Origin of the sequence: Roseateles sp. YR242, assembly GCF_900109745.1 — a bacterium.
Lineage (GTDB): Bacteria > Pseudomonadota > Gammaproteobacteria > Burkholderiales > Burkholderiaceae_C > Roseateles.
The window spans coordinates 1-201,966 of sequence record NZ_FOAV01000011.1 but is presented as its reverse complement, the minus strand read 5'-3'; the positions used below and the strand labels follow the sequence as shown (position 1 = coordinate 201,966).

156 protein-coding genes, 2 tRNA genes and 1 pseudogene are annotated in these 201,966 nt (G+C 64.9%); 41 read left to right on the top strand and 118 right to left on the bottom strand.

Features of this window, described 5'->3' with window-relative positions; genetic code table 11:
• Positions 1-302, bottom strand: a 302-nt coding sequence (locus BMY53_RS19340) for a transposase (protein ID WP_143074018.1), incomplete at its 3' end; no start/stop codon positions are given.
• Between the two features lie 84 nt (positions 303-386).
• Between BMY53_RS19340 and BMY53_RS19335 the strand changes: the two genes are divergently transcribed.
• Positions 387-602: a hypothetical protein gene (locus BMY53_RS19335; protein WP_092948125.1), complete on the top strand. Its 216-nt coding sequence runs from the start codon at positions 387-389 to the stop codon at positions 600-602.
• A 21-nt stretch (positions 603-623) separates the two neighbouring features.
• Here BMY53_RS19335 and BMY53_RS26500 read toward each other — a convergent pair whose 3' ends face one another.
• Entirely contained in the window at positions 624-737 is a 114-nt protein-coding gene (locus BMY53_RS26500) for an H-NS family nucleoid-associated regulatory protein (protein ID WP_404947892.1), read from the bottom strand.
• A 194-nt stretch (positions 738-931) separates the two neighbouring features.
• Positions 932-1,426: a MarR family winged helix-turn-helix transcriptional regulator gene (locus BMY53_RS19325; RefSeq protein ID WP_255370287.1), complete on the bottom strand. Its 495-nt coding sequence runs from the start codon at positions 1,424-1,426 to the stop codon at positions 932-934.
• A 57-nt stretch (positions 1,427-1,483) separates the two neighbouring features.
• Between BMY53_RS19325 and BMY53_RS19320 the strand changes: the two genes are divergently transcribed.
• Positions 1,484-2,218 (top strand): siderophore-interacting protein, encoded by a 735-nt coding sequence (locus BMY53_RS19320; protein ID WP_092948122.1) that lies wholly within the window; start codon positions 1,484-1,486, stop codon positions 2,216-2,218.
• 113 nt (positions 2,219-2,331) lie between these two features.
• Positions 2,332-2,754, top strand: coding sequence for a VanZ family protein (locus BMY53_RS19315; RefSeq protein WP_255370286.1), 423 nt, complete (start codon positions 2,332-2,334; stop codon positions 2,752-2,754).
• On the opposite strand, the gene BMY53_RS19310 is transcribed toward BMY53_RS19315, so the two are convergent.
• Complete coding sequence (locus BMY53_RS19310; protein ID WP_177200962.1) at positions 2,741-3,565, bottom strand: helix-turn-helix transcriptional regulator; 825 nt, start codon at positions 3,563-3,565, stop codon at positions 2,741-2,743. The two genes, BMY53_RS19315 and BMY53_RS19310, sit on opposite strands and share 14 nt — an antisense overlap.
• Positions 3,566-3,841: 276 nt before the next feature.
• On the opposite strand from BMY53_RS19310, the gene egtB reads away from it, so the two are divergent.
• Together egtB and egtD are read left to right on the top strand one after the other, a co-directional pair.
• Complete coding sequence (egtB, locus tag BMY53_RS19305) at positions 3,842-5,113, top strand: ergothioneine biosynthesis protein EgtB (protein WP_092948120.1); 1,272 nt, start codon at positions 3,842-3,844, stop codon at positions 5,111-5,113.
• Positions 5,110-6,024, top strand: a complete 915-nt coding sequence (gene egtD, locus BMY53_RS19300; RefSeq protein ID WP_092948119.1) for an L-histidine N(alpha)-methyltransferase — start codon at positions 5,110-5,112, stop codon at positions 6,022-6,024. Before egtB ends, egtD begins: the two co-directional genes overlap by 4 nt.
• Positions 6,025-6,086: 62 nt before the next feature.
• Here egtD and BMY53_RS19295 read toward each other — a convergent pair whose 3' ends face one another.
• The 4 genes from BMY53_RS19295 to BMY53_RS19280 all read right to left on the bottom strand — a co-directional run bounded on the left by BMY53_RS19295 (position 6,087) and on the right by BMY53_RS19280 (position 10,868).
• Entirely contained in the window at positions 6,087-6,710 is a 624-nt protein-coding gene (locus BMY53_RS19295; protein WP_143074149.1) for an N-acyl amino acid synthase FeeM domain-containing protein, read from the bottom strand.
• 537 nt (positions 6,711-7,247) lie between these two features.
• A complete protein-coding gene (locus tag BMY53_RS19290; protein ID WP_177200961.1) occupies positions 7,248-8,609 on the bottom strand; it encodes a lyase family protein in 1,362 nt (453 codons plus the stop codon).
• Positions 8,610-8,829: 220 nt separating this feature from the next.
• Complete coding sequence (locus tag BMY53_RS19285) at positions 8,830-9,570, bottom strand: SapC family protein (RefSeq protein ID WP_092948116.1); 741 nt, start codon at positions 9,568-9,570, stop codon at positions 8,830-8,832.
• Positions 9,567-10,868: a hemolysin family protein gene (locus BMY53_RS19280; protein WP_092948115.1), complete on the bottom strand. Its 1,302-nt coding sequence runs from the start codon at positions 10,866-10,868 to the stop codon at positions 9,567-9,569. Before BMY53_RS19280 ends, BMY53_RS19285 begins: the two co-directional genes overlap by 4 nt.
• Before the next feature lie 99 nt (positions 10,869-10,967).
• Between BMY53_RS19280 and BMY53_RS19275 the strand changes: the two genes are divergently transcribed.
• The 4 genes from BMY53_RS19275 (at position 10,968) to BMY53_RS19260 (ending at position 14,284) form a co-directional block, all read left to right on the top strand.
• Positions 10,968-11,798: a symmetrical bis(5'-nucleosyl)-tetraphosphatase gene (locus tag BMY53_RS19275; RefSeq protein ID WP_092948114.1), complete on the top strand. Its 831-nt coding sequence runs from the start codon at positions 10,968-10,970 to the stop codon at positions 11,796-11,798.
• A gap of 46 nt (positions 11,799-11,844) precedes the next feature.
• Positions 11,845-11,934 (top strand) — tRNA-Ser (locus tag BMY53_RS19270).
• A 132-nt stretch (positions 11,935-12,066) separates the two neighbouring features.
• Positions 12,067-12,372 carry a DUF3800 domain-containing protein gene (locus BMY53_RS19265; RefSeq protein WP_143074148.1) on the top strand — a complete coding sequence of 102 codons (306 nt, stop codon included), beginning with the start codon at positions 12,067-12,069 and terminating at the stop codon, positions 12,370-12,372.
• Between the two features lie 283 nt (positions 12,373-12,655).
• The gene (locus BMY53_RS19260; RefSeq protein ID WP_177200960.1) at positions 12,656-14,284 is read left to right on the top strand and encodes a tetratricopeptide repeat-containing diguanylate cyclase; all 1,629 of its coding nucleotides are present in this window, start codon (positions 12,656-12,658) and stop codon (positions 14,282-14,284) included.
• Between the two features lie 31 nt (positions 14,285-14,315).
• Here BMY53_RS19260 and BMY53_RS19255 read toward each other — a convergent pair whose 3' ends face one another.
• Together BMY53_RS19255 and BMY53_RS19250 are read right to left on the bottom strand one after the other, a co-directional pair.
• On the bottom strand, positions 14,316-15,161 hold the full coding sequence (locus tag BMY53_RS19255; protein WP_092948111.1) for a sterol desaturase family protein: 846 nt from the start codon (positions 15,159-15,161) through the stop codon (positions 14,316-14,318).
• 46 nt (positions 15,162-15,207) lie between these two features.
• Complete coding sequence (locus BMY53_RS19250; RefSeq protein ID WP_092948110.1) at positions 15,208-15,591, bottom strand: cysteine rich repeat-containing protein; 384 nt, start codon at positions 15,589-15,591, stop codon at positions 15,208-15,210.
• 144 nt (positions 15,592-15,735) lie between these two features.
• Between BMY53_RS19250 and BMY53_RS19245 the strand changes: the two genes are divergently transcribed.
• A complete protein-coding gene (locus BMY53_RS19245; protein ID WP_092948109.1) occupies positions 15,736-16,428 on the top strand; it encodes a response regulator transcription factor in 693 nt (230 codons plus the stop codon).
• Positions 16,409-17,734 carry an ATP-binding protein gene (locus tag BMY53_RS19240; RefSeq protein WP_092948108.1) on the top strand — a complete coding sequence of 442 codons (1,326 nt, stop codon included), beginning with the start codon at positions 16,409-16,411 and terminating at the stop codon, positions 17,732-17,734. Before BMY53_RS19245 ends, BMY53_RS19240 begins: the two co-directional genes overlap by 20 nt.
• Positions 17,735-17,740: 6 nt before the next feature.
• On the opposite strand, the gene BMY53_RS19235 is transcribed toward BMY53_RS19240, so the two are convergent.
• From BMY53_RS19235 to BMY53_RS19215, 5 genes are all read right to left on the bottom strand, one after another.
• Positions 17,741-18,034: a YXWGXW repeat-containing protein gene (locus tag BMY53_RS19235; protein WP_092948107.1), complete on the bottom strand. Its 294-nt coding sequence runs from the start codon at positions 18,032-18,034 to the stop codon at positions 17,741-17,743.
• Positions 18,035-18,222: 188 nt separating this feature from the next.
• Complete coding sequence (locus BMY53_RS19230; protein WP_092948106.1) at positions 18,223-20,622, bottom strand: serine/threonine protein kinase; 2,400 nt, start codon at positions 20,620-20,622, stop codon at positions 18,223-18,225.
• On the bottom strand, positions 20,619-22,466 hold the full coding sequence (locus tag BMY53_RS19225) for a serine/threonine protein kinase (protein WP_143074147.1): 1,848 nt from the start codon (positions 22,464-22,466) through the stop codon (positions 20,619-20,621). Before BMY53_RS19225 ends, BMY53_RS19230 begins: the two co-directional genes overlap by 4 nt.
• Before the next feature lie 109 nt (positions 22,467-22,575).
• Positions 22,576-26,802 (bottom strand): ATP-dependent RNA helicase HrpA, encoded by a 4,227-nt coding sequence (gene hrpA, locus BMY53_RS19220; protein WP_092948104.1) that lies wholly within the window; start codon positions 26,800-26,802, stop codon positions 22,576-22,578.
• Positions 26,803-26,820: 18 nt separating this feature from the next.
• Positions 26,821-27,219, bottom strand: coding sequence for a VOC family protein (locus BMY53_RS19215; RefSeq protein ID WP_092948103.1), 399 nt, complete (start codon positions 27,217-27,219; stop codon positions 26,821-26,823).
• A gap of 110 nt (positions 27,220-27,329) precedes the next feature.
• Here BMY53_RS19215 and argA point away from each other — a divergent pair, with 110 nt between their 5' ends.
• From argA to hemH, 7 genes are all read left to right on the top strand, one after another.
• Entirely contained in the window at positions 27,330-28,670 is a 1,341-nt protein-coding gene (gene argA / locus BMY53_RS19210) for an amino-acid N-acetyltransferase (protein WP_092948102.1), read from the top strand.
• Between the two features lie 71 nt (positions 28,671-28,741).
• Positions 28,742-29,014 (top strand): oxidative damage protection protein, encoded by a 273-nt coding sequence (locus BMY53_RS19205; RefSeq protein ID WP_092948101.1) that lies wholly within the window; start codon positions 28,742-28,744, stop codon positions 29,012-29,014.
• A gap of 154 nt (positions 29,015-29,168) precedes the next feature.
• Positions 29,169-29,471, top strand: coding sequence for an H-NS histone family protein (locus BMY53_RS19200; protein ID WP_092948100.1), 303 nt, complete (start codon positions 29,169-29,171; stop codon positions 29,469-29,471).
• 180 nt (positions 29,472-29,651) lie between these two features.
• Entirely contained in the window at positions 29,652-31,718 is a 2,067-nt protein-coding gene (gene dnaG, locus BMY53_RS19195; protein WP_092948099.1) for a DNA primase, read from the top strand.
• Between the two features lie 338 nt (positions 31,719-32,056).
• On the top strand, positions 32,057-34,288 hold the full coding sequence (rpoD, locus tag BMY53_RS19190; protein ID WP_092948098.1) for an RNA polymerase sigma factor RpoD: 2,232 nt from the start codon (positions 32,057-32,059) through the stop codon (positions 34,286-34,288).
• A gap of 263 nt (positions 34,289-34,551) precedes the next feature.
• Positions 34,552-35,493, top strand: a complete 942-nt coding sequence (locus BMY53_RS19185; protein WP_092948097.1) for an adenylate/guanylate cyclase domain-containing protein — start codon at positions 34,552-34,554, stop codon at positions 35,491-35,493.
• A 201-nt stretch (positions 35,494-35,694) separates the two neighbouring features.
• The gene (gene hemH / locus BMY53_RS19180) at positions 35,695-36,786 is read left to right on the top strand and encodes a ferrochelatase (protein WP_092948096.1); all 1,092 of its coding nucleotides are present in this window, start codon (positions 35,695-35,697) and stop codon (positions 36,784-36,786) included.
• Here hemH and BMY53_RS19175 read toward each other — a convergent pair.
• The 3 genes from BMY53_RS19175 to BMY53_RS19165 are packed head-to-tail and all read right to left on the bottom strand — an operon-like array spanning position 36,764 to position 39,825.
• A complete protein-coding gene (locus tag BMY53_RS19175) occupies positions 36,764-38,278 on the bottom strand; it encodes a tripartite tricarboxylate transporter permease (RefSeq protein WP_092948095.1) in 1,515 nt (504 codons plus the stop codon). The two genes, hemH and BMY53_RS19175, sit on opposite strands and share 23 nt — an antisense overlap.
• 15 nt (positions 38,279-38,293) lie before the next feature.
• Positions 38,294-38,866, bottom strand: a complete 573-nt coding sequence (locus BMY53_RS19170; protein ID WP_092948094.1) for a tripartite tricarboxylate transporter TctB family protein — start codon at positions 38,864-38,866, stop codon at positions 38,294-38,296.
• Positions 38,866-39,825, bottom strand: a complete 960-nt coding sequence (locus tag BMY53_RS19165; RefSeq protein WP_092948093.1) for a Bug family tripartite tricarboxylate transporter substrate binding protein — start codon at positions 39,823-39,825, stop codon at positions 38,866-38,868. The genes BMY53_RS19170 and BMY53_RS19165 overlap by 1 nt, the downstream gene beginning before the upstream one ends.
• A 274-nt stretch (positions 39,826-40,099) precedes the next feature.
• Here BMY53_RS19165 and BMY53_RS19160 point away from each other — a divergent pair, with 274 nt between their 5' ends.
• The 8 genes from BMY53_RS19160 (at position 40,100) to BMY53_RS19125 (ending at position 49,717) form a co-directional block, all read left to right on the top strand.
• Complete coding sequence (locus tag BMY53_RS19160) at positions 40,100-40,534, top strand: RNA-binding S4 domain-containing protein (protein WP_092948092.1); 435 nt, start codon at positions 40,100-40,102, stop codon at positions 40,532-40,534.
• A gap of 268 nt (positions 40,535-40,802) precedes the next feature.
• Positions 40,803-41,315: a nucleotide exchange factor GrpE gene (gene grpE, locus BMY53_RS19155; RefSeq protein WP_092948091.1), complete on the top strand. Its 513-nt coding sequence runs from the start codon at positions 40,803-40,805 to the stop codon at positions 41,313-41,315.
• Positions 41,316-41,464: 149 nt separating this feature from the next.
• On the top strand, positions 41,465-43,450 hold the full coding sequence (gene dnaK, locus BMY53_RS19150) for a molecular chaperone DnaK (protein ID WP_092948090.1): 1,986 nt from the start codon (positions 41,465-41,467) through the stop codon (positions 43,448-43,450).
• A gap of 110 nt (positions 43,451-43,560) precedes the next feature.
• On the top strand, positions 43,561-44,721 hold the full coding sequence (gene dnaJ, locus BMY53_RS19145) for a molecular chaperone DnaJ (protein ID WP_092948089.1): 1,161 nt from the start codon (positions 43,561-43,563) through the stop codon (positions 44,719-44,721).
• 205 nt (positions 44,722-44,926) lie between these two features.
• Entirely contained in the window at positions 44,927-46,567 is a 1,641-nt protein-coding gene (locus tag BMY53_RS19140) for a response regulator (protein WP_092948088.1), read from the top strand.
• A gap of 155 nt (positions 46,568-46,722) precedes the next feature.
• Positions 46,723-48,339, top strand: coding sequence for a phosphoethanolamine transferase (locus tag BMY53_RS19135; protein ID WP_177200959.1), 1,617 nt, complete (start codon positions 46,723-46,725; stop codon positions 48,337-48,339).
• Positions 48,340-48,427: 88 nt separating this feature from the next.
• Positions 48,428-48,862, top strand: coding sequence for a response regulator (locus BMY53_RS19130; protein ID WP_092948086.1), 435 nt, complete (start codon positions 48,428-48,430; stop codon positions 48,860-48,862).
• A gap of 111 nt (positions 48,863-48,973) precedes the next feature.
• Positions 48,974-49,717: a GAF domain-containing protein gene (locus BMY53_RS19125; RefSeq protein ID WP_092948085.1), complete on the top strand. Its 744-nt coding sequence runs from the start codon at positions 48,974-48,976 to the stop codon at positions 49,715-49,717.
• Positions 49,718-49,744: 27 nt separating this feature from the next.
• On the opposite strand, the gene BMY53_RS19120 is transcribed toward BMY53_RS19125, so the two are convergent.
• From BMY53_RS19120 to BMY53_RS19015, 22 genes are all read right to left on the bottom strand, one after another.
• A complete protein-coding gene (locus tag BMY53_RS19120; protein WP_092948084.1) occupies positions 49,745-50,254 on the bottom strand; it encodes a VOC family protein in 510 nt (169 codons plus the stop codon).
• A 187-nt stretch (positions 50,255-50,441) separates the two neighbouring features.
• Positions 50,442-51,326, bottom strand: coding sequence for a transglutaminase-like domain-containing protein (locus tag BMY53_RS19115; RefSeq protein WP_177200958.1), 885 nt, complete (start codon positions 51,324-51,326; stop codon positions 50,442-50,444).
• A gap of 70 nt (positions 51,327-51,396) precedes the next feature.
• Positions 51,397-52,302: a rhodanese-like domain-containing protein gene (locus BMY53_RS19110; RefSeq protein WP_177200957.1), complete on the bottom strand. Its 906-nt coding sequence runs from the start codon at positions 52,300-52,302 to the stop codon at positions 51,397-51,399.
• A 5-nt stretch (positions 52,303-52,307) separates the two neighbouring features.
• Entirely contained in the window at positions 52,308-53,039 is a 732-nt protein-coding gene (locus BMY53_RS26000) for a hypothetical protein (protein ID WP_177200956.1), read from the bottom strand.
• Positions 53,026-53,445, bottom strand: a complete 420-nt coding sequence (locus BMY53_RS19100; RefSeq protein WP_092948137.1) for a type II secretion system protein — start codon at positions 53,443-53,445, stop codon at positions 53,026-53,028. Before BMY53_RS19100 ends, BMY53_RS26000 begins: the two co-directional genes overlap by 14 nt.
• The gene (locus BMY53_RS19095) at positions 53,445-53,918 is read right to left on the bottom strand and encodes a type II secretion system protein (RefSeq protein WP_092948081.1); all 474 of its coding nucleotides are present in this window, start codon (positions 53,916-53,918) and stop codon (positions 53,445-53,447) included. Before BMY53_RS19095 ends, BMY53_RS19100 begins: the two co-directional genes overlap by 1 nt.
• A complete protein-coding gene (locus BMY53_RS19090) occupies positions 53,915-56,356 on the bottom strand; it encodes a secretin N-terminal domain-containing protein (protein WP_092948080.1) in 2,442 nt (813 codons plus the stop codon). Before BMY53_RS19090 ends, BMY53_RS19095 begins: the two co-directional genes overlap by 4 nt.
• 14 nt (positions 56,357-56,370) lie before the next feature.
• Positions 56,371-56,988: a hypothetical protein gene (locus tag BMY53_RS19085; RefSeq protein WP_143074146.1), complete on the bottom strand. Its 618-nt coding sequence runs from the start codon at positions 56,986-56,988 to the stop codon at positions 56,371-56,373.
• Positions 56,985-57,635, bottom strand: coding sequence for a hypothetical protein (locus BMY53_RS19080; protein WP_092948078.1), 651 nt, complete (start codon positions 57,633-57,635; stop codon positions 56,985-56,987). The genes BMY53_RS19085 and BMY53_RS19080 overlap by 4 nt, the downstream gene beginning before the upstream one ends.
• Positions 57,623-59,188: a hypothetical protein gene (locus BMY53_RS19075; protein WP_092948077.1), complete on the bottom strand. Its 1,566-nt coding sequence runs from the start codon at positions 59,186-59,188 to the stop codon at positions 57,623-57,625. The genes BMY53_RS19080 and BMY53_RS19075 overlap by 13 nt, the downstream gene beginning before the upstream one ends.
• On the bottom strand, positions 59,175-60,860 hold the full coding sequence (locus BMY53_RS19070; protein ID WP_092948076.1) for a GspE/PulE family protein: 1,686 nt from the start codon (positions 60,858-60,860) through the stop codon (positions 59,175-59,177). The genes BMY53_RS19075 and BMY53_RS19070 overlap by 14 nt, the downstream gene beginning before the upstream one ends.
• Positions 60,857-62,101, bottom strand: coding sequence for a type II secretion system F family protein (locus BMY53_RS19065; RefSeq protein ID WP_255370284.1), 1,245 nt, complete (start codon positions 62,099-62,101; stop codon positions 60,857-60,859). The genes BMY53_RS19070 and BMY53_RS19065 overlap by 4 nt, the downstream gene beginning before the upstream one ends.
• A gap of 45 nt (positions 62,102-62,146) precedes the next feature.
• Positions 62,147-62,596, bottom strand: a complete 450-nt coding sequence (gene gspG / locus BMY53_RS19060; protein ID WP_092948075.1) for a type II secretion system major pseudopilin GspG — start codon at positions 62,594-62,596, stop codon at positions 62,147-62,149.
• Between the two features lie 46 nt (positions 62,597-62,642).
• On the bottom strand, positions 62,643-66,602 hold the full coding sequence (locus BMY53_RS19055; RefSeq protein ID WP_143074145.1) for a fibronectin type III domain-containing protein: 3,960 nt from the start codon (positions 66,600-66,602) through the stop codon (positions 62,643-62,645).
• 129 nt (positions 66,603-66,731) lie between these two features.
• A complete protein-coding gene (locus tag BMY53_RS19050; protein ID WP_092948073.1) occupies positions 66,732-67,295 on the bottom strand; it encodes a glutaredoxin family protein in 564 nt (187 codons plus the stop codon).
• Complete coding sequence (locus BMY53_RS19045; RefSeq protein WP_092948072.1) at positions 67,292-67,777, bottom strand: DUF4304 domain-containing protein; 486 nt, start codon at positions 67,775-67,777, stop codon at positions 67,292-67,294. Before BMY53_RS19045 ends, BMY53_RS19050 begins: the two co-directional genes overlap by 4 nt.
• Positions 67,778-67,833: 56 nt before the next feature.
• Entirely contained in the window at positions 67,834-68,235 is a 402-nt protein-coding gene (locus tag BMY53_RS19040) for a DUF2750 domain-containing protein (RefSeq protein WP_177200955.1), read from the bottom strand.
• 1 nt (position 68,236) lies between these two features.
• Complete coding sequence (locus tag BMY53_RS19035) at positions 68,237-73,159, bottom strand: RHS repeat-associated core domain-containing protein (protein ID WP_177200954.1); 4,923 nt, start codon at positions 73,157-73,159, stop codon at positions 68,237-68,239.
• An 8-nt stretch (positions 73,160-73,167) separates the two neighbouring features.
• Entirely contained in the window at positions 73,168-79,674 is a 6,507-nt protein-coding gene (locus tag BMY53_RS19030; protein ID WP_143074144.1) for an Ig-like domain-containing protein, read from the bottom strand.
• A gap of 61 nt (positions 79,675-79,735) precedes the next feature.
• A complete protein-coding gene (locus BMY53_RS19025) occupies positions 79,736-81,280 on the bottom strand; it encodes a hypothetical protein (protein ID WP_092948068.1) in 1,545 nt (514 codons plus the stop codon).
• Positions 81,281-81,405: 125 nt separating this feature from the next.
• The gene (locus tag BMY53_RS19020; RefSeq protein ID WP_177200953.1) at positions 81,406-85,059 is read right to left on the bottom strand and encodes an IPT/TIG domain-containing protein; all 3,654 of its coding nucleotides are present in this window, start codon (positions 85,057-85,059) and stop codon (positions 81,406-81,408) included.
• Positions 85,060-85,609: 550 nt separating this feature from the next.
• The gene (locus BMY53_RS19015; RefSeq protein WP_092948066.1) at positions 85,610-86,728 is read right to left on the bottom strand and encodes a PA0069 family radical SAM protein; all 1,119 of its coding nucleotides are present in this window, start codon (positions 86,726-86,728) and stop codon (positions 85,610-85,612) included.
• A 309-nt stretch (positions 86,729-87,037) separates the two neighbouring features.
• Here BMY53_RS19015 and BMY53_RS19010 point away from each other — a divergent pair, with 309 nt between their 5' ends.
• Complete coding sequence (locus BMY53_RS19010) at positions 87,038-87,490, top strand: hypothetical protein (RefSeq protein ID WP_092948065.1); 453 nt, start codon at positions 87,038-87,040, stop codon at positions 87,488-87,490.
• On the opposite strand, the gene fahA is transcribed toward BMY53_RS19010, so the two are convergent.
• The 5 genes from fahA to BMY53_RS18985 are packed head-to-tail and all read right to left on the bottom strand — an operon-like array spanning position 87,481 to position 93,209.
• Positions 87,481-88,821 carry a fumarylacetoacetase gene (fahA, locus tag BMY53_RS19005; protein ID WP_092948135.1) on the bottom strand — a complete coding sequence of 447 codons (1,341 nt, stop codon included), beginning with the start codon at positions 88,819-88,821 and terminating at the stop codon, positions 87,481-87,483. The two genes, BMY53_RS19010 and fahA, sit on opposite strands and share 10 nt — an antisense overlap.
• Positions 88,822-88,823: 2 nt before the next feature.
• Positions 88,824-90,206: a homogentisate 1,2-dioxygenase gene (hmgA, locus tag BMY53_RS19000; RefSeq protein WP_092948064.1), complete on the bottom strand. Its 1,383-nt coding sequence runs from the start codon at positions 90,204-90,206 to the stop codon at positions 88,824-88,826.
• Positions 90,207-90,230: 24 nt separating this feature from the next.
• A complete protein-coding gene (locus tag BMY53_RS18995) occupies positions 90,231-90,461 on the bottom strand; it encodes a DUF2783 domain-containing protein (RefSeq protein WP_092948063.1) in 231 nt (76 codons plus the stop codon).
• 9 nt (positions 90,462-90,470) lie between these two features.
• The gene (locus tag BMY53_RS18990) at positions 90,471-92,216 is read right to left on the bottom strand and encodes an FAD-dependent oxidoreductase (protein WP_092948062.1); all 1,746 of its coding nucleotides are present in this window, start codon (positions 92,214-92,216) and stop codon (positions 90,471-90,473) included.
• A 39-nt stretch (positions 92,217-92,255) separates the two neighbouring features.
• On the bottom strand, positions 92,256-93,209 hold the full coding sequence (locus BMY53_RS18985) for an MBL fold metallo-hydrolase (RefSeq protein WP_092948061.1): 954 nt from the start codon (positions 93,207-93,209) through the stop codon (positions 92,256-92,258).
• Between the two features lie 121 nt (positions 93,210-93,330).
• On the opposite strand from BMY53_RS18985, the gene BMY53_RS18980 reads away from it, so the two are divergent.
• Both BMY53_RS18980 and maiA read left to right on the top strand, forming a co-directional pair.
• Positions 93,331-94,167, top strand: a complete 837-nt coding sequence (locus BMY53_RS18980; protein WP_092948134.1) for an IclR family transcriptional regulator — start codon at positions 93,331-93,333, stop codon at positions 94,165-94,167.
• Between the two features lie 68 nt (positions 94,168-94,235).
• The gene (gene maiA / locus BMY53_RS18975; protein WP_092948060.1) at positions 94,236-94,877 is read left to right on the top strand and encodes a maleylacetoacetate isomerase; all 642 of its coding nucleotides are present in this window, start codon (positions 94,236-94,238) and stop codon (positions 94,875-94,877) included.
• A gap of 49 nt (positions 94,878-94,926) precedes the next feature.
• Here the strand turns inward: maiA and BMY53_RS18970 are convergent, their stop codons facing one another.
• From BMY53_RS18970 to ppsA, 17 genes are all read right to left on the bottom strand, one after another.
• The gene (locus tag BMY53_RS18970; RefSeq protein WP_092948059.1) at positions 94,927-95,985 is read right to left on the bottom strand and encodes a PfkB family carbohydrate kinase; all 1,059 of its coding nucleotides are present in this window, start codon (positions 95,983-95,985) and stop codon (positions 94,927-94,929) included.
• Positions 95,986-96,022: 37 nt separating this feature from the next.
• Positions 96,023-96,955 (bottom strand): helix-turn-helix domain-containing protein, encoded by a 933-nt coding sequence (locus BMY53_RS18965; protein ID WP_092948058.1) that lies wholly within the window; start codon positions 96,953-96,955, stop codon positions 96,023-96,025.
• A gap of 24 nt (positions 96,956-96,979) precedes the next feature.
• Positions 96,980-98,398 (bottom strand): D-arabinitol 4-dehydrogenase, encoded by a 1,419-nt coding sequence (dalD, locus tag BMY53_RS18960; RefSeq protein ID WP_092948057.1) that lies wholly within the window; start codon positions 98,396-98,398, stop codon positions 96,980-96,982.
• 42 nt (positions 98,399-98,440) lie between these two features.
• Positions 98,441-99,484, bottom strand: a complete 1,044-nt coding sequence (locus tag BMY53_RS18955; RefSeq protein ID WP_092948056.1) for an ABC transporter ATP-binding protein — start codon at positions 99,482-99,484, stop codon at positions 98,441-98,443.
• Positions 99,485-99,540: 56 nt separating this feature from the next.
• Positions 99,541-100,386: a carbohydrate ABC transporter permease gene (locus BMY53_RS18950; RefSeq protein WP_092948055.1), complete on the bottom strand. Its 846-nt coding sequence runs from the start codon at positions 100,384-100,386 to the stop codon at positions 99,541-99,543.
• Between the two features lie 12 nt (positions 100,387-100,398).
• Positions 100,399-101,259, bottom strand: coding sequence for a carbohydrate ABC transporter permease (locus BMY53_RS18945; protein ID WP_092948054.1), 861 nt, complete (start codon positions 101,257-101,259; stop codon positions 100,399-100,401).
• 247 nt (positions 101,260-101,506) lie between these two features.
• Positions 101,507-102,841 carry an ABC transporter substrate-binding protein gene (locus BMY53_RS18940; RefSeq protein WP_092948053.1) on the bottom strand — a complete coding sequence of 445 codons (1,335 nt, stop codon included), beginning with the start codon at positions 102,839-102,841 and terminating at the stop codon, positions 101,507-101,509.
• 448 nt (positions 102,842-103,289) lie between these two features.
• The gene (locus BMY53_RS18935) at positions 103,290-104,516 is read right to left on the bottom strand and encodes a BaiN/RdsA family NAD(P)/FAD-dependent oxidoreductase (RefSeq protein ID WP_092948052.1); all 1,227 of its coding nucleotides are present in this window, start codon (positions 104,514-104,516) and stop codon (positions 103,290-103,292) included.
• Between the two features lie 128 nt (positions 104,517-104,644).
• The gene (locus tag BMY53_RS18930) at positions 104,645-106,102 is read right to left on the bottom strand and encodes a methyl-accepting chemotaxis protein (protein ID WP_092948051.1); all 1,458 of its coding nucleotides are present in this window, start codon (positions 106,100-106,102) and stop codon (positions 104,645-104,647) included.
• Positions 106,103-106,376: 274 nt separating this feature from the next.
• Positions 106,377-107,675 carry an acetyl-CoA C-acyltransferase gene (locus tag BMY53_RS18925; RefSeq protein ID WP_092948050.1) on the bottom strand — a complete coding sequence of 433 codons (1,299 nt, stop codon included), beginning with the start codon at positions 107,673-107,675 and terminating at the stop codon, positions 106,377-106,379.
• A gap of 87 nt (positions 107,676-107,762) precedes the next feature.
• Positions 107,763-109,196 (bottom strand): replicative DNA helicase, encoded by a 1,434-nt coding sequence (dnaB, locus tag BMY53_RS18920; RefSeq protein ID WP_092948049.1) that lies wholly within the window; start codon positions 109,194-109,196, stop codon positions 107,763-107,765.
• A gap of 195 nt (positions 109,197-109,391) precedes the next feature.
• The gene (gene rplI, locus BMY53_RS18915; protein WP_092948048.1) at positions 109,392-109,844 is read right to left on the bottom strand and encodes a 50S ribosomal protein L9; all 453 of its coding nucleotides are present in this window, start codon (positions 109,842-109,844) and stop codon (positions 109,392-109,394) included.
• Between the two features lie 10 nt (positions 109,845-109,854).
• Positions 109,855-110,145 carry a 30S ribosomal protein S18 gene (gene rpsR, locus BMY53_RS18910; protein WP_092948047.1) on the bottom strand — a complete coding sequence of 97 codons (291 nt, stop codon included), beginning with the start codon at positions 110,143-110,145 and terminating at the stop codon, positions 109,855-109,857.
• A gap of 67 nt (positions 110,146-110,212) precedes the next feature.
• Positions 110,213-110,521, bottom strand: a complete 309-nt coding sequence (priB, locus tag BMY53_RS18905; protein ID WP_092948046.1) for a primosomal replication protein N — start codon at positions 110,519-110,521, stop codon at positions 110,213-110,215.
• 76 nt (positions 110,522-110,597) lie between these two features.
• Complete coding sequence (gene rpsF, locus BMY53_RS18900) at positions 110,598-110,960, bottom strand: 30S ribosomal protein S6 (protein ID WP_092948045.1); 363 nt, start codon at positions 110,958-110,960, stop codon at positions 110,598-110,600.
• 135 nt (positions 110,961-111,095) lie between these two features.
• Positions 111,096-113,198: a sodium:solute symporter family protein gene (locus tag BMY53_RS18895; protein ID WP_092948044.1), complete on the bottom strand. Its 2,103-nt coding sequence runs from the start codon at positions 113,196-113,198 to the stop codon at positions 111,096-111,098.
• Between the two features lie 130 nt (positions 113,199-113,328).
• The gene (gene ppsA, locus BMY53_RS18890; RefSeq protein WP_092948043.1) at positions 113,329-115,740 is read right to left on the bottom strand and encodes a phosphoenolpyruvate synthase; all 2,412 of its coding nucleotides are present in this window, start codon (positions 115,738-115,740) and stop codon (positions 113,329-113,331) included.
• A 341-nt stretch (positions 115,741-116,081) separates the two neighbouring features.
• Between ppsA and BMY53_RS18885 the strand changes: the two genes are divergently transcribed.
• Both BMY53_RS18885 and BMY53_RS18880 read left to right on the top strand, forming a co-directional pair.
• A complete protein-coding gene (locus tag BMY53_RS18885; RefSeq protein WP_092948042.1) occupies positions 116,082-116,903 on the top strand; it encodes a posphoenolpyruvate synthetase regulatory kinase/phosphorylase PpsR in 822 nt (273 codons plus the stop codon).
• A 208-nt stretch (positions 116,904-117,111) separates the two neighbouring features.
• Positions 117,112-117,969, top strand: coding sequence for a YihY/virulence factor BrkB family protein (locus tag BMY53_RS18880; protein WP_177200952.1), 858 nt, complete (start codon positions 117,112-117,114; stop codon positions 117,967-117,969).
• A gap of 284 nt (positions 117,970-118,253) precedes the next feature.
• On the opposite strand, the gene BMY53_RS18875 is transcribed toward BMY53_RS18880, so the two are convergent.
• The 16 genes from BMY53_RS18875 to rpsB all read right to left on the bottom strand — a co-directional run bounded on the left by BMY53_RS18875 (position 118,254) and on the right by rpsB (position 133,488).
• A complete protein-coding gene (locus BMY53_RS18875) occupies positions 118,254-119,036 on the bottom strand; it encodes a TrmH family RNA methyltransferase (protein ID WP_092948040.1) in 783 nt (260 codons plus the stop codon).
• Positions 119,033-119,740, bottom strand: coding sequence for a ribonuclease HII (gene rnhB, locus BMY53_RS18870; protein WP_092948039.1), 708 nt, complete (start codon positions 119,738-119,740; stop codon positions 119,033-119,035). Before rnhB ends, BMY53_RS18875 begins: the two co-directional genes overlap by 4 nt.
• Positions 119,712-120,860, bottom strand: a complete 1,149-nt coding sequence (lpxB, locus tag BMY53_RS18865) for a lipid-A-disaccharide synthase (protein ID WP_092948038.1) — start codon at positions 120,858-120,860, stop codon at positions 119,712-119,714. Before lpxB ends, rnhB begins: the two co-directional genes overlap by 29 nt.
• Before the next feature lies 1 nt (position 120,861).
• Positions 120,862-121,653 (bottom strand): acyl-ACP--UDP-N-acetylglucosamine O-acyltransferase, encoded by a 792-nt coding sequence (gene lpxA / locus BMY53_RS18860; RefSeq protein WP_092948037.1) that lies wholly within the window; start codon positions 121,651-121,653, stop codon positions 120,862-120,864.
• Positions 121,654-121,663: 10 nt separating this feature from the next.
• Complete coding sequence (gene fabZ / locus BMY53_RS18855; protein WP_092948036.1) at positions 121,664-122,125, bottom strand: 3-hydroxyacyl-ACP dehydratase FabZ; 462 nt, start codon at positions 122,123-122,125, stop codon at positions 121,664-121,666.
• Positions 122,122-123,183, bottom strand: a complete 1,062-nt coding sequence (gene lpxD / locus BMY53_RS18850) for a UDP-3-O-(3-hydroxymyristoyl)glucosamine N-acyltransferase (protein ID WP_092948035.1) — start codon at positions 123,181-123,183, stop codon at positions 122,122-122,124. Before lpxD ends, fabZ begins: the two co-directional genes overlap by 4 nt.
• Before the next feature lie 10 nt (positions 123,184-123,193).
• The gene (locus BMY53_RS18845) at positions 123,194-123,706 is read right to left on the bottom strand and encodes an OmpH/Skp family outer membrane protein (RefSeq protein WP_092948034.1); all 513 of its coding nucleotides are present in this window, start codon (positions 123,704-123,706) and stop codon (positions 123,194-123,196) included.
• Positions 123,706-125,985, bottom strand: a complete 2,280-nt coding sequence (gene bamA, locus BMY53_RS18840) for an outer membrane protein assembly factor BamA (protein ID WP_092948133.1) — start codon at positions 125,983-125,985, stop codon at positions 123,706-123,708. The genes BMY53_RS18845 and bamA overlap by 1 nt, the downstream gene beginning before the upstream one ends.
• Before the next feature lie 33 nt (positions 125,986-126,018).
• Entirely contained in the window at positions 126,019-127,389 is a 1,371-nt protein-coding gene (rseP, locus tag BMY53_RS18835; protein ID WP_092948033.1) for an RIP metalloprotease RseP, read from the bottom strand.
• The gene (ispC, locus tag BMY53_RS18830; RefSeq protein ID WP_092948032.1) at positions 127,389-128,612 is read right to left on the bottom strand and encodes a 1-deoxy-D-xylulose-5-phosphate reductoisomerase; all 1,224 of its coding nucleotides are present in this window, start codon (positions 128,610-128,612) and stop codon (positions 127,389-127,391) included. The genes rseP and ispC overlap by 1 nt, the downstream gene beginning before the upstream one ends.
• Positions 128,612-129,445: a phosphatidate cytidylyltransferase gene (locus tag BMY53_RS18825; protein ID WP_092948031.1), complete on the bottom strand. Its 834-nt coding sequence runs from the start codon at positions 129,443-129,445 to the stop codon at positions 128,612-128,614. Before BMY53_RS18825 ends, ispC begins: the two co-directional genes overlap by 1 nt.
• A gap of 25 nt (positions 129,446-129,470) precedes the next feature.
• Positions 129,471-130,202, bottom strand: a complete 732-nt coding sequence (gene uppS / locus BMY53_RS18820) for a polyprenyl diphosphate synthase (RefSeq protein ID WP_092948030.1) — start codon at positions 130,200-130,202, stop codon at positions 129,471-129,473.
• Between the two features lie 11 nt (positions 130,203-130,213).
• Positions 130,214-130,774 carry a ribosome recycling factor gene (frr, locus tag BMY53_RS18815; protein ID WP_092948029.1) on the bottom strand — a complete coding sequence of 187 codons (561 nt, stop codon included), beginning with the start codon at positions 130,772-130,774 and terminating at the stop codon, positions 130,214-130,216.
• 87 nt (positions 130,775-130,861) lie between these two features.
• A complete protein-coding gene (pyrH, locus tag BMY53_RS18810) occupies positions 130,862-131,572 on the bottom strand; it encodes a UMP kinase (protein WP_092948028.1) in 711 nt (236 codons plus the stop codon).
• A 147-nt stretch (positions 131,573-131,719) separates the two neighbouring features.
• A complete protein-coding gene (gene tsf, locus BMY53_RS18805; protein WP_092948132.1) occupies positions 131,720-132,619 on the bottom strand; it encodes a translation elongation factor Ts in 900 nt (299 codons plus the stop codon).
• 122 nt (positions 132,620-132,741) lie between these two features.
• Positions 132,742-133,488 carry a 30S ribosomal protein S2 gene (gene rpsB / locus BMY53_RS18800; RefSeq protein WP_092948027.1) on the bottom strand — a complete coding sequence of 249 codons (747 nt, stop codon included), beginning with the start codon at positions 133,486-133,488 and terminating at the stop codon, positions 132,742-132,744.
• Positions 133,489-134,260: 772 nt separating this feature from the next.
• On the opposite strand from rpsB, the gene BMY53_RS18795 reads away from it, so the two are divergent.
• Together BMY53_RS18795 and BMY53_RS18790 are read left to right on the top strand one after the other, a co-directional pair.
• Positions 134,261-135,466 carry an FAD-dependent oxidoreductase gene (locus tag BMY53_RS18795; RefSeq protein WP_092948026.1) on the top strand — a complete coding sequence of 402 codons (1,206 nt, stop codon included), beginning with the start codon at positions 134,261-134,263 and terminating at the stop codon, positions 135,464-135,466.
• A gap of 44 nt (positions 135,467-135,510) precedes the next feature.
• Entirely contained in the window at positions 135,511-137,076 is a 1,566-nt protein-coding gene (locus tag BMY53_RS18790) for an NAD(P)H-hydrate dehydratase (RefSeq protein ID WP_092948025.1), read from the top strand.
• 385 nt (positions 137,077-137,461) lie between these two features.
• Here BMY53_RS18790 and rnr read toward each other — a convergent pair whose 3' ends face one another.
• Positions 137,462-139,858 carry a ribonuclease R gene (gene rnr, locus BMY53_RS18785; RefSeq protein WP_092948024.1) on the bottom strand — a complete coding sequence of 799 codons (2,397 nt, stop codon included), beginning with the start codon at positions 139,856-139,858 and terminating at the stop codon, positions 137,462-137,464.
• A gap of 257 nt (positions 139,859-140,115) precedes the next feature.
• Here rnr and BMY53_RS18780 point away from each other — a divergent pair.
• Positions 140,116-140,200, top strand: a tRNA-Leu gene (locus BMY53_RS18780).
• Between the two features lie 247 nt (positions 140,201-140,447).
• On the opposite strand, the gene BMY53_RS18775 is transcribed toward BMY53_RS18780, so the two are convergent.
• The 21 genes from BMY53_RS18775 to BMY53_RS18675 all read right to left on the bottom strand — a co-directional run bounded on the left by BMY53_RS18775 (position 140,448) and on the right by BMY53_RS18675 (position 166,034).
• Positions 140,448-143,429, bottom strand: coding sequence for a hypothetical protein (locus BMY53_RS18775; protein WP_177200951.1), 2,982 nt, complete (start codon positions 143,427-143,429; stop codon positions 140,448-140,450).
• A gap of 227 nt (positions 143,430-143,656) precedes the next feature.
• Positions 143,657-144,178 (bottom strand): phosphoribosyltransferase, encoded by a 522-nt coding sequence (locus BMY53_RS18770; protein WP_092948022.1) that lies wholly within the window; start codon positions 144,176-144,178, stop codon positions 143,657-143,659.
• A gap of 45 nt (positions 144,179-144,223) precedes the next feature.
• Complete coding sequence (locus tag BMY53_RS18765) at positions 144,224-145,570, bottom strand: adenylosuccinate synthase (RefSeq protein WP_404947891.1); 1,347 nt, start codon at positions 145,568-145,570, stop codon at positions 144,224-144,226.
• Between the two features lie 32 nt (positions 145,571-145,602).
• Positions 145,603-146,766 (bottom strand): ATP phosphoribosyltransferase regulatory subunit, encoded by a 1,164-nt coding sequence (locus BMY53_RS18760; protein ID WP_092948021.1) that lies wholly within the window; start codon positions 146,764-146,766, stop codon positions 145,603-145,605.
• A 127-nt stretch (positions 146,767-146,893) separates the two neighbouring features.
• Positions 146,894-147,085, bottom strand: coding sequence for a DUF2065 domain-containing protein (locus BMY53_RS18755; protein ID WP_092948020.1), 192 nt, complete (start codon positions 147,083-147,085; stop codon positions 146,894-146,896).
• A 132-nt stretch (positions 147,086-147,217) separates the two neighbouring features.
• Positions 147,218-148,114, bottom strand: a complete 897-nt coding sequence (hflC, locus tag BMY53_RS18750) for a protease modulator HflC (protein ID WP_092948019.1) — start codon at positions 148,112-148,114, stop codon at positions 147,218-147,220.
• A 20-nt stretch (positions 148,115-148,134) separates the two neighbouring features.
• Entirely contained in the window at positions 148,135-149,337 is a 1,203-nt protein-coding gene (gene hflK / locus BMY53_RS18745) for an FtsH protease activity modulator HflK (protein ID WP_255370289.1), read from the bottom strand.
• Between the two features lie 136 nt (positions 149,338-149,473).
• The gene (gene hflX / locus BMY53_RS18740) at positions 149,474-150,805 is read right to left on the bottom strand and encodes a GTPase HflX (RefSeq protein ID WP_255370280.1); all 1,332 of its coding nucleotides are present in this window, start codon (positions 150,803-150,805) and stop codon (positions 149,474-149,476) included.
• 166 nt (positions 150,806-150,971) lie between these two features.
• A complete protein-coding gene (gene hfq, locus BMY53_RS18735) occupies positions 150,972-151,214 on the bottom strand; it encodes an RNA chaperone Hfq (protein WP_092948017.1) in 243 nt (80 codons plus the stop codon).
• Positions 151,215-151,310: 96 nt separating this feature from the next.
• On the bottom strand, positions 151,311-152,654 hold the full coding sequence (gene der, locus BMY53_RS18730) for a ribosome biogenesis GTPase Der (protein WP_092948016.1): 1,344 nt from the start codon (positions 152,652-152,654) through the stop codon (positions 151,311-151,313).
• Between the two features lie 3 nt (positions 152,655-152,657).
• Positions 152,658-153,875 (bottom strand): outer membrane protein assembly factor BamB, encoded by a 1,218-nt coding sequence (gene bamB, locus BMY53_RS18725; RefSeq protein ID WP_255370279.1) that lies wholly within the window; start codon positions 153,873-153,875, stop codon positions 152,658-152,660.
• On the bottom strand, positions 153,872-154,543 hold the full coding sequence (locus BMY53_RS18720) for a YfgM family protein (RefSeq protein ID WP_092948015.1): 672 nt from the start codon (positions 154,541-154,543) through the stop codon (positions 153,872-153,874). Before BMY53_RS18720 ends, bamB begins: the two co-directional genes overlap by 4 nt.
• Positions 154,544-154,578: 35 nt before the next feature.
• Positions 154,579-155,889, bottom strand: a complete 1,311-nt coding sequence (hisS, locus tag BMY53_RS18715; RefSeq protein WP_092948014.1) for a histidine--tRNA ligase — start codon at positions 155,887-155,889, stop codon at positions 154,579-154,581.
• A 13-nt stretch (positions 155,890-155,902) separates the two neighbouring features.
• Positions 155,903-157,210 carry a flavodoxin-dependent (E)-4-hydroxy-3-methylbut-2-enyl-diphosphate synthase gene (gene ispG / locus BMY53_RS18710; RefSeq protein WP_177200950.1) on the bottom strand — a complete coding sequence of 436 codons (1,308 nt, stop codon included), beginning with the start codon at positions 157,208-157,210 and terminating at the stop codon, positions 155,903-155,905.
• Between the two features lie 46 nt (positions 157,211-157,256).
• A complete protein-coding gene (locus BMY53_RS18705; protein ID WP_092948013.1) occupies positions 157,257-158,384 on the bottom strand; it encodes a RodZ domain-containing protein in 1,128 nt (375 codons plus the stop codon).
• A 10-nt stretch (positions 158,385-158,394) separates the two neighbouring features.
• The gene (gene pilW / locus BMY53_RS18700) at positions 158,395-159,216 is read right to left on the bottom strand and encodes a type IV pilus biogenesis/stability protein PilW (protein WP_092948012.1); all 822 of its coding nucleotides are present in this window, start codon (positions 159,214-159,216) and stop codon (positions 158,395-158,397) included.
• The gene (gene rlmN, locus BMY53_RS18695) at positions 159,213-160,385 is read right to left on the bottom strand and encodes a dual-specificity RNA methyltransferase RlmN (protein ID WP_092948011.1); all 1,173 of its coding nucleotides are present in this window, start codon (positions 160,383-160,385) and stop codon (positions 159,213-159,215) included. Before rlmN ends, pilW begins: the two co-directional genes overlap by 4 nt.
• 57 nt (positions 160,386-160,442) lie before the next feature.
• Positions 160,443-160,868, bottom strand: coding sequence for a nucleoside-diphosphate kinase (ndk, locus tag BMY53_RS18690; RefSeq protein WP_092948010.1), 426 nt, complete (start codon positions 160,866-160,868; stop codon positions 160,443-160,445).
• 111 nt (positions 160,869-160,979) lie between these two features.
• The gene (locus BMY53_RS18685; RefSeq protein WP_092948009.1) at positions 160,980-163,244 is read right to left on the bottom strand and encodes a pseudouridine synthase; all 2,265 of its coding nucleotides are present in this window, start codon (positions 163,242-163,244) and stop codon (positions 160,980-160,982) included.
• 38 nt (positions 163,245-163,282) lie between these two features.
• Positions 163,283-164,575, bottom strand: a complete 1,293-nt coding sequence (scpB, locus tag BMY53_RS18680; RefSeq protein ID WP_092948008.1) for an SMC-Scp complex subunit ScpB — start codon at positions 164,573-164,575, stop codon at positions 163,283-163,285.
• A gap of 352 nt (positions 164,576-164,927) precedes the next feature.
• Positions 164,928-166,034, bottom strand: a complete 1,107-nt coding sequence (locus tag BMY53_RS18675) for an RluA family pseudouridine synthase (protein WP_092948007.1) — start codon at positions 166,032-166,034, stop codon at positions 164,928-164,930.
• Positions 166,035-166,089: 55 nt separating this feature from the next.
• Between BMY53_RS18675 and BMY53_RS18670 the strand changes: the two genes are divergently transcribed.
• Complete coding sequence (locus BMY53_RS18670; protein ID WP_255370278.1) at positions 166,090-166,920, top strand: outer membrane protein assembly factor BamD; 831 nt, start codon at positions 166,090-166,092, stop codon at positions 166,918-166,920.
• A gap of 131 nt (positions 166,921-167,051) precedes the next feature.
• Here the strand turns inward: BMY53_RS18670 and BMY53_RS18665 are convergent, their stop codons facing one another.
• Positions 167,052-169,076: a DNA repair helicase YoaA gene (locus BMY53_RS18665; protein ID WP_404947890.1), complete on the bottom strand. Its 2,025-nt coding sequence runs from the start codon at positions 169,074-169,076 to the stop codon at positions 167,052-167,054.
• Positions 169,073-169,276 carry a YdcH family protein gene (locus tag BMY53_RS18660; RefSeq protein WP_092948006.1) on the bottom strand — a complete coding sequence of 68 codons (204 nt, stop codon included), beginning with the start codon at positions 169,274-169,276 and terminating at the stop codon, positions 169,073-169,075. The genes BMY53_RS18665 and BMY53_RS18660 overlap by 4 nt, the downstream gene beginning before the upstream one ends.
• Positions 169,277-169,330: 54 nt before the next feature.
• Here BMY53_RS18660 and BMY53_RS18655 point away from each other — a divergent pair, with 54 nt between their 5' ends.
• The gene (locus BMY53_RS18655; RefSeq protein WP_092948005.1) at positions 169,331-170,101 is read left to right on the top strand and encodes a PP2C family protein-serine/threonine phosphatase; all 771 of its coding nucleotides are present in this window, start codon (positions 169,331-169,333) and stop codon (positions 170,099-170,101) included.
• Positions 170,102-170,139: 38 nt separating this feature from the next.
• Here the strand turns inward: BMY53_RS18655 and BMY53_RS18650 are convergent, their stop codons facing one another.
• From BMY53_RS18650 to BMY53_RS18630, 5 genes are all read right to left on the bottom strand, one after another.
• Positions 170,140-170,898 carry a hypothetical protein gene (locus BMY53_RS18650; RefSeq protein WP_143074141.1) on the bottom strand — a complete coding sequence of 253 codons (759 nt, stop codon included), beginning with the start codon at positions 170,896-170,898 and terminating at the stop codon, positions 170,140-170,142.
• Between the two features lie 15 nt (positions 170,899-170,913).
• Positions 170,914-172,014 carry a cell division protein ZapE gene (gene zapE, locus BMY53_RS18645; RefSeq protein ID WP_092948003.1) on the bottom strand — a complete coding sequence of 367 codons (1,101 nt, stop codon included), beginning with the start codon at positions 172,012-172,014 and terminating at the stop codon, positions 170,914-170,916.
• 102 nt (positions 172,015-172,116) lie between these two features.
• Positions 172,117-173,544 carry a dihydrolipoyl dehydrogenase gene (gene lpdA, locus BMY53_RS18640; RefSeq protein WP_092948002.1) on the bottom strand — a complete coding sequence of 476 codons (1,428 nt, stop codon included), beginning with the start codon at positions 173,542-173,544 and terminating at the stop codon, positions 172,117-172,119.
• Between the two features lie 18 nt (positions 173,545-173,562).
• Complete coding sequence (odhB, locus tag BMY53_RS18635; RefSeq protein ID WP_092948001.1) at positions 173,563-174,831, bottom strand: 2-oxoglutarate dehydrogenase complex dihydrolipoyllysine-residue succinyltransferase; 1,269 nt, start codon at positions 174,829-174,831, stop codon at positions 173,563-173,565.
• A gap of 132 nt (positions 174,832-174,963) precedes the next feature.
• On the bottom strand, positions 174,964-177,816 hold the full coding sequence (locus BMY53_RS18630) for a 2-oxoglutarate dehydrogenase E1 component (protein WP_092948000.1): 2,853 nt from the start codon (positions 177,814-177,816) through the stop codon (positions 174,964-174,966).
• Between the two features lie 510 nt (positions 177,817-178,326).
• Between BMY53_RS18630 and BMY53_RS18625 the strand changes: the two genes are divergently transcribed.
• Positions 178,327-179,169, top strand: a complete 843-nt coding sequence (locus tag BMY53_RS18625; protein WP_092947999.1) for a 2OG-Fe(II) oxygenase family protein — start codon at positions 178,327-178,329, stop codon at positions 179,167-179,169.
• A gap of 1,211 nt (positions 179,170-180,380) precedes the next feature.
• The gene (locus tag BMY53_RS18615) at positions 180,381-181,955 is read left to right on the top strand and encodes an ABC transporter substrate-binding protein (RefSeq protein WP_092947998.1); all 1,575 of its coding nucleotides are present in this window, start codon (positions 180,381-180,383) and stop codon (positions 181,953-181,955) included.
• 23 nt (positions 181,956-181,978) lie between these two features.
• On the opposite strand, the gene BMY53_RS18610 is transcribed toward BMY53_RS18615, so the two are convergent.
• From BMY53_RS18610 to BMY53_RS18580, 6 genes are all read right to left on the bottom strand, one after another.
• Complete coding sequence (locus tag BMY53_RS18610; protein ID WP_092947997.1) at positions 181,979-184,672, bottom strand: 2-oxoglutarate dehydrogenase E1 component; 2,694 nt, start codon at positions 184,670-184,672, stop codon at positions 181,979-181,981.
• A gap of 196 nt (positions 184,673-184,868) precedes the next feature.
• On the bottom strand, positions 184,869-186,410 hold the full coding sequence (locus tag BMY53_RS18605) for a methyl-accepting chemotaxis protein (protein WP_092947996.1): 1,542 nt from the start codon (positions 186,408-186,410) through the stop codon (positions 184,869-184,871).
• 539 nt (positions 186,411-186,949) lie between these two features.
• On the bottom strand, positions 186,950-187,912 hold the full coding sequence (locus BMY53_RS18595) for an NAD(P)H-dependent flavin oxidoreductase (RefSeq protein ID WP_092947994.1): 963 nt from the start codon (positions 187,910-187,912) through the stop codon (positions 186,950-186,952).
• A 71-nt stretch (positions 187,913-187,983) separates the two neighbouring features.
• Positions 187,984-189,777 carry an acyl-CoA dehydrogenase gene (locus tag BMY53_RS18590; protein ID WP_092947993.1) on the bottom strand — a complete coding sequence of 598 codons (1,794 nt, stop codon included), beginning with the start codon at positions 189,775-189,777 and terminating at the stop codon, positions 187,984-187,986.
• Positions 189,778-189,919: 142 nt separating this feature from the next.
• On the bottom strand, positions 189,920-190,849 hold the full coding sequence (locus BMY53_RS18585; RefSeq protein WP_092947992.1) for an electron transfer flavoprotein subunit alpha/FixB family protein: 930 nt from the start codon (positions 190,847-190,849) through the stop codon (positions 189,920-189,922).
• A 22-nt stretch (positions 190,850-190,871) separates the two neighbouring features.
• Complete coding sequence (locus BMY53_RS18580; RefSeq protein WP_092947991.1) at positions 190,872-191,621, bottom strand: electron transfer flavoprotein subunit beta/FixA family protein; 750 nt, start codon at positions 191,619-191,621, stop codon at positions 190,872-190,874.
• Positions 191,622-191,830: 209 nt separating this feature from the next.
• Here BMY53_RS18580 and murI point away from each other — a divergent pair, with 209 nt between their 5' ends.
• A complete protein-coding gene (gene murI / locus BMY53_RS18575) occupies positions 191,831-192,736 on the top strand; it encodes a glutamate racemase (RefSeq protein ID WP_092947990.1) in 906 nt (301 codons plus the stop codon).
• Positions 192,737-192,763: 27 nt separating this feature from the next.
• Here the strand turns inward: murI and BMY53_RS18570 are convergent, their stop codons facing one another.
• A complete protein-coding gene (locus BMY53_RS18570) occupies positions 192,764-194,050 on the bottom strand; it encodes an MFS transporter (protein ID WP_092947989.1) in 1,287 nt (428 codons plus the stop codon).
• Between the two features lie 668 nt (positions 194,051-194,718).
• Here BMY53_RS18570 and BMY53_RS25510 point away from each other — a divergent pair.
• Complete coding sequence (locus BMY53_RS25510; protein WP_143074139.1) at positions 194,719-195,651, top strand: hypothetical protein; 933 nt, start codon at positions 194,719-194,721, stop codon at positions 195,649-195,651.
• Positions 195,652-196,315: 664 nt separating this feature from the next.
• Here BMY53_RS25510 and BMY53_RS18560 read toward each other — a convergent pair.
• Genes BMY53_RS18560 through BMY53_RS18555 form a run of 4 tightly spaced genes read right to left on the bottom strand, consistent with a single transcriptional unit; the run spans position 196,316 to position 200,938 of the window.
• The gene (locus BMY53_RS18560) at positions 196,316-198,436 is read right to left on the bottom strand and encodes a peptidase domain-containing ABC transporter (RefSeq protein ID WP_092947987.1); all 2,121 of its coding nucleotides are present in this window, start codon (positions 198,434-198,436) and stop codon (positions 196,316-196,318) included.
• A gap of 2 nt (positions 198,437-198,438) precedes the next feature.
• Complete coding sequence (locus tag BMY53_RS25505; RefSeq protein WP_143074138.1) at positions 198,439-199,008, bottom strand: hypothetical protein; 570 nt, start codon at positions 199,006-199,008, stop codon at positions 198,439-198,441.
• A gap of 58 nt (positions 199,009-199,066) precedes the next feature.
• Entirely contained in the window at positions 199,067-199,591 is a 525-nt protein-coding gene (locus BMY53_RS25500) for a hypothetical protein (RefSeq protein ID WP_143074137.1), read from the bottom strand.
• 48 nt (positions 199,592-199,639) lie between these two features.
• Positions 199,640-200,938, bottom strand: a complete 1,299-nt coding sequence (locus tag BMY53_RS18555) for an HlyD family secretion protein (protein WP_092947986.1) — start codon at positions 200,936-200,938, stop codon at positions 199,640-199,642.
• Positions 200,939-201,592: 654 nt separating this feature from the next.
• On the opposite strand from BMY53_RS18555, the pseudogene BMY53_RS18550 reads away from it, so the two are divergent.
• Positions 201,593-201,966 (top strand): annotated as a pseudogene (locus tag BMY53_RS18550) (transposase); the annotation flags it as partial.

Genomic DNA, 201,966 nt, shown 5'->3' with positions numbered 1-201,966 from the left:
AGCTCCGCCTGGGCGAAAAACGCGCTGGCCAGCTTCAAGATCTCGTTGGCCTTGCGCAGCTCCCGCACCTCGCGTTCAAGGTCCTTCACGCGCTGGGCCTCGCTGCTCGTCACGCCCTCACGCACGCCAGCGTCCACCTCCGCGCGCTTGACCCATTCGTTCAGCGTCTGCGGTACGCAGCCAATCTTGGGCGCGATGGACTCAATGGCCGCCCACAGCGACGGGTATTCCCCTCGGTGCTCCTGCACCATCCTCACGGCACGCTCACGCACCTCGGGTGAGAACTTGTTCGACTTGCTCATGGCTCAATCCTCTCAGAGTGTTGAGCCTCCTCAAAATCCGGGGCGATTCAAGAAGGCCAAAGCAATCTGGTTCTGGGAAGTCAAATGAAGCGTTCGATCTATGCGGTCCTTGCCGCCATAGCTTCGGTAGTCATCACGTACTACCTGCTTCGCTTCGTCTGGCAGTGGTACGAGCCGAACTACGTGAAGTCCGACTCCGACATCAGCGACTTCATGATCGCGGGCTTGGCGATTCAAGCCATCTGCATGATCGGCACTGGGATTGCGACGTACAAACTGACCGGCCGCCGCAATCAATAGACGAAAAAAGAGTGCAGATCGTCAGACCTTGAACTCGCCCCTGTTCCGGCCCTGAGCGTCATAGTCAGCGAGCCACCGGGCTGCGCGCCCACGGCCGCTCCAAGTGTTCTCAGGATTCGCAGGATCACGGTACATCACAGGTGCTGCACCAGAAGGCTTGTTTAGCGTGCACAGAATGCGGTGGCTTTGCCGGTGCTGATTCTTACGAATGCGCTGCTCTACCAACTGAGCTACATCGGCCTACCTGTGAGCGTGAACCCTCAGGAAGACCGCGACTAAACAGACCTTTTTGGGCCCCTTCAAGCCACCCATGCAAACTGTGGCGCGACCTACTCGTCGCAATCCAGGTTCTGCTTCACCTTCGAAAGCAGCGCCTGCAATTGCGCCTGCTCCTGCTGGCTCAGCCCCTCCACCGCGTTGACCGCCAGATGCCGGGACGCCCGCTTGATTTCCTGCTGCATCGCAGCGCCCTGCTCGCTCAGGTGCAGTCGCACCTGACGCCGGTCTTGCGCATCCGCTTCCGCCGTCAGCAGCCCGCGCTCCCGCAGCCCCTTGATCAGCCGCGCCAGTTGCGCCTTGTCCCGCCCGCTGTGCTGCGCCAGGTCGCTCTGTGTGGCGCCCGGGTTGCGGTGGAAGAACCCCAACACCTTGCCATCCATGTGCGTGATGTCGTGCGGGCCGTCCTTGAGCACGCGGAACTGCCGCGCGCGGTACTGATGCATCACCGCATGGATCAGCTCCAGGACATCGTCTTCACGGTCCTTCGCCCGGTCCTTGCTCGCATCCTTGCCCATGCCCCTACCGTCAGTGGTGTTGGTTGACATTGTCAATCGAAATCGGAATGATGGATGACATTGTCAACGAAGCAGAAGAACCCCGCAATGACTGAATCCGCCAACGGCAGCCGAGTGCGCCGTGTCCGCCATGAACTCAAGCGCCGCGAATTGACCGTGGTGAGCGTCGAATCCATCACCCCCCACATGCGCCGTGTCACGCTGACCGGTGATTCCCTGGAGGACTTCATCAGTGCCTCCTTCGACGACCACGTGAAGCTGTTCTTCCCCACTGGCGGCGACGCGCCAGCCATGCGGGACTACACCCCGCGTGAGTACAGCAACGCCGATCGCCGCCTGGTGATCGAGTTCGCGCAGCATGGCGACGGCCCGGCGGCTGAATGGTCAGCCCAGGCCCAGCCCGGCCAGACGCTCGCCATCGGCGGCCCGCGCGGCTCGTTCATCATCCCCACGGACTACCAGTGGCATCTGCTCGCCGGTGACGAAACCGCGCTGCCCGCCATCGCGCGGCGTCTGGAGGAACTGCCGGCCGGCGCCCGCACCATCGTGCTGCTGAACGTGGACGCGGCGGACCGCCGCGAGCTCAAGACGCAAGCCGCCGTGGAGCTGCACTGGCTGGACAGCAACGAAGCCCTGCTGGACGCCGCCCGCGCGCTCTCACTGCCGGCAGGGGAAGGCTATGCCTGGTGCGCTGGTGAAGCCCTCACCATGGCCACGCTGCGCAAGATCCTGGTGGACGAGAAAGGGCACGACCGCCATGCCATCCGTGCCGCCGCCTACTGGAAGCGCGGCGCCGCCAGTCACCACGAGAACCTGGAATAAGCCTGCTCCCACGGATGTCGTTGGCGCTGCGGATGCTGCCGAGGGCCATGGCACACTCCCCCTCGCCAAGGAGGGGCCTCCTGAGGCACTGCAGGGTGCAATGACCGGAGGTGATGGTGGTGGGTTCGGTGATTTCGGATGTAATGAACGGCGCGGCCTGGCGCAAGGCCTGGCGGGTACTGCTGGTGGCCGCGCTGGTGTGCATCAGTTGGCTGGCCTTCACGCCCAACCCGCCGCCTGCGGCCGACCTGGGCTGGGACAAGGCCAACCACTTCGCCGCCTTCGGCACCCTCGCCTTCCTCGGCATGCAGTGCCTGCAAGCCGGTGGCCGGCGCGCCTGGTGGGTGCTGGCAGGGCTGCTGGCCTACGGCGTCCTGATCGAACTGGTGCAGTCCCGGATCCCCGGCCGGGATGCAGATGCCCGAGACGTGGTGGCCGACATGATCGGCGCCGGCGTGGGCCTGGTGGTCCACACGGTCGTCGTTCGCGTGCTGGCGCGGCTGCTGCCCGCCTTGAACCCGGTCATGCCTCGCTGACCCAGCTGTCAGCAACATCCCGGCGGGACATCGCGATGGCCACCGCCTGCGCCCGGTTGCTGGCGCCCAACTTGCGCAGAATCTTGCGCACGTGATTCTTCACGGTGAACATGCTGATGCCCAGCTGCACCGCGATGCCCTCATTGCTCAGGCCCGCACGCAGGCCCTCCACGATCTGCTGCTCACGCGGCGTCACCAGGGGGGCACCCGCGCGCGCTGCAGCCGCTGGCCCGCGTGCCACCGTCCGTGCCCGCCGCCAGGTGGCATGCAACATGGGGGTGAGCAACTCAAACTGCTGCACCTGCTCAGCTGTCCACCTGTCGCCCGCCAGCAGGAAGAGGCTGTCCGGCCGCTCGCCCTCGCCCCCCACGCCGTGGACCAGCACGCTGCGCAAACCCGCTTCCAGCAGCGGATAAAACAACGCGGACTCATCGGTGGCCACCAGCAGGGCACGGCGGCCCGGGGCCCACCGCCGCATCAGATGCAGCCACAGGCCGTGTTCGGGTGACTCCAGTTGTCCCTGCAGCGGGCCCGGCACGGCCTTCAGGTTGAACATCTGCGCCGTCAGGCGGGCCGCCGGATGGGCTGCACCGAGGCACACCATCACCTGATGCGGCAGCAGCGGCTGCAGCCGGCTCTGGCTCCAGACGAAGAACTGCGCGGGCGTCATGGGCTGGCGCGCACTCCAGAGCGACTCCATCAGCCGATCCACCAGCAGGCGGTCCTGCAGCCAGTCGGGTGGCGGGCCGTCGGCCCGGTCGCCGGTGGCCCGGTCGGGGAGACGTTCGGAAAACAGTGGAAGCAGCGACATGATGGATGCATGAGCCGTGGTCGGCGCAGCCTGCCTGCGCAGCATGACGCGGCGATGAAGCTTTCGCCAGAACTGTCAACAGCGCGGAACTTCGCGGACCTTGAAGCGCTGCCGCGCGGTGCCCTCCCGCAGGAACTGCGCTTGCCCTTGCTGACACTGGATGGCAGCTTAGGCTGTCAACTGGCCTTTCGAGGGTGGCACTCGGCAGGCGGGTTGATGCCAAATCGGCTACCGTAGAAACGCGGTCTGCCCCCACGGGCCGCAGGAGTTGCTTGCATGCCGGATCCTGATTTGCCGCCGCCGCAGCGGCGTGATCTCGTGCGCCGTTTTGACGCGGTGCGTAGACATACCCTGGCCCTGGTGGAGACACTCTCCCCGGAGGACCAGGCCGCCCAGTCCATGCCGGATGCGAGCCCGGCCAAATGGCATCAGGCGCATACCACCTGGTTTTTCGAGGCCATGCTGCTGCGGCCCCACCTGCCCGGGTACCAGCCACTGGACGAGAGCTACCACTACCTCTTCAACTCGTATTACGAAGGCCTGGGGCCACGTCATCCACGCCCCCAGCGGGGGCTGCTGACCCGGCCCTCGCTGGATCAGGTGCGGGCGTACCGCCAGCACGTGGAGCAGCACATGCATCGCCTCATGGCCGATGTCAGCGATGCCCTGTGGCCAGAGGTGGCACGTACGGTGGAGCTGGGGCTGCAGCATGAGCAACAGCACCAGGAACTGATCCTGACGGATGCGCTGCACCTGCTGTCCAGCCATCCCTGGCGACCGGCATTGCTGGCGCACCCGTCCGCCACCACGCCCCCAACGCCGATGGAATGGCGACGCCACGATGGCGGCCTGGTCGAGATCGGCCATGCAGGCAGCGGCAGCGGCTTTGCCTTCGACAACGAAGGGCCGCGCCATCGAGAGTGGCTGGAGCCCTTCGAGATCGGGAACCGGCTGGTGAGCTGCGCAGAGTTCCTGCGCTTCATCGAGGCCGGCGGTTATCGGGAGGCCCGTTGGTGGCTCTCTGAAGGCTGGGCCACTGTGCAGACGCAGCAGTGGCAGGCGCCGCCGTACTGGCTTCAGGACGACCACGGCCACTGGTCCGTTTTCGGCTTGCAGGGCGTGCAGCCGCTGGACCCCGCCGCGCCCGTGATGCAGCTGAGCTTTTACGAGGCGGCCGCCTACGCGGAATGGGCCGGTGCGCGCCTGCCCAGCGAAGCCGAATGGGAAGCCGCCATCGCGCTACCTGGCATGCAGCAGCTGTGGGACCAGGCCTGGCAATGGACCCGATCGGCCTACCACCCCTACCCCGGCTTTCGTCCGCTGGACGGCGCCGCTTCCGAATACAACGGCAAGTTCATGGTGGGACAACTGGTGCTGCGCGGCGGCAGCCTCGCCACACCACCGGGTCACACCCGCCCCACTTACCGCAACTTCTTTCCGCCCGGCGCGCGCTGGCAGTTCAGTGGCCTGCGCCTGGCGCGGGATGCCGGCGCTGCTGCTGGCGGCACCCATCCCACCTCTCAACGCACTTCGGAGACCGCCGCATGAGCAGTTTCGCCGACGATCTCCACGCCGCGCTGGCCGGCCCCGACCACAGCATCTCGCCCAAGTATTTCTACGACGCCAAGGGCTCCGGCCTGTTCGAGCAGATCTGCGATTTGCCGGAGTACTACCCCACCCGCACGGAGCTGGGTCTGCTGAAGCGGCACGCGGCGGAACTTGCCGGCCGCATGGGCCCACAGGCCCAACTCATCGAATACGGCGCCGGCGCGCTGGTGAAGGTGCGCCTGTTGCTGGAGCACCTGCCGGACAGCCACAGCTTCGTGCCGGTGGACATCTCCGGGCCGCATCTGCTGGGAGCCTGTGAGGCGCTGCAGCGCGACTTTCCAACCCTGCGCATCACGCCGGTGGTCGCCGACTTCACCCGGGCGCACCGGCTCCCCACAGCCCCGGCCCATGGGCGGCGGATCGGTTTTTTCCCGGGCTCCAGCATCGGCAATTTCACGCCGGACGAGGCGCTGCGTTTTCTGCGCCTGTTGCGCGAAGAGCTGAATGGCGGTGCGCTGGTGATTGGCGCGGACCTGATCAAGGAACCGGCGGTATTGCATGCGGCCTACAACGATGCCGCCGGCATTACTGCGCGCTTCAACCTGAACCTGCTGCATCACGCCCAACGCGAGCTGGGGCTGGAGTTCAACGCGCAGGGGTTTGACCACTACGCCTTCTATGAACCCCGGCAGCACCGCATTGAAATGCATCTGCTGCCGCGCGGTGTGCAGGAACTGCAGCTACAGGGGCGCCGTTACCAGCTTTCACCGGGGCAGAGCCTGCATACCGAAAATTCCTACAAGTACAGCGTCGAGGGTTTCCAGGCGCTGGCGCGGGAGGCCGGCTTCAAACCTGACGGCTGCTGGACCGACGACCAACACTGGTTCAGCCTGCACTGGCTAACGGCCTGAGCCAGGCGGCTCAGCGCTGTCACGGCCGCAAGGGGGACGGCAGACAGCCCCCCTCCGGCAGGTCAGTCGTTGAGGCCGTAGCCGTAGACGTCGGCCAGGCGGCGCAGCAGTTCGGGCTCTTCGCTCTTCTTGAAGAAGTAAGGGAACAGCGTACGGCTACGTCCGCCTTCGTTCATGGTGCCCCCCAGGCGCTTGAGCTGCTGGATCCCGTCCTGCACCGACAGGCTCATCAGCACGGCCGGCGCCCCCACCCCGCGGTGAAGCCGCTCATCGCCATGGGTCTTGAATTCCAGCATGCGCTGATAGAAGGCCTTATGGCGCGGATTCACCTCGATCAGCAGGTGATTGGCCTTCCAGTGATGGAACGCGTGCAGGTAAGCAAAGTGGAAGAGGCTGGCCAGCACCAACTTGGACGGTGAATCCGGCTCGGCCGCCAGTCGCGTGAATTCACACAGCTGCCAGCCCTGGCGGCGCATGCGGCCCAGCTCGTCCGTGAAGCTCTGGTCGGCCCCGAGAACACCTGCATCACGGCGCATACCCAGCGTGGAGACCAGGCGTCCTTCCCAATAGGCCCCCAAGGTCACATCCGCCGGGCGTGTGAGCTTGTAGCCCCGGGAGGCATACCGACGTTCCATCAGATCCAAACCCGCATCGTCCATCAACGCACGGATTTCCAGGCGCCCCATCTCCGTGTCGCGGAAATGCAGGTGGACGGAATCAGAGCGAAGGAACGCGATTTGCCGTGAGATTGGCTGGAAGGCCTGCAAAGGACTTGCAGGGCTATCCAGCTCAATGCTCAAACCAGGCGCTTCATCGCTCATTCCCAACTCCAGACTCATCGGTTATGGAGGCAAAGTCTAGGCGCCACCCAAAGTAATAGTTCCGGCCGCTACGATAGTTAACAATTGCAACGAGTGGCTTACGCGCCTGTAACCCGTGAAGGGGGCGGGTCAATCCCCCATTGACGAGCACCCCCGCGAATGGGGGAGCTGTGTTGCAGAGTGCCCACCAACCTTGGATCGCCCGCCACGCCTCGCTTTGGGGCATGGGCGGTGGTTCTCCTGCATGTGAAATGCCTGCTGCAAAATTGCGCACTGCATCAGTTCGTCATGCGGAAAGGCCGACCAGAGCTGTCCCCTTTTTTACGGAAACAACCTTGATACAAGTGGGGGGATAAGCCGGGATACGAACCGATTTCGTCCGTAGCGGGGGTTAGTCGGTCGTCAAATGAACGGTTGTGCGGCCAACGCCTCCAGACGCTGACCTGCGAGGCGGAGCGTTCCCTCCACCCGGCTATCGGCCCATCGGGCGATGGACTGCACATCGAACAAATCGGTCAATTCACGGCTGCTCACTGCCTGGGCGGGCAGTTCACCTTGCTCCAGCGACTGGCGCACCATCTCTTGCAGCGAACCCTGACCTTGTCGAACACGCTGGATCAATGCCTGCACGACCGCATCCGTGCGCGGCCGTCCCAGGCGCGGGGTGAGCAGCAACTCGAGCCGCTCGCTGGCCACCAGGCCCAGTTGGGCGTCCACATTGGCGCGCATGCGTGTAGTTCTTACATCGGGTGCGGTCAGGGCGCGGCCCAGTGCAAGAAGGGCGCCATGGGTCTGGCCCATCAGGCTGCTCCATTCCGCCAATTCCGCGGGCCATTGGCCCAGGCCACGTTCATGCGCCTGAGCCATGCAGCCCAATAGCGCCGCCACGCGGTGCGGCGCCCGCTGTGTGGCCGCCAGGGCCTGCTGCGCGGCAATGGGGTTGTGCTTGTGGGGCAAGGCGATACAGCTGCCGCGCGTGTCCGTCGGCGCTTCCACGATTTCGTCTACTTCGGGCTGCGCGAGCAGTGCCAGGTCCTGCGCCAGCTTGCCCAGGCTGCCGCACAGCACGCCCAGTTCCGTAGCCAACCGGATCCAGCGGTCGCGCTGGGTGTGCCAGCACATGTCGGCCACTGGCAGGGCCAGGTCCTCGGACAACAGGCGGCTGACCTGGTCGGCGTCCGTGCCCAGGCTTTCGAGCGTGCCGACCGGCCCGCCCAATTGCAGACGAAGCGCCTCGCGCGCATGGCCTCGCAGCGCTTCGGCGCTGCGCACCAGCGGCATCAGCCAGTTCATGATCTTGAAGCGCAGGCTGATGACCTGGGCCGGCTGCATCAAGGTGCGGCCCAGCATGGGCACGGCGTCATGCTGCCGGGCCAGCTCCAGGAGCTGACCGCACAAGGCCTGCAGGTCGTCGTCCATGATGCGCAGCGCCTCACGCGTGCACAGCACCATGGCAGTGTCGACGATGTCCTGCGCGCAGGCGTTGCGGTGCACGTAGACGGCGGCGCCAGGGTCGAAGAGCGCCACGGTTTCACGCAGGCGCTGCACCGTGGGCATGGCCAAGCTGCCGGCCGCAGGTGCGGCCGCCAGCAGCGACGGCACGTCATACAACTCGGCGCGACAGAGGCTGACAATGGCCTGCGCCGCCGAGGGAGGCATGAGCCCCGCCTTGGCTTGCGCGCGCACCAGCGCCGCCTCCACGTCCATCATGGACTGCACCACCGCCGCCGGTGAAAACACCGCCTCCATTGCGGGGGTAGACAAGAACACTTCAAACAGCATTTCTGATGACCTCTTACGGGTCTGTGAATGCTATCGAGCATGGGGAATTGTTGCCCTCATGTAAACCCCGGCTCGCAGGGGCCTGGGTTGAGGGTCGCACGACTTTTGGGGGGAGGCCCGGGGGGGGCGTGTTGGAGCGACCCGCTGACTGGGGGCCGCTCCTGCCCGAAGCTTCAGCGCTGAAGCTTCGAGGCTGGGTGCATCAGGACTGTGCCTGGTACTGCGTCGCCAGGCGGGACATGTGGCCCAGCGAGATGCGATGCATGGTGACCAGCTCCAGCAGACCGTTGCGGTGCAGTTCAGCCACCTTGGCGTCGGGCAGTTCGGCCAGCGCCTTTTCGTTGATGGTCATGAAGCCGTCCACGTCCAGCTTTTCGCCGTTGGGCAGCGTCGCCTCGAAGCGCATGTCCTGCAGCAGGTTCAGGTCTTGCAGGATCTCGCAGGCCTGACGGGTTCGGTCCGCCTCGCGTTCGAATTCCTCGCAGAAGTTCTTCGCGTTCAGCAGCAGCGGCGACGCTTCACCCTTTTCGTCGAACAACGGGGCACCGTCGGTGTCGCCCAGGCCGTCCCAGGCGCTGTCCACACACAGGACCATGTTGTCGCCATCATCCATACGCGCCATGGCGAAGGGGTAACGGCGAACGTAGGCGGGCAGGTAGCGGGCGGTCCACTGGCTGTCCTTGACGAACAGGTTGCTGCCCTGCTTCAGACCGAACACGGCCAACGGCGCCACGGCCTGGCGCTGGCCTTCCACGGCCGCGCCCACGCGCACGAACACCACGGGGAATTCCTTGCAGGCGTCCGCGAATTCAGCGACAGCCAGGAACAGGGAGTTCAGGCCGGTGATGCGGTCCAGGGCCGACTTCTCGGTGCTCAGTTTCAGCTTGGCGTGCTGGGTACGGTCCAGCGGGACCAGGTTGCCATACATCGGGGGGTTGCTCATTCCATTACTCCATCTTCGGCCAGCCTCGAGACCAGCACCTTGTCCACACGTTTGCCGTCGAGGTCGACCACTTCGAACCTCCACGCTTCCCACTCCACCACATCCGCCGTGCGCGGCAAGCGCCCCAGCAGCAGCATCACCATGCCAGCCAGGGTGTTGTAGCGCCCACGGTCCTCCTCGGGCAGTTCCTTCAGATCCAGGCGGTCCTTGAGCTCGGTGACGGGGATCAGGCCATCCATCAGCCAGCTGCCATCCTCGCGTTTCACCGCCCAGGAATCCTCACCATCGGACGAATCGAACTCACCGGCAATGGCCTCCAGGACGTCGCGCATGGCGACCACACCCTGCACTTCGCCATATTCGTCCACCACAAACGCCAATGGCGTCTCCGTGCCCCGCATGTGCGCCAGCAGTTCCATGCCAGACAGCGTTTCAGGCACAAAAACCGGCGCATCCAGGCCCTGGGCCAGGTCCAGCGACTCCCCGGCCAGCGCACGGGCCAGCAGCCCCTGCGCACTCATCACGCCCAGCACGTCGTGCAGGCCACCCCGGCAGACGGGATAACGGCTGTAGCCATGGGCGCGCAGGATCTGCAGCACCTGTTCGGGGCGGTCAGTGACGTCCAGCCAGGCGATTTCCGCGCGGGGGATCATCATCGAACCGATCTGCCGATCGTCCAGGCGGAACACGTTGCGCACCATCTGGTGCTCGTGTTCCTCGATGACGCCCGCATCGCGGCCTTCTTCCAGGCTGGCGGCAATTTCTTCTTCCGTCACCGACCGGTTGGCGCGGCCGCCCAGCCCCAGCAGCCGCAGCGTGGCCTCGGTGCAAAAGCTCAGCAGCTTCACGAAGGGGCGCGCCACCAGGGAGATGATCTCCATGGGCGGCGCCACCAGGCGTGCGACCGTTTCCGGGAACATCTGGCCCAGGCGCTTGGGCACCAGTTCGCCAAAGATGATGGTCAGGAAGGTCAGTACCACCACCACGAGTGCGGTGGCGGTGATGTCCGCAACCTTTTCGCTCAGGGGGAAGCTGGCGCGCAACACCTCGGCCAGCGGGCCGGAGAAGGCGGCTTCACCCACGATGCCGTTCAACACACCGATGGAGGTGATGCCGATCTGCACCGTGGAGAGGAATTTGGTGGGGTTCTCATGCAGATGCATGGCGGCCTGCGCCCCGGATTCACCGCTTTCGACCATCACCTGCAACCGCGCCTTCCGGGAGGCCGTGAGGGCCATCTCCGACATCGCGAACAAGCCGTTGATAAAGATGAGGAAGAGAACTAGGGCAGTATCCATTGATAGCGCGGACCCGGTACAAACCCTGAGTCGCGCCCAAAACACAAGGCCCGCAAGGTTAGCAGAGCCTGATGACAGCCAACACCGCAAAATCCCGCTATGCATTACCTCATTGGTGACCTTCAGGGCTGCTGCGACGCACTGGCCCGCCTGCTTGAGAAGATCGATTTCTCCCCCTCCCGCGACCGCCTCTACCTATTGGGAGACCTGGTCAACCGCGGCCCTGACTCGCTCACCACGCTGCGCCGCCTGCAATCGCTGGGGGACGCCGCGCAGTGCTTGCTGGGCAACCACGACCTGCATCTGCTGGCCACCGCCGCAGGCGTTCGCGCGCCGCACAAGAGTGACACCCTGGATGCCATCCTGCAGGCCTCCGACCGGGAGCCGCTGCTGGAGTGGCTGCGTCAGCAGCGCGTGGCGATCCAGGCGCAGGGGTGGCTGATGGTGCATGCGGGGGTGGTGCCCCAGTGGGACGCGGACCAGACGTTGGCGCTTGCCGACGAGGTGCATGCCCTGTTGAAAGGTCCGGCGTTGGCGGAGTTCCTGCCGCAGATGTATGGCAACGAGCCGGACCGCTGGTCCGAAGGCCTGGTGGGGGTCGAGCGCCTGCGCTTCATCATCAACGTGCTCACCCGGATCCGCTTCTGCAATGCCAAGGGCAAGCTGGACTTCAAGACCAAGGAAGGCCTCGGCACAGCGCCGGACGGCTATATGCCGTGGTTCGACGTACCGGGACGGCGCACCGCCGGGCAGCCAATCGCCTTTGGCCACTGGTCCACCCTGGGCCTGGTGCAGCGGGATGATCTGCTGGCGCTGGACACCGGCTGCGTCTGGGGTGGCGAGCTCACGGCGGCCCGGGTGTCGGAGGGCAAGGTGCTGGAAATCATCCAGGTGGCTTGCGCTCAAGCAAAGAAGCCGGGGATGGATTGAGAAAGCTTGGCCGCAGTTGCCTCTACAATGCGCGGCTCCTACCGCAGGAAGCGTGGCCGAGCGGTTTAAGGCACTGGTCTTGAAAACCAGCGACGGGGAAACCCGTCCGTGAGTTCGAATCTCACCGCTTCCGCCAAGCTCAATCTTGGTTACTCGTCCAGGCGAACGAACATGCCTGCGAGATGTCGGCCTCCTGACTGTCCGACGCACCCCACATTGAACGGACCGCATGCGGTCCGTTCGCCTTTATGGCCACTTGGGAGTGCCCGTGCATCTGTTGTATCTCGATGAGTCCGGCCACTCTCACGACCCTTCCACCGACTTTTTCGTCCTGGCTGGTTTCAGCATTTTTGAACGCTCAACGCACTGGCTCGAAGCCGCCATCGATCCAATAGCAGCGCGGTTCAATCCCCTGAACCCCGAGGCCATCGAGTTCCACGGCGCTCCCATGCGGGGTGGCAAGGAATACTGGAAAGCCATCGCTCCAGCGCAACGCGCACAAGCAGTGGTGGACATCATCGGCCTGCTGGCAAACCCTCAGCCCAGCAGCACCCCTTCCCGGCGCCGTCTCTGATCACGCCATCGTCAACATCAAACCCGGAACCCAGTGGAACTGGAGTTGGCGCAACAGTTTTGCAGGTGACAGTCACCTCGAACTCAGCAAGCCTGACCATTCCACCTGAGAGTCGCTAGCGTACACGCCCCTAACGTAATGCGTAGCTCAAGCCTGCCTCCTTCACGCCACCCTGCGCAGCATTCCTCGCGAATCCCCGTTTACATGGATAGCGGCCGCACGATCCCCGCGCACAATGTCGGCCAGGGAAAAGACAAGGCGCCCGCAGGCGTCACAGCGAGATATGTCGGAGCAAGCGGCGGAGGTATTGGCCCTCCTGGAGCAAGCCAATGAACTGGCGCGGCTGGGCCAGGGGCAAGAAGCGATTGCGCGTGTGCAGGCGGCGCAAGCCCTGCTGCCGGACGACACCTCGCCCCACCTGACGGCAGAAGCTGAACTCTGCCAGGCCAGCATCGAACTGAGATTGCTGGGCCAGTTCGAAGAAGCGCTCGCCATGGCCCGCCAGGCCGCCCTCCACTTCCAGCAAGCCCGCGAAGCCCATGGCGAATGCCGGGCCCTGGCCACTCAAGCCATTGCGGCCTCACGCCTGGGTTACTACGAAACCGCGCTGGATTGCGCCCTGATGGCGGTCAAGCTCTCCACCCGTTCCGAATCACCCGACGCGCTGAAGGCCCAGGTCGTGGCCTACCAGGCGGTGTCCGTCGCGATGTTCTCTGGCAGGAACTATGCGGATGCGGCCCCCGCCTCCGAGCAGGCCATCGACATCGCCGGCCGCTGCACGCCGCCGCTCGACACCTTCGAACTGCATGTGGATGCGGCCTCCACGGAATCGCTGCGCTACTTCGTGGAACGCGACACCGGAGCCGACCCGCAGGTGCTGGAGCGGATGTCCCGCCACCTGGAGGCGTGCGACAGGATTCAGGCGCTGGGACTGGGCACCCGCAGCATCGGCACGGGCGGCCACACCAACAACTTGCTGATCCATGCGCTCAGCAAGACCCTGTGGCTGGTCTGGCGTCAGGACGAGCCCGCCGCCACGGCGCAACTGGCGGTGTTCAAGGCCATGATCCGCCTTTATCCCCGCCCCTGGCTGGAAGCCGCGTCGGTCTGGGCCGAGGCGGAACTGCTGCGGCTGCGCGGCGACCTGCTGGCCGCCCGTCAACGCAGCGTGGACATGGTGGACATCGCCCTGCGCACCCAGCATGAAACGCTCACCGGCATCGGCCTTCGGCTGCAGGCCCAACTCGCCGAGCTGGTCGGCGATTACCGCGCCGCTGTCGCCGCTCTGCGCAGCCTCGACCGCCGTGAGCAGGAGGCCCGCTCTCGCAGCCTGCGGGGGCGGCTCGCCGTGGTGGAGCGCCAATTCGAACTGCGCCAGCGCAACCTGCAGCTGGATGCGGTTGAAGCCGACCGCAGTCATTTCGCGCGCCTGGCGCTGGAAGACGGCCTGACCGGCCTGCCCAACCGCCGCTGTGCGGAAGAAGAGATCCAGCGCGCCGTGGCCCATGTCACCGAAACCGGTGCCGACCTCTGTGTCGCCATGGTCGACGTCAATGCCTTCAAGCAGATCAACGACAACTTCTCGCACGGGGTGGGTGACCTCGTGCTCAAGAGCATCGGCAGCATCATCCGCAGTTGCGTCCGGGAGCGGGACATTCCGGCGCGGCTCGGCGGCGACGAATTCGTGCTGTTGCTTCGGGATACCCGTGGGCATCAAGCCGAGCAGTTGGCCGAGCGGCTGTCGCAGGCGGTGAGCCAGCATGACTGGTCGTCCGTGCACCCCGGCCTTCAGGTCAGCATCAGCGTGGGTGTGGCGCAGGCCGCCCCTGGCGACACCATGAGCACCGTGATCGACCGAGCCGATGCCGGCATGTATGCCAGCAAGCGGCAACACCAGACCTCGGCAAGATAGCTGCACGGTCACGCTGCAGAGCGGCCCATCTTCACCCCCCTGGCGGACGCACCAGCATCTTCGCCCGCTCACCCCACCGCGGCTCGGCTCGCAGACGCCGCCATAGCTGAATCCAGCCATGCACGGCGATCTTCAACGGGTTGTAGCTGGTGACGGGTTCCGTCAGGCCGTAGCGGATGACCAGGTCCCGCCGCTCCTCGACAAAGGTTCCGAAGAGCCGGTCGAACACGATCAGCACGCCGCCGAAATTGCAGTCCAGGTATTCGTCGTTGGAACCATGGTGCACACGGTGATGGGACGGTGTATTGAAGATCCATTCCAGCGGCCCAAGCCGCGGCATCCAGGCCGCATGAAGCCAGAACTGATAGAGCAGGTTGGCGGCAAGCGCCCCCAGCACCGCCTGTGGCGGGAAACCCAGCCACACCAGCGGGGCGAAGAACAGGCCGGTGCCCGTCAGCTTGCCGGTCCAGCCCAGCCGCAGCGCCGTGCCCAGCGTCAACTGGTTGGGCGAGTGGTGCACACAGTGTGTGGCCCAGAACCAGGCCATGCGGTGCGCGGCCCGGTGGTACCAGTAGTAGCAGAACTCCTGCCCGATGAAGAGCACGGCCAGGGCCACCGGAGCCGCCAATGCGAGGTCACCGCGGCGATGCGCATGTACCCAGGCCAGTGCCGGCACCGTGATCGACAGGCCCAGTGCATCCACGAAGCGCCGACCCAGCACATCCCCCAGCGAAGCAGCAAAGGCACGCCAGTCGTAGCCCTGGCGCCGGACCGTCATCACCACCCCCTCCAGCGCGGCGAGCACCAGTGCGGCCACCAGGGGCCAGAAGAGCCACGGGCCGGCCTCGGAGGGCAGGCTGACTTGCATCAAGGTCATGATCGATAGGCGGTGAGTGGGCAGGCTTGGCGTCTGTCGGGCATCGTCACTTCGCGGCCTTGCACTGGCTCAACTCGCTGGCGTGCGCCTTGAGGCAGGCACGGCGCTTGTCCGCATCCCCGCCTTCAGCACCTTCCGAGACCTCAGCGCCGCACAGTTGGCGCGCCTGGGCCGCACAGTCCTTGGCCTGGCCCATGGCCGTCTTGCAGGCGGTGCTCAATTCCGATTCATGCTGCTTGAGGCATTCGAGCCCCCGGCCGCCGCCCGGACGCACACCGTCACACAACTTCTTGAAGTCGGGGCGGCAGGCCTGCGCCGCCTGACTCGCCATCGGGCTGGCGGCCGCCTCCTTGGCCTGTGCCGTCCACGGGGCCCAGGCCAGGGCGACAGCCAGCATCAGGGCATATTTCTTGGATGGGATTGAATTCATCTGTGGCTCCTTTTGGGGGTGAATCCCCGTTGGTGGATTCCCATTGAACGAGAGACCCCATCCACCTGGCCCACGGCACACGACGAATTGCGACAAGTTTGAAACGTTCGCGTCACACGCCACCGCGCCCCCTAGACTGGCGCCATGAGCAAACCCCGCGTGCTGATCGTTGACGACGACACCGAACTGGCCGAGTTGGTGGCGGAGCTGCTCATGCGGGAAGGCTGGGAGGTCCTGACCACGCTCACCGGCGGAGACGGCGAACGTGCGTTGCGGCAGTGGCAACCGGAGGTGGTGCTGCTGGACGTGATGCTGCCCGACGCCAACGGATTCGATCTATGCCGGCGCTGGCGAAGTGAATGGCCCACCCTGGGGTTGATCATGCTGACGGCGCGCGGCGATCCGCTGGACCGTGTCCTGGGTCTGGAGATCGGCGCCGACGACTATCTGCCCAAGCCCTTCGAGCCTCGCGAACTGGTGGCTCGTGTACGGGCGCTTTTGCGTCGGCAGGCGCCGGGGCTTGCGCAGGGCAGCACCCAGCTGCGGTTCGACAGTCTCACCATTGACCTGCTCAAGCGCGAGGTGCTTGCTGGCAGCCAATCGGTCGCGCTGACCGGCGTGGAATACAAGCTGCTGGTGACCTTGGCCCGAGCACCGGGGCAAGCCCTGGACCGTGAGGCCCTGAGTGAAGCGGTGCAAAGCGGCAGCTACCGCCCGCTGGACCGCACGGTAGATGTGCAGATCGCTCGCCTGAGGCGAAAGTTGGCGGAGGCGGCCCCGGGTCGCGACTGGATCGATACGGTGCGCGGCGAGGGTTATGTCTTTGTGGCCCGCTAGCTGGCGCCAAGCCAGCCTGTTCCAGAGGCTGCTGCTGGTGCAACTGAGCCTGGCACTGGGGCTGGCGGTGGTGGTCGGCCTGCTCTTCTATGTGGAGCGCAACGTCACCGTCGCCACACTGTTTGCCGACCTGTGGGCGCCACGAATGGCCGCTGCGGCAGGCCTGGAGGGCCCGCCCGCAGACCCGCCATCGGACGGGACACTGCTGGTGCTCGTGCGGGCCCAGCCGCCCGAATCCGCGCGACGCACCTCCTTGTTCGCGCCCCGCTTTGTGGCCTTGCGTCAGGTCCTGCGCGGCCACGGCGTCCCCGCCACGGACATCCGGCTGGAACTTGGTCGCCACGAGCCGCGGATCTGGCTGCAAGTGGAGCGGCCGGGCACGACATCCGTGTGGCTGGGCGTCTCGGGCCGGATGGTGGCCCCGGAATGGTCGCGTCGAGCCCTGCTGGCCCTGGTGCTTTGCATGGCCCTGGTGGTGGGGCTGAGTTGGTGGACCGCGCGACGTCTGGCGCAGCCCTTGGAGCAGTTGCGCCAGCGGCTTCAGGCGCAGAAGCCAGGGGCCATGACCGCGCCGGCCCCTGCGCCTTTGCTTCATGCCTGGCCGGAGGTCTCCGCCATTGATGCGGCCTACAGCGAACTGCTGGCGCGCTGGCAGCAGCATGAGCGTGAACGCGCCTTGCTCCTGGCGGGCGTCTCTCATGACCTGCGCAGCCCGCTGGGCAGGATCCGCATGGCGGCGGAACTGCTGCCCCAGGAGCCGGCCATCGAGAAGCGCAAGGCGGCGGTGGTACGCAATGTGGGTGAAGCGGACCGCCTGATCGAGAGTTTTCTCGACTTTGTTCGGTCCGGAGAACTCCCCTGCGAGGACGTCGTGGACCTGGCGGATGCCGCCCGGCGGGTGGTGAACGACCTGGATCGGCCTGCGGAGCAGTTGCAGCTGGAAGCGCCCGACCAACTACTGATGCCAAAGGCCAACCGCCTGCTGGTGGAACGGCTGATCACCAATCTGGTGGAGAACGCGCTCAAGCATGGACGCCCCCCGGTACGCGTGACCTTGACCGGCGCCACGCATGAGTCGATGCGCATGGAGGTTGAAGATGCGGGGGACGGTCTCGACCCTCACCAGCTGGAGGCGTTGCAGGAAGCTTTCCGCCGGGGCGACAGCGCTCGGACGCAAGCCGGCAGCGGCCTGGGCCTGGCCATTGTCCGGCAAGTGGTGGAGAGGCTGGGCGGTGTCCTCAGCTTCGAACGCGAAGCCTCGCGTCAGCGCGTGGTGGTCACCTGGCCGCCAGCGCGCACGCGCTGATTCACATCAGCGACGCGGCGGCCCCCAGTGGCCATCCACCCAGGTACGACGCCCGCCGCGCCAATCCCAGAAGCCCTCGATCCAGATGAAGCCTGCCGTGGGTGGGCCTGCGGCTGCGGGTTCATAGGCTTGGCCATACCCGCTGCTATATCCACCGCCATAGCCGCCACCCCTTGGCCCTCCGCCGTAGCCGCCACCACCACCGTGATAGTGGCCGGGGGGCAGCACAATGCAGCCGCTCAGGGCCGACGCCAGCAGTGGCGCGGCGATCGCATACACAACAATCCGAAGAGCACGCATCTGTCATCTCCTTGGGTTCCTTAGGGAACCTCTGCACGACACCTCGCCTCGCGGGAGTCAGGCAGAAATTCCCTACAGACTCCAACGCCCGCCAAGACCGAGGCGATGACGAATCACCCAGTGCATTACCTGCCCGACATGCAGTAACCAGCTGTGTCCTCAGGGCTTCCCGGCCGCCGGGGCACGACTCATGTCGCCTGCTTGAACGCCATCACCGCCTGGTTTCGCAGCGTCCTCAGCAGCGACAGCTGCTTCTCATCCAGCACCACGCTCCCGGGTTGTGCCTTGTCTGCATAGATCATGGCGAACGGCGCGCCTCTCAACGCCATCGGCAGAATCAGGAAGCTGTGCGCCTTCGCCCCCGACAGGAACCACGCCGGCAGCCGTTCCGCGATCTTGGGCTGTGATGCGTCCGAGATCAGTGTGTCCGCGCCTTTGGTGCAGATGGCGCTGAACAGATCAGCCTGCATCCCGGGCATCACCCGCAGCGGCACCCGAAACAGCGGCACCACTGCCTCCACCCCTTCGCCCAGCCCGAAACGTCCGGTCAGCGTCTCCGTCTTCGGATCCCGCAGGCAGAAGATTACCCGCCGAAATCCCAGCCCGCGGAACATGGTCTCCAGGATCATTCGCAGGATCTCGTTGAGCTTGAAGCTCTCCACCATCGCATTCGTGATGTCCTGAATGCCGGCGGCCAATATCGCCGAGGCCTCTTCCGGAGACAGGGCCCCTGTGGGCAACTCCCCCTGCACCAGGGTCGCCTGCAGTTGATGCGGTGACAGCGTATCTTCCGGCGAAGGCGTCAACGGCGCCAGCAAGCGCTGGGCCGGTGAGCTTTTCGCCAACTGGATGTCCATCGCCTGCGCAAGCTGCGACAACCGCTGCCGCGCCTGGTCTGCGGCCTGCTCAAACGCCTTCGCTTCCACTCCGAGCGCGCGCGAATACCGCTGCGCCATCGCCCGCACCTTGCCGTGGGCTTCCGCCGGATCGCTGTTGAGGATCACGTCCGCCACGTCATTGCTCGCACGCGCCAGCCACCGCATCCGGTCGGCGGAATGCTCCACCAGCTTGGTCGGCGCATCACCATCAGGCCGTTGCATCGTCCGCTGCAGGCTCTCCGGGAAGCCCCACTGCCGGGCCACCCCCAGCCCCAGCGATTCATAACTCAGCCCCAGCACCTGCGACGACGCCGCCCCCTCGCTCACCGGGGGCGCCGCCTTGTCGCCCATGCCGCGCTCCGGCCGCACCAGCTTGCGCACCTGCTGCGCTTCTTCCGGCAGATAGAACTCGGACAGCAGCCGCCCCAGCCCCTGGAACATCGTCGTCAGGAATGACTCCTCGTTCTCCCTGGGCACCAGGCACAGCTCGCGCGCCAGCGAGCCCGCCATCAGCGAGCGCAGGAACTCTTCCTTCAGGCGCTGCGCATGCTGCTTGTTCTCCATGCGCTCCAGCAGCACCAGCGACAAGGCCAGGTTGCGAATACCGCCAAACCCTACCAGCGCCACCGCCCGCGACACGGTGCTGATATGCCCGCCACCCGCATGGCTGAACTGCACCGTGTTCACCAGCCGCAGCAGCTTGTTGGTCAACGCCACGTCCTTGAGGATCTCGTTAGACAGCGTCGTCAGGCTCTCGTTTTCCGATTGCGTCATCCGCTGGATGCGCGCCACCGAATCCGCCATCGCCGGGAAGTCCGAACGGTGGCGCATGCGCCGCAGCAAAAACTCCAGCGTGGCGTTGCCACCGTCACTCACCGCGGCCGCCTCCGTCGCCGGATGCAGCCAGGCCGCCAGCGCGTCATGGAACGCCTTCGCGTCCGGCCAGCGCTGCGAAGCATCACGAGCCAGGCCTCGCAGCAGCACGGCACGCAGTGCGTCGTCCGTGTCCGCCCCGAGATCGGCCGGCGGGTCCAGCTGCTGCTCTGCCACCCGGCGCACCGCGCGCCAGGGATCCGGGTCATAGTTCAAGCGCTGGCCGGAAAGCAACTCGGTCAGCATCACCGCCACGGCGAACACATCCATGCCGGCAGACGCCGGCTCACCCCGCGCCGCTTCCGGCGAGATATAGCCCGGCGTGCCCACGATGCGGTTGCTCGGCGCCGATGCGGCGGGCCCGGTCAGCCGCGCCGCAATGCCGAAGTCCATCACGCGGGGCCGCCCCTGGGCATCCAGCATCACGTTGGAAGGTTTCAGGTCGCGGTGGACCACGCCCGCCTGGTGCGCCGCCTGCAGGCCGTCCAACACCCCCAGCATCAAGCTCACCGCATCCCGCGCGGGCAGCCGCCCGCGCTGCCGCAGGTGCTCGCCAAGCGTCCCCCCGGCCACGTATTCAAAGACCATGTAGGCCTGACCGTTCTCCAGGTCGGCCTCGAACACCGGCACGATATTCGGGTGGGTCAGCCGGCTCACGGCCCGGGCTTCATGCAGCCACGCATCCACGCTGGCCCGGTCGGCCCCTTGCGTCAGCACCTTCACCGCGACCTCGCGGTCCAGGCGCGGGTCATGCGCCAGCCACACCAGGGACTGCGCGCCGCGGCCCAGGCTGCGCAGTGGCTTGAAGCGCCCGACGGCGGGCGGCATGGGCGTCATGGGGAGTCCTTGCCCGGCACCGGTCGGCCAGCCGGACGGGCGCCGGCTGACGTGGTTGTCTGTTCCGCCCGCTCGCGCAGGCGAGAACGCGGCGCAGCCGTCGCGGCGGCGCCCACCCGAGGATCACTCACCCCTGCGGGCGGCTCCCCCTCCGCCTGGGCCGTCCCCAGGGCGTCATAGATTTCCCGCAGGCCCAGGTTGAGGGCGCGAGCGTAACGGCGCGTGGCCAATTCGATGGCGGTCTGACGCTTGCGCTCGGGCAGTCCCAGCGCGTCGATCAGTTCATTGGCCAGGCTGCAGGTCAGGCGCAGGATCTCGGTGTCGCCTTCGGCGTTGCGCACTGGTGTTTCCTGAGGCTGCCGGCGCATCATGTGCTGCAGCTCCTCACCCAGGCCCCAATAACGCGCCACGGCCAGCCCCAGGCTCTCCAGATCACACCCCAGCACGGCGTACGCAGCGCCCTGCTCCGTCATGCCACGTGGGTTGGGATGTTCTTCCGTCGGCTCCGGGGCCACCATCAACTGGCGGATCTGCTGGGCATCGTCCGGGAAGTGGTACTGCACCAGCAGCCGGCCCAGGTTCTGCATCAGGTTGATCAGATAAACCACTTCACCGTCATATCCGGCTGGCCGCAAGGCCTGCGCCACCTCGCCGGCGCGCTGCACCCGGCGCAGCAGGCTCTGCATGAAGGTGGCCTGGGCCTCGTTCATCGGGCCCGGCCAGGGCTTGAGCGCGCGGGCGGCGTCTTCCAGCCCGTTCAGACCCATCATGGCAATGGCGCGCTGCATGTTCAGCACCGTGCCGCCGCTGTTCTGATGGCCCTGCTGACGCAGCGCGTTGTTGACGCGGCGCAGCAATTCCAGGGTCAGCGCCATGTCCTTGAGCGCCAATGCTGCCAGTTCGCTCGCGTGCTGCGACGCCATCGCCGCGGACATCGCGGTGGACACCAACCGCGTGGTGGTGCTGGGCAGATGGCCGAAGCGCTGCATCTTGTCCTTGAGCAGGGCGATCGGACCGCCGTCGTCCTGCTCGGCAGACAGGCGCCAGCCATCCAGCGCCCGCCAGAAGCTGCGGGCCTGGTGGTAGCGCTGGCGCGCCTGGCGGTCCGTGGCCCGGTTGACGATGGCACGCAAGGGTTCCGGGATGGGGTAAGGCGTTTCCCACCCCATGCGCACCAGTTCCTGCCCTTGCGGCTGCATGCGTTGCAGCACCTGGCGCAGGTCCGCCTCATCCAGCACGGGCTTGCCTGACAGCAAGCGGTGCAGCACCAGGCCGATGGCTACGACGTCCTCTTCCGCAGACTCGCGCGCGGCGCGGCGGGTGGCATTGAAATCGGCATCCGCCGGCAGGGTCTCCTGCGCCACTTCCAGACCGATCACCCGGACATGGTCGCCCTGGTCGATCAGCAGGTGGGCGAGCTGGATGTCCCGGTGCGCGTGGCCGGCTTCGTGCGCGAAGGCCAAACCCTCCAGCGCCTGCGCCACCCATTGGGCGGCATCCAGCGGCAACGGGGCACCACGGGCGATACGCTCTTCCAGGGTTTCACCCAGGGCCCGGTCATAGGTCACATAGGGCCAGGGATCGACCCGGCCCGCTTCCACCACGTGACCCAGATTCGGATGGTGGATGCGCGACGCGGCATCCATGGTCTTGAGCCACTGCAGCATCGCCGCCTCGGTGGCCGGCTTCTCGCGCGGCACCATGAGCAGCATTTCCTGGCTGTGGTGTGTATCAAACACCAGCCAGAGCATGCTGCGCTGGCTCTTGTGCAGCAGCGCGCGGAGCTCGAAGCGGCCAAAGCGCCGCATCGGGGCAGCAGTGGAGGTGGTGGTTGTCTCAGACACGCGATGTTGTGTGGCGCCCAGCCTGGTCCAGGGGCCACTGTCCTTATGTGGTTGCGATTGGACAGAAAACCCGTAGTCCTCGCTTGTAGAAGTAGGGTGGATTTTCCTCTCAGTTTTGTAACTGTGCCCACACCTTTTCCAGGCGCTTGACGCTGACAGGCTGCGGCGTTCGCAGCTCTTGTGCAAAAAGGCTCACCCTGAGCTCCTCCAGCTGCCACCGGAAATCATCCAGGCGGGCATCCGGCGTCCCCTTGCGCTCCACCAGCCGGCGCTGCCAGCGCTGTTCCAGGGGCTTGAGTTCGGTCATGAGCTTGGCGTCGCGGGCGGCGTCAGTGCGGAACTTGTCCAGCCGCAAGGTGATGGCCTTCAGGTAACGCGGGTAATGCTGCAGCTGCGCCCAGGGCGTCTGCAGCACGAAGCGCTTGGGCATGAGCCGCTGGAACTGCGCCTGGATGTCCTCCACCACGTCCTTGGGCGCGGAGCGCGTGTCCTTGAGCTTGCGCAGCGCTGCCTGGTACTCCAGCAGCACGCTGTAGGCCAGCCGCGCCACTTCCTGGGCAATCAGGTTCAGTCGCGCGCGCCCTTCTTCCAGCCGGGCCTTGAACTTGAATTCGTCCACCGGCAGCGGGTCGCCCAGGAAGGCCCGGTCCAGGGCCACGGCAATGATCTGGTCACGCAACTCCTCATTGGTGCCCAGGCTCATGAAGGCCACGGCCATGGCCTGCAGGTCAGGGATGTTCTTTTCCAGGTACTTCAGCGGCTCCTTGAGCTGCAGCGCGATCAGGCGGCGCAGGCCGGCGCGGTGGCGGGCAGCGGCCAATTCGGGCTCGTCGAACACCTCGATCTCGACGTGGGTGTTGCGGTCGATCAGGGCCGGGAAGCCGATCAGGGTCTGCGGGCCGCGCTTGATCTCCATCAGTTCCGGCAGCTCGCCGAAAGTCCAGTTGGTGTAAGTCTTGGTCGCGTCAGCCGCCGCTGCGGCGGATGGCGGGGGCACCACCGTGGCCCGGATGCCACCATGGCGGCCACTGCCTCCGCTGCGCCCAGCGCCCTCAGCATGGCGGTCGCCCCGTCCGTGGCCGACGTCAGCCGGCCGCTGCAGGTTGTCCGCGGATGCTGTCGCAGTGGATGCCACCGTCGATGCCGCAGGCACGCCCTCGTGTGCAGCCGCATCCGCGCCTTGCATCTTGAGCGTCGCCAATGCCTGGAAGGCGGAGCGGGCCTGTCCGCCCAGTTCCGCCTTCAGTGCGGCCAGGTTGCGGCCCTGACCCAGTTGCCGCCCATGCTCATCCACCACGCGGATGTTCATGAACAGGTGGGCCTGCAACTGCTCCAGCTTGAAGTCATTGCGCTGGATGGCCAGTTGCGTACGCTCCTTCACCGCCTTGAGCAGCACATCCAGCAGGCCGCCCTGGGCGAACGGGGTGAGCTCGACGAACTCCCGCACGAAGTCCGGCAACGGCGTCAGCCGGGCCCGAGGCTTCTGATGCAGGCTCTTGAGCAGCGCCAGCACCTTCGCTTCGACCATGCCGGGCACCAGCCATTCGGTGCGATCGTCATTGACCTGGTTGAGCGCGTAGATGGGAACCGTGACGGTCACACCATCCCGCGCATCGCCCGGTTGATGCAGGTAGGTGACGCTGCAATCGACGCCGCCCAGCCGCACGGTCTTGGGGAAGGCGTTGCTGGTCACACCCGCCGCCTCGTGGCGCATCAGCTCCTCACGGTTGAGCTGCAGCAGGCGCGGGTTGGCCTTGCTGGCCTCGCGCCACCATTTCTCCAGTGTGGCGCCGGAGCACACATCGGCCGGCAGGTGCTCGTCGTAATAGGCGTAGATGAGCTCGTCGTCCACCAGCACGTCCTGCCGGCGGGACTTGTGTTCCAGCTCCTCCACCTTGGCGATCTGCTTCTGGTTGTGGGCCAGGAAGGGCAGCCGCGTCTCCCAGTCGCCATTGACCAGGGCCTCGCGAATGAAGATCTCGCGCGCTGCCGCCGGGTCCACCCGCCCGAAGTTCACCCGGCGGTTGTTGTAGATGACGATGCCGTAGAGCGTGGCCCGCTCCAGCGCGATCACCTCGGCAGCCTTCTTCTCCCAGTGCGGCTCCAGCATCTGGGTCTTGATCAGGTGGCCAGCAATGCCGGGCAGCCACTGCGGTTCGATGGCGGCAATGCCACGGCCGAACAGCCGGGTGGTGTCCACCAGCTCTGCCGCCACAATCCAGCGGCCCGGCTTCTTGCTCAGGTGCGCACCCGGGTGGCGCCAGAACTTGATGCCCCGTGCGCCCAGATACCAGTCGTCGTCATCGGCCTTGCAGCCGATGTTGCCCAGCAGCCCGGCCAGCATGGACAGGTGAACCTGCTCATAGGTGGCCACCGCCCCATTCAGGCGCCAGCCCAGCTCGGCCACCACGGTGTGGAGCTGGGAATGGATGTCGCGCCACTCCCGCACGCGGCGCGGACTCACGAAGTTGTCCCGCAGCAGTTGCTCATGGCGGCGGTTGCTGAGCTTGTGCACACGGGGCGCCTGGCCGTCGGGCGTGTGGGCATCGCCCTCACCCGGGCCGCTGCCGCGCGATTCGCCCAGCCACTTCCAGAGCTTGAGGTAGCCCATGAACTCGGAGCGCTCGTCGTCGAACTTCTTGTGCTTCTCGTCGGCGGACTGCGCCTGCTCCATCGGCCTGTCGCGGACATCCTGGCCGGAGAGCGCGCTGGCGATGATCAGCACCTCGGTCAGCGCATCACGCTTGCGGGCTTCCAGAATCATCCGTCCCACACGGGGGTCCAGCGGCAGGCGGCACAGTTCCTCGCCAATGGCGGTCAACTCGTTGCGCTCGTCCACCGCGCCGAGTTCCGCCAGCAACTGGTAGCCATCGGCCACCGCCTTGCGCGGCGGGGGTTCGATGAAGGCGAAGTCCTCCACCTGACCAAGTCGCAGGGCCTTCATGCGCAGGATCACCCCCGCGAGCGAACTGCGCAGGATCTCGGGGTCGGTGAAGCGCGGGCGGGCGAGGAAGTCTTTCTCGTCATACAGCCGCACGCAGATGCCGTTGCTGACCCGCCCGCAGCGGCCGGCGCGCTGGTTGGCGGCGGCCTGGCTGATGGACTCGATCTGCAGTTGCTCCACCTTGTTGCGGTAGCTGTAGCGCTTGACCCGCGCCAGCCCCGGGTCCACCACATAGCGAATGCCAGGCACCGTCAGTGAGGTTTCCGCCACGTTGGTGGCCAGCACGATGCGCGGCTGGCCGTGGGGCTGGAACACACGGTCCTGCTCCTGCTGGGAGAGGCGGGCAAACAGCGGCAGCACCTCCACACCGGGCGGATGATGCTTGCGCAGGGCCTCCGCCGCCTCGCGGATCTCGCGCTCGCCAGGCAGGAAGACCAGCACGTCGCCGGAGCCTTCGCGCCAGAGCTCGTCCACGGCGTCGCAGATGGCGTCGCTGAGGTCGTGATCGCGGGATTCCTCGAAGGGGCGGTAGCGCTGCTCCACCGGGAACAGGCGCCCGGAGACCATGATGACCGGGGCCGGCACGGCGGGGGCCGCAGGCGTGGCGGGCGCTGCGAAATGCTGGGCAAAGCGGTCGGCGTCGATGGTCGCCGAGGTCACGATGACCTTCAGATCCGGCCGGCGCGGGAGGATCTCTCGCAGGTAACCCAGCAGGAAGTCGATGTTGAGGCTGCGCTCGTGCGCCTCGTCGATGATCAGCGTGTCATAGGCCTTGAGCAGCGGGTCGGTCTGGGTTTCCGCCAGCAAGATGCCGTCGGTCATCAGCTTGACCGACGCGCCGGGCGACAGCCGGTCCTGGAAACGCACCTTGTAGCCCACCACATCCCCCAGCGGGGACCTGAGCTCCTCGGCAATGCGCTTGGCGACGCTGGAGGCGGCGATCCGGCGCGGCTGGGTGTGGCCGATCAGACCGCCGCCGTTGCCGCGCCCGCGCCCCATGGCCAGTGCGATCTTGGGCAACTGGGTGGTCTTGCCCGAGCCGGTCTCCCCGCACACGATGACGACCTGATGGTTCGCCAGCGCTTGCATGATCTCTTCCCGCCGGCCGGAGACCGGCAGCGATTCGGGAAACTCGATGGGCGGGATGGGCGTGGCCGGTGCACGGGCTGAGCCTCGGCGCTCCAAACTGCGCTCGGGACTACGTTCCTGGTTGCGCTCTGCCCTGGGCGCCGCACTACCGTGCGGATTGCGCTCCGGATTGCGCTCCGGACTACGAGCTTGGCGGCCTTCGGGACGGCGACCGGCGCGGGATGGGGGGGAGGAATTGTTTTGACTCACGGGGCGCGCATTATCCGTCCCCGGGCTCACCCGTTCCGTTCGCCGGGCCGCCATCCCCCACCACCGCCCGCTTCAAGCGGCCGGCGCGCTATACGTAATGATGTTCAGCACCGCCCCCTGGGGGTCTCGGATGGTCGCCATGCGCCCCACCGTCGGGATCTCGATGACCGGCATGAGGATGCTGCCACCCAGTTGCTGCACCTGGGCCACCGTCGCGTCCACGTCGTCCACCGTCACGTAGCAGCCCCAGGTGGGGGGCATGGGCTCGCCCTTCGGGCTGGCGGCCAGGCCACCCACCGCCACGTCGCCCACCTTGGCGACGCGGTACACCCCGGCCGCCGGGTCACCGGCCATCGGCATGGCCTCCAGTTTCCAGCCGAACAGGCTGCCGTAGAAGGCAGCCGCCTTCTCGGGGTCCGTGGTCATGAGTTCCGACCAGCTGAAAGCCCCATGGGTCTTGAAGACATCCATTGCTCGCTCCGATGCGTTTGGGAGACACCCCATGCTCGCGCGCGGCTGTGCGCCCGGCAAGTGGCCACAAACCCGTGTACGGGGGACAGGCTGCGGCACAATTCGCGCCCATGAGCCTGGTCTTCCCCCATACCTTCGTCCCGTGGTTCCGCGCGGTGGCACCTTATATCCATGCGTACCGTGGCGAGACCTTCGTCGTGGGCATGACGGGGGAACTGATCGCGGCCGGCAAGCTCAACAGCTTTGTCCAGGATCTGGCCATCATGCATGCCATGGGCATCAAGATCGTGCTGGTGCATGGTTTTCGCCCTCAGGTCAATGAACAGCTGGCGGCCAAGGGGCATCCGGCCCTGTACAGCCACGGTATGCGCATCACCGATGCCATCACGCTGGATTGCGCCCAGGAAGCTGCTGGCCAGTTGCGGTTTGAAATCGAAGCAGCCTTCTCGCAAGGTTTGCCCAACACCCCGATGGCCAATTCCACCGTTCGGGTGGTTTCAGGTAATTTCCTGACGGCTCGCCCCGTGGGCATCGTGGATGGGGTGGATTTCAAGCACAGCGGCATCGTCCGTCGCGTGGATGCCGCGGCCATTCAGCGCGCCATTGATATTGGGGCCATCGTGCTGATGTCCCCCTTTGGTTTCTCCCCCACAGGGGACGCCTTCAATTTGATGATGGAAGATGTGGCCACCGCCACGGCCATTGCCCTGCAGGCGGACAAGCTGCTGTTCATGACCGAAGTGGACGGCGTGCAGGAAAATCCGGAAGATCCCGAAAGCGGTATCGACACCGAATTGACCCTGGCCGACGCCAAACGGCTGCTCACCAAGTTGCCGCGTCCCACCCAACCCACCGATGTGGCGTTCTACCTGCAACACTGCGTACGGGCCTGCGAAGCCGGTGTGGAACGTAGCCACATCCTGCCTTTTGCCGTCGATGGCGCCTTGCTGCAGGAGGTCTATACCCACGATGGCATTGGCACCATGGTGGTGGACGAGAAACTCGAAAGCCTGCGCGAAGCCACCCATGACGATATTGGCAGCCTGATCGCCCTGATCGAGCCATTTGAACGTGATGGCACCCTGGTGAAGCGAGACCGCAGCGAAATCGAGCGCGACATCGAGTCCTATACCGTCATCGAACACGACGGCGTGATTTTCGGCTGCGCCGCACTGCATCCCTACCAGGAAGCCCGCACGGCCGAAATGGCCGCCCTGACCGTGTCCAGCGCGGTTCAGGGTCAGGGGGACGGGGAGCGCCTGCTCAAGCGCATTGAGCAACGCGCCCGCTCCATGGGCCTGACCAGCATCTTTGTGCTGACCACCCGCACGATGCACTGGTTCATCAAACGCGGTTTCCAGCCGGTGGACCCGGATTGGCTGCCCGAGGAACGCAAGCGCAAATACAACTGGGACCGTCGCTCCCAGGTGCTGGTCAAAAAATTGACCTGATCTGGCGATTTATTCCGGTGGCGGCAATTGCCTGCCACCATCCCTGACAACGTTTGAGATAGAGGTTTGAAATGGCTCGTATGGTGCAGTGCGTTTATCTGAAGAAGGAAGCCGAGGGCATGGACTTCCCCGCCTACCCCGGCGAACTCGGCAAGCGCATCTATGAAAATGTTTCAAAGGAAGCCTGGGCGGCCTGGATGAAGCACCAGACCATGCTCGTCAACGAAAACCGCCTGAATCTGGCGGACCAACGCGCACGGCAATACCTCGCCCGCCAGATGGAGCAGTTCTTCTTCGGCGGCGGCGCGGAACAACCTGCCGGTTATGTTCCGCCTGCGGCTTGATTTCAATGACATTGACGGGTAGGCAAACAGTCAACAGTTGCCAGGATTGTCAAAGTACGCAATAACCCCCTTGCGGAGTTATTCATAAGGCTGCATATAATGGCCCATGCCCTTTTCGGGCTTTGGCTGTTGAACCTTGTGAGGAATTGCATAAATGGCATCGCTCAAAGATCTGTTGGCCCAACGGGCCGCGCTTGAACAGCAAATCGCGGAAACCCAGGAGCGTGAACGCGCCGACGCGATTGCCAAAGTGAAGTCGCTGATGTCCGAATATGGACTGAATGTGGCGGACCTGACGGCCCGTGCTGCCAAGACCAGCGGGGCCAAGGCCTCCAAGGTGGCCGCGAAGTACCGCAATCAAGCCACCGGAGAAACCTGGAGCGGCCGCGGCCTGCAGCCGAAGTGGCTGAAGGCAGCCATCGCCAACGGCGCCAAGCTGGAAGAGTTCGCGCTGTAATCGGCGGATCGAACAGACCAGGCGGGTGATAACGCCCGGCACTGGCGCTTGGCATTAGCGCCGCCCACCGCGCGGCGCCCCGTCAAAAAAGCCACTTGAGGCAACTCGAGTGGCTTTTGTCATTTCCACACCAGACCGGGTGCTCCAGGCCCGGCTTGACTGCTCACGTAAACTGACCAAGTGATCCCACCGGGCTTTATTCAGGACCTGCTCTCGCGCATCGACATCGTCGAGGTCGTGTCCCGTCACGTCGATCTGAAGAAGGCGGGCATCAACCACAAGGGTCTGTGCCCGTTCCACGGGGAGAAATCCCCCAGTTTCATCGTCAGCCCGTCCCGGCAGACCTATCACTGTTTTGGCTGCGGCGTTCACGGCAACGCCGTGGGCTTCCTGATGGAGCATCTGGGTATCGGCTTTATAGACGCCGTACGGGACCTGGCCCAGCAGACTGGCATGCAGGTGCCGGAAGATGAGCGCAGCCCGGCTGAACGAGAGCGGGAAAAGGTGGTCAAGCAGCGTCAGGCCACCCTGACGGAGGTACTGGCCAAGGCGAGCCAGCACTATCGGCAGCAGCTCAAGACCAGCCCGCGTGCCATCGATTACCTCAAGGGCCGAGGCCTGACCGGGCAGATCGCCGCGCAGTTCGGCCTGGGTTACTCGCCCGAAGGCTGGCGTACCCTGGCCAGTGCCTTCCCGGCCTATGACGACCCGCTGCTGGTGGAAGCCGGCATGGTCATTCTCCAGGAAGACCCCGGCAAGAGCGACGCCGAACAGCGCCGCTATGACCGATTCCGGGACCGGATCATGTTCCCCATCCGCAACGTGCAGGGCGATGTGATTGGCTTCGGCGGCCGGGTGCTGGACAAGGGGGAGCCCAAATACCTGAACTCGCCGGAGACGCCGGTATTCAGCAAGGGCAAGGAGTTGTACGGGCTGTATGAGGCCCGGCCAGACATGCGCCGACGCGGCTATGCGCTGGTGGTGGAAGGCTACATGGACGTGGTGGCACTGGCCCAGAGCGGCTTCGGCAATGCTGTCGCGACCCTGGGCACGGCCTGCACCCAGGACCATGTCCAGAAACTCTTCCGCTTCACCGAGTCGGTGGTGTTCAGCTTCGACGGCGACGCCGCCGGCCGCCGCGCTGCGGGCCGCGCGATGGAAGCGGCCCTGCCCCACGCCACCGAGACCCGCAGCATCAAATTCCTGTTCCTGCCCCAGGAACACGACCCCGATTCCTACGTACGCGAATTGGGCGCGGACGCTTTTGAACGCTGTGTGGAGCAGGCCATTCCGCTCTCCCGGCAACTGATGGACAGCACGGCCGACGGCTGCGACCTGGGCAGCCCTGAAGGCCGCGCCCGGATGCTGACCAACGCGCGCCCGCTCTGGGCCGCCCTGCCCGATGGCCTGCTCAAGCGCCAGTTGCTCGGTGAGCTGGCACGCCGAGCGCAACTGCCGGATCAGGAACTGATGTCGCTGTGGCAGGCCAGCACCGGCACCCCCCGCGCACGGGGAGAGCGCACCGAGCGTCCGGCCCGCGCCACGGCGCATGGCGAGGCCTCGGGCCACGCGCCGCACTTTGACGATATCCCCGCCTCCGCCTATGGCGACGAAGGCGACTTCCATGGCGAGCACCACGACATCGCGCCCCCGCCCGATGCCTATGGCCACGCCAGTGCCCCCGCCCCCAGCTGGGCGCCGCGCCAGGACAGCGGCGGTTCTCCCGGGTTCAAGGGCCAGGGCGACTTCAAGGGCAAAGGTGGCGGCAAGGGCGGCAAATGGGGCGACTGGAAGCGACGCGAACAGGACCCCACCATCGGCATGCCGCGCAAGGCGCCACCCGCGCCGATGGACCACGCCGTGCGCATGCTGCTGCTGCATGGCGAACTCTGGAACGTGCTGAGCGAGCAGGATCTGCAGCTCCTGCATGAACTGCCCGCAGAGCACGGGCAACTCATTGCCTGGCTGGAGCGCTTCATGATGGATCACGGCCCAAGCCCATGGGCCGTTCTGCAGATCGCCCTTGTGGAAGCGGACCAGCTGGAATTGGCTCAGCGCGTCTGCGGTGGTCCGCTATCCGCACCGCCAGCGGACGAAGCCGCGCAGGACGAATTCCGTCACGTCATGCGCAAGCTCTGGATTGTTCGGCTGGAACAGGAGGCCTCATCGATCGCCGCCAGCAAGGCCCCTGACATTGGCAAATTGAAGCTAATTCGCCGTCAAATTGAGGAATTGAAGGCCGTTTAAACGGCGTCTTTTGACCATTGCATCAGACTGGTGGATAATCCACGGTTTTCGCGCGTCAAGAGTGACGGCAGCACCAACCGGTCCCCGGCCCCCCACTGACCCTGGGCAATTAAAAAGTGGCCACCTTTTACCGCTTGCGCTGCAACTCCAAACGATCACGCTAGCCTTCACGCGCAACCTTGAGCTGGTGGGGAGACCCCCCACATAAGGCTCAAGGCCAGAGATCGAGCCGCCTGGGCTCGCCGCACCGCCCCCGAGCGGTTGCCGGTGATCCAGGTGGCCGTTTGCGTTGCACGCCCCAAAAAATCCCGAATTCACTCGCCGACCCGAGGAACTGCATGACCGCCAAAAAGACCGCTTCGAAGGCTGCCGCCGCAGAGACTGAAGAGATCAAGAAGCCGGCCAAGGCCGCTGCCAAGACCACCAAGGCCGTCGCCGCCACCGACGATGCCAAGCCCAAGCGCGGCCGCAAACCCAAGGCGGAGACCGAGTCCAAGAAGCCGGCCAAGGCCAAGGCTGAAGACGAAGAAGAGGATTTCAGCGACGTGGACGCCGAGATCGACGGTGATGGCGAGACTGAAGCCGAAGCCGAGGTGGATGGTGAAGACGGCGGTGTCGCTGTCGAGGCTGAAGAAGACAAGCCCAAGGCCAAGCCCCTGCGCATGAAGGTCAGCCGCGCCAAGGAGCGCGCGCTGATGCGTGAATTCGGCCTGGACGAAACGGCACTGACCGAAGAGGAAGTGGCCAAGCGTCGTCAGGAACTGAAGACGCTGATCAAGATGGGCAAGACCCGTGGTTTCCTGACCCATCAGGAAATCAACGATCACCTGCCCGAAAAGCTGATCAACGAGGAAATCCTCGAGGCCATCGTCTCCATGTTGAACGACATGGGGATTGCCGTCTACGAGCAGGCCCCGGATGCCGCCACCCTGCTGATCCAGGGCAGCACCTCGCCGACCGCCACCGAAGAAGAAGCCGAGGAAGCCGCCGAAGCTGCGCTTTCCACGGTGGATTCGGAATTCGGCCGCACCACCGACCCCGTGCGCATGTACATGCGTGAAATGGGCACGGTGGAACTGCTGACCCGTGAAGGCGAAATCGAGATTGCCAAGCGCATTGAAGGTGGCTTGCAGGCCATGATGCTGGCCATCTCCGCCTCGCCCACCACCATCGCCGAGATCCTGGCCATGGCGACCAAGATCCGCGCTGGCGAGATGCAGATCTCCGAGGCGGTGGACGGCTTCGTCTCCGATGACGAGGCGGACGACTATGTGGCCGAAGAAGACTTCGACGAGTTCGACGAAGAAGATGACGACGACGGCGCCGGTGGGTCCAAGGCCCTGACCAAGAAGCTCGAAGAGCTGAAGAACGCTGCGCTGGTCAAGCTCGACTCGCTGGCCGGCAACTTCGACAAGATGCGCAAGGCCTTCGAGAAGGACGGCTACAAGTCGGCCAACTACAACAAGGCCCAGTCAGCCATCAGCGGCGAGCTGATGACCATCCGCTTCACCGTCAAGACCATCGAGAAGCTGTGCGACATCCTGCGCTCGCAGGTGGACGACGTGCGCCGCTACGAACGCGAGATCCGCAAGATCGTCGTGGACAAGTGCGGCATGCCGCAGGAACACTTCATCAAGGTGTTCCCGCCCAACGTGCTGAACCTGCAGTGGTCGGAGAAGGAAGTTGCCACCGGCAAGAGCTACACCACGGTGATGGCGCGCAACCTGCCCGCCATCCAGGAACTGCAGCAAAAGCTGATCGATGTGCAGGCCAGGGCTGTGGTGCCGCTGGATGATCTCAAGGAGATCAACAAGCGCATGAACGAGGGCGAAAAGGCCTCCCGTGACGCCAAGAAGGAAATGATCGAGGCCAATCTGCGCCTGGTCATCTCCATCGCGAAGAAGTACACCAACCGTGGCCTGCAGTTCCTGGACCTGATCCAGGAAGGCAACATCGGCCTGATGAAGGCGGTGGACAAGTTCGAATACCGTCGCGGCTACAAGTTCTCGACCTATGCCACGTGGTGGATCCGTCAGGCCATCACGCGCTCGATCGCGGACCAGGCCCGCACCATCCGTATCCCGGTTCACATGATCGAGACGATCAACAAGATGAACCGCATCTCCCGTCAGCATCTGCAGGAGTTCGGCTTCGAGCCGGACGCGCCGACGCTGGCCGAGAAGATGGAGATGCCGGAGGACAAGATCCGCAAGATCATGAAGATCGCCAAAGAGCCGATCTCCATGGAAACGCCGATCGGGGACGACGACGACAGCCACCTGGGCGACTTCATCGAGGACACCAACAACACCGCGCCGATCGAAGCGGCCATGCAGGCTGGCCTGCGTGAGGTGGTGAAGGACATCCTGGACAGCCTGACGCCGCGTGAAGCCAAGGTGCTGCGTATGCGCTTCGGTATCGAAATGAGCACGGACCACACGCTGGAAGAAGTTGGCAAGCAGTTCGACGTCACCCGCGAACGGATCCGCCAGATCGAAGCCAAGGCCATTCGCAAGCTGAAGCATCCGAGCCGTTCGGACAAGTTGCGGACCTATCTGGACAATCTCTGATCTGTCCCACTGCCGATCCCTTCCCGGGATCGACCCTGAAAAAGGGCCGCGCAAGCGGCCCTTTTGCTTTTCTGCAGCCCAATCCCCGGTCGCCACCCCGTCCAGTCTTTTGGGGGATGTGGAGAACGCAGACCGCACTAGCGTGCGCCGTATGTGTCGCGTGACAGTCAACAGGCCCCCGAGGCAAGGGCTATTCACCAGATAGAGGCAAGCACACCCCCGCTACACTGAGACTTTCGTCACACCCTCGTATAAGCCATCCGATGACCCAGATACGTGAGCGCACCGTCTTGTTTGCCGATTTGCGCGGCAGCACGGCGCTGTTCGAGACGTTGGGCAACGCGGAAGCCTCGGGTCTGGTCACCCAGACCGTCGGGCTGCTGGCGCAGGCCGTGGACGAGTGCCGAGGCCACCTCATCAAGACCTTGGGCGACGGCCTCATGGCTGCTTTCGACAATCCGAAGGACGGCATCAAGTCCGCCATCCGGATGCAGGAGCTGCTGGTCAAGTCCGCCCACCGGATCGAACGCCTGCGCAACATGCATCTGCAGATTGCGCTGGCCCGCGGCGAGGTGGTGGAGATCCACGGCGACTGCTTCGGCGATGCCGTCAATGTGGCCGCCCGCCTGCTGGACCATGCCGGCGATGGGGAAACCGTGGTCACCGCCGAGGTGGTGCAGGGTCTGTCCAATGCCCAGAAGGCGCGTTTCCGCAGCCTGGACCACATCAGTGTGCGGGGTCGCGTGGAGCCCGTGCATATCCATGTGCTGGATCAGGGCCAGGGCGACGCCGGTGCCACGCAGTTCGGTGAAGTCGTCCGCGCGGTGGCGCCGGAAGGCATCCGCCTGGTGTGGCAAGACCTGGACCGTGTGTTCAATATCGAACAGATGCCCATCGTGCTAGGGCGCAGCACACAGGCCACCTACTGCATCACCGATGTCCGGGTGTCGCGGTCGCACGCCCGCATCGACTGGCAAGGCAGCAGCTTCAGCCTGACGGATCTGAGCTACAACGGCACCTTCGTGCGCTTCGGCCACGGTGGCCAGACGCTGAGCCTGCGACGCGGCGCCTGCACGCTGCATGGTGCCGGTCTGATCGGTCTGGGTGGTCCGCCCTCGGACACCTTGGCCCCGACGGTGCGCTTCGAGGTCCTGCATCACTCAGAGACTGACCGCTCGCCGCTGGTCATGCGCCGCGGCGTCTGACCCCCCTGTTCCTGTTGAAGACCCCACCCATCGGCGGCCCCGCTGACGAGGGGGCGGCCCGATTTGCTGCTTTCGCGACGTATCCTGCGCGACGTTTGGCGACGTATCGCCACGGCCCCCGCCCAGCCTCGCTAACATGGCTTCCGGGTCCAGCCCCTTCCCTGCCCTGCTGGCCCGCTCCCGAGAGGTCCCCCGTTTTCCATGAGCTACCAGCCCGAACCCGCGTTTGACCATGGCACGCCCGCCCGCACCGGGCTGCTGCTGTGCAATCTGGGCACCCCAGAGGCGCCCACCCCGGAGGCCACGCGCCGCTACCTGGCCCAGTTTCTGGCCGACCCGCGTGTCATCGAAATTCCCAAGCTGGCCTGGTGGCCCATCCTGCACGGCATCATCCTGCGCACACGTCCGTCCGCTTCCGCGAAGAAGTACGCCAGCATCTGGATGAAGGAAGGCTCGCCCCTGATGGTCTGGACCCAGCGCCAGGCCAAGCTGCTGCAGGGCTACCTGGGCGAGCGCGGGCACCAGGTGCTGGTGCGTCATGCCATGCGTTATGGCCAACCCTCCATTGCCAGCCAGCTGGACGCCCTGCGCGCCGCGGGCGCGACCCGCGTGCTGGTGCTGCCGGCCTATCCGCAATATTCCGGCGCCACCACCGCCAGCGTCATCGACGACGTCGCGCGCTGGGCGCTCGCCCATCGCCATGTGCCCGAGCTGCGCATCGTCAACCGTTATCACGACGACGCCCACTACATCGCCGCATTGGCCGAGAGCGTGCGTACACATTGGCAGCGGGAAGGCCGGGCCGACATGCTGGTGATGAGTTTCCACGGCATGCCCGCGCGCACGCTCACACTGGGCGACCCCTACCACTGCGAGTGCCTGAAGACCGGCCGTTTGCTGGCCGAAGCGCTGGGCCTGTCGCCCGCGCAGTACAAGGTCACCTTCCAGAGCCGCTTCGGCAAGGCTCGTTGGCTGGAGCCCTATACCGAACCCACACTGCGGACACTGGCCAGCAACGGCTTGAAATCCGTGGATGTGATCTGCCCCGGCTTCTCGGCCGACTGCATCGAGACGCTGGAAGAGATCGACATGGAAGTCCGCGAAGCCTTCCTGCACAGCGGCGGCCAGCGGTTCAGCTACATCCCCTGCCTGAACGACAGCCCCGCCCACATCCGCGCGCTCACGGCCATTGCCGAGCAGCACCTGCAGGGCTGGCCCACCCGGCAGGCCCAGGACGACGCCGCGCTGGCCCGCCAGCGCGACACCGCCCTCATGCTGGGCGCATCCCGCTGAGCCGCTGGCGCGCGCGCCACCATGTCCACAGGCGCGGCGCCAGCAGCACCAGCACCACCACCGCCAACAGGCCGGCGGAGAGTGGACGCTCCAGGAAGACACCCCAGTGGCCGCCACCAATGGACACGCCATTGCGCAGGTGGGCCTCCGCCAGCGGGCCCAGGATCATGCCCACGACCACCGGGGCCGTCGGGAAATCGAAGCGCCGCATGACCACGCCCAGGGCGCCGATGGCCAGCATCACATAGAGGTCGAAGGCGCTCTGGCGCATGCCGTAGACGCCCACGGTCGCGAAGATCAGGATGCCGGCATACAGCGGCGCCTTGGGAATCTTGAGCAGCTTCACCCACAGCCCCACCATCGGCAGGTTCAGCACCAGCAGCATCACGTTGCCGATGTAGAGCGAGGCAATCAGCGCCCAGACCAGCGCCGAAGAGGTCTGAAACAACTGCGGCCCGGCCTGGATGCCGTAGTTTTGCAGGGCGGAGAGCAGGATCGCCGCGGTCACCGAGGTGGGGATGCCCAGCGTCAGCAGGGGCACCAGCGTGCCGGTGACGGCCGCGTTGTTGGCAGCCTCCGGCCCCGCCACGCCTTCGATCGCGCCCACCGTACCGAACTCCTCCTGATGCCGGGAGAGCTTGCGCTCGGTGGCGTAGCTGAGAAAGGTGGGGATCTCCGTGCCGCCCGCAGGAATCACGCCGAACGGGAAGCCCAGCGCCGTGCCGCGCAGCCAGGCCGGCACCGAGCGGCGCCAATCCGCCCGGGACATGTGCACCCGCCCCATGCGGTTGAGCTGCAACGCGCTGCGCCCTTCATACAAGCTCACATAGAGCGTCTCGCCCACCGCGAACAGGCCGACCGCCACCAGCACGGTCTCGATGCCGTCCATGAACTCCGGGATGCCGGCCGTGTAACGCACCTGTCCGGTGATCTGATCCAGGCCCACCAGGCCCATGGCCAGGCCGATGAACAGCGAGGTCAGGCCCCGCAGCGTGCTCTGCCCCAGCACCGCGCTGACGGTGGTGAAGGCCAGCAGCATCAGGCAGAAGTACTCCGGCGGACCCAGCGTCACCGCAAAGTCGGCCAGTACCGGAGCAAACAGGGTCACCAGCACGGTGGCGATGGTGCCAGCCACGAAGGAGCCGATCGCCGCCGTGGCGAGCGCCGCGCCAGCGCGGCCGCTGCGCGCCATCTTGAACCCTTCCAGCGCTGTCACCATGGTGCCCGTCTCGCCCGGGGTGTTGAGCAGGATGGAGGTGGTGGAGCCACCATACATGGCGCCGTAATAGATGCCGGCGAAGAAGATCATCGACGCGGTCGGGTCCACCTGCGCCGTGATGGGCAGCAACATCGCCACCGTCACGGCCGGGCCCAGGCCAGGCAGCACACCAATGGCGGTGCCCAGCGCGCAGCCGACGAAGGCCCACATCAGGTTGATCGGTGTCGCGGCGGTGGCAAAGCCACCCATGAGCTGCGTCCAGAGTTCGGTCATGTGCGTCCCTTCGCCTCAGAGCCAGCCGCCCGGCGTGATGGCCGGCAGGTTCAGCGCCAGCAGCTTGTTGAAGAGCCAGAACACCGGGGCAGCGATCAGGACGCCGGTCACCACGTCGATGACCAGTTGCCGCACGCCGCCCCCGACCTTGCCCTCCGACCGCCGGATGCCCCGCACCGCGCAGGCAAAACACAGGGTGCAGGCCAACACGAAGCCGATGGTGGTGATGAACAGTGCGTTGAGTACCACACCGCCCACCACCCAGGCGGCAGAGATCCAGTCGGCCCGGGGCGCACCGGAGGGCGGCTCGATCTGCCGGAACCCACCAGTGCGGGCCTCCCAGACCAGCCAGGCGCCACACAGCATCAACGCGCCGGCCACCAGCCAAGGCAAGGCGTTCGGCCCGACGCCGGCATAACCCGCCTCGGAGGGGATCGCGGCCGCGCCCACGGCCATCACCACACCGATCAGCAATGCGCCAGCGCCCACGGCGGTCTGGTGCAGGATGGACGGCGTGGTGTCGATGGCGGCGCCGTCCTCCCGGGCGGCGCCCGGCGGATCCTGCGGATGGCGAAGAGGGGTCGTCATCAAATCATTCCCGACTTGGCCATGACGGCGCGCAGCGAAGCGAACTCGCGGTCCACGAACTCGTCGAACTCCTTGCCCGTCATCACGGCGGGCGTCCAGCCGTTTTTCTCCAGCGCCTCCGCCCAGGCCTTGGATCTGGTGGCCTTGACCACCAGGTCGGTCAGCGCCTGGCGCTGCGCGGGTGTGATGCCGGGAGGGGCATAGACGCCGCGCCAGTTGCCAATCTCGACGTTGTAACCCAGCTCCTTCATGGTGGGCGCATCCAGGCCCTTCAGGCGCTGTGGCGAGGTGACGGCGATGGGCCGCATCTTGCCGCTCTCGATGTATTGCTGGAACTCGCTGAAGCCGCTGCCGCCCACGGTGACGTTGCCGCCCAGAATGGCCGCGATGGCTTCACCGCCCCCCCGGAACGCCACATAGTTGATCTTGGTCGCATCCACACCGACCTCGCGCGCCAGCATGGCAGCGGCGACGTGTTCGGTCGCCCCCCGCGAGCCACCGCCCCACTTCACGCTGCCGGGGTCCTTCTTCAGTTGCTCGACGACGTCCTTCATGGTCTTGAGGGGCGAGCTGGCCGGCAGCACAAAGACGTTGTATTCGCTGGTCAGCCGTGCGATGGGGGTGGCCTGGCTGAGACTGACCGGCGGCTTGCCGGTGATCAGGCCCCCCAGCATCACGGCGCCCATCACCAGCAGGGCATTCGGGTCCCCCTTGCTGGCATTGACGAATTGCGCCAGGCCAATGGCCCCGGCTGCGCCGCCCTTGTTCTCGAAGGTGACCGAACTGGCGGCGCCGGCGTCCTGCAGGGCCTTGCCCAGGGCCCGGCCGGTGATGTCCCAACCCCCACCCGGGTTGGCGGGCACCAGGATCTTCATGTTGCCACTGGCGTGGGCCCGCATCGGCAACAAGCCAAGGGCGGCCAGGGCGGCGGCGGACTTGAGGAATTCATCTCTGCGCATGGGGATAGTCTCCAGGTTCTTCTCTGCGAGCCGCATCCTCATCGCGCCAGCGCCCCCCGGCAATTCGCGTTGATGCGTATGTTTGGTGCGGGGCCGCACTTAAGGAAGCGCTGCATCACTCCCGCGAGCCGAGGTCACTTCGGCCGCGAGGAGTTATGCAGAGGCTCCTTAAATTAAGGAAGCGCTGCGTCAGTTCGGCTCGCCGGAGTTATGCAGAGGGTTAAGTCCACAGGGTCTTCACGACCAGGGGCCGACCGTAGGAAAATCGCCAGCGATGTCATCATCCAACGCCTCCTCTTCTTCCCGTTCCGAGCTGCAGGGCCTGCGGCTGGACAAGTGGCTCTGGGCGGCCCGCTTCTACAAGACACGTGCCATTGCGGTCGAAGAAATCGGCAAGGGCCGTGTGACCATCAACGGCCAGTTGGCCAAGGCATCGCGGGATGTCCGCATCGGGGATCTGATCCGCTTGCGCCAGGGCCCGGTCGAGCGCGAAGTGCGCGTGTTGGACTTGAGCAGCATGCGTGGGCCGGCGCCGGTCGCCCAGACGCTGTACGCCGAAACCCCGGACAGCATCGCGGCCCGCGAAAAGGCCGCCGAGGCCCGCCGCCTCTCCCCCGAACCCGCCAGCTCTATCGAACAAGGCCGCCCCACCAAGCAAGACCGGCGCCGCCTGGCGGAGTGGGACCGCTGGTCCGCCTCCATCGATTGAGGGCTGCAGGGCGGCGCTGAGGGCGGCGATAAGACCGGCGATAAAGCCAGCAATACGGCCAGCAATACGGCCAGCAATACGGCCAGCAACGAGGGCGGCGCCCAGGCCGGCCCGGTTGCAGCCCCCGATATACAGGTTTTCGGCTTGGTCGCGCGGGGATGTCAAAATCCACCCCCTTGAAGTCCTGGGATAGACCCCCAGTTGAGGCGCATCGCCCGCCAAAGGGGGTGGTTTCGTCCCCCCCGGGCTTCGCTTTAGGCCATCAACCATGACCACTGAGAACCAAAACATCGATCCGCAGTCGCCTGACGGTGCTGCCCCCGTTGATCTGGACGCCAAGCTGGCCGAGACCGAAAACCGTCTGGCGGAAATGTCAGACGCCTATCTGCGGGCCAAGGCCGAGGCGGAAAACATCCGCCGCCGTGCCGAAGAGGACGTTTCCAAGGCCCGCAAGTTCGCCGTCGAAGGCTTTGCCGACGCCATGCTGCCGGTCATGGACAGCATGGAAGCCGCCATCGGCCGCCCTGACGCGACAGTGGAACAGGTGCTGGAAGGCGTTCACGCCACCCGCCGCCAACTGGCCGCCGCGCTGGAACGCAACAAGGTGCTGGAACTCAACCCCGCCGCCGGCACGAAGTTCGATCCCCATCAGCACCAGGCCATCTCCGTGGTGCCGGCGGATCAGGAGCCCAATACCGTCGTTGCCGTCCTGCAAAAAGGCTATTCCATCAACGAACGGGTGTTGCGCCCGGCGCTGGTGACGGTCTCTGCACCCAAATAAATAGCGGTTTCCGCCCAAAAACGATGGTGGACCCTCGGTTTTTGGTCGTTTGAAGCGTCTTTCAGCGGCGCCTCTCTTGAAAACCGAACGAGTTATCCACAGATCAGATCCATCGGATCAAGTCGATCCACAGAATTCAGGAGTCCCTCATGGCAAAGAAGAAGATCATCGGCATTGACCTCGGCACCACCAACTCGTGCGTCGCGGTCATGGAAGGCAACACCACCCGCGTCATCGAGAACGCCGAGGGTGCCCGCACCACGCCGTCCATCATTGCGTATCAGGAAGACGGCGAAATCCTGGTCGGTGCCTCGGCCAAGCGCCAGGCCGTGACCAACCCGCGCAACACGCTGTATGCCGTCAAGCGCCTGATCGGCCGCAAGTTCGGCGAGAAGGAAGTCCAGAAGGACATCGACCTGATGCCCTACACCATCGCTGCCGCCGACAACGGCGACGCCTGGGTGGAAGTGCGTGGCAAGAAGCTGGCCCCGCCGCAGGTCTCCGCCGAAGTGCTGCGCAAGATGAAGAAGACCGCCGAGGACTATCTCGGCGAGGAAGTGACCGAAGCCGTGATCACGGTGCCGGCCTACTTCAATGACGCCCAGCGTCAGGCCACCAAGGACGCCGGCCGCATTGCCGGCCTGGACGTCAAGCGCATCATCAACGAACCCACTGCCGCCGCCCTGGCCTTCGGCCTGGACAAGCACGGTTCAGGTGACCGCAAGATCGCCGTGTTCGACCTGGGCGGCGGCACGTTCGACATCTCCATCATCGAGATCGCGGACGTGGACGGCGAGAAGCAGTTCGAGGTGCTGTCCACCAACGGCGACACCTTCCTCGGCGGTGAAGACTTCGACCAACGCATCATTGACTACATCATTGCCGAGTTCAAGAAGGAACAAGGCGTTGACCTGACCAAGGACGTGCTGGCCCTGCAGCGCCTGAAGGAAGCCGCTGAAAAGGCCAAGATCGAACTCTCCAACAGCTCGCAGACCGACGTCAACCTGCCCTACATCACGGCAGACGCCACCGGCCCGAAGCACCTGAACATCAAGCTGACCCGCGCCAAGCTGGAGTCGCTGGTGGACGAGCTGATCGAGCGCACCATGGCGCCCTGCCGCACGGCCATCAAGGACGCCGGCGTGTCGGTGAGCGAGATCGACGACGTGATCCTGGTCGGCGGCATGTCCCGCATGCCCAAGGTGCAGGAGAAGGTCAAGGAGTTCTTCGGCAAGGAACCGCGCAAGGACGTCAACCCTGATGAAGCCGTCGCCGTGGGCGCCGCCATTCAAGGTCAGGTCCTGGGTGGTGAACGTACCGACGTGCTGCTGCTGGACGTCACCCCGCTGAGCCTGGGCATCGAAACCCTGGGCGGCGTGATGACGAAGATGATCAAGAAGAACACGACCATCCCGACCAAGTTCAGCCAGACCTTCTCGACCGCGGAAGACAGCCAGCCGGCCGTCACCATCAAGGTCTACCAGGGCGAGCGTGAACTGGCGCAGGGCAACAAGAGCCTGGGCGAGTTCAACCTGGAAGGCATCCCCCCGGCACCGCGTGGCATTCCCCAGATCGAGGTGAGCTTCGACATCGACGCCAACGGCATCCTGCACGTCGGCGCCAAGGACAAGGGCACCGGCAAGGAAAACAAGATCACCATCAAGGCGAATTCCGGCCTCTCCGAAGCCGAGATCGAGAAGATGGTGAAGGACGCCGAGGCCAATGCCGCCGATGACAAGAAGAAGGTGGAGCTGGTCACGGCCAAGAATCAGGCTGATGGCCTGGTGCACTCGGTGCGCAAGTCGCTGACCGAGCATGGCGACAAGCTGGATGCCGCCGAGAAGGAAAAGATCGAAGCCGCCGCTGTGGAGCTGGAAGAAGCCATCAAGGGCGAGGACAAGGAAGCGATTGACGCCAAGTCCGAAGCGCTGATGACGGCCAGCCAGAAGCTGGGCGAGAAGATCTATGCCGAATCGCAGGCAGCCGCTGGCGCAGCCGGTGCAGCGGGCGCGGCCGGTGCCGATTTCGCGGAAGCGGGCCCGGCAACCGGTGGGCAAGGTGGTCAAGGCTCCTCGAAGCCGGCGGATGACAACGTGGTCGACGCCGAGTTCAAGGAAGTCAAGGACTCGAAGTAAGCCCGTCATGCCGACCCGCCCGTCGGCGTGACAGCCCGCCGCGCGAGTGCTGCATGCCTCGCGCGGCGTTTTGGTTTGAAGCTTGATGAGCAGCAGGCCCAGGAAACCCCATGGCAAAGCGTGACTATTACGAAGTCCTAGGCGTCGCGAAGAACGCCAGCGAAGAAGATATCAAGAAGGCTTATCGCAAGTTGGCGATGAAGTACCACCCTGACCGCAACCAGGGTGAAGGCTCGAAAGAGGCCGAGGAGAAATTCAAGGAAGGCAAGGAAGCCTACGAGATGCTCACCGACGGCCAGAAGCGGGCCGCGTACGACCAGTACGGCCACGCGGGCGTGGACCCCAACGCCGGCGGCTTCCGCGGTGGTCAGGGCGCTGAAGGCTTTGGCGGCTTCGCCGAAGCCTTTGGCGACATCTTCGGTGACCTCTTCGGCGGCGGTGCCGGCGGTGCGGGCAACGGGCGTCGCGGCGCGGGTGGCCAGCAGGTCTACCGTGGCAGCGATCTCAGCTACGCCATGGAAATTACGCTGGAAGAAGCCGCCCGTGGCAAGGAAACGCAGATCCGCATCCCCTCGTGGGAAGGCTGCGAAACCTGCAGCGGCTCCGGCGCCAAGCCTGGCACCAGTGCCAAGACCTGCGGCGCCTGCGGTGGCTCGGGCACGGTGCACATGCGCCAGGGCTTCTTCAGCATCCAGCAGACCTGCCCCCATTGCCACGGCACGGGCAAGATCATTCCTGAGCCCTGCACCACCTGCAATGGCGCCGGCAAGATCAAGAAGACCAAGACGCTGGAAGTCAAGATTCCCGCCGGCATCAATGAAGGCATGCGCATTCGCTCCGCCGGAAACGGTGAACCGGGTGTCAATGGCGGGCCGTCCGGTGATCTCTACATCGAGATCCGCATCAAGCAGCACGAGATCTTCGAGCGTGATGGCGACGACCTGCACTGCACCATGCCGGTGAGCATGACCACGGCAGCCCTGGGCGGCACCATCGAGGTCCCCACCCTGGGTGGCAAGGCGGAGATCGAGCTGCCGGAAGGCGCGCAGCACGGCAAGACCTTCCGCCTGCGCGGCAAGGGCATCAAGGGCGTGCGCTCCAGCTACCCGGGCGACCTGTACTGCCACATCACCGTGGAAACACCGGTCAAGCTCACCGAGCACCAGCGCAAGCTGTTGAAGGAACTGGACAAGAGCTTCCGCGAGGCCGGCGACCGCCATTCCCCCAATGCCAAGTCCTGGACGGATCGCGTCAAAGACCTCTTCAAGTAAAGGTGGTTCGGTCAATTTTCTCGTCAACATGACGGAAAAGAACCGGTTACATCACGCAAACCCGGGCCGACAAGCCCCCAGAGTAGGCTGACAATCTCAGGGCGATGATCACCCTGCATTCCGGTCAGCCAATCGGCAGCCCACCCCGTCCCCCCAGGGACGCGGTGGGCTGTTTGCCGTCCGCTCATTGCGGACCTTGGGCACCATGAGCCAGCCCCAGAGCCTGTCCAACCTGCCACAGGGGCCGTTCGCCAAGACCCAGGCCCTGGTGATCGACAGCAACGCCAACTCGCGCAGCCTGATGACGTCCCAATTGCGGGAACTGGGGGTGGGCCACGTGCGCCAGACCACCCGCACGCGGGATGCGCGAGTGATCCTGGAAACCCAGCCCTACGACATCGTGCTGTGCGACTACTACTTCGACGGTTCGGAGTTGTCGGGGCAGGACCTGCTGGACGAATTGCGCCGCGAGCACTTGCTGCCCTACTCCACCGTCTTTGTGATGGTCACCGGCGAGGCCTCCTACGCCAAGGTGGCGGAGGCCGCCGAGGCAGCGCTGGACGCCTATCTGGTCAAGCCCTACACCAGCGCCGCCCTGGCAGAACGCCTGGCCAGCGCCCGTCATCGCAAGCACGAGCTGAAGGCCATCTTCGAGGCCATTGACGGCAAGGAATTCGACAAGGCGGCGGACCTCTGCCTGGAGCGCTTCAAGACGCGAGCCTCCTATTGGCTGTATGCGGCACGCATCGGCGCTGAGCTGTTGCTGCGGCTGGAGCGCCATGACCAGGCCCGCGAGCTGTACGAGGCCATCATCGCGGCCCGTACCGTGCCGTGGGCGCGGCTGGGTGTGGCTCGCACAGAAGTCGCGTGCGGCAACCTCAGTGCGGCACGCCGCACCCTGGAAACCCTGATTGGCGACATGCCTGACCAGGCCGACTCCTACGACCTCATGGGCCGCGTACAGATGGACCAGGGCGAGATCGGTTCCGCCCTGGCCACCTACCGGACTGCCGCCTCGCTCACCCCCGGCTGCCTGTCCCGCCAGCAGCACTGCGGCACCCTGGCGTTTTATGCCGGCGAGCGCGCCGAAGCGCTCAAGATGCTGGAGCGCAGCGTCGCCCAGGGGCTGAAATCGAAGATGTTCGATTTCCATTGCGTGGCGCTGATCGCCTTGATGCGCTTCGATGCGAAGGACAGCAAGGGGCTCAAATATGCGCAGGACGCGCTCGCGCAGGGCATCGAGCGGGCACCGCGAGACCCGCGCCTGCAACGCTTCGACATGCTGATCAACGGCCTTCGCCTGCTGATGGAGCGGCGGCTGGCCGATGCCCTGGTGCTCGCGCGGCGCTTCGCGGCCCTGGTGCCCGACGAGGATTTCGATCTGGAATCGGCCAGCCTGCTGCTGGCGCTCTGGGTCCGCATGAGCCGCCAGGACATCGAGCTGACCGAGATGGCCGACATGACCCAGCGCCTGGGACTGCGCTTTTGCAGCTCCAAGTCGGCCACCGAGGTCATGGTGAGCATGGCCGAGGGCCACGAACCGAGCACCCAACATCTGCGTGAGGCCCACGCCCGTGTCTTTGCCATCTCGGAAACCGCCATGCGGCACGCCATGCGCGGCGACGCCCGCGTCGGCGTCCTGTTGTTGCTGGACCAGGGAGGACAGACCATGAACGCCAAGCTGATCGACATGGCGGCGCTGGTGCTGCGCCGCTATCGAGACCGGATCAACGACCCGGACGCCCTGGAACCCCGCATCCTGGCCCTGCAAGACCGCTACGCCCGGGCCAGTGCCCAGGGCCTCAAGGCCGCCCGGGCGGCTGGTGGCGTAGCGCTACGGGGTTGATTCGCCGCCCACCACCGCGAGAGGGTCGCTCAGCCCGACTTCAGTAAAGCTTCAGGTGGGGCGATTACAAACATCAATCGGTCAGAAGCCTGTCTTAGCCAATGTTTGCAGTTCCCTTTTCTCGCGCCGTCTCTGGCAGGCGATCTCCCCTCACCTTGGCCTGGTACACCGCCCTCTGGATCGGGCTGCTGGGCAACTGGCCCTTGTGGCATCGCATGGCCGGCATGCCGGACTTTGCGGGCTGGCGGGGCACGCTTTTCATCGCCGTATTTGCCGGCATCGTGGTGATGGTGCTGGGCGCCGTCTTCAGCCTGCTGGCCTGGCGCACGGCGGTGAAGCCGCTGCTGTCGCTGATGCTGCTGATGACGGCGCCGCTGGCCTACTTTATTGGCAGCTACGGGGTGGTGATCGACAGCACCATGCTGACCAACGCCCTGCAGACGGACCTGCGTGAAACCCGGGACCTGCTGGCCTGGGGCCTGGTGGCCCACCTGCTGTTGCTGGCGGTGCTGCCCCTGGTCTGGCTGTGGCGCCAGCAGGTGACGGACAAGGCCTGGTTCAAGCGCCTGGGCTGGAACCTGCTGGCGGTGGTGCTCGCCCTGGTGCTGGGCATGGGCCTGGCGGCGTCGCGTACGGCCGACCTGGCCTCCACGCTGCGCAACCACAAGGTGCTCACCAAGATGGTGAGCCCGGTGAATGCCATGTGGGCCGGCGTGGCGCTGGCGGCGCAAAAGCATTTGGTGCCCAAGGGCCCGCCAGAGCGGGTGGCCACGGATGCCCATCTGGCGCCGCGTGCTGCCGGCAGCAAACCGCCGCTGGTGTTGCTGGTGGTGGGCGAGACGGCCCGGTCCGACAATTTTTCGCTGAACGGTTACGGCAAACCGACCAACCCTGAGCTGTCCCGGCTGCCCGTGCTCAGTTACCGGGAAGTGAGCTCTTGCGGGACCAGCACCGCCGCTTCGGTGCCCTGCATGTTCTCCCACCTCGGCCGCGAGGTCTTTGTCGACAAGCCCACCCATCAGGAAACCCTGCTGGATGTCCTGCAACGGGCAGGCCTGGCCGTGCTGTGGCTGGACAACCAGTCCGGCTGCAAGGGCGTGTGCGACCGGGTGCCAAATGCCCAGGCCATCCATCCCGCCCGTGCCGACCATCCCCTCCCGGCGGGCCTGTGCGGTGCCGACGGCGAATGCTTCGACGAAGCCATGCTGCACGACCTGGACGCCCGTATCGCGGCGCTCGATCCGCAGCGGGTTGCTCGTGGCGTGGTGCTGGTACTGCACCAGATGGGCAGCCACGGCCCGGCGTACTACAAGCGTACGCCTGAGGACCGCAAGCCCTTCCTGCCGGAATGCCGCAGCAGCGCGCTGCAGCAATGCCCGGTGGAGGAGGTGCGCAACGGCTACGACAACTCCATTGCGTACACCGACCACGTGCTGGCCGACGCCATTGGCTGGCTGACCCAACAGGAGGGTCGGTTTGACCCCAGCCTGCTCTATGTCTCCGACCACGGCGAATCCCTGGGCGAGAACAACCTGTTCCTGCACGGCATGCCTTACGCACTGGCCCCCAGGGAGCAAAAGCATGTGCCGCTGGTCCTGTGGCTATCCCCGGGCACCCGTGCAGCCCAGCACCTGGACGGCGACTGCCTCACCGCCCGACGGGACGCCCCCATGTCGCACGATGGGCTCTTCCATACCGTGCTGAGCCTGAGCGGTGTGCAGACCCAGGTCTATCGCAGGGATTGGGACTGGGTAGGCGCCTGCCGTCGCTGAAATACGCACGCCACATCCATTGCCATCGCCGCACGGCGTGGCACTAGGGTGCCGGCTCAGGCTAGGATTCCGTCCAAGGAGTCCGGATATGGTTACAACGATCAAGCGCGAAGAGTTCAGTTTTCTGGTGGTGGATGATTTCGCCACCATGCGCCGCATCATCTCCGGCCTGTTGCGGGAACTCGGGTTCCGCAAGATCACGGAAGCCGAGGACGGCAAGGCCGCCTTGCGCGTGCTCGAAGGCGCCATTGCGGCCGGCGAGCCGGTGCATTTCGTGTTGAGCGACATCAACATGCCGGTAATGAACGGGTTCCAGATGCTGGAGGCATTGCGGACCAAACCCGAATCGGATCCGCTGCAAAAGGTTCCCGTGCTGCTGGTGACCGCTGAAGGCCGCAAGGAAGACATCCTGCGTGCCGCTCAGTTGGGCGCCACCGGCTACGTCGTGAAGCCGTTCAACAAGGACACGATTGGGGACAAGATCCACCTGGCCTTGAAGCACCGGAATATTCTGGTGGAATGACCGGCTGGACGGCAGACACTGCGGGTCGATTCCGCAGGCGGGACGCCGCCGCACTGAAGCCACGAAGCTCCCGTGACGGGACGCAGGCGAAAAGATTGAAACGAGAAAACGATGTTGTTTGAGAAGTATTGGGAACGGTGCGGCGTGGCGGCAGCGTTTGGCGCAGCGGGCACCTCAGCGGCCTTTGCGCAACAGGTGCGGGCCCATCAGGCCGCGCTGGAGCGCCTGACCACGCCGCAGGCACTGGCGGATGTGGTGGTGCAATGGCAGTTCCGCGTGCCGGAACTGGGTGAAGGCGGCGCCTGCTCGCTGTTCGGCCAATTGGCGGCAGAGCCCTATGACCTCACGCGCATCCTTGGCGGCGAGTCGCAACAAGAGCGGGAACAAAACCGACAGTTGGTGGCCACGGCCACGGCCGTCACCACCTACTACCAGCGCAACAGCCGCAGTCACTGGTTCGGTATCTACCAGGCGCGGGCCAACACGGCCGGTGAGCCTGTGCTGGTGAAGCTGGCGTACTTCGGCGCGGAAAGCCGGGCGGAGTTCCCGCTGACGGAGGCCTTCGCCCAAGGCAGCAACAACAGCGCCGTGGGCCTGAGCGGCCGCGGCCGCGTGATCAACGACGTGGCGGCCTTTGTGGCTGAAGGCGGCGGGTATTACACCTGCGACCCCAAGGTGAAGGCCGAGGCCTGCCTGCCCCTCTTCAACGAGGCGGGTTCGGTGGTGGGCATCCTGGATTCGGAAGCCTTTGACACCGGCTTCTTCAGCGGCGACGAGCTGGCCCTGGTGGTGGCCGTGGCGGCGCACCTGTCCGGTAACGGCCCACTCGCCTCGGGATGGACCGCGCGTCGTTGAGGGGCCACTCAGGTTCGGTGGCGACCCTCAGCCTCTGACAGCGGCCTCGATGGCGGCGACGTCGATCTTGACCATCTTCATCATCGCCTCGAAGGCGCGTTTGCCGACCGCACGGTCCGGGTTGGCCAGGGCGTCCGACAGAACACGGGGCGTGATCTGCCAGTTGAGTCCCCACTTGTCCCGGCACCAGCCGCAGGCACTGGATTCGCCGCCATTGTTGATGATGGCGTTCCAGAGCCTGTCTGTCTCCGCCTGATCGTCCGTGGCGATCTGGAACGAAAACGCCTCGGACTGCTTGAACGCCGGGCCGCCATTGAGGCCGATGCAGGGGATGCCTGCCACTGTGAAGGCCACGGTCAGGACATCGCCCTCCTTGCCTGCTGGGTAGTCACTGGGTGCATGGAACACGGCATCAACCGAGCTGTCGGGGAAGGTGGCGGCATAGAAGGTGGCCGCGTCCAGCGCCGTGCCGTCGTACCAGAGACAGACGGTGTTCTTGCGGGTCGTGTAGCGAGGGGTGGGGGGCTGAGTGGACATGCTGGGATCTCCGCGAAAGGGGGGAAGGCGGCCATGGGTGCGGCCATGCGGCAAAGCGAGCGAAGCCCTGCCTGAGCCTCCCGATGCTAGGCCGGCCCCCTGCGGACGTCTGTCCCCATCGCAGTCTCCACGCCACGCCCATGGCGCAGGCGCGCTTGATGATCTGCAGCCACTGCCGGCGTACCGGTCACATCCGCAGTTCCAGGCTCCCATCCACCTTGAACCTCGGCGCCGTGCCGAGCGCATTGCTGGGTGTTTCCCGGTACAACCGGAAGCCGACATAGTCGGCCGCCGGGCGTTCCCAGCAACCTTTCTGCGCATCCATCACCCGCCAGGCACCGCCGAGATGGACCTCGGCCCAGTCGTGATACTCATCCGCTCGGGGCGCGGCACTGGCACCCACCACATAACCGCCCACCGGGCGCGCCGCAATGCCGCAGGCACGCGCCAGGGCGGTGCACAGGAAGGCGTACTCCGTGCAATCGCCCGAGCGCCGCGCCAAGGCTTCCCGCGCGCCCAGCGGATCCGCGAGATAGCCGGCGTACTGCAGATTGGTGCGCACCCAGTCGTAGATCGCATCCAGTGTCTGCGCCGGCGTTTCACGGCGCAAGGCCGCCGCCAGCTCGCGCACCGCCGGGTCCGTGGACTCGATGAAGCGCTCGGCCTGCAGCCAGGCGGCGGGATCTGCCAACGGCTGGGCCACAGGTTCCGGGCGCAATGACACCTCCGCCTGGACGGTGACCACTTTCGCCCCCAGCGGCCCCACACGCGGCAACGACAAGCGCAGCAGGCTGTGCCCCAGCGCGTCGTGGCTCAATGCATGCGGCATGCTGACCTGCAGCGACTCCAGCCGCTGCAGGGCGGTTTCGCGCAGCGGCATGTACACCCAGATGGTCTGGTCCGTGACCGGTTCGGCGGACGGATTTCTCAGGGTCAGCGTAAAGCGCAAGCGGCGTCGGTCGGTGGCGGGATCAGCGCCCACCGCCGGCGCGCTGTTCAGGCGATCCGCCGCATTCGCTGCAGGCGCCGCGCGAGCGGCCTCGGAGGCTGCCACGGTGGCCGAAGTCGCCACGGTCGCTGTCAGGGGCCACAACGTCCACCCGGCTGCACCCTTCAACCAATGGCGTCTTTGCATCCGCATCTCAGCGCCTGCACGGGGGTTGCTTGGGTCCGCGGGTCTGGGCGTTCCACGTCAGTTGCTGCTGGCGCATCTCCCGCAGGTAGCTGTCCACCGGCTCGCTGTAGCTCAGCAACGGTACGGCGGGCAGCGCGGCGCCCAGTGCCTGCAGCGCTTCTCCCGACCCGTCCGACACCAGGATGACGGCCGCCAGCGGCGCGTTCTTCAGTTCCTTGCGGCGGCGCTCCAGAACAGCCTGGACCGCCGAGGCGCTCAAGCTCTTCAGCGCCATGGCATACGGCAACTGCGGCAGCAGCGCTGCGTGTGACGGCGCCACCAACACCAGGTTGGCCCCGAACTGCTGCTCCAGCCATAGCTCCGTGGCGCTGAGCCGGGGAACGTCCGTCTCCACAGCAGAACGCCCTACGACTGCACGGCCCTGCCCTACCCACCTGGCCAGCCCGCCACGCAGTACGCGCACGTCCGGGAAGCCCTGCGCCTTCAGTTCCGCACAGGCCACATACTGCTCCTGCTCCCCCCTGCCCGAGCCCATCAGTACCAAGGTGCGGTCGCGCAGGTAGGGCTTCGCGCGCAGCTGGACCGGCGTGGCATTCAGCGCCCCGTCCACATGCGTGGCCTCGAAGGCCTGTGGCGACCGGGTGTCCACCATCAACACGGGGCGCTTGCCCGCCAGGCCGGGCCATTGGGACGGCTCGACGGCGCAGGAGAGATCCGGTCCAGGGCGCTCCTGGGCAGGCGCTGCCGTGCTCTTGGCATTGCGCTGGATGTCGTCGCGCTGGCAGGAATAGCCGGAAGGATGAATGCCCTTCAAGGCATCCGGCATCGTCCCGCCGATCTCGCTGTCGGCCTGGGCCGCCGGGATGAGCATCAGGGTCAGCAGGACCGTCCAGCCGGTCCGGAGGGTTCTCAAGCACATCATGGCTTTGCGCCGCCGCTGGGAAAAATGAAACTGCCATTGCCCGGTCCGCTGGCGCCTGTGGGCCCGCTCGCGCCCAGGAAGGGCGAGCTTGCCGACATTCCGGGGGTTGCGTCTGGGGCAGTGACAGGCAACACGCCTGAGGCCGCGCCCGAGACGGACGCAGCCACCTGCGCCGGGTCCCGCAGCAGCAGATCCACCGGATAGGTGAAGACCCATTCGCTGTATTTGCCCTTGCCGCGAAACGCCATGTCCTCCGCCTCGAAGTTGTCCTGCTTCACCGGCATCGCCTCCGACAGCGAATACACCCCAACGATGCGCCCGCCCACTCGCATCAATCCCCACTCCGCCTTGCCGGTGACCGGGTCGACAAAGACCTGGCGCAGATGGCGCTTGATGCCCGGCACGCGGTTGTCCCGCAGCAGGTCTTCAAGCGTGGTTGGGTATTGCCGCTGGCCGGCCACCGCGGTGCCCTCGTAGTAGCGCTCGATGGCCGTGCGGAACTGATGGCCGATGTTGAGCAGCGCCCGCTCCTGGCTGCGTCGCGCGATCGTGGTGTCCACCTCCACGGCGACAGTCAGCCCCACGCCCATGAAGGCGACGAGCAGCAGCGTCCAGAGGTAGGCGAAGCCGGCAGCGCGGTGTCCAGAGCAAGGCGGGCCCTGGCGCAGACTCCGACTTCGCTGGCGAGGGCCTCCACCAACGCCGCCGCTGGCGTCAGAAGGTTTCATAACCTCGACCGTCGTGCGACTGCCCTGTGGCACCGCTCTTCACATCGGCGATGCCGCCCTGCGCCGAGTCTTTCGGCGGCAGCAGCACCCAACTGGTGTCGCTGCCCGTGACAGGGTCCACCGGCACCTGGCGCAGGTATTTCTGGTCCACCAACTCCGTCAGCGTGTCCGGGTATCGGCCCTTGTCCGCGTAGAAGCGGTCGAGGGTGACGCGCATCACCTTGAGATTCTCGGCCAGCGCCACGTCCTTGGACTTGTTCAGAGAACCAAAGTAGCGCGGTGCGGCAATGGTCAGCAGCAGCGCCACGATGGCCATCACCACCAGCAGTTCAATGAGGGTGAAGCCACCCCGTCGGACGGACTGCGGCCGGCGATGAAGGCGATGAAAACGATGAAGGCTCACCATCACCATCTCCGGTAGGCCACGCCATTGAGGCCCGTGGTCTCGGATTTCGAGAACACGTCGAAGACATCCTCGCCCTGCTGTGGCTCATCCGGCGGCGACGCGTAGCTGCGCACGGCCCAGGTGTCCGCCGCCTTCGCGTTCAGATCGGTGCTCATCGGGTCCCGCGGCAGCGAGCGCAGGAAATACATGTTCTTCTTGGCGGGGCTGCGCTGGTCCGGCACCCCCTCCACCAGTTCATCCAGCGTCTTGGGATAGCCACTCTCGCCCAGCCGGACCAGGACACGGCCCTGGTCGGCAGCGCGCTTGTAGGCATCCAGCGCCTCGCGAATCTGCGCCAGCGCCAGGCGCAGGTCGCGCTCTTTCTCCCGCTGCACGGCCACCTGCGCCATCGGCACGGCCACGAGCACCAGCACACCCATGATGGCCAGGGTCATCATGAGTTCGATGAAGGTGAAGCCGCGCTGCGATGTCATGGCACCACCTTGATCTGGTGCTCGATGGGCAAGGCCAATGGCGCCGCCTGAGGCTCCGGCGTGGCTGACATCAGCGACAGCCGGGCGGCGCCGGGCTTGATGGCCTTGAACGTGACCGTCAGCACACCGCCCGTGCCATTGATGCCACTGTCGGTCCCCTGGCGGACGGCGGCAGCGAACACGCGGCCTTGCGCCGGGTCCACGCGCTGACTGAAATTCACGCCCGCGCCGCCCTGCCGGAAGTAGTCCCCTTCCGTGACGTTGACCACCTGCAGCAGTTGAGGATCAAAACCCGCCAGGACCGGCATGCCGCGCAGCGGCCCCTGGCTGGTCAGGCGCAGCACCGCACTGAACTGCTCACCCACCTTCACCTGTGCGGGCGCCTGCCATTGCAGTTTGAGCGAGCCGGCAGCGGCCGGTGCCCCACCTGGGCCTGCACCCGCGCCGTCTGGAGCCACCGGCACCACGGCGGCTGCAACGCCGGTCGTGGACGATGGCCCGCCCTGCGCGGCCAAGGCGCCCGGGGCGCGCCCCGACGCGGCGGCCACAGCGGACGACCCTGTGGCCGTGGGCGGTGTGGTGGCCGCAGCACCTGTCGCCGCAGGCGCTGCGCCCCCGGGTGCAACCGCGACGCCCTTGGCATCCGCCACCGGCAGCACGGACAGCCGCAGTTCTTCGGCGCCCACGTTGCTCTCGGTGCCGGAGAGGAACTCGGCGTTGGACAACTCCGGCCGGCGCAGCGAGCGCACGATGCGGGGCGTGATCGACAGGATGATCTCCGAGCGCTGCTTGTCGTCCTTCTGGCTGCCGAACAGGCGCCCAGCCACCGGCATGTCGCCCAGCAAGGGCACCCGGTTGCCGGTGGAGCGGTCTTCATCGCTGATCAGGCCGGCCAGGATCTGGGTCTCGCCGTCGCGCAGCCGCAGTGATGTGGAGGCGCCGCGCGTGCCGATCTGGTAGGACAGCGAGCCCTGCTTGCTCAACACTTCCCTCACCAGGCTGGACACTTCGAGGTTGACCTTGATCGCCACCTCATCGTCCAGGTAGATGTTGGGTTCCACTTCCAGCTTGAGGCCGACATCCAGGTAGCTGACCGATTCGGACGAAAAGCCTGTCGCCGTGTTCGTCGTCGTGATCACCGGCACCCGGTCCCCGATGAGGATCTTGGCCTTCTCCTTGTTGCGCACCCGCACCCGCGGGTTGGTCAGCACGTTGCCGTCCGAGTCTTCCTTGCGTGCGTTGATCAGCGTGTTGCCCACGGTGGCGCCGATGTCCGGCCCGCGCAGATGGCGCAGGCGGGAGAGGGTCAGCGGCGCGTTCTCCAGGTTCAGCGGTGCCAGCGTCAGTTGGCTGGGCCACTGGATGCCCAGCTCCAGCAGCCGGGTGCGCTTGATCTCCATCACCTCCAGCTCCAGGATCACTTCCGGATCACTGAGATCCTGCAGCGCCACGATGCGCTCGGCCATGCGTACGGCCTCTGGCGTGTCCCGCATCATGATGATGCCCAGCCGCTCATCCACCACCAGGTCCTTGGTCTTCACCAGCGTCTTGATGGTGTTGTAGACCGCCTTCACATCCGCATTGGTCAGGTAGAAGGAGCGCACCACCAGCGCCTGGTAATCCTTCAGCTTCTGCGGCGTGTTGGGATAGATGAGCACGGTGTTCTCGTTGAGCACCTTCTGCTCCAGCTGGTTGGTGGCCAGCAGCAGGCGGATGGCGTCCTCGATCGAGGTGTTCTTCGCCAGCACGGTCACCTTGAGATCGGGGCGGATCTCGCGGTCGAAGAAGAAGTTCAGGCCGGACACCTTGGCCACCACATCGAACACGGAACGCAAGGGCGCATCGCGAAACTCCAACGTGATCGGCTTGCGATAGATGGCGGCCAGGCGGGTTTCCGGGCGGACAAAGCGTGCACGCGCCGCTTCCAGCCGGGCCTTCAGGTTCAGCGCTTCGCGCTGGGTGGGGTTCTCGGAGAGCACCGGCCGCAGCTTGTCCAATGCCTGTGCAATATCGGCTTCGGTGTCCTTCTTCAGCAGGGCCTCGCCCTCCACCACGGCGGCGCGGTGCCGGCGCTCCACCACCAGTGCGTCCAGCCCCTGGCGCGCCATCGCGTTGGCGCCATCCAGCGAGAGCACCTGCCGGAAGGCCCGCTCGGCATCGGTCAGGCGACCCTCACGCATCGCGGTATCTCCCACCGCCAACTGCCGGTTGATCACCGAGCCCCGCTGCACGGCCAGGGCAATGCGGAACTCCGCATTGCGGGGTTCCGCCCGCACAGCCTCCTCCAGCTTGGCCAGCCCTTGTTCCTCCTGGCCCGCATTGATCAGGTCGGTGCCTTCGCGAAAGGACTGAGACCCGGCGCAGCCCACCAGCAGGGCCATCGCGCCGATGGTCAATGCCGCTTGCACCCGCCACGCGGTGCTCCATGCGTTCTTCATGATCCCGACTTCTTTCAATTCGTCCCGCCTCCCAGATCCAGCGTCTGGAGGACATCCAATGGCAAATAGCGCAAGGTGAGGGTGTTGCCCTCCAGGCGCTCGACCCGGTACTGCTGCGCGATGGTGTCGCCCACGCGCACGGCCAGGTTCTGGTCATTCATCAGGAGGAAGACGACGTCTTCGCCGCCGTCCAGGTAACGGCCGAAGGGCCGGAAGGGCAAGGCCGGCGCGGTAGGTTCAGGTGCGGCTGTGCCCTCCTGCGCCGACACCGGCGCCTGTACCACCACTGGACGCGGGCGGGCAGCGGCCAGGCCGAACCAGCCGGCATCCGAGTCGCCGTCCGCTGCATCCTTCCCGTCCCGCGATCGCAGGGCCAATACCTGAACCTGCCCTTCAGAGGCGTTTTCGCGGCCCACCGGCTGTGCATCCACCCGCATGGCAGCGGCCCCTTCAGCGCTACGTCCGGCGGGAGCGGCAACCGAGCGCTCCGCGCCTGACCTGTTCCGCTCTGCCGATGCCTTCGCCTTGTCCGACAATGCCAGCCCTTCAGCCTGCGGTTCCGGGGCAAAGTAGGCCGCCACCAGCGTTCCTGCGAGCGCGAGGCCGACCGTCGAGCGTGATGACCATTTCATCGTGCTGCTCCTTCGGCCATGGCCTGCAAGGTGGCCGTTGGGCGCGTGGATGAACGAGCCGTGGTGGCCCGTGCCAGCAGGACCCACTGGATACGGGCCTCCAAGGCACGGCTGCCTGCCCCTTCGCGCTTGAACTGGACACTCTCCAGCGCCAGCGTCCGCTGCCCACGCAGCGAGGCCAGGATGAAGCGCCGGACGGCGGACGCATCGCCCTTCACCGGCAGCGTCATCCGATAACGCACAAAACCGCCTTGCGGGTCCAGTTGCAGCCGGTAGTCGCCCTTGTCCACCAGCAGGTTTTCGTTCTCCGCCAGCATCAGCAACTCGCCCACGGCCTGTGGAATCTCGTCGTGCGCCGGCAGCGCGTGGTCGAAGGCAGCCAGCCGCTGTCGGCCATCATCTTGCGGCCGGGCGGCGACATTGCGGATATCCACGGAATCCGCCTGCGTGCGCACCAACTGGTGCTGCAGGTTGCTCAGGACCGCGATGGAATGCTGATCCACCCAGACGGCAGCTATCGCCACCACCAGCCCGCCTGCGGCCACGACACCGGGCACACCGGCGCGACGCAGCACCACGCGGGCCAGGCGCTTCACTTCCCAGGCGACGGCATGAAGACCGTCACCCACGGCATTCAGTCCCGCCATGTCACCTCCACCGTGAACCGGTAGCGCCGCTCGGCGTCCGGCGAGGCCACCACCTCATGGCGCACCAGGTAGGCGCCCACCATGGGCCGACGGTCACCCACAAACGCCACATAGCGCGTCATGTCGATGGCATTGCCAGCCTCGGCCTGCAGACGCAGGGTGGAGAGTCCTGTCGAGGCACCCGCCACACCGCCATCCGATGACCCACCGACATCCACGCCCAGCACGGACACCGGCAGGTCCCGGGGTGGTTGAAGCGCCGCAAGCAACGCATCGATCGGCAGATTGAGTTCACGCACGGCCTGGTTCACCGCCCGCACCCGGGCCAGTTCCTCACGCGTCCAGACCGGCGCGGATATTGAGACCGGCACAGCAGCGCGCTGCGATGCCGCCAGTTGGGCACGCGCCGCCGTCACCGCCCCGAAGGACTGCCAGGCGCCCACCGAGAAGGTGATGGCGGCCAAAGCGGCTGCCGCTGCCGGCCACCAGGCGCGCCAACCGCGAGACATCCCGGCTGGAACGGCATCCAGCGCCGCCGTGCGTGCCAAAGGCACTTGTGCCAGCCAGAACACGCCTGGCAACGCAGCGGTCTGCGCAGAGCGCAGTGGCGCCATCATCGTCAGGCCGGACCTCACTTCAACGGAGGCGCCGATACCCGGCACAGCATTCGCTTCAGGCGGGCTGGTGGGAGGGCGTGCAACCGGCGTGTCCTCCAGGTCCAGGTCCAGCACGGGCAGCGTTGGCAGGCCCGCCAGCGCCGCGTCGCGCAACTGCAGGCGCGCCCACAGGCGCTGCATGGCTGGCCATGGCGGCAGGTTCCCGGCCACGGTCTGGGCATGAACCTCGGTCAGCCAGCGTCCACCGGTGAGCACCGTCACACTGCCCTTGGTGCACAGGCCCATGGCAGTGACACCACCGGTGGCCCGCCCCCCTTGCCCGCGCCCTGCCGCCCAGGCGGCGGCGCTCATGGGCCGCACCGAAGACAGGCGCGCACCGCAACCGTCGGCCAGTTGCCGCAGCGCTTCCAGCAGGGTTACGGGGTAGGACACCACCCGACGCAAGGCGCCGTAGGGGGCGTCATCGATCCGCACGAGGTCGCCCACCGCCGGCTCGCATCCCGACGTCATCAGCGCCACACGGGCCTGAAGTTCGGCGGTGGTGCCGCGGCGCAGATCGCTGCTCCACAGCAGGCTCGTGGTGTTCAACCAACCATCGGCCACCAGGACACGTACCTCGGTGATGCCAGCGGGCAGGTCGACGCGCAGTTGGGTCAACGCCGCCAACAGTTGACCGAGCACAGTGGTGGGCACCGCCACCGCTCCCGGCGCAGATGGGGCTGTGGCGGCTGCCAGAAGTGTGGACGCTTGCTCAGGCGCAAGAGCGGACGTGGCCGTTGGCGCATTCACACCCGGCTCGATGGCGATGTTGGGCAGCAGCGCCCATGCTTCACGGCGCTGCACCGCCGCGCTCAATTGCACAGCGCCAACCACCAGGTGCAGCACGCCCGTCTCGCGCGCGGGCTTCACATCAGGCGTCTGCTCAACCTGCGACACGAGCCACCTCCTCCAGCGTGGTCTCGCCCTGCGCCACCCAGGCCATCGCCGCGGTCATGATCGGCCGCAGGCCTCGTGCGGCCGCGCGCTGCTTGAGCGCAGAGATGGGCGCGCGTTCGGCTATCAGCTCGCGCAGTTCATCGTCCAATATCAGTACCTCGGCCACGGCGCGTCGGCCCTTGAACCCGGCGCCGCGACAGTGCGCACAACCGGCGCCGGCCTTGAAGCTCCAACCCACCACATCTTCACGGCGCAGCCCGGCCGAGGCCAGGGCCTCGTCATCCGGCGTCACCGGTGCGGCGCAGTGCTGGCAGGTGACCCGCAGCAGGCGTTGCGCCACGATGCCATTGAGCGCGGAGGCAAAGCTGTAGCCATCCACCCCCATGTGCAGGAACCGGCCCAGCACATCGAACACGCTGTTGGCGTGGACGGTGGTGAATACCAGGTGACCGGTGAGCGCGGCCTGCACGGCGATCTGGGCGGTCTCGCCGTCACGGATCTCCCCGACCATGATCTTGTCGGGATCGTGCCGCAGGATGGAGCGCAAGCCACGGGCGAAGGTCAGGCCCTTCTTCTCGTTGACCGGAATCTGCAGCACCCGGGGCAGCCGGTATTCCACCGGGTCCTCGATGGTGATGATCTTGTCCCGGCCGGTGTGGATCTCGGTGATGGCCGCATAGAGCGTGGTGGTCTTGCCCGAACCAGTCGGGCCAGTGACCAGCAGCATGCCGTGCGGCTTGGCCGCCAGCCGGCGGATGGCACTCATGGTGGGCGCGTCCAGGCCGAGGTTGTCCAGCCGCAGCGAGCGAGCCTCCTCGGTCAGTGACTGTCGATCCAGCAGGCGCAGCACCGCGTCTTCGCCAAAGATGTTGGGCATGACGGACACGCGGAAATCGATCTCGCGATCGTTCACCCGCACCTTGAAGCGGCCGTCCTGTGGCACCCGGCGCTCGGCGATGTCCAGCTCGGCCATCACCTTGATGCGGGAGATGATCTGCTCCGCCATGTCCTGCCCCTGCACCTGCGTGATGGGCACCAGCACGCCGTCGATGCGATAGAGCACATGCAGCGAACCCGCATCGCATTCCAGGTGGATGTCGCTGGCCTGAAGCTTCAGCGCGTCATAGAGCGTGGAGTTGACCAGCCGCACGACCGGGCTGGTGTTGTCGTTGATGCTGGCCAGGGTGATGACGGCGGCGACCTCTTCGCCACTGCCGGCCGTCGTGTCGCCATCGAAACCGTCGATGGCTCGCAGCTGCCGTTCCTGCTGCGCGAGGTAGGCCTGCAGATCATCGGGGTGGCACAGGCCGACCGCCGGTGTCACGGCAGGCGCAGAGGCAGCCAGCCGGCGCAACGCCCAGGTCTCGGCATCGCCGTCAAAGGGGTCGCTCAGCACCAGATGCACCTGACCGCCCTCATCGGCTGCCGCCAGCACCCGCCGCTGCATGACCTCAGGATAGGGAATCTGGTCAAAGAGCGGGCGCAGCGCCTGGAGACGGCTCATGGGCAGCACGGCGTAGCCGAAGCTCTCGCCCAGGGCGTCCATCAGCGGCTCGGGCGCCAGGGCCGCCACGTCCTGCAGGCGATGGATGAGCGACTGCTCGATGCCACCGGGCAAAGCCCGTGCACGGGCCACCAGTTCAGGCGTGATGGGAGTCGTGGTGCGGGTCATTGGAGGCTCCCCGCAAGATCAAAGATTGGCATGTACATCAACACCACGATGGCGCCGATCACGACACCCATCACCGTCATCAACAAGGGCTCGATCAACTTGGAAGCCCAGTCGACCCAGCGCGCAAAATCGTCGTCCTGGAAACGCGCCGTGCGCTCCAGCATGTCGGCCAGTTGGCCCGAGCGTTCACCCACCTTGATGAGCGACTCCGCCACCGGGCTGGCCAGTTGCACCGCCAGCAGCGCCGTCGACAAGGACTGCCCCTGCTCGATGGCCAGCCGGGCCTGCGCCAGACGCGACTGCTCGGCCGGGCCCAGCAGGCCGCCCACCATGCCGATGGCACGCGGCAAGGCAATGCCCGACGCCAGCAGCAGGCTGACCGCGCGGTAGAAACGTGCCAGGCGGAACTCCTTGGCTTTCTCGGCCAGCCCTGGCATGGACAGCACCGCCTGCAGCAGCGCCAGGCGACCGGCCGGCCGGCTGAACACAGCCACCAGCAAGCCGCCCAGGCCGACGGCGCCGGCCAGCGCCAGTTGCCAGTGGCCGTACAGCGCCTTGCCAAAGCCCAGCAGCATGGCCGACATCCAGGGCAGTTCCCGTCCGGACGATTCATACACCGCGCTGAAACGCGGCACCACATAACCCAGCAGGAAGAGCGCCACGAAGCTGCCAACCACCAGCAGCATCACCGGATAGATCGCCGCCGAGACCAGCTTCTTGCGGATCACGTCGAACTGCAGCTGGTAGGCGATGTAGCGCGCCAGTGCGCGCGGCAGGTCACCGGTACGTTCAGCCGCTCGAACGGTGGCCGCATAGACCTCGGGAAAGTGCTGCGGCATGGCGGCCAGCACGTCGGAGAAGCTGCGCCCCTCCTCCAGCTGCTGACGCATGCGCCCCAGCACCTCGCGCGCGAGCAGCTGCCGCTCCTTGGCATGCAGGGTAGCCAGCGCCTCAGTCAGGTTCAGGCCGGCGTCCAGCAGCGCCAGCAGCTCCTGCGTGAAGAGCAGCAGGCCGAAGCGCGCGCCCTTCGGCGCGGCCTCGGTCACCTGGCCGCGTTCCACGGCGAGCACCTTGGCACCTTGCGAGACGGCAACGCGCACGGCGTCCGCCTCGCTCATGTCCACCTGCTCGATCCAGCGCACGGCCCCGTCCGGCGTACGTACTTTTAGGCGCGTACGAATGCCGCGCGCCGCGTTGCCAAGGGCACGCGGCGCTGCATTGGATTGCTGTTGCGCACTCATCAGCGGCTCCCGTCCACGCCAGCGGCGCGCGGGTCAGCATGAAGGTCAGCGATAGGTAATGTCCGCGCCATCGCCTTCGCCGCCCGGTTGGCCGTCACGGCCGTTGGAAGACAGGTCGAAGTCACCGCCCTGACCGGGGGTGCGGTAGACATAGGCTTGCCCCCAGGGATCCAACGGCACGGCCTTCTGCAGATAGGGGCCGTTCCATTTGGGCTCATCGGTCGGCTTGACGTACAGCGCATTGAGGCCCTGTTCCGTCGTCGGATAGCGGCCGGTGTCCAGGCGGTAGGCGTCCAGCGCCTTGCCCAGGCCTTCGATCTGCGCTTTGGCCGTGCTGCGTTCCGACTTGCCCAGTTGCGAGAAATAACGCGGGCCGACATAGGCGGCCAGCAGGCCGATGATGACGATCACCACCAGCAGTTCCAGCAAGGTGAAACCGCGGGTGGCGCGAGGCCTGCGGCGAGGCGTGGGGTAAATGTCGGACACGGTTTTCATACTGCTAAGGGTAGACGCCCCGTCCCTCGACGGGGCATGACGCAAGTCACGGCGCCACGGTGGGAGTAACGCCCCACCAGGCGCATTGGCGAACAAACGCGATCGGGTCGGCCAGGCGGGTGGTGCTGCGCAAGCCGACGGTGTTGGTGACCTTGATGGTCTCTCCTCGACCGATGGCGCCGAAGGCGGTCACTCCGTCTTCCAGCGTGATGCCGGCGGGCGTGACGCCCGGGCTGGACCAGCATTGGAACACCGCGCCGACCTTGGACAAAGGCACACCGGTGTTGGTCCATTCCGTGGTGAAAGCGTAGTGCCAACCCAACGACGACTGCGTTTCGGACTGAACCGCGAATTTGCACACTTGCAGCGACGGGTAGGTCGTTGTAGCGCGGCTGCCCATGTCCTTGTTGGTGACGGTGACGGCGGGGCCGGTGACACCGGCGTAGTTCGGGTCCAGACTGGTGGCCTTGGCCAGCACCACGCTGTAGGTCTTGTCGCCATCCGCCGTGCAGTCGTCCAGCCCGGTGACCGTGACGGTCTGGTAGGCGGACCAATTGGCGGCCGTGAAGACCAGCGTGCTGGGGGAGACCGAGCCCTCCTTCGCATCCGTCACGTTCAGCCCGATGGTGACGTTCGAGGTCGGTGCGCTGCCCAGCTTCACCTGGAAGGTGGCCTTGGCGCCGTTCTCGTTGGTCGCGAGCGTGGTGGTGGACACCAGCACCTGGCCGCTGGAACCCGGATTGGGGATGACGACGGTGCCGGCTGCATAGGCCTGTGCGGCGCCCTTGGTGTCATAGATGACGCCGTAGACGTAATAGGTGCCGGGCGCCAGGGTGGTCACATCCCACTGGTAGCTGTCGGCATGGGTGCCGGCGGGGTAGCGCAGGCCATCCACGATCAGGCTGCCGGCGAAATCGCCGGGCCTGGTGGAGTAATACAGCGCCACCGTGGGCTCGATGTTGGCATCCACGGCCGACCAGCTCAGTGTCACCACCTTCTGGCCGCTGGCCAGCACGGTGGGGGTCACATTGCCCGTGGGCGACGTGATCTGGATGCTCGGCGGCTGGTAGGCGGCCGTGCTCACATACAGCACGGTGGAGGCGCCCCAGGCGCTGGCCGCGCCCAGTTCATCAACGGCCCGCAGGCGCCACCAGTGCGTGGTGGTGTCGGCCAGGGCCACACCGGTCACGATGGATGTGGTGTCGGACACGCCACCCCAGACCCGCTTGGTCAGTGCTGCGTCCTTGTAGACCTCGAACTCGTAGCGCACCTTGTCGCCTTCGGGGTCGAGCACCGGATTGGCTTCCAGGACCGGCTGCAGCGTGCTGGACCAGGCGCCCGTGCCGGGATTGCGGACCGTCGGCGTGGGCGGGGCGTCGTTCACCGTGCTCATCAGGAAGGAAGAGACTTCCCATGCAGTCTCGGCACGCCCGTCCTGCGCCTTGACGCGCCAGTAATAACGGGTGTCCTCCACCAGGCCGGTGGCGGCCCAGGTGGTCACCGCACCGCCGGAGCGGATCACGGCACCGGAGCTGAGCTTGTCGCCGGAATCGAAGGTGGCGACACGGTCGATCTCGAAGATGTAGGTGATCAGGTCGCCATCGGCATCCGTACCGCTTTGCACGCTCAGCACCGTGGTGCTGTTGGGGCTGATGCTGCCGGCCACCGGGCTGACGATCACCGGTGCGCTCGGTGCCGAGTTGCCGGTGTTCATCACGAAGGGGCGTGCCGCGCTGGCGGTTTCAGCACCCAGGGCATCACGTGCGGCCACATTCCAGTAGTAGGTGGCATGGTTGTTCAGCGGCGTCGGCAGGGTCCAGCTGGTGGTGCCGTTGGCACCTGCGGGCAGCGAATCGGACACCGCCACGCGTTCGGTCAGACCCGCATCGCTGTAGACGGTCACGACATAGGTGATGGCATCGCCGTCCCGGTCGCTGCTGTTCGTCCAGCTCAGCGCGGGCTGCAAGGTTCCCACTTCGGCCGCTGGCGCGGGCGAGGTCAGGTTGAAGCTCTCCGGCGGGTCGTTGTAGAGGTTGACGAAGAAATACGCAGACACCCAGGGGCTGTAGGTCTGCTTGCCGTCAAAGCCGCGTGCACGCCACCAGTAGCGGGTGTTGTCGTCCAGCTGGACGGTGGGCTGCCAGGCCGTGGCCTGCTCGATGCCGCCGATGGCACCGGCCTTGGCCACGAAGGCGCTGTCCACCAGCTGCGTCATCGCCTCATCGCGATAGAGCTCGAACTGCAGCTGCACGGTCGGGTCCTGCGACTGGCTGGAAGCCATCACGCTGAGCGTCGGGCGCAGCTTGGTGACCTGGGCCCCGGAGACAGGCGCATCCACCGTGGGGGTGCCCGGTCCGGGTGGCGGCGTGCTGCTGTTGACCTTGATGATGGCGGAACGGCTGCTGCTGAGCGTGCCGTCGGTGGCCGTATAGGTGATCAGGTAGCTGCCAGCCATGCCCTTGGCGGGCTTCCAGTCAAAGACGGCACGTGCCACCGTCGGTGCCAGCGGATCCGTGGCCTGCGGCGTGAAGGTTGCGCCTACGGGCAGCGGCGCAGCGGACAGGGTCACCGGCTTGCCGGCGGGGCTGCTGGCCTCCACCAGGAAGGAGACTTGCTTCTCTTCATCCACGGTGCGGTCCGGGATGTACTGCACAGCCGGCGGCAGGGAGGCGGTGGGCGGTGCTTCGAACTGGGTGTCGTAGCTGCCGGTGGTGTTCACGTCGAAGACATTGACCCAGTATTCCCAGCGCTTGGCTTCCAGGTTGCGGGTCTTCGACAGCCAGACGTTTTCCGGCAGCATCTGCTTGGCATCGGACCGTTGCACGGTGCCCAGTGCCTTGGTGCCGTTGAACGGGTCAGGCAGCTTCACGTAGGCAAAACCTGCCGTGGCCGGGAAGGTGATGCGGTAGGCGGCAACGCCATTGCTGCTGCTACCTGCCGTCAGTTGGGCGACACCGCTGCGATCCGTCACGTCGGTGTCGGGGCCGTCGGATTCATAGACGCGGATGGCGTCCGAATCCTTGGCGAGGAAGTCGCGCACGCTGTCGCGCCCGGGCAGGTCCACGCGCACATCCCGGATCAGGAAATGCGCATTCGTCGCCTGCAGCAGCGAGGTCAGTGCACCACCGAGCTCATCGGCATGGCTGAAGGTGGCGGTGAACTCGGTGAACTTGCCGGCGAGCGTGGTCTCCAGCAACCAGCGGCCCATCTTGCCGGTGTTGGGTGCGATGTCGCCGAAGTTGATCAGCAGCGTGTTCTGGGTCGGTGCATCGTCCACAAAACTGCCGGTGAGCTTGAAGTTGATCAGCAGGCCCTGGTTGTTCTCGACGATCTTGGGCTGAGCGGAATCGATCTTCAGGTTCTTGGCGGTGGCGAAGCCATTGTTTTTGACACGCACGCCCAGCGTGGCCGGTTCCACGGCTTCGATCTCGGGCGTGAGCGGGTCGTCACCGATGACGTCCTGCTGGAGGAAGTAGTCCAGCGTCAGCAGCGGCAGCGGCTTGACGGTGATCACGTCCGGCGAGACGTCCAGCGTCTGGGTTTCCGCGCCGAACTTGTAGGTGAGGCGGGCGCCGACCAGGTACTTCTTGCCAGCCGGGTTGTTGCCGGCGGAGCCCGGCGCAGGGATCAGCAGCCAGTTCACCGTGGCGGTGGACAAGGCATTCACCACACCGCTGCCGTCCACGGCCGCGATGTTCTCCTTGTTGGAGATGCGGATGAAGAACTTGGCGTTGAGGTTGTTGGGGTCGTCGGAGACAAGGACCGGCACGCCGAGTTCGTCGGTCACCTGCACCACGACGCCCACGTCGGTGAGGGAGGCGCCGTCGAGCTGGTTGGAGATCTTCATCTCCGCGTCAAAGGCCTGACGCTCCAGCGTCAGCTCCTGCTTGATCTCGATCTTGACGCGTGCGCAGACGCTGTCGTCTGCCTGGGCGTTCATGGTCGGGCACAGCAGGGCTGCCGTGGCCATCACGGCCGCACCCATGCGCCGCGCAGCAGTGGCCATGGCCCCGCTGCCCCCGCGCCCCCCGCTGGCCTCACTGCCTTGCTTCCCTACCCAATTAGCCATGGCTGATTCCATCTTTGTTCTGGGGCGCACACCGTGTGCCCCGTCGCCATCATTCGTGCCTGCGCTTCAGGAGCGCCGGCCGCGTCTGAGTTGTTCGAATTGCCCGGCATCGAAGCCGTGCATGATCTGTCCGTGCACAAAGATCAGGGGCGTGCCCTGACCCCCTCGTGCGTAAAACTCGCGACGTCGGTCGATGTCGGACTCGACGTCGTATTCCGTATAGGCAATGTGATTGCGGTTCATGTACGCCTTGGCGGCGTGGCAGGTCTCGCAGAAGCTGGTGGTGTAGATCTCGATGTCCGCGACATGGGCCGGGTCATGCGTGCGCGCGTGACGGGTGTCCAGCCAATGGCGGCTGCTGAACCACACCATCAGGACGATCGCGGTGATCAGCAGCTTGGCGAGCCAGGTGGACCAGAAGCTTGCGTCGGCCGAATGACTGAGGGACCGAGGGTGGGCGGTGATCGCCGGTGCTGGCTTCTGTGCGGCATATCCCGCCGATGCCCCTTCGCCGCCAGCGCCCCCGCCCGCCTTGGCGTACGCCACGCCACAGGCGGGGCATTGCCACTCCGGCGCCCGGGTGTCGGGCTCCCGGACGTGCTGGCATTTGGGGCAGCGCTGGGACATCATGAGCCCCCGCAGGCGCTGACGGGCGCACCGGGATGCGCAGCGTTCCACAACTCCAGCGAGTAGCCGCGCATCTCGTCGGCACGGACGGCGGCGATCGCGGCCTCCAGAGTCGACAGGCTCAGCAGCTTCTGGAGTGACTTGCTGAAGAACAGCTCATTCAGGCGCGCGACGTACGTGTCGAACTCGACCTCGGAATCGTCGAAGGTCAATGCTGCCTGGATGTCGTCCTGATGGACATCGTCACCCCTGAACGAGAGATGGAAATCATCCTTGAACGAGGTGAGCGGCTGGGTGCTCAGCGCCTTGTACCAGGCCAGGAAGTTGACATAGGCCCGTCCGGCAGCAAAGCGCGAACCTTGCAGGTGAACGCCCAGCAGAGTGTCGCCAAGATCCAGCGCCCACACCGAACCATGCTTCTCGAAACCATGGGGCTTGAGAAGCAGGGAAATGGCTTTCTGTGCGAGGGACTTGTTCCGTTTCATTTCTCTACTGGGGATCGGAGTATTGCCTCCGCGACCGCTATCGCCTTCTCGGCGTCTCACTCCAAGTTATCAAGTTCCTCCTCGAGTCGAGCCCTCAATTCGGCTGCGGAGAGAACGGACGCCGATCGCTCGATATTCGGGAACACCGCCACACGTCGCCCGTCCCGCTCAAGGCCTGTAAGCCACCGCGCTCGAAAGCTGTCAAGATCGATGCTGGTCGGCGTGGAATCTGCCCATGCGCCGGTGGCACAGATCGCGGCGAACTCCTTGAATGGCCAGAAAACGGCAACTTCGTTCTGTTGCTCATCCCCCAGCAGCACCCAGCCGGCAGGCCCTTTCAGCCCCCACACTTCACCCCAATCCGCCACACGTTTGATGAAATAGTCAAAGCGGACCTCGTTCTTTTGCTTGAGGACGCTCTCGATCTCTTGGGTTCCGAATCGGTAGGAATCTGTCATTTCAATACCCTTCCCACTTGTGCTGGAGATCGTGCAGGTCTGGATTCTGCAGATCGCTGTTCTTGTAGCTATGACCATTCTTGGCCGGGAAACCGCGTCGATGCGCCATCTCGTATCCCGGCGGAACGCGAATTGTCTTACGCTTCTTGCAGGCGATAAGGTTGCGCTCCTGCTTGATCCAGCCTCTGACGTGAGACGGGAGCTTGTCGTCCCCACCCATCTCTTTCAGTCGCGGTTGCTTTCCGGACCGACCTCCGTTGTGGACCAGCGCGCCTTCTTCACCCACAAAGAAGGTATGAGCATTCGCAACCTCCAGGTTGAACACCTGCAGCGACACCTTCTCGGATTTGATCTCTGCAATCGTCAGACCCTCGTCCCGATCCGCCCCTTCGGAAAACTTCCCGATCACGACCGTACCTGGCGCCAGCCTGATGGCATCGACCCACCCGTTCGCCGTCTTGAAGGGGTGACCCTCGGTCGCTGTCAGCGACCTGCCATTGGTGAAGGTGACGTGGATGAGATTCTGTTCGCGAAAGCTCGTGAAGACATCGGTCACTCGTTCATAGCTGAGGCGTTGATCGCGTCCTTGGCTGATGCCTCGATCTTTCCATTCGGCAAGAGCCAGCACCTGATCGCCCGGTTGCAACTGGCCGATCGGCTTCAAGATGGAACGCCCAAGGGCGGCAGACGCCGTATCAGCCTGCGGTGGTCGTACATGGACCAATGTCTCGGCCGGGAAGCTGTTCACCGAACTTAATACACCTAGGCCGGCCGAAATCCACTTCCCGAACTTTCCGCATGGATTCGGGATTGGCAGCATGCTCAGCAGGCAATCGACTGCGCAGTCCTTCAGGTTGTCGCCCCAATTGATATTGCCGCATTCAAGGATCAGATCCTCGACCGTGCTCATGAGCATGCAGCTCGCCATGCACCGAAGATAGTTGGCGACAAGACAGGGAATGATCTCTCCCGTCGGATCGATGAAGTTGGCCGGGTTGTGCGCCGCATATGCGTAAAGATTCCCACCACCTTCAAATCCGATGGGGTCCCGCGTGATGTAACGCCCCACCTGAGGATCGTAGTAACGGCGATCGTTATAGTGGAGGCCAGTCTCCACGTCGAAGTACTGACCCGGATAGCGAAGGTTGTTCGTCACCGGGTTGGTGGCAGAGCTTCTGATCGTCGCCTTACCAAATCCGTCATAGTCTGCAGCCCAAACAATGGCTCCGGACTTGTCAGTAATGCGCTGCGGGGTTCCGAGGTGATCGTTATGAAAATACACATAACGGAAGTCGCCACCGAGGGCTGGAACTCGCGCAAAGAGAGGGTAGGCGCCATCCTCCTGCTCAGGATGCCACCCGTAGGTCACAGTGACGTCACCGGTCGCGTTCATCTCTCCAAGTAGTCCGAGCGACGAGGGAAAGAAATAAGTCATCTCGCCGCTGGCACCGATCTGCTTGGAAAGCCGACGGTCAAACGGGTCGTAGGTGTAGCGTGCAATGATGGCTCCGCTACCGTCGCTGACCTCCGAGAGCCGATTCATCGGGTCATACACGTAGCGCGTGGTACGCATCGGCTCGGCCAATGACGAATCAATTTTTCGGATCAGATTTCCGTTGTCATCGTATTCATAGCTGATATTTCCCCGCTGCTTGAGCTGCTGTGCGTCGTCATAGGTCCAGGTCCCGCCAACAGCCGTCCCGCCGCGCTGATGGGTGACCCGATTGCCGGCAGCATCGACCGTGTAGCCCTCATTGAAGTCAGCACTTGCCGCCTGCACACCAGTCAGACGATAGCCACCGTCATATCCGTAGCGGGTGGTCACACCATCTCGCTTGTTCTCTTCAACCTCAAAGGCCCTGCCGTATTTCTCCTCCAGCTCAAATACCGTGGCTTGCCCCGGATTGACAACTTTCATTCCGGTCGTCATGAGAAGACCGTCGTGACTGAGGCGCTGCTCCGTACCACCTGGCAACAGTACTGTCTTTCGTGCCGCCCATTGCCAATCGGTCACACTGATATCTCCCTCGCCCGGGATGGTGACTCGCTCCAACTGACCCACTGCATCGTAGGAATAGGTAATGCTCACACCGTCAGGCCCGGTGTAGGTCTTGACCTGGTTGTTGGGGTAATAGGTATACGCGCGGGACCTCTTGAAGACACCGTAGTCGATCGTTTCCTGACTCAGGCGGTCGGCATCGTCATACTCGAGCGTTGCGCTATAGCGCCCATCGGACCACTTGCGAAGATTGTCTTCTTCGTCGTACTCATATTGAATCGTCTTGACCAGCGTTCCTGCAGCGTCATACTCCTTCTGCAATGTCAGCCGACCATCGGCATCCTGTTCAAACGTCGCCTTGGTTCCCGACGGGAATGTGGTGCTGGTCGGCCATCCGTTTTCGTCATGCCCATAACGAGTCGTCTTGCCCAGTGCGTCGGTTTCGCTCAGCAGCAGACCTCGGCGGTCATATTCGAACCGGGTCTTCTTGCCATTCGCATCTGTGATTTCGGAGATGTTTCCCCGTGCGTCATAGGCGAAGCGGAGCCCATTTCCCATTGAGTCGGCCGACCGTACCAATTGACCGAATGCGTTGTATTCCTGGGTACTGGTCTTTCCGTTCGCATCCGTCACCGTCTTCTGACGACCCGTGCTGTCGTAGGTGTACTGCTCACTACGACCATCATCGCCATCCAGATCCGTCTTTTCTGCGGGGCGGTTCCTCGCGTTGTATTTGAATCGCCGCTCGAACGTCGGGTATTTCACCTTGTTGGGCTGCCGCGCTCCGGTGTCCTTCCCGTCCGCGTCGGTGTAGTCCATGGCGTAGGTGAAACCCTTGCCATCCCAGGCCTGTGACGGCCGCACCCATGCGTCGTATGCAAAGCGCGTACTTCTGCCCGCCGCGTCGGTCACCGCCGACACCGCACCAATGGCGTTGTAGTCTGTCTTGTAGACCGCGCCGTACGGATTGATGACCCCCGTCTGGCGGTTGCGCCCGTCATACTGGCTGCGGTAGACCTTGCCGCGCCCGTCGATCATCTTGAGCTCGTTACCGGTCTTGTCGTACTCGTAGCGCGTCACATGTCCCAAGGGACTGGTGGACGACAGCAGGTTGCCTGCCGCGTCATACGAATAACGCCAGGTTCCCTTGCGAGGATCTGTTTCGGTGGCGGTGTCCCCGAGACGGTTGTACGAGTAGGTCCAGACCTTTCCTTCCGCGTCGGTGACCTGTGTGATGTTGTCCTGATCGTCATACTCGTAGGCATAGGTCGCGTCCAGGGTGATTCGACCGTCCGTCTCTGTACGACCTTTGAAGGATGCTGTCTTTACTCGGCGGTTCGCATCGAGCGTGTACTCGATCGTGCGTTCGTCTGACGTTCCCACCGCCATGACCTGTCGGCGAAGCTCGCCCGTCTCATCGCGCTCATAACGGTGGTTGAAACCGTCAATGTCGCGCTGCTGCTCCAGCTCCAGTGTCTTCGCACTGAAGGTGTTGCTCACAGTCGCCCCGTCGGCATACCTCACCGACGTGATCTGGTTGAACTCATTGCGCGACGTTTCCGTCACATTGCCCCGGCCATCGGTGATCTTGTCCGACCGGCCGTCCTGGCTCAGCTCCCGCTGCGTCCGGCCATTGACCTCCTGCGCGATCATCTGGCCGTCGGAGCTGTAGATCGACACTTCCACGCGTTGCTGCCCGTCCACCACTGGCCGCTTCACCTTGGCGTAGAACTGCTTCTTCGTCGCGTCGTAGTCGTACTCGTATTCGGTGACCGCGCCATCCGCCTGCGTCAGCTTGGCGACCCGGTTGGTCGGCCCGTAGCTGATCTGGCGGATGCGCCCTTCCTGGTCGGTGACCGACTTCATTCGGTCGCGGTCGTCGTATTCGTAGGTGGTGACGTTGCCGCGCACATCCGTCACCGTCTTCAGGCCGCCATTGCTGGCGTAGGTGTACTTCACCACCCGCGCCGGTTCGGCGTCGCCTGAGCGTGGCACATCGCGCACCTCGCTGATGCGACTGCCGTCATAGGCAATCTCCAGCACCTTGCGACCGGTGTGGTCCAGCACGCCGACCAGCTTGCCGCTGGCGTACTGCATCGTCACCTTGATGTTGTTCCGGTCACCGTAGCCACTCATTCGGCCCGTGCGGTCAAACTCGATCCAGTCGCCCAGGCGGTCTTCCCAGCGGAAGCCCGCCAGGTTGGACGGAATGCCGCCCTCCGGCGTCGGGCTGATCGCACCGCTGCCACCGCCTCCGCCGGACACTGCCAGTTGGCCAGAGAACCGGTTGGTCGGGCAGGCGGGCGCCTCGCCGGCAAACACCGGCTTCAGCAGGTAGCGTGCATTGCTCGTCACGCTGAAGCTGCAATAGGTCGATTCCGCAGTGAACCAGGTTCCGTTACGGGAGATGGCCCACAGCGGGCCCTGCCCGCCCGCCAAGCCCCCGTCTGCGCCGGGGATGACAGTGCCACCGAAATACTCCGGCGGCTCCTGCGGAGCGATGGCCACCGCGTTGCCACCCGACGAACCACCGCTGCTGCTGGCAGCGATCATGATGGTGTCGAACTCGAAGTTCAGGCTCATCCAGTGCGGGTTGAAGCGCCACTGGTTGCCATTGAAGTCCCGTGTCCAACGCACATAGCCGCCAGCCACCTTGACGGAGATGTCTTCCGTGTATTCCGTGTACTTGCCATTGGGCAAGGCCACCACGCCACCCGACACACCGGATGTACCCATCACCCCGCCACGGAACAAGGTGCTGACAGAATCAGTCTGCGCGGAGGCGCTCACGCCCACACCCAACGCCATCGTCAGGCCGAGTACTGCGCCGCCAAGGCGGCTGTGAATGGATGCGTACGTCATGAAACTCTTCTCTTGTCGAACCTGCGGGTTCATGTCGGTGTCGGGCCGGTGACGGCTGGTCACGGAGTTGCTCAGGGATTCGGGCCGGCAGCACCGCCGCCACCCGCACCGCCACCGCCGCCCGCACCGCCGCCGCCGCCTCCACCACCGCCGCCAGAGCCACCTCCACCACCGGAGCCGCCTCCGCCACCACCACCACCGGCCGCGCCGCAGCACTTGCCACCGCACTTGGTGCAGGGTGGCAGGCCCGGGATGGACTGGTAGCCACCGCCACCGCCGCCCCAGCCGCCGCCACCACCGCCGCCGCCGCCGCCGCCACCACCACCGCCGCCAGAGCCAGCCGGGCAACTGCTGGTGCTCACAGAGAACCAGTTGGCCGAGGTGTTGCCGGTCGCGGTGTCGAGGTTTTTGCAGGTGTAGCTGTAGTCCACGCGCGTAGCGTTGCTGTAGCTGTAGCAGCCGCCACCGGACGCAGTGCCACTGGTGGCCTGTGCATCCAGCGACTGCGTCGAGATCACGCGATACGGAATCGTGATGCGCTGCTTGGCCTCCAACGCCTCCGGCACTTCGACCAGGAACTCGTAGCGGAAGAACGCATCCGTCTGCGGCAGCTGCTGCTTGACGTTGTCCGCACGGATCAGGCCGTAGTTGGTCAGGTTCAGTTCACCGTAATAGACGTCGCCCGCATTCATCTTCGGCAGGTTCACGCTGGTGGGTTGCATCAGCACCACCGCAGCCGGCACATCCGTCTCGAAAGTGGCGTTGAGCGTGATCTCGTAACGATCCTGGATCGTGATCTCGCGGACCGTCCACTCCACCGTCACCAGGTTGTAGTTCAGGAACACCGACTGGTTGAGCGTGATGCCCGGCTTGATGACCAGACGCCCACCGATCTCCTGGTGGTTCGTTGCCGACGCGCGGAACTTGTAGCGGCCCGCCGGGAGGTTCTGGAACAGGGCTTCACCCACGCTATCCGTCACCAGCTCCTGCGTCACCGACGCCACATCCTCGTTCTGCACGGTGATGCGCGCACCAGACAGGCCGGCGATGAGCTTGCCGTCCTTGCCCACGGTGGCGGTGTAGATGTCCGCCGCCTTGAACAGCACATGGCCCTGCCCGCTTTGCGTGACGCTGGCAAACACGTTGATCGCCTGCTGCGGCACGTTGTCGCCCACCACGTTCAGGCGGAACTCGTAGACGCCTTCGGCCGTCGCCTTGGGCGGCGTGAAGGACAAGTCGATGGCGCGCTGGGCACCGATCGCCATGCTGCCATCCGCCACACTGGCAATGGCCGCCCACGACGGCGCCGGCGTGCCGTCTGGCAGCGTCAGCGTGAAGTGCAGATTGAGTGCATCCTGCAGGCCCTTGTTCTGCACCACCACCGACTCCACCTGGCTGCCACCCTGGGCCAGACCGGTCTCGACAAAGCTCGGCGTCACCGTCAAGAAGGGCTTCGCTTCGGACAGGGTGTAGTTCACCGTCACCTGGCCGATCGGGCTGGCGGGGTGCTCGTCGCTGATGACATCAAGCACCAGCGAACCCACGGCCTGCGCGTCATTGCTGGCCGTGAAGACCACCGGCACGTTCAGGCGCTGGCGTTCGGTCAGGCTGACCGGCGCCGGCAGTTGCAGGCTCACGCCCACCGGCAGTGCATGCGACGGCTGGCTGGCGGCATTCATCACCAGGCGCAGGTTGCTGGCCGAGGTCCCCGGGCCGGCCTGGGCCACGAACGGGATGCTGAACGCGTAGTTGCGCGGCACATCCAGCTTGTATGGCGTCGGCGTGACCGTCACGCGGTTGATGGTGAAGGCCTTCTGCTCCGGACGGTCGGTGATGTCCGGGTGGACAGCCGAGACGCGGTACAGGCCCGAATCCGTCACCGTCGGCTTGAAGGTGTAGGCGAACAGCCCGTTGCCATCGGTCACCAGGCTGAAGGTGCGTTCGAAGCCCTGCTGGTTCAGGATCAGCTTGAGGCGGGTGTTGGGCAGCGCGGAGGTGCCGTCACGACGGTCCACGGCGCGGCCGGTGATGACCACGTCCTGGTCGCCGAACGAGGTGATCGGGCTCACGTCGGTCACTTCGCCGAAGTAGACCGTGTCCACCAGCGACACCACCTTCTCCGAGCCACGGCCGGCGATGACGATCTCGTCTTCCTGGCCGCTGTGGTAGCGCAGCTTGTCCACTTCCAGGCGCACCCGGATGCTGCTGGGGCTGGAGCCCGGCACGTTGAGGTTGAAGACGTCGGACGTGTAGCTGGCACCCGCCGGGATGCGAGCCACCGTCTGGCCGTTGGTCAGCGTAACCACGTTGGCACCCAGCGCCTGCTTGTAGGACTGCGTGGCCAGCACATTGCCGTCGTTGTCCACGATCTTGAAACGCAGCTCGGACGAGTCGTTGTTGCCGCTGTTGGTCGCCGTCTGCAGTTCGATGTCCACCTCGGAGGTGTTCTCGATGGTCAGGCGCAGCTTGCCGGTACCGCCACGGGTGAACTCCTCCGTGGCCATGCCGACCACCAGGGCACCGTCACCCACCTCGATGCGCTGCGAGCGCGCAACCGTGACCTGCTCGCCCTCGGCCGGCGCGACTTCCACGCCCACGTCGGCATTGGCCAGAGAGGGCATGTCCGCGTAGCCACCCACGATCACCGACACCAGGCGGGTCTCATTCGCCGCCAGGGTGAGCAGTTCGGACTTGTGGTCCTTGAACTGCGTGGCGTCCTTGTTCACTGGCAGGCGCACCACCGCCCGCACACCGGCCAGCACGCTGGCCGAGGTGTTGCTGAGCTGGAGTTGCAGCTTGTTCATCACACCGCGCTTGATCGGCGTGCCGGCCACCACCTGCGCCGCCACCGCCGGCATCAGCAGGCTGCGTGGCATTTCCACGCCATTGGCATCCACCGTGGCCACCGTGTAGCGGCGCTCGCCGCTGGTGTAGCCGGTATCGGTGAAGGTCGTCGCGCTGATGGGGGTACTGGTGAGCTTCACACGCGCGCTGTCGGGGCCCACATAGACCAGGTAACCGGCGACGTTGCCGTTGGGCGCATTCCAGCGCAGCACCGGCAGTTCATTGCCCAGTTGCTGGATACGCAGGTTGGACACCGGCAGCAGGCTGGCGTTCAGGTATTGCGAGTTGGAGATCGGTGACTCATTGCCGGCCGCATCCAGCGCGGTCACCACATAGGCGCCCTGCTGGGGCGACGGTGCGGGGTCCAGCGCGATGGGCTGCTTGATGCCGGTCTTCAGCGGCGTCAGGCCCGCAATGCTCGTGATGCTGGTGCCGGTGGCACGGTACAGGTTGTAGCTCGCCACGACACTGGCCAGCGGCGGCTGCCAGCTGGCGACGATGCCCTGCCCGGTCAGCTGCAGCATCAGGTTCTGCGGCGCACCCGGTGCCGTGGCGCTCGCCACCACCTCCACACTGGCGCTCTGGCCGGACACGGACTCCTGGCCATTGGACTGGCGCACGGTGGCGATGGCGTACTTGTAGGTGCCATCCTGCGGCGTCTGGTCCACCAGCGCTTCACCGCCCGCGCGGATCAGCGGCTGCAGCTCCGCCTGGCCCGGGGCCTGGCGGTACACCTGATAGCTGGTGGCATCGGCCACAGCCTGCCATGCGAGTTGAACCTTGCCACCGGGCAGCGCCTTGGCGTTAAAGCCGAAGGGCACGGCCAATGGCGGCAATTCACCCTGGTAGACCTGGAAGCGGTTGAAGGCCACCACCTTGGTGGACACGTTGTCCAGGTCATCCTGGGCGCGGCTGCTGAACACCAGCGTCTCCGGGCCGGCCGCGCCAGCATCCGACGGCAGCGTGAAGCTGGCACGCCAGGTGGTGGCATTGACTTGCGTCAGGCCCGCCACGGCGATCGGCGAACGCACGGGGCCGGACAGCAGATAGCTCAGCGTCGGTGTGACACCGTTCTTTGGTGCCTTGCTGAAGGTGAAGGTCGCCTGAACGGCCTGGGCCGTGTCGTTCTTGATCGGGGACGACGGCGCCAGGGTGATAGCGGAGAGCGCTGGGCCCTCGGTGTCGATCTGCAGCGTGGCGCCCGTGTCGATGTCGGTGCCGCGGTTGCCCACCAGGTCACGCGCCGAGAACAAGGCATTGGCAACGCCCGATGGCGTGGTGCCATCGATGACGAAGGTGCCGGCATAGGTGTCATTGCCGGTCTTGCTCAGCTCCACCGTGATCGGGCTGCCGCCTTGCGGCACCACCGACAGGTAGGGCGTGGCCTGCAGCGTCTCGCTGACCGTCACCACCAGATTGACCCGGCCCTGACCCGTGCGGCCCGTGGAAGCGTCCACCTTGCCTTGCGGCGCGTAGACGATGGACACGGCCCGAGGCAGCGTGTTGTCCGAGGTGGCCTGCACCTGGTTGGTCGGCACCGATGGCGTGCCGGCGGCGTTGACACTGACCACACGGTAATACCAGACGCCGTCGATGGTGGGCACGTCGTCGAAGGCTGTCACCGTCAGCGGACTGCTGTTCACCTTCACGGCCTCACCCGTGCCGGAGAAGGCATTGGCAGCGCGGTACACGTCATAGCCGCTGACATTGGCATCGGCCGCGCGTGTCCAGGCCAGACGGATCTTGCCCTGCGGCTGCGCAGTGGCCGTCAGGTTGGTTGGGCTGGCAGGCACGGTCACATCCAGCGTGACCACCACCGGCGCCGACAACGCGCTGGTGCCCCATTGGTCGGCGGCGGTGGCCTGCAGGCGGTTGCTGCCCGGGGTCAGCGTGACCTCACTGGCGAAGCGGCCATCGCTGCCGGCCTTGACCGCAGCCCCAGTGGGCTGGTCGTTCAGGATCAGTTGGACGTTGGCATTGGCCGCCGCACTGCCAGTGACCGACTGGCTGGCCGTGCGAGTGGTGGTGCCACTGACCGGACTGCTCAGCACCGGCGCGGAAGGCACGGCGTGCGCCACCACGATGTTGAAGCTGGCGCTGCTGACGTTGTTGAGCGAATCCGTGGCCCGCACGGTCAGGACGTGCGCGCCGTTGGCCACCTGGCCAAGGTCCAGCGTGGCGCTGTAGCTGCCACTGCCGCTGGCCGTGGACACTACAGTACCGTCCAGCAGCAGCTCCACGCGGGAGACACCACTGCGGTCGCTGGCCTGCAGGGTCACGGTGGCATTGCGGGTCAACGTGGCGCCATTCGCCAGCGCGCTGCCCTCCACGGAGACGCCGCCAAGTTGCGGACCTTCGGTGTCCGGCGCCACAGGGGCACGAGACACGGTCACCGCACGGCTTTGCTCACTGCTGCGGCCCGCCTGATCCAGCGCGACCACGCGCAGGGCATGGGTGCCGTCTGCGGTGCCTTCCAGAGTCCAGGCGTAGGTGTAAGGGACGCTGGTGCGGGTGGCCACCAGTTGGTCGTCCAGATAGATGCGCACCGAGGCAATGCCGGAGGCATCGGTGGCCGTGGCTTCCACGGTGATGGGCCCGCTCACGACGCTGCCCACAGCCGGGGTCGTGATGCCAACCACCGGCGCCTGTGTATCGATGAGCACGCCGCCGTCAGCCAGCGTGGCCGTGGTGACGGTGCCGCTGGCGTTGCGGAATTGCACGCTCACGGGCTTGCGGCCGTCGCCTTCGGAGACGGTGAAGTCCACGGTTGCACGGCCATTGTTCAATGGCTGGAAGTTGGCGCCAGCAAAGCCGGTGCCTTCCGCCAGGCGGTATTCGGTCGCGTTGACGCAGGCAATCTCCAGCGTCACCGTGCGTTGTTCGAAGTAGGCGGCGGGCGCGGCCAGGCGGATGGTCGGCGCAATCAATGGCGCATTGGCCAGATAGCCGCCGTAATTCACACCGCTGGACACGGCATCGCCCTGCCCTTGGGGATTGCCGGCCGCGTCACGCGGGCCCGACGCATGTCCCCACCAGTTGCCGGTGGCTACGATGGTCGTCACCGGTGTGTTGTTCTGAATGGCCAGCGTGGTGTTGCCCACCAGTTGCGTGCTGGCGATCGTAGGCGCGCTGTTGCCATCAGCGATCACGCCGACGCCGTTGCGCAGGAAGCTGGAGCCGGTGATGGCGGGCGACGCGCCCTCCACCAGACGAAGACCGGTGACGCTGTCCGTGAGCTGCAGGTATTGCAGGGTCGGATTGAGCGCACGCAGCGTCAAGGCCGCTTCCTGTCCACCGCCGGCAAAGCGGATGGCCCAGTCGGACAGAGAGATGGCGCCAGTGGCCGCGGCCGACTTCTCGAAACGCACACCGCGCCAGTCTCCAGGCGCAGCGGTCTGCGCGGTGGCGGCGGTCTGACCGCCGTTGGCATCGTCTTTCTGGCTGGTCAGGGTCACACCCTTGCCGGCGGTGAGCTTGTCGCGGACCACCAGTTGGCCGTCGCTCCCGAACTTGACCACCACACCTTCGTCAATGACCAGCTCGGCGGCCCGCACAGGCAATGAGCCCAGCATCAGCGCGACGGCGGTGACGGCGGCTATGCCCCGGCGAGCACCGCGCCGTACCGCTTGGCCCGCACCCTGCACAGAACTTGAACACGAGACCTGGAACACCCGCCGCAAGCGCTCAAGCGGGCGCAGCACAGCCGTCGGCTGGTGGGGGCGTTCTGTCGTCATCACTGGTCCCTGAACCGATGTGTTTGTTCGTGTTCTGTGTGGTGCGTGGCCGGCCGGCGCATCAGCCGCGGAAGCCGGCGGCGCGCAGTGCCGCGTAGGACACGTCGTAAGCCTTGCCGCTGACCGTCAGTACCCGTGCCTTGGCCTCACCGGCCATCGCCACGGTGACCTCGACCTTCTCGACCTCCTCGTTCTGCGCGAAGCGCGAGAGGTCCAGCGTGCCCGCCACCACCACGGTGTAGGTCGTGGTGGCCTGCAGCACGCTCGGGCCTGCCGGCAACGTGACGGACACGTTGGTCGTGCCGCTGGCGCTCGCACCCGAGATGGCGGGGCTCAACGCCTCGATGGGCTGGCCGTAGGCCGGCACCACGCGCAGCAGCACCGTGTTGCCCACCGGCACGTTGACGGTCTGGAAGACCACGTCAATCGGGCCCGTGGTGCTGCCGGGCAGCGTCACGTCAGCATTGCCGGTCGGATTGGCGGGAACGGTCTGGCCGGCGATCGAGGCGATGCGCAGGCTCGGCGCCTCGGCAATGAAGATCGGGTTGGGCACGTCCGCGACATAGGCGGGGCTGGCTGTGCCACTGAAGGTGATGGCCTCGCCTTCGATGCGGATGCGGCCGGGAGCGCCGCCATACTGGCTGCCACCGCCCGTGGCGCCGCAATACTGACGCGGCGAATTGTTGTAGTTGATGCACCCGCCGTCGGCGTACAGCCCACCGTTGCCGGTCACGGTGGTGCCCACCACACGGATGGCGCCGCCGCTGCCGCCGGCCCCCTGGCCACCCGCGTTAGAGCCGCCCAGACCGCCACCGTCGCCACCGCGCGCATTCACTGTGCCGGTAATGCGCACGGTGCCGGAGGCTGCCAGCAGAACGGCCCCGCCGCCCGCGCCGCCGCCCGAGCCAGCATAGGTTGCACCACCACGGCCGCCGCCGCCGCCCGAACCGCCCAGCAGCGGCTGCAGCAGTGGCGACCCATACGCCTTGCCGTAGACGGTCACAGTGCCTGCGGTGCAGTTGTAGCCCTCACCGTTGGACTGGAAGGCCTTGGTGGCGTAGCCGCCGCCGATGCCGGTGTACTTGTAGTAGCCGGTTGCCGTGCAGCCGTTGCCCCCCTCCAGCCCGCCTGGGCCGCCGCCGGGGCCCAGGCCTGAGCCCCCGCGAATGACCTCAGGACGCTGCTGCAGGTCGTCGCGGCCGCCACGGCCGCCATCGAAACCGCCGGGGCCGCCCACGCCGGGGAGACCGTCATCACCGAGAACACCGTCGCCGTAGGTACCGGTGGCATAGGCGTCACCCCCACGGACGTCGATCGTTCCTGCGATGGTGATGTCACCACTCGACAGGATGTAGACCGGGGTGTTGTTCGAGTTCTTCTTGAACTTGACGGTGACACCCGACGGGATGTTCACCGAGGTGTAGTTCAGGACGCCGGAGGCCGGCAGCTGGATTTCAGTGTTGACCGTCGGGCTCAGGGCGCCGTCGGCACCTGTGCTGCCGCTATTGACGGCGGCTTGTGCAGAGGCGAGTGCCAGTGTGGCCAGCGCAAGAACGGCCGAGGCGCCACGCCTCGCAGCCCGGGGCTTTGAAGTGGAAAAGTTCATGGAGAGGCTCCTCGTACCGGAAAAAAGTTCAGTTGAAGCGAAAGGGGACGCGGCGCTGCCGGGCCGCGCGACGGTGGGGAAATCGTTGAAGGGGACAGAACCAGACATGCGAACTCCTTGCGGCCTCATTGCGGCGTGACCACGGTGATGGTGTTGGCGGACGACGCCTCGGCCGGGGTCAGGCCGCCGGGCACCACCAGGCGCACCACCCGTTTGCCCAGCGCGGCACCGCGGTCCACCATCACGGGGATGGTGAGCAGTTCGCCCAGGGCGTCTTGCGACCACAGCAGATCGCTGCCGGCGCGCAGGCCGGACCCCAGTTCGAACTGCACACCTGTGACACCTTGGAGGCGCGTGCCCCGCACGGCCATCGTGGCGGATTTGCCCTGTTCATAAACGATGGGCGACAGGGAGGTGATGCTGGGCATCACCCCGATGCCGAAGTTGGCCGCCGTGGGCGACGGGAAGTTCACCGGTGTGCCAGCGGCGGTGGACAGGCGCAGGCGGCGCAGCACCAACGGTGCATCCGGCGCCACCGACACCGGAATGGCCAGTCGGGTGCCCCCGTTGCTGGCCACCGGGGTGCCCAGCAACAGACCTGTTGCGGGCTCGACCACGACGGTGGTGACGGCATCCAGGCCCTGGCCCGTGACCACGATGTCTCCCGCACTGCCCTGCAACCATCCATCCGGCGACACCGACTGACCGGCCATGCCAAGCACCACACCCACGATGGGGCTGGCAGCGTGACGTTCGTCTGGCTCCGCCGGCGGTGGGCCACCGACCTGGACACCGACCGATACCGCGTTGATCAAGTCCACATAGGTGATCGACGTGTCAACACCAGCCCCCACTCTCACACCGACGGGCGCGGAGAGGATGGCGGCGTAGCTGCCGCCGGTCCGTTGGGCGATGCGCACGATGTTGCCAGGCAGAACGGTGGAGGTGGACTCACCCGCCGCCGACGTCACGACCACGGCACGTTCTCCGGAGGCAGCGCCAGCCGCCACTGTGACGGAGAAGCTGAGCACCGTGCCGTCCTCGCTGGACTCGAACGGCCCCGTCACTGCCACCCCCTCGGACGGCTCGATGCGAGCGCCCGTCACATTGATCAGATTACGCCCACGCAGTGTCATCCTGACCATGCTGCCGTCGGACACAAGGACCTGCGGTTCGGTCGCGATCAGCTCGGGCACCGGTGCCGAGATCAGGAAGCTTCCGTCCGTCGGCCGGCTGAACGTGACGGGCAGCCCGTTGCTGCCGTTGAGGGTCAGCCGCCGGGTGCCCAGCACCGCACCGGCATCCACCGTCACCGTAAAGCTCAGTTGGCTTCCGGTTTCGTTGACGGTCGGTGCACCCACGGTGAGCCCGGTCGAAGGCGACAGCGACAAGCTGGTCACCCCTTGCAGGCCCGAGCCACGCACGGAGACCGTGACCGACGAACCGATCACACCGGTGTTGGGAGACACGCTGCTCACACCTGTTCCGACCAGCACACCAACCAGGGAACTCGCCGGCTGGACATCCTCCCTGACCTCAACCTTGCCCACCATCACACCGACCAGCGGTGCACTGATGGGGCCGGTATCGCCCAGCGTGCGTGCCACGACCGTGAAGCGGTTGACCTCGGAAATAGTGGCAGTGGTCGAGCCTGTGGGGGTCTCTACCTGGACCAGGCGTTCACCCGTCGGGGCATCGGCAGCCACCTCGACATAGGCGGTCAACTCGGTGCCGTCGGCACTGATGGTCGGCGCTGCATCGACCCGGATACCAGCCTGCGGCGACAGACGCACCAGGCCGCGCTGGAGGTGGCGACCACGGATGACCATCTTCAGGGTTTCGCCGCGTGCGCCGATGATGGGCGTGGCCGATTGGATGACCGGCAGCCCGGTCATGACCTGCACGACCGATTGCGCAGGATCCGCAAACACCAGTTCCTTGCCCGCTGCGTCACGCACGGTGAGCTTGCGTGCCCCCAGAGCAGCATCGGTGGCGGTGGTCACGGGCACACGCAGTTCGGTGGCCTGCGCATTCAGCACGGGCGCGCCCAGCGTGATGCCGGTGGCTGGCGTCAGGCTGACCTGCGCGCCGGCCGGCAGTGCGGCGCCCTTGATGGAAAGCGTCAACGCCCCACCCATTGACCAGGCACGTGGCTCCACCTGCGTGAGCACACTGCCCACCGCCACACCGACCGTGGCATTGGCCACGGTGACGTCATAGACGTTGCCTGGCAAAGGCGCATTGACCAGCACCCCCACCGCCGGCGCATAGGCCGTACTGACACCGGTGAAGTCATTGGTGATGAACAGCGGCACGGCGATGCGCTGCAGCGTCGGCGAATCCACGATGAAGCTGACCGTACCGGCCAGCTTGGGCACGATGGTCACGGTGGCCGTCGTCTGGCCGGCCGGGACTACCACCGTGGCAGGCGTGACCGTGGCCTTGCTGGTGTCGGACACCGAGAAGTTCAGGATGTTGTCGCGGTAGTCCGCCTTGGACAGACGGATGGTGATGTCGCGGGACTTGCCGTCCGGGGGCAAGGCAATGGGGGTCGGTTCCACGGCCACGACCGGCGGCACGGGGACCTGCACGGTCAGGGTCGCTGTGTTCGACAGCAACGGCTGGTTGGGCGTCGCCGCGACAGGCGTGCGAACGCGTGCTTCCAGCGTGCCAGCGGCCGACTGATTGGGCAACGCGGCCTTCAACTGGGTGGCACTGACAAAGGTGGTGGGCACCTGGGCGTCATTGAACAGCACCACCGAGGTGGACGTGAAGTTTCGGCCGGTGACCGTGATGTCGGTCACGCCCGCGCCCGCCAGCACCGTCGACGGCGACAAGCCGCTGATGGCGGGCATCGGCGGCGTGATGGTGAAGGCATTGAGCAGCGACAGCGCGCCGGCATCCACCAGCACCTGCAGGTCGGCCTGACCCACAGGCGCGGTGGCACTCACGGCGATCTGCGCAAAGATCTGAGACGACGATCCGCCTGAGAACGGCGTGAATGTGAGACCGGCATTGCTCGACGCGATGCGGCTCAATCCGCCGAGTCGCGTGCCATTGACGGTGACGGTGACGGTCTGGCCCTGTTCCAGCGTGGCGGGGGAAACGCCACTCAGCGTTGGCGAGGCACCGACCGAGACACTGCCGGCACTCACCACGTAGGGAATGCCGCGCAAAGCCCATTTCACGGTGCCGACCACGTCGCCAGCCGGAACGGCAATGCCGTTGATCACATTGCTGCTGGCGCGATTGCCAACACCACTGGGAGACGCCGCCAGGTCCACGGCGATGGCCGGCCCCTGCTGATGCTGAATGTCCAGATAGTTGAAGACCGGCGCGGAACCTTCCACACGCAGACCCTTGCCATGCATGAAGGTCACACGCTCCAGGCGCGTATTGACGGTCCCACTGGTGAAGACCCATTGGTCCCAGTCGCCAGGCGCAGCAGCAGCGCCTTGCCGGCGCTTGTCGGACAACACCTGAATGGGTTGCTCTGCCGTGCCGATGGCCTGCACGCCACCGGCCGCCACCGTCAGCCTGGCACCAGCGGCCATGTAGACCGTGACGCCGGCATCGATCGTGAGCAACGCGCCACCTTGCACCGACACGTCGCCGGAGACGACATACGGGCTCCCGGACACGGACCAGCGAGTGTTCGCGCTCACGGCACCGCTCACGGCGGTCTGCGCCTGCGCAAGCGGCGCGCACAGCATCACCAGAACGACCAGCGCACCGGGCAGAAGGGCAAGCCAGGCGCGCAGACGTGCGAGAGACATCATGGACAGCGGTCCGCGGTTGGTACGCATCTTGGAGGCGATGACGGAGTTGAGCGAGGCGTGTTCACGCCCACCACACCCAGGCCGTTGCCAGGTGTTGGCAGGTCGTTCGCGGAGCGCCTTACGAAAGGCGCGATGGCATGACGCCGGGCATGTGCTGATCCACGGCACGTGGGTGTCGATCAGCCCGCTTCGCTGCTGCGAGGCTTTGCATGACGGCCACTCCCATGACGGGTGCCGTGCATGGGTCGCTGTTGCGCGCCCTATATCGCTGTGTGTTCACGATGCATTCCTGGATGTGCACTCCTCCCCAGGAATGCCGGCGCGAGTATCCATGAATTCATTCGTTCATGAACTTATGTTTCCCGCTCGTATCTTTGCGCCAACTTTCTTGTCCCCCCTACTTCGGTGGGATGGAAATCGGCACGCTCCTCTGGGCAAGGCCACTGCGCAGGCCGCCTCGCCGAGGATCTGACCTAAGTCACTACGGCGGGCGCCGCCGCACCTGATATATCCGGTGCCCTGGAGCGGCTGCACCACTCCCGGTATCCGTTCAAAACAAGGACTGCTGCCCCGCCTGCAGCCCCGGGGCGCGGAACTGGCTGAAGTCCAGTTCGTGCCGTTGCCGTCCGAAGCCCAGGCGCTCGCAGGCCTTGCGCATGCGTTGGTGCATGAGGTCAGCCCACAGCCCCTCCCCTTTCATGCGGGAACCAAAGCGGGGGTCGTTGTCCTTGCCCCCGCGCATGTCTCGCAGCCTCGCCATGATGCGGGCGGCCTTGTGGGGCTGGTGCTGCTGCAGCCAGTCCTGGAACAGGGGATTCACTTCCCACGGCAGACGCAGCGGGATGCTGAATGCGCGCCGCGCGCCGGCTTCAGCGGCCGCTTCCAGAATGCGTTCCAGCTCTGGCTCGTTGAGGAAGGGAATCAGCGGCGACACACTCACGCCCACCGGCACGCCCGCTTCGGCCAGGGCACGGATGGTCTGCAAACGGCGGTGCGGCGCTGCCGCCCGAGGCTCCAGCGTGCGGGCCAGTTCAGGGTCCAGCGACGTCACCGAGACATAGACAGACACCTGTTGGCGCTGCGCCATCGGGCCCAGCAAGTCCAGGTCCCTCTCCACACCACTGGACTTGGTGACCAGCGAAAACGGGTGCTGCGCCTGCGCAAGCACCTCCACGATCTGGCGCGTGATGCCCAGCTTGCGCTCCACCGGCTGGTAGGCATCGGTGGCCGTGCCGATGCAGAGATAGGAGGGCCGATAGCTCGGCGACGACAAGGCCTCCCGAAGGCGCTGCGCCGCATTGACCTTGGCCACGATGCGGGTCTCGAAGTCCAGGCCCGGCGACATGTTCAGGTAGCTGTGCGTGGGCCGGGCGAAGCAGTAGATGCAGCCGTGTTCACACCCTCGATAGGGATTGATCGAGTAATCGAACCCGATGTCGGGCGACTGGTTGGTGCTGACGATGCGCCTGGCGTGTTCTTCGATGATTTCAGTGCGCGGCGCCAGGTGCTCCTCCCGGGCCTCCTGGTCCAGCGTGCCCCAGCCATCATCGAACTGGTCTCGTTCAGTCCGCTCGAAACGGTGGGGAATCGCCCAGGCGCTGCCGCGGCCCTTGAGGGCGTCGGGCTGGATGTACAACTCTTGGGAGGCAATGTGGGTGTCGCGCGGCATACTGTTAATCTATACAGTATTTCACCAAAACTCCAGCCGCTCATGCAGCCTGCACAACACCTCTGCGCCGAGCCGACCGCGCTTTGGCTGGCGGGAGTGATGCAGCGCCTCCCTTGCCGCGAACACCGAGCGTTGCAATTTCACGCCGAAACGCAGCCAAGCCGGATTTAGAGAACTTCCCTTCTAGCCGTTCGGATTGCGCCCGGCTACATTGCGTTCTCTTACAGCGTAAGGCGATGGACCGACAACGAAGTCAAGGGTCCTTGAACAATAACTGCAGCCGTTGGTGCGCGTTTGGGAGGGTGGGTCATGAGTCAGGTTCAGCCATGGATCGCCGTCGCCGGCGTGGTGGCCGGCATGGGGATGGGGATTGCCGCGGCCAGCTGGCATTGGGCCAAGCGCCTGACGCTGGTGCAGCGGTCCGTGGACCATCTCAGTGCTTCCCGCAACCTGCTCGACCAACAGAACACCCAGGCCCGCCGGCAGGTGGAACAGCTTCAGGCCGAGTTGGCGGAACTGCGTGTCTTCGCGGACCGCGCCCGACGCAAGCTGGCCTCTCTGATGCCAGCCCCTGGCGCTGCCGCAGTCGCTGCCCCTACCCCTGTCGCTCCCGCCGCGCCGCCTCGGCCGACCGCCCAGCAGGTGGCGCAGATGTTGAATCAGAACGACCAGCGCCGCGACCAGCAGCATGCCTTGGCGCACCACGGGGATGACGACGCTGGTTTCGAGCCCACGCAGGTGGACCCGCCGGATCAGCTCTGAGCCGGCAATACCGTTCCCACGCAAGGCCCGAAGCCGATGCGCCGACGCCCCGGCGCTTCGCATACACCCACCAGCGTCACGCTATCCCCGTCCTGCAGGAAGGTTCGCTGCTCCCCGTTGGGCAGGGTGAGCGCCTGCTTGCCGCCGTGCGTCAGCTCCAGCAGTGAGCCGCCTTGATCCGGCTGCGGACCGGATTGGGTGCCGGAGCCCAAAAGATCCCCCGACTGCAGGTTGCAGCCGTTGCTGGCGTGATGCGTGAGCATCTGCGCAAAGGTCCAGTACGCGTCGGCAAAGTCCGACTGCATCAGGCGGTGCGGTGCCAGGCCTGTTTCACGCATGCCGGCTGTCTGCAGATGCACCGCCAGTTGGATGGAGACGGCGCCCTGCGCCCGATTGGCCGGGCCATCCAGGTAGGGCAGCGGCTGCGGGTCATCCGCATGGCGGCTGAAGCTGCGGCGGAAAGGCGCCAGCGCTTCCATGGTCACCACCCACGGTGAAATCGTGGTGGCAAAGCTCTTGGCCAGGAACGGCCCCAGCGGCTGATATTCCCAGGCCTGCACATCCCGCGCGGACCAGTCATTCAACAGCACCAGGCCAAACAGATGGGCCTCGGCCTGCTCGATGCCCACCGGCACCCCTTGTGCATTGCCCAGCCCCACCAGCGCGCCGACCTCCAGCTCATAGTCCAGGCGCTTGCAGGGCCCAAAGCCTGGCGTCTCCGAGTCCGGCGCCTTGGTCTGCCCCAGGGGGCGGCGGAATTGCTGCCCGCTGACGCCGATGGACGACGCCCGGCCGTGGTAGCCAATGGGCACCCACTTGTAGTTGGGCAGCAGCGGGTTGTCCGGACGGAAGAGCTTGCCGACGGTGGTGGCGTGGTGGATGCCGGCATAGAAGTCGGTGTAATCGCCGATGCGGCAAGGGAGCGTGAGTTCCAACGAGGCCTGCGGCCGCAATGCCGCGTGCAGCCTGGCCGGCCAATCGCCGCCGGCCTTCTCCTCCAGCACGGCCACCAGCGCATGGCGCAGTTGCCGGCCAAGCGCGGGGCCAGCCGCCATCAGCGGATTCAGCCCCCCCTGCCCCACGCACGCTTGCAACACCGTGGCCACTTCCTGCGGCAATGCCGCCATGTCCGCCGCCGCCACGAGGTCCAGCGCCTGGTCGCCCACGGCGGTGAAGGGCCGAAATGCCTCGGCGCTGCCCACGGCGCGCGCCATGCCCAGCGGCAGGTTCTGGATCGGGAAGTCCGTGTCTGCCGCATTCGCGGAAGCCAGCCAGCTGCGCAGCGCAGGGTCATGGGTGTGGTCGATGGAAAGAGAACTCGTCGAGGTCATCATCAGCCTTTGAATTGATCTTGAAGGCCTGCCCAGCAGGCGGCGTATCGGGTGTCCAGCGCACCGCCCTGCAGCGCATAAGCGGAAGGGCGAAAGCGCCAGCGGCTTTCAAACATGAAGGCCAGGGTGTGGTCGAGTTTCTGCGGCGTGAGGTCGCGGGTACTGGCTGCCGTGAAGGCCTCCGTGTCGGGGCCGTGCGGCACCAGGCAGTTGTGCAGGCTGGCACCGCCGGGTCGGAAGCCCTCGGGCTTGGCGTCGTACTGGCCATGGATGAGGCCCATGAACTCACTCATCACGTTGCGGTGATACCAGGGCGGACGGAAGGTGTCTTCCTGCACCAGCCAGCGCGGCGGGAAGATCACGAAGTCGCAGTTGGCGGTGCCGGCGGTGTCGCTCGGTGAGGTCAGCACGGTGAAGATGGACGGGTCGGGATGGTCAAAGCTGATCGAGCCGATCGTCATGAAGTGCGCGGTGTCGTATTTCAGCGGCGTGAGGTTGCCATGCCAGGCGACGACATTGAACGGCGTCGCCGCCTGCTCGTTGTGCCAGAGCTCCCCCCCCACCTTGCGGATCACTTCATAGGGCTGCTGGGCTTCATGTGCAGCCACCGGCGCCAGGAAGTCTCGCGGATTGGCAAGGCCGTTGCTGCCGATGGGACCCAACTCCGGCAGGCGGAAGGCGGCACCATAGTTCTCGCAGATGTAGCCGCGCGCCTGGGCGCCATGCAGGTCCACGCGGAAGGTCACGCCCCGCGGGATCAGGGCAATCTCGCCAGGCACCACGTCCAGCAGCCCCATCTCCGTCACCAGGCGCAGGCCACCGAGTTGCGGAACGATCAGCATCTCGCCGTCGGCGTTCAGCAACGCACGCTGGTGCATGGAACGGTTGCACAGATAGACCAACGCGGCCATGCCGGTCTGGGCGTCCGGATCGCCGTTGGCGACGAGGGTGCGCAGGCCTTCCACAAAGTCGGTCGGGGTCTGCGCGTCCGGCAGGGGGAAGGGATGCCAACGCAACGGATCTGGCGGCACCGACACACCGCCCGCTGCGCCCGTGGTCCACAGCGGCGCATGAAACGGCTTGAACGGGCTGGTCACCACCGAAGGCTGGCGTCGGTAGAGCCAGGTGCGGCGGTTCTCCACGCGCGGCGCGGTGAAGGCGGAGCCGGAAAGCAGCTCGGGGTAGAGATCCAGCGGCGCGCGTTGCGGGCTGTTCCGACCCTTGGGCAACGCGCCGGGAACGGCCTCGGTTTCGAACTGGTTGCCAAAGCCGCTTTGGTAGCGCAACGTCTGGGCCGTGTCGCGCTCGGGTGCCTGGGTGGCAGCCGGTGCGCTGGGTGAGCTGGATGACGTGTTCAGCGTCGTCGAGGTAGGGGGGGCGTTCATGGATGTCCTTCAGTGGTATGGCGCTCAATCGGGCTCAATCGGACTCAATCCAGCCTGAGCGGACGTCGATGAAAGCCCTGCGGCGACCAGCGCCGCCTTCAATACATCGAGCCGCCCAATGTGATTGGCCAGCAGCAGGATCAGCCGCGCATTGAAGGCTTGGCTGTCGGCGGCAGACAGGTCCTTGTGGGCATTCAGCAAGGCTTCGTAGAAATCGTCGGGCGCATCGAGATGCGCGGTGGTGATGAGGCTCATGGCGGCTCCTCAGGCGCAGGCAGTCGCCCGTTGAACGGCGGCGCGGATGCTGGCGGCATCGGGGCGACGCCAACGTGCGCAGACATGCTGGTCGGGCCGCAGCAGGATGACGGTGCCCGGGATACCGTCGTAACGCTGGCGCGCCAGGCCCGTTGCGTCGTGGAGCCAGCGCGCAGAGATGGCCAGCACGGTCGGTGGCGGCAAACCGTCAAACGCCTCGGCAATTGTTTGTCGAATCGCCTGCTGCGTGCCGTCCACAGGCCCATCGTCGTCCGCGAAAGCGACCACCGAAAAACGTCCGCTGAGCGTTTGACGCAGCAGCCATGCGGGCGCCCCTTCCAACAAGACCGGTGCATCCACCAGCGGTGCTCCGAGCCGCAGGCAACCGCCAAACGGCGTCTCATCCTTCGTGCTCAGCACGGATTCCTCCAGCACGGTCGCCGTCGACAAGCGGCCACTGTTGACCAGCTTGCGCGCGAATTCGAAGTCCTGCGCCAGCGTCAGCGTCGCGTTGCGGAACAGCCGGCTGATTTCGGTCTTGGGCGTGATGAAGTCGGTGGAACGGCTGGCATGGCGGATGTTCTCGTCCGCAGCAAATTCGCGTTCGCTCGCATAGCTGTCCAGCAGCGCCTGCGGCGCCCTGCCCTGCACCACCCAGGCGAGTTTCCAGGCCAGGTTCTCCGCGTCCTGAACGCCCGAGTTGGCCCCCCGCGCACCGAAGGGCGAGACCCCATGCGCCGCATCGCCGGCAAACAGCACGCGGCCGTGACGGAAACGGTCCATGCGCATGCAGGCAAAGGTGTAGACCGAGGCCCAGACCAGCTCAAGGTCAGGCACTTCACCCTGCCCGCCTGCCGCGATGGCTGCCTCGGCCATCAACGTACGTACGCGCGGCAGGATGTTCTCGGGGCGTTTCTCCACCTCGGGGTCCGCGTCCCAGCCCAGCTGGAAGTCAATGCGCCACACCCCATCGGGCTGGCGGTGCAACAGCACGCTCTGGCCGGGATGGAAAGGCGGATCAAACCAGAACCAGCGCTCCGCCGGGAACGGCGCACGCATGCGCACATCGGCGATGAGGAAGCGGTCCTTGAAGGTACGCCCATGCGTATCCAGGCCCAGCATGCCGCGCAGTGGCGACCGGGCGCCATCGCAGGCCACCACGTGCTCCGCGAGCAAGGGATAGTCGCCCTCCGGCGTCCGGACGGTCAGCCGCGCATGGTCCGGCTGCTGCTCGATACCCACCACCTCGTGGTGCCAGCGCAGATCCAGCAACGGCAGCTGCTGCGCACGTTCAACCAGAAGGCCTTCCACGTAATACTGCTGGAGGTTGATGAACGCGGGCCGCTCATGCCCGGGCTCCGGCAGGAGGTCGAACTGGTAGACCTGCTGGTGATGGAAGAACACCCGCCCCAGGTGCCAGGAAACGCCCTGGTCCACCATGCGTTGGCCGCAGCCCAGCCGGTCAAAGATTTCCAGCGTGCGCTTGGCAAAGCACAAGGCACGCGACCCGACGCAGAGGCGCCCGTCGTTGTTCAGCAGCACCACCGGCACGTCCTGCAAGGCCAGGTCGATGGCCAGCGCCAGACCCACGGGCCCGGCCCCCACCACCACGACGGGATGGCGAGCAACGGCCGGCCCATCCAAGGACACGTCCTGGTCCGGATGGCGCCGGTACGGGAAAGTGACCGTCTGGTCCCGCGCCGTCGCCACCGGGGAGGCCTCGCTCTGGGCCGCCTCTCGGGTCTGCTGTGCCATGTCTTGTCTCCCCGTCCGCCGCCCGGTTGCAGAGGTTCCTTAACCCTCCAGCGCCTTCCACATCTCGACATCCCGCTCCGCGGTCCAGATGCGTGGATGCGGATGGGCGCTCACCTCGTCAAAGCAGCGGGTCACGTCAAAGGGCATGCAGTGATCAAAGATGACCCAGTGGCCGTACTTCTGCTTCATCACCGCATAGGTGTCCTGGTAGACCGCCGTGAGGTCCTTGCCGGCCGCCACACCGGCCTTCACGGCAGCATGCAGATCGGAGATGAAACTGCGGGTGCCCGCCAGCCCCTGGGCCACGGCTTCCGGCGTGGTGAGTGCTGCCCCGCGTCCAGGGACGAGTGCGTGGGGCTGAAGTGCAGCCAACCGGTCCAGTGTCTGCGGCCAGTCGCCAAAGTAGGCATCACCGGCATAGGGCGTGGCGTCGAATTCCACCAGGTCTCCGGAGAAAAGGATCTTCTGCGCCGGCAGCCATGCCACGGTGTCACCCTTGGTATGGCCTCGGCCCAGCTGCAGGAGTTGCACCTCCAGCTTGCCCAGCCAGAGACTCATGGCGCCCTGGAAGGTGATGGTGGGCCAGGTCAACCCAGCCGGCACCGACTCGACATTGCGAAACAGCCGAGGGAAGCGGCCGATCTCGCTGGCCTTGTCCTGCTCGCCGCGCTCCACGATGAGATCGTAGGTGTCCCGGCTGGCAATGATGTGGCGAGGCGCGTAGCCGGAAGCCCCCAGCACGCGCACAGCGTGATAGTGGCTCAGCACCACGTACTCGATGGGTTTGTCGGTCACCTCGCGGATGCGGCGGATCACGTCTTGCGCCATCACCGGGGTGGCCTGGGTGTCGATCACCATCACCGCGTCGTCGCCAATGATCACGCCAGTGTTGGGGTCGCCCTCCGCCGTGTAGGCGTAGGCGTTGTCGCTGAGCTTGACGAAGGAGACGCGCTTTTCCTCCACATCCGCGTGGCTGGCGAACTGCTTGCTCATGACGGGCCTCCATTCATCAAAAGAGAATGCATTACATATACGCAAATATATCCCAGCCTGCTGAATCTATTCAACAATGCTGAAAGTGGGAGGCCAAGCCTCCGGCGGAATCCAGGACACGATGAGCATCGAAGACCAGACGGAAGAGCGGGGCGACGACCGCCGTGGCATCCAGAGCATTGAGGTGGGCGGCCGGCTGCTGAAGGCGGCGGCCGCGCAGGGGCATCCCCTGCCCTTGAAGACGCTGTCACAGGCGGCGGAGATGAGCGCTGCCAAGGCCCATCCGTACCTGGTGAGTTTCTGCAAACTGGGCCTGATGAGCCAGGATCCCAACACCGGCTACTACGGGCTTGGCCCCCTGGCCATGGAGATGGGGCTGATCGGCATCCAGCAGGTGGACCCGATCCGGCTGGCGAGCGCCATGCTGGAGCCCCTGGCCACGGCGCTGGGACACACCGTGGCCATCGCCGTCTGGGGCTCCCATGGCGCGACCATCGTGCGCACCGCCGCCTCGCCCGCGCCCATCCATGTGACGATGCGGCATGGCACGGTGGTCTCCCTGTGGAATACCGCGTCAGGCCCGCTGTTCGCCGCCTACCGGCCTGCGCAAGAGGTGAAGGCGTTGTGGACCGACCTCCAGCGGCTGGGGGACATGGACCTGGCACGGCGCCCCGGCAGCCGCGCGCCGGAGGCGCCAGCGCCGTCGTGGGAAGAGTTCGCCGGGCTGCTGGACCAGGTACGGACGCGCGCCATGCACCGCTCGGTCAACACCATCGTGGAGGGGGTGAGTGCCCTGGCGGTGCCGGTCTTCGACAGCGATGGAGAGATCAGCTTGTCGCTGACCTCCATCGGCCCCTCCGGCGCCTTCGATGCGGCCTGGGATGGGTCCGTCGCCACGCAGCTGCGCCATGCGGCGCAGGCGCTGATGCGGCAGATCGGTGGACGCCCACCCGTCTGAAGCCGTCGGTCCCGGCGGCCTCCAGCAACGCCGCCAGGTCCTTCAACCTTCACATCAACACCGCCGCCATGCTCACCCTGCACACCTACTTCCGCAGCTCTGCCGCCTTCCGGGTACGCATTGCGCTCAACTTGAAGGGCCTGGCCTATGAGAGCGTGCCCATCCACCTGCTGCGCGGCGGTGGCGAGCAGCATCAGCAGGCGTTCAAGGCGCTGAACCCGGCAGAACTGGTGCCGGTACTGCATGACGGCGGGCGGGCGCTCACGCAATCGCTGAGCATCCTGGAGTATCTGGAAGAGCGCCATCCGCAGCCGTCGCTGCTCCCGGGCACGCCCGAGGACCGCGCCTTCATCCGCAGCCTGGCGCTGGACGTGGCTTGCGAGATCCATCCCATCAACAACCTGCGGGTGCTGCAGCACCTCGCCCAGGCCTTCGGCGTGAGCGAGGAACAGCGGCGCACCTGGGTGCAGCACTGGATCCGCGTGGGCTTCGAGGCCATCGAGCAACGCCTGGCCGCGCAGGCCGGTGGCTTCTGTGTCGGCGGTCAGCCGACGATGGCGGACGTGGTGCTGGTGCCCCAGGTGTTCAATGCGCTGCGTTTCGGCGTGGCGCTGGAGGACTTCCCGGCCATCGGGCGGGTGTGGGCGCACTGCATGACGCTGCCGGCGTTCGCAGCGGCGGCGCCAGGGCAACAGCCGGACGCCGAGTAGACCGCATCCAACGGATGGGCCCGCCAGGGTCCGGCGGCGAACACCCCGCTCAGCGGGACGAAACCGCCGGATGCGCGAGGGCCCAGGCCCGCGCGGCCTCCCAGCTGGGCGGCACGCAGCCCTGTTCCTGCACACACAGGCTGGCGCTGGCCAGGGCATGGCGCAGCGCCTGATCGCATGCAGTGGGCGACAGTGCGGCGAGGCTTTCCACGAAGCCGTTGGCCGGCCCGCGCGGGCCGGATTCGTCCGCCGGCGCCTGCCCAAGCAGATGCGCCAACAGCCCCGCGAGGAAGCTGTCACCCGCCCCGACCGTATCCACGACCTGCAGCGCCTCGGCCTCCTTCGCGAAGCAGGACGCACCATTGCGATGCAGCAACCATGCACCTTCCGCCCCTAAAGTCAGGGCGAGCAATTGAGCCGTCGGGTTGTCCTCCAGCAGCCAACGTGCGCGATCCAGCACATCGGTGCCCGGAACGCCAAGATGCTCCAGATCCTCGTCGCTGACCTTGATGACATGCGCATAAGCCAATGCGGCATGCACAGCCACGCGATAGGCCGTCAGGTCCGGCATCACGGAGGGGCGCAGGTTCGCGTCCACCACCACACAGCGCCCCGCCGCGCGCTGCGCCTTGAGCCATGGGTGATAACGCTCGGTATCACGCGCATCCAGGGCCAGCGCGCCGCTGCAGACCAGTTGCAGCGCAGGCAGACCGTTGCAAGCCTCACCCAGCCCATCCGCCGAGACGGCACGGTCCGCCACCCCATCCCGATAGAAGGCGTAGTCCGGATGCCCGTGCGCATCAAGATTGACCACCGCCAGCGATGTCACCGCCTGCACCGGTGATGGCAGGGCCAGTTGCACGCCGTCCGCTGCCAGCTGCGCCGCCAGTTCCCGCCCGAAGCGGTCCCGCGACAAGGGGTTGAGATATTGCGTGCCCACCCCTTGGCGTGAGAGTGCCCGGCTGAGGTTGTAGAGCGCGCCGCCCAGGCAGGGCAGATAACGGCCGTCCTCGCTGCGGATGAGATCAATCAGGGCCTCGCCCGCCACGGCCGCCTGGATAGGCGCGTGGACATCGGACGACGAAGGCGTGGGGTGGTGAGCAGTCATGGCGTGAGCAGATGAAGAACTGGGGGCAGACAACCCATCACCGTGATCCAAAACGTCCGGCCGCCTGTTTGCGGTACTCGCTCGGTGTCATGCCCTTGATATCCAGGAAGCGGCGGTTGAAATTGGCCAGGTTGTTGAAGCCCACCTCATAGGCGATGTGGGTGATGTAGCGCTCCGACTCCTGCAGCAACTGGCAGGCCCGGTTGACGCGGATGAGGTTGACGAAGTCGGTGAAGGTGTTGCCCGTGGCGCGGCGAAAGAAACGGGAGAAGCGGCTCTCGGTCATGCCGAGCTCATGGGCCAGGTCCGCTGCCGACAAGGGCGCGGCCAGGTTGTCGGTGATGCGGCTGACCACCGCATTGATCTGCGCCAACTGCGTGTCGCTGTCTTCACTCTGCAACTGCGCGCTGGAGAGCAGCCGGAAGTCGGTGCACTGTGCCAGCTCGCCCATCCACTCGCAAAACACGCCAAAGCGCGCCAGCCCGTGGCAGGACTTGATGCGGTGCCAGTGCTCGGTGGCACGAGGTTGCAGGCCGAAGAATTCGATGCCGTGGCGGGCGCGCTCGAGCAGCGGCAGCACCTCGCGCAGTTCCGGAATGCCTTCGCAGGCGGCGGCCAATGGCTCGTGCGGAAACTGCACCACCAGATCGCGCTCGGCATAACCGGCCTCCGGCACATCCATGCTGATCCAGTTGTGCGGCAGGCGCGGGCCGGTCAGCACCAATTGCCCAGGCTGGAACTGCCCGATCCAATCGCCCACGAATACCTTGCCGGAGGACGCGGTGATGAGGTGGAGCTCGTATTCGTCGTGGTAGTGCCAGCGTGCCAGCGGCGTCGGGAAACCGTGGGAGAGGCAGCGGATGAAACCAGCCTCTTCCGGCGGCTCATAGCCCAGCGCGGGAGATCGCGAGAACGCATGTTCCAGCTCCGGCTTGGGCTGGCGCGGCAAGGCATGGAGTGAGGACACGATGAACGGCTCCCGATGTGGATCGGTTCAGGGACTGGCGTGGCGAATCATCGCAGCAACGAAGTGATCCACCTTGGTCGTGGCCTCGCGCAGCCCCTGCACCAGCCGGGTATCGCCGGCCAGTTCACCCCACAGCACCTGGTCCGCAGCGAACGCAGCCACCGGATCTGCCGCCTCGCAGATGGCGTGCGCGGCGGCCGGGTCCATGGCCTGGTCCTGGTAGGTGTAGGGAATCTGCCCTGCGTGCCAGCGCTTGAGGTAGGCCAGGAACAGCGCCGGAAGGACAGCCACGCTGGTGATGCCCTGCCCGCGCGCCAGCCGCTCACGGATGGTGGGCGCGATAAAGCCGGGGATCTTGCTGAACCCGTCCATCGCCACCCGCTGGTTGGTGTCCGCAATGGCCGGGTTGCCAAAGCGCTCCAGCACCACGTCGCGGTAGGCCGCCAGGTCGATGGGGCTGGGCTGCAGCACCGGGATGGCGTCGTTGGTCACGTAGTCGTAGGCCAGTTGGCGGATGGCCGCGTCGTGGGTCCCTTCATGGATGAAGCGATAACCCACCAGGGTGCCAGCCCAGGCGATGCAGCTGTGCGTGGCGTTGAGCAGCCGGATCTTGGCTTCCTCATAAGGCGCGACCGAATCCACCAGTTCCGCCCCCACCCGTGCCCAGTCCGGGCGGCCGTTGATGAAGCGGTCTTCGATCACCCACTGGATGAAGCTCTCTCCCATCAGCGCCGCGCCGTCCTGCCGGCCCGTCGCGGCCAGCACACGGGCCGCCACATCCGGTGTGGGGCGTGGAGTGATGCGGTCCACCATGGCATTGGGGCTGGTGGTGTGCGCCGCTATCCAGGCGGCCAGTGCATCGTCCCCCAGCGCCTGCACGAACTGCAGCAGACCGCTGCGCGAGCGCTCGCCGTTGTGGCGCAGGTTGTCGCAGTTCAGCAGCGTGATGTCGCCCCCGCCTGCCTGCATGCGGGCACGCAGCAGCGTGGTGAGCGCGCCATACAAGGTGCTGCCTGCCCGTCCTTCGCGCACGGCCTCCAGGTCGGCCTTCAAGTCGGGCGCGCTGGCCCAGTCCAGCTGATGGCGGCTGTCCAGGTAGTAACCCGCCTCGGTGACGGTGAACGAGATGATGCGGGTACTTGGCTGCGCCGCAATGGCGACCAGGCCGGCGAGATCCTGCGTCCAGGGCACCACGGTGCGGATGGATTCGATCCAGGTGTAGCGGCGCTCGCCCTGGGCCGTCACCGTCTCCAGCGTATAGGCGCCGCCCTGTGCCTGCAGCGCAGCGATGGTCTCCGGCATGTCCGGCCGCAGGTTGCCGCCGGCCAGCACCCAGCGGGTATCGCCCAGCGCATGCAACTGATGCAGGTAGACCGCCTGATGCGCGCGGTGGAAGGAGCCCAGGCCCAGGTGCAGGATGGTGAGGGTGTCTTGAGCAGTGGTCATGGCGAGGTGAAATAGGTGATCGCGAGGGAGTTTGGGGGCAGCTCAGTGGGCGGCGGCCTGCACCACGCGGCCCGCGCTGTCGAACCAGTGCGCCTGGTCGGTGGCCACGTTGAGCGACACGTCGTCACCCGCTTGCAGCCGGGTCCGTTCGCTCTGCCGCGCCACCAACTGGGCGCCTTCCGCGGTGCGCACGTACAGCAGCGTCTCGGCGCCCAGCGCCTCCACCAGTTCCACGCGCCCAGTGACAGCGCCCTGCCCCTGCGGCAGCACACTGACGGCCTCGGGCCGCAGCCCGATCGACCCCTCCACCGCAGCCTGCGGGCCTTGCTGCCGAACAGCCACCGGCAACTGGCCGGCAGGCACCACATTCATCTGCGGCGTACCGATGAACTGGGCCACGAACTGGTTGGCGGGCCGGTCATACAAGTCCAGCGGGGTGCCCACCTGCTCGATCAGGCCGTCGCGCAGGACCACCACGCGGTCGGCCAGCGTCATGGCCTCCACCTGGTCGTGGGTGACGTAGATGGTGGTGGCGCCCAGTTCACGGTGCAGCTTGGCAATCTCGACACGCGTCTGTCCGCGCAAGGCGGCGTCGAGGTTGGACAAGGGCTCGTCGAAGAGGAAGACCTTGGGCGCCCGCACGATGGCGCGGCCGATGGCCACGCGCTGACGCTGCCCGCCAGACAACTCCTTGGGCGTGCGCGCCAGGTAGGCGGTGAGGTTCAGCGTGGCGGCGGCTCGCTCCACCTTCTCCCGGATGACGGCCGGGTCCACCTTGGCAAGCTTGAGCGCGAAGCTCATGTTCTCGAAGACGCTCATGTGCGGATACAGCGCGTAGCTCTGGAACACCATGGCGAGATCGCGCTTGCTGGACGGCAGGTCGGTGATGTCCCGCCTATCGAGTTCCAGCGTGCCGCCATCGATGTCTTCCAGGCCGGCGATCAGGCGCAGCAGCGTGGACTTGCCGCAGCCCGAAGGCCCGACGAACACGATGAACTCGCCCTTGTTGATGGTGAGGTCGATGCCTTTGATGGCGCGGTGCTTGCCAAAGAATTTTTCGACGCCGCGCAGTTGGAGGTAGGCCATGACGGAGGTTCCTGAATTCGGGACTGCTGAAAATTGGATGAGGCGGAGGGCGTGGGTTACTTGACCGCACCAAAGGTCAGCCCTTGCACCAATTGCTTCTGGCTGAACCAGCCAAACACCACGATGGGCGCGATGGCCAGCAGCGATGCCGCGGAGAGCTTGGCCCAGAACAGCCCTTCGGGGCTGGAGTAAGAGGCGATCAGTGTGGCCAGCGTGCCGGCCTTGGCGGCACTGAGGTTGAGGCTCCAGAACGCCTCGTTCCAGGAGAGCACCAGGCACAGCAAGCCGGTGGAGGCCAGGCCCCCCATGCCCAGCGGCAGCAGCACCAGCCGCACTTCCTGCCACAGCGTGGTGCCGTCCATGCGCGCGGCCTCCAGGATGTCTGGCGGGATGTCCTTGAAGTGCGAATACAGCATCCACACCATGATGGGCAGGTTGGACAGTGCAAACACGATGATCAGCGCCAGCTGCGTATCCAGCAGATGGCTCTTCTGCGCCAGCACGTAGATGGGCACCAGGGCGCCCACGGCCGGCATCATCTTGGTGGAGAGCATCCACATCAGGATGTCCCGCGTGTATTTGCTGCGAAAGAAGGCCATGGCGTAGGCGGCGGGTGCGGCCAGCAACAGGCCCAGCAGCGTGGAGAGCACGCTGGTGATGACGGAGTTCTTGGCGTAGAGCAGGTAGTCGCTGCGGGCCTGCACCTCGTGGAAGTTTTCCAGCGTGGGTGAGAACACCAGCAGTGGCGGCACGGCAATGGCCTGCAGCTCGGTCTTGAAGGCGGTGAGGAAGAGCCAGCCCAGCGGGAAGAACAGCAGCAGGGCCACGGCCCAGGCCGCGGCGCTGCGAATGATCAGGGCCAGGGGGAAGGCGGCGCGGCGGGAACGGTGAGGGGCCGTCATGGAGTGTGCTCCTTATTTGTCCAGGTTCTTGCCGACCAGGCGGATCAGGAACACCGCTGCGATGTTGGCCAGCACCACGGCGAACAGCGCGCCGGCGGAGGCCACGCCTGCATCGAAGTTCAGCAGTGCCTGCTTGAAGATCAGGAAGGTGACATTGGTGCTGGCGTCGCCGGGGCCACCACCGGTGGTGGTGTAGATCTCGGCAAACACGCTGAGCAGGAAGATCAGCTCGATCATCACCACCACGGCGATGGAGCGGCCCAGGTGCGGCAGGTAGAGGTGGCGCAGTTGCTGGAGGTAGGTGGCGCCGTCCATGCGGGCGGCTTCCAGCTGTTCATGGTCCATGCTTTGCAGCGCGGTCATGAAGATCAGCGAGGCGAAGGGCAGCCATTGCCAGGACACCATCACGATCACGGAGAACAGTGGGTGGTCTGTGAGCCAGTCCACCGGTTGTGCGCCGAAGAAGATCCACACCTGGGCGAGCACGCCGTAGATGGGGTTCATCATCATGTTCTTCCACATCAGCGCGTTCACGGTGGGCATCACGAAGAACGGCGAGATGAGCAGCACCCGCACGATGCCGCGTCCTGGGAAAGGATCGTTGACCAGCAACGCGATCATCACCCCGAACACGACGGTAGCCAGGATCACGCTGCCCAGGAGCAGTCCGGTGTTGACTACGGCGGTGCCGAATGAAGGGTCTGTGATGAAGAACTCGAAGTTCTCCAACCCGGCGAAGCCTGACTGATCGGGCTGCATCAGGTTGTAGCGGATCAGCGAGAAATAGATCGTCATTCCCAGCGGCACGATCATCCAGAGGAAGAGCGTGGTCATCGCCGGGGCCAGCAACAGCCGTGGAAGCAGGCGTTTCATAAACCAGAACCCAATTTCGTTCAAACGAACAACGAGCAAGCGCTACGGGCGAGCACTCCAGGCAAGCGCTACAGGCGAGCACTCCAGGCAAGCACTACGGGCAAGCACTCCAGGCAAGCGCGTAAACAAGCGTCCGGCAGGCGTAGCGAGCGGGCCGAGGTGCCGATGCTGTACCGGAGCCGTACTCCCGTACGGCGAGGAACACCATCGGCAGATCGGGCTGCGCAGTAGCCTGACGGATGCTTGTTTATTTGTAGTAGCCGGATTTGCGCATCTCGCGGTCGGCCGTCACCTGGCTCGCCTTCAGCGCGTCATCCACCGACGTACGGCCGGCCAGTGCGGCGCTCATCTGCTGCCCCACCGCAATGCCGATGGCCTGGAACTCCGGAATGGCCGCGAACTGCACGCCCACATACGGGCTCTTGGGCAGCGTGGCATCGGTCGGATTGGCCGAGTCAATGGCCTTCTTCTCCTCCGCCGCAAACCGTGCCGCCTTCTGGAACTCTGCGCTGGCATAGGTGCTCTTGCGCGTCCCGGTGGGCACATTGGCCCAACCATTGGTCTTCGCGACCAGCTGGATGTATTCCTTGCTCGTGGACCAGGTGATGAACTTCTGCGCCGCCGCCACTTTCTTGGAGCCCGCCGGAATGGCCAGGTTCCACGACCACAACCAGTTGGCCCCCTTGGGCGTGTTCATGGTGGGTGCCTGCGCAAAAGCCATCTGGGCCGCCACCTTGGACTGCTTGGGGTCCGACACGAAGGAGGCCGCAATGGTGGCGTCCACCCACATGCCGCACTTGCCGGAGCTGGTGAGCGCGAGGATTTCGTTGAAGCTGTTGGCGGACGATCCGGGCGGGCCGTAGTTCTTCAGCAGGTCCACATAGAAACTGACCGCTTCCTTCCAGGGCTTGGTGTCCAGCTGCGGTTTCCATTGCATGTCGAACCACTGGCCGCCGAAGGTGTTGGCGATGGTGGTGATCAGCGCGATGTTGTCGCCCCAGCCCGGCTTGCCACGCAGGCAGATGCCGTAGACGCCGTTCTTGGGATCATGGATCTTGGCCGCCAGGTCCTTGATCTGCGGCCAGGTCGGACGCTCGGGCACCTGCACGCCGGCCTTGTCGGCCAGGTCCTTGCGGTACATGAGCATGGAGCTTTCAGCATAGAACGGCGCCGCGAACAGCTTGCCCTCCACGGAGAGGCCGCTGCGCACGGCGGGCAGCAGGTCGTCCACGTCATACGCGGCATCCGGCTTGAGTTCCTGCAGCCAGCCCTTCTTGCCCCAGATGGGTGCCTCATACAGGCCGATGGTCATCACGTCGAACTGGCCGCCCTTGGTGGCAATGTCGGTGGTGACCCGCTGCCGCAGCACGCCTTCTTCCAGCGTGACCCACTTGAGCTTGATGTCGGGATTGGCCTGCTCGAAATGCTTGCTGAGCTTCTGCATCTCGATCATGTGGCCGTTGTTGACCGTGGCGATCACCAGCTCGGTCTGCGCCTGGGCCGCAGCGCTGAACGTCAACACCACAGCCGCAGCAGCGGCCGCCACACGGGCGGCGCGCGCTACACAAAGGGAAGCGTGCATGGGGAAGTCTCCTGATTGTTGGTATTCATGTTCAACGTCCACCCGGTGAACCGTGCAGCATTGAAGCCATGAACGATACCGATCCGGAAATGCCGGAGTGGTACCCAGGAGTGCATAAGAAGATACTCCTTTGCATCAGGGAGCTAGTGTTACTACCTAATGCCAGCAAACGCGTACTGATAACGCCCTTGTTTAGCTCGGCGACGAAACATGGCCCCGCATGCGCCAGTGAGGCAACAGTCGCCTGAGGAGCCTCTGCATAGCTCCCGCGAGCCGAGGATCCTTAAGGAACCTCTGCATGACTCCTCGCGGCCGAGGTGCCCCCGCTTCGGGCGGTCCGCGGCGTTGCAAATCCTCGCCATGGTGCCCGCTATGGCTGCGGTTTGCGCCTTGCGTCCCCATCCCGAATCAGGGGCACCTCGGCTCGCGGGAGTTATGCAGAGGTTCCTTAAACAAACTGTGCTGCAGCGTTGCCCGAGGCCCAGGCCCACTGGAAGTTGAAACCGCCCAGGTGACCGGACACGTCCAGCACTTCACCGATGAAGTACAGCCCGGGCGCCTTCAGCGACTCCATGGTCTTGGACGACACCTCCCGTGTGTCCACGCCACCCAGCGTCACTTCGGCCGTGCGGTAGCCCTCGGTGCCGGCGGGCACCACCTGCCATTCGGACAGCCGGGTGGCGATGTTCTCCAGCTCCGCATGGGCATATTGCTTGATGGGCTTGGAGACGAACCACTGCTCGCAAAGCAGCTGCGCCATCTTCTTGGTGAAGACCTCCCCCAGCAGGGTCTTGAGCTCGGCATTGGGGCGGTCCCGCCGCTGCTCGGCGAGCCAGTCCGGCACGCAACGGTCGGGCAGCAGGTTGATCTCAACGGCCTGGCCCGGCAGCCAGTAGGAGGAGATCTGCAGGATGGCCGGGCCGCTGAGGCCACGGTGGGTGAACAGGATGTTCTCGCGGAAGCTCTTGCCGTTGCAGCTCACCAGGCCATCCACGGAGGTGCCGGACAACTCGGTGCAGAGTTCCTTGAGCTGGTCGGTGATGGTGAAGGGCACCAGTCCCGCACGTGTGGGAAGCACCTGGTGGCCGAACTGGCGCGCCACCTCATAACCGAAACCCGTGGCCCCCATGGTCGGGATCGACAGGCCGCCTGTTGCGATGACCAGCGATGTGCAGCGTACCGGGCCACTGGTGGTCTGGAGCAGGTAGCCGCCCTGGCCACCCTGGGCACCGCCAGCACCCTCACCCCCATCCTGCGCAGTCTCGATCCGCTCGATCTTCTCGACGGTCGTGTCCAGCCGCACGCGGGCCCCCACCGCCTCGCACTCGGCCAGCAGCATCTGCAGGATGTCCATGGACTTGCCGTCGCAGAAGAGCTGGCCCAGCTTCTTCTCGTGGTGAGGCACCGCATGTTTGTTGACCAGCGCGATGAAGTCCCACTGCGTGTAGCGCGCCAGCGCTGACTTGCAGAAATGCGGGTTCTGCGAGAGAAAGTTGGCCGGCTCGGTATAGAGGTTGGTGAAGTTGCAATGCCCGCCACCGGACATGAGGATCTTCTTGCCCGCCTTGTTGGCGTGGTCCAGCACCAGCACCCGCCGCCCGCGCGCACCGGCCTTGGCGGCACACATCAGCCCGGCGGCTCCGGCGCCGATGATCACAACATCCGTATCCTGCAAAGCTGCTTCCCTACCGCGTGTCTATAGTCGTCGCCAACCGGGCCCGGATTGTAGTGGCCATGCCCGCCAGCAGCGCTCCATCCCGAATCGGGGCCGCTGCGGCTCGCGGGAGCTGTGCAGAAGTTCCCTCAGCCCTGGGCGAGCTCGAAGCGCTGCACCGCACTGGCCAGGGAACGCGCCTGCTCTCGCAGTGAATGGGCGGCAGCGGTCGACTGCTCGACCAGCGCTGCGTTCTGTTGGGTGGTGGTGTCCAGCCCCACCACCGCATGGTTGACGGTCTCCACCGCCTTGGCCTGCTCGGCGGAGGCGGTTGATAGGGAGCCCAGCAGCTCATCAACGTTGCGGACATCGGCCACGATGGCGGCAAGCACCTGCCGGGTGGCGTCAGCACTTTCCACACCCGCAGCGACCTGCTGCGTGGAGGTGCCAATGAGCTCCTTGATCTGCCGAGCGGCTTCGGCGCTGCGTTGCGCCAGGGCACGCACCTCCGACGCCACCACCGCGAAGCCTCTGCCAGATTCACCCGCACGTGCCGCTTCCACGGCGGCGTTGAGCGCCAGGATGTTGGTCTGGAAGGCGATCCCATCAATGACCGTGGTGATATCGCCCACCCGTCGAGCGGACTCGGACACACGCGCCATGTTGCTGGCCAGCGTCTGAACGGCGGCTTCGCCGTCGCCTGCGCGTTGGGTCGCCTCGCGTGCCCGCCGTGAGGCCTCATGCGACGTTTCCGCGGACTGCTTGACGGCCTGCGCCAACTCTTCCACCGAAGCCGCCGTCTGCTGCAGGTTGGCGGCGGCCTCCTCCGTGCGGATGGACAGATCGGAATTGCCGGTGGCGATCTCGTTGGAGGCGGCATCCACCGACTCCGCCGCGCTGCGCACCTGCCCGACCGTCGCCGCCACAGTTTTCAGGGTCTCGCTCAATTGGCGCGCCACCTTGGTCGTCACCGGTAGCGTCACCGCCGCAAAATCCACCTTCCCCGGCGTCGCCACCAGCACCTCGGTGATGGATTGGAGCTCGGCCATGACCAGCGCATCCCGTCGCATCTTGCGGACCATGAACACTTCGAAAAGGGTCTGCGCGACGACGTAGCTGGCATGCACAACGACCTGTCCGAAGTCCGGGGCGGTCAGGCAGTACACGCCAAAGCCCGCGGCCTGAAGCCGGTCGAACAGAACGTGGTGCACGGCGAAGGTTCCTGCTGCTGCCAGCACCGGCAGCCAGTGCCGATAGACCATCATCAGCGCCAAGGCGACGAAGACACCGAAGTGAAACTCGGTGCGGCCGGCGCCTACATGGATCTGCAGGGCGACCAGACTGCTCAACAGCATTGGCAACGCCACGGAGTTGAGCCAACTGCCGCGTGTGAGCACAAACAGCGCGCACGCACACAGCAGCAGACTCAGAGCCCAGGCGCATGCGGTTCCCAGTTGGCCAAACTGCTGGCCGGCCACGATCGTCACCAACGCCACGGCCGCACAGCCGCCGAGCAAGAAGGCGTCTGCGCTGACCCGCAAAGGGCGCAGGTCGTCGTCGTTTGACGAACGGTATAGGGACAGCGGGGATGACTGGGCAACTGGCATGGCATACCTCGTGCGACGCTGCGCGGGGCTACCGCCGCGCAGCCAGGTGAGTGTGCAGCCGGCCGCCCTGGCGGTCAAAGGGGGCAAAATGCGCCAGATCGTGTAGGTAAATGACGCCCTTTGTCGGAAGGAATCGCCTGATCCAACACGAACTCGCCAGCGTGTTTGAAGATGCCGCCCCCAAGGCCCAGTCGTCGATCCATCTGGCGCCAACTACGGCTGGTCGGCCTCAGGTGCCGCCTATTGACGCTCCTTTGCAGTGCGCCGAGCTCGCTTATGCCGACTGCAACAGCGCCACGCTGCCCTGACCACCGTCGGCGCAGATGCTGACAATGGCGAGGCTGCCCGAAGGCAGGGCCGCCGTCTCCTTGATGGCCTGGCTGAGAATGCGCGCGCCCGTGGCGCCAAAGGGATGGCCCAGTGCGGTACTGCCGCCGTTGGGATTGACCCGCTCCCGCGGGAACGGCCCGAAACGATCTGGCGCGGCAATGCCGACCTTCTCGCGCAGGAAGCTCTCGTCTTCCAGCGCCTTGATGTGGAAGAGCACCTGCGCGGTGAACGCCTCATGGATCTCCCACAGCGCAACATCGGCATAGCGCAGGCCGTGACGCGCCAGCAGGCGCGGAATGGCGAACGCCGGCGCCATGAGCAACCCCTCGACCCGGAAGTCCACGGCGGCAAGCTCCCAATCAACAAGCTTCACCCGATGCGCGGTGGCCGGCAATTTCTCCATGCCGCTTTGCGAGCCCACCCAAAGCGCCGCCGCGCCATCGGTCAGCGGCGAAGAATTGCCCGCGCTGAGCGTGCCTTGGCCGCTGGTGCGGTCGAAGGCCGGCGGCAGTCGCTCGAGTTTCTCCAGCGAGGTGTCGCCGCGGGGAATGCTGTCCCGCACGACGGAGTCCAGAGGCACCACGAGATCATCAAAGAAACCTCGCGCCCATCCCGCCACGGCACGCTGGTGGCTCTCCAGAGCCAGGCGGTCCTGCTCCGCGCGGGCGATTTGCCATTGCTTGGCGGTCGTCTCCGTGTGCTCGCCCATGCTCAGGCCGGTGGTCCGATTGGTCACCGAGGGCAGGTAAAGCTGCACGTCGCGCCAGTTGAGCTCAACAGCGTGCGAGAGCTTCTGGCCCAAGGAGCGGGCCTTCTGGAAGCCGCGCATCCAGTCCGAGAGGTTCTGCCCGAGGCCGAGCTGAACACGGCTCATGCTTTCCGCGCCCCCCACCAGCGCCAGAGACCGGCCGCGCGCATCGTCGATCATCCCGGCGGCCTCGAAGGCGGCCGTCATGCTCGTGGAGCACGCGATCACGGTGGAGAAAGCCGGGATCGTCGCAGGCGCGCCGGCCTCCATCAACACCTCGCGGGCGAGGTTGCTCCATGTGAGATTGGGCGCCACACTGCCCCAGATCGCCAGATCGGGCTGAGCGCCCCGGAGCTGGGCAAGCATGGCTTGGACCACGGGCACCGACAAGCCGAGGGCATCGTGCCGGGCCAGGGGGCCGTCAACCTTGGCAAAGGGGGTGCGAAGTCCTGCGGCAAGCCAGATGGCGGGGCTGTGGCTGGTGATGGTGACCATGAATCCGACTCTCCAGATGTAGGCGGATGATAGTCACGTGCCGTGCTTGCCACATCGGCCTAACGGGTTGGGTCTTGCCCCCCTGCATCAGTACTCGTCGCCTCCGGGGCTCACATAGCCCGGCGCCAGGTTCTCGAACTTGGTGTTGTGCCGCGCGAAGGCCAGCTTCACCGTGCCCACCGGGCCGTTACGCTGCTTGGCGATGATGATCTCCGCGACACCCGGCTCCTTGCACTCGTCCTTGGTGTAGTACTCGTCGCGGTAGATGAACATGATGATGTCCGCATCCTGCTCGATGGCGCCGGATTCACGAAGGTCGGACATCATGGGCCGCTTGTCGGGGCGCGTTTCCACCGAGCGGTTGAGCTGCGACAACGCAATCACCGGGCAGCGCAGCTCCTTGGCCAGCGCCTTCAGGCCCCGCGAGATTTCGCCCACCACGGTGGCCCGGTTTTCTTCATTGGCGCCACCATTGCCGCTCATCAGCTGCAAATAGTCGATGATGATCAGGCCGAGCTGGCCGCAAATGCGAGCCTGGCGACGCGCGCGAGCGCGCACTTCGCTAGGCGAGAGGCCCGGGCTTTCATCGATGAAGATGGGGGCGTTGCCGAGCTTGTCGACCGCTTCGGCCAACCGTCCCCATTCATCATCCTTCAGGCGCCCGGTGCGCAGGTTGCTCTGGTCGATGCGACCAATGGAGCCCACCATACGCAGCGCCAGCTGCGCCGCACCCATTTCCATGGAGTAGATGACAACGGGCAGGCCTTCGTTGATGGCCACCGCTTCGCCGATGTTGATGGCGAACGCCGTCTTGCCCATGGACGGGCGCGCGGCCAGGATGATGAGGTCACCCTTTTGCAGGCCGGCGGTCATGCGGTCCAGGTCGAAGAAGCCCGTGCGAACGCCGGTGACGTCCTCTGCCCCCTGCTCCGCCAGCTCGTTGACCCGGTCCATCAGCTCGACCATCAGGCGATCCATGCTCTGGAAGCCCTGCCCCCCCCGCGAACCTTCTTCATTGATGCGGAAGATCTTGCCTTCCGCCTCGTCCAGGATTTCGTTGACCGGGCGGCCTTGCGGGTTCAGCGCCGCCGTGGCGATTTCGTCGGAGGTGGCCACCAGCTTGCGCAGGATGGCCCGCTCACGGACGATTTCCGCATAACGGCGCAAGTTGGCCGCGCTGGGCACGCCTTGCGCCAATGCATTCAGGTAGGCCAGCCCACCACATTCCTCGGCCTTGCCCAGGGACGTCAGCTCTTCGAACACGGTGACCACGTCCGCCGGCTTGCCGGCATTCACCAGCTTGCCGATCGCCCCGTAGATCTGCTTGTGCTCGAAGCGGTAGAAGTCCGTGTCGCTGAGCGTGTCCGCCGCCTTGTCCCAGGCGGTGTTGTCGATCAGCAGACCGCCCAGCACGCTCTGTTCGGCTTCCACGGAGTTGGGCGGCACGCGCAGGCGAGCGACGTCATCGTCGCGGGCGCCGGAGCCGGATCCGGGTGGGTTGGCGGAGAAGATCGCGGACATGTGGACAAACCTGTGGGAAAGCCGTGGGAAAGCTCTGGAGAGCCGAGGACATCCGGTGGACAACCTCCGCCCTGAAAAGCCGAAAGCCGACGGCTTCTCAGCTGTCGGCTTTCGTTTGACCTATCGTTGCAGCCCTCGCGAGCCGCGCCAACAGGGTTTGCGAGCGTGGACAAGCCACACTCGCGCGAGCATGGATTACTCGGCTTCGGCGACGATCTGCACGGTCACGTCGGCCACCACATCGGTGTGGGGGGCCACGTTCACGGTGAACTCACCGACGGTCTTCAGCGGACCGTTGGGCAGACGCACTTGCGACTTGACCACGGCGATGCCGGACTTGGTCAGGGCGTCAGCGATGTCAGCATTGGTGACGGAACCGAACAGACGGCCATCCACACCGGCCTTTTGGCTGATGGTGACGGTCTTGCCGTTCAGTTGCTCGCCAACAGCCTGGGCGGCGGTCAGCTTTTCAGCAGCAGCCTTTTCCAGTTCGACGCGCTTGGCTTCGAATTCCTTGATGGCCGATTCGGTCGCACGACGAGCGCGGCGAGTCGGGATCAGGAAGTTACGTGCGTAGCCGTCCTTGACCTTGACGACATCGCCCAGGCCGCCGAGGTTGGCCACTTTTTCAAGCAGGATCACTTGCATGGCTAACTCCTCAGACCTTGTGCTGGTCGCTGTAAGGCACCAGGGCCAGGAAGCGGGCGCGCTTGATGGCGACCGACAGCTGACGCTGATAGAAGGCGCGCGTGCCCGTCAGGCGAGCCGGCACGATCTTGCCGTTTTCGCTGATGAAATCGCGCAGCGTGTCGACGTCCTTGTAGTCGATCTGCTCAACACCGGCGACGGTGAAGCGGCAGAAACGCTTGCGACGGAACAGCAGCGATTGTTGGTTACGCTTGGGCTTGCGGTCCTTGGAGAACCGACCTTTACCACGTGGCGGGGGCATATTGACCTCTTTACGAATCTATCCAGATAAAACGATGCGCAAATCCTGTGGGAAGCCAGTGCACTGATCAGTGGACCAGGCCGGTGATATGAAACACCGTGCCCCGACCTTGCCGCTGTGCCGAAAGAAAACCGGTGAACACCGCCTCTTCCATCAGGCCCAGCGCCTGCACCCGCTTGACGATCTCTCCCACGGCCACCGCCTTGATGTCCAGGGCCACCTTGCGGCGGGCCCCGGCTTCTTCGACCTGGGACTCATGCGTGAGCATCAGGTCCAGGGCCGGAAGGCCGGCGGGGGTGTAGCGGATCGCGGCGAGTTCCTGGACTCTTGCGCGTAAGACCAGTTGGTTAGCCACAGGGTCAGCCAACGGGTTCATGCTGCAGGAGCCTGGAATCTGCGCTCAGCGAGCGACTGATTCAGAAATACAAACTTCAGGATTCGCGCCGGCCAGTTCAGGCGGACGCTTCTTGGGGAGCCTTGCGGGCTTCTTCGCGCTCAACAGCCTTCATCATCACCGAGGGAGCGGTTTCCGCCTTGTCCTTGGCAACGGTCAGGTGACGCAGCACGGCGTCGTTGAAGCGGAAACCGGTTTCGAGTTCGGCCAGGATTTCCTTGGACGCCTCGATGTTCAGGCACAGATAGTGCGCCTTCGCCAGCTTCTGGATCATGTAGGCCAGTTGACGGCGGCCCCAGTCTTCCACGCGATGCACCTTGCCACCACCGTTGGTGACCAGGCCCTTGTAGCGTTCCAGCATGGCCGGAACTTGTTCGCTTTGATCCGGATGGATCAGCAGAACGATCTCATAGTGACGCATAAATACTCCTTGCGGGTTTCAGAGAGTCTGAAAGCCGAACCCCAGCGTCAAGTCCTGGGTCCGGCAAGGTGAGCCCGCGATTCTAGCGGAAGTGGCGGCCTCCCGTCCACCTGGCATTGCGTCGGCCTCAAGGCGTCATGCCGAGCTTCCCGGAACCTCGTGCAGCTGGCGCTGTACGGCCTGGGCCGCAGGCGAGCCCGGCGGTGTGGCCAGGCTGACCAGCACCAGCGCCAGCACACCGGCGGGCAGGCCGAACACGGCCGCGGCCATCGGCTGGATGCCCCACCAGAGCTGCGGTTCGCCAGGCAGACCGAGCGCCTGCCGAAGGCCCGGGTGGGCGATGATCATGTAATACACCGTCACCCCCAGGCCGACCAGCATGGCCGCGCCGGCGCCCTGCTTGTTGGCGCGGCGCCAGAAGATCCCACCCACCAGCGCGGGGACCAGGCTGGCGCCCGCCAGGGAAAAGGCGGCCGAGACGAGCAGCAGGATGTCCGCCGGTTTGCGGGTGGCCACGGCGGCGGCCGTGAGCGCCGTGGCCAGCAGCAGCGCCTTGGACATGGTGACGCGCTGGGTGGCCGAAGCCGTCGGATGCAGCACGCGGTAGTAGATGTCGTGCGAAAGTGCACTGGAGATGGTCAGCAGCAAGCCGTCGGCGGTGGAAAGCGCCGCCGCCAGCGCCCCGGCGGCCACCATGGCGGCCAGCACGTAGGGCAGCCGGGCCAGCTCGGGGGTGAGCAGCATGATGACGTCGCCGCCCAGGCGGAGTTCACCGAGCTGGAGAATCCCATCGTGGTTGACATCCTGGATGCTCAGCAGCGTGGGATCCACACGCATCCATTGGCGCACCCAGGCTGGCAGCTCGGCGATGGGCATGCCCACCAGATGGTTGAACACCTCATATTTCAGCAGGACGGCCAACGCGGGAGCGCTGAGGTAGAGCAACGCAATGAAGAAGAGCGACCACGCGACCGAACTGCGGGCCTGGGCAACGCTCGGGGTGGTGTAGTAGCGCGTGAGGATGTGCGGCAGGCCGGCGGTGCCCACCATGAGCACCAGCACCAGGGCCAGGAAGTTGCGCCTGGCGAGATCGAAGGTCTCGCGCTCCTGCGGCGTGCCGTCCGGGTTGCCGGCAAAGGGTTGGGCGTGGGGCGGCATGCCGGCCAGGGGCTCGGCGCGCTGGTGTTGCTGCCGGGCGGCCCAGGCCCATTCCTCGCGGGCCTGGGTTTCGGTACGAGGCAAGGCGGCGCGGCTCTTCTCGGCAGCCTGGATCTGGGCGAGCGGCGCGTCTTCGGCCTTGAGCTGGGCAATGCGCTGCGATGCGGCCTGGCGCTCCAGGTCCAGCGACTGGGGCAGCTCGGCCACCATGCGCTCGTAGTCGTTGGCGCTGCGCTCGTAGATGCCGCGCACTTCCAGTTCCTTGGGATCGTGGAGCAGCACCTGCTCACGCGCAGTGATCTGCTGGAGCTGCCGGCCGGCCGTGAGCTGCGGCAGCGGCCAGCCGGTCTGCTGGACGGAGAGCCACATGACCGGCAGGACGTAGGCCAGGATCATGATGATGTACTGGGCCACCTGGGTCCAGGTGACCGCACGCATGCCGCCAAGGAAGCTGCACACCAGCACGCCCCCAAGGCCGACGAAGACACCAATCTCGAAGGTGAGGCCGGTCAGGCGCGTGGTGATGAGGCCCACCGCATAGATCTGGGCCACGAGGTAGATGAACGAGACCAGCACGGCGGCCGCCGCGCCCATGACCCGCAAGGCACGGCTGTCAAAACGTTCCCCCAGGAAGTCGGGGATGGTGAACCGGGCAAAGCGGCGCAGGTAGGGCGCCAGCAGCAGCGCCACCAGGCAGAAGCCACCGGTCCAGCCCAGCACGAAGGCGAGGCCCCCGTAGCCGGAGAGGTAGAGACTGCCCGCCATGCCAAGGAACGAGGCCGCACTCATCCAGTCAGCGCCAGCGGCCATGCCGTTGTAGAACGCGGGGACCCGGCGGCCGGCCACGTAATACTCCACCGGGTCGGTGGTGCGGCTCAGGATGCCGATACCGGCATAGACCAGCACGGTGAGAAGCAGGAAGCTGAAGCCCAGCCATTGCTTGGGCATGCCCCAGTATTCAAGAAGCCCCAGAACGGCCACCAGCACGATGAGGCCGACCGTGTAGGCCGCATAGTGGCGGTTGAGCTGGCGCCGGAAGGCGTCGGGGTGGCCGGGGTGGTCGGATCCTGGTGCAGGCATGGGCCCGGATCTTCGCCGCGCGGGTGGCGGCGCGCCATCGGTTGTTTCCTGCGGGAGACCCACCTGTCTACTCGATACGTCACGAAAAAAGGGCGGCAACGCCGCCCTTCTTCCCTGCCGGTTTCGGCGATTACTTCTTGGCCAGGCGCGTCCAGGTCTCGATGACCGAGTCCGGGTTCAGCGAGATCGACACAATGCCTTCAGCCGCCAGCCAGTCGGCAAAGTCGGCATGGTCGCTGGGGCCCTGGCCGCAGATGCCCACGTACTTGCCGGTCGCCCGGCAAGCCGCGATGGCCCGGGAGATCAGGGCCTTGACCGCAGGGTCGCGTTCATCGAAATCGCCCGAGAGCAGCTCCAGGCCGGAGTCGCGGTCCAGACCCAGGGTCAGCTGGGTCAGGTCGTTGGAGCCGATGGACATGCCGTCGAAGTGCTCCAGGAACTGCTCGGCCAGGATGGCGTTGCTCGGCACCTCGCACATCATGATGACGCGCAGATCATCCTTGCCACCCGCCGCCGCGCGCTTGAGGCCACGCTCCGCCAGCATCGCCACCACCTTTTCGGCCTGCGCCACGGTACGCACGAAAGGCACCATGATTTCGACGTTGGTCAGGCCCATGTCGTGACGCACGCGCTTGAGCGCCTCGCACTCCATGGCGAAGGCATCGGAGAACTCGCCGCTGATGTAGCGCGAGGCGCCGCGGAAACCCAGCATGGGGTTCTCTTCATCCGGCTCGTAGCGCGAGCCGCCGATGAGCTTGCGGTATTCGTTGCTCTTGAAGTCAGACAGGCGAACGATCACCGGCTGCGGCCAGAAGGCCGCCGCAATGGTGGCAATGCCCTCGGCCAGCTTGTCGACATAGAAGGCGCGCGGCGACGCGTGGCCGCGCGCCACGGACTCCACCGCCTTCTTCAGGTCGGTGTCCACATTCGGATAGTCCAGGATGGCCTTCGGGTGGACGCCGATGTTGTTGTTGATGATGAACTCGAGACGCGCCAGACCCACGCCGCTGTTGGGCATCTGCGAGAAGTTGAACGCCAGTTGCGGATTGCCGACGTTCATCATGATCTTGACCTGCGAGTACGGCAGCTCCCCACGATGGACTTCGCTGACCTCGGTTTCCAGCAGGCCGTCGTAGATGTAGCCGGTGTCGCCCTCGGAGCAGACGACGGTGACCAATTGCCCATCCTTGAGCTTGTCGGTCGCGTCGCCACAGCCCACCACGGCGGGAATGCCCAGCTCGCGGGCAATGATGGCCGCGTGGCAGGTGCGCCCCCCCCGGTTGGTGATGATGGCGCTGGCGCGCTTCATCACCGGCTCCCAGTTGGGATCGGTCATATCGGTGACCAGAACGTCGCCGGGCTGGACTCGCTCCATCTCCGCCACGCTGTCGACCAGGCGCACCGGGCCTGTGCCGATCTTCTGGCCAATGGCGCGTCCCTCCACCAGCACGGTGCCCTGGCCCTTGAGCTTGTAGCGCTGCTCGACCTGGCCTTCCGCCTGGCTCTTCACCGTCTCAGGGCGGGCCTGCAGGATGTAGATCTGGCCGTCGTTGCCGTCCTTGCCCCACTCGATGTCCATCGGGCGGCCATAGTGCTGTTCGATGATCAGCGCATAGCGCGAGAGCTGGATGACGTCTTCATCGGTCAGCGAGTAGCGGTTGCGCTGCTCCACCTCGACATCCACCGTCTTGACCAGCTTGCCGGAGGCTGCTTTTTCCTCTGGCGTCGCGAAGGTCATCTGGATCAGCTTGGAGCCCAGATTGCGGCGGATGATGGGGAACTTGCCGCGGGTCAGCGCCGGCTTGTGCACATAGAACTCGTCCGGATTCACCGCGCCCTGCACCACCGTCTCGCCCAGGCCGTAGCTGGAGGTGATGAAGACCACGTCCTTGAAGCCGGACTCGGTGTCGATGGTGAACATGACGCCGGCGGCGCCCAGGTCGGAGCGCACCATGCGCTGCACACCGGCCGACAGGGCCACGTCGTTGTGGGCAAAGCCCTTGTGGACGCGGTAGCTGATCGCGCGGTCGTTGTAGAGGGAGGCGAAGACCTCCTTCATCTTGTGCAGCACGTCCTCAATGCCGACGACGTTCAGGAAGGTCTCCTGCTGGCCGGCAAAGGAGGCATCCGGCAGGTCTTCCGCCGTTGCCGAGGAGCGCACAGCAAAGGACGCCTCCGGCTGACCTTCGGTCACACGGGCGAATTCCGCCCGGATGGCGGCCTCCAGGTCCTTGGGGAAGGGCTGGGCTTCGAGCCAGCCGCGGATCTGCGCGCCGGCCTCGGCCAGGGCACGCACATCGTCGGTGTTGAGGTCGGCCAGGCGCTGCTGGATGCGGGCGTCCAGGCCTTCGTACTTCAGGAACTCACGGAACGCGTGGGCGGTGGTGGCAAAGCCGCCAGGCACCCGCACACCGGCATCGGCCAGTTGGGAAATCATTTCGCCGAGCGAGGCGTTCTTGCCGCCCACCGACTCGACATCGGTCATCCTCAGTTTCTCGAAGGGTACAACCAGGGCGGTCGCCTCGAAGCGTGCATCAGACATGGGAAAACTCCGTGATGTTGAAAAACCGGGGCCCCAGGGCCTGCAGACTTTGCATACCGGGCGGCGCTGCCGGGAAGGGCGCGCGGCGGGGAGAAAAAGCGTGCGGACAGAACGGCGCGCGCGACAGGTCTTGTCGATTCTTGTGGGCGTCGCGGCGGGGCGTTCATGATGGGCAGGGGCAAGTTGCGGACGATTCTACGGGTTCGCGCCTCTATGATGTAAACCCTGGTTCGGGGACTGCGCGGGACCGTTCTGGGCGGCTGTGGCATGTGTCGTGCCCGCTTCCCGGCCTTCGCAGCTGCCCCGCGACAACCACCCCGCCCCTCAGACATAGGCTCGCCATGACCCAGCACACCGTCTACTTCGTCTCGGATGGCACCGGCATCACCGCTGAAACCTTCGGTAACTCCATCCTGGCCCAGTTCTCGGTCAAGGCCCGCCATGTGCGCCGGCCTTTTGTGGACAACGCGGACAAGGCGCACCAGTTGGTCAAGGAGATCAACGAGACCGGCATCCGGGAAGGACAGCGCCCCGTGGTCTTTGCCACCTTGGTGAATCGAGAGGTGCTCAACGTGGTGCGTCAGCACTGCGAAGGCCTGGTGCTGGACATGTTCGGCACCTTCATCGCCCCGCTGGAAGACGAGTTCCGCGTGAAGTCCAACCACCGGGTCGGCCGGTTCTCGGACATTGCCAAGAGCCAGGAGTACCACGACCGGATCGAGGCGATCAACTTCTCGCTGGCGCATGACGACGGCCAGTCCGCCCGCAACCTGGATTCGGCGGACGTGATCCTGGTGGGGGTGAGCCGCTGCGGCAAGACGCCCACGTCGCTTTACCTGGCCATGCAGCACGGCATCAAGGCTGCCAACTGCCCGTTGATCCCGGAAGACTTTGAGCGTGGCGCCCTGCCGACGCCGCTGCTGCCCCACAAGAAGAAATGCTTCGGCCTGACCATCGACCCGGAACGTCTGGCCCAGGTGCGCAACGAGCGCCGGCCCGGCAGCAAATACGCGGACCTGATGAACTGCCATTACGAAGTGCGCGAGGCCGAGACGATGATGAAGAAAGCGGGCATTTCCTGGCTGTCGTCGACCCACAAGTCGATCGAGGAGATCGCCACCACCATCCTGCGCGACATTCGGCCCGACCGGCTGATGTACTGACCCACTGGCGCCCGGGGAGAACCCGCTTCGGGTGGCCCGGGGCGTCGGGCGCGCCAGGGGTGTGGAGGGCGCAGGGGGCATCGGGATCGCCGCATGCCCTTCCGGCCGCAACAGGTCAACGGGTCCGCACCTTGAGCGCCACCGCCCATCCGCCATCACGTTCTGGGGGTCACTCGGCATGCCGCGTCTGAGCAGGCGATGGCGGCGAGTGCAGCTGGTCGCCCTGCGTGCGCCCGGGGTTGGCGTACTGCTGCGCGCCGTGCAGCATTACGTGTTGCACCAGAGTGCGAACCAGGCGGGCAGCATGGCGTTTTCGACGGTGCTGTCCATGTTCCCGCTGTTGCTGCTGCTCTCGGCGGGTGCCGCCTACATTGGGTCGCCCGGGGACGCCGCTGCGTTGGCGAACCGGGTGGTGGAGTATGCCCCGCCGCTGGTGCGCAGTGCCATGCAGCCGGTGATCAACCAGGTGCTTGCGCAGCGCAGCCAGGCGCTGCTGGCCATTGGACTGTTTGTCACCTTGTGGACGGCTTCTTCTGGCATGCAGGCGGTGCGCACGGCGCTGAATCGGGCGTATGGCGTCGAGCGAGGCCTGCCGTTCTGGAAGGCCCGTCTGAAGGTGACGCTGTTCACCGTGGTGGTCGGGGGCGGCATTTTGGCCACCTTCAGCTCGGTCATTGTGATGCCTTATGTCTGGCAGGCGCTTGAGAAAGGGCTGGGGGCGGGCCAGGAGACACCGTGGCTGCGAAACAGTGTTCGCTACGGGTTGGCCTTTGCGGTGCTGACGGTGCTGTATGCGCTGGTGTACGGCTGGCTGCCGGATGTCCGCCAGCGCCTGAGCACGGTGCTGCCGGGTGCGATTGTGGGCGCGGCGCTCTGGGTGGCGTCTGCCGCGACGCTCTCTTATTCTTTGCGCAGTGCTGGCAAGTTGGCCCTGATCTACGGCAGTTTCGCGGGCGTGGTGGCCACGCTGGTCTTTCTCTACATCAGCGCGACCACGCTGATCTATGGCGCCGAGGTCAACGCGGTGATACGTGAGCGCCTACCCGAGCCACCAGGGCCGGCCTGACCGTCTCCTCATGGACTTCCCCTCGCCCACACCCACCGAGTATTTAAGACCGTGGCACCTGACAAGTGATGTGTCGTGCAGGGAGCGCGCAGGTTCAAAGCCGCTCAATCCAGGCGCAAGCACAGCCGTGGCCGTGTTTCGGAAAGCCTGGCGCCTCCAGTTGTGAGGTGTGAAGTGTCGTACGAGCACCGCGTAGGTTCAAAAGCCGCTCAATCTAGGCGCAAAGCGCAGCCGTAGCAGCGCTACGGCGAGCATTTGCAACGACGAGTGAGCGGCTTTTGAGCCTACGCGCGCTGGCGGGCGGATTCGTAGAGGCAGATCGATGCAGCACTGGCGACATTGAGGGACTCTTCCCCACCCGGCTGCGGGATGCCGATTTGCATCGCGCAGCGAGCCATCAGAGCCTCATCCACCCCTTGTCCTTCATGGCCCATCACCCAGGCGCAGGGCGAAGGCAACGCGGCCTCATGCAGCATCACGTCCGTATGGGAGCTGGTGGCCAGCAGCGGCACTTGCAACGCATCCAGGTCACTCACGCTCAGCCCCTCGAACAGGCGCAACCCGAAATGCGCCCCCATGCCAGCCCGCAAGACCTTGGGTGACCACAGCGCGGCGGTGCCCTTCATCGCCAGCACCTGCCGGAACCCCATCGCCGCGGCACTGCGCAGGATGGTGCCGACGTTACCGGCATCCTGCAGCCGGTCCAGCACCACCGAGTCGGCCTTCGCATCCATGCGCATGGCTGGCGGCAACTGCAGGTCAAAGCCGATCTGCGCGGGCGACTCCAGCCCGGACACCGTCTTGAACAGCGCCGGAGACACGACCAGCACCTTGGCCGCCTGGTCTGCCAGTGCGTGCAAGGCGTCGTCCTGCCCCGCCACATCGGTGATCAGCGCCAGCGCCGGCCGCAGCCCACGCTGCAGGGCCGCCCGCGCCAGATGGTCACCCTCCAGCCAGACGCCACCCATCTTGCGATAGGCCGTCGCGTCCTGCGCCAGCTTTCGGAGCCGCTGCAGTTGCGCGTTGTCCCGCGCGGTGATGGCTTGCCAGATGGGCCCTGTGGTCATTCGAATTCTGCGGTCGCGGTGGTCACCGAAGTGACGATGGTTGTGGGCCTGGTGCCGCCTGTGATGATGGCAGTGGTCGCCACCACGCCTTCCAGGCACTGGCGCACAGGCGCAAAGCTGGTACGGTGCCACGCACTCGCACCATGCAGGCGCAGCGCCTCCAGGTGCTCCGGTGTGCCGTAGCCCTTGTGGTTGTCGAACCCGTAGTGCGGGTGCGCCTGATGCATCTGCAGGCAGAGCCGGTCGCGATGGACCTTGGCCAGGATGGACGCCGCCGAAATGGCCGGCACCAGGGCATCCCCCTTGACGATGGCCTCCGACGGGATGCGCAGCACCGGCAGCCGATTGCCATCCACCTTCACCTGCGCCGGCGTCAGGCGCAGGCCTTCCACCGCACGGCGCATCGCCAGCATGGTGGCCTGCAGGATGTTGATGCGGTCGATCTCCTCGACCGTCGCCTCGGCAATGCAGAAGCACAGCGCCTTGGCGCGGATCTCGTCGTAGAGCTGCTCGCGTTTTTTCTCGCTGAGCACCTTGGAATCGTTCAGACCCTTGATGGGTTGCATGTCGTCCAGGATGACGGCAGCGGCCACCACCGGGCCAGCCAGCGGGCCGCGGCCCGCCTCATCCACGCCGGCCAGCAGGCCGTCGCGCTGCCAGTCCAGGCCCAGTTGCTCAGGTGCCGAGGATTTTTGCGATCGCATCGCCGGCTCTTTGCGCGGTATTGCAGCGCAACGTCTGGTGAATCTCGATGAAGCGCTCACGCAGCCGTTCCCGACGCGGTGCGTCGTCCAGCCAGGCCAGGCCCTCACGCGCGATCTTCTCGCCCGTGCAGTCATCCTGCAAGCACTCCGGCACCACGGTCTCGCGGGCCAGCACATTGGGCAGCCCCACCCAGGGCAGCAAGGCCTTGCCCTTCATGCGCCAGGCATTGAACCAGTGCAGCTTGTAGGCAATGACCATGGGGCGCTTGAACAGCGCCGCCTCCAGCGTCGCCGTGCCACTGGCCACCAGAGTCAGGTCGCAGGCGGCCAGGGCCTCGTGCGCCTGCCCCTCCAGCAAGGTCAGCGGCAGGCCGTGGCCGTGCTCGCTCACCAAGGCCTGCGCCAGTTCACGCAAACCCGGCGCCACCGGCACCAGGAAACGCAGCCCGGGCCGCTGCGCCGCCATGCGACGTGCCGCGTCGAGCAGCGGCGGAAAGATGTAGTGGAGTTCGCTGCGCCGGCTGCCGGGCAGCACCGCCACCACGATCTCATCGGCCCCCAGGCCCAAGCTCGCGCGTGCGTCATCTCGCGGCGGCTCCAGCGGAATCTTGTCAGCCAGCGGATGGCCCACATAGGTGGCGGCAATGCCATGCCGCTCCAGCAGTTCCGGCTCGAACGGGAACAGGCACAGCACATGGTCCGCGCTGCGCTTGATGGTGTGCACACGCTCCGCCCGCCAGGCCCAGATGGACGGACAGACAAAATGGACCGTCTTGATGCCAGCCTCACGCAGGCGCTGCTCCAGCCCGAAGTTGAAGTCCGGCGCATCCACGCCCACAAACACCGAGGGCGGGTCCTGGATGAGCCGGTCCCCGAGCTGGCGGCGGATGGCCAGCAACTCGCGGATGTTCTTGAGCGCGTCCCAATAGCCGAAGATGGAGAGCTTGTGGCTGGGCCACCAGGCATCAAAACCCAGGGCCTGAAGCTTCGGGCCGCCAATGCCGGCACTGGTCAGCCCCGGCCAGCGCGTTTTCAGCGCCTGCAGCAGCAGACTGGCCAGCAGATCCCCGGAAGCCTCGCCGGCCACCAGGCCCAGTCGAGGGTCCGTGGAAGCAGCCATGTCAGCGAACGAGCCCGCGCTTGGCAGTGGCCAGGAAGTCCAGCATCAGCTGAACGTCGGCCACGGTGTCGGGGCCCTGCCCATCCTTGAGCGCCTCGATGTCCTGCACCGATTGCTCCAGGGTCAGACCGTCCCGGAACAACAGCTTGTGCATCTGACGGATGGTGCCGATGCGGTCATTGCTGAAACCGCGGCGGCGCAGGCCGGTCAGGTTGACAGCGCGCACCGCCAGCGGGTTGCCGTCCACCGTCATGTAGGGGGCCACATCCTGGGCCACATGGCCCTGGAAACCGATCATGGCGTGGGCGCCAATGTGCACGAACTGGTGGACGCCGGTCAGCCCCCCCACCGTCGCCCAGTCCCCCACGTGCACATGGCCCGCCAGGGTGGCGTTGTTGGCCAGCACGCAGTGGTTGCCCACCACGACGTCATGCGCCACATGCACATACGCCATGACCCAGTTGTCCGAGCCCACGCGCGTCACCCCCTGCTCCTTGAAGGTGCCGGTGTTGAAGGTGCAGAACTCGCGGATGGTGTTGCGGTCGCCAATGACCAGCTCGGTGACTTCACCACCGTGGCTCATGTCTTGCGGCATGGCGCCGATGGAGGCGAACTGAAAGATGCGGTTGTCGCGGCCGATGGTGGTGCGACCTTCCACCACGGTGTGCGGGCCGATCCGCGTACCAGCGCCGATGCGCACCTCGGGGCCGATGACCGCGTAGGGGCCGATCTCGACATCGGCGTCGATCTGCGCCTTCGGGTCGACGATCGCAGTGGAATGGATCTTGGCCATGGTCGGGTGTTCAGCAGTCCAGACGGCGCATCGTGCACATCAGGCCGGCTTCGGCCACGACGTCGTTGCCCACCAGGGCCTTGGCACCGAACTTGTAGATGCTGGCCTTGGCACGCTCCAGGGTCACGTCCAGGATCAACTGGTCACCCGGCTCGACCGGGCGCTTGAAACGGGCACCATCAATGCCGGCGAAGTACACGACATGGTTCTCGTCCAGCGAGAAGTCGTAGCTCTGCACGGCCAGCAAGGTGGCGGCCTGGGCCAGCGCTTCCAGGATGAGCACGCCCGGCATGACCGGACGATGCGGGAAGTGGCCCTGGAAAAACGGTTCGTTGATGCTGACGTTCTTCAGCGCACGGATGCGCACACCCTTCTCCACTTCCAGCACACGGTCCACCAGCAGGATGGGATAACGGTGCGGCAGCTTCGCCAGGATGCCGTGGATGTCGATTTTGCTGCTCTCGTCGTTCATGTCGTCTTCTTTTCCAGGGCACGCACGCGTTGGCGCAGCTCATAGAGCCCGCGCAGCGCGGCGGCGTTCTTCTGCCAGGACGCGGCGTCCTCAAAGGGCCACATGCCGGCATAGGCGCCGGGCTTGTCGATGCTGTTGCTGATGTTGGCCGTCGGCCCGATCTGCACCCCGTCGGTGATCTTGATGTGGCCATTAATGCGCGCCGCGCCGGCCACGATGCAGTTGGCACCGATCTCGGCACTGCCGGCAATGGCCACGGCACCGGCGATGGCGGTGCCCTTGCCGATCTTCACGTTGTGGGCGATCTGGACCAGGTTGTCAATGATGGCACCATCGGCGATGACGGTGTCGCCCAGGGCGCCACGGTCGATGCAGGTGTTGGCCCCGATCTCGACGTCGTTGCCGATGCGCACGGCGCCGAGCTGTTCGATCTTGACCCACTTCATGCCACTGTCGCCCTTGGTGGGGGCGAAGCCAAAGCCATCCGCACCAATGACGACGCCGCTGTGGATCAGCGAGCGCTCGCCCACGATGCAGTCGTAGCCCAGCACCACACGCGGCGCCAGGCGGGTGCTGGCACCCACCACGGCGTTGCGCTCCACCACGGTGTGGGCGCCAATGCGGGCGCCGTCCCCGATGCGCGCGCCAGCTTCGATGACGGCAAAGGGGCCGACTTCGACACCTGCGCCCAGTTGGGCGTCCGCCGCCACGCTGGCGGTGACGTGCACGGCCGGCGCGGGGCGCGCCTCACGCATGTGCTGCACCCACCACTGGGTAAGGCGGGCGAAGTAGAGATAGGGGTCCGGTGTGACGATGCAGCTGGCTTGCCGCCCCTCGCCCTGGCGCCCCGCGGCGGCCTCCTGGATGGCCGGCGAGACGATGACGCAAGCAGCCTGGGTGGAGGCCAGTTGCGGCAGGTATTTGGGGTTGGCGAGGAAGGCGATGGCCTCCGGGCCCGCCTCTTCCAACGGTGCCACGTAACGGATGGCCGTATCCGAAGCACCAAGAGAAACGCCGCCCAAGGCGGCGATCAGGTCCGATACCAGTACCTGCTTCATGGCATCCGCTTCATTGTTTCTGCGCGTTCAGCGCGTCAATCACCTTCTTGGTGATGTCCACGCGGGCACTGGCGTGTACGGCATCCTGGACGATCAGGTCGTATTTGTCCTGCTCGAAGATCTGCTTGATGACCTTGTTGGCCTTCTCGATCACGCCCGCGAGTTCTTCATTCTTGCGCTGCGCCACGTCTTCGTTGAATTCGCGACGCTTGCGCTGCAGATCACGGTCCTGCTCGATCAGTTCACGCTGACGGCGGGCGCGCTCCGCCTCGGTCAGCGCCGGACCTTCCTTGTCCAGCTTCTCGGCGGCGCCGCGCAGCTTACCCTCCTGCTCCAGCAGGGTCTTCTCGCGGCGGCTGAACTCCGCCTGCAGCTTGGCTTCGGAGGCCTTGGCCAGATTCGTCTCGCGCAAGATCCGCTCGCTGTTGACGTAGCCGATCTTGATTTCCTGGGCCTGGGCAGCCAAAGCCGTGGTTGCTGTCAGGGCGACAGCGGCCACCATCTTCAACAGCATGCTCTTCATCAGAATGATGTCCCGATCTGGAATTGGAATCGCTCGATTCTATCCGTCCGCAGCTTCCTGATTGGCGTACCGTAACTGAGCCTGAGCGGACCCATCGGCGACAGCCAGCTGATGCCGATACCGCCCGCGGCACGGGTATCGTCAAAATTCAGCTTGTCGTCAGTGCCCCAGACGTTGCCGACGTCCAGGAAGGCGAACAGGCGGAAGCTCTTGTCGTTGCCCGCGCCCGGTACGGGCACGTACAGCTCGGTGTTGATGTTGAACTTGCGGTTGCCGCCTGTGTAGGAGCCGGTTATGTCCACCGGACCCAGCGTACCGGATTCGAACACCCGCACCGAACCCAGGCCGCCGCCGTAGAAGTTCTTGAAGATGGGGTATTGCCGGCCCATCAGACCTTCACCCCAGGCCACTTCGCCGTTGATCATCAGCGAGAACTTGCGGCCCAGCGGAATGAATTGCTGGTACTGCATGTTGGCAATGGCGTAACGCGAGTCGCCGACGACGCTGGTTTCCAGGTTCACGCGCTTCATCGAGCCCGCGGACGGGGTGATGACGCTGTCCCGGTTGTCGGCCTTCCAGCCGATGGTCAGCGGGATGGACAGGGCCGAACCGCCAAACGCACGTTCGAACAACAGGTAGCTGTTGGGCAGGCCCTTGGAGGTGGTGATGCGGGTCTGCTCCGCACCGACGCCGAAGAACACGGTGTCTTCTTCAGAGAACGGCACGCCGAACTTGACCGAGCCACCGTAGGAGGCCAGTTCGTACTGTTCGCCCAGATTGTTGATCGGCTTGACCGTGCGGTAGAACACGTCCACGGCGCGGGAAATGCCGTCCACCGTGAAATACGGGTCCACCGTGGAGACGCCCAGCGAGCGGCCGGTGCTGGCCGTGTTGAGCTGAATACCCAGATAGTTGCCGGAACCGAAGACGTTTTCCTGCGAGATGGAGCCCGACAGCGACAGCTTGCTGGCACTGGAATAACCCGCGCCGATCTGGATGTTGCCGGTGGGGCGTTCGGTCACTGTCAGGGTGACGTCCACCTGGTCGGGCGAACCCGGCACTTCGGTGGTGTCGACGGTGACGTCCTTGAAGTAACCCAGGCGCTCGACGCGGTCGCGCGAGGCCTTGATGCGGGCGCCGTCATACCAGGAGGATTCGAACTGGCGGAACTCGCGGCGGATGACTTCGTCCCGGGTGCGGGTGTTGCCGGAGACGAGCACGCGGCGCACATAGACGCGGCGCTGCGGCTCGCCCACGAAGGTCACGACCACCTGGCCGGTCGCCCGGTCGATCTCCGGGCGGCTTTCCACGCGGGCGAACGCATAACCAAAGGTGCCGTACAGGTCCTGGAAGTTGCGCGTGGTCTGGGCCACGGCCTCGCCCTGATAGGGCTCGCCGGCCTTGAGCGCGATCAGGCGCTTGAATTCCTCGTCGCGACCGAGGAACTCGCCTTCCATCTTGATGCCGCTGACCGTGTAGGGCTGGCCCTCGCTGACGGTGACGGCAATGCTGATGCTTTGCTTGTCCGGCGAGATGGTGACCTGGGTGGACTCGACGTTGAACTCGAGATAACCACGGTTCAGGTAGTACGAGCGAATGGTTTCCAGGTCCGCATTCAGCTTGGCGCGGGAGTAGCGGTCTGTCTTGGTGTACCAGGTCAGCCAGCCGGTGGTGGTCTGCTCCAGCAGGCCCAGCAGGGTGCTTTCGCTGAAGACCTTGCTTCCCAGGATGCGGATTTCCGCGATCTTGGCGGGTTCGCCTTCGGTCACCTGGAAGCTGACGTTGACGCGGTTGCGCTCGATCGGGGTAATGGTGGTGGTCACCTCTGCGCCATACAGGCTGCGGGTGAGGTACTGGCGCTTGAGTTCCTGTTCGGCGCGGTCGGCCAGGGCCTTGTCGAAAGGCTTGCCTTCGCCGATGCCGACGTCCTTCAGCGACTTCGTCAGCGCCTCGGTATCGAACTCCTTCAGGCCGACGAAGTTCACGTTGGCGATGATGGGACGTTCCTCGATCACCACAACCACCGCATCGGTGTCGATGTTGATGCGCACGTCCTTGAACAGGCCGGTGGCGAACAGGGCCCGCAGCGCCGCGGCGCCCTTCTCGTCGTTGTAGGTGTCCCCGATGCGGAACGGCAGCGCCGCGAACACCGTGCCGGGGTCGGTCCGTTGAAGGCCTTCGACGCGGATGTCCTTGAGGACGAAAGGTTCGACGGCCCATGCGGAACCGGCGTGCATCGCGGTGGCCAGCACCGCCAGTTGGATCACGTGGGGGCGCATCGGCTCAGGCAGGAATCGGGACATGCGGAAGTTTCAGTGCAGACCCAGTTGACGGGTCAGATCGTTGAAAAGGGCCAGACTCATCATCAGCAGCACGACGGCGATACCTGCGCGTTGCAGCTGCTTGTGCCACCACTCGGAGACAGGGCGGCCGCTCAGACCCTCGAAAAGATAATACATCAGGTGTCCCCCATCGAGCATCGGCAACGGCAGCAGGTTCAACACCCCCAGGCTGACACTGATGACAGCGAGGAAACCCAGGAATGGCGCCACCCCCAGACGAGCCGACTGCCCCGCGTAGTCGGCAATGGTGATGGGCCCGCTCAGATTCTTTACCGAGGCTTCACCAACAAGCATGCGCCCCAGCGTCTTGAGCGATTGCGTGCTGAGTTCCCAGGTGCGGGTCAGTCCTTGCTGCAGCGCTTCCCAGGGGCCGTAGTGCACCGTCACCATGTCCGGCGCGCCGGCAAAGCTGACACCGATGCGCGGGACGGCCTGCTCCCCCTTCCCCTCCAGTCGAGGGGTGACAGTGCGCTCGATGCGCTGGCCATCGCGCAGGATCAGGAATCGCAGGGGCTGGGCGCGGCCATCGACCACCGCCCCGCGAACGCGTTGCATGGCCCAGGAGACGTCCGGCACGGGGACATCGTCGATGCTCAGCACGCGGTCACCGGCGTGAAGTCCCGCTTCCTCGCCGGGTGTATCCGCCATGACGGCATTAAGCACAGGGGCCGCCGGCGAGCCACCCAGGCCGATCTGGCGGAAGGTGGCGGCGTCCAGATCGCGGCTCTGCAGCGTGTCGAGTGCCAGCTTCAATTTGCGGTGGCCATGTCCCTGCGTATTGCTGACGCTGAGATAGAGCGGACGGTGGTCCCCCACCGCCTGGGCCAGTTGCCAGTGAAGATCGGGCTGGGAGCGAACGTCCTCCCACTGTTCACCGTCTTCCGACCAGGCCTGCACCCAGTCCCCGGACTGCAGGCCGGCCTGCTCGGCCAGGCCGCCGGCCATGGGTGTGCCCATCACAGCCTTGGGCTCCTGCTGGCCGATCAGGCCAACGCTGGCGAACAACAACACCGCCAGCACCAGATTGGCCACCGGCCCTGCCGCCGCGATGGCGGCGCGGCGCCACAGGGACTGCCGATTGAAGGTCTGGGACAGGAGTTCCGGGGGCACCGGGCCTTCGCGCTCATCAAGCATGCGCACGTAGCCGCCCAGCGGCAAGGCACTCAGCACGAATTCGGTGCTGTCGGGATGCTTCTGCCAGCGCAGCAGCACACGGCCAAAGCCGACCGAGAACCGCAACACCTTCACACCACACGCACGTGCCACCCGGTAGTGGCCCCATTCGTGGACAACGATCAGCACCCCGATGGCGACCACGAAAGCGAGGGTGGAATACAGCATCAGGAGACCCCGGTGTCCAGGCGTTTGATCAGCGCCTGCGCGTGGCGGCGCGCGCGCGCATCGAGCGCCAGCAGGCCCTCGACACTATCGACCTCGCCGGCTTGTGGCGACACGGATTCCAGCGCATCGCGGTTGACGTGGCAGATCTGGTCGAAGCGCAGGCCTCGGTCCAGGAAGGCGGCCACCGCCTCCTCGTTGGCGGCATTCAGCACGGCCGTGCTGCCCTCGGCGCCGCGCAGCGCCTGCCAGGAGAGGTGCAGGCCGGGGAAGCGGCGCGCGTCCGCCTCCTCGAAACTGAGGCCGGAATGGGCCAGCAGGTCCAGCCGTCCGGCACCGGAGGTGATCCGCTCCGGGAAAGACAGCCCGTAGGCGATGGGCACACGCATGTCCGGCGTGCCCAGCTGCGCCAGCACGGAGTTGTCCCGGCACACCACCATCGAGTGAATGATGCTTTGCGGGTGGATCAGCACCTTCACCTGCTCAGGTTCCAGGTTGAAGAGCCAGCGCGCCTCGATGACCTCGAGCGCCTTGTTCATCATGGTGGCGGAATCCACCGAAATCTTGCGGCCCATCACCCAGTTGGGGTGGGCACAGGCCTGGTCGGGCGTGACATCTGCCAGAGACGCCGGGTCCCGTTGGCGGAAGGGGCCGCCAGAGGCGGTCAGCACAATGTGGTCGATGCGCTCGTGCCAGGTGGCACGGTCTTCCGGCAGACACTGGAAGATGGCGGAGTGCTCGGAGTCGATCGGGAGCAGCGTGGCGCCGCCCTCCTCCACCGCCCGCATGAACAAGGCACCACCCAGGACGATGGCCTCCTTGTTGGCCAGCAGCAGGCGCTTGCCGGCACGTGCGGCGGCCATGGCCGGCGCCAGGCCGGCGGCCCCCACGATGGCCGCCATCACGGCGTCTACGTCAGGGTGGGCAGCAATGTCAGAGAGTGCTTGCAGGCCGTCCAGCACCTCGGTGCGGCTGCCCGCCTCGCGCAGGCGCTCACGCAGCTGGGTGGCCAGGCTGGCGTCGGGCAGCACGGCAAAGCGGGGCTGGTGCGTCAGGCACTGGCTGAAGAGTTCATCCACCCGGCTCATCGCCGACAGGGCGAAGACCCGGTAGCGATCCGGGTGCCGGGCAATGACGTCCAGCGTATTGGTGCCGATGGACCCCGTGGAGCCCAGCACGGACACCTGCTGGGGAGAAGCTTGCGGCGAACGAACGGAAGCAGTCATCACAGGGAACTCAGCGCCAGGGCCAACGGCAGCACGGGCAGCAGCGCGTCAACACGGTCCAGCACACCACCGTGGCCGGGCAGCAGCTGGCTGCTGTCCTTGGCACCGGCGGCACGCTTGACCAGGGATTCAAACAGGTCGCCCACCACACTCATGGTGGTCAGGAACACCAGGGCTAGCAGGGACAGCCAGCCCAGGCGTTTCACCAGCAACTGGTAGAGGCTGGGGCCGTCCACCGGCAGGTAGACATCGATCACATGCACCCATAGCGCGGCCAGCACGATGACGCCGAACAGGCCACCCAGGGCACCCTCCCAGCTCTTGCCGGGGCTGATGGCAGGCGCCAGCTTGCGACGGCCGAACAGCTTGCCGAAGACATAGGCGGCGATGTCCGCCATCCACACCAGACACATGGCCGACAGCAAGAAGTTGATGCCGCGGGCACGGGCCGTGATCAGCGCCAGCCAGGCCGCCCAGAGCAGCACTGCGCCCAGCACCAGGCGCAAGGCCACCGGCACCCGGGGCCAGCCGGCCACACCAGCCTTCAGGGCCTGTGCGCCGCCCAGCACCCACAGTCCGCCGGCAATCCACCAGCACCAGGCCGGCAGGCTGAAGCCCAGGCTGTACAGGCACAGGCCACACAGCACGGCCAGCACGGCGCCGAAGACCAGTGCAGGGGCACCGGGGCGGCCATTGAGGCGCGACCATTCCCAGCCACCGGCGGCGATCATCACCAACGTCAGCAGGGCAAAAGGCAGCGGCGTGGACGCGAACAGCGCCGGCAGCAGCAACGCGAGCAGCACAACGGCCGTGATGATGCGGGGCAACAGCATGGGGTCTTGACCTTTGCGAAGGAACTCAGGCTTCCTGGACGGTGCCAGGCACGTTGACGCCACCAAAGCGCCGGTCACGGGCCTGGAAGGCGGCGATCGCCTCGTCCAGCTGCGCCTCGCCGAATTCCGGCCAGAGACAATCGGAGAACACGAACTCGGTATAGGCCGTCTGCCACAGCATGAAGTTGCTGATGCGCAGTTCACCCCCGGTACGGATGAACAGATCCGGATCCGGCGCGTAGCTCATGGCCATGTACTCGGAGAGCTTGGCCTCGGTCAATTCCTGCGCCGGCACACCTGCCTCGATCGCCTTGCGGCAGGCCTGGACAATGTCCCAGCGGCCACCGTAGTTGAAGGCGACGTTCAGCGTCAGCTTGGAATTGTGCGCCGTCGTGCCTTCGGCCTCGGCCCAGGCCGCGCGCAGCTTGTCGGAGACCGCTTCGCGGTCGCCGACGATGCGGATGCGCACGCCCATGGCGCCCATGCGGGCCAGGTAGCGGGAAACCGCTGCCAGCACCAGGCCCATCAGCCCGGAGACTTCATCGCTGGGGCGCTTCCAGTTCTCGCTGGAGAAGGCAAAGACGGTCAGGTATTCGATCTCGCGATCAATACAGGCCTGCACCACCCGCACCAGGGCATCCACGCCCTGCTTGTGGCCAAAGAAGCGCGGGAGGAAGCGCTTCTTGGCCCAGCGTCCGTTGCCATCCATGACGATGGCCACATGGCGGGGGACACCCGCCTTCTTGTCTGCGCTCACGTCCTGTGCGCTCAGACCGCCATGATCTCGGCTTCCTTCGCCGAAACCAGCTTGTCGATCTCGGCCACCACACGGTCGGTGAGCTTCTGGACCTCATCCTGGCTGCGACGTTCGTCGTCCTCGGTGATTTCCTTGTCCTTGGTGAGCTTCTTGGCTTGCTCGTTGGCGTCGCGGCGCAGGTTGCGCACGGCCACCTTGGCATCTTCAGCAGCGCCCTTGACCACCTTGGTCAGGTCGCGGCGGCGCTCTTCGGACAGCGGCGGCATCGGCACACGGATCAGATCACCCTGGCTGGCGGGGTTCAGGCCCAGATCCGACTCGCGGATGGCCTTCTCGATCTTCTGGCCCATGCCCTTTTCCCAGGGCTGCACGCTCAAGGTGCGGGCGTCCAGCAGGCTGACGTTGGCCACCTGGGAGATGGGCACCGGCGAGCCGTAATAGTCCACATGCACCTGGTCCAGGATGCCCGGATGGGCGCGGCCGGTACGAATCTTCTGCAGTTCGTTCTTGAAGGCCTCGATGGACTTGGCCATCTTGGTTTCGGCGTTCTTCTTGATGTCGGCGATGCTCATGTTCTTTTCCTCGATCAGTGGGGACGGCGCGGTATTGACCCTTGTCTTAACGCGCCGGTCCGCTCAGACGTGCACTTGAATCTGCACTCAGACATGCACCAGCGTGCCCTCATCCTCGCCCAGCACCACACGTTTGAGTGCACCTGGCTTGAAGATGGAGAACACCCGGATGGGCAGCTTCTGGTCACGGCACAGGGCGAACGCGGTCGCGTCCAGCACCTGCAGATTCCGGCCGATGGCCTCATCGAAGCTGATGCGGCTGTAGCGGGTCGCGGTCGGGTCCTTCTTGGGGTCCGCGGTGTAGACACCGTCCACCTTGGTGGCCTTGAGCACGATTTCCGCACCCACCTCGGCCCCGCGCAACGCTGCGGCGGTGTCCGTGGTGAAGAAGGGGTTGCCGGTGCCGGCCGCGAAGATCACGACCTTGCCTTCTTCCAGGTATTGCAGTGCCTTGGGGCGCACGTAGGGTTCGACCACCTGCTCGATGGCGATGGCGGACATGACGCGCGCGGTCATGCCTTCCTGGCGCATGGTGTCGGCCAGGGCCAGGGCGTTCATCACCGTGGCCAGCATGCCCATGTAGTCCGCCGTGGCACGGTCCATGCCCACGGAGCCGCCGGCAACACCACGGAAGATGTTGCCGCCGCCGATCACGACGGCGACCTCCACGCCCAGACGGGTCACCTCCTGGATCTCCTGCACCATACGCACGATGGTGGCGCGGTTGATACCGTAGGCGTCGTCCCCCATCAGGGCCTCGCCGGAGAGCTTGAGCAGGATGCGTTTGTGCGCGGGCATTGTTACCTCGTCAATACAGCCACTGAAGGCAATGGGGTTGCGCGCGCACAGGCATACGGCTGGAACCGCCCTGGACCGGGGCTGCATCTGCCTGGCGCAGGCACAAGTGTAAAGGGCGCCCGGGGGCGCCCTTTTGTTTCGCGGAGCTTATTGCCCCTTGCTGGCGGCGGCCACCTGGGCGGCCACTTCGGCGGCAAAGTCGTCCACCTTCTTTTCGATGCCTTCGCCGACCACGTACAAGGTGAAGGACTTCACCGTGGTGGCCTTTTCCTTGAGCATCTGGGCGACGGTCTGCTTGCCATCGGCAGCCTTCACGAAGACCTGGTCCAGCAGGGAGACTTCCTTCAGGAACTTCTGCACCGAGCCTTCAACCATCTTGGTGACGATGTCGGCGGGCTTGCCGGATTCGGCAGCCTTTTCGGTGGCGATCTTGCGTTCCTTCTCGACCAGCTCGACCGGCACTTCGGCGGAGGACAGGGCGGCCGGCTTCATGGCGGCGACGTGCATGGCGACGTCCTTGGCAGCCACTTCGTCACCGTCGAACTCGACCATGACGCCGATGCGGGTACCGTGCAGGTAGGAGGTCAGCTTGGCGCCCGCAGCGTAGCGCTTGAAGCGGCGGATCGTCATGTTCTCGCCGATCTTGCCGATCAGGCCCTTGCGGACGTCTTCCACGGTGGGGCCGAAGCTTTCCTGCGACAGCGGCAGGGCCGACAGGGCCTCCACGTCGGCGGGGTTCTTCTCGGCCACCAGGCCAGCCAGGGCGTTCACGAAGGCCAGGAAGGCATCGTTCTTGGAGACGAAGTCGGTTTCGCAGTTGACTTCGATCACGGCACCGGCGCCGCCGACCACGGCCGCGGCGACCACGCCTTCGGCGGTGATGCGCGACGCGGCCTTGCCGGCCTTGTTGCCCAGCTTGACGCGCAGGATCTCTTCAGCGCGGACCAGATCGCCTTCGGCTTCGGTCAGGGCCTTCTTGCATTCCATCATGGGTGCGTCGGTGCGAGCGCGCAGCTCGGCGACCATGCTTGCGGTAATTGCAGCCATCTCAATCTCCGTGTGGTACAGGCCCCGCTCCATCAACAGGAAAGTACGGGGCCTGTGAAATCTTGCTTGGAAAAAAGGGGCTGAATCAGCCCCCTGGTCGAACCCTTGCGGGGACGCGGCGATCAGGCGCCTTCGTTCACTTCCACGAACTCGTCGCCTTCAGCGGCAACAGCCTGGACCAGCTCTTGCGTCGAGTTGGCGCGGCCTTCCAGCACGGCGTCTGCCACGGCCTTGGCGTACAGGGCGACAGCCTTGGAGGAGTCGTCGTTGCCGGGGATGACGTAGTCGATACCTTCGGGCGAGTGGTTGGTGTCCACAACGCCGATCACGGGGATGCCCAGCTTCTTGGCTTCAGCGACGGCAATCTTGTGGTAGCCCACGTCGATCACGAACAGGGCGTCCGGCAGGCCGGCCATGTCCTGGATGCCGCCGATGTTCTTTTCCAGCTTGGTGATATCGCGCTGGAACATCAGGGCTTCCTTCTTGATGGAAGGCTGGGTGCCAGCGTCCACCTGGGTCTGCATGTCCTTGAGCTTCTTCAGCGAGGTCTTGACCGTCTTGAAGTTGGTCAGCGTGCCGCCCAGCCAACGCTGGTTCACGCTGGGCACGCCGGCGCGAGCGGCTTCTTCAGCGACGATGTCGCGAGCCTGGCGCTTGGTGCCGACCATCAGGATCGTGCCGCGCTTGGCAGCCAGCTGGCGCACGAACTTCAGGGCTTCCTCGAACGCGGGCAGCGTCTTTTCGAGGTTGATGATGTGGATCTTGTTGCGATGGCCGTAGATATACGGGGCCATCTTGGGGTTCCAGAAGCGGGTTTGGTGACCAAAGTGGACGCCTGCTTCCAGCATCTCGCGCATCGTGACGGACATGAATTTAACTCCGAAGGTTGGGTTCTAGAATCCGGCACGAATCGCAAGAAACAACTTGCAACACCTTGTGAGCCACCCACCGAGCCAGGGGTGAACCCCGAAGCTGGTGAGCGGGCTGCTGCTACTCATGGAGTGAGTAAGCTGCCGGACCCGCGAATTTGCGATGTAGCGTGTCTTTCAGAACCTCGTTCAGTACCTCGTTCAGGACCTATTCCTGAACAACTCGACCTGAACAACTCGATCACCACGCTGCACCGCGTTTCATGCCAAAGCCGGTGTTTTAAGACACCCGCCCCGGCAAAAACCCGAAGAGTATAACCCGATTTCTGACGGCCTTCGCGGCCCAACCCGTGGCGCCGGGCCCTGCCCCAGGTTCAGGCGGCACCCGGGGCCAGCCCGGCCGGCCTCATGGCGGCTTGGGGCCGCTAACCATAGCTTGTATTTGGGTTGTGTCAGACGTGACTGAAGTGCAACAGGATCGCACCAACATTGCGGGCGGGAGGCTCTGGCCCTGGCACCATTGGGCGCCTCGCGCGAGGCGCCCGCCTTACCGGGCATGGGCGCCCGACACGACTCGGCTCCCGACCTGCTCCCGATTTTCCTCTTACGAGACCAGGCGCCGCCCCTATGAAGCGGCGCCGGACGCACGACATGACGCACGCCCTGACCGGCCTGGAACACACGCCTGACATTTCGGTTGATCGCCTCCCGCAGCCCCCGGCGGGCTGCGCTCCCCGCCCGGCCCAGGGCCTGCCGCTGGGGGGCTGCTGACATGCGGGTTGCCGTCATCGGTGCCGGCGTGGCTGGCATCTCCACCGCCTACGAGCTGACCCTGCGGGGCCACGAGGTCCAGGTCTTCGAACGGGACACCAGCGTGGCCACTGGCGCCAGCTTTGCGCCCCCGGGCCTGATTGCACCCGGGCTGCTCGCGGCGCGGCCGCCGGCACGGCTGAAGTGGCGCGGTGCGCCTGGTCAGCTTGGCTGGCGTTGGGCCCATTGGCGGGCGCGGCGCGCCAGCGCCCAGCAGCCGGTGCCGGCAGCGGTGCTGCAGTTGGCCACGCAGGGTCAGGCGCTCATGAACACCTGGCGGCAGGCGCTTCAGATGGAAATCGAGCAACGCGCGGGGGTGCTGCTGCTGTGGCGCAGCGCCAAGGAATACCGGCAGGCAGCGCCGATGCTGGCGCGCCTGCAGGCGGCCCAGATCGCACATCGTGAGGTGGATGCGGCGACCTGCCGCCTCCTGGAGCCGGGCCTGCACCCGGACACGCCGCTGCACGGAGGCATTCATCTGCCGCAGGATGAATCTGCCAATGCCCGCCAATTCAGCCAGGCGCTGAAGCAGGAGGCGCAGCGGCTGGGGGCACGCTGGCAGTTCAATGCCGAGGTCCTGCAGATCGATCCCGGCACGCAGCCCTCGCTGCACTTGGCCACCGGCCCGGCACAGCGGGTAGATGCGGTGGTGGTGTGTGCCGGCAAGGGCGCACCGTCGCTGCTCGGGCCTTTGGGACTGCGCTTTCCATGGGGGAAGGTGCACGCACACACGCTCACTGCCCCGCTGCGCCAACTGGAGGCGCATCCAGACCTCGGGCCGAGCGCCACGGTCATTGACGTGGCCTTGGGTGTCAGCATGACGCGGCTGGGCCAGCGGGTCCGCATCGGCGGCGCACAGGAACTGGGCGGTGCAACGACCCAGCCCGATGGCCAGTCCTTGGGCGCACTGCATCAGGCGGCGCACGACTGGTTCCCTGGAGCGTTGCAGGCTGGCGGCCAACAGCGCTGGAAGGCCTCGCGCCTGCTGCTTCCGGACGAGCTCCCAGTGGTGGGGGCCAGCGGGGTGCCGGGCGTCTGGCTCAACATCGGCCATGGCGAGGCGGGTTGGGCGCTCGCTGGTGGCGCGGCCCAGTGGCTGGGTGAACGGCTGGCGGGTCGGGATGGTGGCCTGGACCCCTCGGTGCTGGAAGCCGCCCGGCTGCGTTGACATGGCGGCCACTCCGTCACGGGGCGCTGCGCTAGAGTGGGCCCATGCATGCCCTGCTGCCCACCACAACGGCCGATTGGCCACTCCATGACACAGCGGCGAGCCGTGCGCTTGAACAGGCGGCGCTTGCCGGACATCCGCCTCACACCCTGATCGAACGGGCGGGTGAGGCCACGGCCCGGCTTGCACTGGCCTTATGGCCTCATGGCCGCTCGGTGGTGGTGTTGGCGGGGCCGGGCAACAACGGCGGCGACGCATTGATCGCTGGGCGATGCCTCGCGGCGCGGGGCTGGCAGGTCCGCGTTCATCGCATCGGCCCTCCGCCGCAAGCAGGTAGCGACGCGGCTTACGCCTTGCGCCGGGCGATCGACGCGGGCCTGGTGGTTCATGAAGGTCTTCCGGACACCGCCGTGCTGGCGGGTCGCATTGATCTCTGGATCGATGGTCTGCTGGGCCTGGGCACCCGCCGTGCACCGGAAGGCGGCATCGCTGCGGCGATCCGCATCGCCAACCAACATCCCGCGCCGACACTGGCCATCGATCTGCCCAGCGGCCTGAACGCGGATACCGGACAGGCACTCGGCCCCGATGTCACCGATGCCGACCACACCTTGACTCTACTCAGCATCAAGCCGGGCCTCTTCACTGGTGAAGGCCGCGCGTTCAGTGGACGCATCTGGTTCGATGACCTTGCAACAGCAACAGCAACAGCGACGGCGCCAGCATCAGCACCGGCGCCAATGCCAGCCGCAGGAGCAGGAGCCGCAGCAACTGCGATCCTGGCGGGCACCGACCACATTGCCTGCTGGCACCGGCATCATCCGCGAGGCGCGACCAGCCACAAGGGGCGACAGGGTGATGTGGTGGTGCTGGGTGGGGCGCCGGGCATGCGGGGCGCGGCCTGGTTGGCTGCTTCGGCTGCGCTGGGGGCGGGTGCGGGGCGGGTCTATGCGGCGTTGCTGGAGGATGATGGCCAGCCGTGGCCGGCCCGGCCTGAGCTCATGCATTGGCCGGCGGATCGATGGGTTCAGCCACACGGCTGGCGCGATGCGGTGGTGGTGTGCGGGTGCGGCGGTGGTGGTGCCCTTCTGCCCTGGCTGGATGCGGTGCTGCATGAAGCGCAGCAACTGGTGCTGGATGCAGACGGCCTGAATCTGGTGGCTGCCCATGAAGGGTTGGCACGACGGCTTGCAGCGCGTCGCGCTCGCGGTCTGCACAGCCTTCTGACACCCCATCCGCTGGAGGCGGCGAGGCTGCTGCAATACAGCGGCGTTGCCGACATCCAGGCGAACAGGCTGGGGGCTGCACAGGCACTGGCCGACAAGTTTCAGGCAGCAGTGGTGTTGAAGGGCTCTGGCAGCATCCTTGCGTCACCGGGCCAACGGCCCAGCATCAACAGCAGTGGCTCTGCGGCCTTGGCCACGGCGGGCACGGGTGACGTGTTGGCGGGCTGGGCTGGCGGTCTTTGGGCGCAGGCGCCGGATGCTTCGCCGCACGAAGTTGGCTTGACTGCGGTGGTGTGGCATGGTGCATCTGCTGCCCATCATGGCGGCCCTCTCAGGGCGGCCGACCTCATCGAGGCCATGGTTGCACGCCACCCAATCTCATAGCAATCTGCACCGCGGCCTTGACGGCGGGATTCAACGCGCAGCCTTGATGGCAAGCCTCATCCACCGCGTGATGGCAGGTTTCATGGCGCTGCTTGATGGGGTTTTATGGCACTGTCTTGATGGTAGGTCTCGGTGTGGGTAAGTGACGGGGCGGGGCCTGTTTGCGGAAGTCAAGGAATGAATGGCTGACGAAGCCAGACAGAAGGGACATGAAGCAAACAGGTCCCGCCCCGGCGCTTACCGGCGCAGTAAGCCGATGCCGAGGCCGAGGCCGAGGCGCAAGGCGCAAGGCGCAAGCCCCAAGGCCGAATGCGCCGGACCCACGACCTGAACAAAAAAAAGCCTGGCTCACGCACCACAAAGCGCGCCCGCCAGGCCAGTCTGCTCAAGTCCGTTTCTTACGGGCCGTCTTCGCCGCTGCCGGCGGAGGCGCGGTCTTGCCAGCAGCCGCCCGCGCCACCGAACGTGCAGCCGTGCGTTTCGGGACCTTGACCGGATTCGCCCCTGCCGTCTTCACCGTGCGTTCTGCCTTACGGCGCTCTGCCTTCAACGCGCGATCGGCCTTCTCGACCCGCTCCAGGGCCTCGATGGCCCCGCCTGCTGGCACTGCTGAAGCCACCGGGGCTGACACCACCGGCAACTCCGGCGCACTCACGATCTCCGCCAGCGGCTTGCGTGCGCCACGCTTGTCCGAGCGCCGGTCGCCGCGCCGCGAATCGCCATGCTTGTCCCGCATTGCCCGCTGCAGTTGCCGCGCTTCATCTTGCTCCCGAACCAGCCGGAAATCGATTTTCCGGCCATCCAGATCCACACGGCTCACCTGCACCTGCACACGCGCACCCGTCGCATAACGGATCCCCGTGCGCTCGCCACGCAACTCCTGCCGCACCTCATCAAACCGGAAGTATTCGCCTCCCAGCTCCGTGATGTGCACCAGACCTTCCACATACAGCGCGTCCAACTGTACGAACACCCCGAAGGTCGTCACCGCACTCACGGTGCCCGAGAATTCTTCGCCCAGGTGGTCGCGCATGAAGCGGCACTTCAACCAGGCTTCCACATCGCGCGAGGCTTCATCCGCGCGGCGCTCGTTGGCACTGCAGTGGGCGCCCACGATTTCCCAGCGTTCCACCTCGGTCGCCGCCGTGGCCGGATTCAGCGTCTTCGTCGGCCGGCCCGGCCGCTTGGGCAGCGGCTTCGCCGCTTCCATCTTGTGGGCGTCCAGCGTGTACTTCTTGTTGCTCAGCAACGCCTTGATCACCCGGTGCACCAGCAAGTCGGGGTAGCGGCGAATCGGGCTCGTGAAGTGCGTGTACGCCTGATAGGCCAGACCGAAGTGGCCCGAATTGGCTGGCGTATAGATCGCCTGCTGCATCGACCGCAACAGCATGGTGTGGATCTGCTGCGCGTCCGGGCGTTCCTTCGTTGCCTGTGCGATCGCCTGGTATTCACCCGGTGCAGGATCGTCACTCAAGCCCATGCCAATACCCAGGGCCCGCAGATAGGCCTGCAACGCCATCCGCTTCTCGGGCGTCGGCCCTTCGTGCACACGGAACAGCGACGCATGCTTGCCACCGGCGATGAAGTCCGCCGCACAGACGTTGGCCGCCAGCATGGCTTCCTCGATCAGGCGGTGTGCCTCGTTGCGGGTACGCGGAACGATTTTCTCGATGCGCCCGTTGTCATCACAGACGATCTGCGTTTCCGTCGTCTCGAAGTCCACCGCGCCGCGCTTGGCACGTTGCGACAACAAGGCGCGATACACCTCATGCAGATGCAGCAGATGCGGCACCAGATCGCGGCGCTTGGCAGCTTCCGGCCCATGCGTATTGCCCAGGATGGCCGCCACCTCGGTGTAGGTCAGCCGGGCATGCGAGTTGATCACCGCCGGGAAGAATTGATAGGCCTGCACCTCACCCGCTTCATCCACCAGCATGTCGCACACCATCGACAGGCGATCCTGCTCCGGGTTCAGCGAACACAGGCCGTTGGACAGCTTCTCCGGCAGCATCGGAATCACCCGGCGCGGGAAATACACCGACGTGGCACGCTCATAGGCATCGCGGTCCAGCGACTCGCCCGGCTTCACATAGTGGCTCACGTCCGCGATGGCCACCAGCAGGCGCCAGCCCTTGAATGCCGTCTTGCCCCGGCCCTGCTTGTGCGGCTCGCAATAGACCGCGTCATCGAAGTCCCGCGCGTCTTCACCGTCGATGGTCACCAGCGCCACATCGCGCAGGTCCACCCGGCCCTTCATGTCGGCCGCGCGAACCTTGTCCGGCAGTTTGGCGGCCTGCGCCAGGGTGTCGGCACTGAAGGCATGCGGCACCTCGTACTTGCGCACCGCAATCTCGATCTCCATGCCGGGGTCGTCGATTTCACCCAGCACCTCGGTCACACGCCCCACGGGCTGCGAGTACATCGAAGGCGGCTCGGTCAGCTCCACGGCCACGATTTGACCCGCCGTTGCATTGGCAATCGCGTTCTTGGGCACCAGGATGTCCTGGCCATAACGCTTGTCTTCGGGCGCCACCAGCCAGATACCGGACTCCAGCAGCAGCCGGCCGATGATGGGTTTCTTGCGCCGCTCCAGAATCTCCAGCACCCGGCCTTCGGGGCGGTTGCGCTTGTCAAGGCGCACCACACGCACGCGCAGCCGGTCGCCGTGCATCACGGCGTGCATCTCCTGGGCGGAAAGATAGACATCGGGCTGGCCGTCATCCGGCATCAGAAACCCGTGCCCATCACGATGCCCCTGCACCGTGCCTTCGACCTCGCCCATCAATGGACCGGGTGTGGCGCCAGGTGTCTTTCCAGTCCCCGTTCCGGGGTGGGCGCCCGACTGAGTTGCAGGCGTTTGCGAGCTTGCGTTCTTGAAGTTTTTGATAGTATGATCCTTGTCTTTCCTGAAACGCAAAAAGCGCTTCTCGAGAACTTGGTGACTAGGATACCTGAGGATCAACTCATTGGCGCTCCTTGTTCACCGCATGTTCTCGGTGTTTCTCAGTTTAGAGAAGCAAAGCAGTGATTTTTGACCTTGCCCAGGTGGCGGAATTGGTAGACGCACTAGTTTCAGGTACTAGCGGGTAACTCCGTGGAGGTTCGAGTCCTCTCCTGGGCACCATATTCCGAAAGGCCAGCGCAAGCTGGCCTTTCTCATTTCTGCGCCACTATTTTTGGCGCCACGCTTTCAGCATCACTGTTGCGTGGCGCTATCGTCATCAGGACGCCGTTGGGGTGCTATTGAGCCGCTATCGGGGCGCTATCGGGGCGCTATCGTCGGGTCGTTATCAAGCACCACGCCTTTGCACGCCACGCCGCAGGGAACCCCGCACAAATATCTCCTGGTCCGGCAGCACTTCGCGTGGGCATCAGCGGGAATTCCGACGGACAGGCGCGTTTTCCACCTTGCTGCGCACTGCGTTCTCCACCATCTTGACTGCACGCTCGCGCGCGGCCAAGTCCCCCGCATCAAATTCTTCTGAAAGATAAGGCGTGATGAGGCTCACGCTGGCGCGCTCACTCAATAGTCCTTCAACCGCCATCTGCACAACGGCCGAGACGTAGTCACTCACCGCCTCCAGGGGCACTCGCGGCTGCGCCTGCGTACCTGCCGGTGACTTTGGCAAGACCTGCAGCAACCCCACCAATCTCGGCTCATCAATCAGATCTTGCGACCTGAACCGAGCGTAGGTGCGCATGAGTGCAGCCATGGTGGTGAGCTTGCCGCGCCGCATGGCCACCGGCAGGGCAGGCTCACCACGATTCCAGCCAGCCAGGAGATCCACCACCTGCGCAGACTCCAGGCACCCCGCCTTGAACAGACGGATGAGCGCATTGCCCCAGTGGTCCATGCGATGTTCCGGCGCGAGGTAGATTGCGCCTTGAGCTGTCGCCGCCTCAGCCTCCTCGTCTGCCAACCAGCACAGGAAATGGGGCAGCGGGGCTCCTATAAGACCCGGGGTCATCCTCTCCCATTCCGGGTCGGTGGCCGAGGGGGAGGCGAGCAGCAAGACGACATGATCCGGCGTCAACAGCCGATCGACATGAAGCGCGATCACAGTATCTGTCCACACTTCTGCACAGCTTTCGCCCACCTGCAACATGATGCTGGCCAGTCCACTCAACTGGTTGGAGTCTTTCAAACAGAGCGCTTGCTCTACCTGCTTTGGAGTGACCCAGCCTCGGTGTGCCGCCTTCACCACGCCATCCAAGACCTCCGCAAGGACTGCATGGTCGCCAACACCAGCAGCCACCGCCTGGGCCGAGATCGAGGTAGGCTTGCCGCACAACAGCATGCCCGCCTGCAATGGGGTCAGGTAGCGGGCTTCGCCCGCTTGAATAACCACAGATTTGAACCATCGCACAGCTTCCACGCTTTGCCCGTTTACAGCACCCAGGCACCCCTGCCACAGGTTTGGGCCTTCCAGCAGTGGCTGCAGCGTCAACGCAGTCAGCCAATTGCGGCTGGCACCCTGCAGGGCATGAGCCCCCAGGACCTTCAGGTGTTCCACGCGACCCTCAGCCATCGCTTCCTGGATAGGCGCCAGGAGAAGGCCGGCATATTCATGCCCCTTGAACTTCCCACACGCCTGTCCTTGCTCGATCAAGTCCAGCAAGGCGCTCAGCGCCAGAACATCGCTCTTCATTAATACCTGAGACACCAGCGAGTTGCCCCGGGCGTCCTCCAGAAGCACCTTCAAGGTAGAAGCAGGCATCACCGACACTGCGCGTCGGCTCATTTCGGCCCACGCGACGAACGTGTCCCCCGATCCGCTCGAAAATGCCTGGGGCAGGATGCTCGGCCCGCCGCATTGCGCGAGGAACCACATGGGATTGCGACCCGACTGCCGCTTGAAAATGGCCTGGACAATCGCCGCATGGCCATCCTGCGTCGCAGCGGTCAGCAAGTGGCCTATGACATCCTCCTGCAAACGCTGAAGATCCAACCAGTTCTTTGATCGGTCAGGACCCAGACGGCGTAGAAGATGCCCGGCCTGCTCAGCGCTGCCCAGAGCCTCTATCGGAAATCTCATCAAGGCCTGCGGCGACTCTGCCTCCAGGACGGTATCGACCAGTCGCCGATAGGCCGCCTCGTCGCGCTGCGGCTTCGCCAGCAGCAGGTGCTCCACTCGCACACCCTCCAGCATCCCGGTCTCACCCGCCGACGGGAAGTACTCCTGCAGATAGACCAGCCGTCGGTCCACGTGCCGCAGGGCCCACGGCGTGTTGGATGATTCCGACAGCAGCAGGGTGCCCAACTCCGGTCGCTGAATCAAACCCTGCTTCTCCAGCTCTTGAAGCAGGTCATAGGCCACCAGGGAGTCGTCCGCACGCCAGCAGAAGGTGCCGTTATCGACGTCCTCCTTGATCAGACTGTTCAGCGAGGTGCCTTGGAAGGTGGGGGCCAATTCCCTTGCCGCAGCCAGCAGCCGACTCATATGCGTCTGATCGGCCAGATCAATCTGCGAGGACGCCGTCCCCAGCAACTCCGCAGTCCGGTCAAGCAGCCGCTCGCGATACCGGCCTGCCAGCGCCAGCGCCACCGTGGCGGGGCGACAGTCGCGCAGCAGCAGCTCGGCACACTCCCGGACCTCTTCCGGCGAAACCAGGTTGAGCGCCTCGCTCACCACGTCTTTTGGGAGGGCGCCCGGCAGGCGCAGCTCCAGCCGGAAGCGATTGACAAGATGGGTTTCCATGAGTTCGATGTCATCCCCTTTGCGGTCTTCCCACACGGTCCGGACGAACTTGCGCACCACCTCATCCATCAGCTCTTGAAGCACCTGCCAATACTGACCTCGCAGCGTCCCGTCGGGCCGCTGCACCTGCATCAGTGCATGGATGAAAGCAGGCCCGGTCGACATGCAGGTCTTGACCTGAGAGGCCAGCTCCCGCAGTGCCGTCTTGCGCACGTTCAGCTCGATGGCAGGGTGATGCAACAGCATGCAGAAACTGTCGAAGCTCTGCTTGCCAATTCCGTACAGAACAGGCAGGCAATCGATACCGATCCACGATAGACCATCCTCCTCCATCAGCTTGTATCGGAATGCCGCGAAACCCTCTCGAATCGCGTCTGCCTCGTCGCGACTGAAGTGCTGAGCGGCGAACAATTCGCAACGATCCACATTGCCCAGGAACTGCTGCTGGATGTCCTTGAACGCCGTGGTTTTCATGAACTCGGCAAACGGGAGCCTGGGATTTTCCTTGTCGGGCCTGTAGTGCAGCCAGGTCGGGTCGGCCGGCGGCATGGCTACTGCCGGAGGCGGTGGCTCGAAGGAATCAGGCAGATACAGATCGCTAGCGACGACACTGAAGGGTGCTGAACACGGCACAAACATGAGGGAGACTTCCATGCAGAGAGAAACACTCTCTTCAGTGGACCTGCCGCCTCCCTGCGTACTAGCAAAAATGCAGGCTCAACGTGCAGGACGCGGGCCACGCAAGCGCCGCACGCACCAAAGAAAAATGGGCAGCCGAAGCTGCCCATTCTCATTACCGTCATGGCCCTCATGGCCCTCATGGCCGCCCGTGTCACCAGCCCCTCCCACAGAGAGGTCGGTCGCCAACGGTTGGGGCGATCTCAGATCGCGAACTTCTTCGCCAGGGCGTCCGGCCGCAGCGAGTCGTAGTCCTCGAACGGCTGATGGATCCAGGGGCTGGTCGTCAGCAACTCGACGTAATAGTCCGGCGTGTAGGTCGAGACATTCTTCGTCCAGATCACGGCCGAGCGCAGTTCCTTGATCGATGGCATACCACGCAGCCGCTCAACCACGGCCTTCAGCGTCACGCCCGAATCTGCCAGGTCATCCACCAGCAGCACCCGGCCCGCCAGTTCGCCCTTGGGCATGGTGATGTACTTGGCAATGTCCAGGCGGCCCTGGATGGTGCCGGCTTCCGCCCGGTAGGAGCTGGTCGACATGATGCCCAGCGGCTTGTCGAATACCCGCGACAGCACGTCGCCAGGACGCATGCCACCACGTGCCAGGCACAGGATCTGATCGAATTCCCAGCCCGAAGCGTGCACCTTCAATGCCAGGCGTTCGATCAGCAAGTGGTATTCGTCCCACGACACATACAGATGCTTGCCGTCGTCGGTCAACATGGGGAGGGCTCCTCAGAGAAACAGATAGAGAAAGGGGAAAAAGGCTCAGGCCTTGAACGGATGCTGCAGCAGGATGGTGTGATCCCGGTCCGGACCGGTGGACACCATGGCGATCGGCGCGCCGATCACCTCTTCCACCCGCTTCAGGTAGGCAATGGCATTGGCCGGCAGGGCATTCCAGTCGGTCACGCCAAAGGTGCTTTCGGTCCAGCCGGGGAAGACCTCATAGATGGGCTTGCAGGCGACGATGTCGTCGGCGTCCAGCGGCAGGATGTCGATGCGCTTGCCGTTGAGTTCGTACCCAACGCACATATTGACCTCCTTGAGGCCGTCCAGCACATCCAGCTTGGTCAGGCACAGGCCGGTGATGCCGTTGATGATGATGGAGCGCTTCAGCGCAGCCGCATCCAGCCAGCCGCAACGGCGCGCACGCCCGGTGACCGTGCCTCGCTCCTGGCCCACCGTGGAGAGATGGTGGCCGACGGTGCCGGGGTTCTCCCAATCCAGCTCGGTCGGGAAAGGACCCGAACCCACGCGAGTGGCATAGGCCTTGGTGATGCCCAGCATGTAGTGCAGCATCTGCGGGCCCACGCCCGCGCCGGCGGCCGCATTGCCCGCCACGCAGTTGCTGGAGGTCACATACGGGTAGGTGCCGTGGTCGATATCCAGCAGCGTGCCCTGTGCGCCTTCGAACAGGATGTTGTGGCCCGCCTGATGCGCCTTGTGCAGCAGGTAGCCCACGTCGGCCATCATCGGCTTGATCTGATCGGCCAGCGACATGGCGTGGTCGAAGATCGGCTGGAATTCCAGCGCCTTGCTGCCCAGGTAGCCAGCCAGCGCCACGTTGTGCAGGTCCAGCAGTTCCTTGAGCTTCTTGGCAAAGCGCTCCGGGTGCTTCAGGTCCTGCACGCGCAAGGCGCGACGGGCCACCTTGTCTTCATAGGCCGGGCCGATGCCCTTGCCGGTGGTACCGATCTTGCCGCTGCCGCTGCTTTCGCGCAGCGCTTCACGGGCGCGATCCACCTCGACGTGGAAGGGCATGATCAGGGGGCAGGATTCGCTGATGAACAGGCGCGAACGGACTTCCACGCCGGCCTTTTCCAGGCGCTCGATCTCGGACAGCAGGTGGGTGGGGTCCAACACCACACCGTTGCCGATGTAGCAGGCCACGCCGTCACGCATGATGCCGGAGGGGATCAGTTGCAGGGCCGTCTTGACGCCCTTGATCACCAGCGTGTGGCCGGCATTGTGGCCACCCTGGAAACGCACCACGCCTTCGGCGTGATCCGTCAGCCAGTCCACGACCTTGCCCTTGCCCTCGTCACCCCATTGGGTGCCGACGACCACCACGTTGCGGCCGCGCGCGATCTCACTGCTTTGCATGTTGTTCATCCGATGAAGAGGTTGTTGGTGGGGAGCGGCGCTTACAGCGCACGCAGCACCCATTGACCGCTGGTGTTCACCAGCTCGCGGTCGCATTCGAATTCGTCGTTCTCGTGCTCATGGCCCGGCAGGACGCAGACCACGGTCTCGCCCTGCTCCCGCAGCCGGCGAATGGCCGCCCGCAGATCAGGGGCCTGGCCCCAGGGCGCGCGCACCGCCGCCCGGAGCTCGGTGGCGGCGATCAGCCCCACCAGGGTCTTGAGGTCCAGGCTGAAGCCAACGGCGGGACGACGGCGGCCGAACACGGCCCCCACTTCGTCATAACGGCCGCCACGCAGCACCGCATCGCTGCAGCCTTGCGCATACAGCGCGAAACGCACACCGCTGTAGTAGGCATAGCCCGGCAGATCAGCCAGATCCAGGCCGATCCGCACGTCGGGGTAGCTGGCGCGCAGGTGGCGCACCAGCCAATCCAGGTCATCCAGCGCGGCCGTGATGAGCGGATGCCGGGGCAGACGCTCGCGCGCCTGGCTCAGCAGCTCCACCCCGCCATACAGGCCCAGCAGGGTCTGCAAGCCTTCGATGACCGAGGGGGGAAGCTCGCCGGAGAACGAAGCCACGCCGCCAGCATCCTTGGCGGCCATGGCGGCCACGAGGGCGTCCAGACGGTCTTCGTCCAGCGCGTGCTCCCCCAGGACGCCACGCACGAGACGAGCGTCTCCCAGATCCAGCGTGATGCCCTGCAGTTGGGCGCGGTGCATGACGTCCAGGGCCAGTTCCTGGACTTCCAGGTCGGCTTCCAGGCCGGCGTGGCCGTAGATTTCGACGCCGAACTGCAGCGGTTCACGGGTGGCGGTCAGTCCCTCCGCACGGGTGTGCAGCACGGGGCCGCAGTAGCACAGCCGGGTCACGCCTTCACGGTTAAGCAGGTGCGCATCGATACGCGCCACCTGGGGCGTGGTGTCCGCCCGCAAGCCGAGGCTACGGCCGGAAAGCTGGTCCACGAGCTTGAAGGTCTTGAGATCCAGTGCCTGGCCGGTACCCGACAGCAACGAGTCCAGGTGCTCCAGCATAGGAGGCATCACCAGCTCGCAACCGTAGGTCCGGGCCATATCCAGCAGATCACGACGCAATTCTTCAATGCGGCGAGCCTGGGAAGGCAGGACGTCAGCAATGTGCTCGGGCAGCAGCCAAGCAGAGGCCATGGACGTTCAGGGAGGGGGTTAAAAACGGCATTGTACCGGGGTCGAGCGAAGCCGGAACCGCCGACCGCGCATGCTGGGGTCATCCACCGAGAACCTGGACAGGCTCCCGGCGGTATTTCCACACGGTTCAGCCCCAGACCAGCACCAGCAGCACCACCCCGCAGGCCACGCTGGCCAAGCCGATGAAGCGGATCTGGCCGTCGCTCAGTGCCAACAGCTTGTTGAAGAAGTCGCGCCAGGCAGACGGGTTCAGAAAGGGCATCAGCCCTTCCGCCACCAGCATCAACGCCAGCGCCGCCAGCCAGGTGTTGCCGTTCATGGAGGGGGTCAGGCGCAGGCACCTCCCGGTGCCTGCCTGGTCCTTTTGAGGTTTTTGCCCGGACTCAGCGTCTGGGCGTGGGGCTCAAGGCCCGTCATTAAGGCCCGCGACAAAGCCTGTGATCAACACCCGTTACTTGCGCGGCGCGGCCGGTGCCGCACTGGCGCCCGCCCCCCGCATCGCCTTGAAGAAGTCGGACGACGGGTCCACGACGATCACGTCGCTCTTCTTGCGGAAGGACGACCGGTAGGCTTCGAGCGAGCGGTAGAACTGCGCGAAGTTGGGATCGCGGCCAAAAGCCTCCGCATACAGCACCGATGCCTTGGCATCGCCCTCACCCATGATCTTCTGGGCATCGCGATAGGCCTCAGCCAGGATGATGTCCTGCTGCTTGTCAGCGTCTGCCTTGATCTTTTCGCCTTCGGCCGCGCCGGTCGCACGGAGTTCGTTGGCCACGCGCGAGCGCTCCGACTTCATCCGGTTGTAGACCGACTCGGTGATGGTGGGCGAGAAGTCCACGCGCTTGACACGCACGTCCACGATCTCGATGCCGAACTGCTTGGCCTCTTCTTCCAGACGCTTGCGCACGTCGTTCATGACCTTCTCACGCTCGGTCGCCAGCACGGCACGCACGGTGCGGCGGGTGACTTCCTCGTTGAGTGCGGCCTGCACGATGGGGCTCAGGCGGGTTTCAAGGTTGCGCATGGACGTGCCGCTGTTGCGGATGAACTGTTTGGCATCCACGATGCGCCACTTCACCAGCCAGTCGATCACCAGGCTCTTCTTCTCAGCCGTGAAGATGGGGCGGGTGTCCGGGCTGTCCAGCGTCTGGATGCGACGGTCCAGGAAGATGACGTTCTGCAGCGGGGGCGGCAGCTTGAACTTCAGCCCCGGCTCTGTCACGACTTCCTTGATCTCGCCCAGCGAGTACACAACGGCGAACTGGCGCTGGTCCACCACGAACAGGGTGGAACTGGCCACCATGAAGATGATCAGCAGGCCGAGGACGACGGAAACGATGCGATTCATTGTGTGGTGCTCCCCTTCGTTCAACGGCCGTCGCGGTCGCGGCTGCGCAGGTTCTCGCGCGAGCGGACGTCAGGGGTCAGCACGGTGCTGCCTCCCGTTGTCGGATCTTGCGGGGCGATGGGTGTGGGCGTGCTGGTGGTCACCGAGCCGGACCCCTGCTGCTGCACCAGCTTGTCCAGCGGGAGGTACAACAGGTTGGAGTTATTGCGGCTGTCCACCATCACCTTGGTGACGTTGGTGTACACCTCGCGCATGGCATCGATGTAGAGCCGGTCACGGGTCACGCCGGGGGCGCGCTGGTATTCGGTCAACACGCTGCGGAAGCGGTCGGCGTCACCTTCGGCGGTGGACACCACCTTGGCGCGATAACCCTCGGCTTCTTCGCGCACACGCGCCGCCTGGCCCTGGGCCCGCGGAATCACGTTGTTGGCGTAGGCTTCGCCCTCGTTCTTCAGACGCTCGCGGTCTGCCGTGGCACGGAAGGCGTCGTCGAAGGCGGCCTGCACCGGTTCCGGCGGCTGCACGCCGTTCACGTTGACGTTGATGACCTGGATGCCGGTCTTCAGACGGTCCAGCTGAACCTGGATGGACTTGCTGAGGTCGATGGCGATGGCGTCGCGCTGTTCGTACAGCACGGAGTCCATGGTGCTGCGCCCCACGATCTCGCGCACGGCCGACTCGGAGGCCTGCACCACCGCTTCGTTGGCATCGACGTTCTCGAACAGGTAGTCGCGGGAGTCCTTCAGGCGGTATTGCACCGTGAAGCGGATATCCACGATGTTTTCGTCCTGCGTGAGCATGGACGAATCCTTCAGGCCGGTGGTGGCCCCCTGGCTGCGGCCCACTTCCACGGATTGCAGCTGGGTGAAGGACACCACCTCATGCGCCTGGAACGGGTACGGCAGGCGGTACTGGATACCGGCATCCACCGTGCGGCTGTACTTGCCGAAGGACGTGATCACGCCCTGCTGGCCTTCCTGGACGATGAACACGCCGCTGGCCAGCCAGCCCAGCACGACCACGCCGATCACCAGGCTGATGCCGATGCTCGCGCCGCGCATGTCGGGCTGGAAGTTGTTGCCACCGCCGGAACTGCCGCCGCCGTTGTTGCCGCTGTTGCCATCATTGCCACCGCGCCCACCGAACAGGCGGGAGAGCTTGCGGTTGAAGTCGCGCCAGAGTTCGTCCAGGTCGGGCGGGCCTTCGTTGCGGCCGTTGCTCATCCACAGGCCCACCCAACGGCGCAAGCGCCCTCCGACCCGGGAGCCTCCCTGGGGCGACCGGCCATGGCCGGCGGGCATGCTGTTGTCTTGGTTCATACGCATCCTGGTGAGGAAGTCTTGTTGCAAGTATCGGGCATCAATGAGGTTGTTCGCCCCGATCATGCCCTGAGGCGTCCTTCGGTTCGGGGAGATCGTGGGTCAGGTCTTGCTGAACCTCGCTGCTATCGTCGATGTGATTGCCGATGTGATCGCCAATGTACTCGTCAGTCTCGCCGTCGGTATCCTCGACGGCCTGCCCAGCATATTCAGGCACCGGTGCCGCCTGCATCAGCGAGGCAATCATCGCGCGCAGCTGATCCAGGCCTTCGCCTCCGGCCGCGCTGACAAAGATGCGGGGCAGGCGCTGGCCGCCGTGCTCGCCGCCCAGGCGGGGCAGCCAGTCCTGCAGCTCGCGAGGACGCTGGGTGGGCTCCAGCAGGTCCAGCTTGTTGTAGACCAGGATCTGAGGGATGTGCTGGGCGCCGATTTCGGCCAGCACCCGCTCCACCTCCTCCATCTGCTCGGTCAGCACCGGGCTGGCGGCATCCACCACGTGCAGCAGCAGGTCGGCATCGGCCGCCTCCTGCAGGGTGGCCTTGAAGGCCTCCACCAGCTTGTGCGGCAGGTCGCGGATGAAGCCCACCGTGTCCGACAGCGATACGCTGCTACCCGCCTCCTCCAGGTAGAGGGAGCGGGTGGTCGTGTCCAGCGTGGCGAAGAGCTGGTTGGCGGCGTAGGCACGGGCCTTGGTCAGGGCGTTGAACAGCGTGCTCTTGCCCGCGTTGGTGTAGCCGACCAGGGAGACACGGAACACGCCGTTGCGCGCACGTGCTCGGCGCTGGGTGCTGCGCTGGCGCTCGACCTTCTTCAACCGCTCCTTGATGGTCTTGATGCGGTCGTCGATCATGCGGCGATCGAGCTCGATCTGGCGCTCGCCAGGGCCGCCGCGCATGCCGATACCGCCGCTTTGACGCTCCAGGTGACTCCAGCGCCGGACCAGCCGGGTGGCCAGGTATTGCAGCCGGGCCAGTTCGACCTGCAGCTTGCCTTCGAAACTCTGGGCCCGTGCCGCGAAGATCTCCAGGATGAGCGCGGTACGGTCCGCCACCGGCACGCCCAGGTGGCGTTCCAGGTTGCGTTGCTGGGCGGGGGAGATGGCCTGGTCGAACAGGACGGTGTGGGCGCCGAGGGCCTGCACCATCAGCTTGATTTCGTCCGCCTTGCCGGAGCCCACGAAGAGCGCCGCATCCGGGGCCTTGCGCTTGGCGACGATGCGCGCCACTGGCGTATCACCGGCGGACTCCGCCAGCAGGGCAAGTTCATCGAGGGTGGGGTCGAAGGCCGCATCACGGCCCAGGTCGACACCCACCAAAATGGCGCGCGCCGCCTCGGGGGGCGGCGACTGATGTGTTGGATCTTGGCTATTCAAGATGTATGAATGACGGGCAGCGTCCAGACGTCGAAGAAAAACACCGGAGAGAGGGTGCGCATCCGTAAGGGCATGCTCACCCCAACTCCACGTGACTTGAGGGCAAACGCGTCCAGATCAAGGCCCGGGTCAAGACTTGCAGTGACGCCAGTCCTGATCAGGGCGATCAGGTGGCTTCGCCGCTCTCGCCAGCGTGGAAGTTCACAGCACGGCCGGGCACCACGGTGGAGATGGCATGCTTGTAGACCATCTGCGTGACCGTATTGCGCAGCAGCACCACGTATTGGTCAAAAGACTCAATGTGGCCTTGCAGCTTGATACCGTTGACCAAATAAATGGACACCGGCACGTGCTCCTTGCGCAGCAGGTTCAAGAAGGGGTCTTGCAAGAGTTGTCCTTTGTTGCTCACGATATGCTCCGTGTTGTGAGGGAGAGAGAAGGTGTTGGAACCCGGACCTTATCACAGGCCCGGCACAGGCTCGGGTTTCCCCGGACTGACGGATTGTCAGGTTTCGTCGGCAAACGGATTCTTGGACGAGCGCATCTCGATGCGCATGGGCGTCCCGATCAGCTTGTAGTGGTCGCGGATGCGGCCTTCCAGATAGCGCTTGTAGACGTCGCTGACATGCTCCAGCGAGTTGCCGTGGATGACCACGATGGGCGGGTTCATCCCCCCTTGGTGGGCGTAACGCAGCTTGGGACGGAAGGTGCCGGCGCGCTTGGGCTGCTGGTGCTCCACCGCCTCATGCACCAGGCGGGTCAGCACCGGCGTGGTCATCTTGCGGTAGGCGGACGAATACGCGTCGGCCAGCGACTTCCACAGCGGGCCCAGGCCCTGGCGCTTCAGCGCCGAGATGTGCAGGATGGGCGCAAAACGCAGGAAGCCCAGGCGGGTCTGGATCTGGCGTTCCAGGGTCTCGCGCTGGTAGCTGTCCACCGCGTCCCATTTGTTGATGGCCACCACCACCGCACGGCCGCTTTCCAGGATGTAGCCGGCAATGTGGGCGTCCTGGTCGGTGACGCCCTGGGTGGCGTCGATCAGCAGCAGCACGACGTTGGCATCCGCAATGGCCTGCAGCGTCTTGACCACCGAGAACTTCTCGATCGCTTCGAACACCTTGCCCTTGCGGCGCAGGCCGGCGGTGTCGATCAACTTGAACTTCTGGCCGTTGCGCTCGAAGTCCACACTGATGGCGTCGCGGGTGGTGCCCGGCATGTCGAACGCCACCAGGCGCTCCTCACCCAGCCAGGTGTTGATCAGCGTGCTCTTGCCCACGTTGGGGCGGCCCGCCACCGCCAGGCGGATGACATCAGGCTTGTCGGTCTCTTCGGGGTCGAACTCTTCGCCCTCTTCCGTCTCGAAACCTTCCAGCGCAGCTTCCAGCAGGCTGCGGATGCCCTGGCCGTGCGCGGCGGAGACAGGATGAGGCTCGCCCATGCCCAGCTCGTGGAACTCGGCCAGCAGCGGGGAGTCCTGCATGCCTTCGGCCTTGTTGACCGCGAGCAGCACCCGCTTGTTGCATTGGCGCAGGTAGCGGGCGATGTCCTGGTCCTGCCCGGACAGGCCGTTGCGCACGTCCAGCACGAAGATGACCGTATCCGCCTCGGCCACGGCCTGGCGGGTCTGCTTGGCCATTTCCTTGACGATGCCGGTGGAGCTGTCCGGCTCGAAGCCGCCGGTATCGACGACGATGTACTCGCGATCGCCCAGGCGGCCGTCGCCGTAGTGGCGGTCGCGTGTGAGGCCGGCAAAGTCCGCGACGATGGCGTCACGGCTCTTCGTCAGCCGGTTGAACAGGGTGGACTTGCCCACATTGGGGCGGCCCACCAGGGCAATCACTGGTTTCATCAATCAGTCCTGGCGCAGGGCATACAAGCGGCCGCTGCGGGTGGCGATCAGCACGACATTGCCCAGGCGCACGGGCGCAGCCGCCACGCCGGAGCTGTCGGTGGCCAGACGCTGGATGGTCTGGCCCTTGTCGCGGGAAAGGAAGTGCACATAGCCTTCGCTGTCACCGAAGATGACCGATTTCTCGGTCACCAGCGGTGCGCTGAGCTTGCGGTTCTGGAATTGGTCAGCCGTCCAGATCACGTCGCCGGAGGTGGTGCCCCAGGCGGAGATGCGGTCGGAGCCATCGGCGGCCACGGTCATGGTGGCATCGCTGCTCACGCCCTGGGTGCCGCCGACATTGCGGGTCCAGATGGCGGAACCACGATCGGCGTTGATGCAGCCCACGGCGGATTGGAAGGCACGGGCGCAAAAGGTGGCGTTGTCACGCCCCATCGGGCCCACCAGATCGGCCAGGCGCTCCACCTCGTTGGTGCCACGCGGGTTGGAAATGGTGGCTTCCCACTGCAGCGTGCCGCGCAGCGGATCCACGCCGGCCAGGCGGGGCCCCTGGGCCACGACCAGCGTGTTCTGGTAGGCGCCGATCACGCCCGGCTGCTTGAGCGTGAGCGGCTCGCCAGGACGGCGCAGCTCCCACAGCTTGCGGCCGTCCAGCACGTCATAGGCCTGCACCACCCGGTCCAGGGTCAGCACAAAGACACGTTCACCGGCCACGAAGGGCGCGGTGATGACCGGAATGGTCAACGTCTTGCGCCACAGCACCTTGGTGCCTTCGTTGACCACCAGCTCGTTGTCGCGGGTCACGGCGGCGGCATAACGGCCATCGCTGCCCACACCGGCGCTCAGGCCCTTGCCCAGGTCTACGCGCCACAGGGCGCTACCGTTCTCGGCGGACAGGGCGGTGACCACCCCATCGGTGCCCGCCACGACAAACTGGTCGTTGACAGCCACCACCGACAGCGGGAACTTGACGCTGTCCACACGCGCTTCCCAGGCCACACGGGCGTTCAGGGCAGGCGTGAAGGTTTCCAGCGGCGCCGGCTTGACGTCCTTGGAGCTGCTGAACAGTGAGCAGCCGCCGAGCACGGCCACAGAGGCCATCGCGGCGACCACCACGGCGGCATTCGCTGCGGCATTCACGGCGGTCTTCACGGCTTGACGCAGGGCCCCACGCATGGTCCCACCCAACACTTCAGGCATCAGCGGACGGACGATGCTCATGGGGCGGCCCCCTTGTTGGCATCGGCGTCCACCGCCACGCCCAGGCTCGCCAGCTTCACTTCCACCAGGCGGCGGTAGTCCAACTGCTTGTCCATGCCGTCATAGGCCTTCTTGAATTCGACCTTGGCCTGGTCCGGCTTGTTCTGCAGCAGGGCCAGGTCGCCACGGCGGTCGGCCACCAGGGGCGCAAAGTCCGAACCCTTGACGCCATCCAGCGTCTTGCCGGCTTCGTCCAGTTGCTTGGCATCCATCTGCAGGGCCGCCAGGCGCAGGCGGGCGATATCGGCATAAGCCGGCTCGCTGGCATTGGCGGTGGCCCAGGCCAGCGAGGCCTTGGCCTCGTCCGTCTTGCCCTTGTCCAGTTGCAGCTTGGCGGTCAGCAGCGCACCCTGGGCGGCATAGGCCGTGGAGCTGTAGTTCTTCTGCAGCTGAGCCCAGAGACCCTGGCCACCGTTCAGGTCGCCATTCTTGGCCGCGCGCTCCAGCTGCACGAACAGCACCGAGGCTTCGGCGCCCTTGTTGCGCTGCCAGATGTTCCAACCGACCCAGCCGGCGTAACCCAGCAGGCACACGGTCAACACCCAGACGATGGCATTGCCCCAGCGGTTCCAGAACGCCTTGAGCTGCTCCAACTGTTCCTGTTCTTCGAGATCGAGATGAGACGCCATGAGAGGGAAGTCGGTTGAATGTGCAAAAGCCGCGATTATGCGGCGCGGAGTTCGTCAGCCCAGTCGGCGACTTGGTAAAGCGATCGGGTGACCTGCTCACCCTCGTCGGCGCGCAGCGGCTTGACCGCCACTTCGCCACGGGCCAGTTCGTCCGGGCCAAAGATCAGCGCAAATCGCGCGCCGCTGCTGTCGGCCTTCTTGAATTGGGACCTCATGCTGCCCTGACCGGGATGCATGACCACCGAAACGCCTGCTTCGCGCAGGGCCTCCAACGCCACCAACACCTTGGGAAGTCCTTCGGCCGACGGGATGATGGCGTAGGCGTCCGGTGCCGGTGGGGGGGGCAGCGTGCCCACCTCCTCCAGCAGCAGCAGCATGCGCTCGATACCCATGCCGAAACCGACCGCCGGGGCAGGCTTGCCGCCCAGTTGTTCGATCAGGTAGTCATACCGGCCGCCGCCGCAGATGGTGCCCTGCGAGCCCAGGCGGGTGGTGACCCACTCAAACACGGTGAGGTTGTAGTAATCCAGCCCACGGACCAGGCGCGGATTGACCTGATAGGCCACACCGGCTTCATCCAGGATCGCGCGCACGCCATTGAAGTGCGCCAGTGACGATTCACCCAGGAAGTCCAGCAGCTTGGGCGCGTTGTTGGCCATGTCCTGCATGGCAGGATTTTTGGTGTCCAGCACACGCAGCGGGTTGCTGTGCAGGCGGCGCTTGCCGTCTTCGTCCAGCAGGTCCTGGTGCTGCTCCAGGTAGGCGATCAGCGCTTCGCGGTGGGCGCGACGCTCGTCGGGCTCACCCAGGCAGTTGAGCTCCAGCTGGAAATGATCGCCCTGCACCAGGCCCAGCTCGCGCAGCAGCCGGCTGCCCATCAGGATCACCTCGGCATCCACGTCCGGGCCGGCAAAGCCGAGCGCTTCCACGCCCATCTGGTGGAACTGGCGGTATCGACCCTTCTGGGGCTTTTCGCGGCGGAACATCGGGCCGAAATAGTAGAGGCGGCGGCCGGAGTCACGCAGGAAGGAATGCTCGGTCATGGCGCGCACCACCCCGGCCGTCATTTCCGGGCGCAGTGCCAGGTGTTCGGCCTGGCCGTGCTTGTCCGCGCGGTCTTCGAAGGCGTACATCTCCTTCTCGACGATGTCGGTCACCTCGCCGATGCCCCGGACAAACAGGGCCGTGGGCTCGACGATGGGGGTGCGCACGTTCTGGTAGCCATAACGCTGCAGCACGCTGCGCATCTTGGCCTCCAGCCATTCCCAGCGCGCCGATTCCGGCGGCAGGATGTCGTTCATGCCCTTGACGGCTTGCAAGGGCGGGAGCTTCTTGGCGTCTGTCATGGAAAGCGCGGTCTCAGCGACCGCCGAAGCGTTTTTCGATGTAGTTTTCGACCAGGGCGTGGAACTCGCCGGCGATGTTGTCGCCGCGCAGGGTCAGCGCCTTCTGGCCGTCGATGAAGACGGGCGCCGCTGGCGCCTCGCCATTGCCGGGCAGGCTGATGCCGATGTCGGCATGCTTGCTTTCGCCGGGACCGTTGACGATGCACCCCATCACGGCCACCTTCATGTTCTCGACACCCGCGTACTTGCCACGCCAGACCGGCATCTGGGCCCGCAGGAAATCATCGATCTGCTTGGCCAGCTCCTGGAAGGTGGTGCTGGTGGTGCGTCCACAGCCCGGGCAGGCGGTGACGCTGGGGTTGAAGGCGCGCAGGCCCAGGGCCTGGAGGATCTCCAGAGCCACCACGACTTCCTGCGTGCGGGCCTCACCGGGCTGCGGCGTCAGGGAGACACGGATGGTGTCGCCGATGCCTTCTTGCAGCAGCACCGACAGCGCGGCGGCAGAGGCCACCGTGCCCTTGGTGGCCATGCCGGCCTCGGTCAGGCCCAGGTGCAGCGCGTAATCGCAGCGGCGGGCCAGCGCGCGGTAGACCGAGATCAGGTCCTGCACACCGCTGACCTTGCAGCTGATGATGATGTTGTCGGGATTCATGCCCAGCTCCCGGGCATAGCTGGCCGAGCTCAGCGCGGACTGGATCAGTGCCTGGTACATGACCTGCTTGCCATCCCAGGGCTGCGCCCGACGGGCGTTCTCATCCATCATCTGGGCGAGCAACTCCTGGTCCAGGCTGCCCCAGTTCACGCCGATGCGCACGACCTTGTCGTACTGCACGGCCGCCTCGATCATCTGGGCGAACTGGCGGTCCTTCTTGTCGCCCTTGCCGACGTTGCCGGGGTTGATGCGGTACTTGCTGAGCGCCTGGGCCATGGCCGGGTGCTCGGTGAGCAGGCGGTGGCCGTTGTAGTGGAAGTCGCCCACCAGCGGCACGTTGATACCCATGCGGTCCAGCTGGTCACGGATGTGCGGCACGGCGTCCGCCGCTTCCGGCGTGTTCACGGTGATGCGCACCAGCTCGGAGCCGGCGACCGCCAGCTCCTTGATCTGGATAGCCGTTTCGATGACATCCACGGTGTCCGTGTTGGTCATCGATTGCACCCGGACCGGCGCGTCCCCACCGATGCTCACCACATGGTCGCCCCAGCGCACCTGCGCCTGGCGGGTGAGCCGCCTGGTCGGCGCTGCGGCCGCGATGAGATCGCCGGCATGGCTGGCGTCATTGACGCCGGAAGAGAGGGAGGTGGAGGCTTGGTCCATGGTCATGCAGATCGTGATTGGAGGGTGGCTGGTGCGGCGGCCTCCCTCACCCTCAGTTCAGTTCCAGTCGCGCCACGTTGTCACGTGCTCGGGAGGCCAGGTCCACGGGCTTGCCGCGGAACACCAGTTCAGTACCTGAAACATTGCCAACGCGCAGCTTCAACGGCGCCGTGCCGTTCAGATCCACTTGCTCACCGCTGCGCAACAGGCGCGACAGCAGCATCTGGCCTTGGTGGTCCACCACTTCCACCCAGGTATCGGCGGTGGCGCGAACGCGCAGCAGGCCATGGCCTGCGGGTGCGGCGGACGTGGTGGCGGGCGTGGCGGCCACGCCGGCGGTGCCGGCCCTTGCTACCGGTGAGGTCTCGGGGGCGGGCGTCTGTGCAGCAGGCGGGGCGTTCGGAGAGGTCGCGGCAGCGCCAGCGGTGACGGGCGCGGGGGCTGGCGCTTGTGCTGGCGTTTGTGCCGTTTGTGCCGTTTGCGCCGGCGTTTGTGCAGCCGTTGTACCCGCCGCCCCCGTTGTCGCCGGCGCTTGCTGGGCCATCGCGGGTGTCTGGGATGAGCCCAACGCCGTGGCCGGGTCCTGCGCCGCCGGGCTGGCATCGGCCGTCACTGGGGCCGATGACGGCACGGACGGAGCCTCCACCTGCAGCGGCTCGGTCGTGGCACCCGTCTGGACGCTCGTGTCAGGCTCGCGATGAAAACGCCGGGTCAGGTCGTCCACCACGCTGGCGGGCACCAGGTAGACCGCCAGGGCGGCCAGCAGCAAGGCCGCGCCCCCCCACAGCACCGGGCTCTTGAGCAGCGCGGTCGAGATGATCGGTTCCTGACTGGAGGCGCGCTCGCGGAAGGGCTGATTGAGCCCCGGCGTCACCCGGTCCAGCGACGCTTCGTTGCCACCGCGCGGCAACATGGCCAGCACCGGTTCGGCATCGATCTTGAGCACCCGGCACATCGAGCGGGCCAATGCCCGCGCAAAGGTGGCGTCAGGCAGCTCGTGATAGCGGTCGGCTTCCAGCGCCTCCAGTTTGGACTGGGGCACCTTCAGCGTGGCTGCCAACGCGGCGATATGCAGACCACGGGCCTCACGCGCACGGCGCAAGGCCGCACCGGCCGTCACTTCGTTGCGGATCCCGGCGTCCAGGACCGCAGGCGCCTCATCGGCCGCCGTGGATGTCATGCGATGTCCCTCATTCATCGAATCGACCACTGTTCAGGGCTTGTGTCTCGGCGGCTTGCGGATATTTGCTCCGCAATTGCTTGGCCAAGTCCTCCATATTCGCCGTGTTTCCCATCCGGCGTTCAATACGCAACTCCAGCCAGAGGCTGGAGGCGTTTGACTGTTCCTGGTTGTTGTTGACCCGGCGCGCATAGAAGCGCGCTTTTTCGTAGTCGCCCTGGCGGTACAGCACCTCGCCCAGGTTGACGGCCACGGTCGGGTTGCCGGGTTCGTATTCAAAGGCCTTCAGCAGATGCTGGTGGGCATTGGGCATTTGCCCGCTACGGGCATCGCAGACGCCCCAGGCCAGCCAGGTCCGGCCCGGCGTGCGATAGGTGGGGATGGCGAGCGCCGCCTCGAATTGCTTGCTGGCCTCGGCGAAGCGCTGGCGCTGGCACAGGAACCAGCCATAGTTGTGCAGGGTGTCGGCGTCCTGACGCACGGCCAGGCCGCGCTTGAAGCCCTCTTCGGCCGCCACGTAGTCGCCCATCGCAGCGTAGATCAGGCTGCGCAGGCTGACCGCGTCCGGCAGGTCCGGCTTGATGGCCAGCGCCTGCTTCAGCTCGTCCAGCGCCGTCTCATACTGGCCACGGCTGAAGTAGGCGGTGGCCAGCTCCATGCGCACGGCAGCGCGACGGTCGGCGTCCGTGGCATCACTCGCCGTCTTCGGCTCCTGACGGACGCTGGCAGAAGGCGTACCGCAGCCTGGCAGCAGCGCGCCAACCATCAGCGCAACGGACAGGATGCGGGCCGTACGGCAGGCGAGCTTGAAGCCAGGCGTCAAAGAGGTCATGAGCGAGGATTGGTGGGGGGTTGAGAGCTGGAAGAGACAGGCGTCGGCGTGGCCGGCGCGGCATTGCCGCGCTGCACCACCACCGGCGCCCGCACCATGCGCAGATGGACACGGGTACGGTCCTGGACCTCGCCGGCCAGTTGACCGCAGGCGGCATCGATGTCATCGCCCCGGGTCTTGCGCACCGTGGTGACGATGCCAGACTGGATGAGCAGGTCGGCAAAGGCCTTGACCCGGTCATTGGTGCTGCGCTTGAGGCCGGAGGCCGGGAACGGATTGAACGGAATCAGGTTGATCTTGCAGGGCACCTTGCCCTTGAGAAGCCGAATCAGTTCTCGCGCCTGCTCCGGCGAATCATTCACGTTGTCGAGCATGCAGTACTCGAAGGTGATGAAGTCGCGGGGGGCGCTTTCCAGGTAGCGGTTGCAGCTTTCCAGCAGCTCGGCGATCGGGTATTTGCGGTTCAGCGGCACGAGCTGGTCGCGCAGCGGGTCGGTCGGCGCATGCAGCGACACGGCCAACGCCACCGGCACATCCTCGCGCAGGCGGTCGATCATCGGCACGACACCCGAGGTCGAGACGGTCACCCGGCGGCGCGACAGGCCATAACCGTGGTCGTCCAGCATCACCCGCAGTGCCGGCACCAGGGCGCCGTAGTTCTGCAGGGGTTCGCCCATGCCCATCATCACCACGTTGGAGATGATGCGGTCGTCCCGGTTCAGGCGCTGGCGCAGGCTGTGCTCGGCATGCCAGAGCTGAGCCAGGATTTCCCAGGTCTCGAGATTGCGGCTGAAGCCCTGATGGCCGGTGGAGCAGAAACGGCAGCCGACCGCGCAACCGGCCTGGCTGGAAATGCACAGAGTGGCACGGTCATCCTCAGGGATATAGACCGCCTCCACCGCATTGCCCTGGCCGACGTCGAACAACCATTTGATGGTGCCGTCGGCCGAGACGTGTTCGGAGATCACCGGGAGCCCGGCGATGTGGGCGCGCCCGGCCAGCTTGTCCCGCAGGGACTTGGCCAGGTCGGACATCTGGGAGAAGTCCGAAGCGCCCTTCTGGTGAATCCACCGGAACAGCTGGGTCGCACGAAAGCGCTTCTCCCCCAGCTGATCGCAGTACGCGGCCAGGCCTTGCAGATCGAATCCGAGCAGGTTGACCGCGTCCATGGTGGTGACCTCTTTCTCTCTAAGGCCTCCTGGCCCAGAGTCCAGAGGCAGTAGCCATTAACGGCTGTAGACGTTCATGCCGGGGAAGAAGAACGCCACTTCCTGGGCGGCGGTCTCCGCTGCGTCGGAACCGTGCACGGCGTTGGCGTCGATGCTGTCGGCGAAGTCAGCACGGATGGTGCCCTTCTCGGCCTTCTTCGGGTCGGTAGCGCCCATCAGGTCACGGTGCTTCAGGATGGCATTTTCGCCTTCCAGGGCCTGGATGATCACCGGGCCGGAGATCATGAAGGTGACCAGGTCGTTGAAGAAGGGGCGAGCCTTGTGCACGGCGTAGAAGGCTTCTGCTTCGCCACGCGACAGGTGCACCATCTTGGCGGCCACGATCTTCAGACCAGCGCCTTCGAAACGGGCGTAGATCTGACCGATGACGTTCTTCGCCACGGCATCGGGCTTGATGATCGAGAGAGTGCGTTCGATGGCCATATGTTTTTCCTTGAAAATCTTGGGCTTAGCAAAGCCCGGCATTGTAATGCGTGAAGTCAAGCCCCCGGTGACATCAGGATGTCAGGGGGCGTGTCAGGTCCAGCAAAGTGTTCAGCGACGGCCGCGGCCACCGCCACCACCACCTCCGCCGCCTCCACCCCCACCGCCACCACCGCGGCGGCCGCCGCGATTACCTCGGTTGATGAAGGCGTCGGCGCCGATGTAACCAATGGCCGTTTTCATCGGATCCGGCTGGCGTTCGCCACTCGGACCGCGCTGATTGCCCCGGTTGCCACCACCCTGGTTTTGAGGGTCGCTTCCGCCGCGGCCAAAACCGGCCGGGATGCCGCGCTTGCCACTGGTGGCGAAACGGCGGTCGAAGGTCTGCTCCAGCGGGTTGATGTGACGCGGAATGAAGTCGTCGTCATCCTCTTCGCGACGGGGACGGTCGCGATCACGCTCGCGGTCCCGCTCTTGCTGCGGACGCTGCTGGTGCTGCTGGGCGCGTTGGTCGTTCTGGCGTTGGTCCTGGCGGGAATCCTGGCGCGGGTCCTGACGGGAATCCTGGCGCGGCTCACGGGACTCGTAACGCGGCTCCTGGCGCGCCTCTGGACGGCTCGGGCGGGGGCCGCCATTGCTGCCACTGCCACGACGGCGCTTGGCATTGCGATCACCCCGATCAGCACGGTCACCGCCACGGTCGCCACGATCACCCGCACGGTCTGCGCGATCACCACGGTCGCCACGCTCCTGTTGCACATGACCCGCCAGTTGGCGGATGACGCGCACATCAGCATCGCCCAATTCCACATACACACCGCGACGCAGGCCGCGCGGCAGCACCACGGTGCCATAACGGATACGGATCAGGCGACTGACCGCCAGACCCACCGTCTCGAAGAGCTTGCGCACTTCGCGGTTGCGGCCTTCGGTGATCACCACGCGGTACCAGCGGTTCACGCCTTCACCGCCACCGTCCACGATGCTCTTGAAGCTGGCTTGCTGGCCGTCCACGTCCACGCCGGTCAGCAGCGTGTTCTTCTGGTCATTGCTCAGCGAACCCAGCACGCGCACCGCGTACTCGCGTTCCACGCCAAAGCGCGGATGCATCAATTGGTTGGCCAGCTCACCGGAGTTGGTGAACAGCAGCAGGCCTTCGGTATTCAGGTCCAGGCGCCCCACCGACTGCCACTTGCCCTGCGGCAGGCGGGGCAGGTTGCGGAAGACGGTCGGACGGCCTTCCGGGTCATTGAAGGTGACCACTTCGCCTACCGGCTTGTGATAGGCCAGGATGCGCGGCGACGCCGGCGCAATACGCACCCGGATCGGCTTGCCGGCCACGGCCACGCGGTCGCCATAGGAGATGCGCTGACCCACGTGGGCCACCTCACCGTTCACGGTGATCTGGCCCTTGGCAATCATGTCCTCGATGTCGCGGCGCGAACCGACGCCGGCCTGCGCCAGCACCTTCTGCAGCTTGGGCGCGTCGGGTTCGGGCGCCAGCACCCGCTTGGCAGGAGCGTCGGCGTCCGATTCCGCAACGGCATCAGCGGCGTCGTCCTGCTCGGCATCGGCATCGAAACCTTCGGCATCGTCCGGGGCACCAGCCGCCGCTTCACCCTCCACATCCGCGTCGAAAGCGCCAGAAAGCAGATCGTCGAAACGCGCCTGCGCCTGGGCTTGCAGCTCGGCGGTATCGGCCCTGGATGCAACAGCGCCACCGTCCGGCGATGCGACGTCGCTACCGGCCTGCGCCACGTCAGGCGCACCTTCGCGGGCATCACGGTTACGGCCACGGCCACGGCGGTTGCGCCCGGCGCGAGCGCCGCGTTCGTCCCCCTCACCACCCTCGTCGGCGGAGGACGCGGCGTCGCCAGCAAAGGCCGGGTCACTGGTCACTTCTTCACCCAGGGTGAAGTGCGGGCCTGCGGGCTGGGCGGCCGGCGCTACCACGGCAGCCACCTTCGTGCGGGCCTGCGGAGGCACTTCGTCAGCAGCTTCCACGGGGACGCGCGGCAGCGCTTCGGGCGCGTTGCCCTCAGCCGCTGGCGCGCCTTCAACCGCATCCGCAGCCTTGGCGCGGGTACGGCGCTTGGGCTTGGCAGGGGCTTCAGTCTCTGCAGCGTCCGCTGCAGGCACCTGCGCCGCAGCTTCCGATGCAGGCATCTGCGGCACAGCTTCCACCGGCGCTACCGTCTTGCGACGGGCGCGTGGCTTGGGCGCGTCCGCAGGCGCGGCTGTGTCCACAGCCTCTACAGGCGTAGCAGTTGCCGTCTTGCGGGCTCGCTTAGGGCGTGCAGGCGCCTCGGAGGGCGCGTCCGGCGCAGCTGCGTTCAGCGCGTCGGGTTTGGAATCGTCAATATCGTTTGAATTCATGTGTCGGCTTGCACCTTGTCAGCGGTGGACACGGCCCCTCACGGGGCGCTCTTATCAGCCGTGGGGTTGACTGCCCCGGGCGGTTGTTCGTCAATCGGCGCGCTTTCAGCGGCCGGGATTTCTGTGGCCTCGGGGGCGACCAAGGTCGCTTCGGAGGCCGGCGTGGCGGCTTCAACACCGCCCGCGCCTGGCATTTCAACTTCTGGTTCAACGTCTGGCAGTTCCGGTGCCTGCCCCTTATCGCCAAGACTCGACACACGGGCCTGCAAGGCCCACGAATCCTCGGCGGCCGAACCATCATCATCTGCAGCGGCGGCCGGGTGATCATCGTCGTTCACGACGTCGCTTCCGCCGTCGCTCCCGTCGTCCCTGTCGCCTTCGCTCTCGTCTTCGCTGCCTTCGGTATCGGCCTCACCGCTGTCACCATGGCCCATCGAAGCGGCCACCGCATCAGCAAATGCTGCAAAAGCAGCCACCGACACCCCCCGACCCGCCGCAGCGGACACGGCAGGCGCTGGCACCACGGTGGGTGCAGATTCGGCATTGTCCCGCACCGCATCTTCCGGTGGCACCCCACCCTCGGACGCCAACGCGGCACGTTCAGCCGCCACCACACCCTCTGGGGCCACCGCATCCAACACTGCAGCACCTTCTGACACCGCAGCATCTTCCGGCACCACAACAGCGTCTGGCAGCACCGCGGAATCCGGCACGGCGGCACCTTCCGCCGCCACCACCGTTTCCGGCTCCACCTCGACAATCGCCGGGGTCTCATCCAGCAACGACCCCTGCAGTGCGCCTGCGATCGGCGTCGGGTCGCCGCCCTGGATCAGGGCTGGCAACTGCTCCAGGCTGGATAAGCCCAGATCATCCAGGAACTGCCGGGTGGTGGCATACAGTGCCGGCCGTCCCGGCGCCTCCCGATGACCGATCACCTCGACCCAGTTGCGATCTTCCAGCTGCTTGATGATGGGGGTCGCCACCACCACGCCGCGTATGTCCTCGATGTCACCCCGCGTGACGGGTTGACGGTAGGCGATGATCGCCAAAGTCTCCAGCACGGCGCGTGAGTACTTCGGCGGTTTTTCCGGGTTCAGCCGGTCCAGGTGCTCGCGCAATTCCGGCCGACTCTGGAACCGCCAGCCAGAGGCCAGCACCACCAGTTCCACCCCCCGCCCTTCCCACTCACGCAACAGCTCGTCCAGCAGCGAACGGATGCTGTCGGCATTGACTTCGTCCGCAAACAGCGAACGCATGTCTCGCAGTGTCAGCGGTGCCTGCGCACACAACAACGCGGTCTCCAGGACGCGCTTGGCCTCCAGCGTATTCATGCGCAGCCACTCATGCAATGCAGCCGGCTCGGCGGCCGGTCATGTCGGTATCGTTCGCCATCTTGGGCGTCGGCGGCGGCAACAGCCGTGCCGAACCAGTTCGATCTGCTTGTGCTTGGGATCTGGGTACCGCCGGATGGGGGCTGCCGGCGGGACGGTGGGCAAAGGGGTCAGCCGAACCTCAAGGGACAAGCCCACGCGGGCTCGGCGACGTTCTCTTTGCCACGGCTTTGCCAGAGCGCTGCTTGGGGTCACTTGCAGTTCGGCAAGTTCAACGCGGGTTTCAACATCAAGCCCGCAGCGGTCTGGCGCAAATTCTTGGGGCATTGTAGCGCCAGTCGCGAACACCTTCTCAAAACACCGGTTCGGGCAAACCCGCAAGCTCCCAGGCTGCGGCCATTTCGCACGGTAGCGGGGCCTGGAAGCGCAGCGGCTCGCCGGTGATCGGGTGGCTGAAGCTCAGCCGCGCCGCATGCAGCGCCTGTCGCTCCAGCCCCAGCGCCTGGGCGCCGCCGTAGAGGGCGTCGGACACCAGCACATGGCCCTTGTGCGCCGCATGCACCCGGATCTGATGGGTGCGCCCGCTATGCAGCACGCAGTGCAGGACGGAGATGGTGCGGCTGAGGCCACGCGCATCCTGCCACTGGGCTTCGGCCAGTTGATGGAAGTCGGTTCGGGCCGGCTTGCCGCTGCCGACCACCGCCATGCGGGTGCGGGACTGCGGGTCGCGGCCGATGGGCGCGTCCACCGTCCAGGTCTCGGGGGTACGGCCATGGACCAGCGCCAGGTACTCCCGGTGAACCTCCCGAGCAGCAATCATCCGCACCAGTGCCGTGACAGCGGCGAGCGTCTTGCCCACGATCATGAGGCCGGAAGTGTCCTTGTCCAGCCGATGGACGATGCCGGCACGCGGCAGCGTGGCCGCGCCGGCATGGTGAGCCAGCAGGCCGTTCATCAGGGTGCCGGACCAGTTGCCGGCGGCCGGATGGACCACCAGACCGGCAGGCTTTTGCAGCACCAGCAGGTGCTCATCCTCATGGACGATATCCAGCGCCATGGCTTCGGGCCGGAAGGCCAGGGCCTCCTCGGTGGGCTGCAGCTCCAGCACCAGGCGCTGCCCCAGGCGCGGCTTGCGCGAGGCCTGGGTGGCCACGACGCCGTCCAGCGTCACGCAGCCCCGGTCGATTAATCCCTGCAGGTGGCTGCGGGAGAACTCGGGGGCCAGCTGGACAAGCCATTTGTCCAGGCGCAGCCCCTGCTCCACCACACCCGCCTCGGCCTCGCGCCGCTCGGGCGCCTCAGCGCCGAGATCCGGCACATCCTCCTGGGCATCTTCGGGTGCATCTTCGGGTGAATGTGCCGACGCTGCATCGCCGATATTGCCGCTGGACTCCCTTGGGGTTGTCCCTGCCGGGTAAAGCACTTCCCCAGGCGCCGGGGTAGGGCTGACCTGAACCATATAATCGCCGCTCCAAATTCAGATAGGGGCGGCGCTTGCGCCAGCCCGTGGGACCATGATGGAAATTTCGGTGATGCGCACGCTGCGCACCCCCTGGCGCGCACTGGCACTGGCCGCGGCGGTATCCACCGTGATGGGCCTGACCGCCTGCTCGTCCACACCGAAGGATGATCCGAATTCCCAGGCCAACCTCGAGAAATTGTACGAGGAGGCCAAGGAAGACATGATGAGCGGCAGTTACGACCGCGCCATCAAGACGCTGGAACGGATCGAAGGCCGCGCGGCGGGCACGACGCTGGGGCAACAGGCGCAGCTGGATCTGGCCTGGGCCAACTACAAGAGCGGCGAGCGCGTGCAGGCGGTGGCGGTGCTGGACCGGTTCATCAAGCTGAATCCCTCAAGTGCCGCGCTGGACTATGCGCTGTACATGAAGGGCCTGGTCAACTTCAATGACGATCTGGGGCTGTTCGGCCGGATCGCCCGCCAGGACATCAGCGAACGGGACCAACAAGCCGCGCGCGATTCGATGCAAGCCTTCATCCAGTTGGTGGAGCAGTTCCCGGAGTCAAAATACGCACCGGATGCCCGCACGCGGATCGACTACATCACCAACAGCCTGGCCGCCTATGAAGTGCATGTGGCCCGTTATTACTACAACCGCGGCGCTTTCCTGGCGGCAGCGAACCGCGCCCAGTCGGCACTGCTGGAGTTCCAGCACGCCCCCGCGCTGGAAGAAGCGCTTTATCTGATGGTGCGCAGCTATGACAAGCTGGGGCTGACCCAGCTGCGTGACGATTCCGAGCGCGTGTTGAAGACCAGCTTCCCTGATAGCGCCTACTTGACGGGCAATGCCCGCAAGGAAAAGCCCTGGTGGCAGGTCTGGTGAGCCGCCACGGCCCCACATGATCACCAGAAGAGCCCGCCGAGTGCGGGCTTTTTTTTTCCGCCAGGCACCCGCGCATCGGGAGATGCAGGGCTTGAGCGTCGTCGATGCCGGGGAGTGTCTGGCGGGTGGCCTCAAGCCTGCGGATGATCCTGGGCCAGCATCCCCAGCCAGGCCTGCGCTTCAGCCTCGTCAGCCACCTGCTTCATGGGCGGAAGCGCCTCCCGTAATCGCCGGCCATAGTGGCTGCCCGCCAGACGCGGATCACAGACCACGAGCAGGCCTCGATCAGACTCCGTGCGGATCAAGCGCCCTGCCCCCTGCTTGAGCGCGATCGCGGCCTCGGCCACAAAATACTCGGTGAACGCGTTGCGCCCCTGCGCCTCCAGTCGCTGCACACGCGCCTCCACCAATGGATCATTGGGGGGCGGAAACGGCAGCTTGTCGATGACCACACATTGCAAGGCCTCTCCCGGCACATCAATGCCTTCCCAGAAGCTGGCAGACCCCACCAGCACGGAGGCCGGCTGATCCACGAATTGCTGCAGGAGCTGCCGCTTGGGCGCCGAGCCCTGGACCAGCACTTCAATGCGATGCCCGCCGGCCTCAAAGCGCTCACGCAGAACGTCCGCCACGGTGTGCAGCTGGCGCAGCGTCGTGGTCAGGATGAAGGTACGCCCACCCAGCCGCGCCGCCAGGCGCGCTCCCAGCAGCCCGACCGACTCACCATGGTCAGGTTCGGACGGCTTGGGGAAGTGGCGCGGAACATAAAGGCGGGCATGTGCGGGATAGTCGAAGGGGCTTCCCACACGCAAGGTGCGCGCATCCCCCAGACCGGCAGGCTCGGTGAACCAGCGCAGGGACTCATCCTCGCCCAGTGTGGCCGAGGCAAAGATCCAGGACTTGGGTGGCCCCTGGAGTTGCTCCTGCATGGCCTCGCGAATGTCCAGGGGCGACTCCACCAACCGGACCTGGTGGGTGCCGACATCGACCCAGCGGACCGCCGATGGGTCGGGATCCCGAGCAAAGAGTTGCGCCGCCTTGAGCAGCTCCACCGAGCGCTCATGCAGCCGGGCCAGGTCCGGATCCATCTCCATCACGGAGGCCATCGCGTCCACGGAGAGTTCCAGCGCCTGCCCCACCAGGTCCAGCGCCTCGGTGAGCGGCGCCCGGCCCGCGCATTCACTCCAGCGCAGCTTCAGCATGCCACGCAGCTCACGGTCGCCCGCACAGGCCAGGCGCAAGGCGCGAGCCGCCTGTTCCACCCCGCCCGCAATCACCTGCCATTCCTGCAGCCCCCGCGCATGCGCCACGCCCTGCGCCACCATGTCCTTGGCGAAGTCAAACAACTGGGCGCTGCTCAGGGCACGCCCCAGGAAGTTCAGGCCTGCATCGGGCAGTTGATGGGCTTCGTCGAAGATGGCCACCTCCACCCCGGGCAGCAATTCGGCCACGCCGCTGTCGCGCAGCACCATGTCAGCAAAGAAGAGGTGATGGTTCACGACCAGCAGGTCGGCTTCCATCGCCTCACGGCGTGCACGCACCACGTGGCAATCGCGATAGGACGGGCAGTCCGTCCCCAGGCAGTTGTCCCGCGTGGAACTAACGACCGGGATGATGGGCGAGCGCTCATCCAGGCCATCAATCTCGGAAAAATCACCGGTGTGGGTTTCTATCGCCCAGCGCTCAATCCGTGCGAGCTGCGCAACCGCTCGACGGTCCGGCAGTTCCGCACTGTGGCGCGCCTGCTGCAATCGGTGCAAGCAGAGGTAACTCCCGCGCCCCTTGAGCAACGCGGCTCGCAACGGCAGCGAGAAGGTGTCGAGCAGCCGTGGCAGGTCGCGCATGAAGAGCTGATCCTGCAGGCTCTTGGTGGCGGTGCTGATCAGCGTGCGCCCACCCGAGAGCAGTGCCGGCACCAGATAAGCGAAGGTTTTACCGACGCCCGTGCCCGCTTCCACCACCAGGGTCTCACGTGCGGCAATGGCCTGCGCAACTGCCAACGCCATCCGCTGCTGCGGCTCGCGCGGGGCGTAGCCCCCGCTGGCGCGGGCCAGCGGCCCGCCTGCGTCAAAGGCGGCAATGACGGCCTGTTCCAGTTCGCCGGGCCGCAGTTCTTCGGCGCGAAATTCGTCAACGCGCGGCGCTTCAGTGTTCACGCAGGCTCGTCCGGATCGTTCGCCATTTCCAGCCGGGCAATCTGGTCCCGAAGGGTCAGCCGCTGTTTCTTGAGCCGGCGCAAGGTCAGTTCGTCCTCCGGCGCGCCGACGGACAAAGCGTCAATACGGCCGTTCAACTCCGCATGTTCCATGCGCAGTTCGATCAGAAGTCTTGCTGGAGAGTGAAGTTGTTCATCCATGCGGGGGGAACCACTCGACCGAAAGGCCAAGCGGCCAGATTATAGTTTTGACATATGAGTCGCACACCACCGGGCTATCGCCTCAGCGCCGCTACAGGCATCCATCGGGGCGATCGCCTTTATCAACAGGATCAGGTCCAGGTCTTCCCCCATCCGCGTCAAAGCGGCTGGGTGCTGGGCATCGTCGCCGACGGCATGGGCGGCAAGAGCGGTGGCCGCAAGGCCGCCGACCAGGTGATCCTGACCGCACAGCAGCTGTTCGAGCGCTTCGTCCCCGATGAGGAAGACGAGATCGACCTGCTGCGCCAGATCGTCTCCGAATCCCACCTGATGATCCGACTGACCGCCATCTCGGCGGAGGAAGAGCCGCACAGCACGCTGGCGGCCTACCTGCTCACGGCCGACCGGCGCTGCTTCTGGATCCACACCGGCGACTCGCGCATCTATCACTTCCGCGGCCCCAACATGGTCACGCGCTCGCTGGACCAGTCCTACGTGCAGCGCCTGGTCGATGAAGGCCAGATCACCGAGGAAGAGGCCCAGGTCCACCCGCAGTCCAACCTGCTGACGGCCTGCCTGGGCACGGTGCAGGAACCGACCCCGGTGGAAAAGTACATCGAGCGCGTGGAGACCGGCGACAGCCTGATGTGCTGCAGCGACGGCCTGTGGCATTACTTCACGCCCGCTGAACTGGGCACGGTGCTGCACAGCCTGCCGCCCCGGGACGGCGCGGAACTGCTGGTGAGCAAGGCCCGTCAACGGGCCAAGGGCACCGGGGACAACCTGTCCCTGGCCGTCGTGCGTCTGGAACCGCTGGACGAGTAAGGCTTCGAGCGTCAGGTCCGGGCCTGCCCCGAGCCGCCTCAGCGAGGCGGTATCGAGCGGATATCCGACGCCGATGGCGTGGGCAGATGCACCGGCGCCGTGCGCTTCGGGTCGGAGGCCTTGCCGGCCCGCTTCTCGGCCTGCTGGCGCGCCTGCCGTTGCTGCTCTTCCTGCGCGGCCGCACGGTCCGCCGCCGCCTGCCGGCGCTCGGCGGCCTTGCGTTCAGCTTCAGCCTGCTGCCGCTGCACCTGCCGCTCGTGCTGCGCCGGATGGGCGCGCGGTGTGCGTGACGGCGGCAGACTGGCCGCGGGGCCCGGACGTGCCGCAGCCTTCACCGCATCGTTGCCGTGGCGCGAGGCCTGCTCGGCAGCATCCTTGTCCTTGGCCTGGATGCGTTCACGCTGGGCATCAGCCCGCTGCTGGCGCTCCAGGGCATTCACTTCCTTTTCCTGCCGCTGGATGGGGTGCAGCGCCTCGATGCGCCAGGCTTGCGCCTGTTCCAGGCAGGTGGTGACCACAAAACGGGCACGACAGTCCTTGACCTTGTCGTCGTAGGTTTTCTGCACCTCGGCCCGCTTGGCCTTCAGTTCGGCCCGGGTCTGCAGGTTGGCCTGGGCCTGAGCCTGAGCCTGTGCCTGGGCTTGTGCCTCCACCACATCCGCCGCCCGCGCCTGAGCCCCGCCCCACGCAAGCGCCGACACCAGCAGCACCCGGGAGAGGAGGGTCAACGGCGGGAAAGCGGGAGGAGCGGGAAGAGCGGGGAAAGCGACCGAAAAGACGGAAGCGACGTGCGTCATGGCGCAATCATGAGTTCAGGTAAGCGAAGTATCGACGTCCCGACGCTCCAGTGACAAATACTCTTGCGACTGCATTTCCTGCAGTCTTGACACGGTGCGCGGAAACTCGTGGGCCAAGGGCCCTTCGGTATAGAGCTGCTCGGCGGGCACGGCGGCAGAGATGATGAGTTTGCAGCGCCGGTCGTACAGCACGTCCACCAGCAGGGTGAAGCGGCGCGCCTCGCTGGCCAGCTTGGGCGGCATTTCCGGCACGTTGGAGAGAATCAAGGTATGGAACTGGGTGGCCAGTTCCAGATAGTCGTTCTGCGAGCGTGGCCCGCCGCACAGCACCCGGAAATCAAACCACACCACGCCACCCGCACGGCGCCGGGACTGCAGTTCACGGTGCTCGATGTGCAGCACGGGATCTTCGTCGCGGGCCTCGGCCAGGGATTCGAAGGCGGCCGTCAGTGCCTCGTCGGCCTTCGCATCCAGCGGGGTGTGATACAGATTCACATGCTCCAGCGAGCGCTGGCGGTAGTCGGTGCCGTTGTCGACGTTGATGACCTCCAGGTGGGTCTTGAGCAGCTCGATCGCCGGCAGGATGCGGTCGCGATGCAAGCCGTTGGGGTAGAGGTTGTCCGGCTGGAAGTTGGAGGTGGTGACGATGGAGACGCGGTTGCGGAACATCGCGTCCAGCAACCGGTGCAGGATCATCGCGTCGGTGACGTCCGCGACGTGGAACTCGTCGAAGCAGATCAGCCGGAAGCGCCGTGCAATGCGCTTGCCCAGTTCTTCCAACGGATCCTGGATGCCCTTGAGCTCCTGCAGCTCACGGTGCACCTCGCGCATGAACTCGTGAAAGTGCAGCCGCGTCTTGCGGGTCAGCGGTACAGCCTGGAAAAAGCAATCCATCAGGAAGCTCTTGCCCCGCCCCACGCCGCCGAACATGTACACGCCACGCGGCAGCGGCGGGCGCACCAGCAGCTTGCTGAAGGCATTGGAGCGGCGCGCCTTGTAGGCGGCCCATTCATCCTGGCAGCGCTGCAGGGCCTCCACGGCGCGCAATTGCGCCGGGTCGGCCGTGTAGCCGCGTTCGGCCAGGGTCTGCTTGTAGAGCTCGGTGACGGAGGTCATGAACGATCAGGGCTGCGGTGAATGAAGGCCGGTGGCGCGCGGCCGGCTGAAAGAAAAAGGGGCGACTCATCGCCGCCCCTGTCACTGAGTCCGAGGCGAGCCTCAGAAGTTCAGCGTGCGCTTGTCCACGGCCAGGGCCGCTTCCTTGGTGGCCTCGCTGAGCGAGGGGTGCGCGTGGCAGATGCGGGCGATGTCCTCGGCCGAAGCCTTGAACTCCATCGCCACCACGGCTTCGGAGATCAGCTCCGAGGCCATCGGGCCGATGATGTGCACGCCCAGGATTTCGTCGGTCTTGGCGTCGGCCAGGAACTTCACGAAGCCGGTCGTGTCACCCAGCGCGCGGGCGCGGCCGTTGGCCAGGAAGGGGAACTGGCCCGCCTTGTAGGCCACGCCTTCAGCCTTCAGCGCCTGCTCGGTCTTGCCCACCCAGGCAATTTCCGGGCTGGTGTAGATGACCCAGGGGATGGTATTGAAGTTGACGTGGCCATGCTGGCCGGCGATGCGCTCTGCCACCGCCACACCTTCTTCTTCCGCCTTGTGCGCCAGCATCGGGCCGCGCACGACGTCGCCGATGGCCCAGACATTGGGCAGGTTGGTCTTGCACTCGTCGTCCACCACCACGGCGCCGCGCTCGTCGAGCTTCAGGCCCACAGCTTCAGGGTTCAGGCCGATGGTGTTGGGTACGCGGCCGATCGAGACGATCAGCTTGTCCACCGCCAGCGTCTGTTCGCCGCCCTTGGCATCGGTGTAGGCCACCTTCACGCCGGACTTGCCGTTCTCGACGCCGGAGATCTTCACCCCCAGTTCGATGTTCAGACCCTGCTTCTTGAAGACCTTGGTGGCTTCCTTGGCCACGCTCTCGTCAGCCGCGCCGAGGAAGGCGGGCAGCGCTTCGAGGATGGTCACTTCGGCACCCAGGCGGCGCCACACCGAACCCATTTCCAGGCCGATGACGCCGGAGCCGATCACGCCCAGCTTCTTCGGCACGGCAGGAATGCGCAGGGCGCCGTCGTTCGACAGGATGTTGGTCTCGTCGAAAGGCGCGCCAGGCAGTTGGCGGGCATTGGAGCCGGTGGCGATGATCACGTGCTTGGTCTGCAGCGTCTCTTCCGAGGCGCCAGTGACCTTGATCTCGTAGCCGCCGTCCTTGGCGGCGGTGAAGGCACCGCGACCGTGGAAGAAGCTCACCTTGTTCTTCTTGAACAGGTAGAGGATGCCGTCGTTGTTCTGCTTCACGACGATGTCCTTGCGGCCCACCATCTTGGCCACGTCGATCTTCAGGTCCGACAGGCTGATGCCGTGGTCCGCGAAGTGATGGCCGGCGTGCTCGAAGTGCTCGCTGGACTGCAGCAGGGCCTTGGACGGAATGCAGCCGACGTTGGTGCAGGTGCCACCCGGTGCAGGGCCGCCCTTGTCATTCTTCCACTCGTCGATGCAGGCCGTGTTGAAGCCCAGTTGCGCCGCGCGGATGGCCGCGATGTAGCCGCCAGGGCCGCCGCCGATGACGACGACGTCAAATTGCTTGCTCATGTGTCGTGCGTCCTTGGATTACAGGTCGAACAGCAGGCGAGCCGGATCTTCCAGCGCATCCTTCATCGCGACCAGGCCCAGCACGGCTTCGCGGCCGTCGATGATGCGGTGGTCATACGACATGGCCAGGTAATTGATCGGACGGATGACGATCTGGCCGTTTTCCACCACGGCACGGTCCTTGGTGGCGTGCACGCCCAGGATGGCCGACTGGGGCGGGTTGATGATGGGCGTGGACAGCATGGAACCGAAGGTGCCACCGTTGGAGATGGAGAAGGTGCCGCCGGTCATCTCTTCGATGCCCAGCTTGCCTTCCTGCGCCTTCTTGCCGTACTCGGCGATCTTCTTCTCGATGTCGGCGAAGCTCATCTGGTCTGCATTGCGCAGGATGGGCACCACCAAGCCGCGCGGCGAGCCCACGGCGATACCGATGTCGAAGTAGCCGTGGTAGACGATGTCGTTGCCATCCACCGAGGCGTTCAGCACCGGGTACTTCTTCAGGGCGTGCACAGCAGCCTTCACGAAGAAGCTCATGAAGCCCAGCTTGGTGCCGTGTTCCTTGGTGAAGCTGTCCTGGAACTTCTTGCGCAGTTCCATGACCGGGGCCATGTTCACTTCGTTGAAGGTGGTCAGGATGGCGTTGGTGGACTGCGATTGCAGCAGGCGCTCGGCGATACGGGCGCGCAGGCGGCTCATCGGCACGCGCTGCTCCGGACGGTCGCCCAGGTTGGCGGCGCCAGGGGCGGCCACGGCGGGCAGCGGCTTGGCGGCGGGTGCAGCGGGCACGGCCACCGGGGCAGCGACGGCAGCGGGCTTGGCGCCGGCTTCCAGAGCACCCAGCACATCACCCTTGGTGACGCGACCATCCTTGCCGGTACCGGGCACGGCGCCAGCGGTCAGGTTGTTGTCCGCGAGCAGCTTGGCAGCGGCGGGCATGGCCACGCCCGCCTTGGAGGCGGATTCGCTGGAAGCGGCAGCAGCAGCGGCCGGGGCAGCAGCTGCCGGTGCAGGGGCGGCTGCGGCGGGGGCAGCGGTGCCGGCCTTGGCTTCGGTGTCGATGCGGGCGATGACCTGGTCAGAGCCCACGGTGCCGCCATCGGCCACCACCAGTTCGGTGATCACGCCAGCGGACGGCGCCGGCACTTCCAGCACGACCTTGTCGGTCTCGACTTCGATCAGGATCTCGTCCACGGCCACGGCTTCACCGGGCTTCTTCTTCCACTGCAGGAGGGTCGCTTCAGCGACCGACTCGGACAGCTGGGGGACTTTGACTTCAACGATTGCCATGATGTTTGTTCTCTCGGTTTTCCACTAAACCGGAGCTTTGCGCCTGTCCGGCCGGCCGGGGCGTGACCCTTGTCTCGGGGGTCACACAGCCCGGCGGCCGGGGTTATTGCGGCGCTCAGCGTCCGCAATAACTCACTTGGTCAGCACGAAACCCTTCAGCTTCCCGAACGCCTGCTCCAGCAGCGACTTGAGCTGCTCCTGGTGCAGGTGGGAATAACCCACCGCCGGCGAGGCCGACGCGGGGCGGCCCGCATAACCCAGCTTCTGGCCATCGGCCATGTTTTCGTGGATGTAGTGCTGAACGAAGAACCAGGAACCCTGGTTCTGCGGTTCATCCTGGCACCAGACGATTTCGGTGAGGTTGGGGTACTTCTTGATCTCGGTCGAGAAGGCCTTGTGCGGGAACGGATAGAGCTGTTCCACGCGAATGATGGCCACATCCTTCTTGTCGCCACGTGCCTTGACCAGGTCGTAGTAGACCTTGCCCGAGCAGGCGATGACCCGCTTGACCTTGCTGGCGTCGATGTCGGCGTTCAGCTCACCGATGACGGTGCGGAATTCACCCTTGGTGAATTCGCTGACCGGCGAGGTGGCGTCCTTGGCGCGCAGCAGCGACTTGGGCGTCATGATGACCAGCGGCTTGCGGAACATGCGCAGCATCTGACGGCGCAGCAGATGGAAGATCTGCGAGGCGGTCGTCGGCTGGACGATCTGCATGTTGTTGTCCGCAGCCAGCTGCATGAAACGCTCCAGGCGAGCCGAGCTGTGCTCAGGGCCCTGGCCTTCATAGCCGTGCGGCAGCATCAGCGTCAGGCCATTGGCACGACCCCACTTCACTTCGCCGGAGGCGATGAACTGGTCGATCACCACTTGCGCGCCGTTGGCAAAGTCACCGAACTGGGCTTCCCAGATGGTCAGCGTGTTGGGTTCGGCAGCGGCGTAGCCGTATTCGAAGCCCAGCACGGCTTCTTCCGACAGGATCGAGTCGATCACGACGAACGGTGCCTGGCCTTCCGCGACGTTCTGCAGCGGGATGTAGGTGCCGGTGTCGAAGCGTTCGCGGTTCTGGTCGTGCAGCACGGCGTGGCGGTGCGTGAACGTGCCACGGCCGCAGTCTTCACCGGACAGGCGGATCGGGTAACCCGAGGCCACCAGCGAGGCGAAGGCCATGTGTTCGCCCATGCCCCAGTCCACGTTGATGTCGCCACGGCCCATGGCGGCACGGTCGGCGATGACCTTGGCCACCAGCGGGTGCGGCGCGAAGTCCGACGGGATGGTGGTGATCTTCTCGGCGATGCGCTTCCATTCGGCCACTGGCAGCGCGGTGTCGCAGCTGTCGGTCCACTTCTTGCCGAGGAACGGGGTCCAGTCGGTGGCGTACTTGCTCTTGAAGTTGGTCAGCACCGGGTCCACGGTGTGGCGGCCTTCGTCCATGGCGGCGCGGAAGGCCTTGACCATGCCGTCAGGACCGTCAGCGGCCAGCACGCCTTGCGTGGCCAGCTTGTCGCCGTACAGCTTGCGGGTGCCGGGGTGCTGGGCAATCTTCTTGTACATCAGCGGCTGGGTGAGCGCGGGGGTGTCCTGCTCGTTGTGGCCCAGCTTGCGGAAGCAGACGATGTCCACCACCACGTCCTTCTTGAACTGCTGGCGGTATTCCAGGGCGAGCTGGGTGGAGAACACCACGGCTTCCGGATCGTCGCCATTGACGTGCAGCACTGGGGCTTCGACCATCTTGACGACGTCGGAGCAGTACACGGTGGAGCGGATGTCGCGCGGGTCGCTGGTGGTGAACCCGATCTGGTTGTTGATGACCAGGTGGACCGTGCCGCCGGTGTAGTAACCGCGCGTCTGGGCCAGCGCCAGGGTTTCCATGACCACGCCCTGGCCGGCGAAGGCGGCGTCGCCGTGCACCAGCACGGGCAGCACCTGCTCGCCGGTCTTGTCGCCACGGCGGTCCATGCGGGCCTTGACCGAACCCTCCACCACCGGGTTCACGATTTCCAGGTGGGAGGGGTTGAAGGCCAGGCTCAGGTGGACCGGGCCGCCGGTGGTGGACACATCGCTGGAGAAGCCCTGGTGGTACTTCACGTCACCGGAGGGCAGGTCTTCAGGGGCGGTGTGGTCGAACTCGGCGAACAAGTCCTTGGGCATCTTGCCCAGGGTGTTCACCAGCACGTTCAGGCGGCCGCGGTGGGCCATGCCGATCACGATCTCCTGCACGCCCTTGGCGCCGGCGCTCTGCACCAGCTCGTCCATCGACACGATGAAGCTTTCGCCGCCTTCCAGCGAGAAGCGCTTCTGGCCGACGTACTTCGTGTGGAGGTAGCGCTCCAGGCCCTCGGCCGCTGTCAGGCGGTCCAGGATGTGTTTCTTCTTCTCGGCCGGATAGTTCACCTTGCTGCGGGTGGCTTCCAGACGTTCCTGCCACCAGCGCTTCTCGACCGGATCGCTGATGTGCATGAACTCGGCACCGATGCTGCCGCAATAGGTTTCACGCAAGGCCTGCACGATTTCGCGCAGGGTCATGTTCTCGGCCTTGGTGAAGTAGGTGTTCGTGGCGCTGAAGCTGATGTCCATGTCAGCTTCGGTCAAGCCATACGACGCGGGCTCCAGTTCAGGGATCTGGGGGCGTTCGGTGCGCTTGAGCGGGTCCAGGTCGGCCCAGCGGGAACCCAGGAAGCGGTAGGCAGCAATCAGGGACTGCACATGCACTTGCTTGCCCGCGACGGCCAGCTCGTTGCTGGACACCTTGGTATTGAAGGCATTGGCCTTCGCACGCTGGGCAAAGGATTCGATGACGGGGGCATGCGCCACATCGCGCTTGTCGCTTCCGTCTACCGCAGGCACATGCTGCAGTGCGTCAAAGTAGGCTCGCCAGTTATCTGGCACGGCGCCCGGGTTGTCGAGGTACTGCTCGTACATTTCCTCGACATAAGGGGCATTGCCCCCGAACAGGTAGGAGTTCGACCTGTATTGCTGCATCATCTTCGCTCACCTCTTGCCCCGGCTTCCAGGGCTATCGGCTGGTTTATAAACCTTCCGCGACACGGCTTGACCGGTTGGCGGATTGCGACCCGCCTTCACTGTTGCCAGAAAAGGGGACGGGAAGGACCTCAAGTCACAAGCGCCGCACTGTAGCACTTCGGCAATTCCAACGCGTTACTGAAGGCGTCCACTTTTCGGTGAAAAGTCTATGGCATTCATCACGCATGTGTTGCCTCCGAACTGCTCACCCCCACTATCCCTTAGGAGGTATTTGCGGGCTATCACGGCTAAAAGCTACAACGGCTGTGGTGTGGCGGTGGGTGACAACCGGTTCTCCGGCTGACCCGCCAATCGCACCGAGGTACGTGCAGGTACATGGTGGCGGGGTGGCGCCAAAGCAAGCGGCAGGCCGGTTCAAACGTTTGCGGTCGAGCGAGGCAAGGCTTAGACTTCCGCCCGCGGTTCTGCCCCGCGATTGAATGGTGGGCCGCCGGGACACAGGAGATCCCAATGCAAGTTCGAGTCGTTGACTACCGTGCTGCGGACGCAGCCGAGCAGTTCACACGTTCCCTGCACGAGACCGGTTTTGGCGTGTTGGTGAACCACCCTCTTCCTCAGGCGCTGGTCGAGAAGATTTACGGCGACTGGCTGGGTTTCTTCAACGGGACCAGCAAGCACGACTTTGCCTTTTCCCGCGAGACCCAGGACGGTTACTTCTCCACCGAGATTTCGGAGACGGCCAAGGGGCACCAGCAAAAGGACATCAAGGAGTACTTTCACGTTTATCCCTGGGGCCGCATTCCTGCGGCGCTCAAGGAGGACGCGATGCGTTACTACCAGATTGCCAACGATCTGGCGGCCGAGTTGCTGTCCTGGGTTGAGAAGCACACGCCGGCGGACATTGCCCGTGGCTACCGTGAGCCGCTGTCCAACATGATCCAGGACAGCCGGCTCACCTTGCTGCGCGTCCTGCGTTACCCGCCGCTCACGGGTCACGAACCTGAGGGTTCGTTGCGTGCGGCGGCGCATGGTGACATCAACCTCCTCACCATTCTCCCGGCCGCCAACGAGCCTGGGCTGCAGGTGCTGGCCAAGGACGGCCAATGGGCGGACGTCCCCAGCGACTTCGGCATGCTGATCATCAACATCGGTGACATGCTTCAGGAAGCTTCCCAGGGCTACTACCCATCCACGCAACACCGGGTGGTCAACCCCACCGGTGACGGTGCCAAGAAGAGCCGAGTCTCGCTGCCGCTGTTCCTGCACCCCCGCGAAGAAGTGGTTCTTTCCGACCGCTACACCGCGCACACCTACCTCGAAGAGCGGCTGCGCGAATTGGGCGTCAAGAAGTAGGCCGAGCGAGCAGCCCTCCCCTGACAAAGTAAGCGGGGCAAAGTAAGCGCGGCAAAACTGGCCGGGCGAAGCAGCTCTAGCGAAGCAGCTCTAGCGAAACAGCTCTAGCGAAACAGCTCTAGCGAAACAGCTCTAGCGAAACAGCTCTGGCGAAGCAGCTCTGGCGAAGCAGCACTGGCGAGGCAGCACTGGCGAGGCAGCACTGGCGAAGCGGCACTGGCGAAGTGGCTCTGGCGAAGTGGCTCTGGCGAATCAGATGTGGCGAAGTAGCCCCGGCGAAGCAGTTCTTGCGCAACTGGGAGCTGGGAGCTGGGAGCTGGGAGCTGGGAGCTGGGAGTTGGGTGCAGGGAGTTGGGGGCAGTACTCGGTGGGGGAAAGTGACGGTCCGGTGCCCTTTTCCGTAAGTCAAGGAATGAATGACTCGGCGAAGCCGAGGCAGAAGGGACATGGAGGAAAAGGGTGCCGGACCGGCGCTTTCCGGCGCGGGTGGCGGTGTGGCGGTGTGGCGGACCAGCGGACCAGCGGTGCAGCGGTGCAGCGGTGCAGCGGTGAATCGGTGAATCGGTGAATCGGTGAATCGGTGAATCGGTGTAGCGGTGAATCGGTGTAGCGGACCAGCGGTCCAGCAGTGCAACGGTCCAGCGCGATCACGGGCCAGCGCGATAAGGGTCATGCCAGCTACAGTCCCCCACACCATGTCCCGCGTTGTCTGGATCCAGCCTGAAGCCCCCTCGAAGCCTGAGGTGGGCGCCCCTTGCAATGGATGCGGCTTGTGCTGCCTGGCCGAGCCTTGCCCTGTGGGCGTGCTGGTGACATTGCGGACCAAGGGGCCTTGCCGGGCGTTGCAGTGGGATGCCGAGGCGAGCCGCTACCAGTGTGGCATGCTGGTGCACCCCACGCGCTATCTTGGCGCGGCGGCCATCCATCCCGAGGCGGTGCTTAACAGGCTGATCCGGCGATGGACGGCCCGGATGATTGCTGCGGGCATCGGCTGCGATGCCGACCTGGCTGCCGACCTCCCTGGCGGCACCACGCGCCGCACGTCCACGTCCACGCCCACGCCCAGGCCTACGTCTACGTCTACGTCTACGTCCACACCCACACAGCCACCCCCACCCTCTAAGGACAATCGCTAACCAGCCTCCCCCTCCCCACCCACTAGCATGGCCCTCGACTTGCTTCTCCAAAGAACCTGCTCAGGAGTCCTGCCCATGGTTAGTTCTCGCCTTGCTCTGTGCGCCACCGCACTCACCCTGGCGCTTGTCGCCACTGCCCATGCCGTCCCCTTGCGCTGGGCGGCCCAGAACGACATCCTCACCCTGGACCCCCACTCCCAGGACCACAGCACCACCAGTGCCATCCTCCAGCACAGCTACGAAGGCCTGACCCGCTACAACGAGCAATGGGAGGTCGAACCCTGCCTCGCCACCAAGTGGACCACCGTCAGCCCCACCCTGTGGCGCTTTGAACTGCGCAAGGGCGTCAAGTTCCATGATGGCTCCCCGTTCACTGCCGACGACGTCATCTTCAGCTTCCAGCGCATCCGCCAGCCCCAGGGCACGATGCAGATCTACGTGACCGGCATCAAGGAAATCAAGAAGGTCGATGACCACACCATCGACCTCGTCCTCGATTCGCCCCAGCCCATCCTGCTGCGCAACCTGATCGACTTCCGCATCATGAGCAAGACATGGGCGGAGAAGAACAAGGCCACCCAGCTGGCCGACTACAAGGCCAAGGACGAGAACTACGCGAGCCGCAATGCCGTGGGCACCGGTGCCTTCAGGATCACCGGCTGGCAGCCTGACCAGCGCGTCACCATGGTGGTCAACAAGGACTGGTGGGACAAGCAAAAGGGCAACATCACCGAGATCACCTACCTGCCCATCAAGTCCGACCCCACCCGGGTCGCGGCCCTGGTCTCCGGCGAGGCCGACCTGCTCACCGATGTGCCCACCCAGGACGTGGCGCGGCTCAAGAATGATCCCAAGCTGAAGGTCATCGAAGGGCCGGAGACCCGCACCATCTTCTTTGCCCCGGACCTGGGCAGTGATGAACTGCGCGGCTCCTCGGTCAAAGGCAAGAACCCCTTCAAAGACGTTCGTGTCCGCCAGGCCCTGAGCATCGCCATCGACCGCGAGGCCATCAAGCGCAGCATCATGCGGGGCATGTCCGTGCCGGCGGCGCTCATGGTGCCCCCTGGTGTCAACGGCTACTCGACCGAGCTGGACAAACCGCAAACGCCTGACCTGGCAAAGGCCAAGAAGCTGCTCGCCGACGCCGGTTATCCCAGCGGCTTCGAGATTCCATTGAACTGCCCCAACAACCGCTACGTCAACGACGAGGAGGTGTGCCTGGCGGTGGTCTCGATGTGGAGCAAGATCGGCGTCACCGCGCGGCTCATCGCGCAGCCGATGTCGCAGCACAGCCAGGCCTTCCAGCGCTTCGAGTCGCCCTTGTACATGCTGGGCTGGGGCGTCTCCACCAACGACGCGCTCTACACCTTGCAGGCGCTGGCCCGCACCCGCAGTGGCGGCCCGGACGGTAGCTTCAATTTCTCCAAGGTCAGTGACCCCGCGCTGGACAAGCTGATCGATGCCATCAAGGGCGAGATGGACGTGAGCAAGCGCAACGCCCTCATTCGCGACGCGTTGATCCTCGTGCGCGATCAGGCGCTGTTCATCCCGCTGCACCACCAGGTGCGCCCGTGGGTGATGCGGACCGCGGTGGACACCCCGCACCGCGCCAACGACCGGCCAGAGGGGCGGTTCACGACCATCAAGTAAGCCGTGCGCCCGCCCCGCTGACCTCAGCCCAGGGCGCGCGCCACCAGTTCCGCCTGTTGCTGGCGATGAATCACGCCGGAGGCCGTCGCACCTGCGGCGGTCACCGCGCGTGAGACTTCGCTCAAGCGGACCGACGGGGGCTGCAGCGCTTGCAGGTCGTCCCGGATGAAAGGCCAGGCGCCCTGGTTGCGGGTCTCCTCCTGCACCCACACCACCGCGCTGGCCTGCGGATAACGCGCCAGCACGCCGGAGAGTTCCTGGGCAGGGAACGGATACAGGCGCTCCAGCCGCACCAACGCGATGCTGCCGGCCTGATCCGCAGGCAAGGCGGCGCGGGCACAGAGCAGGTCGTAATAGACCTTGCCACTGCAAAGCAACACGCGTTGAACCCGCTGCGGGGCCACGGCCGTGTCGTCAAGCACGGGCTCAAAGCGCGCGCCGGCCAGCGCCTCCACCGTCGTGTAGCTGCGCGTTTGCGCCAGCAACACCGCCTTCGGTGTCATCACCAGCAGCGGTTTTCTGACCGGATCCAGCGCCTGCTGCAACAGCAGCAGCGCGTATTGCGCGGCCGTGGACGGATAGGCAATCCGCAGGTTGTCCGCACCGCACAGCGACAGCAGCCGGGTCAGGAACCCGTTGGAATGCTCGGGCCCCACGCCTTCATAGCCATGCGGCAGCAGCACCGTCAGCCCGCTCGCATAACCCCACTTCTCCTCACCGCAGCTGATGTACTGGTCCAGGAAGACCTGTGCGCCATTCACGAAGTCGCCGAATTGCGCTTCCCAGACTGTCATGCCCGCAGACGCTTCCACACTGTGGCCGTATTCGAAGCCCAATACCGCCTCTTCAGAGAGGATGGAGTTGTGCACCTCCAGCGGCGCCTTGGCCGTGAAATGCGCCAGCGGCATCCACGTGGCCACGCCCCCTTGGGCCTGGTTGTGCCACACCGCATGGCGATGCAGGAAGGTGCCGCGCTGCACGTCCAGCCCCGAGATGCGCAGCGGCACGCCGGCGCACAGGGTCAGCGCGTGCGCGACGGACTCTGCCGTGACCCAGTCAATGGTTTCCGGCCCCCCTTGGGGGCCCGCTTCGCCGCTGGCCAGCCGCTGCCAGCGTGCCGCCAGCCGGGCCAGCACCGGGTGCGGCTCAAAGCCCGCCGGCACATCCGCCAGGTTGGCGAGCACCCAGGCCAGCGCATCGGCATCCGGCATGGTGCCGGGTGCCGGGCGCGGTGGCACCTGCTCGGCGATCGCGGCCACTTCTGCCCCGTCCAACGTTGCCGCCGCTACGGGCTCACTGGCCGCCCGTGGCCGCCCCGGCGTCCGAAGCACCGCTGGATCAAAGACCTCCAGCGCCGCAACGGCTGCTTGCGCGCGCGCCAGCGGCAACACACCGCGCTCGACCAGCCGGTTCGCGTAGGCCGTGGTCACACCCACCCGTGCGGGCAGTTGCCGGTACAGCTGGGGCGCGGTGAACATCGGCTCGTCATGCTCGGAGTGGCCCTGGCGGCGGTAGCCGATCAGGTCGATCACCACATCCGCCTCGAAGCGGGCCCGATAGTCCACCGCGAGTGCCGCCATGCGCTGCACCGCTTCCGGATCGTCCGCGCTCACGCGCAGCACTGGCGCATCGATCATGCGGGTCACATCGGTGCAGAAGCGCGACTGCGCGCGGTCCATGCGGTTCGGTTCGGTGAAGCCCAGCTGGTTGTTGATGATGATGTGCAGCACACCCCCAACCCCATAACCGGGCTTGAGGCCCATGGCCAGGGTCTCCATCACCACGCCCTGCCCCGCGAAAGCGGCATCGCCGTGCATCACCACCGGCAAGCAGCGGTGCACCTGGCTGACGCCGACTGAACGCGCCGCGCGCGCCATGCCCACCACCACGGGGTAGACACTCTGCAGGTGCGAGGGATTGCTGGCCAGCGTAACGGCCACGGGGCCGGACGCGGTGGCCACGTCATACCGGCCGCCCAGGTGGTAGACAAGGTCGCGTTGTCGCTGCGGGTGGACCGGTGCGGGCTCGAAATAATCGAGAATTTCCTCGACCGGATGGCCCAGCAGGTTCACCAGGACATTCACGCGGCCGCGGTGCGGCATGCCCATGAAGCAGCGGTTCACGCCCTGCCCCGCGGCACGCGCCAGGATGGCGTCGAGCAAGGGCAGCAAGGCCTCGTTGCCCTCCAGCGAGAAACGCTTGCCATGTGGGAAGCGTCGGCCCAGGAAGCGCTCCCAACCCTCCACCCCCGCCAGCCGCTCCAGCAGATCACTGGCGGCGTCGGCGCCGAGCGGTGCCACAGGGGCCTCCATGCGCTGCAGCAGCCACTGGCGACGTGTGGCATCGCGAACGGCAGACACATCCAGCGCCGCACTGCCGCAATACAGCGCCCGCAGGCGCTGGTGCAGCTCGTGCGCCTGGCCGGTGCCCAGCACCAGCGCGTTGTCCTCGGCCACCGCGGCACCGGCACTCAGACCGAAATCCTCCAGCGATGGTGGCTCGACAGCACCCGCCGTGTCCGGCCGGTCCAGGGGGGCCAGCGGGTCCAATCGAGCAAAACGATGGCCGTGCAGGCGGAAGGTTTCGATGAGTTCGGCAACGCCCGGCTTGAGCCGTGGCGCGCTGCCCTCGACCACCCGCCCGGTCGGGTCGGCTTCGCGGTCAAAGCGGCGTTGGGGGGCCCAGGCGGGCCCGGCGGAAAAGCGGTTCACAGACATGTCGACTCCCTCGACGGCAAATGAGGCCACGCAGTCGGCCGGGTCTCTCCGTCAACGCTCTCGGCGGCGTCTGTACCGTCCGCTGTAGCCCCTGAGGGCCCCGTGCGGACGGCGGTCGGGTCCTCCCGGGCCGTACGACATCCGGCTCTTTGGCCAGTCTGGTCTTCTGTCTCCGTCCAAGCCTGGTGTTGGCCCCTTACACGGCAAACGCCCGCACGGCGTCGTTCAGTTGGCGCGCCTGATCCTGCAGCGCGCGCGCGGCGGCGGTGCTCTGCTCGACCATGGCGGCGTTCTTTTGCGTGGAGTCGTCCATCTGCACCACGGCCACGTTGACCTGCTCGATGCCGGCGCTCTGCTCCTGGCTGGAGGCGGTGATCTCGGCCACGATGTGGCTGACGTGGCGAATGCTGGTCACGATCTCCGCCATGGTGGTGCCCGCCTGCTGGACCATGCGGCTGCCGGCGTCCACGTGGGCCACGGAGTCGTCAATGAGATGCTTGATTTCCTTGGCGGCCGTGGCGCTGCGCTGGGCCAGGCTGCGAACCTCGGAGGCCACCACCGCGAAACCACGGCCCTGTTCACCCGCGCGGGCGGCCTCGACGGCCGCGTTGAGCGCGAGGATGTTGGTCTGGAAGGCAATGCCGTCGATGACGCTGATGATCTCGACGATGCGGCGCGAGGCGGTGGAGATGGAGGTCATGGTCTCCACGACCTGGCTGACCGCCGCGCCCCCCTGAGTGGCGATGTTGGAGGCCGAGGAGGCCGAGGTGTTGGCTTCGCTGGCGTGGTCGGCGCTGAGTCGAACTGCGGCCGTGAGCTGCTCCATGGCCGCGGCGGTCTCCTGCAGCGCGGAGGCCTGTTGCTCGGTACGGGCGGACAGGTCCTGGTTGCCCTGTGCGACTTCCTGCGCCGCATTCGAGATGGTGTCCGCGCCGGTGCGAACCTCGGTGACGATGCGGTGGAGGTTGACCACCATGTTCTGCAGGGCGGTCATGAGGCGGGCAACTTCGTCCTTGCCTTCGACCTCGATGCGATAGGTGAGGTCACCCGCGGCCACCGATTCGGCCAGGCGGATGGCACGATCGATGGGGGCGGTGATGGAGCGGGTGATTAAGAAGGCAGTGGCAATGCCGACCAGCAGGGCCAGCGCGGACGCGATGATCATGTTGCGCTTGGCGACGGATGACCGTTCGTTGGCGTCCACGACGTCAGCTTCCATGCTCTTGGCCTGGTAATCCACCATCTTGTCGATGAGGGCGTAGTAGCGGGCCTGGGGGGCCGCCATCTGCTCCTGGTAGACGGTGAGCGCGCCTTCGCGGTCGCCCGCCGCGAGGAGGTCGAAGACCTTGCGGACGGCGACGCCATAGTCCTTGCGAGCGGCCGACTGTTCTTCGAAGAGGCGCTTGCTGTCGTCACTGCTGAGCATCTTTTCGAGCTTGGCCAGGTTCTCGGAGTTGGACTGCCGGATGGCGGCATATTCGTCCATGAATTTCTTGGTGGCCTCGGGGGTGGTGGAGAGCAGGAGACGGCCGATGGTGATGGCACCACGGTCGCCGACGCTCTTGACCTGGGTGGTCATGGCAATGAGGGCGTAGCGGTCCTCGACGACGGTGCTCATGGTGCGGTTGACGCCGTTGATGACGCCGATGCCGACAGCCAAAATGACCAGGAGGAGAACGAAGGTGACCGCGAAGGCCACGGCGAGGCGAGAACCGATGCGAATGTCGGCCAGTTTCATGAAGACGGCTCCCTTGACGACAGGTGAGTTATTGAAATGTCTGCCAATCAAACCATTGCTTACATTTCAGGTCTAGCCGTAACAACTGGATTCCGGTCAATCCCCTGATTAAAGTGGGCTGGGTGAGGACTTATTCACGGGTGAGTGGTGCGGTTCATCTGTTAATCGCCCGTTGTTTCGTGTTGCGGTATCTCCCTGCGCGTTGGTGGGTGGCGTTCGTTTCATATGCCGCAACCTCATGTGGTGCACGTAGCACCGGAAAGCGCCGATCCGGCACCCTTTTCCTCCATGTCCCTTCTGTCCCGCTCCGCGGGCCATTCATTCCTTGACTTACGGAAAAGGGCACCGAATCGTCCCTTTCCTATACCGAGCTCATCCTCTACCCAACACGCCACATCCACATCCACATCCACATCCACATCCACATCCACATCCACATCCACACCCATGTCCATGCACATCCGCCTCCACGTCCATGGCGCGCAATGAAAAAAAGCTCCCCGCAGGGAGCTTTTTCATTGGGCGCTGCGGGCGCGCGGTCAGGCCGCCAGCAGGCCCAGCCGCTTGCGAGCAGCCTGGTACTCAGCCTGGAAGCGCGCCACCAGCTCGCCTGCGGGCAGCACCTCCCGAATGGCGCCAATGCCCTGGCCACTGCCCCAGATGTCCTTCCAGGCCTTGGCCGCAGCGCCACCACCAAAGTTCATCTTGGTAGGGTCGCTCTCGGGCAGCTTGTCCGGGTCCAGACCCGCCTTGACGATGGAACCCTTGAGATAGTTGCCGTGCACACCCGTGAAGAGATTGCTGTAGACGATGTCATCACTATCGCTGTCAACAATCATCTGCTTGTAGTCATCCGTGGCCCGCGCCTCCTGCGTGGCAATGAACGCAGAGCCGATGTAGGCCAGGTCGGCACCCGCCGCCTGAGCCGCCAGGATGGCATCCCCGCTGGCAATGGAGCCGGACAGTGCCAAGGGGCCGTTGAACCACTCGCGGATTTCCTGGATCAGGGCAAAGGGGCTCTTGGTGCCCGCATGACCACCCGCCCCCGCCGCCACAGCGATGAGACCGTCCGCACCCTTCTCGATCGCCTTGTGGGCAAACTTGTTGTTGATGATGTCGTGCAGGACGATGCCACCCCAGCCATGCACCGCCGCATTCACATCCTCGCGCGCGCCAAGCGAAGTGATGATGATGGGCACCTTGAACTTGGCGCACATCTCCATGTCGTGCTCGAGCCGGTCATTGCTCTTGTGCACGATCTGGTTGATGGCAAACGGGGCCGCCGGAGACTCGGGGTGGGCACGGTCGTGCGCCGCCAGGGTCTCGGTGATCTCGGCCAACCAGTCCTCAAGCTGCTCGGCCGGCCGCGCATTGAGGGAGGGCATGGAGCCCACAATGCCAGCCTTGCACTGGGCAATGACCAGCTTCGGGTTACTGATGATGAACAGCGGCGAACCGATAACCGGCAGACGCAGCTTGTTGAACAGCGGGGAAAGTGCCACCTCGTGTCTCCTCGTGGTGAAAACGGATCGTTGATTCGATCGTTGATTCGATTGACAGGTTCAGGCCAGCCTCAGAAGGCATCGATGGGCAGCGCCATCACGCTCTGGGCCCCACCCACCACCGCATCCCGCAACGCCTGGCAGCGCGGCAGGATGTGCTCGGCATAGAAGCGGGCCGTGGTGATCTTGGCCTGCATGAACTCGACATCCTGGCCCGCCGCCAGCAACTCCTGGGCCGCCAGCAATGAACGCGCCAGTTGCCAGCCCGCCATCAGGTTGCCCCCCAGCATCAGGTAGGGCACCGAGCCCGCGAAGGCAGCATTGGGATCGGACTTGCCGTTGGCAGCGATGTAGTCCACCACCTGCACAAAAGCGGCACGGGCCAGCGCGAGCGACTGGCGCACGGCCAGCGCCGCCGCGCTGCCGCTGGCCGCGAGCGCGCCTTCGGTCTCTTCAATCTGCGCCGCAACGCTACGGGCAAATGCGCCGCCGTCACGCGTGGTCTTGCGGCCCACCAGGTCGTTGGCCTGGATGGCCGTGGTGCCTTCATAGATCGTCAGGATGCGGGCATCACGGTAATACTGCGCCGCACCCGTCTCTTCGATGAAGCCCATGCCGCCGTGCACCTGCACGCCCAGCGAGGTCACCTCCAGGCTGATCTCGGTGCTGTAGCCCTTGACCAGCGGCACCATGAATTCGTAGAAGGCCTGGGCCTGCTTGCGGGCATCGGCATCACTGTGGTGATGGGCGATGTCATAGGCCGCAGCGGCATCGATGGCCATGGCGCGGCAGCCCTCCACCAACGCGCGCTGCGTCATCAGCATGCGACGCACGTCCGGGTGGTGAATGATTGCGGCCGGGCCCGACTGCGATCCGTCCACGGGGCGCGACTGCACACGGTCCTTCGCGTAGGCCACCGCCTTCTGATAGGCCCGGTCCGCCACCGCCAGACCCTGCACGCCCACGCCAAATCGCGCAGCGTTCATCATGATGAACATGTACTCGAGGCCACGGTTCTCCTCGCCAATCAGCGTGCCAATGGCGCCGCCGTTGTCGCCGAACTGCAGTACCGCCGTCGGACTGGCCTTGATGCCCAGCTTGTGTTCGATGGAGACGCAGTACGCGTCATTGCGCTCACCCAGCGAGCCATCCGCCTGGACCAGGAACTTGGGCACCAGGAACAGGCTGATGCCCTTCACGCCCTCCGGCGCCCCCGGCACACGGGCCAACACCAGATGGACGATGTTGTCCGTCATGTCGTGGTCGCCCCAGGTGATGAAGATCTTCGTGCCGAAGATCTTGTAGGTGCCATCACCCTGCGGCTCGGCGCGGCTGCGCACCAGCGCCAGATCCGAACCCGCCTGGGGTTCGGTCAGGTTCATGGTGCCCGTCCATTCGCCGGACAGCAGACGGGGGATGAAGAGCTGCTTCTGCGCCTCGGTGCCGGCCACCAGCAACGCCTCGACCGCACCGTCGGTCAACAGCGGGCACAGCGCAAAGCTGACATTGGCGGCCTGGACCATTTCCGCGCAGCCCGTGCCGATGGTCTTGGGCAGACCCTGGCCACCATAGCTTTCCGGATGCTGCAGCCCCTGCCAGCCCCCTTCCGCGTACTGCTGGAAGGCTTCCTTGAAGCCGGGCGTGGCGAAGACCTGGCCGTCCTTCCAGTACGACGGGTTCCGATCGCCCTCGACATTCAGCGGTGCGATGACGTCCTCGTTGAGCTTGGCAGCCTCCTCCAGCACCGCCTGCGCAGTGTCCAGGCCGTGATCGGCAAAGGCGGGGATTTGCTCAGCAAGCGTCTGCAGGCCGGCCAGGGCCTGCATGTCGAACAGCATGTCCTTGATCGGGGCGCGGTAAGTCATGGTTGTCTCCGGATAAAAAAAGAGCGCCGCGCGTCGTTGACGGGGCGCCCTTGGTCGGTTGGCGGTGCCGGGAAGTCAGCCTCCCCTGCCCCACCCTGACCGTGTGCCGCGTGACGCTCACGGAGCGGCACGGCAGGCGCGCTTACAGCGCCTTGACCAGCTCAGGAACGGCGGTGAAGAGGTCCGCTTCCAGACCGTAGTCAGCCACCGAGAAGATCGGGGCCTCCGGATCCTTGTTGATCGCGACGATCACCTTGGAATCCTTCATGCCGGCCAGATGCTGGATCGCGCCGGAGATACCGGCCGCGATGTAGAGCTGCGGTGCGACGATCTTGCCGGTCTGGCCCACTTGCCAGTCGTTGGGCGCGTAGCCGGCATCCACAGCAGCGCGCGAGGCACCCAGCGCGGCGTTGAGCTTGTCGGCCAACGGGGTCAGCACTTCGTTGAACTTGTCGCTGCTGCCCAGCGCACGGCCACCGGAGACGATGATCTTCGCAGCGGTCAGCTCGGGACGGTCGCTCTTGGTGACCTCACGGCCCACGAAGCTGCTCTTGCCGCTGTCAGCCACGGCGCTCAGGCTTTCCACAGCGGCACTGCCGCCTTCAGCGGCGGAGTCGAAGCCGGTGGTGCGGATGGTCAGCACCTTGACGGCGTCGGTCGACTGCACGGTGGCGATGGCGTTGCCAGCGTAGATGGGTCGCTCGAAGGTGTCCGCGCTGATCACCTTGGTGACGTCGCTCAGTTGGCCCACGTCCAGCAGCGCGGCCACGCGCGGTGCCACGTTCTTGCCGGCGGCAGTGGCGGGGAACAGCAGGTGGCTGTAGTCCTTGGCGACGGCGATCACCTGCGCGGCAAGGTTCTCGGCCAGGCCGTCAGCAAATTGCGCGCCGTCGGCGTGCAGCACCTTGGTCACGCCAGAGATCTTGGCGGCAGCCTGCGCCACAGCAGCGGCGTTGGCCCCCACCACCAGCACATGCACATCACCACCGATGGCCGACGCGGCCGTGACGGTGTGGTGGGTCGCGCCCTTCAGCGAGGCGTTGTCGTGTTCAGCAATAACGAGGATGGTCATTTGAATCTCCAATCAGGTCGACTTAAATGACCTTGGCTTCGGTCTTCAGCTTGGTGACCAGTGTGGCCACATCCGGCACCTTCACACCCGCACCACGCTTGGGCGGCTCGGCCACCGACAAGGTCTTGATGCGCGGGGCAACGTCCACACCCAGGTCCGCCGGCTTGACGATCTCCAGCGGCTTCTTTTTGGCCTTCATGATGTTGGGCAGCGTCACATAGCGCGGCTCGTTCAGGCGCAGGTCGGTGGTGACCACCGCCGGCAGCGTCAGGCTGACAGTTTCCAGGCCACCGTCCACCTCGCGGGTGACGGCCACCTTGCCATCGGCCACTTCGACCTTGGAGGCGAAGGTGCCCTGCGGCAGGCCGGTCAGCGCCGCCAGCATCTGGCCGGTCTGGTTGCAATCGTCGTCGATGGCTTGCTTGCCCAGGATGACGAGTTGCGGCTGTTCCTTGTCAACCAGCGCCTTGAGCAGCTTGGCCACGGCCAGCGGCTGCAGTTCGGCGTCGGTCTCGACCAGGATGGCGCGATCAGCACCAATGGCCATCGCGGTACGCAGGGTTTCCTGACATTGCGTGACACCACAGGAAACGGCGATCACTTCGGTGACCACACCCTTTTCCTTGAGGCGCACAGCTTCCTCGACGGCGATTTCGTCAAACGGGTTCATCGACATCTTCACATTCGCGATGTCTACCCCAGTGCCGTCGCTCTTGACGCGCACCTTGACGTTGTAATCGACGACTCGTTTGACGGGGACCAATACCTTCATCGAAGCACTCCAGGCGTATTGACGTTTACGTTAATTCGATTCTATGGGAGGCCTGCGCCGCCCCCGTGTCACCGATCGGTCAGACGCGTTTGGGCAAAGAGCCGTACCAGAACTTGAACCGGAAAATAAAACGAACGATCGTTCTATTCTAGCCATGCGCGTCCGGCTGCCAAGTGAAAGTGCTGGAATCTTCTAGACTGCCCACCCTGATGACGAAGCCCTCCTCTTCCCGCAGCGCCGCGCAGCCGTTGGAACCCGACAGCCCCTCGGTGAAAACCCGAACCTTGGACAGTCCTGCTGCTGGCACTGGCACTGGCACTGGCACTGGCGTCGCCAGCATCGGCGTGTTTGATTCCGGGGTGGGCGGCCTGACCGTGCTGCAGGCGCTTCGTGCACGGCTGCCGGACGTGCCGCTGCACTATGTGGCGGACACGGCGCACGCGCCCTATGGTGACCGCAGCAGTGAGTACATCCGCGAGCGCAGCCTGCGGGTGGCCGAGCATCTGCGCGAGGCGGGGGCACGCATGGTGGTCGTGGCCTGCAACACGGCCACCGCCCACGCGGTGAATGCCATGCGGGAACGCTGGCCGGGCTGGCCGGTGGTGGGCATCGAACCCGGCGTCAAACCTGCAGTAGCCGCCACACGCAATGGCCGCATTGGCGTGATGGCCACCACCGCCACCATTGCCAGCCGACGTTATGAGGCGCTGGTGGCGGCCCATGCAAGCGATGTCTCGCTGGTGAGCCAGCCCTGCCCGGGGCTGGTGTCGTTGATTGAGCAGGGGGACCTCGGCAACCCCGAACTGGGGGCGCTGGTGGACCGTTATTGCGAGCCCCTCAAAGCCGCTGGCGTGGACACGGTGCTGCTGGGCTGCACCCACTATCCGTTGATCCAGGACCGCATTCAGGCGGCGCTGGGCAGCGAGGTTCAGTTGCTCAATATCGAAGATGCGGTGGCCCGGCAGGCGCAGCGCCTGTGGGAATCACTGCACCTGCCTGCGCGGCCGGACAGCCCGATGGTGCTGCAAAGCACCGGCGACCCGGCGCCATTGCAACGGCTCGCTCGTGAAGCCTTGGGGTGGGCCAGCGCCGAGGCTGCGCGGGTCAATGTCTGATGCGCGGGTGGCGCGGTTACACGCAACTCAGACCAGCGCCCGCGCCATGCCTCGGGTCATGTCCACTCGCTTCAGCAGCACCCATCCCAGCACAAAGAACATTCCCGTGGAGAGAATCGCCAGGCGGTGATTGCCGGCGGTGAGTGCGGTCACGGCGCCGTAGGTCAGCGGCCCGATGATGGCCGCCAGGCGGGTGGCAAAGGTCCACAGGCCAAAGAACTCGGCCAGACGGTCGTGTGGCGCCAAGGCGCCTGCGAGGGCGCGCCCGCAGGATTGGCTGGAGCCCATGCAGAGCCCGGCGATCAACGCGGCCACCCAGAATAGCCAGGCACTGGTGGCCACAAAGGCCAGCACCGTCATCAACATCCAGCCCACCAGCGTGAAGGCCAGGGCGGGCTGATGGCCGATGCGGTCCTCGTAGTAGCCGAATGCGAAGGCCCCGACGGCCGACGCGATGTTGACCAGAAACACCAGCGCCATGGTCTGGGTCTGCGTGAAGCCCAGGGCCTGGTCGGCATAGACGGCGGCCAGCGCGATGACCACGGCGATACCTGCCTGATAGGACGTACCGCAGGCGAGCAGCCTCAGAAAATCAGGATAGGCGCTGGCGCGGCGCCAGGACGCGAGCAACTCGGCCAGGCCCGAGCCCATGCGGGCAGCCCGGCGAATGGAGCAGGGGTCGGCACGCTCGCGCAGCAGCACAAAGGTGGGCAGGGCTGCCAGCAGGTAGACGCCAGCCGTGATCCACATGGTCACTGGCACGAACTCGGTAGCCGCCTGCCCCCTGGCCTGCGCCTGCAGCACATAGGCCAGGCACAACCCCAACGACAGCATGCCGCCGAGATACCCGAAGGCCCAGCCCCAGCCGGACACGCGGCCCAGCGCATCGCGCCGGGCCAACTCAGGCAGGAAGGCGGCGATGACGGATTCGCCGTAGGAGTAGAAGACGTTGGAGAACACCACGGCGGCGGCGGCCCACCACAGCGCCGATGCGCCCAGGAAGGCCAAGGCGGCAGTGGTCAGGACACAACCGGCGGTGCAGAAGGCCAGCAGGCGCTTCTTGGCGCCATGTGCATCGGCCCAGGCCCCCAGGCCCGGCATGGTCACCATCACGATGAGGCTGGAGACGGCGATCAGCACCGTCCACAGCAGCGTGGCGGACGCCTGCCCCTTGGCCACCTCGGCCACGAAATAAGCGTTGTAGACGGCAGTCAGCACCACCGTCGTGTAGCCGGAGTTGGCGAAGTCGTACATCGACCAGCCCAACACTTCGCGGCGCCGAACGCCGGGGTTCAACAGTTCCTGACCGAACATGGTCTGAGTGTAAGAGCACCGCGCGGGTCAGCAACACTGCATCCGCAAGTGACGCTGCTGGCTGGCTTTGCATACGCACGGCTGAGCAAGCCCTGCTGAATACCACTGGCGAGCAAGCAGGGAGCAACCCAATCAAGGGACAGGCCGGATGACTCTGCCGGGCTTGGACTGGGCTTGTCGACAATCGCTGATACCTGAAACGGATAACAAGTTTTCATTCGATAACACGGTGGCCGGAACACCATATGAAGAGCACGCCCAAGGCCCATACGCGGGGCATCGGCCGTACAGTGGAAACATACCAAGCATGTGGGACATACCCCCCAAGGAGGGATGTACTTTCCGCCGTCCGAAAATCATTGTGTTCCTTCCAACAATACTGTGGACAACTTCTATATCCTCAATGAATCTGACCCGGCACCGGCACTGCAGAGACGGACTGTTGGCAACTAGCTTTCCGATAGTCAACTGCTCAGCTCAGTTTTCGACGGTTCTCACAAGCCGAGTCCATGCTCAAAATGAAGGAACTTTGGTCTGCAAGCGCCCGCTTGGCTGCTCTCACTGTGGAGTATTTGACCGGCAATACAGTACCTTCAAAGTGTCGTCGCGCCTTTCTTAACACAGGGAGCTGTTGACGCCCTATTTCGAAGCTTCGATAGTGCGAGCCCATGCGAATAAAGCTACTTTGGCTGCTAGGAGTCGCAGCCGCGCTTACGGCGGCGTTACTCCTTACGCAAGCTGAAGAGGGGGAGCGCCCTCGCGAAACCGAGGCCGCTTCTCGGCCGCCGTATGCGCCGCCGCCGGTGGTTCTGGCCCCGGCACTGCCAATTTCCGCGGCCGCTGCCGCTTCCCTCGATATTCCTGCGAAGATCCTCACCCGAGCGGATAATCCCTACGCGGAAATCACGCGCCTCAGGCAACAAAAGATACCCGGCTCCTACGCCAAGGCAGCCATGCTAGTAGATTTATGCAAAGAGGCCATTGGAAGCATATATCGCTATAGGTTTTACACCTCCGAGCAGCTCGAACTCGACGGATCTCCCAAATCTTCGCGCGATGGAGAAATTGAAGCTCGGCGTGCCGCTTCGATGCAATCGACTGAAGCGCGATGCAGAGATGTATTCGAAGACAAAGAACTCCAGCACCCTTTATCGGACGACACTTATGGCCAAGCGTTCGAGAATGCAAAGAAGCAAATGACAAATGCCACCAGATTCCAAGATCGGCGGCTTGCATTGCAACAACTCAACCAACAAGGTCAGCTGGCATCTGCCTATAGAGATATAGCTGGAATGGACGGAGGCCCCATCTTTTTCAACGGGAAAATTTTTAAGGATCAAGAGGCGAATGAATTCCAGTCCGCTGCATCGCTTTATTTTCTTATGGGCTCAGATTTTTCTGACTCAGGGAATCAAGACCTACGCTATCTCATCATCTGCAATACGACCGTCCAATGCCCGAACGCTCCCATCGATGAAATACTGAAGGACAAGAGTGCAGCAGAAAGGGCTCGCATCGCAACGCTAGCGGCTGCCATTCGTGATGCCTTGGAAGCCGGAAATATCGAAGCCTTCTTGCCTCAAGATACAAGCAGGCCCTAAACCCGCAGGCTTTCGAGGGGTACATCGATGTCCCCTTGGCCGCCTGGTATTACCCTTCAAGGTCGCCAAGAAATGCGTGAGCATGACGTGGTAGACCTCGTAATCCGAGCGCTCATTTGAGCGGATGGTTTCGCTGGTCTCGGCCCCGCACAACCGGACACGGTCTATGCGTTGGTTGAAGCGAGCCCCATCTGGGTCGGGCGCTGATGCTGCCTGAACTCACTGGGCGAGCGCATTCTCAGGCTAGAGTGTGGATGTACGATGAGCATTTCGCGCACCGGTTCGCTTGGCAGGCCCTTGCCGGGCCACGAACGCCACGTCGATGCCGTGACCTCCCGGCCGCAGCAACCCTTGGCGAATGTCGCCGTCACAGGACTCACTGGGAAGCGCCGGAAAACCGCATTGGTACCTGGGACGGGCACCACGTTTCCATTTTAGATCAACGCCTTAAAGAACTTTGGGCGGGAATTGTGCGGGCGAAATTTCGCAGGCACCGCGGGCTTTACCACATGTCGAGGCTCAAGCAGCGCGCCGGCTCCTGGCGAGACAGCAGCGCGACGTTGGCTGAGCATCGGCACGATGGGCAGCCGCCGAAGTCAACGTTCAAGCGACCGCAACGGTTCCTCCCCCGCGAAACAAGCAAGCAAATAGCGAGGCAGATCTGCTACGCCGCACTACTGGCAAAGTCAATCCCGCGGATCGACCCTACTGGATCGGTCTGCACAGCCTCGACCCTTCCCCCTATCAAATTGATTACCGTTCCCACGGAAGCAATGGTTTCCGGTCGGTGTGCGACTACTATTCGTGTTATTTGCAGCTTCCGAAGTTCAGCACTCAGTTTGCGCTCGTTATCCACATCCAAGTGACTGGTTGCCTCGTCCATTATCAATATTTTCACATCTTGATATAAGGCACGCGCCAATACGATACGTTGTCTTTGCCCTCCTGAAAGACCTGTCCCGAGGTCACCTATGAGACTGTTGTAGCCCATTGGCATTTGAATTATTTCACCATGAACCTGCGCGACCTTACATGCCCATTGCGCACGGGCTCTGTCAGGTCGTTCACTGAAAAAAGTAACATTATCCAGTATCGTCCCGGCCAAAAGTGAGTCATCCTGCATCACCGCCGCCATCATGCGTCTGGCGTTGTCATAACCGAGCGTTTCGAGAGGAATGCCACTAATCAGCACCTGACCTTCCACGGGGCGATGAATACCTAATATAAGTTTCAGCAAAGTCGTTTTCCCGCCGCCACTGGCACCCGCGATTGCGAGAGCATCGCCCTGCTCAATCTTTAGATTGACACCCTGCAACACCCACCTCTCACGAGGTGAAAATCTAAACCAAACATCCTTAAGTTCGACGCTCCCCTGCAAGTCCGACAAATCAGCACGTTCGCTCTTATCATTTTCCGGCGGAGTTGCCACAATATCTGACAACCTGTCATAGTGCACATTAAGCAAACCAACAGAAAAGGCGAAGTTGACTAAGTTTGAGATTCGACCGGTGTATTGTCCCTTAAAGCTCAAGAACGCCATAAGCATGCCGATAGTAAACAGAGAACCCTCTGAAGGGCTCATAATCATCGACGCACCCATATAGAACACGACAATATTTTCCACACCAAACACTAGACTTTGCGCAGCATTGAAGGAAATATCGATTTTGGCAAGCGTAACGTCTTTGTTAAACACAGCGACCATTAGATTTTGCCAACGAGCTCTTCTTTGTTCGTGCCTGTTGAAAAGCTTCAGAGGTTGAATTGCTCTTAGCGTTTCGAGAAAATGTGTTTGCTCTTTGGCCGAAAGAAGAACCTTCTCACCGGATATCGGTCGGCTGATTCGGAAACCAATCAACTTGAAAATACCAAATAGTAAAGAAGCCGCAACCACAACCCCAGCCAGTTTCGCGGAATAAGTAAACATCAGGATTAACGCGATTAAAGCCATAAGTCCATCGAGAACCGCCTCTACTGCAGAGTGCGTAATCGTTTGCTGAATCGCGTTGATTGACGAAAATCGCGAAGTGACATCGCCAAGATGTCGGGTCTCAAAGTATCTCATCGGCAGCTTCACCAGGTGGGCGAACACATTGCTCGTCCACTGCAACGACATGCTCTGGCCAAGTATGAGAGACAACCAGCTTCGTATTGAACTCACTAGGGTCTGTGTGAGTAATATTAATAACAAACCAGCGGTTAACACTTGTAGAGCAGATGTGTCGCCCGAGTTGACCGCATCATCGATGATAATCTGATTAAGAATAGGGGACAGAACCGCAAAGATTTGCAGCACAAATGCGGCAAGAAAGAGTTGTCCAAGGGAGCGATAAAGCCCCGTGACTCGTCCTGTTAAATCGCGGAGGGTGACCTTGGGCACTTCACGCCGCCGAGAAAAAACCTTGGCAGGTGAAAGTTCAAGTGCGACGCCAGTAAAGCCTTCTGATAGCTGTTTTTGGGAAAGCCGTCTTTCCCCGATCGCTGGATCGAATATCCGCGCACGCTTCGGCGAGGACGATAAGAGAACCACGAAGTGGGACATACCCCAATGCAGAACGCAGGGCACGCTCAGTTGTGGGACCTCTTCAACCTCCAGACGCACTGCACGGGGATGGAAACCGATCTCTGTTGCGAAATCCGAAAGCTGATCCAAAGTGGCGCCCTTTAACCCAACAGAAAATCTACTCCTTAGTTCCGTAAGAGTTATTGGCAGATTGTGATGTTCGGCAATGGTCGCCAAACAGGCGACCCCGCACTCCGCTGCTTCCGATTGCAAAAACCCCATGGTCAGCTCGCAAGTTTAAGCGTTTTCTTAACCGTAGGACTAAAGGGGAAGTACGGCCGCAATCTCAATATTGAATTCCAAAATTCCTGTTCTAAAGACGCTTTAATGTAAATCGACGACCGTGAGGTTTTCAACGCAACGCCTATTGAGTTTGGGCCCTTTGCCAAGGTCGCATCCAAAACCTCATCGATTTCTACCATTCGACTTGTTCCGATCGCCGGAAACCAATAAATCCTCCCTTGATCGATAAATGCGTATTCCAAAAACGGAGGCAGACTTCCCCAAGCTGCAAAACCGCAACCAACGATGGAAATTAGCATCAATTCGCTGTAGTCACGGGCCTGCAGCGGCGCAAGTTTCTGGAGATTGAGAAGCGCTATTACTATTGGCAAATAAGCTACTGAAATGACGACCGCGGAAAATCCGAGGTAGACTCGAATGCTTCTCTTGGAATGAGTAAATATCTTGCGACGAATTTTCATGCGTTGCATTCGCCAAGCCGCGAATGCGATTGCGATAAAAAGTATCAGTGGAAGTCCCAATATTATGGAAATTGAGGTCGCTCGATCCATGACAGCTTCTCGCTAGAGCCTCGGTATTAACCGAGGCTATGTTCAAAACATTTGGTAATTATGGGTCAATTGCTTTGACCGGACCGGTCGAGATCGTTCCCCCACCTCCGCCAATCGAGCCGCCGCCGCCACTGCCTCCTCCGATCGGGCCGACATTTCCGCCGAGTCCTGTGCCACCGGAATACCCGGTGCTCGGCGCGCCAGTCGAGTTTGGAATTGCTTGGTAGCCAATCTGGTTGCCGTCAGAGTCATACGCAACTATGTCGGAGACCTCGACGGTACCGTTGGTGCCTGCTTGGCCTACCTGATGGGCGACCGCAAACACCATGCGCACTCCTAAGGTGGCATTGAATGTCCAAATTGCCTTGACGATTTGGCCTGCGTTCGCTATTGGCATAGCGCCGAACAAACCACCTTCCAGCATGGCTTGTCCGACATTGTTAAACACCGCATCTCCTTGAATTCCATTCTGGATCATCTGGGTTACGCCACCTACGGCGGCTCCGATGACTGCACCAGTTAGGGCAATGGGAAGAAGTCCTCCACCGACCTGCTTCTGCTCTTCCCGCGAAATTACGCGCATGTCTAAACTCCCCTTTAAATTACGCTCTAAGCGAGAGCGTGACGCCCGTCAGCTTACAGAATCGACCCTGCTTACTGACAGAACCGGCTCGAGCAACCACTCCCAGATCGCTCGCTCCTCGTGGATGATTTCAGCTTCAACCGTCATACCGGGCTTCAAATCATGCCACCTATGAAATGCGTAAATCTTTTCGTTTTGTGGTTCAACCACTATGCGATACAGCGGCTCAGTAGTCATGTTCGCAGTGGTTATCGATTGCGCCCTTCCTACGGGAAGATCTTGAGCACCTGTCGGCACTTGGCTAATAGCCATAACTTTTCCTTGAGAAACACCAAACTTCTGAGAAGGGAATGCCGAATATTTCAATCGAACGACCTGACCTTCTTCTACAAAGCCTATAGATCTGCTGGGGGCGTAGATATGTATTTCGAGTTGTTTGGAATTTTTCGCTTCGGGAAACAGTGCTAAGGTTGTTTGACCCGCCTGACTCAGTTGACCTACATGTTGATAAATTGCGCCAACATAACCCGCCACTGGCGCCTTCAATATCGAACTTTGCCTAGAGCCTAGCTCGACTTCTTCTTGATCGATCTGGGCAAGGTTTCTGGATATCTGCGCTACGGCCGAATGAAGTGCGCCACTCGCTTCGGTCAGTTCACTACGTAAGCGTTCAATTTCTCTAGCGTCTATAAGAGCGTTTTTAGCTAGTGCCTGCTCTCTCAATCTAAGTTCGAGCAATTCTTCTTGCTTCTGTTGCAACTGCAGATTGGATACATACCCCTCACCCTCAAGCTTGGCGAATTTTTCAAGTGTTTTTTCGGCCAGGGCAATTCGTTGCTTTGTGGTTACTATTTCTACGTTCGCAGCTTCGGCCTCCCGAATAGCTAGCTGCAAGCGGGTGGCACCAAACTCCGCGCGAATTTTGAACTGCCTTTCGAGTGACTGCTTTTCCTCGAGCAGGGATACTCGGCGTTTTTCGTACGTTTCCCTAAGCGAGGCCGCAACACTCCCAACCTTCGAATGCAAGTCACTCTCCATCTCGACGAGTACTTGCCCCGCCTCAACATAATCGTGCTCTTTGACAAAAAGCGTTTTGATCACAGCGCTTTGCATAGAGGCCACTGGGACAATTCCAGCGTTGGAAGTAAGATATCCCGCCACGTGCGTTTTTCTGGCAATCTTTCCCACACAGAGGTAATACCCGATCAAACCGATCATTAAAGCCAGTGCCATCGTGAGAACATTCGATGTCATACTTCGATGAATACGGATTTCTCCCAGCCAGTTTCCTGACTGTGCTTCGATTGCTTGCAGGCGGAACAAGGGGCTGGTGTTCGATCCGTTCATAGGTTCGACTCAGATGTTCGATAGGGAACTTGCCAAAAAGTCTTACTGTAGTTTGGCTGTCGGTCACTCACCAAAAAGGGGGATGCGCGTTATTGGAGGGACATAGCCGCAAGCGTCCCCATGCGACGCAGAGGGCTTTGTTCGCCAGAAAGACACTTTGGAGCGCACTCGTGGGCCTTCGCGCGCGCAGCTTCAGTCGGAAGTAGATGGAGCTCGGTGGAAGGAACATATTGCCGGGTTCCGGCTCGCCGTTCATGCCGAGTTGCCTAACCTCGTGATGCAGATCGATGGCGACGACTCGGCCGAAGGGCGGGGCTAAGAGCAAATGACCGTGGCGCCGACGGCCTCAAGCTGAGGCCGTCGTCGCGAGCAGCGAGTCTGTCTTGATCGCGTCGCTTGGATCGAAGAACTCGGCCAGTTGGGCTGAGCAACATGCCGCCTCTGCGCTTGCAAGTTACCTGCCGCGCGGAACTCGGCTCACCTGATCGGGATCGTCGCCAACGCCCCATTACGAAGGCCGGCACGAAGACGCCAAGTTCATGCTCTTCGACGCGCACATCGGCCTAGAAGTTTTCTTCGTCCATGGCTCTGACCTGCCCGGTTTCTCCGAGACATTGATTTCCAGAGAAGATGGCTCCATCCCAAGAGGAGCCCATGAGAAAGAGTCGATTCACGGAAGAGCAGATGGTGGCGATCCTGCGCGAGGCAGACCGCACCACGGTGGCCGAGGCGGCCAAGAAGCACAAGGTCAGCGAGCCCACGATCTACGCTTGGCGTAAGCACTTCGGCCAGTTGGAAGTCTCTGACGTCAAACGCATGAAGGCCCTGGAGCTGGAAAACAGCCGGCTCAAGAAGCTGCTGGCCGAGCGTGACCTGGACATCGAGGTCCTGAAGGAGATCAACGCAAAAAAATGGTGAGCCCGCCGGCTCGACATGCCCAGGTCGACTTCGCTCGCGAGCGTGGCCTGAGCTTGCGTCGGGCTTGCGGGCTCATCGGCATGTCGCGAGCCACACCCAGCTATAAGCCC

What these genes read in the sequence shown, in the direction of transcription:
- ispC (WP_092948032.1), bottom strand. Translation starts at nt 128,612, where the DNA reads ATGACTGCTTCCGTTCGTTCGCCGCAAGCTTCTCCCCAGCAGGTGTCC.
- BMY53_RS18895 (WP_092948044.1), bottom strand. Translation starts at nt 113,198, where the DNA reads ATGCCTGCACCAGGATCCGACCACCCCGGCCACCCCGACGCCTTCCGG.
- frr (WP_092948029.1), bottom strand. Translation starts at nt 130,774, where the DNA reads ATGAGCATCGCCGACATCAAGAAGAACGCCGAAACCAAGATGGCCAAG.
- zapE (WP_092948003.1), bottom strand. Translation starts at nt 172,014, where the DNA reads ATGACCTCCGTCACCGAGCTCTACAAGCAGACCCTGGCCGAACGCGGC.
- lpdA (WP_092948002.1), bottom strand. Translation starts at nt 173,544, where the DNA reads ATGAGCAAGCAATTTGACGTCGTCGTCATCGGCGGCGGCCCTGGCGGC.
- BMY53_RS25505 (WP_143074138.1), bottom strand. Translation starts at nt 199,008, where the DNA reads ATGGATCGAGCGACCTCAATTTCCATAATATTGGGACTTCCACTGATA.
- BMY53_RS18705 (WP_092948013.1), bottom strand. Translation starts at nt 158,384, where the DNA reads ATGACATCCACGGCGGCCGATGAGGCGCCTGCGGTCCTGGACGCCGGG.
- lpxD (WP_092948035.1), bottom strand. Translation starts at nt 123,183, where the DNA reads ATGAAGCAGGTACTGGTATCGGACCTGATCGCCGCCTTGGGCGGCGTT.
- dnaB (WP_092948049.1), bottom strand. Translation starts at nt 109,196, where the DNA reads ATGTCCGCGATCTTCTCCGCCAACCCACCCGGATCCGGCTCCGGCGCC.
- BMY53_RS18760 (WP_092948021.1), bottom strand. Translation starts at nt 146,766, where the DNA reads ATGGCCTCTGCTTGGCTGCTGCCCGAGCACATTGCTGACGTCCTGCCT.
- lpxA (WP_092948037.1), bottom strand. Translation starts at nt 121,653, where the DNA reads ATGGCCAAGATCCATTCCACTGCGATCGTCGACCCGAAGGCGCAGATC.
- rnr (WP_092948024.1), bottom strand. Translation starts at nt 139,858, where the DNA reads ATGGGCGAGGTCGAAGGCACGGTGCAGGGGCATCGTGATGGGCACGGG.
- rplI (WP_092948048.1), bottom strand. Translation starts at nt 109,844, where the DNA reads ATGCAAGTGATCCTGCTTGAAAAAGTGGCCAACCTCGGCGGCCTGGGC.
- tsf (WP_092948132.1), bottom strand. Translation starts at nt 132,619, where the DNA reads ATGGCTGCAATTACCGCAAGCATGGTCGCCGAGCTGCGCGCTCGCACC.
- BMY53_RS19100 (WP_092948137.1), bottom strand. Translation starts at nt 53,445, where the DNA reads ATGGTGAGCCTTCATCGTTTTCATCGCCTTCATCGCCGGCCGCAGTCC.
- BMY53_RS18875 (WP_092948040.1), bottom strand. Translation starts at nt 119,036, where the DNA reads ATGACCACAGGGCCCATCTGGCAAGCCATCACCGCGCGGGACAACGCG.
- BMY53_RS26000 (WP_177200956.1), bottom strand. Translation starts at nt 53,039, where the DNA reads ATGAAACCTTCTGACGCCAGCGGCGGCGTTGGTGGAGGCCCTCGCCAG.
- BMY53_RS18615 (WP_092947998.1), top strand. Translation starts at nt 180,381, where the DNA reads ATGGTTAGTTCTCGCCTTGCTCTGTGCGCCACCGCACTCACCCTGGCG.
- pyrH (WP_092948028.1), bottom strand. Translation starts at nt 131,572, where the DNA reads ATGCCCGCGCACAAACGCATCCTGCTCAAGCTCTCCGGCGAGGCCCTG.
- dnaJ (WP_092948089.1), top strand. Translation starts at nt 43,561, where the DNA reads ATGGCAAAGCGTGACTATTACGAAGTCCTAGGCGTCGCGAAGAACGCC.
- ppsA (WP_092948043.1), bottom strand. Translation starts at nt 115,740, where the DNA reads ATGTCTGATGCACGCTTCGAGGCGACCGCCCTGGTTGTACCCTTCGAG.
- BMY53_RS18610 (WP_092947997.1), bottom strand. Translation starts at nt 184,672, where the DNA reads ATGTCTGTGAACCGCTTTTCCGCCGGGCCCGCCTGGGCCCCCCAACGC.
- BMY53_RS18825 (WP_092948031.1), bottom strand. Translation starts at nt 129,445, where the DNA reads ATGCTGTTGCCCCGCATCATCACGGCCGTTGTGCTGCTCGCGTTGCTG.
- egtB (WP_092948120.1), top strand. Translation starts at nt 3,842, where the DNA reads ATGCCGGATCCTGATTTGCCGCCGCCGCAGCGGCGTGATCTCGTGCGC.
- BMY53_RS18985 (WP_092948061.1), bottom strand. Translation starts at nt 93,209, where the DNA reads ATGAGCAAGCAGTTCGCCAGCCACGCGGATGTGGAGGAAAAGCGCGTC.
- BMY53_RS18925 (WP_092948050.1), bottom strand. Translation starts at nt 107,675, where the DNA reads ATGGTCACCATCACCAGCCACAGCCCCGCCATCTGGCTTGCCGCAGGA.
- BMY53_RS19090 (WP_092948080.1), bottom strand. Translation starts at nt 56,356, where the DNA reads ATGAAGAACGCATGGAGCACCGCGTGGCGGGTGCAAGCGGCATTGACC.
- BMY53_RS18655 (WP_092948005.1), top strand. Translation starts at nt 169,331, where the DNA reads ATGAGTCGCACACCACCGGGCTATCGCCTCAGCGCCGCTACAGGCATC.
- BMY53_RS19335 (WP_092948125.1), top strand. Translation starts at nt 387, where the DNA reads ATGAAGCGTTCGATCTATGCGGTCCTTGCCGCCATAGCTTCGGTAGTC.
- BMY53_RS19040 (WP_177200955.1), bottom strand. Translation starts at nt 68,235, where the DNA reads ATGACAGATTCCTACCGATTCGGAACCCAAGAGATCGAGAGCGTCCTC.
- egtD (WP_092948119.1), top strand. Translation starts at nt 5,110, where the DNA reads ATGAGCAGTTTCGCCGACGATCTCCACGCCGCGCTGGCCGGCCCCGAC.
- BMY53_RS19095 (WP_092948081.1), bottom strand. Translation starts at nt 53,918, where the DNA reads ATGACATCGCAGCGCGGCTTCACCTTCATCGAACTCATGATGACCCTG.
- BMY53_RS19260 (WP_177200960.1), top strand. Translation starts at nt 12,656, where the DNA reads ATGTCGGAGCAAGCGGCGGAGGTATTGGCCCTCCTGGAGCAAGCCAAT.
- BMY53_RS19010 (WP_092948065.1), top strand. Translation starts at nt 87,038, where the DNA reads ATGAGTCAGGTTCAGCCATGGATCGCCGTCGCCGGCGTGGTGGCCGGC.
- scpB (WP_092948008.1), bottom strand. Translation starts at nt 164,575, where the DNA reads ATGAATACGCTGGAGGCCAAGCGCGTCCTGGAGACCGCGTTGTTGTGT.
- hmgA (WP_092948064.1), bottom strand. Translation starts at nt 90,206, where the DNA reads ATGAACGCCCCCCCTACCTCGACGACGCTGAACACGTCATCCAGCTCA.
- BMY53_RS19120 (WP_092948084.1), bottom strand. Translation starts at nt 50,254, where the DNA reads ATGTCCACTCAGCCCCCCACCCCTCGCTACACGACCCGCAAGAACACC.
- BMY53_RS18970 (WP_092948059.1), bottom strand. Translation starts at nt 95,985, where the DNA reads ATGACTGCTCACCACCCCACGCCTTCGTCGTCCGATGTCCACGCGCCT.
- BMY53_RS19325 (WP_255370287.1), bottom strand. Translation starts at nt 1,426, where the DNA reads ATGTCAACCAACACCACTGACGGTAGGGGCATGGGCAAGGATGCGAGC.
- rpoD (WP_092948098.1), top strand. Translation starts at nt 32,057, where the DNA reads ATGACCGCCAAAAAGACCGCTTCGAAGGCTGCCGCCGCAGAGACTGAA.
- grpE (WP_092948091.1), top strand. Translation starts at nt 40,803, where the DNA reads ATGACCACTGAGAACCAAAACATCGATCCGCAGTCGCCTGACGGTGCT.
- BMY53_RS18770 (WP_092948022.1), bottom strand. Translation starts at nt 144,178, where the DNA reads ATGTTGACCGACGACGGCAAGCATCTGTATGTGTCGTGGGACGAATAC.
- BMY53_RS18790 (WP_092948025.1), top strand. Translation starts at nt 135,511, where the DNA reads ATGCATGCCCTGCTGCCCACCACAACGGCCGATTGGCCACTCCATGAC.
- BMY53_RS18795 (WP_092948026.1), top strand. Translation starts at nt 134,261, where the DNA reads ATGCGGGTTGCCGTCATCGGTGCCGGCGTGGCTGGCATCTCCACCGCC.
- BMY53_RS25500 (WP_143074137.1), bottom strand. Translation starts at nt 199,591, where the DNA reads ATGCGCGTAATTTCGCGGGAAGAGCAGAAGCAGGTCGGTGGAGGACTT.
- BMY53_RS19280 (WP_092948115.1), bottom strand. Translation starts at nt 10,868, where the DNA reads ATGGATACTGCCCTAGTTCTCTTCCTCATCTTTATCAACGGCTTGTTC.
- rpsB (WP_092948027.1), bottom strand. Translation starts at nt 133,488, where the DNA reads ATGTCCGTCACGATGCGCGAGATGCTGGAAGCAGGCGTCCACTTTGGT.
- BMY53_RS18930 (WP_092948051.1), bottom strand. Translation starts at nt 106,102, where the DNA reads ATGCCAGTTGCCCAGTCATCCCCGCTGTCCCTATACCGTTCGTCAAAC.
- BMY53_RS18650 (WP_143074141.1), bottom strand. Translation starts at nt 170,898, where the DNA reads ATGACGCACGTCGCTTCCGTCTTTTCGGTCGCTTTCCCCGCTCTTCCC.
- BMY53_RS18670 (WP_255370278.1), top strand. Translation starts at nt 166,090, where the DNA reads ATGATGGAAATTTCGGTGATGCGCACGCTGCGCACCCCCTGGCGCGCA.
- BMY53_RS18685 (WP_092948009.1), bottom strand. Translation starts at nt 163,244, where the DNA reads ATGAATTCAAACGATATTGACGATTCCAAACCCGACGCGCTGAACGCA.
- BMY53_RS18950 (WP_092948055.1), bottom strand. Translation starts at nt 100,386, where the DNA reads ATGACGGCCCCTCACCGTTCCCGCCGCGCCGCCTTCCCCCTGGCCCTG.
- hemH (WP_092948096.1), top strand. Translation starts at nt 35,695, where the DNA reads ATGAGCTACCAGCCCGAACCCGCGTTTGACCATGGCACGCCCGCCCGC.
- BMY53_RS19025 (WP_092948068.1), bottom strand. Translation starts at nt 81,280, where the DNA reads ATGAACTTTTCCACTTCAAAGCCCCGGGCTGCGAGGCGTGGCGCCTCG.
- dnaK (WP_092948090.1), top strand. Translation starts at nt 41,465, where the DNA reads ATGGCAAAGAAGAAGATCATCGGCATTGACCTCGGCACCACCAACTCG.
- priB (WP_092948046.1), bottom strand. Translation starts at nt 110,521, where the DNA reads ATGAACCCGTTGGCTGACCCTGTGGCTAACCAACTGGTCTTACGCGCA.
- BMY53_RS19230 (WP_092948106.1), bottom strand. Translation starts at nt 20,622, where the DNA reads ATGACGCCCATGCCGCCCGCCGTCGGGCGCTTCAAGCCACTGCGCAGC.
- BMY53_RS19185 (WP_092948097.1), top strand. Translation starts at nt 34,552, where the DNA reads ATGACCCAGATACGTGAGCGCACCGTCTTGTTTGCCGATTTGCGCGGC.
- BMY53_RS19245 (WP_092948109.1), top strand. Translation starts at nt 15,736, where the DNA reads ATGAGCAAACCCCGCGTGCTGATCGTTGACGACGACACCGAACTGGCC.
- BMY53_RS18570 (WP_092947989.1), bottom strand. Translation starts at nt 194,050, where the DNA reads ATGTTCGGTCAGGAACTGTTGAACCCCGGCGTTCGGCGCCGCGAAGTG.
- rnhB (WP_092948039.1), bottom strand. Translation starts at nt 119,740, where the DNA reads ATGCGATCGCAAAAATCCTCGGCACCTGAGCAACTGGGCCTGGACTGG.
- gspG (WP_092948075.1), bottom strand. Translation starts at nt 62,596, where the DNA reads ATGAAAACCGTGTCCGACATTTACCCCACGCCTCGCCGCAGGCCTCGC.
- BMY53_RS19140 (WP_092948088.1), top strand. Translation starts at nt 44,927, where the DNA reads ATGAGCCAGCCCCAGAGCCTGTCCAACCTGCCACAGGGGCCGTTCGCC.
- BMY53_RS19320 (WP_092948122.1), top strand. Translation starts at nt 1,484, where the DNA reads ATGACTGAATCCGCCAACGGCAGCCGAGTGCGCCGTGTCCGCCATGAA.
- BMY53_RS19020 (WP_177200953.1), bottom strand. Translation starts at nt 85,059, where the DNA reads ATGATGTCTCTCGCACGTCTGCGCGCCTGGCTTGCCCTTCTGCCCGGT.
- BMY53_RS18590 (WP_092947993.1), bottom strand. Translation starts at nt 189,777, where the DNA reads ATGACTTACCGCGCCCCGATCAAGGACATGCTGTTCGACATGCAGGCC.
- bamB (WP_255370279.1), bottom strand. Translation starts at nt 153,875, where the DNA reads ATGAGCATCGTCCGTCCGCTGATGCCTGAAGTGTTGGGTGGGACCATG.
- ispG (WP_177200950.1), bottom strand. Translation starts at nt 157,210, where the DNA reads ATGACCATGGACCAAGCCTCCACCTCCCTCTCTTCCGGCGTCAATGAC.
- BMY53_RS18580 (WP_092947991.1), bottom strand. Translation starts at nt 191,621, where the DNA reads ATGAAGGTATTGGTCCCCGTCAAACGAGTCGTCGATTACAACGTCAAG.
- hflK (WP_255370289.1), bottom strand. Translation starts at nt 149,337, where the DNA reads ATGAGCAACGGCCGCAACGAAGGCCCGCCCGACCTGGACGAACTCTGG.
- rpsR (WP_092948047.1), bottom strand. Translation starts at nt 110,145, where the DNA reads ATGCCCCCGCCACGTGGTAAAGGTCGGTTCTCCAAGGACCGCAAGCCC.
- BMY53_RS25510 (WP_143074139.1), top strand. Translation starts at nt 194,719, where the DNA reads ATGCGAATAAAGCTACTTTGGCTGCTAGGAGTCGCAGCCGCGCTTACG.
- pilW (WP_092948012.1), bottom strand. Translation starts at nt 159,216, where the DNA reads ATGACCTCTTTGACGCCTGGCTTCAAGCTCGCCTGCCGTACGGCCCGC.
- der (WP_092948016.1), bottom strand. Translation starts at nt 152,654, where the DNA reads ATGAAACCAGTGATTGCCCTGGTGGGCCGCCCCAATGTGGGCAAGTCC.
- ndk (WP_092948010.1), bottom strand. Translation starts at nt 160,868, where the DNA reads ATGGCCATCGAACGCACTCTCTCGATCATCAAGCCCGATGCCGTGGCG.
- BMY53_RS18585 (WP_092947992.1), bottom strand. Translation starts at nt 190,849, where the DNA reads ATGACCATCCTCGTTATTGCTGAACACGACAACGCCTCGCTGAAGGGC.
- BMY53_RS19315 (WP_255370286.1), top strand. Translation starts at nt 2,332, where the DNA reads ATGGTGGTGGGTTCGGTGATTTCGGATGTAATGAACGGCGCGGCCTGG.
- BMY53_RS19255 (WP_092948111.1), bottom strand. Translation starts at nt 15,161, where the DNA reads ATGACCTTGATGCAAGTCAGCCTGCCCTCCGAGGCCGGCCCGTGGCTC.
- BMY53_RS19175 (WP_092948095.1), bottom strand. Translation starts at nt 38,278, where the DNA reads ATGACCGAACTCTGGACGCAGCTCATGGGTGGCTTTGCCACCGCCGCG.
- hflC (WP_092948019.1), bottom strand. Translation starts at nt 148,114, where the DNA reads ATGAATCGCATCGTTTCCGTCGTCCTCGGCCTGCTGATCATCTTCATG.
- BMY53_RS19215 (WP_092948103.1), bottom strand. Translation starts at nt 27,219, where the DNA reads ATGGATGTCTTCAAGACCCATGGGGCTTTCAGCTGGTCGGAACTCATG.
- BMY53_RS19250 (WP_092948110.1), bottom strand. Translation starts at nt 15,591, where the DNA reads ATGAATTCAATCCCATCCAAGAAATATGCCCTGATGCTGGCTGTCGCC.
- BMY53_RS19160 (WP_092948092.1), top strand. Translation starts at nt 40,100, where the DNA reads ATGTCATCATCCAACGCCTCCTCTTCTTCCCGTTCCGAGCTGCAGGGC.
- BMY53_RS18675 (WP_092948007.1), bottom strand. Translation starts at nt 166,034, where the DNA reads ATGGTTCAGGTCAGCCCTACCCCGGCGCCTGGGGAAGTGCTTTACCCG.
- BMY53_RS18555 (WP_092947986.1), bottom strand. Translation starts at nt 200,938, where the DNA reads ATGAACGGATCGAACACCAGCCCCTTGTTCCGCCTGCAAGCAATCGAA.
- murI (WP_092947990.1), top strand. Translation starts at nt 191,831, where the DNA reads ATGACGAAGCCCTCCTCTTCCCGCAGCGCCGCGCAGCCGTTGGAACCC.
- BMY53_RS18755 (WP_092948020.1), bottom strand. Translation starts at nt 147,085, where the DNA reads ATGAACGGCAACACCTGGCTGGCGGCGCTGGCGTTGATGCTGGTGGCG.
- BMY53_RS19170 (WP_092948094.1), bottom strand. Translation starts at nt 38,866, where the DNA reads ATGACGACCCCTCTTCGCCATCCGCAGGATCCGCCGGGCGCCGCCCGG.
- BMY53_RS19240 (WP_092948108.1), top strand. Translation starts at nt 16,409, where the DNA reads ATGTCTTTGTGGCCCGCTAGCTGGCGCCAAGCCAGCCTGTTCCAGAGG.
- BMY53_RS18605 (WP_092947996.1), bottom strand. Translation starts at nt 186,410, where the DNA reads ATGAAACTGGCCGACATTCGCATCGGTTCTCGCCTCGCCGTGGCCTTC.
- fabZ (WP_092948036.1), bottom strand. Translation starts at nt 122,125, where the DNA reads ATGAACGACGAGAGCAGCAAAATCGACATCCACGGCATCCTGGCGAAG.
- hisS (WP_092948014.1), bottom strand. Translation starts at nt 155,889, where the DNA reads ATGACAGACGCCAAGAAGCTCCCGCCCTTGCAAGCCGTCAAGGGCATG.
- BMY53_RS19080 (WP_092948078.1), bottom strand. Translation starts at nt 57,635, where the DNA reads ATGGCGGGACTGAATGCCGTGGGTGACGGTCTTCATGCCGTCGCCTGG.
- BMY53_RS19285 (WP_092948116.1), bottom strand. Translation starts at nt 9,570, where the DNA reads ATGAGCAACCCCCCGATGTATGGCAACCTGGTCCCGCTGGACCGTACC.
- BMY53_RS19130 (WP_092948086.1), top strand. Translation starts at nt 48,428, where the DNA reads ATGGTTACAACGATCAAGCGCGAAGAGTTCAGTTTTCTGGTGGTGGAT.
- BMY53_RS18995 (WP_092948063.1), bottom strand. Translation starts at nt 90,461, where the DNA reads ATGAGCCTCATCACCACCGCGCATCTCGATGCGCCCGACGATTTCTAC.
- BMY53_RS19200 (WP_092948100.1), top strand. Translation starts at nt 29,169, where the DNA reads ATGGCATCGCTCAAAGATCTGTTGGCCCAACGGGCCGCGCTTGAACAG.
- BMY53_RS18955 (WP_092948056.1), bottom strand. Translation starts at nt 99,484, where the DNA reads ATGGCCTACCTCCAACTGCGCGGCGTCGAAAAATTCTTTGGCAAGCAC.
- BMY53_RS18885 (WP_092948042.1), top strand. Translation starts at nt 116,082, where the DNA reads ATGACCCAGCACACCGTCTACTTCGTCTCGGATGGCACCGGCATCACC.
- BMY53_RS19070 (WP_092948076.1), bottom strand. Translation starts at nt 60,860, where the DNA reads ATGACCCGCACCACGACTCCCATCACGCCTGAACTGGTGGCCCGTGCA.
- BMY53_RS18660 (WP_092948006.1), bottom strand. Translation starts at nt 169,276, where the DNA reads ATGGATGAACAACTTCACTCTCCAGCAAGACTTCTGATCGAACTGCGC.
- BMY53_RS18980 (WP_092948134.1), top strand. Translation starts at nt 93,331, where the DNA reads ATGAGCATCGAAGACCAGACGGAAGAGCGGGGCGACGACCGCCGTGGC.
- odhB (WP_092948001.1), bottom strand. Translation starts at nt 174,831, where the DNA reads ATGGCAATCGTTGAAGTCAAAGTCCCCCAGCTGTCCGAGTCGGTCGCT.
- BMY53_RS19015 (WP_092948066.1), bottom strand. Translation starts at nt 86,728, where the DNA reads ATGCCGCGCGACACCCACATTGCCTCCCAAGAGTTGTACATCCAGCCC.
- rpsF (WP_092948045.1), bottom strand. Translation starts at nt 110,960, where the DNA reads ATGCGTCACTATGAGATCGTTCTGCTGATCCATCCGGATCAAAGCGAA.
- BMY53_RS19055 (WP_143074145.1), bottom strand. Translation starts at nt 66,602, where the DNA reads ATGGCCACTGCTGCGCGGCGCATGGGTGCGGCCGTGATGGCCACGGCA.
- BMY53_RS26500 (WP_404947892.1), bottom strand. Translation starts at nt 737, where the DNA reads ATGTACCGTGATCCTGCGAATCCTGAGAACACTTGGAGCGGCCGTGGG.
- hrpA (WP_092948104.1), bottom strand. Translation starts at nt 26,802, where the DNA reads ATGGCGGCCCGGCGAACGGAACGGGTGAGCCCGGGGACGGATAATGCG.
- BMY53_RS19045 (WP_092948072.1), bottom strand. Translation starts at nt 67,777, where the DNA reads ATGAAACGGAACAAGTCCCTCGCACAGAAAGCCATTTCCCTGCTTCTC.
- BMY53_RS19085 (WP_143074146.1), bottom strand. Translation starts at nt 56,988, where the DNA reads ATGAAATGGTCATCACGCTCGACGGTCGGCCTCGCGCTCGCAGGAACG.
- BMY53_RS19275 (WP_092948114.1), top strand. Translation starts at nt 10,968, where the DNA reads ATGCATTACCTCATTGGTGACCTTCAGGGCTGCTGCGACGCACTGGCC.
- argA (WP_092948102.1), top strand. Translation starts at nt 27,330, where the DNA reads ATGAGCCTGGTCTTCCCCCATACCTTCGTCCCGTGGTTCCGCGCGGTG.
- BMY53_RS19295 (WP_143074149.1), bottom strand. Translation starts at nt 6,710, where the DNA reads ATGGGGCGCCTGGAAATCCGTGCGTTGATGGACGATGCGGGTTTGGAT.
- BMY53_RS19235 (WP_092948107.1), bottom strand. Translation starts at nt 18,034, where the DNA reads ATGCGTGCTCTTCGGATTGTTGTGTATGCGATCGCCGCGCCACTGCTG.
- BMY53_RS19030 (WP_143074144.1), bottom strand. Translation starts at nt 79,674, where the DNA reads ATGACGACAGAACGCCCCCACCAGCCGACGGCTGTGCTGCGCCCGCTT.
- BMY53_RS18765 (WP_404947891.1), bottom strand. Translation starts at nt 145,570, where the DNA reads ATGAACAACATGCAAAGCAGTGAGATCGCGCGCGGCCGCAACGTGGTG.
- rseP (WP_092948033.1), bottom strand. Translation starts at nt 127,389, where the DNA reads ATGCTGTATTCCACCCTCGCTTTCGTGGTCGCCATCGGGGTGCTGATC.
- BMY53_RS18630 (WP_092948000.1), bottom strand. Translation starts at nt 177,816, where the DNA reads ATGATGCAGCAATACAGGTCGAACTCCTACCTGTTCGGGGGCAATGCC.
- BMY53_RS19205 (WP_092948101.1), top strand. Translation starts at nt 28,742, where the DNA reads ATGGCTCGTATGGTGCAGTGCGTTTATCTGAAGAAGGAAGCCGAGGGC.
- lpxB (WP_092948038.1), bottom strand. Translation starts at nt 120,860, where the DNA reads ATGGCTGCTTCCACGGACCCTCGACTGGGCCTGGTGGCCGGCGAGGCT.
- BMY53_RS18945 (WP_092948054.1), bottom strand. Translation starts at nt 101,259, where the DNA reads ATGAAACGCCTGCTTCCACGGCTGTTGCTGGCCCCGGCGATGACCACG.
- dalD (WP_092948057.1), bottom strand. Translation starts at nt 98,398, where the DNA reads ATGACCACTGCTCAAGACACCCTCACCATCCTGCACCTGGGCCTGGGC.
- BMY53_RS18845 (WP_092948034.1), bottom strand. Translation starts at nt 123,706, where the DNA reads ATGAAGAGCATGCTGTTGAAGATGGTGGCCGCTGTCGCCCTGACAGCA.
- BMY53_RS19050 (WP_092948073.1), bottom strand. Translation starts at nt 67,295, where the DNA reads ATGATGTCCCAGCGCTGCCCCAAATGCCAGCACGTCCGGGAGCCCGAC.
- BMY53_RS18990 (WP_092948062.1), bottom strand. Translation starts at nt 92,216, where the DNA reads ATGGCACAGCAGACCCGAGAGGCGGCCCAGAGCGAGGCCTCCCCGGTG.
- BMY53_RS18775 (WP_177200951.1), bottom strand. Translation starts at nt 143,429, where the DNA reads ATGGAAGTCTCCCTCATGTTTGTGCCGTGTTCAGCACCCTTCAGTGTC.
- maiA (WP_092948060.1), top strand. Translation starts at nt 94,236, where the DNA reads ATGCTCACCCTGCACACCTACTTCCGCAGCTCTGCCGCCTTCCGGGTA.
- BMY53_RS19165 (WP_092948093.1), bottom strand. Translation starts at nt 39,825, where the DNA reads ATGCGCAGAGATGAATTCCTCAAGTCCGCCGCCGCCCTGGCCGCCCTT.
- BMY53_RS18625 (WP_092947999.1), top strand. Translation starts at nt 178,327, where the DNA reads ATGCAAGTTCGAGTCGTTGACTACCGTGCTGCGGACGCAGCCGAGCAG.
- BMY53_RS19310 (WP_177200962.1), bottom strand. Translation starts at nt 3,565, where the DNA reads ATGTCGCTGCTTCCACTGTTTTCCGAACGTCTCCCCGACCGGGCCACC.
- BMY53_RS18560 (WP_092947987.1), bottom strand. Translation starts at nt 198,436, where the DNA reads ATGGGGTTTTTGCAATCGGAAGCAGCGGAGTGCGGGGTCGCCTGTTTG.
- BMY53_RS19125 (WP_092948085.1), top strand. Translation starts at nt 48,974, where the DNA reads ATGTTGTTTGAGAAGTATTGGGAACGGTGCGGCGTGGCGGCAGCGTTT.
- fahA (WP_092948135.1), bottom strand. Translation starts at nt 88,821, where the DNA reads ATGACCTCGACGAGTTCTCTTTCCATCGACCACACCCATGACCCTGCG.
- BMY53_RS18720 (WP_092948015.1), bottom strand. Translation starts at nt 154,543, where the DNA reads ATGGCGTCTCATCTCGATCTCGAAGAACAGGAACAGTTGGAGCAGCTC.
- rlmN (WP_092948011.1), bottom strand. Translation starts at nt 160,385, where the DNA reads ATGGACGCGGTCAACCTGCTCGGATTCGATCTGCAAGGCCTGGCCGCG.
- BMY53_RS18940 (WP_092948053.1), bottom strand. Translation starts at nt 102,841, where the DNA reads ATGCACGCTTCCCTTTGTGTAGCGCGCGCCGCCCGTGTGGCGGCCGCT.
- BMY53_RS19065 (WP_255370284.1), bottom strand. Translation starts at nt 62,101, where the DNA reads ATGAGTGCGCAACAGCAATCCAATGCAGCGCCGCGTGCCCTTGGCAAC.
- bamA (WP_092948133.1), bottom strand. Translation starts at nt 125,985, where the DNA reads ATGCGCCCCCACGTGATCCAACTGGCGGTGCTGGCCACCGCGATGCAC.